Origin of the sequence: Psychrobacter immobilis (assembly GCF_904846285.1) — a bacterium.
In the GTDB taxonomy this organism is placed as follows: Bacteria; Pseudomonadota; Gammaproteobacteria; order Pseudomonadales; family Moraxellaceae; genus Psychrobacter; species Psychrobacter immobilis_D.
The window spans coordinates 57,672-236,370 of sequence record NZ_CAJHAD010000002.1 but is presented as its reverse complement, the minus strand read 5'-3'; the positions used below and the strand labels follow the sequence as shown (position 1 = coordinate 236,370).

Below are 178,699 nucleotides of genomic sequence, written 5' to 3'. Positions count from 1 at the left end.
ATATTCTCATAAATACATATATTGAAAATAGCATTCTATTAATATAAGTAAGGAATATATAACTAAACAGTCATTCACCTCCTAGCTAAAATAAGCCTCAAAAACAACTTTTTTTTGATAGCGTAAACCTCCCGTTTAAATTTAGTTAGTTATGATGGATGCAAAAAAGCCCCAATTTTGTGATTAGGGCCTCTTTGTATAATTTAAGTGATTAAGTGGTTCTTTTAAAATTATTTAAAACAATTCACTTGTCTCTTTCTTGAGCTGTTTAAGTACCGTTTGGTATTCACTATCGCTGGTTGGAAGGGTGCTTAAACGGCCATAGCGTAGCTTGCGATAGTGTTGTTGAATCTGCTCAATTTTTGCTTGGACAACTTTTGAATCACCACTAGCAGTTAGCTTACTGGCATTATTATGCTTGCTACTATTTTGACCACTGTCATCATCAATTGCGCTTGCCAAACGCGCAAGCCAAGCCAACTGCCCTTCACTCTCTGAACGCGCTGACGATTTATCCGCTTTAGCGATGCGTTTTGAGAGTTGGGCAAGCGGCAGGTCTGCTGGGTGCCAACGTTTGCGGCGACGCTGCCAGATAACAAACACAAGCATCGCCATAACGCTAATGGCACTTACTGCCAACCAAGTGATTTGCTGCATGATTGAGCGAATATTAAACCATTTCAGTAGCGAATCCGCTTGCTTATCTTGATCGTAACCAACGACGTCCTTTTGCCAATAATAGCTCGCTTGGTCTGACAGACGACGTAAGGTTTGCAGCATTTGATACTGCTGATAACTGATTTGTGCCCCAGCACCATCACCGAACATTGCTGATCCTTGCGCCTGTGTCAGCGCATCCATGCCTTGCTCGACGCGCTCAGGGGCAACAAAAGCCGTCGGATCGACACGTACCCAGCCTTGACCCTCAAGCCAGACTTCCGTCCAAGCATGCGCATCCATTTGCCGCACCTCCCAAACGTTACCGCCGCGGCTCAGCTCACCACCTTGATAGCCGGCGACGACGCGAGCAGGAATACCAGCAGCGCGCAGCATAAAGGTAAAGCTAGAAGAATAATGCTCACAAAATCCCGCTTTGGTGTCAAATAAAAACTCGTCAATACGGTTGGTATTTAAACGTGGCGATGATAGCGTATAGCGAAATTCGGTTTGGTTTATCCAGCGCTCGATTGCCTGTATATAGCGCACGGGATCCGAGCCAGACTGGGCAAACAACTGCTTTGCCAGTGCGCGTGCTTGCGGATTACCGCTACTTGGCAGTGCAAGATTGAGACGGCGCGACTCATCAGACAGTACAGGGTCGATATGCATCGGCGCAAACTGCAAGACATTGTAGCGCAGCTGCTGGGTAACTGGCTGATCTTTTCGTAAGGTAAAATTTGAGGTAATACTGATATCTTGCTGCTGAGCAAAAGGATAATCCAGGCCAAATAGCCAGTTTTGCTGCGTCGGCTCTAAGATAATTTGATAGCGATTCGGGGTAGTTTTTACCTTATCAGGAACGGTCGCTAAGGCATTCGCTATCCAATTTGGCATTTGCGGCGCAGGCTGCCATTCTCGTTGCTGCGAACTGGGACGCCATGTGACCCCGTCAAAATCACTAAAAACCAAACCACGCCAATAAAGCTGCTGCTGTGGCGGGCGCTTATCTGCAAACTCTACCCGAAAAGCCAGCTCAGTCGACTGGCCTAAATTGGCAAAGTCGCCGGGCGACATACTGTCAGAGACACCTGTAGTCGCTTGCTGACCGGAGAGCTGTACTGACCATAGTGGCGGCAAGCGCGGAAAGAATAAAAACAGCACGACCAACAGCGGCAATGCGCCAATACCCAGCACGCCCAAAGTACGCAGGCGACCATCACCGCGAGTATTGCCATCATCGTTAAGCGCAATAAATGCCAACAATACAATGACCGCACCGATGATTACCTCTACTGTCGTCACAATGCCTTGATCCATCAAAAACAGTGAAGCAAGGACAAACAAAGATAAATTGAGCACCACATAGGCGTCACGGCGCTTGTACAATTCCCACAGCTTACTGATAAGGCACAGTACTAAAAATGCCACACCCATATCCAGTCCAAATGCGGTGTTATAGGTCAACCACAAACCTACTAGCCCGAGTAAGAAGCCAAGCATTTGCATGCTTTGATAAACGCGCTTTAGATGCGTCAGTTTTTTAAACTTAGCTTTAATACGCGGTAGTTGGGCAATGATACTGACCACTGCGAAAACGATTAGCCATAACGGCAAGTGCGCGGCATGCGGTAAAATAACGATGATTTGGGCAATTAATACCCAATAATACGCTGGCAAGGCAAATAGCTTGCGAGTCCATTTATGATTGTTGTTCACGCCATCAGGGACACTGATATTTTGCCCTAAGGCCAATTGTGCAAAGTTTGCAGGATTTATCTCTGTCTCATTTGCAGCGTGGTGTTTGAAGTTGTTCATGGTGCTTTTGCCAACCGTAACAAGCAGGCTTGTGCAAACGCCTCACCTTCGCCCATCATTGGAGCAGAATGCTTATTAACCGTCATCTCATTGGGTAAGCGCATGTTAAATGGGACGCCAAGTTCACCCAATGTCAGCGCTCCGTACGCCATTTGCGCCAGTTTTTGTTCATGCTGCGCTGCTGGCATATCAGCATAGTCTAAAGTTTGCTCATGACCGACTGGATCGGCGAAATGCTTGGTAAACATACCTTGGCCGCGCGCTACGTGTCCCCATGAAACGCGGGCTAGCGACTCGCCTTCGATATAATTATCAAGCCGGTCAAAGTCGTCTTGACCTTGGCGATATTGCCCGCCTATGGGCAAATCCTCCGGACTGGCAATAGCATATTGTGCCTGCCAGTCAAATACTTCAGGTTTTGGATAAACCCACGCGCGACGGGCGAAATAGACATACGACCATGCGCGCATAATCCCTAAGGGGTAAACGGTTTTTATTTTTAATCTTGGTAGTTGCAACTGCCCACGACGATGCGTCTGCACCGGCAAACGAATGATTTGTTCATCTTGTAGGCGCGTGACCAATACTGAGTGCTGACTATCAGCGTGAATCTCATGTTGGTTATCGTTGTTTTTATTGGTTTTTTTATGAGGCTTTTGCTCAGTCTGCTCAAAGGTAAACAATAACTGCCGTCTTGGTCGGCGGCTGTCATTTCGCAGCTGCAACGTGACCCAAACGGGGCTACCGGCTTCTGCCATGGTGACGTCAAGCAACCGTACTTGTAGACCTGAGATATGCGCAAAGGTCACATGAAAGCTAATGAGCCAGACGCTAATGAGATAAAAGCACAGCCCCAATACCAAGTTATTACCATAGTTGATACCAGCGATAAAGGTGATGATTAATAAAACGGCAAACAGCAACCCTTCACGGCTAAAAAAGATATAGACGTTACGCAGATTAAGCGTCGCACTATCGCTTTTGGGCGCACGCGCGGCAAACCAACGGCTTAATAATGAGCTAGCTGGTACGGTTAAGGCTTTTAGCAACAGACTCATGACTACCCTATCCTTACCATAAAAAATTTACACGATTAAATAACGACAGCCACGTCTGCTAATATACGTTGGGCGATGGTTTGTGTGACTTGTCCGCCAGTCACGTGTGCAGGCACGAAACGCTGGCCAAGTCGATGGTCAGTGACCGCCGCAAATACCGCTTGAATATCTTCGGGCGTCACTTCCATATGTCCCGATACATAAGCATATGCTTGCGCCGCACGCTGTAGTGATAGCACACCACGCGGTGATAAACCATGATAATCAAAGCTTGCACGCGTTTTTGCAACGAGTCTTTGCAGATAATCCAACACCACATCGGCGACATAAACCTGCTTAACCCCATGTTGCGCCAATAATACCGCCTCGGTATCTAGTACGGCGCCAAGCTGTTTTAATAATTCACGGCGATTTTGTCCCTTTAACAGCTCGCGCTCTGCAGCAGACGATGGATAACCAAGCGACAAACACAATAAAAACCTGTCCAGCTGCGATTCAGGCAGTGGGTAGACACCTGCTTGCTGCAAAGGGTTTTGGGTGGCTATGACAAAAAACGGCTGCGGCAATGGATAGGTTTGACCATCTTGCGTCACTTGGCGCTCTTCCATCGCTTCTAATAACGCACTCTGGGTTTTGGGACTAGAGCGATTGATTTCATCGGCAAGTAACAACTGCGTAAAGATAGGGCCGGGACGAAACTCGAATTGCTGCTGACTTTGATCAAAAATACTCATACCTAAGATATCTGCTGGCAGCATATCATTGGTAAATTGCACACGGCTAAAACTCAGCCCAAGCAGTTGCGCCAAGCCTTGCGCCAACGTCGTTTTACCCATACCCGGTAAATCTTGTAGCAACAGATGCCCGCCTGCCAAGATACCGCTAAGTGCCAGTTTCACTACTTGCGGCTTGTCTAGGACGATTTGATTTAATTGGGTCATTAACTGAGCAATTTGTTGCTGATTATAAAGATAGTCGTTAGCGGTATGGCTCATTATCGATTCTTGGCTCGTTTTTCAAAGGAATGGTTTATGAAATAAATCCTGTTAATTTAAACATTATTTAATATCATCAGTTGTTGGTACTTGCGCCCGCAGCGTTGACAAATAAGCAATCACATCAGCACGTTCTTTAGCATCTGGCATCGGGTCTGAAAGCATTTTTGAATCTGGCACGGCTTTCTCGGCATCAGCGATATAAGCATCAAGCGTCTCAGCATCCCATACCCAAGATGTTGTCTTAAGCCCTTCACTATAAGTGTAGTCTTTTAGCGCTCCTGCGTGCGCACCATAAATATTCATCAACTGCGGACCTTTTTTATTGAGTCCAGGATTTAGCTGATGACACTGACCGCAAGCATCTTGATATATCAGCGCCCCATTATCAGCATCACCCTCAGTATATAGTGGTAATGTCACAGGAGCGCGATAATCAGGGGGTGTTTTCTCACAAGCACTGAGCAATAACAAAGCGGCAAACATAGCGCCTAATTGATATTTTTTGACAATAGACATGTTGTGGTAATCTTTCATTGAGGGGCGTTGGCTATGTATGCGTCTAGCTCGACCATAATACAAGGTAAAGATTGACAAACATAGATAGCGCTGGATAGAAAATATATATGTAGTTGCTAAAAGTTGAATCTACTTATTTAGCCAGATTTAACTCTCGCCTGATACTTTTATACTATTGCTAGGCCCTTCTAGATAATAACCCTGCAGATAGCGTGCGCCCACGCTCCAAGCAACCGACATGGTCGCTGCATCCTCAATATAAGGCATCAAAACATCAATATTAATCTCACTCGTACGGGCGATAAGTGCTTTGACCGTTTCTAAGTTCTCAGGGTTATCAATGCCTTCTACATAGCTGCGGGCTAAACGCACCATATCAGGTTGAACAAAGTTAGCAAGTTCAACCGACTTAGCTGATGAACCAAAATTATTGATACCAAGCTGACAGTTAACTTGACTAAGGGCTGCAAATTGCGATTTTGCCACGGTTAAATGGTCAGCAATGTCTTTTTCATTAAACTGTAAGGTTAATGCACCCGCTTTACCACCTACCGCATTGATTAGTTGACTGGCAACGCTCGGCAGTTTTTTATCTATCAATGAAGCATTGGTCAGTTGCACCAATAAGCGCGCATCCGGATGGGATTTACGTACCTCATTGATTTTCTTACAGGCGTTAATAAGTATCCAGCGATCTATTTTTTCAAGCAGTTTATGCGCTTTAGCCACTGCCATAAACTGATCAGGGGTTAATACCGTATTGTCTGCATCTGCCAGTGGCAAGCGCAGATATACTTCAAAGAAATCACTGCGATCGTTATTAATATCATAGATCGGCTGGAATGACAGCTCAAAGCGATTGTTGGCAATAGCATCGACTAAAGATTCGGCAAGGGCATGATCATCACTATTTGCATGTTCACTGGCGTCGTATAAATGATAGGTTCCGCCATGGTTGGAAGTCTCAATCATAATCTGACTGATGGCATCTAGCGCCCGCTCAAGCAACACTCTTGGCTCAGGGGTATTTTTCTCTATCTTAACGATAGCAATACTTGCCGTGGTATTTGTCGTCCGCTTATCAACCTCGATCAACATCTCACTGATGGTCAAAACGATTTTCTCAGCCAGTTGTTCAAGCGCGGCGCTGGTTTGATTCTCTACCAACACCGTAAAAGCCGTGTCACTAAAACGACTGACATGGTTTCCTTCCACGATCTCGTCTGTTACCAGTTTATCTAAGGCATAAGCGACTTGCTGAACGGTGATATCGACGCCTTGTAAACCCAAACTACTTCTGATTTTACCAATATTATCAAGCTGAATGTAGAGTAACCCTGCTGTCAACGCGCCTTGTTTTGCCTGTTGATAGAGCGTTGCCAACTGCTCTTCAAAGCTGCGGCGATTATCAATACCCGTTAAGCTGTCCTTACGCTCAGCCTCTGCCAAGCGCTTCGCAACTTCGGCGCTATTGCTGTTGTTTTGCTGAATAATAATTTGGGTGACCGGTTCACCGTCCAGAGTTGCCGAAGCTAACTGTAATTTTGCCTCAAACGTACTGCCATCGGTGCGCTTGCTTTCAAAGTTAAACTCAACGTCTTTACGACTGCCTTTCTCAAATTGACGCAGAAACTGCTTAAAGCCTTTGACATTCTCTCCGCCAGAAATTAAGTCAACAACGGGAACACCTATCGCATCATTTAAAGACTCAAAACCAAATAGTTGCAAATAGGGGTCATTAGCAAAAATATGAATACCTTGATCGATATAAGCGACGGCACTTTTTGAGTTTTTAATGAGCACGTTTGCGCGTTGTTCGGCCCCAGACAGTACATGACGTAGGGTTGTAAGCTGGCGACGACTACGCAAATTATCATGCAGCAAGCAAATAGACATAATAACGGCGGTTTCCTCCTCCGCACGAAGTGCCTTAACCATCGTGCTATTTACAATTGATGGCAAGCCTTCTTCATTATGAGCGTTGGCCGCAGTGTCTTTATTTATCAAGCAAACCGATGGCAAATCAATATTCTGCTCTTGAATGATACCGACTACATCAGTAAAGTTCATATCATAAGCCTGACCGAAAACCAACACATCCCACGGTTGACGTAGCGACTTTAAGAGCTCTTCCTTATCGTCCAAAAAACCTAAGTTCACACTATCGTAATATGAACCTAATAAGTCGACGAGACGCTCAGTATAAAGCTGGTCAGCATCGATGACTAATAGGTTTAAGATGGACTGAGTACGCATAGGAGGCCTTTTAAATCATAAGAGCAGTTTCGTCATTATAAACAATAATTTAACTGACTGCTGCTTAAGTTACAATTGCAATGCTATAAACTATTAAACAAATTTAGACCAAATACGCTTAACCTATTATCAATTCTTAAGTATTGACTGTCCCAAACTTACCTAAAGTATTTAGGGATAAGCGCTCAAATTTGCACCACTTCATATTGGCTAAACTCATCAGTCGTCAACAGACGCCGCCCTAAACGCAGCGTTTTTTGTTTGGTATTGATACGCATCATGACTTTATCACCTTCTTGGAAATAAGAGGTGGGTACTATGAGACTACAACCAGTCTGTAGCTGCTCATCGTCACCGATGACAAATGCGGGTACAAAATGACGACTGCGACTGTCTCTATCTTGCAAGCGAATACCACAAGCGATGAGCTGATGACCAACGACTTGCCAATCAAGCTCGGGCTTTTCGCTGTCCATATCTAGCCAGCGCACTAATCCCATAGACCAATCATTTGACTCTAACTTTTCAGAGCGACACAATAAGAAAAGACTCATGATTCTCAATGGCGGCGGCTCAACAGAAACAAGCACATCATTTTCAGCAATCCCAGCTACATTTCTTACCTTCTTGGCACTATATTGTCCTTTTAAAACATTCTCTATTTTAATATTCTCTGTTGGTGCTGCAGTGCCATTATAAATATTTACTTTCTTAATCACAGTTGGCTCAGCTAATTTTGATAACAATCGCAAGGTGCAAAAATGCGACAAATCATTTTTACTATCAAATGTTTCTACCATCAGCGGTTTATGGACAGATTTATTTTTTGGCAAGGTGTCATAGCGAGGCTGCTGCTGGTCTGGTAGATTTTTGGCGCAAATCAACATTGATAAGCTTTGCCCATTACTCAGTCGGTAATGAATATTATTAAAGCCAGTGATGAGCTGTACCGCTTGCCTATCACTTTGTTTGATTGGTAGCGTTAATGGCGGCTGGATATAGCAATAGCTTAACGTCATTGCGATAGTGTTCAGTAAATAACACTCAACCCCTTCTCGAGCTTCCTCGATAAGGTTGAGAGATCGTGATTTTAAATAGGCAATTAGTGGTGCAAGTTCTATAAACACACAATCATGATGCGCATCGTAGGGATTGATGGCAGAATGAGCGGTCAAATACGTCGGTGGATTGTCACTGTGCAAATTAACAAATACCTTTGTCTCAGTCTGCGGCTCTATGGAGGTGACGAGATGCTCGCTCCATTCTAGTAGTAAACGCTGTACCATTAGCACAGTGGGGCGACGCATAGCGCGTACGTTCAATAAACTATGCAAGCATAGCTGACTATATAATCGATGAATATTATCCGCACAGTGGGTAATGATATAAGGGTTTAAGTCAATATTAACGGTATGCTGTTGGCAAGCCATATAATACAGCTGATTGATATTGGACCATAAATAGGCGGCGGGCTTTTGATAACAAAGTGCGTCTTCAAACAACAGCTTTTGATAGATCAGCAGCGTCTGATAGCTAGCGACGGCCAAAGTAATCGTCGAGGATCTTTCATCAGTAAAATAGCGCTGCCAAAGATTGGATGATGGTTGCTGCTGTTTATCTGCTAGAAAAGCATTCTCTCGCTGTATGACGCCGTCATATACCATAATTATTAAATAATACAGCGACTTAACCTGTGCCACATAACCGAGCTGATAATCGTTAAAAGCCGCTGTTTCATATATATAATGCTGACGTAACGTTGCAATCAGCTGATTGGCGGCATCGATCACAATACTGAGCAATGTCAGGCGCTGCCGATCATCTATATTTGCCACGCGCAATTCTGTGAGCACTTGTTCTAGCTGCTCTATTTGCTGCGCCTCTGTTTGCATAGGCAATAGCAACGCCCATTTACGCAAATGCTGCTCATCGCTATTCATCGATTGCGTTAAATTAAGCGACTTCGTCAATGCCTGCAGTGTGGGCGAATCAGTATTTAGATATTGTTGAAACGTCGATAAATTTACCATTACTATCCTTAGTAATTACGCACGTTATCAGTAAAAGTTTGATATCTATAGTTGTTTTTAGGATTTAGGCTTACAAATAACACTACCACACTACCTTAGACATGTAGACTCACTGACCTGTTTACGATTTCTTATTGCTGATTTTGATAATATTTGGCAATTTAGCCTTTTAATCATTTCTTATTAGACATTTTTTAATAATAACGATTTTAGTCGTTATTTGTTTAGCGAAATAGCAGTCCACTATATTGCCCATTTTAGGCCTCATTGTAAATATTAATCGGTACTTTAAAGGGCTTATTTGGCAACTCTCTGACCAATTTTGGCACTAAATAACCAGGCAATACGGCAAGTAACGACCAATACAGCGCAATGGCGGCGCGCTCGTCACTATCAAAATGAGCCGCGCCTGCCACTTTATCTAACACATGCAGATAATAAGGCAGTACTCCAGCCGCAAACAAGCGCTGATTGAGTGCCGTTTGCACCGCCACACTATCATTGATATCTTTTAATAGTACCGCTTGGTTTAATAAGGTGACGCCAGCCGCGCGCGCACGCTGCAAATACTCAGCAGTTAGCGCATCAATTTCATTAGCATGGTTACAATGAATCACCATGACGATTTGGCAGCGGCTTTGCGACAGCCTATCTAACAAGGTATCATCTAAGCGCGCTGGAATCACCAATGGTAAACGGGTATGTAACCTGATGGTGGTCAGTTGTGGTATCGCCTCTAACGTATCAAGCCAAGCAAACAAGCGCCTGTTGGTGACATTTAATGGGTCGCCGCCGCTCAAAATCACCTCATTGATTTCAGGATGGGCACTGATATAATTGATAATATGCTCTTTGGCATCGGCAGTTGGCATATTGGCGCTATAGTCGAAATGCTGGCGAAAGCAATAACGACAATGAATCGCACAGGCACCGGTAATCGTTAACAATACTCTTGATTGATATTTATGCAATAAACCTTTCACCGGATTGTGCGTATTTTCACTTAAAGGATCCGCCACATAACCGGTTACGGTGATTTGTTCTTTTTTATGGGGCAATACTTGTTTGAGTAGAGGGTCGTCACTGTCACCAATCGTCATTTTTGCCACAAAACCTCGCGGTACACGCAGATGAAAGTGCTCAGGTATATAAATCTCTGAACGCAGTGATTCTAGCTTTAACAGCTCGAGCAGCTCATCAATAGAGGTTATCGCTTCGGATAATTGCGTTTGCCAGTTTTTTTGTGTGATTAAATGGTTTATCATGACAACCTTATACCTGTGCCCAAAAGCCGATATTATACGCTCTTAGTGCGTCCGCTATCAAAGCGTACGAATTATTCATAAAACCTTGAGCGTCATAGGCGGTTTTAGCATAGCAAGGCGCAAACCCCACATCCAATTATTGATGACAATACTTACAACCCTTAGGAGTGTTCCGTGGCAAGTTTTTCTACTAACGAATTTAAAGCTGGTCTCAAAGTCATGCTCGATGGCAATCCGTATGCCATTCTAGAAAATGAGTTTGTCAAACCTGGTAAGGGGCAAGCCTTTAACCGTGTCAAAATGCGCAACCTACGCAGTGGTCGTGTGCTTGAGCAGACGTTTAAATCAGGCGATAGCTTAGAGGCGGCGGATGTTATCGATACTGAAATGAACTATCTGTACAACGATGGTGAGTTTTGGCACTTTATGCACCCTGAGAATTTTGAGCAATTACAAGCCGACAAAACCGCGATTGGTGATGCGATAAAATGGTTAAAAGAGAACAGTAACGCGCTTTGCACCATTACTTTATTCAATGGTTTGCCGTTATCTGTTACTCCGCCTAACTTTGTTGAATTGCAAATTACCGAAACTGATCCTGGTGTCCGCGGTGATACGTCAGGTGGTGGCGGCAAACCTGCAACCCTAGAGACAGGCGCGGTAGTACGTGTACCATTATTTGTCCAGCAAGGCGAAGTTGTGCGTGTTGATACGCGCACCGGTGATTATCAAACGCGCGTTAGCTAAGCATCTTGATGTTCTATATGCATTATTAAAAACAGAAAAGCTTAACCACTTATTAGCGGTTAAGCTTTTTTAATGCCAAATGCATTTTTAGGTTAAGAACTATTCTTCCATCGATTGCTTATGCATTAGCCAATATTGCACCAAAGCATTAAGCTGTTCTTGTTTAAATGGCTTGGTGCAATAATCCTGCATACCGACATCAAGGTATTTTTTGCGCTCGCCATCCATCGCATTGGCGGTCAAGGCGATAATAGGCGGCAATTCTTGTGGATCATAAAGCTCATGTAGCTTAATAGTTGCTTGGACGCCATCCATAATCGGCATATGATGATCCATCAAGATAACATCATACAACTCAGGATTTAAAGCAAAAATCTCAATCGCTTGTTGCCCATCGGTTACATGAGTGACCGTATGACCGCTATTATTGAGCGCTTTTTTTGCAATCATGGCATTAACGCTATCATCTTCGACGAGCAAGATATGACCGATAAGCTCATGACTGGGTTCTGCCATAATAAAGTTATTTGATTCCTGCCATTTCTCATAAGCAGCGTTATCGATGGCAGGTAACGGCAACAGTACAGTAAAGGTCGTCCCAATACCAACGGCACTGTCCACTTCAATATAGCCACCCATTAACTCAACTAAAGACTTACAAACAGACAAGCCAAGTCCTGTACCACCATAAAGGCGATGGGTCGATTTATTGGCCTGATCATAAGCGTCAAAGATCGCATCCAATGATTCAGGCTTGATGCCGACGCCCGTATCCGTCACTTCGATACATAATGTCATGTCTTTATAGTGAACCATGCCACTATCATCGGTGTCGTAATGAACGCTATTATCATTATCTATACGCTCTGCTAAAGAATTGTCTTTACTACCTGTAGAGCCATGGCAATTATATTTATCCTCACAAGGATTGTTTTGCATGTGTTTGACAGCGATAGTAACTCGACCACCCTCACGGGTGAATTTGATGGCATTATTGACCAAATTGACCATCACTTGTTTGAGCCTTACCGGATCACCTTTGACGTAAGGCGACAGTGATTCTGTATAATGATAATCTAAAATCAAGCCGCGCTGACGGGCTTTAACAGCAAATAAGCTCACTACTTCATTACAAAGGCTAGAGAGATTCATTGGAATAGAATCGATGGTCATTTTGCCCGATTCAACTTTTGATAAATCTAAGATACCGTTGATAATCGCCAGCAAATGCTCATTTGAGACTTTAATATTATCAACATATTCTTGTTGTTCAGCGCTCAGCTTGGTTTCGCTTAACATCTCAACCATACCAATAATGCCATTCATTGGAGTACGAATCTCATGACTCATATTGGCCAAAAACTCTGATTTCATCTCATTGGCATGTTTCGCATTGCGCTGTTGGTCTTGGAGCTGCAAAGCATCGGCAGCCATAGCGGCAAACTGCGCTAATATCTTTGCATCCTTATCGGTAAAATCATGATGCGGTTGTATATCCATCAAGCACAATGAGCCTAAACGGTAAGTTTTGCCATCCTCATGCATAATAATCGGCGCGCCAGCATAAAAACGCAGATGCGGTGATTCCGTTATCAAGGGATTTTGGCTAAAGCGGCTATCCTTTGTCAAATCAGGGACAACAAAGACCTCATCCGACAGCACGGTATAATTACAAATAGCGACTTTGCGCGTTGTGGTACAAATACCGCCAAGCCCATGTACCGATTTTAGATACTGGGTTTCTTCGTCCATAAAAGTGATGGTGACTATCGGCATATTAAAGAATAGTTTAGCAAGTGCGGTTAAGCGCGCAAAAGCAGGTTCCTCATTATTATTGAGTACCTGATATTTTTTAAGCTTATTGATACGCTCAACTTCATCGGCTGCGATGGGATAACCGTTTTTTGGCAAATTAGATGTAGACAAAATGGACTCCGTTAATTCGTATCAGACGCTTGGCTTAACCGCCGCCTGCTTAAGCAATAATTGTAACGCCTCGCTTACCATTAGCATTGCGACCACCGAAGTAACGACGACCGCTGAGCCATAGCCACCGCAGTGCAAACCGCCTGTTTGACAGCTTTTATCGACGCGCGGTGGCTCTGTCGAATAGACACATTTGATGCCAAACTTTTCTTTTAGCGCACTATTAATGCCTTTTTCGTGACGCAGTTTATTGCGTAATTTAGCCAATAGTGGATCTTGATAACTGTCGCGTAAATCGCTCACCTTAATCTGGCTTGGGTCTATTTTACCGCCCGCCCCGCCCGCACAAACCAATTTTAATTTATTAAAGCGGCAATGCAGCGCGATGGCAAGCTTGGCATTCATATCATCGACACAATCTAAAATCACAATCGGATTGTTTTGCGCCGCCGCTTTTGCTTGCGCGCGACTGGGCAGTAATGACGCAACGTTCTCAGGAGTCAAAAAATCATCTATCAAATGTAGCGTCACTTTTGGGTTAATCTCGCGGATGCGGGTCGCCATCGCTGCAATCTTACTTTGCCCAAAGGTGCTGTCTAACGCTGGCAGTTGACGATTGACATTAGAAGCTACCAATATATCTAAATCAATCAAAGTAATAGTGCCAACTGCGGTGCGAGCGAGCGCTTCTGCTGCCCAAGAACCAACACCACCGACACCAATCACATAAACATGCGCTGCGGCAAAAGTATCGACAGCAGATGCGCCATAGAGGGTTTGCGTGCCTTTAAAGCGGCGCTCATACTGCTCATTAGAATCATCAGTCATATCAGAGCTTTTAGGAACAATTTGGCGCTCACTTTTATGAATGACATCTGAATCAACTAGACTATTTAAAGTATCTGACTGTGTTGTTCCGTTCTGCTGTAATTGCACTTTTTCACTCATAACAAATTAAAGCTCGGTTAAAGAATTTCTATTATCAATATCTTTTGCTGTTACTAGATTGTATAACGCCAATCGGTGCGCAAAGCGTTGCAACTGTTGTGCCACAATTTCTCAGCTAAAATCGCTAGCGGCACATCGAGTAGCTCACTTAAGCTACTTAATATATAAGGTAAGTTAGCGGGAACATTTCTATTATGAGCCGGCGCATCGCCCCATTCATTATCTGGGCTTTGTCCGAGCGCCGACTGACTACTGCCCGAATCCTGACACAGAATAGGCGTCATATCCGGGCAGTCCGTTTCAATCACCAAACAGTCAATGCCGTAAGTATCGACAGCTGCCTGAATCGCGCGGCGTAACTTCTTGGCATTTGGATTGGTCACTTGACCGGTCACCCCAAGCTTAAAGCCCAGTTTTGCAAATGCTTTCGCCTCTTGCTCACCACCACTAAAACTATGGGCAACACCGCCAAGCTTATGCGCATCATAGTCATGCGCTTTTAATAAAGTTAACGCCTCAGCATGCGCTTTACGAATATGCAGCATCACCGGTAGCTTGTGGCTAACAGCCATGTCCAGTTGCGCCTTAAAAAAATACTTTTGCTTTGCGAACATCTCAGGCTGTTTCATTTCCTCAGTAAAAGTATCAAAGCCGATTTCACCAATGGCCAAAGGACGCTTTTTATCCAGCATCTGCGCCATACTTTTTAGATGCGCCTCAGTATGCTGCTCTATATAAAAAGGATGTAAACCTAAGGCAATATGCGCATTAACAGGTGTTTCTTTTTGCTCAGTCGCATTCCCTATCATAGAGTGCGGCTGTTTATTAATAAACTCTTCAGTTTCGTATAAACGGTCAAAATGCCGGTGTAAATACCCCACCAACACCAGATGGCGTACGCCTTGCTGATAAGCCTTTTGTAGTTGCTGATTCCTATCAACGTCAAAAACTGGTGCATCAAAATGCGTATGGGTGTCGATTAAAGGGTAAATGGTGGGTAGTTTCTCATTAGGATTAAATGAGGCGTCAATCGTAGTCATCAATAGACTCCCAATTTAATTACTTTTATAATGTTTTTTTAATAGAAATATATTTTTATCAGTAGTAAAAAAGCAGCTATAAAAACCACTATTTTAGCGCTGATTGCTATTCTTTAGTCGTCTTATTATTAACTTTCTTTTTAGCGTTATCTGCTAGATTTCTATCTGCCTTTGGACTACTACGACGCGGAATAAGTAACAGAACTATACCAACCACACCTAAGGTCAGCCATTTGTTATTATTGGAATTACTCATTATTTTCGCCTATATTTTTTGGCTACTTTTTACTTATTATCTTAAAAATCACTTATTAGTATAAAAATCATGCTATTCAAAATTATAGTAATTTAAGAATAGCTATAGAAAATTGTTTATAAAAGCAATACGTTACTAGATTCACTTTAATTATACGCCGCTTGAAGCCTTACTGTGTTTATCTGTGTTATGAATACGCAAGCTAATGTACGGCAACCATATCATGCCGTACATTTAAATATGATTTCGATTTAATATTATTTTAAGAGTAACAGTTTAGGAAGGTCACTTGTAAATTATACGCCATTCACTTTTAGCGCTTTAATGGATAAGTCGTGATACCGCTGCTGCTTGGGCTATCTACTTTGATAAAGCCTTGAGAAGACGTTTTTGGCGTTTGGTCACGTTTAGGCACCAAAGGATTAAGCGGCATCAGCTCATAGTCGGCACTGACATCACCATTCCAACCTTCTGTACCACTAAGCGGTAACTGTTTAATCGTACCGTTTTTGTCGATGACCAGTTGCAGGACACGCATCTGATTGTATTTGCGCTCAGTTACACTAGCGACAGCCCCACCGTCACGTAAGATAGTTGGTTGTAAAAATATGATTAAGTTACTCTTTTGAGTTGTGTCATTATCAGAGCGGAACAGACGACCAACTAATGGCACATTACCCAAACCGGGGACTTTTTGTTGGCGCGTAGTCGTGTTATCGCGCATCAAACCACCTAAAGCAATGGTCTGCTGATCATCGGCTAAAATCGTGGTATTAATCAGACTCTTATTGGTAGTAAGACCACTGGCATTGCCCGCGCTACCTGGCACAACGGACGAGACTTCTTGCGAAACCTCTAAACGTACAGTGCCATTTTCACCAATATGAGGAATGACATTTAAATTGATACCAATGTCTTGACGGTCAATGGTTTGGAAAGGGTTGGTCGAAGAATCACTGCCTGTGGTATAAGAACCGGTGACAAAAGGCACGTTTTGACCAACTAAAATGCTTGCCTTTTCATTATCCAAGGTTAGAATTGAAGGCATCGACAGCAAATTGGCACTGGTCGATGAATCAAGTGCTTGTAGGATAGCGCCATAAAACTGAGTATTGCCTTTGCTGTCTTTCTTACTATCACCGATTCCAATTAAAGCCCCGGCAATCGATCCTGCTGCGGCACTGATACCTGCACCACCTGACAAAGCTGCTGCTGCAAGCGAAACTGCACTGGCGCCAACGTTATTAAAATTCACGACGCCATAACCACTATTGGCATTACCCAGCGCCCACTGTACGCCAAGCTGAGTAGCATCATCGCCTGATACCTCAACAATCGCCGCTTGAATCAATACCTGTGCGCGGCGGCTATCGAGCTGATTGACGGCATCTTCAATCTCGAACATCAGCTCAGGCGCGGCATTAACGATGATGGCATTTTGGGTTTCATCAGCGATAATACTAAAAGGTCGACCTCCGATACCGGTACCTGTGCCACCCGAGCGGCTAGTGGATAAAGCTGCACCAGTAGTGTTGTTAGTAGCACTATTGGCAATCGCACTAGCGCCGCCACTATTGAGTGTGGAGCTGTTACTACCTGCATCGTTCAAAGAAGCAGACTCCAAGGTTGAAGAAGCACCAGAGCTATTAATAGATTGACTGGCAAGTAAGCCGCGCAGCATTTCTGCAATGTGACCGGCACTGGCATATTTTAAGCGAAAGACCCGTAAACCACTCAAACGTCTGGTTGGCGTAGTATCAAGCTGATTGACCATCTCTTTGACTTTGGCAATCATCTCAGGACTGCCTTTTACCAATAATCTATCGCTAGAGGTATCAGCGATGACTTTTAGCTGATTGTTGCCACCTTGAGCTTGACCGCTACCCGCACTTGCTACCAAGGCACTAATCAGCTCCATCATACGTTCAGCATCGACATGAAGTAACGGTATTACTTGCAAACTGTCATTGACGTTGCTGTCTAAATCACGGATAAGCGACGTGAGCTGATTAAGACTATCAGCGCGATCAGATAGTACTAACGCATTAACGCCCGGCACTGCTGCTGCGTGAGCGGACTGCGGCATCAGCGGTCGAATGACACCGAGGACTTCTGCTGCTTGGGTATTGGTCAAATAAATCACCCGCGTCGCTAGCGCTTCACCGACGCTATCACCGCGTAAATCTACTGCCATACCCGACTGTTTGGCGACATTATCGGGCACCAGCTTGATCGTGGTACCCGAATCGATAGCGGCAATACCGTTAACCTGCATCACACTCAAGAACAGCTGAAAAATCTCATCACGCGACAATGCTTTGTTAGAAATGACGGTGACGTTACCATTGATACGAGGATCAAGAACAAAATTCTGATTGGTAATGGTCGCCACTTCATTAATAAAAGCTTTAATATCGGCATCTTGTAAATTGACCTTCCAGCTTTCTGCACTCACTAGCCCCGTACTTGCCGCCCATAGTGGAATAGCTAGGCATAGCGGACGGCACAGACGCATCAAACGCTGCAAAATATGGTGTAAAGGCGTGACCGAAAAATTTTGAAGACTGACCATATTGATAATTACCTACAGTGATGTCGCGGATATACTAAGTTGCATGATTAATAATTTTCAAGAGTACTAATTTTCGTATGTGCTAAGTTTCGTGTTTGCTAAACAAAATGTTTGCTGAACAAAATATGAACTAAATCCAATAACTCGTTAATGGTTTTTAGCAGCTTGCTAACTATAAGGGCACGCAAAGCTTTATTTAAAAAACCAGTAGCTAAAAAAATTTTAATTTTTGCTTAAAATTGCTGACGAATAGTAATGACTTGATCGCCACGCTGTACCTCTATTTGTGCTTCGCCAGATTGTTTTGCTTGCTGCAAGACGTTGGCATCTTGTCCAGGATTACTGCCGACGCTTTGACCATTAACAGTCAACACCTTATCGCCCGGCTCAAGCCCTAAGCGATTACGCAGTTTGGCAGGCATGGCGGCTGTGACCTGATAACTTTCACCTGACGCCATCACGCCCATTCGACTTAAATAACTGGCAGGGTTTGATTGCAACTCTGTGACGGCCTCATCAATCGGCGACTTCGGCTCGCCCGCGCTGCTTGCTTCGCCATTTGGCTCACTCTCAGGATCGACTTGGTCCTGCTGCGCTGTATTAGGTAAGTTAGGCGAGTTTGGCGACATAGTATTATCTGGCAAACGCTGATTACTCACCGCACCTGCCAGCATAGCACTTTGATCAAGTGGCATAGCTTCCGGCATTTTGATGACGATTTCTTTATCATAAGCATCAGCAATAATGACTTCATTCCAAGCGACGGCGACAAGCGTATAGTCACTGTCTTTTAAGGTGTCACCGATACGATAGTTTTTTACTTCGCCATTGACGTCCAACATTGCTGACGACAGACTTTCTGGTATGGCCATAAGCACACCTTTTAACACGATATTAGGTGGCGGTTGGACTGGAGCAGCGATAGGATCAGGGTCAGCAAAGATAGCAAATAAGCCACTATAATCTGTATTTGAGTTTGCCGTACTCTGTAAAGGGGCAAGCGGTAATGCAGGCGCTAATGGAGCGGCCAGCAGCAGCCACAGTAAGCGCGCCGCTGTCCAGCATAACCAAACAATCGCTAATAACAATAACCACACTGAAAAGCGATTTAGGGTGTTAATAATAGGTTTTAAACGGCTGGAGATATCGGCAACATTCATCATTTAGCGTGCCCCCAAACCATCGAGCAACGGCTGCCGTACACTAACCACAGGTGTATCTTGCGGTGCTTGTCCTTTATATTCGGGCATATTTTCTAGTAGGCGCTGGGTTAAGCTCACATCTAGCATATTATCGCCATCGATATACAAGTCGCCCAAGCGCTTATCTTGATTGTTTACAAGATTAATATGCAGCAGGTTTTTATTGTTCTTTTGCTCGGCACTGAGCTCGGCTCGCAGCGCTGGCATTGTGATATAAAAAACCTTACCGCCGCTAGGATAGCCGACTTCACCGCCAACCCAAGTCAGCTGACCACTCGCCTCACTAAAGCCCGCCACATTTTTACCTGAGTTTTCGCTTGAACTGCTTGCTGCGGCATTTGCAGCAGACTGACGTTTTAACGAGACGTTATTAACTTGAATAGGCGCATTAGGCAATTGCCAATCGACCACACTGGCCAAAGTTTCAGGGGCAATTTTACCACTCATGTTTTGAACCTGCCATGAGCTGCTGCCTACTTTAATCTGACCATTCAATCGGGTCTGCTCTGAGCTGATATCAACCTCTGCACCTAATTTGCCCAATAATAAATGCCATGGCTGCCATGACCACTCAGCGGCGCCGGTAAGCGGCGTTGCTGACACGGGTAATTGCCAAATTGCCGAACCTTGCCATAAGTTGCCCGACACATGTTGCACATAAGGCGTATCTGGAGCATATTTTTCAAGTAGCCATGCTGCTGGCATTTGCAAAACGGCAAATAGTGCAAATAATACAAAGCCAAATAGCCACCAGAGCTTGCGGGGACGCTTATGAGACGACGTGGATACTTGAGACACGGTTAGCTAACTCTTATATAAGACAAAAACGTCATTATCATAGCAAACAATGGCATACAGATGACAGAAAAAAAGCCAGTATCTTTGCACCAAAATACTGGCGATAAAGAGACTGGCTTTTATCTATCGATTTATCTATTAAACCATCATGATTAATGACGCGTTAAAGCTAAATAGCATGAGAGCTTAACAAGAGATTTTTAATGACTAAATAGCAAAATCTTCCAATTTACGACCTGCTGCTAGTGCATCTACTAACCATGTTGGTTTACGTCCGCGACCGGTCCACGTTTCTTCATTATTATCCGTATTGCGATATTTAATGCTACGTTTTTTCTCAAGTTTCTCACCCGCTTGTAGAACCTCTTCAATGCTAGCATCGCTTTCTTCAGCGATTTTTTCAAACTGCATATAAGCGTCGTATAAACGCTGGTGTTGTTTTTGCGCAATAAGTTGTTGGGCATTTTCGGTAATAGCGCGTAGCTCATCAACGTTTAGATCATTTAAATCAATGACATTGTTTTTGCTCATCATAATCTCCACTTTTATATCAAGGTTATAAATCACATAGCCTGACGACTAATGACTAATGAATAATAAAAATCGTAAGTAACAGTAATATAAACAAAAATATAATCCATCACAAGTATTGATTGGTATTCATTGATAATAAGATAATAAGATAATAAGATAATAAGATAATAAGATAATAATCATAAATGTTATTAAATTATAGCGGTTTTAAATGATAGTTAACTTTATATGAGCCTTTATCATAAAACTATATTATTCAAATATTATTACTTTATAAATCTTAAGTATTTCTCTTTATCACTATTTAAATAAGTCAAAGATCAGCAGCATAAAAAAGGGTCTATTTACATAGACCCTATCTAATTTAATCCTATAGATAAGAGAAAGCCCGCTATTGGCGGGCTTTCTAGAACATATACTTTACATTAACGTCTAAGGTACATCCTAAAAAGGAATATCATCATCTACAGGACCATCTGGCATCGCTGTCGGTTTAGACTGTGCTGGTGCTTGAGCTGGTTTATTAAATTGGTTTTGCGCTGACGGATTTTGATTGTTGAAGCTGTTTTGGTTACTGTTTTGATTGTTGCCTTGTAACATGCCTTGCAAAGCTGGAGCGCCGCCTTGGTTATAGCCACTTTGCTGATTATTGGCTGGTTGACCATAATTACCCTGACCACCTTGGTTTTGATCGCTATAGCCACCACCACCCTGATTGCCATAACCGCCTTGACCCTGATTTGAGCTTTGACCACCAAAACCACCAGCATCGCCACTACCGCCGGTCGCGCCATCGAGCATTTGCATTTGCTCCGCACGAATCTCGGTGATATAACGGTCTTGACCATTGGGATCTTGATATTTACGCGTACGCAAACTGCCTTCAATATAGACTTTGCTGCCTTTACGCAAATATTGCGCCGCGATTTCGCCTAGACGATTAAACAATGAAATGCGATGCCATTCCGTTGCTTCTCTTTTTTCACCGCTTTGCTTATCAGTCCACTGCTCTGAAGTCGCAACCGAAATGTTGGTCACGCTACCGCCATTACTGAATTGGCGTGCCTCGGGGTCTGCTCCAAGGTTACCGATGATGATAACTTTATTAACTCCGCGCATAGTATCGTCCTTTTATTGACAAATCGTTTTATGAATATTTTAATAACTATTAAATGAAACTGATTAATAATATCAGTAATATGAATTTACTTTAACCAATTTTTGTTTAAATATCTACCTTAGAAATCTTACATACGACGTTGAATGTCGCGCAGCTTCGTCGCTGCCAATACTCAGGTTTCAATTACTATATAACCTAAATATCCAAAGGGCTTTGCGCTAAATGCGACAGCTCTTGTCGTGACAAATCTGTAAGCTGTGTCTTATCCAATTTTAAATACGCCACTTGCTCTTTTGCTATGACCACTAGCTCATCGACGCCATCTACCTCCAGCATCTGCCGTGACCAGTCTTGTATATTGATATCTTTAGGGATAGTGACAGTGGTGCTCGATAAATAAGGTGGGTCCGCAATCGGAATAATCAGCAGTAACGAAACTCCCATAATCACCGCTAGGATACCCCAAGCCAATATATTTGATTGTGTTAACAATAAACCACCCATCGCGCCTCCAACAAAAGCGCCAAAGAACTGGCTCGATGAATTCAAGCCCATCGCAGTGGCTTTATTAGCGACTGGCGCACGCTTAGATATCCAGGAAGGAATCGTCGCCTCAAGTAAGTTAAAGCCCATAAAGTAGAGCAATAAGCCTAATATAATACCAACACCGACCTGACTACCAAGCGCTAATAATGCCAAGGCAACAGTCATCAAAGCAATAGCACCCAAGAATACTTGGCGCATTTTGCGTTTCTTTTCGGCAATGATAATAAAGGGTAAGGCAACGGCAAAACCGATAAACAATAAAGGCAGATATACCAGACCTTGCTGACGTACCGACAATCCCATCACCTCATTAAGCTGATGCGGTAAAATGACAAAGATAGCCGTCATGGTCAAATGCAGAGCAAAAATACCAATATGTAAGCGGTTTAAATCACCAATTTTTAGAACCTCTGCCAACTGCTGACCAATCGATTTATTATCCAAATTGTGCTTGAGTACCCGTAGCGGTGTTGGCACAAACAATAATAACAACATCGCCAAAACGGCAAAGCCTGCGGTCAACCAAAACAGCCCAGAAATACCCAGCGAGCCCACTAATAAAGGACCAAAGGCAAACGCGAGCATGATGGAGGTCGCAATGGTTAAGCCCATCGTTGCCATCGCTTTGGTACGCATTTCTTCCCGAGTCACATCAGCAAGTAACGCCATCAATACCGCAGAAACCGCGCCACTACCTGCTAGCGCCCGACCAATAATAACTTCATAAATATCGGTGGCATTGGCTGCGATGATACCGCCGAGAGCAAATAATATCAGACCTAAGAATATAATCGGTTTACGCGGAAATTTATCCGCCGCCAAACTCATCGGAATCTGAAATATCGCCTGCCCTAGCCCGTAAATACCAACTGCCAAACCAATGAGAAACGGCGTTGCATGCGCATAATTATCACCATACACAGAAAATACTGGCACAATCATAAACAAGCCGATCATCCGCAAGGCAAATATGCCACCGACCCCAAGGATTGCCCGTTTTTCTACGCTATTCATACTTGCCTCACTGGTTAATCACTACCGCTATGCTTTTTATCATTACCGCTCTATAAAGGTATTGGCTAAAAAATCAAGCTCACTAGTATAAGACATTAGCCGTTTGCTTGCCGAGACTTTTGCCACCCTACTTCAGTATCATAGCGGGCGCTCACTTAAGCCATTCATTTTACGCGATAATTTTGTTACTAAGTGCATCTCGTACGTCATCGCACCTTGAATAATGCGTCTATCATGACAATAAAGTAAGACGTCGGAAATGTTATCGTCCAAAAATATTGTATGAGAAATATTTTGATAAACCGATATTTATTGACTAAATCTATAATAAACTTCTCATACTAGTTACCCTTTATTTAGCTTACCTTTATCCATTTCAAGTACTAAAGGCATAATATAAAAGAGACAATCATTACTATCGCTTTGTGAAAACCACACATTTTTATAAAGCCATATTAATTTGAATAGTAATTTTAAAAAATCTATATTTTTGATTCATCATTGCTTTTAATTAAGCATTTAACTCAACTTTATTTAGTCTTTAAATTTTAAAAATTTTTTTATATATCATTTTATCAAATAGGAAATCTATCACCGATGGCACACGAGTATATTAAGGTTCGCGGCGCACGCACTCATAATCTAAAAAATATCGATTTAGACATTCCACGAGATAAATTTGTGGTGATTACGGGTTTATCAGGCTCTGGTAAATCGTCATTGGCATTTGATACCCTTTATGCTGAAGGGCAACGTCGCTATGTCGAGAGCTTGTCCGCGTATGCGCGCCAGTTCTTATCTCAAATGGAGAAGCCCGACGTAGATAGTATCGAGGGCTTGTCGCCAGCAATTGCTATCGAGCAAAAATCAACCAACCATAACCCACGCTCAACGGTCGGTACAATTACCGAAATTTATGACTATTTGCGTCTGCTCTATGCGCGCATTGGTACGCCCTTTTGCCCAGAGCATGGCGAGCCGATGGTCGCGCAGTCGGTGACCGAAATGGTCGATCAAGTCATGGCATTGCCAGCTGATACCAAAATTATGATTCTGGCGCCAGTGATTCGTGAGCGTAAAGGCGAGCATACGGTTTTGCTTGAACAATTAATTGGTCAAGGCTTTGTGCGCGTACGCGTTGACGGGGATGTTTATGATACTGATGAACTACCAACGCTCGATAAAAAGAAAAAACATACCATCGAAGTCGTGGTCGACCGCTTTAAAGTCCGTGATGATTTGGGCAACCGTGTTGCTGAAAGTTTAGAAACTGCTCTGCGCTTAGGTCAAGGGCTGGTAACGCTACACTTTATGGATGGCAACCCAAAAGAAGGCGGTGATGAAAACCAAGTCATGTCAGCTAAGCATTCTTGCCCAGTTTGTGATCGCGCAGTCTCTGAGCTTGAGCCGCGTATGTTTAGTTTTAACAATCCTTATGGTGCCTGCCCAAGCTGTGATGGTCTCGGTAAACGTCAGTATTTCTCAGCCGAAAAGCTGATTACCCATCACGAAAAATCGCTCAATCAAGGGGCAATTAATGGTTGGGATAAGCGCCATGCGTATTACTTTGGTCTGCTCTCTACCGTTTGCAATCATTTTAAAATCGATATGGACGCACCGTGGCAAGAGCTGCCAAAAGCGCAGCAAGATATCATCATGCAGGGCTCAGGTAAAGAGAAGCTGACGTTTAACTTTACTGATGAGCGCGGTCGTAAAACCAATAAGACTGTGCCCTTTGAAGGTGTGCTGCCTTATTTAGAGCGCCGTTATGCCAAAACCCAAAGTAACCTTGTGCGTGACGAGTTGGCAAAATATTTGGCCGATACCACTTGTAACGTCTGTGATGGCGCGCGTCTCAATGAGATTTCACGCAACGTGCGCGTCGATGATCAAACCATCGCCCAAATCGTTAAGCTGTCTATCGGTGACGCTGCTGACTATTATAAGACGCTAAAAATTGGCGGTCATAAAGGTGAAGTTGCAGAAAAAATCTTTAAAGAGATTAATGAGCGTCTAAATTTCTTAGTTAGCGTTGGGCTTGATTATCTATCCCTTGCCCGCTCTGCTGAAACGCTATCGGGTGGTGAAGCGCAGCGTATTCGTCTTGCCAGCCAAATTGGCGCAGGTCTGATGGGTGTGATGTATGTGCTCGATGAGCCGTCAATTGGTCTGCATCAACGCGATAATGATCGCTTGCTAAAAACCCTAACGCGCTTGCGTGATTTGGGCAATACCGTATTGGTCGTTGAGCATGATGAAGATGCCATTCGCCAAGCGGATCACGTTATCGATATCGGTATCGGTGCAGGCGTCCATGGCGGTCATATTATCGCTCAGGGTACGGTCGATGACATCATGGCCAATAAAGAATCGCTGACTGGACAATATATGTCTGGTAAGAAGAAAATCGAGATTCCAAGCATTCGTCATAAAGCCAAAACTATCGATATGGAAGTTAAAGGAAAAGCCAAGCCGAAACAAGTTCCAATGACTATTGAGCTCAAAGGCGCATCCGGCAACAACTTACACGATGTTGATTTGACCTTGCCAATAGGGATTATGACTTGCATCACGGGTGTTTCGGGTTCTGGTAAATCTACCCTCATCAACCGTACTTTGATGCCATTAGCCGCAACGCAATTAAATAATGCCTCAACGCTCATCGCGGATAAGCATGACAGCATCACTGGTCTTGAGCATTTGGATAAAATGGTTGATATCGATCAAAGCCCGATTGGTCGTACACCGCGCTCAAACCCAGCGACATATACAGGCGTATTTACGCCAGTACGTGAGATGTTTGCACAAACGCAAGAAGCGCGTGCCCGTGGTTATAAAGCCGGTCGCTTTAGCTTTAACGTCAAAGGCGGACGCTGTGAGATGTGCCAAGGTGATGGTCTTATCAAAGTTGAGATGCATTTCTTACCTGACATGTATGTGCCGTGTGATACCTGTGAAGGCAAGCGCTATAACCGCGAGACCTTAGAGATTCACTATAAAGGTAAAAATATCGCCGACGTGCTCGATATGACCGTTGAAGATGCGACTGAGTTCTTCTCAGCCATTCCAGCCATTTATCGTCGCCTACAAGCCTTGATGGATGTTGGTCTGAGTTATATCCGTCTGGGTCAGTCTGCACCAACGCTATCGGGCGGTGAAGCGCAACGTGTGAAATTGGCGCGTGAGCTTGCCAAACGGGATACCGGACAGACGCTCTATATCTTGGATGAGCCAACCACTGGTTTGCATTTCCATGATATCGATAAGCTGCTCAATATCTTGCATACCCTACGCGATAAAGGTAATACCATCGTGGTCATCGAGCACAATCTTGACGTTATCAAAACGGCGGATTGGGTGATTGACCTTGGCCCTGAAGGTGGTAAAGGGGGCGGCATGATTATCGCCGAAGGCACGCCTGAAGAAGTAGCTGAAGTCAAAGGCTCATATACGGGTGAGTTCTTAAAACCGATGCTTAAGCAAGCGATGAAAGAAGTGAGTTAATAGAAATTAGTTAATTATTGATGAATAAAAAAAGGTTATTTTTATAAGAATAGCCTTTTTTAGATTTGGATTTTGACCTTAAAATAAATAGTGCTTTGAACGGTACACCATATCGCTCAGTATTCAAGCTTTATAATCTATCAAGATAAGTCCATGTTGAATAATCAAAAACTTTCATCTTATCTAATAAATCTTTCAACCATTCTGTTAATGACTCAAAAACAACACGAGTCTCATCACCTTCATGGTCTTGATGTATTATCTGACCAAAGTTATCCTTTGATATATCGATGCAAGTAGAGTTACCAGTACCATCATCAGTAAACGGTACCCAACTTTTCTTCCATACTTCATCGTTAATATCTCCGTCTTCTAGCTGACTACTTAGCTCCTCATACCAATCCATTATTTCTAATATTGGCATAAGTAGCTCGTGCGTTTCAACATGGAAAGGAATATAGGGGGAGCTAATTTGACCATTATGCCATTTATAGAGTATTTTGAACTCATCAGGTAGTTTAGATTCTACAAAATTTTCCATACTTTCAAACTCAGAATCTGTCGCTGGTGGATAGAAAGTATTTTTAAATTTTGGGATTTTTTCTTCTAGAAGAGCATCTATTTCTTTAATTACTTGTTCCATAATTTATATCTCTTGGTTATTTTAAAATTTAAAATTACTTATTCTAGGTCAGCCAAGATATCTAAAATCCAACACGTTCAGATTAGTTCTCACACATCGACACCAACCTACATTATCTTAATTATAGTTAACTTTCGATTCACTGTAGGTTGGGCAGAGCTTGCTACCCCCAACATTATAACGTAAGATAAATGATCAATTATAACTTATAGAGCGATATAAAATATCGCAGACACTACTAGCAAGGAGTGCGCTAAACTTTAATCATTTTTCGTTTCTGTTTCCAAATAGTAATGTTCATTAATCATGAGTAGTACATTGCCCAATACCATGACAGCATGACTACCTATCCACAGCCAATATCCTGCAACATACCTTGTAATTATACTGCTATGTCCTGCCTCATTGATAACTACCTTATCAAACATTAAGAATGACACTGCAATTAAAGTAGATAATAAGCTTAATAACAAAGACGCTTTACGGTGCTTAATAAATAACCATGCCGAAATTAATAACGGATTAGCAAACCAAGCAAGCGTCTCATTACCCCCAATAAACATTCCAAATAGGCCAAAAATAAAAGCAATCATTGAATGCATACAACCTTCGGCGGTACAGTATGCTTCTTGAGTTAACGCCAAAAGCATAAAACCAATAGATACACCTAGAGTAATTTTTATTAAAGTTAGAACTTTCATTAAATATTCCGTCAAACACCCTAAGAAGAATCAGACCACACCCAACCTATAACTTACGACAATAGAAAATATAATAAAGTCGCTTTGATTAAACAAACTCCCTCTCAACATTCATCACCCGCGCATCTACCGTCCGTTCTATTTTTTCTTCTATTTGGCTGCACTGCGACTCGACCTCACGTTTAGAGAGCCCAACGATGACAAACGTCCATTCACTGGCATCATGCCGATCACGCTCACCGCTCTCACAGACCGCGACGCTTGGCGTATTGCCAAATGAGTACAGCTTGCCACACCTAGCCCTTAAGACATAAGATAGCCATCAAATCAGCCACTTGTACATATCCTTTTGCAAAAAAAAGATAAGTCGTTTGACTTACCTTTTGTGGTAACATTTACTTTTTTGAATACTTACTGAGTTATTTACGTTTAATAGTTCTAGTAGTAGTGGCGTTAGTAGTTACTCCAGTAGTTGCCTTAGCAGGTGCTTTAGCCGCCGCTTGATAGACTGGCATAACTTCAGGTAATAGGGCCTGAATTTTAGCGATACGCTGTCCAGAGTTTGGATGCGTAGACATCAAAGTAACTATCGCATTGCTACGACCATTGGCGGCCTCCATTTTTTGCCATACTGCAATTGCAGCTTCCGGATTGTAGCCTGCCTGCGCCATCAAACGTAAACCACCCGCATCGGCTTGTGATTCTTGACTACGAGAAAATGGCTTATCAAGGCCGTAGTCACTAATCAAGCTCATTGCCTCAGCATTTAACCCTGTTTTTTCCTGTATCGCAGCACCACCTAATTGAAGCGCTAAGCCGGTCAGAATTTTTTGCCCAGCATCTTTTTTACTGTGCTCAGATAATGCATGGGTCATTTCGTGTCCCATGATCGCAGCAATCTCTGCATCTGTTAACTTCAACTTTTCTACAATACCGGTGTAAAAAGCCATTTTACCGCCAGGCATTGCCCAAGCGTTTAATTCAGGTGAACGTATAACGGTAACTTGCCAGTCAAAAGGAACACCTGTTGTATTAGCACGAACGGCATAAGGCTTCATACGATTGAAGACATTTTTAACTCGAATAGCAGTGGCAGAAGTATTATCTACTGCGCCTTGACCATTGGCTTTAGAAACCACTTGAGAGTAACTTTTAGCCGCATTAGTATTTAACGTAGCAGTATCGTACCCTGCCATATCAGCTACAGTGGTACAACCTACTAAAGTTGTAATAGTAGTCAAAACTAAAGCACTTTTTATTTTATTAACAGTTTTCATTAAACGTCCTAATTGGAAAATACAGGCAAATGAAATAACTAAATTAAAGTCCATAAAGTGCAAGTTGAGGAATTCATTATCTATCCTCATATCTTGTACGACCTTAATTAATAGTAATATATAGCTATGCATGTAACTGAGCTGTAAGTAATGTTTCTAAATTACTGAAAGAGATTATCATGACAAAAAACAAATGTCTATCAGTGAGTTAAACTATAGTTAGTTTTTCGAAAGTCGTAATGTCTACTTAAGCTATATTCGAAGCATCCAACTGTATTCTTTTAATCATAGCAACTGCTTAGTTAGACTGTTGAGATAAGTTTTACCTAAACAAACTCCCTCTCAACATTCATCACCCGCGCATCTACCGTCCGTTCTATCTTTTCCTCGATTTGACTGCATTGCGACTCCACCTCACGTTTAGATAGCCCAACGATCACAAACGTCCATTCACTGACATCATGCCGATCACGCTCGCCGCTCTCACAGACAGCAACGCTTGGGGTATTGCCAAAGCGTGCATGTAAGCCGCCCATCCGTTGACGTTTTTCTTTGAGTGAGCTACAGCCAGGTAACGCGAAAGTCAGGGTTAAGATAACGATATGCATTTTATTCTCCTTGCGACAGTGGTTTACGCTTTATAATAGTAGCAAATAAGCACGGCAAGTTATGCTATCGTTACCTTGCTGTCTCGATAGCCTATAACCGCTCACACTGTTTATAGTTATACCATTCACAAATATCACAATAGCCAATATGCGTATCTAATCAATGACCTCTATCAGCTACGTACAGCAACAGCACATTACTCGATTATGCGTGCGCTGCGGATTACTCCTTATGCAATATGGCGCTGAGTCTGCCGTGGTGGTGGACTTATCCAAACGCTTAGGACTTGCCTTGGGGATGAACAGCGTAGAATGTTCGCTGAATTTTAATGCCATTACCTTGACCACTATCTGCGATGAGCGCTGTATCACCACCACCAGAGACACAATCAATCAGAGCATCAATGTCAATTTATTGGTACAAATCCAGCAAATTGTCAATAAAACCGAAGCCCTCACAGATAATGATAATGACAAGCTGAAGCCTGAGCTAACTGAACGCACTACCCTTGCGTTTGATGAGTTAGATAATAAGTCGGTGTATCCCACATGGTTGGTTGGCATATTTGTTGGGGCGTCTTGTGCTGCGTTTGCTTATCTAAACGGTGGCAGTTGGTCAATTACTGGCGTGACCTTTATCGCAGGTATGGTGGCGATGTTCACCCGTATTTATCTGGCCAAGCACCATTTCAATCCCTTTATCACGGTCATTGTGACGGCTTTTATCGCCTCTTTAATTGGGGCGACGACCTATTATTTTGATATTGGTAATAATGCCGATATCGCCGTTGCCTCGAGCGTGCTGCTACTGGTACCAAGCTTTCCTTTGATTAATTCTTTCTCAGATATCCTAAAAGGCTATGTCAATATTGGGGTTGGGCGTGCCGTTTTTACCTATATGTTGACCTTGTCCGCTTGCGTCGGTATCGTCATGGCGCTGGTTTTACTTAGAATACAGCACTGGGGGTTTTAAGATGTGGTTCATTAAAACCGTGGTGTTGTCGTGCATTATTACCCTTGGTTGGACGCTGATGTTTAGCGTGCCCAAACGCTATATTTTGCCGTGCTTGCTGATGACTGCGTTTGGATTTGGGTTAAAAACAGCGCTTGTTTATCAGCACATCCATCTGGTGGTTGCTAGCTTTTTTGGGGCGATGCTTGCCAGCTTTTTGGGTGTCTACTTTTCTAAAAAATATACTCTGCCGCCCAAAGCGTTAATTTCACCGAGCGTCATCTGTATGATGCCAGGTATCGCTGCTTATAAGGCGATGGTCAGTATGGTGCAGATTGGTTATTTTGGTTTTTCCGACGAATTATTTAGCCAAATGATGGTGTATTTGTTTGAGGCCTTGTTTGTGACCTCGGGATTGGTGCTAGGCTTATCCATTCCCGGACTGTTATTTTATAGGCGGCGTGCCATAGTTTAGGCGGGTGTAGATGGGCTTATGAGATGTCAGGCTATTTATGCCTAAATACTTTTATATACTGATGCTAGCTGGCATACCCTTATAAGCAAAACCTTGTAAGATTAATTATCATACCCATTACAATAGAGTTCAAAATAACAGAATTAAAAAATAATAGACTGCAAAATTGCACCAATACGCATTAATACGTACTGAATAAAGAGACTTAACCATGACCAAACATTATGACTATATTTCCATTGGCGGCGGTAGCGGCGGCATTGCCTCGATCAATCGAGCAGCGAGCTATGGCAAAAAATGCGCCATTATCGAAGCCGACAAATTGGGCGGCACTTGCGTAAACTGGGGCTGCGTACCCAAAAAGGTGATGTGGTACGGCGCGCAAGTGGCTGAAGCCATCGAAAAGTATGCGCCAGATTATGGCTTTGATGTTGAATTAAAAGGCTTTGACTTTCAAAAGCTGGTACAAAGTCGCCAACAATATATCGAAAATATTCACCGCTCTTATGATAATAATTTGGCGAAAAATGGCGTTGAGGTGATAAAAGGCTTTGCCAAATTTGTCGATACCAATACGGTAGAGGTCAATGGCGAACTCATTACCGCTGACCATATTTTGATTGCGACGGGCGGTCACCCGATTCAACCCGATATCAAAGGCGCAGAATACGGCATCAATTCTGATGGTTTTTTTGCTTTGAATCATCTGCCAAAACGCGTGGCTATCGTCGGCGCAGGATATATCGCCGTTGAAATTGCAGGGGTAATGAATAGCTTAGGCGCTGAGGTACATCTTTATGTGCGTCAACACTCGCCGCTGCGCTCATTTGACCACACTATCGTGGAAACCTTACTGATAGAGATGGAGCAAGACGGCATTCAATTGCACACTAATACGACGCTAACTGAGGTCAATAAAAATGAAGATGGTAGTCTGACCTTATGCACCAAAGATGGTACCCTCGATACGGTAGATTGCTTGATTTGGGCCGTTGGTCGTGCGCCCTCCACCGACAATATCAATTTGCAAGTGACAGGGGTAGAGACGACCGAGTTTGGCAAAATTAAAGTCGATAAGTTTCAAAATACCAATGTTAAAGGGATTTATGCGGTCGGCGATATTATCGAAAACAGCATTGATTTGACGCCGGTGGCTATCGCCGCAGGTCGTCGCCTATCTGAGCGCTTGTTTAACGATAAGACTAATGAACATCTAAGTTATGATTTGATACCAACGGTTATCTTTACCCACCCTGCTATCGGCACGATTGGCTTGTCTGAAATCGATGCGGTTGAGCAATATGGTAAAGAAAATATCAAATGTTATAAATCGACCTTTACCTCTATGTATAGCGCCGTCACTCAGCACCGTCAAAAATGCGTGATGAAATTAGTCTGCTTAGGTGAGGATGAAAAAGTGATTGGCTTGCATGGTATTGGCTATGGCGTCGATGAGATGATTCAAGGCTTTGCGGTAGCGATAAAAATGGGCGCGACGAAAGCGGACTTTGATAATACGGTTGCTATTCATCCGACAGGCTCGGAAGAATTTGTGACGATGCGCTAGCCTTTATAAACTAGATGATATTAGTAAAAAGGCTACCTTTAACAAGGTAGCCTTTCTTATTTTGAATGCTTTTTATCTAACTTTCACATTCTTAAATCGTGCAAGATTGTTTAAATTTCCACCCACACTACCAACTTTTGCTTTTAAAAGAACGGTCTTATTAGAATTTTTGACCGTAATACCTTTATTATTTATTTCATAAACCACAGGCTTATTGGTGAAGCTCAAGGTTTTTTGCTTAGCGTCATATATGAACTGTCCATCATAATACAACTCAATTTTACCGTCTTTATCAGCAAAGGCATAATAGAGATGATCCTCATCATAGCTATCGAGTATCATTTTTTTGCCATTATCTAGATCGAATCCATAAACGTAGCGCGATGAATCATCGCCTTCTTCATACATAGCCAGCTGTTGATATTGGTTTTCGACCATCTTGCCATTGACTCTTGTTTTCTCAAGGATAGAGATTAAGCCTTTGTAGTTATATTCTTCCTCTACGATACGCACCGCTACTGGTTTATTATTGATGACTTTATACTCTGAATATTGATGCCATGCCGCGCCACTCTTAGTCATGGTATGTAAAGTTTGCGCATCTTCATCAATATCAAAAAATCCGCAATTACCTTGTGCCAGTTCAGTAAAACCTTCGCTATGCACGAAAGTCCTACCTTGCTTGAGATAAACCTGATAAGAAGGGCCGCCATAACAGCCGTTACGCCCGTCTTTGATCGCTAAATCGAACTTATTATCAAAATTAAAGTCGTCATAAATCAGTACACTACTCTCTCCATAAGGCAGGCTGACGATATTGGCGCTGATTTTGTTGCCTAGCTGATGCGCTTCACTGTTATCAAGCTCATAGTCAATATCGATATCAGCAGGCTGACTGATCAATATTTTCTTAGTCTTGGCGTCTCTTATTTCCACAATGCTATTAGTTTCACTATCTGCATCATTTGTTGATTTAATAATGGCGTAGTAATCGTCAGAAAAGTCTTGTATCTGATAGGTTTGCGCTAGCGCTGGATAGGCTAGAAAAGGTAAAACGAATAAACCCAAAAATGAGACTGCCTGCTTGCCTGTCTTTTTAAAGAAAGAATAAATATCCATATAAATCCTTAGTCGCTTAAAAAAATAAAAAACACCAATTTATACCAGCTTTAGTATCAATTATTAAATCGTTAGGAGAGAATTCAGATTCGGTAGCTTGAAGATGTCGATGATTTTTTTACAAGTAGTTTATACAAGCATAGCTCAGTTTTAATCACCTAGTACCCATTCTCTTTTAACTTGATAAAATTTAAAATTGGTCTTATTGGTGCGACTATTCCCTGCAATCGTTTGGGTGACATCAGCGCTACACATATAGGTATTGTCGCCCTCAACGTGGTCACAGTTGATATTCTCAATGCGCTCAAGTTTTGGCATCAGGCGCTCCATCAAACTGCTTATATCTTGTGCCATTTTATCATTGCCCGCGTTCGCCTTGGCAGCCTCCATTATTTCGATACCTTGCTCATATTGCGCTGCAATCAATCCCTCAACCGTACTTTCAGAAGGCCCGTTAGAACACGTGGCAAAAAATAGTATCAATACTACGGTTAACGCCCATCTTTTAAAATCTCCCACCTTGTCCTCCTGTTATGTTACTAGCATTTTTAAAACTGAAGAGGCGGATAATTCAGACAGCACAATCACGTTACTGCTATCATGCGTTTAATAATCACCGTTGCGAGATGCTTGTGTGGCAGATGTATTTTTCTATATTACCGATTGGTCTGGGCATCATGACCTTGGTCGCAAGCCTAATTGGCTTGTTTGCTTATTTGATGTCTGATGATAATGCCACGCGCCTGCCCGCTTTTAATTGGTTTAAGCGCTTAATTATCGTGGCATTTCTCCTATTGAGTGTCGGATTATTTATGACCTTTGGCAGTTTTTGGGGTTAATGGTTTTGGGTTAGTTACTTTAAGCTCAGCTGAATTGAGGTTAGTTTAATTGAATTTGATAAATCTTATTAACTTATGTCTAACTTACGAATTTTTCTAATTCTAATAACTCTAAATCTTGGCGTTTAGGTTCGCCATTATTGCCATCGATAGGAAACGGCATACTGTTGCCATTTAACTGATAACCGCGGCGCTGATAATACGCCAAAAGCTCAGGACGATGACTTAAAATAGACATGGTCAGACGCGCGGGATTTTGAGCAGACTTTGATGCATTTGATTGCAAATGCCGCTGCGCAAACGTCTCAGCTGCCTGCAATATCTGATGACCAATGCCATGCCCTTGCAACTCAGGCAGGACGGCAAACATACCGATATAGGCTTTCTTATTGCCAGCGTGCTGATTTGTATCAGTATCATCTTTTATATCGACCGCGATACAGCCTAATAACTCACCCGTTTCTTCGCCATCACGCTCGCCTGTCGTGGTTTTTGGATAAATGAAAATGTAATGTCTTGGGTCAGCGATGACGGCCAACAGCTCATCTTTAGTGGTACGAATACCGCCGATTAAATCTGCCTCATTGGTCCAACCTTCCGCTTGTCGATAACAGCGATTTAGCAATTGCTCAAGCGCATCAATATCATTTGCTTCAGCTTGGCGTAAAAATACGGTTGTTCTATTTAACTGTTGTTTATTTAAGACTTCTTTATTCAGTTCTTCTTTATTTATGTTCTCTTTATTCATAACATCGGTTTTCCTTTTCCGTTCATATCTTATAAAAATCTATCGTATAAAAGGCTGGCTCGGATAACCAAGCCAGCCTTTATAATAATACGTATCAGTTTTGAGTACTAGCGGGATAACGCGTGGGCTTGCTCGATAATATCAAATCCTGCATTGATTTGAGCGCGCGTTGGCGCATGACCACGGCGCAATAATTCAGAGAAAGCAATCAGCTCTTTGTCACGTCCGAGCGAGCTTGCGGCACTGACTCGCGTATTCTGCCCATCATCATCAAAATAATATTCGATATAATCAAGCTTAGCAGGCGAGCCAAATAAAATACCCTTATCAGGTGTGGCAGCATGGCCGCTATAGCGCAGGCTTTTGCCATACTGTGCTGTCCAAAAGAAAGGAATACGCTCCGCTAACGAATTAACATTATCCTCATTCAAGATAGCCGCCGCCGTAACTAGACCATGTTGCAACGCCACCCGCCAATGCTCGATACGCATGCGTCCCATCTGATTGGTGGCTTTGGCGATATCACCCAGCGCATAGACGCCATCACGCAGTTGCAAGGTCTCATCAACTTGCACACCATCTGGCGCGTTTACTTCATTTAACAGCTCAGTACGTGGTGCAACACCGGTTCCTAAAATGACCACATCGGCGACAAGCGTACTGCCATCTGATAGAGTGACGCCGCTGACTTTACTATTTTCATTATCAGTATCGTCTTTAGCAGCATTGATTTCGTCAACGCCAGCACCGAATACAAAATTAACGCCCTTTTCTTCGTGTAATTTGATTAAAGCATTACTGACGCTTTCAGAAACGATATTAGCCATCACACGGCGATTACGCCCAACGACAGTAATAGAGGCAGCCTTCCCTGCCTCCATTAGTGCCGACGCCACTTCCATGCCGATAAAACCGGTGCCGACGATAACCACATGCTTATTATCACTGGCATTTTTGATAGCCTTGGCATCATCCATACTACGCAGCGTATAAACACCGTCGAGCTCAGCCCCTTTAAAAGGCGGTATTTTTGGCTCAGCGCCTGTCGCCACTACTAAGAAGTCCGCGGTTTGCTCTTCGCGTTTACCGTCTGCATCTGTGATAACGATGGTACGCGCGTTTGGTGATACTTCGCTGACGGTTTGCTGTAAGCGCAAATCGATATTGTTATTACTGGCCCAATCAGCGCCGCCTAGCATTAGATATTTCTCGTCCATTTTACCTGCCAAAAACATCTTGGATAATAAAGGACGATTATAAGGTGCTTTATCATCTTGGCTAATCAAGGTAATCTTGCCGCCATAACCCGTATGTCGCAGCTGATTGGCGGTCATAAAACCTGCACCGCCGCCGCCAACGATAATGGTATGGGTGTCCGTCATTTTGTCATTGGCCACGCGCTTATCTATCTTCGGCGCGGTATTGACGGTTAAGCTATCACCCTCATCGCTCAGCTCGTACTGAGTCAAGCCGCGCATCGCGACCGGCTCCAATAGCGTGCCATCGCGACTATCAAAGCTACCATGATGCCATGGGCAAATGACCCGATTACCGCAGCGTAGCCCCTCACCCAAATCTGCGCCAGCATGCGGACATTTACCATCGAAGGCGCTAAACTCGTCCTCATCGCGGGTGATTAAAATGATACTATCGTCATCCTGTTTATAGGATTTCATGCCACCACTTGGAATGTCAGCTTTGCTAATGGTGACAGTATGAATCGTTGCCTTGCTCATAAGTTATCCTTAACGGTTATTATTAATAATTTATTATTTCCTGCTGCAAACGTATTGATGTAAGCTTATGAAATCAATCATTAGCGATAAAAATACGTTATTTAAAAAACCAGATATCTTGATAGTAGCAAGACCATTTGGTAGACGCTGTTTATTTGTATGCTGCCTGCGTTGCAAAACGTAAATTTACCTTTGCTTTATCCTTAATTTTTTATTTTTATCATTTTTTATCAACACAAAAGATACCTTTTATGACTTCTCAAGACGAATTAAAGAACGACCCACTTAATAACAACTCATTTAATAACGATTCGCCTAATAACAAATCTATTGATGATAAGACGTTTGCTAACTCAAACGCCGAGAATATCGAGAATATAAATACTATTGATATTGCTGCCGCCACCGATACAGCTAAATTACCACAGCCGACGCAGCCACCTTTAAAACAAGCAACCTACAAAGCCCATGCCACAGATTTTGTGGTTAATGAGATATTGCCGCTCGACTTTACTGGCGAGGGTGAGCATTTATGGCTGCATATTGAGAAGCTGGGTATGAATACCGCCTATCTGGCCAAATTATTATCAGAATGGGCAGGGATTCCCCTACGTGATGTCGGTTATTCGGGGCTTAAAGACCGTCATGCACTAACGACACAGTGGTTTAGCCTGCGCATACCAAAGAAGCAATTGCCAGAGTCTGAGTTTGCTCCAGTAGATATTGGTGTCAATGAATCGCTCACTATCCTTGCGCAGCAGTGGCACAATAAAAAACTCAATCGTGCTACGCACCGAGCTAATCAATTTATTATTACCTTGCGTGATGTCGAGTTTGCTGACTTAGGAATTACAGCGTCCGAGCAGGACTTATCGTCTGAGAAAAGTAATAAGGATGCTGTCGAGCAGCATTTAGCCCATATCAGCACAACGGGCGTGCCCAATTATTTTGGTCCGCAGCGTTTTGGCCGTAATGGCAATAATGTTAGAGAAGCATTGTCATTGTTTGCCCGTCCAGCGCCAGAAAGTCGTCCGCAACCCAAAAAGAGCAAACGCAAACAGGCACCCCGCGAGCAAAACAGCATGGAATTGTCTGCTGCGCGTAGCTTGATATTTAATGAGATATTGGCAGCGCGGGTGCGCGATGGTAGCTGGAATACATGGCTTGCAGGTGAAGTATTTAATTTGGACGGATCAGGCTCGATATTTGCCAGCGCAGCAATTGACGATACTTTGCAAGCGCGACTTGCCAGCGCCGATATTCATCCAACGGCGGTATTATGGGGCGTGGGTAATGATAAAGTCAGTGGCCCAGCTGCCGCTATCGAAAATGATATTGTACAGAAAAATCCATTATTACATCAGCTAGCTACAGGATTAGAAAAGCGCGATATCAAAGCACAACGACGAGCGCTAAGATTACCGATTGAGGAGTTAAGCTGGGAATGGCAGGACACAGATGATGAGCTGACATTGGTGCTCAGTTTTACTTTAACGACCGGTAGCTTTGCGACCAGTGTGCTTTCAAGCTTGGTCGCAAATTTAAGCACCTAACTGAATAACCGCCTAAGCAATAATTTAATCATTAGAAGCAATAATTTGGTGATTCAGAGAAGAAACTAAATAGCAAATAACTAGCTAGTCGCGTAAAGGACGGCAATTTTATCTTTTTCTGCCGCTAGCATATGATTGGCACTGACCACTTGATTGCGGCCACGGTCTTTTGCTTCATATAAGGCTTTATCCGCAACACATATTAAGCGCTGACAAATATCGCTAGGCAGTTGTGCTTGCAGTATTTCTTTTGCGGCGCGTTTTCTTCTATGGGAAATTCTTTTTTGCGCATGCGTTTTTGCTGTGCCTGCTTGGTTGCTGCTTGAAGTATGGGCACTATTGCCTTGTTTACGGTTTTTATGTGGCTTTGTAAGCGGTGGCGTACCTTCTTCTAGCGCCAATACCTTGTATTCACTTTGGATGCGAGCACGCTCATCATGTGTCAGGGTATAAACCCCTAAGCTGGCAGTAATATAGAAATCCGTACCCTCATCGCTCTTGATGACATGTTGGGCGATATCTTGGCGTAGCTGCTTAGCAATAGCCATCGCACCCTCATGCGTGGTATCTGGCAGCACGATTAAAAACTCTTCGCCGCCATAGCGACTGACAATCGCCTCTTCTGATAAAGATTTCAGTAGCGTCTGGGCAACCTCAGACAAGACTTGGTCGCCGACATCGTGACCATAGTTATCATTGATATTTTTAAACCAATCTAAGTCCAGCAAAATGACACTGAAATCTTGCTTATCTCCCATCGCCAGTAGCGCTTGCTGCATTTGCGTCAAACCGTAGCGCCGACTCTTTAGCTGGGTCAATTCATCTTGATTGGCATATTGCATGATTTCAGCTTTGCTGTTATCCAATATTAACAGCAGCGTTCGAAACATATAGATGATAAAAACCGCTTTTGGGAGCGCCATATAAATATGGGTGGTGCGCCAAAAAAATGCAGAAGAAAAACGCAGTTGATTAAAGTTGTCCCAGCTCAGCGTTCCATTTTGAAAAATAGAGGCAGAAATGGCATTTTCGATTGCTACCGTTTCGCTAAAAGTAAGATAACTATAAGTATCTAATGGAAAAGAGGTTATCGTCATTTGGCGCAGATTGGGTATCGTAAAACCAAAATAAGGAATTAAGGTGACCAAAAAGATCAAGGCGATATGCCCTAAAAAGGCTTTCCATACATAGCGCCGCCGTATCAGCATCATTCCTAGCATCGCGCCGCCAACCAGCGAAACCCCAGCAACCAGACTACTGTGACCCATGACTAAAATCACCACTGCAATATACAGGCTATAAAGCGTGACCATTATCGCCTGCCATTTATACAACGAGCCCGTATCTTCTCTAATGGGTGATGCACGGCTGACCATCCAAAAAAAGAACAGCAGCATCAGTGTCACGCCAATCCACAAGGGGTACAGTAGCGCCATATCTACGTAGGAGCCATAAATATCTTGGCGCCACCAAACAAACAAGCACCATAGCCAATGTGACGTGACTTCTATTAAAACAAACAGCGCTAGTAGCGATGCTCTATCAGCGGCTTGCCACTCGAAAATCACTCGCGAGAGTTTTCTGTAGCCTAGATGAGATATCGATACAGCCATAATGGGCTACCGCAGATAGTGAAAGTTATTGAGATAAACCAAGTATAAAACTAAGATCTTTGACTTATATTAGACTTAAACTGACGTATTTAGTGTGGCAATTTTTCCTTTAATTATCAATCTCTTTAACTAATTTACTCATCCATATCTGACTTTCATTTTACCTTACTTATTATTCTTAAAATATAGACTATTTTAGACTAAGCCAATGCCGCAAACGACTGCCAAACGCCTTGTTGCTCAGGGTGAAGGTTTGGCACATCACCCAAGCGTCGCCACGGCATATTACTGCCATGAAAGTCGCTGCCGATAGAAGCAGCAAGCTGGTGTTCAGCAATACTGCGATCGACCATTCTACGGGTACTAATCGGTTCGCTATTTGACGGCAATTCACAAGCATCACCGCCAAGTCGTGCAAACTCTTCAATTAATTTACGTACGCGAGTGGCCGAAAGCTGGTAGCGCGTTGGGTGCGCCAGTACTGCCTTGCCGCCGCAAGCATGGATCAGCTCGATACCATGCTGCATCGTTAATGCCTCAATCGCCACATAGGCCGGCTTATTATCCGCCAGATATTTATCAAAAGCTTTTTGCACGGTTTTCACTGCGCCGCGCTCAAACAACACTTGACCAATATGTGCACGCCCTACCGCTTGTGGATTGCTGCCAGCTTTATCGAGCACCGCTTGCCATAGCTCAGCATAATCAATATCTAATAGCTCACTAAGTTTTTCAGTGATACGTTGACCACGCGTGGCACGGCTGTCTTGTAATTGTTGCAAAGTAGCGTGCATTTTATCAAAGTCAGCAAAATCCAGTCCAAGCACATGGATGATTTTATTGGTAGATTTATTTTTACCATAGCCGCCGCTAAGCGTATGCTCGCAGCTAATCTCAACCCCATTGATTAATTGTATATCGAAAGCCTCAGCCGCCGCGCGCGCCTCGTCGATACCCATCAAGGTATCATGATCCGTTAACGCCAGTACATTAATGCCAGCATTATGCGCGCGCTGTACTACCTCAGTGGGTGCATAGGTACCATCAGAACAAGTACTGTGGCAATGTAAGTCAATTTTCATAAAGCTGGCCTTAAGGTTTTGAATGTGTTGTTCATTTAAATATGCGGTCGATACTAAGTATATTATCAGTAAAACGAGCTAAAAAAGGCGAAGACATCGCATATCGATAGCATATCGGACGATTATCAGGTTGATTGCTTTTTTTTGCGGCAGTAGACGTGTAAACTACCCCATACGTTTTTTTGTTGGAAATCCTATTTGCTATGAAAGCCTTATTAGACTTCATTCCGTTGATCGCTTTTTTTATTGCCGCGCGTTACAGTGGCATTTTAGCGGCGGCAGGCGCATTGCTCGTTGCCACTATTATTATTTATGCCATCCATTTTGTGCGTCAAAAAGGCAAATTTGATAAACAGCAGTGGGTCGTTTTATTATTAACCATCGTCTTTTGCGGTGGTACGCTGCTATTGCGTGACGACATTTACCTGCGTTGGAAGTCGCCTATTATCAACGGTATCTTTGCCTTAACGCTGTTGGTCAGCGCTGTGATTAACAAACCGTTGATGCAATTGGCCATGAAAGAGGTGTTTTCACTCACGCTGAGTGGCTGGAAAAAACTGACCGTCGCTTGGGCATTGTTTTTTGCCATGATGGGCGTTCTGCATTATATCACGGCATTCACTATGTCTGATGAAGCTTGGATTAACTTCAAAACCTATGGCTGGATTCCGATTATGTTGGTATTCGTGGTTGCTCAATTTGCCCTGTTAAAAAATCACCTCAATCCAGCATTAACCGACAAAAGCACTAAATAAGAGCTGATTTAATCATAAGACTCAGTTTAATCATAGTATATGGTTTAAAAACATGATGAGACATAAGCTCATTGTTTTTCATTATGCTTTATAGCGCTTTATTCTTACTATTTATTTGAGGAAGTCCCATGTCCTTATTTGCCATTATCGGTCACGATGTTGCTGGCAGCAGCGCCCAACGTCAGGTGACACGTGCCGAACACGTTGCCCGACTACAAGTATTACAAAGCGAGCAGCGACTCATTATCGCTGGTCCAACGCCCATTGAACACGGTAAAAGCGAGATGTCAGGTAGCCTGATTATTGCTGACTTCGACTCCCTCGATGCCGCGCAAGCATGGGCAAGCGCTGAGCCTTATTTGCGTGATGGCGTTTATAGCCATGTAGATATCAAGCCGTTTATACAGACATTGCCTGCACCTACTAACAGCGCAGCAGATAAGCCAGCCAATAAGGTAGCAGCATCGTGATTAAGCAGTTATTATTAAATAGTGCTGTTTCTAATCATGTCGCTTATCATGGTATTGCGCTTGCTTTTGGTCGCATCGCTAATCTTAGTGTTGCGAGCTTATTGTTGCTTACTAGTCTATCGGTACAAGCAGCGCCAACTGTGACCAATGCTGACCCTGCAGCAGGAACAGCTACGCTGACGCCTAATGCTGTATTAGCGCCCAATAATGTTACTCAAATAACGCCGCCAAATACTGCTTCAAATACCGTAGCAACTACAGCGCCGAACCCAACTGCCATTGCTAAGCCTGCGACCAATATTAGCGACACTTTAGCGGCGCAGCTACAACCGTCTAATAAAGCGCTTTCTGCGGCCAATCAAGAATTGCTTAGCCGTAATGCCCAGCTTCAACGTCAAGTCAATGACTTACAGACGCAAGTGAACGTTTTGGTGTATGAGAGCAAAGGTCAATTGTTTTTATATGGCGCATTTACGGTGTTAATGAGCTTATTGGTCGGGATTTTTATTTCGTGGTTGGTGTTTGTTCGCCGTGAACGCTGGTAGTAAATCCTCTATAAATGTGATGCTTTATGTCCAAATTTGTGTCTAAACCTGAGTCTAAATCAGCTATATCTAAGCCTACCTCTCCCGCAATGCGCAAGCCTCATAAAGCCAGCAAACCCCCTAAAAAACCTGCGCCGCCAAACGTAATTACCCCTGCTAAGATTGCATGGCAAACCGATGATGCTGGCAATCAAGTGCCAGTATCAGGAGAATTTGGTGATGTGTATTTCTCACACGCTGATGGCTTGGCAGAATCCCGCCATGTGTTCTTAGCCCATAATCAACTACCAGAACGGCTAGCGAACCTTGCAGACAAACAATGCTTTACTGTCGCTGAATTAGGTTTTGGTACTGGCTTAAATTTTTTAGCTACATGGCAGCTTTGGCGTGAGCTTCGTGTTCAACAGCCGCATTTAACAAGCGCACGCTTGCACTTTATCACCACCGAAAAATACCCCATACCGCTTACTGACCTAACACAGATACTCATTTTATGGGCACAACGCGCACCCGAGCTTGCTGAGATAGTTGAGCAACTTTTAGCCAGCTATCCACCGTTAATTGCGGGCTGTCATAGACTCAGTTTTATTGAAGATAGTATTACGCTTGATATTTGGCTAGGCGATGCGGCTCATAGTTTGGCAAGTTTAGGTGCTTTAGATACCTCAAATATTTTCGATAATGATTCGGCTATTAAACGCCCTTACGTTGATGCTTGGTTTCTAGATGGTTTCGCACCTTCTTGTAATGAGACTTTGTGGGCGGAGTCGATATTTACCCAGATGCAGCGCTTATCTCGTACTGGCACGACTGCGGCTACTTATAGCTGTGCCAGTATCGTCAAACGTGGGTTGCAAGCGCATGGTTTTAGCATTAAAAAGGTTAAAGGCTTTGGACGCAAGCGTGAAATGTTAACGGCAGTTATAGCTGGCAATTCTGATTCCTTACCTGATTCTTTAGCACTAAATGACAATAACAATAACAATATCTGCGTTTTGCCGGACCCACCTAACCATATTCCTAGCCACACAGTAGTGATTGGTGCGGGCGTTGCTGGACTACTCACCGCTTGGACGTTGGCCAATCGCGGTATGACAGTAACGATAGTAGATAAGACCGCCCCACTTGCTGGTGCCTCTGGCAATCCGCGCGCCCTACTCGCACCAAATATGACGCCCATTCACCACGTCTATGAGCACTTGCATACTATCGGTTATCTGTATAGCGGCAGACTATATCGTTATTTTAATCAGCAAGCAGCTCTGCAACAAACGCCGCTGATACTTGAGCAAACAGGCACGTTAGACTTGCTAATAAAAACCAATATTGGCACGGCTCAGATTGCCGATTATCCTAATGAGATGGCGACTACGATTACAACTGAAGAAGCGCGGCGGTTAAGCGGCTTAAAAGCTAAAGACTTAGCAGACAATTTATATTTACCACAATCTGGTTTGGTCAATCCTCAAGCGCTAAAAACGATCATCCTTGCGCACCCAAATATCAATTATCAGCAGCTTAGCGTTACTGATGTCAAAGAAACTGCTGATAAGGTTACGGTAATTGGCGAGAAAGAAATTAACATTGATAATAATAGTCAAAGCTCTATTAATATCTGCGCTGACAATCTGGTGATTTGCGCCGCGTATGAGAGCCACCAGCTAGACAAACGTATCGTTGCATGCCGTACCATCCGCGGACAGCTATCTTGGTTTACGCCCACTGACGAGCAGATAGCTGGTCTGCCTAAATTACCGCTCAAATATAGTGGTTATTGCGCGCCCTTTATCGGACAAAGCGGTGATGCTGAGATAAATATGATTGCCGAAGGTCAGCCACAGTTTTTACTGGGTGCGAGCTTTATAGATGCTGACGCCAGCATTGATATCCGTCGTGAAGAAAATCAGCAAAATTATGACAAACTGCTGGAGGATATGCCGGAATTAGGCAATGTCCTGCCAGATGATACCGGCGCATGGCAAGCGCGCGCCGGTGTGCGTACGCAAACGATTGATTATCATCCATTGGTCGGACGACTTGCGCAAAGCCGCCGCATTTGGACGCTCTCTGCGATGGGGGCAAAAGGTTATGCACTAGCACCGATATGCGCTGAAGCATTAGCAGATATGATGTTAGGCTGCTTTACGCCTTTATCCGCTGTTACCTTAGCGCGACTGTCACCCAATCGGGCGCGGTTGCATAAAGCGGGCTGAGTTATCGACTAAGTCATTTGTTAACCAAGTCATTTATTAGCTAAATTACTTATCTTATATAGTTTAATATGAGCTCACACTGGCTAACATAAGCTATATAAGATAACCGTTATAGACACAGTAAAAATATTATTCACTATCGCTCTGATCACGACTATCTATTCTTGATTTAACAGAACCAAACAAGGATTTTCCTGAGTCTGATTTTTGATTCGATATTCTGGCGGTACTATCATCACTAAGACTTGTCGGCGAAATTAATGCACGTATTTGCGCTTCGTCTCGGGTGTTTTTTTGAATCGTGACAGCAGCAAATAAACTCATGGTAAACGCCATCATATAAAACCCTTTCTCACTCAAGCTTAAACCAGTGGCGTTCATCAACCCAATAGCAATAAGTGCAATGGAAACCGCCAGCGCCGCCCAGCTTATTAGATAATATAGATTGGTGGTAGGAATACCTTCTGCACGGTCACGCAGGGTTTTTTGTAGGCTGATTGCTGAATACAATCCCAGTGCTAAAATGGCGAAGTAGTAGCCCTTTTCGTTAAGTAGCATACTTTGTGCATTCCATAACCCCATTAGATAGGCCAAAACCCCGACCAGCATCACTGCCCAAGAAGTACCTACATAAGCCGTGGTTGGCTTATATGCCGCTAGCTGACTTTTTGTAATTGTGTCATTATCCATTATCGTCCTTAATTACTTATCCATTATTATTAATTGTTTTATCGCAGCACTTACCAACTAGTGTTCTACCTTGGGATAAAATAGCACAAGTATGTTATGTTGTGATACACAAATATGCACAGAAAAATGCGTGCTTTTTTATATTTATAGCTTTTTATGACAGAGTATTGATATGTCTTTTTTTACGCTACTTATTTTACTCAGCCTTATCATTATTGTACCTATCTTTTTTGTCATGAAAGAGAAATCTCGTCGGCTGCAAATTGACTCAACCCACAGGCATAAACAATATTTAGCATCAGGCAGTAGCGCCTTGTCTAAAAATGAACAAGCATTGCCGCAAAGTGACAAAACGGATGGACTGGCTATTATTAAATTTACCGCGCAGCATCCGTTTATCAAATACCTTTACGCTGAACAAGTTCCTGAAGCATTCCGAGCCATTATGGACGATATCGGTCAACAGTATGAGCGCATGCACCATGTTCAAATCACTGAATCACAGCTATTTACCCTCAATAAACTTATAGAGATACGCATACCCGAGCTGATTCATGATTACCTCAGCCTCGATCCACATTATGCCACTACTGTTATTATTGACCGCGATAAATCTGTCACCAGTTATAGCATGGTGTTAGAGCAGTTGAACTCTATTTTGGACTTTGCACAAAAGCTAAATATCCAAAGCCAAAGTGGCGTCGTTGATAAGCTGCTTGCCAGTCGTCGCTATTTAGATGATGTCTACCAAGAAAGCGCAACCAGTAACGATTTATTAAAATTAAAGTAAAAACTAGCCAATACCTTAATCAATGGATAGCTGTCTATTATGAAAACCGATATTTCTAACTTAGTAAAATCAAAACCATTCTTTAAAACAATTTCTATTACTCTTTTAATCCTGTCACTACTGAGTGCTTGCCAAAAGACGCCAGAACCTGAGACCGTTAATGAGAATTCTGCTGACACAACCACCCAAACGACGCCAGTAAGCTCGAATATTAATGCACCGAAAGTTGCTGATGAAGATACTGCTAAGTCTGCTGTTAATACAGAAGCAGATAGGAGCTTAAGTGAATTGGAAAATGAGCTTGGCGCAGCGGATACTTCAGGAAATAGTGCTGCGATAGCGCCCAATCCAGAACAAGCCATCAAAGGCGCACAAATCACCGATGTCAACTATCGCAGCGCCAGCGGTGAAACGTTATTTGTAATCTTTGAGACGTCAGAAAAAGGCGTGCTTAACGCTATCGTCACCCTGCCCAATAAACCAAAAATGACTTTGAGTGCGCCAGAGGGTCAAGGCAATAACCCTACTTATCGCTCAAACGATGGCAATATTCAGCTGGTCAGCCATGGCGGCGGTAGTAGCATTGACCTTATTCAAAATAATAAAACAATGAGCTTTGAGGCCATCAGTGTAGAGGCAGAAGTCATCGCCGAATAATGTTATCAATAAAAATTTGGCTTAGAGCCTGTTAAAGATAATAAATTCAGCAATAAAAAAGGCGGCAAACATTATAAATGCTTACCGCCTTTTTTGCTCTGCTTTGCCTTTAGCCAAAACCAGTGGTCTTACCAAATAAACTGACCAGCCAGCTTATCATCGCCCATAAGCCCCAACCGATGACCACAATAACGATTAATCCAAGCAGATCAGGAATGTGCAAATATAGCCAAGCAACGACAGGATTGCGCCAAAAAAAAGCAAAGCGGCTTTGTTGTTGCTTATCTTCTAATGATTGATGCAAAAACGGTCGATCCATATGCATGGTTTCGGTGATGCCGTACTCATCGTGTAAATGTTCATGTACGATACTCAATGTCTTACGACTGGGACGAATAAAAATATCTAGCACCGTGCCGATACCAGGTACGATACCAACCACCATATCAACCAGCGCCAGCCTAACTGCTGGCGTCATTTTATGCGCAGGCACGCCCAACTGACGACCTAATACAAAAGCATAGCTTGTAAGAGCGAGTCCCGCCAAATCTCCTGCCAGCGGAATGGTCGAGAGCGCCGCATCGGCACCCATGCCTTGTTTGGTAAACGGCACCCGTACGAGCGAATCCATGGTATTGGCAAACTTTGCCAATTTACGCTCGGTCGCAATAACTTGCTCGCGTGTTAACCCATGCTCAGCCAGCTTTGCCTGATAATCGATGACTGGCGCATTAATATCCGCACTCCTTTTCACTTTTGACTTTGAGAGCTTCTTGAAGTTATCCATTAAAAGTCGTCCATAGACAAGCGATTGCGATAAGAGCAAAGACGTAACGCCCTACCCATATATTGGCTAAAAACGCCTGAAAGCAGGCCATAGCTTGACGACTGGCACAAGCACTGTTTTGCTTGGCAAACATCATCGCTACTAGCGCCAAACCAAATACGGGTATCACACCTACACTGGTTGGCGCAAAGTAATGCCACATGACCGCACCCATAATAAGTAAAAATACGGTTTGTAGCAGTGAGATAATAATCACGTCATAGCGACCAAATAATATCGCCGTTGATTTGACCCCAATCTTTAAATCATCCTCACGGTCAGCCATGGCGTACTGGGTATCATAAGCCACTGTCCAACACATATAAGCAATAAACAACAGCCAACACCAGATATCAGGTGCGCCTTGTATGGCGACATAGGCCATTGGTATCGCCCAACCAAAAGCTGCCGCTAAAAACACTTGCGGCAAATGGGTAAAACGTTTCATGAATGGATAAATAAACGCTAATATAACGGCACCAAGCGACCAGTAGAAGACTGCAATAGGCAAAAAGAACAGCAAACTGGCACTAAGTAATACCAATACCAAAAAAGCAGCAATGGCTTCTTTAGCAGATAGACGCCCATCTGCTAATGGACGGCCTTTGGTACGGCTGACATGACCATCAACCTTACGATCAGCAAAGTCATTGATCGCACAGCCCGCCGCCCGCATAAAAATTGCGCCCAACGCAAATATCAGCAATATTTTGAGACTTGGCAGACCCGCACTTGCCCCTTGCTGCTGCGCATGACCCATGGCAGCCAGCATCACACCCCACAGTGTTGGCCATAGTAATAACTCTATACCTACTGGCTTATCAAAGCGCGTCAGTTGCAGGTAGGCTTGCAGTTTGTCGTTAAATGTCATGGTATTTTAATTATCATTGATAGAATATTTTGGATATGTGTTTACCTACTTTTTCGGCAGCTATTAGATGGATTGGTTAATAAATCTAATAGCTACTGGATTTGTTGCCACAATTTATTGGCCTCAATGAGCGACAGCTCAGGATATTGTTTGCGCAAAGCTTTGATCGCAGAAACTTTGTCTTTTTGTTTGGTTTGCTCACGCAAAAACGCTAAATAATCTTCAGGACGACTAAACTCTTTTAAACGCGCTTCCAGTCTTAATATTCGCGTACGTAGAACGATATTGATCAATAATAAACCTGCACCCATCATCCATATTATTAGCGTTGACATTCCCTGCTCCTAAATTCAACAAATCCAAACTTGGAAAACATAAAGTTTTTAACTGCGCATTCTAAGCTTAATAACTCAGTAAATTGCTTATTATAAAAAATATTTTAAAATAGCAGCCATCAAACAAAATAACCGTCAAAGCGTACTGCTTCGTTATGCCAGCTCTCACTTGCTGATTGATGAGCAAGTTGCGGCGCAAACTGCGGACGCTTGACGATCACGCGGCCAGCCGTTTGGGCACTTTGACTGACGACTGCTTGCGCAGATTGCAGCAGCTGCATCTCTTCTTCTGGCGTTGGTGGACATGCTAACTGGTGCAATGCTTGCATATGCTTACCCACTTTAGCGCCTTTACCCGTCTTGCTATCTTGATAGCTATCCTCTGGAAACATAGGGTCGAGATATACCACATCGATTGCTTTAGGGTCATCTATCGCCTCAGCTTGTAGTTTTGCAAAGTAATTGAGCGCATCGGTATTAATAATCTGCAAACGTGACATCAGCTTTTGCCAATTTGGCAGCGTATTCATACGCAGCTGTTCTGCCAGCAATAACAACGCCATCAACGGCTGCTGCTCAAGCATAATGACCTGTGCGCCGGTACTGGCTAATATTAGGCTGTCGTGCCCAAAGCCTGCGGTCGCATCGATGACTGTGCTGTCCGATGTAATTTTTGCAGCTTGTAATAACAGCTCAGACTTGCGTCCCGCACTTACTACACGGCGTTGTAGCTTATCCCATTCTGGTGCAACGCTTAACCCATCACTCAGCCATGAAAGCTTGTTTTTTTCATCCAACAACAAGATAGATTGAGTGGCTGTCTGGCTTAATTGCTGGCGACGTTTTTGAGTGAGCTTTTCGGTAAACAACTCAGGATTTAAAATAATGGGCAGTTGATGCTGAGCTATTAGTGCTTGTAGATTTTCAACCTGTACGTCCTGTGACTCACTCACGTAGACAAGTTGGCAATGCGTAAAGCTACTAGATACTGGTTGCAAACTGCTCATGATCGCCCTCTCTTTGATGACTTACAAAGCCATAACGTTCCTAGCCTGCCATTTGATAGCCAAAACCCCAAGCGGCAATTAGTACCAACACACCAGTGATAATACGTAGCCATGCAAAGATTTTAAAGTCACGACGGCTGACCCAAGCAACCAATAAGCGAATACAAAGCAAGGCGACGATAAATGACACCACGGTGCCGATGCCCAATACGAGCCAATCTTCACTACTGGTCAATACGTCATGGTGCTTGAGTAAATCTAATAACGCCGCGCCTACGATAACTGGAATACCCAAAAAGAAAGAAAACTCAGCAGAAGCCTTACGTGAGACGCCAAGCCATAGTGCGCCAATAATAGTCGCACCGGAGCGTGAAGTCCCTGGTATCAAGGCTAGACATTGCATCAAACCAATCATCAATGCCGTTTTTAGAGTGACGTCTTCTGCTTCTTGTGCAATAATCATTTTAGGTCGATTCTCGACATAGAAGATCAATAGACCACCTATAATCAGCATAATTGCCACGACGATAGGGTTAAATAAATACGCCTTAATTTCATCAGCGAAGGTAAAGCCAACAATCATCACCGGAATGGTCGCGACAATTAAGCTTAAACCTAACTGTCTTGGGTTGCTCATTCCTTCTGCTTTACCGGTCAGTAAGCCCATCAGTGCTTGCCATAGTCGACCCCAGTAGTCATAAATGACCGCAAAGATAGCGCCAAATTGCACCACCACTACAAACAAATCAACCTTTTCTTTGGTCCAAAAACTCATTAAGTCGGCTGATAAAATTAAATACCCCGTACTAGAGATGGGTAAAAACTCAGTGATACCTTCAACGATACCCATGATGACCGCTTGGATTAATAACAGTATATCCACAGTTGCTTCCCTAAAAAAACAGCGCTATTGCCTGTCCTATATGATCGTTGCTCTTATAATCTTTAATATTTTCTTAACGCTAGTTATTTAGTCATTAAAAATAAATCCTAGCTTTATAAAACTTACACTAAGCCTTACCTTGCTCTTTCAGCGTTTTCCATGCTTGATTACGCAAGTATCTTGGTAAGGCATTGGCGGCATCGGTACCGCCAGATTTTATGAACTGTGCGATACCCAGTTGTCCGATTACTACCGCATCCGGCCAAACATCCTCATGGCATACTTGTCCGTCATGTGCTTTTAATAACACCGCACCATTACCGACGATAGGCAGATTAAGCGTTGTTTGGCTGTCATAATCAAGCAGTTGCTCGGTGCTATCGCTATCAGTAGCCAACACTGGCTGCATGATAGCATTGCCTGCTACATCGCCTAAAATTGAGTACTGCCCAAAATAAACTTGCTGCATACGCGCATCAAGAGCGCTATAAACTTGCGTCAAGCCGTACTTTTTATACGCACATTGGGCAATCGCTTGCAGGCTTGAGACACCCACACAAGGAATATCATGTGCGACAGATAGCGCTTGCACCACTGCCGTATTGATTCGTATACCACTAAATGCGCCAGGACCGCGGTTGAATATCAATGCTTGTATGTCCGCAAGACGAACTTTAGCCTCAGACAATGCGGCATCAATCATCGGCAGGATTTGCTGGGTCTGCTGGCGTTTACCCGTCTCAGTATGACTCGACAGCACCTGACCATTGGCATCTAAAATCGCGATCGAACACTGATCAAACACGGTATCCATTGCTAAAAACATCACAACCTCGGCTTATTCGCTTGGCATTATAAAACAGCGCCTATCATAGCATTTAGGATAGACTAATTAACCGACTTTCTATATTTTTCATAATTTTTAATAGTTTCTTTATGGAAAATTACTTAAGCAGTTAAAACATAAAAAAACCTCAAAGCCCATTTAGCTTTGAGGTTTTGGTGAAAAATTTTTGCTAATAGCAGTAATATTATTTAAAAACGTTTTTTGAAACTCTTAGGTGCTTGGCCTTGTAGCTCTTGCATCTGCTTTTGCATCTCTTCAGTGCTAGGCATATTGTTTGGATCAAGTCCCATTTGCTTTGCCATTTGCTGCGGGTTCACATCTTTGACACCGCCTTGCTGACCACCGCCACCGAATAATGGACCACCACCGCCGCCACCTGCTCCGCCGCCACCCATCAATCCTTGCATCGACTTCATCATTTTACTGATACCTTCAGGCTTGGAAATCATTTTCATCATTTTTGCCATTTGCTTGTGCTGCTTGAGCAAACGGTTGACGTCTTGAATCTCACGCCCAGAACCGGCAGCAATACGGCGCTTACGGCTTGGGTTAATTTTGTCAGGATTTTTGCGCTCAAATGGCGTCATTGAATTAATCAATGCTTCCATCTCACGTACTTTTTCTTCTGGCTTGGCTTCTTCGACCGCTTTTTGTATATCAGAGCCGCCCATACCTGGCATCTTATCTAAGAAGCCTGCCATGCCGCCCATACTTTTCATTTGCTGGAACTGGGTCAATAGATCTTCAAGGTCGAACTCGCCGCCCTTTTGCATCTTTTTCGCCATCTTTTCGGCTTTATCACGGTCGATTTTTTGCTCAACCTCTTCAACCAAGCTCAGTACATCACCCATTCCAAGGATACGTTGGGCGATACGTTCAGGATGGAACAGCTCTAACGCGTCTAGTTTTTCGCCGCGACCCAAGAATTTGATCGGTTTACCTGTGATAGCGCGTACAGAAAGCGCCGCACCGCCTCGAGCATCACCGTCGGTTTTAGTTAAAATTACACCCGTTAATGGCAGCGCATCGTTAAAGGCTTTGGCAGTATTTGCCGCATCCTGACCGGTCATCGCATCAACGACAAACAAGGTCTCAGAAGGATTGACCGCAGCGGTTAACGCTTTGATTTCATCCATCATGGTTTCATCAATAGCCAAACGACCCGCTGTATCAATGATCAAAATATCTTGATACTGGATTTTAGCTTCTTCGATAGCACGTAGCGCAATATCAATTGGGTTTTCGTCGCTACTTGAGTTAACGAACTTGGCATTTACTTGCCCAGCGACTTGCTCGAGCTGGGCAATTGCTGCTGGACGATAGACGTCAGCAGATACCAGCATGACTTTTTTCTTATGGCGCTCTTGTAAGAACTTTGCCAGTTTACCAGCAGTGGTAGTTTTACCCGCACCTTGTAAACCTGCCAGCAAATAGACAACAGGTGGCTTGCCTGTCATCTCAAGCTGCTGATTGGCACTGCCCATCATTTCGGTCAGCTCGTCATGGACGATTTTGACAAATGCCTGTCCTGGCGCTAATTCTTTGAGCACCTCAGCACCAAGTGCTTGCTCTTTCACCCGCTTCACAAAATCGCGAGTAACTGGCAATGCCACATCGGCTTCTAGCAGCGCCATGCGCACTTCACGTAAAGTGTCTTTAATATTGTCTTCGGTCAGTTGCCCTGTACCGGCGATATTGCGTAGGCTCGACGATAAGCGTTCTGTTAAGGTATCAAACATAAATAACTCTCAGTTAAAATAATTCTTGATTAAACTTAGCTCTGTCTCATATTGAAACTTAGCTCTTAATAGAGATGGGCTTCGCGAGTTAAAGAGCGGATAAATACTATTAGGGTATGCGATGGCAGGTATTCAAGCTCAATTGCCAAGCATTTATCAGGAATACATAAGATGGTGCTCAATTGATTGCCATTTTATGATAAATTGGGTAATTATTCTAATAATACCACTTTAGCATTAAATTAAGCGCGTATTTTACGGGCATTATGAGATGAGGTTTTTTATCTTGCAACTTGCATTTTTAGTCGCTGGCATGGTTTATATTTTAGTCAGCATCTACATTGGTTGGGCGCTGATTCAGGATAGACCTATCCACAAAGGCGCGAGCTTAGGTTTATTGGTTGTCGGTATGCTGGCACATGCAGCATTACTCTATCCGCATGTGGTCACGCTATACGGGCTAAATTTCAATCTGTTTAACATCATTAGCCTGATCAGTTTATTTTTCTTGTTTTTCTACGTTATCTTTAGTTTGTACCGTCCTATCGTCAGTCTTGGTATTTTAGCAGCACCGACGGCGTTGATAGGGATGATTATCGGTTATATTGGCCGCGCCCCTTACCGTCCCATTATGGATATCAGTGTTGGGCTTGAAGCGCATATCCTACTATCACTTGCCGCCTATTGTGTGCTGCTGATGGCAGCGCTGCAAGCGCTATTTTTGCGCTTACAAATACGTGAGCTAAAACACCAGTCGATTCATCGCTTTTGGGTGAATAAACTGCCGTCTTTGCAGAGCATGGAAAGTCTATTGTTCGACATGCTATTGGTCGGCTTTGTCTTGCTAAGTATCGCGCTTGGGATTGGCTTTGTTTACGTAGAAGACTTGATGGCGCAGCACCTTGCCCATAAAACCGTCTTTAGCGTCCTATCTTGGCTACTATTTGGCACGCTATTACTAGGCAACTGGCGTGCTGGTTGGCGTGGCAAACGCGCTGCCAACATAACCATTTATGCGTTTATTTTATTGGCGATCGGCTTTGTCGGTAGTAAGTTTGTGTTAGAGATGCTGCTATAAGACCAATTCTGCAGCAGCAAATGGAAAAAAGGCCGCGTGTATTAAATGACAATACTCGCGGCCTTTTTTATTGAATATTTTTTATATGCTTTCTTCTCAATGTAAAATCGCTGTAATAAAAAGCTAATTAAAAACCACGGTTTTATTACCCGCCACAATCACGCGATTTTGTACATGCCAATTCACCGCGCGTGCCAAGACATTACGTTCGATATCACGGCCGATAGCACGTAATTCGGTCACACCCTGACGATGAGTAACACGATGGACGTCTTGCTCAATGATAGGCCCTTGATCAAGCTCAGCTGTGACATAATGCGCGGTCGCCCCAATGAGCTTGACCCCCTTATCATAAGCCTGACGATAAGGGTCGGCACCGACAAATGCGGGCAAAAATGAATGGTGAATATTGATAATTTGCATCGGCCAACGCTTAACAAAATCAGACGATAATATCTGCATATAACGCGCCAATACCAGCAAATCATTACCTGCCATCAACGTATGAATCTGCTCTTCCGCCTCGGCTTTATTATCCTTAGTGACTGGAACATAATGGAAGGTAATACCAAAGTTTTCTACCGCTTGGCGCAAATCTTCATGGTTACTGACGACAGACGTAATCTCGCAATCCAATAATCCGCGCTGATGCCGCCATAATAAATCTAATAAGGCATGATCGAACTTTGATACTAAGATGCCAATCTTGGTTTTAATCGCATTGTTATGTAAGCGCCACGCCATATTATGGCGCTTAGCCACCGTATGCCCAAAACTGGCTTCAAAATTATCCATAATCTCGCTCAAGCCTGCTAAGGCAAACTCTAAACGCATAAAGTATTGGCCACCTTCATGAGCGGTTGAATATTGATCAAGAGTAATAATATTGCCACCATAACGATGAATAAACTCGGATACGGCTTGTACGATACCAGCTTGATCGCGGCATTTAATCAATAACGTCGCGGTATCAATTGCCATCTGACTAGACGAGTTATTAGATACTTTATGAGAGAGTTTTTTCGGTGAAGCAATTGTTGCAGTGTCTGACATAGTACGCCCAATTAAAAAATGAAACTTACTGCTTATTTTGAATATGATTAGCAGCATAGGAAACAGACTATTCTAATCGCTTTTGCAAAACTTTGCTGATTGAGTTGGTTGTATTTGGTTATTGAGATTATAAATACAAAAACCCCCAACGCGAGGGTTGGGGGTTTTTGTGTAATTATTTATATTATTTAGCGCTAGAACAGTTTAGATTAGTACCGAATGGACTATTAGTATTTGGTCGTATCGGTATACTGATATCAATGTCATCAACTAAAGCTGGAAAATCGATTACTCTTGATTGCTGCGATTCGCTTCCATCTACTCGAGTATTGACAGTAACTTTAGCTCTATACCAGTTTGCATATTGTTTCGGATATCGGATTGAGAAATCTACTCTTCCATTATTATCTGTAATAAAATTGAAGTTTTTACCAGAGCCAACTTCTTCACCATTTTCAGTAAGTATAGCTGCTACATTAATAGGATCTAGTTGCTTATTATTATTAAAATCTTCCCCAGAATCTAAAATACCATTGTTATTTTTATCTTCATTTTCACAAACTACTGAATTGAAAGACTCTGTAGGGGTGCCTTCAAACATAATAATTTTGAAGAAGCCTTTTAGATAACTATCTGGAGTTAAATTAATAGAAACTTGCTGATTGATAGCCGGTTTACCAGAGCTGTTAATAACGCTGGCTGATCCTCTGCGGAAATAATAAATTTCACTATCATCACTAGACACTTTATCTGCAAAAGCAAAGCTGATATAGGTTGATTTCGTTTGAACTGTTATTGCTGACGTAGCCTGAATTGGATTAACTACTTTTTCCTGATTATTCGGTAATTTAACTGATTGTACTTGAGCTTTTATATCTACGCCATTTGTACTAGTTGGATTTGCCCCTGCATTATAAATCACCGTAGCTATACCACTATCATCAGTATAAGCAACGCCTTGACCTAAGCTACCACCCGATGAATCTCTAATCGTAGTAAATTGTACGATAGCATTTTTTACTGGTGCATCATTTTCATCCAAAACCCGAGCGATTACTGGTGTAGAGCCACCTACGCTTAAAACAGAACGTTCAGTTTGTAACAAAAGTTTTGTTGGGTTGATCGAAACAAAACTTAATATACTCTCTCTAGATTCATTACCATATTCTGCCCTTAAAATAGCTTTACCAGGTACATTAGAATCGATATAAAAATCTATCTTGCCATTTATAACATTTAGGGCACGACGAGAGCTACCCTGAGTTTCACTTGAATTATTTAAAATCTCACCTTTATTAGTTGATATATAAACAACATCTCCATTCTTAGCATTTGGAGTATTCAATGTGATTTTCTGCTTTGTTCCGACTATAATATCAGGCGTCTTTGAAAAACTAATACTCGAACTATCAGTAGAAACTACTGTTAAGATATCTGGAATGCGTTGGTTAATCTCTGTTCCTTTAACTTCAATACTAAATAGAAAGTTATTATTTAACGCTTCCAAAATAGAAGAGTTCAAATCAAACAGAAAATTCCCATTATTGTCTAGTCTTCCAATACCTGCCTGCTTATCGTTACTATATAAAACAACATCTGCATTAGCTACTGGAGCTCCTACACCATCTAATATTTGTCCAGATATACTAAAACTCTCTCCTGAACTGACTGTATTTTTGGAAGACACAACATTGTTTGCACTAGTACCTGATACTATAATTGGTAGTGTTTGTTTAATAACACCTTCTAGACTATTAGCAGTGACTGTCAATAAGCTCTCGTGATCTAGCTGAGAATCTATTCCTTTAGTATCTTGTAATAAATCCACCGTAATAAGACCTTTTTCATCACTGATCTGATTAGATGGCCCATCTAAAGCCAAACCATACATAGCGGCATTAGAAATATTGATACTGACAGGCACATTACTAACAATGCCGCCGTTTTTATCTGTTACTCTAATATTGAGAGTAGTTTTATCTTTACCTGTTAACAGTTGAGATTTTTCAGATGATATATATATACCTGATGCTTGAGTAGCAGAGTTATTAGAACCTCCATTATTACCAGTATCAGGCTTCGGTGCAATAGAATCTACAGTATCACCGCTACCACCGCCACATCCAGCCAAAGCCAATGCGCAAGTCAAAAAAGTGAGCTGAAATAGCTTAGAAGTTATGGGTAGTGAACTATGAGACATGTTGGAACTCCGTGATGGCAATCATTAATTTAAGTAATGATACATAGACTTACAATAATAGCAGTTGTATTAACAGATTGTATTAAATATATAACTGCAACTTTACTGACTTTTGTTATAACTTACAACTAAAAAATGAATCTCTACTATTAAATAATCAATCACATAGCCCGCTCATTTCAGGTATAATAGCTCGCGTTGAAGCAGACAATCATCATAAAAATATTTGAGTATTCATTACTTTTATGGTATAAATGTCGGCTTTAAAATTTTCTGAATTGGTTAGCCTGTTATTTGCCTTTAATGACAGTCATATCAGCTCAACCTTCATAATAGTTTTGTTTGGTGCAAAGCTGCCGCTTGCTGTGTCCATGCCGCAAATACGTGCAACTTGCCCAGACTGGTATGAGAAAAACTCATACCTCATAGATTAGGAGTTCGCCATGTCTAGAGTTTGCCAAGTGACTGGAAAGCGCCCTATGGTGGGTAATAATGTTTCGCACGCAAACAACAAAACCCGTCGTCGCTTTCTACCAAACCTTCATAACCATCGTTTTTGGGTAGAGTCTGAAAATCGTTTTGTACGTCTACGTGTGTCTACCAAAGGTATGCGCACCATTGACAAACTTGGTATCGATAAAGTGTTAGCAGATATGCGCGCACAAGGTCAAAAAGTATAAGTGATGACTGGTAGCTTAAGGACATCGATTATCTTTGCTACTTAAGCTGCTACATTTATTGTAGCCACTTAATTTTTTAGATCCGTACCCATCGTTTGAAGACCCCCTCATTTACAGGAAAGCTATCATGAGAGATAAAATTAAGTTAGTATCGACCGCTGGTACTGGGTATTACTATACCACTACCAAAAACAAGCGCACTATGCCTGGCAAAATGGAAATCAAAAAGTTTGATCCAAAAGTACGCCAGCATGTGATCTTTAAAGAAGCGAAAATCAAATAATTACTATTTTTATGAAAAGTATTCTTTATAAATACGTTCTATAAATAAATTATTTGAACAAAAAAAGGGTTTATCAAATGATAAACCCTTTTTTATTGCCCATTTTTTACCATCTACTTATTTTCAACCAACTATTATCCTAATGAGGCATTACTTATATCTTCACTATGACAAATTTTCAGACCAATTAGCCATTAACTATAATGCGTCGGCTCTTTATCATACACATGCGCATGCCACTGGCTCATCTGCTTTTGCATGATGACTTGAATCGCGGCATGAATCATATGCTGACCAATCGCTTGCGTATCACTGCCAAGTATTTCTTTAAGCTTTTCAGAAAAATCAATGGTCATGAGTGGCGCTTCATCTTGTTCAGCATCGCGTAATAGTAAGCGACCATCATCTGCTTCTACCAGCTCAAGCGTGGTTTCTTTGGCAAATCCTGCAAACTGATCGCTACTTTCGCTATCTACTTCTATGTCATTATCAATATCGTATGGCATTCATTTTTTCCTTATTATCCCGTTTTATATCTGTAAAAATGCGGTCATGTTATTCATTAAAGCGCTCGTCTTACAGTCATGCGGGCAAAACTATCTTAGTCATACAATGGACGCTTTACGCCTACAATTCAAGGGCTGGCGTCCAAGTCTTTTGCATACATGCACTTTATCCGTGCTTATTCGCCAAAAACTGATACTTAACGCCAATAACGCAGTTTTGCCAAGGTAAATAAGAAAGCGACAAACATACCAAGATAATAGGTCAACTTAAGCTCAAGCGTAGGATCACGATATTTAAACGGTAAGGCAACGGTGGCAGTGGCCGTCGGTATTATTATCAGCATAAGTAGCCAATTTTCAAAGACGTGCAGCCAACTTTGCAGTCCCGTACCATGACGCAGGTAGGATAACCCTAATAGCAAACAGGCAATAATTAAGCTAGTAAATAAGCCATTTGGTAAGTCTTTTGGATAAATAATGTTGGCAATCTTGGTCGGCATGATTCGCATGTAAAATTCCAGTCACGCTAGCAACGTATGACTTAATGATTGAGAAGTGTGTAAAAAAAAGCTTATAAAAAACATTGTCAGGTTATATCTATTAAGTGACTTTATTAAGTAACCCTATCTTTGCTACTAAAAAATCCAACTAACTATAAGTGCCCATCAGCCATAGTATCGATATACAAGACGTTAAATAGCCCAAGCTAATAGCATTCCAGCTTTCTATATGCGTGCCTTTAACCTTGTTAAATATGCGTGAACCTACCCAAAAAAACAGTGGAATACCGAGCATAAATGCAGGCACGATGACCGCAGCATGACGTAATACTTCGCCAGTATCATCGCCCACCATAAGACGAAAGCCGTAACCTGCCAAGCTTAAGACAAGCGCAAACATAGCCAAGCCAATAGTAATGCTTTTGGGTACTAAGCTAGCTTGCTGCGACTCAGTCTCTTTCACAGGTTGAGGCGGTACTGCTGCGTTAACGGGCTTTTGCGTATCCATATTTCACCTTTGCATAACTTTTCATTGTCTATCATTATAACTTTATCATTCATATGTATGGCTATAGATGGAGATTAATAGCCATTTGCCAAGGCCAACTCTGCGCGCATGGCATCGATAGCCACTTTATAATCTTCTTGGTTAAAGATAGCAGAACCGGCGACAAACATATCTGCACCTGCTTCGGCAATCGCACGGATATTACTGGCTTTGATGCCACCATCTACTTCTAACCTGATGTCACGACCACTGGTAATGATACGTTGACGGACTTGGCGAACCTTGTCTAAGGTACCCTCAATAAAGGACTGGCCACCATAACCCGGGTTGACACTCATGAGTAAGATTTGATCGACCTTATCCATGACATAGTCCAAATAATGTAGTGGCGTTGCGGGGTTTAATACCAAACCGCATTCTGCGCCGCCATCTTTGATCAGTTGCAAAGAGCGGTCAATATGCCCGCTGGCTTCTGGATGGAAGGTGATAATGCTGGCACCCGCTTCTAAAAACTGCTCAATCATACTATCAACAGGGCTAACCATAAGATGTACATCAATTGGCGCCTCAATACCATAGTCACGCAGCGCCTGACATATCATGCTACCAAAAGTCAGATTGGGCACATAATGGTTGTCCATTACATCAAAATGGATGACATCCGCACCCGATTCTAATACACGCTCTACTTCTTCACCCAGTCTGGCAAAATCAGCAGATAAAATAGAAGGAGCGATTAAATAGGGTTTAGAAGGACTGATCATAATTGAGTTACCTAATTGATATTTGTATAAAAGTTTAATAAAAAAGGTTTTTAATGAATGTTGTTAGCAGTTAAATAACTGATGTTAAAGCATTTGCTGTCAATAACTGGCTATTAAAATAATAAACTCAAATCACTAGCGCGGCTTATACTGGGTTTTACAATAAGCGCGACCAACGTCAAACGGACGTTTTGCCAAATGCTTAGTGGCACGATTGGTAACACGTTGACGCCATAAGCGAAAAGACGATGCTTTTAGCTCTTGACGCATCAGCTTAATGACTGCCGTCTCATCGAGACCGTAGCTATGCTCTATCGCCTCAAACGGCGTTCTGTCTTCCCACGCCATCTCTATCACCCGTGATAGTTGCACGGCATCGAGTTGTTTAGCGGCAGTTGTAGAGTTTGATTTCACGTTACGGGCATCTGAATTTAGATTACTTTTTTGCGCAATACTGTCTTGCTGCTTATTTTTGACAGCAGCAGCCATGTCAGATTGCATAGCCAAAAGCGATGATTGAGCTGTTTTCGGCGTATGAGTTGCATCCGCATTTGCCGATGCTTTCAGACTGTTTATCATAAAACTTTACCTTTAAAGATACTTAGCATATATACAATCAAGCTCTATTTTATACCAATAAATGTGCTTGGTTAAATAATCAGCGTAACCGTCTGTCAACTTATATAACAGACTTAGCTCATCTGCGCCATGCGCCAGTGATGTTCAATATGGTCGTTAATGACGGTTTGAATAAAGTAATAACTGTGGTCATGACCAGCCTGATAACGTAACGTCAGCGGCTGTTGCGCCTTTTCACAAGCCTCTTGTAGCTTAGAGGTTTGCAACTGCCCTTCTGCCAAGAAGTTATCAGCCGCGCCTTGATCGACCAAAATACTGGCATATTGCTGACCGACTTCTACAATCATCTGTGAAGCATCGGCTTGCGCCCATAGTGATTGGTCATCACCGAAATATTCGCTATAAGCGGCCTGCCCCCATGCTGACTCACTGGCCGCACAAACAGGCGATAAAGCGGAGACACTGACAAACTTACTTGGGAACTTAAAGCCCAACAGTAACGCGCCATGACCGCCCATCGAATGGCCAGTGATACCGATACTATCAATTGGAAACTCAGAGCGCAGTAAATCGTATAATTCATCAACGATATAGCGTTGCATATTAAAGTGTTCTGTCCACGGTGCCTGCGTGGCATCAACATAGTAGCTTGCGCCCTGCCCGACAAAATAACGCTCATCATTTGCTACATCATGACCGTCAATGCTTCTAGGAGAAGTATCAGGAGCAATAAAAATCATGCCAAGCTCGCTACATTTCTGTTGGAAATGGGCTTTATGAGTGACGTTATCAGCATTACAGGTCAACCCTGAGAGATACAAAACTGCCGGACAGCGGCGACCAGCAAGCGCTTCATCGGGCAGATAAATACTAAAGGTCATTGGCGTTTTGGTCGACGCCGATTGATGACTATAGTAATGCTGCTCGCCATCGAAGCAGCGATTGACGCTGATCTGCTCGATTTTTGAGTTGGTAGATAAACTGTGTTTATAAGAATTATTCATAAGTAATATCCTTGTTATCTAAGATAAAATAAGCGTTGAGCGCTAATCAGCAGTTAATAACAAATCATTAATAAGACAAGCGTACCATTTTAGACGTTTTAAAAGCGCTCAGCTTTTAGAAACTACAAGCTAAGCAATTAAGAAATCCGTGCTTAATCAATAGGAGCAGCAGCAATACTCACGGGCATATCTGAATTAATATCAGCGGTAGAACTATTAGTCACGTTAGCAAATGACGGTCGTGCTTTATCAAACAACACTTGCTCAAATGCTGGCAAGGCCGTTTCCATCAAGCTACCAATCACCATTTGCGGCTCTGATGGTTCAAAGCCCATCGCAGTCTCGCGCTCATTGACACGCAAACGCGCATCTTTAAAGGCGGCTTCAAAGCTGGTATTGCCACGTAAGCTTTCAGCAAAAAACGCTTGGCCAAAATAGGTCATCTCAGCGCTATTGGTACAACCAAACGACATCTTGTCAGCGGCAGAAGCGGTAATGATTACTGTCGTTGGAGATGCCAATTCATCGATAAATGAGCCTGAATAGCACGCGGATACCACAATCACACGCCAGCGAATACCAGAAGCGTCTAACGCCTCACGTAACCAAGTCGCATCTAAATTATCCATCGCAAGTGGTGGATTAGATAAATGGATAAAATCTTGATCACCGTGCGACGATAGCGTCATAAAGAGCACATCTTCATCAGCATTCATCTGCTTACCGATGGTTTTTAAGCCGCGCAATATACTGGTCTTAGTAGCAATCGGCTCATCTAACCAACCATAGGTGTTGTTAATCAGTGATAGGGAGTGTCCGCTGGTGCCAAAACGCACATCAAATAGCTCACGTACTTTATTAATCTCAGAGCGAAAGACGTTTTGCTCTGAGAATCCTGCCACACCCATAAAATACCAGTCGGTCTTGCCTAGAGTACTCGCATCGATACTACTCAAAGCTTGCTGCAGCAATCTTGGCTGCTCGTATAACGCCGCTTCTTCTAATACCGGCTCAACAGGGATTTGCTTAAATATTGGTTGATCCGCGACATTGCGCTGCCAAATGGTCAATAATGCCACTGCCCCTATTATAACAATAATGCGCTCCCACCAAGGAACCCGCAAGCGCCGAGAGAAAATCCATAATAGTGCCAAGGTTTGCCATAAGAACAGCACCAAGAACAATATAGGCAAAAGTGAATAGCTCCAGTCGGGCAACCAACCATAACTACCAAAAAACTGTACGAGGCTTTGCAGCAGCGCCGATAACGTATCGGCAACCAACCATAGAATAACAGGCACAAAGACCAGACCTTGATTACCCGCACGGCGTGCCAAAATGATGCCGCCCAATAGAATAATCATCGGCCAAATTAAATAGCTGACCAATCCTTGCTCATTAAAGACGCTGCCATTTTCTGCGGCCAGCCACGAAAAAAGCACATTACTACCCAGTGCCAATAGCGCAAATACTGCAAATTGGATAAAGGTGGGTTTTACCCAAGAAAACGCCCGTGTTGACCCTATTAACATCCATAAGGTTGCAATAATGTTGGCAGCGAAATTGAGCGAGAAGCGCTGAAGCGAAACAGTTTTTAACGACGCAAGTGACAAAGACTTAGACCTCTAGCCAGTCGAGAGAAATAACGCCAATCAATAATAAAATATTTTGCTGCCAGTACTTTTTAATATGTGTTCGTTGAAAAGAAAAACGATAAATACATATTTTTATAAGGCCTATCGGTAGCAATTCTAGAATTAATTAACGATAAAATAGGGTTGAAAAGCAAGAAACCTAACTTAATAGTTTAGCCCGCTAATCTATCGCGATTGTAACGGATTGTCGCCCAAGAGCATAAGGCTGATTTGTAAAATTCACTTAAAAAACGCCCTAAATACTGATTAAAAATTTATTAAAAAAAAGAGGCCTTAGAATCAAGACCTCCTTTCTATTCAAACACTAAACATTATCTCATTAATAGCTCATTGACGCGTTTTAGATAAGCAGCGGGGTCTTCTAATTGACCGCCATCTGCTAGCAATGCTTGGTCAAAAATCACTTGTGCCAATTTATCAAAATCTTCAGCAGACTGCTCGCTACTCTCAAGCTTTTTAATCAATGGATGATCAGGATTTACCTCAAGTGTTGGCTTACTCTCTGGTACGTCCTGTCCCATTTGCTTAAGCATCTGAATCATTTGTGGTGACAATTCTCCTTCACCAATGACTAGACATGCTGGACTATCAACCAAACGCGTAGATACTTTGACGTCTTTAGCGCGCTCGCCTAATGCCGCTTTTAGCTTATCGACTACAGGCTTTAAAGTTTCTTGTGCTTTTTCAGCTTCTGCCTTTTCGGCTTCATCATGCAAGTCGCCCAAATCTACCGCACCTTTAGCGATGTTTTGCAGCGGCGTACCATCGAATGAGGTTAAGAAGTTCATCGCCCATTCATCAACGCGACTGGTCATTAAGATAACTTCGATACCTTTTTTCTTAAACAGCTCAAGTTGCGGGCTGTTTTTTGCCGCTGCTAGGTTATCCGCCGTTAAATAATAGATGGCTTTTTGGCCTTCTTTCATCCGACCTTTATAATCTTCAAAGCTGGTCTCGACCTTATCGTTGGTGCTAGTCGCATAACGAAGCAATTTGGCAATACGCTCTTGGTTGCCCATGTCTTCGCCGAGACCTTCTTTAATAACATCACCAAATTCGCTATAGAACTGCGCAAATTTTTCTTGCTTATCACTGTCTTCGCTATTGGCAAGGCTTGCAAGCAAGGTCAAAATACGACGGGCGTTACCATCACGGATTGATTTTACATCACGTGATTCTTGTAAGATTTCGCGGCTGACGTTAAGTGGCAAATCGGCTGAATCAATCACCCCTTTGACGAAACGCAGGTACATTGGTAATAATTGTTCAGCTTCGTCCATAATAAAGACACGTTTGACATAAAGCTTTAGACCATGTTGCTGGTCACGAGTATATAAATCAACTGGTGCTTTTTTAGGAATATAAAGTAGCTGGGTATATTGAACACGGCCTTCGACACGGTTATGCGTCCATGCGAGTGGCGCATCCATATCATAGGTAATGTTTTTGTAGAAATCGACATACTCATCATCTTCAATCTCAGAGGCTGACCGTGTCCATAGCGCGCTGGCCTTATTGATAGTTTCCCATTCGTCCGTTAAGACCATTTGACCATTGGCAGGCGTGTCGCTTCCTTCTTCAACCTCATCTTCTTGCCAAACTTCTTTACGCATCTGAATCGGTAGACTGATATGGTCTGAGTATTTATTCACCAAACGCTTGATTTTGCCACGGTCTAAGTAGCTGTCTTCGCCTGCTGAATATTCTTCTTTTAGGTGCAAAGTGATAGCGGTACCACGCGTTTCTTTGGTGATAGGCTCAACGGTAAAGCTACCGGTACCATCAGATACCCAGCGTACACCTTTATCGGCAGTCTCGCCCGCTTTGCGTGATTCAACACTGATAGTGTCTGCCACGATAAAGCCTGAATAAAAACCAACCCCAAACTGGCCGATTAATTGACCATCTTGCTTTTGCGATTCAGACAATTTATCTAAGAAAGCCTTAGTACCTGACTTAGCAATCGTGCCTAAGTTCTCAATCGCATCAGCTTCATTCATACCGATACCATTATCGGTAAATGTAATGGTTTTAGCGTCTTCATCAACATTGATACGGATTCTTAACTCACCATCATCTTCATACAGACTGTCATCATTGGTCGCTTCAAAACGCAATTTATCACAGGCATCAGAAGCATTTGAGACCAACTCACGCACAAAGATATCGGCATTAGAATAAAGCGAATGCGTCACTAAATGCAGCAGTTGCGCCACTTCCGCTTCAAAGGTATGTTTTTTTAATTCAGGGGTGTCTTTATTAACATCAAGGTCATTAGCGTTTTTATTGTCCGCTTGGGTTTGTTCACTCATAAAAACTCCTATTATTGTTACCAAAACTGCTGTTGCCAGCAAACGTTAATCATAAAATTTCAAATACCAACAGTTTAGCGAATCTGCTTAATGAGACTACACTATAAATACTGTTAGGCTGCTTATACTAATAGGGGCACGGAAGAAAATTTCAAGCGCAAACAAATCAAACCAAGTCAAAAAAATCATTAGCCATAAAAAACCGCCCTAGTTTCCCAAGGCGGTTTTTTGATATTTAGTTAATAAACTGCTTTTGCTTAAAAATGACTCATTATTAAATTATCAACTATAAGCAGCTGGCCAAATGAAGAGCTGGGTCAGATGCGCGAGCTTCCATCGCCTCGTCAACCGTTAAGCCTAGTGCTTTGGCAACGCCTTCGCCATATGCAGGATCACACCAGTTACAGTTACGAATATGACGATACTGAATAAAGTCCGGCACACCTGCCATATTATTAGCAGTATTTTCAAATAGCACTTGTTGCTGCTCAGCACTCATCAAATTAAACAACGCTCTAGGTTGGCTAAAATAATCGCTATCGTCTTCACGGAAATCATAATGCGCGGCATCGCCGTTAATCTTTAGTGGCGGCTCAGCATAGTCAGGCTGCTCTTGCCATTGGCTAAAGCTGTTTGGCTCATAGTGTGGGCGACTGCCGTAGTTATCATCAACACGGCCTTGACCATCGCGATGATTGCTCATCACAGGGCAACGTGGCTTATTCACCGGAATCTGCTGGTGATTAACCCCAACACGATAACGCTGCGCATCAGCATAGTTAATCAAGCGATTTTGTAGCATTTTATCTGGTGAGACGCTGATACCCGGTACTAAATTACTTGGGGCAAATGCGGCCTGCTCGACATCGACAAAGTAGTTATCAGAGTTTTTGTTTAATTCAAACTCGCCGACTTCGATCAGCGGATAATCACCCTTTGGCCATACTTTGGTTAAATCAAACGGATGATAAGGGACAGTGTCAGCCTCAGCTTCTGGCATGATTTGTACATACATTTTCCACTTTGGAAAGTCGCCATTTTCGATGGCATCGTACAAATCTTTTTGATGACTTTCACGATCCATACCAACCACATCTATCGCTTCTGCATCGGTCAAGTTTTTGATGCCTTGTTGCGTGCGGAAATGGAATTTTACCCAAAAACGCTCATTGGCTGTATTCCAAAAACTGTAGGTATGCGAGCCAAAACCATGCATGTGTCGATACGACGCTGGAAGACCGCGATCACTCATCACGATGGTAACCTGATGGAAAGCTTCGGGCAGCAAGGTCCAAAAATCCCAGTTGTTGGTTGCTGAACGCATATTGGTACGTGGATCACGTTTGACTGCTTTGTTCAAGTCTGGAAACTTACGTGGGTCACGTAAAAAGAACACGGGCGTATTGTTGCCAACCATGTCCCAGTTGCCTTCTTCGGTGTAGAATTTCAAAGCAAAACCGCGAATATCGCGCTCTGCGTCGGCCGCGCCGCGCTCGCCTGCCACCGTACTAAAACGCGCAAACATTTTCGTTTGCTTACCGACTTCGCTAAAGATATCAGCGCGGGTATATTTAGTAATGTCGTTGGTGACGGTAAAGGTACCAAATGCGCCAGAACCTTTAGCATGCATACGGCGCTCTGGAATCACTTCGCGAACAAAGTTACCAAGTTTCTCATTTAACCAAATATCTTGTGCCAATAGTGGTCCACGTTTGCCTGCGGTGAGACTATTTTGGTTATCAGCGACTGGTGCACCATTGCTCATGGTTAGCTGGGTTGGTGCGTAGGGACATTTTTTATCGCTCATATCATTGCTCATAGTGATACTCCTTTGAAAAACAAATGGATGAAAACACAAAATCTATTCTGAATAAGCTTCTAGCAATAAATCTAGAATAGCGGTCAGTTTGTTCGAAAAATGGTGATTCTTTTTCATAATAACCTGTCAGTGTAATGATGTTGTGGTGCTTGTTGACTTATTAGCTACCATTACAACCGATTGGCATTGATTTGTATAATTAATTAACCACATGCTTTTGTTTTATTTTTTAGAACCACTAAGCGCATTTTTGATTTACAAAAGGGCTTTATTGCCTAGGAGATAATCTCAATAATAGCGATGAAAACGGCTGTTAGCTCAATATCGCAACTTCAAAGTGAATTGACGACATTCAATGATAATGAATTGGTTCGCGCATAATTAAATAGTGCTTAATGAAATAGCAGCTAGCTTTTAGCGCGGCATTGGACGGATGGTTAAGATTTGCTCGCTGCGACCAAAAGGACCATGGATATCATGCAGCACGGCGCTGGTCAGCCCGATGCCATCAGCACCGTATTGTTGCACCGCTTCAATTCCAAGCCATTTACCTTGCGGCGTGCGATGCATATGGATTTGCAAATCCGTATTAGGAAACATCCATTGCAATTCTGATAAACCAAGTCCCAGCCTTGGTACGACGCCATTGGCAGTATCGACCATACCCAGTAGATGCACCAAGTCATCGGTAGGTAAGCCCTCTATCATCTCGAGATCGTTGGTGATCCATACCATGCCACGACCAGGACGACGGTCTGGAGCAGCCACTAAGCGCACGCTTTCGATAAAACCACCCGGCCAACCTTTCATACCTTCCCAACTCGATAACCCTTCAGGCTTATGAATGGATTTTTGGTCTTCAAGTCCGGCAATCTCGCTGGTATCTTGCGTCATCAAGCGCCATGCGCGCGCAATAATCGCATCACGACCGCGACTACTCATGACCGCTTCAACCAGTTCAATGGTTCTGCCGGGACGAATACAGCGGGTGGTAATGGTAAAGTCATCGAGCGGAATCAAGCCTAAAATATCAAGGCTGATACGGGCAATACGCATATTTTCCTGCGGGGCATAACCGTTAAGCTCAGCAGTAAGCAAACCTGTCGCTGGTGCCATATGCTGTTCATGCTCATTCCAAGCGCCTTGTGCATGCTTGGTTGGCTGATAATGGGCAACGCTGACACCGTCTTCTTGCTGTTCGCGTTTGATAAAATGATAATAAGCTGACATGAACACCCTTAATCTTTAATCCAATATTTCTTATTGATTTAGTAATTTTGACCGCTGTGATAATTCGGTAGCTTTGTTTTGATGGTTAAATTTGGCTTACCTTCACCATTTATTTGCTGAGCTCTTGTTTTCTCATCATCAGCAGTGTGCGACTTTTAGCCATTACGAATAGAAAAAAAGCCATGATGGCAATAAGCGCCCCATATAGCAGACTATAATCTCTCATAAACTGTGCGATATTCATAAAAAGCACCAATATCAGCATGACAATGGTAAACATATTAATTTTCAACTGCTTATTAACGTCATCAAGAGAGGCTTCTGCCAAGACGAATTTCTGTTTCTGCTTGTTCATGCTACTTACCTACTTGCGTGACCGGAATACGTAAAGCTTTCGGCAAACTAAAAGTAACGTTTTCTTCGATACCTGACAGCTCGCTCGGTAAATCACCGCCCCAATCTTGCAACTGCTGCAGCACCTCTTGGATTAATATCTCAGGCGCTGATGCCCCAGCGGTCACACCGACACTCTGTATGCCGTCAAACCAACGTCTATCCATCTCGGTGGCATTATCAATCAGATAGGCACGGCAATCCATGCGCTCAGCCAATTCACGCAAGCGGTTAGAGTTTGACGAGTTTGGCGAACCAACCACTAAGACCACTTCACAGCGACCGGCTAAATCTTTGACTGCATCTTGGCGATTTTGGGTGGCATAGCAGATATCGTCTTTGCGCGGACCTTGAATGCTAGGGAATTTTTCACGCAGCGCATCAATAACACGCGCAGTATCATCCATCGACAAGGTTGTTTGGGTAACAAAGGCCAAATGCTCAGCATTTTGGACACTCAAAGCTTCAACATCGCTTTCATTTTCAACCAAATGAATTTCACCGCCATGGCGACGATTAAAACGCCCCATGGTACCTTCGACTTCAGGATGTCCTGCATGACCAATCAATACCGCATCCATACCATCTTGGGCAAATTTCGCCACTTCGATATGTACTTTGGTAACCAATGGACAAGTCGCATCAAATACTGTCAAATCACGGCGCTCAGCTTCATCTTCAACGGCTTTTGAGACGCCATGAGCCGAGAAAATAACAATCGAGCCGTCTGGCACTTCATGCAGCTCTTCAACAAAAACCGCACCGCGATTGGCCAAATCAGACACCACAAATTTATTATGGACGACTTCATGGCGCACATAAATAGGTGGCTCAAAACGTGCCAATGCTTCGTTCACTATCGCAATCGCGCGATCCACACCAGCACAAAATCCACGTGGATTGGCAAGATAAATTTGCATAATAGGGCCTATCATTAGATAATTTATGGTTAAAGCTCAACGTCAAACTGCTTTACATCAAAACTTGGGATAAAATCAATGCTCTACTTTAGCATAATTTACTTTTATTGCCTTTGAAAATAGCCATGTTTCAAATTTACCGCACATTGAGAAAGCACTTTTTTATGAGAAAACAGACAATAAATAAGTCTAACTCATAAAAAGCCCTTTCTAATTAAAATAAAATCCTTAAAAGCAGTTTATAATAAGGCATCGATTACCATTCAATAAAAATCTCTAGCGCCATACTTGATGGCGTTTTTTCTTTTTACCAGTTTTTGCTCTTTTAGTAGTACAGATTTTTACTAGCTTAGATTTTACTAAGAAACACTTTATGAGCAAATTGCATTAGAACAGACTCCACTAGGATGCCCTTCATCAGGAAAGAATCCATTAGTAACACTTCATTAGGACAAATCGTATGACAGGTTCATTATTTATTATTACTGCCGCCTCGGGTACAGGCAAGACTTCGCTGGTAAAGCAGTTATTGGCCACCACCAATGACTTGACGGTTAGCGTGTCGCACACCACACGTATGCCGCGTCCGGGTGAGATTGATGGTCATCATTACCATTTTACCGACGTTAATAAGTTTGTCACGGCTATCGGTGAAGGCAAGTTTTTAGAACATGCCGAAGTGTTTGGTAATTATTATGGCACCTCAGAGCAAAGTGTTCGTACGCAACTGGAAGCTGGCGTTGATGTTATCCTAGAGATTGATTGGCAAGGGGCGCTGCAAGTGAAAAAAATCTTCACCGATGCGACGATGATTTTTATTCTACCGCCAAGTATCGCCACCTTACGTCAACGTCTATCGACGCGCGCGCAAGATACGCTAGAAGTCATCGAGCAGCGTTTGTCTGGTGCAGTCACTGAGATGGCGCAATATGTGCATTTTGATTTTGTCATTATTAATGACAATTTTGAAGTGGCCTTGACTGAGCTAAAAGCCATTATCGTTGCTGACAGACAGACCCTTAAACGCCAACAGCAGCGTTATCATCGTACCATTACCAACTTACTCAATCCTAAAGTAGAAGAGTAGTCGGAAAAAGAGGCGAAGGTTAAAATCGCATTATTTTCCCTCTTATCTAAGTATTGCGCGCGTCGCCTTCAATATAAGTAGCAGCAGATATAAAAAGCAACCACGCGCCTAAGCAAAAAATGCTATAATGCCTAACTATCCCCCTTTTGTATTTTTGATATTATTTTTATTGAGTGGCGGGCAAGCTCCGTGACTGATAAAAACAACCGAGGTAGCTATTTATGGCACGAGTGACGATTGAAGATTGTTTGGATAATGTTGATAATCGCTTTGAGCTGGTATTGGTCGCAAGCAAACGCGCCCGTCAGTTAGCCAAAGGTATCGCTGAACCGTTGGTTGACGTTGATAACGACAAGCCTACTGTGTTGGCATTGCGTGAAATCGCTGCGGGCAAAATCACCCGTGATATTTTAAATCAGCCAGATCATAACTTTGCGACAAACTCCTTAGATTTGGCTTTATCAGGCGATCATGGTTTTTAATGTCCTTTTATAATCAAGCTTTTTAAAATATCGCTTTTAGATTTTAGTTTGCTTGACCACTTTTCTAAGTGATGACATTTTTGATAAATAATAACCACAGCATAGCCTGTGGTTTTTTGGTTGTAACGCTATTATTATTTATAATACTCGTAAACCTGACAAGAATGAGAATACCAAACTATAAGCACTGTATAAGCATTGAGTATAAATACCGAGCAAAAAGCGAGCAAAAACTAAGCAATGAGCAGTTTTAACGACCGCTTATAGCGAAATTCCTACCATTCAGTGGGAATTTCTTAATTTTTGCATAGCCTACTCGCTTAGCAGTTGACATTGAAGGCGATTTACGATTAATTAGAGGGCGGTCTGCCCGTTTTTTAGCTTTGTGCTTTTAAGCTTTTGTAGCTTAGGTCAGTCAGCATTCATTCAGTCACCATTTACCCAAACAGTCCAGCACCGATAAACTGTCTTGCATCGACAAATCCTCCTGAACTGGCAAATAGGTATTGGAAAATAGGATCGCCGCTTTATGAGTCAAACCTTACCCAAACTCAGTCATCATTTAGTCGATGACGCTCAATATAATCTGCTGCGCTCAGTAGGTTATCTCACTGCGGCTGAACGTAGTGATATTATTGATGCCTGTGAGTTCGGTGATATTGCGCATATCAAAGACAAGCGTAAATCAGGGGAGCCTTATATCACCCATCCGATTGCCGTTGCCGAAATATTGGCAGGTTTTCGCTTGGATCGCGATACGATTATTGCGGCAATTCTCCATGATACGGTCGAAGATACCGAGGTCACGGCTGAGCAGATTGGGCAGCGTTATGGCAAAATAGTGGCAAGACTGGTCGATGGCGTCACCAAATTAAAATCATCAACCCATAATAAACAAGAAAATAAAGCGGCTACCTTTCATAAAATCTTGACGGCCACTCTTGCCGACCCGCGCGTATTAATTATCAAACTGTCTGACCGCCTGCATAATATGTCGACGCTAGATGCGGTACGCCCAGAAAAACAGCGCACCACCGCGCAAGAAACCTTGGATTTTTATGTCCCCTTTGCGCGCTTAATGGGTCTAAATGACATTGCTGACTATATCGAAGTATTGTGTTATCGCAACCTTGACTCCGACATGTATAATAAAATTTCTGATAAGCTGCTACAGCATGGGCTTGGGCGTAATTTTCAAAGAGAAGCCATTCATCGCTATTTAAGTATTGTTCTAAACAATCTTGATTTGAATGGCATGGTCAAAGTCTTAGACAATCGCGTCGTTATCTTCCGGCAGTTTTTCCGTAATCGCGGTGAAATCAATGCCCTACTGCGTCATTATGCGTTTGAGATTGTGCTTGATAACATCGAAGCCTGTGACAAGCTTGCTTATTATCTGATTAAAAAATACCAGATTGATGACAGTCATATCGCTGATAATATTCGTCGACCGCTACCCGGTGGCAATCAGTCGCTGACCCTTATCTATGAGCGCGATAATGACTTTGTTAAAGTCACTATCTTAACCAAGCAAATGCAGAACGCCGCAAGGCTTGGCGTTATTGGTGCAGAACATGCCTCCGACGTCAGTCAATCGGTCATTCAAGCGTCATTACGTAATATGAAAGACTTGGTCGACGATGAAGACAATCTAGATGAGGACAGTCCTGATTTTTCAGCGGCGGTCTCCACCATTAATGAGCTGATGGATTATCTGCACTCGAGTAAAATCATCTGCTACAGTCCACAAGGGCGCGCTTATGAGATACCACAGGGCGCAACCGCGCTAGACTTTGCCTACGCCGTAGGGCCTATGGTCGGCAATGTCGCCGTCGGTGCCAATGTCGATAATAAACACGCAAAACTTGGTACCGTGCTTAAAAATGGTCAACTGGTCGAGATTGAGGTCAATAGCCACTCTGAACCAAAGGCGGAATGGTTAGGCTTTGTAGTGACGAATAAAGCGCGGGTAGAAATTCTACGCTGGTTTAAAGACTTATCTGCTGCCGACAGCAGCATCATGGCATGCAAGCCTTAGATAGAGCATTAAAAACGTATCAGAAAAGCCTCGATGATTTAAGTGAGAGTGATTGGAAAAACCTCATCGAATGGCGCGGACTGACTGAAAAATCGGCGCTATTTGAACAGATAAGCTCAGGTACACTCCTGCCACAATTGGTGGTTACACGTTTGTTTAGTGATGAAGTTTGTGATATTCAATCGCAAGAGAGCGTTGATGATATGACTCAACCCCAGCAACTGATTGTCAATGCTTCAGGCGTCGAGCTTGATTTTGCCAATTGCTGTCACCCCATTTATGGCGACCCTATCGTCGGTCATTTATCCCGTCATGGTTTGGTTGTCCATCGCCATAAATGCTTTTCATTAGACGATATCCGTAAAGACAACCCTTATCAGGTCATCCAATTACGCTGGCGCAATGATAAAGCAATTAAGCAAAGCAACTCAGAAGAACATGGTAGTAAAGTTCGTTTCCCCGCTTATCTTAAGCTCTCAATCGCCTTAAGTGATGAACAAATCAGTGAAGTCATTTATCATTTGCGCCAGTTAAATATCGGGGTCGAAAAGGTCGACGTGCGTAGCAGCGATACCATTATTCATATCGTGGTACGTAGTCGCAATCATTTAGCGCAAGGTATTCGCGAACTCCGCTCGCTACTCGGATTCCCTAATATTATCCGGCTATATCAATTATAAAAGCAGTTAAAATAAATGTTAAAATCCATATCTTTTATCTATACCTTTTAAACGTTAGGCTTCAGCCTATGTATTTAATTTTAAGCGTTTAACGCCGCCTAAAAGTTATTGCTAACTTTTCAACCAAATAAACATTAAAGAATATCATAAGGATATCATATGACTCGTCAAACTATTCAAACCGATAAAGCCCCAGCCGCCGTTGGCACCTATTCACAAGCAGTAAAAGTGGGTAATACTGTTTATATTTCAGGTCAGTTGGGTTTTGACCCTGATACTATGGAGCTAAAAGAAGGTTTTGAAGCGCAAGCGAAGCAAGTATTTGAGAATATCAAAGCCATTTGTGAAGCAGCTGGCGGCAGCTTAAATGATGTGGTCAAATTCAACGTCTCCTTAACCGATTTAAATGACTTTGCGGCGTTAAATGAAGTATTCGTCGCTAACTTAAGCGAGCCATACCCTGCCCGCGCAGCCGTACAAGTCGCCGCACTACCTAAAGGCGGCGTGGTTGAAATTGAATCTATTATGTATATTGAATAAGACGGCTATTGAGCTTTATTAAGCTCTACGGTTTTATGTGAAAAGTAATAATAAGCTTAGCATCTGCTAAGCTTATTGGTCTTTATTTATCTATCTATATCCATATCGCCATTTTTATTGTTATTCCCTATTCACCTGATAAGACTGCGAAGCCCTTTTATGTTGCTACAAGTTGCGCTACCTGTGCCCCTTTATCGGGTATTTGACTATAGCTTGCCAGCATATAGCAGCGCTTTGCCAAACGGCACTTCAACTCATATACCGCCTATTGGTAGCCGTGTCGAAGTCTCCTTTGGTCGTCAAACCTTAATCGGTATCGTCATTGCTCATATTGCTGCAACAGATAGCGACGTACCCCTCAATAAGCTCAAACCTATCAATAAATGCTTAGATGCTGAGCCTATTTTGGATACCAGTATGCTAAAGCTGGCGCATTGGCTGGCGCGCTATTATCACTATCCACTCGGTGACGTCTTGGCCGTTATGTTGCCAACTCTCGTTCGCCAAGGTAAGCCGCTGGATTTACTGATTACCCATTGGCGAATTTTGCCACATGTAAACGACGACGACTTTCGCGCCAATGCAAAAAAGCAAAAGCAACAATTTGATATGCTTAAACTACACGGCGAGCACGGCGCTAGTGAAGATATTTTGCTGTTAGAAGGGATGCAGCGCAGTTTTTTAAAAGCGTTAGAAGAAAAAGGCCTTATCGAGCGCTATATTCAAAACAAACAAGCACCTGCTCCTGTTAAATTGGCAACCATGCCACTTGAGCTTAATGAAGAGCAAGAGCTTGCCGTTACCGCGATTATTGCTGCTCATGAAGCTAAGCAATATACGGGGTTTTTATTAAACGGTATTACCGGTAGTGGTAAGACCGAAGTCTACTTGCAGGCGATGCAAGCAGTCTTAGAAGCCGGCAAGCAAGTATTGATATTAGTACCAGAGATTGGACTGACGCCGCAGACGCGCGCGCGCTTTGCCAGTCGTTTTGCGGCTCATATTGTCTTGCTACATTCCGGTATGAACAATACCCATCGCTTGCAAGGCTGGCAAGATTGCCGTACCGGTCATGCGCAAATCATCATTGGAACGCGCTCAGCGGTACTATATCCTTTTGCAGATTTGGGCTTAATTGTCGTGGATGAAGCACATGATGGCTCTTATAAGCAGCAAGATACGTTGCGCTATCATGCCGCCGACGTGGCGCTTTATCGTGGATTACAAGCCAATATCCCTGTTGTACTTGGTACCGCTACCCCTTCTCTTGAACATTTAAAACTGGTCGATGATGGCAAGCTGGTAGAGTGTCAACTGCAAACTCGCCCCGGTAATGCCAAGCTTGCCAGCATGCAGCTGATTGATGCACGCTTGCAAAGTACGCATCAACAAACGACGGACGCAGGCGCACGCTATGATACCGGTCTGACCGATGCGCTGATTGGTGCAATACGGCAAACGCTAGAAGCAGGCGATCAAGTATTAATATTTTTAAATCGCCGTGGCTATGCGCCAGTTTTGCTATGCGAAGCTTGCGGCTGGCAAGCAGATTGTCCGCGCTGTGACGCGCATTTAACGGTTCATTATAATAGCAAATCGCAATCTAATTCCTATTCAAGCAGCTCCTATTTAAAATGCCACCACTGCGATTGGCAAGCTTATATTCCAACGGTTTGCCCTGATTGTGGCAGTCAAAATTTGGATGCCAAAGGAATGGGGACGACAAGACTCAGCGAAAACTTGCATGCGATTTTTGCCAATCCGCAAACCAGTAAAGCGCTGTATCCCATTATCCAAATCGATCGCGATACCACCAGACGTAAAGACAGCTGGGAAAATATCTATCAGCGTATTAATGAAGGCAAGCCTGCCATCTTAGTCGGTACGCAAATGGTCGCCAAAGGTCATCATTTCCCTAATGTTACCTTGGTTTGTTTACCCAATGCTGATCGTGGTTTTTTATCCGCCGATTTTCGCTCGCCAGAACATACCGCACAATTAATGATTCAAGTAGCAGGACGTGCCGGTCGCGGTGATAAATCGGGGCGCGTACTCATTCAAACACTGCAACCCGATAATGAACTGTTATTAAAATTGGTAAAAGATGGTTATCTGTCATTTGCTCGCGAGCTATTACAAGAGCGTAAAATGATGGGCTTGCCGCCTCATAGTTATGCTGCCTTGATACGCTGTGAAGGCAAAACCCTTGCCGCCACGACGCAAGCCCTTAAAGATGCGATTGCCATTTTGCCAAATGGTCATAATCTTGCTGTCCTCGGTCCTATCGATGCGCCGATGAGTAAAAAGAACAGTCGCTACCACGTGCAATTGCTGCTGTTAGGCAAAGACAGACAGCAATTGCATCGAGTATTAAATCATTGGTGGCAACCTGTCCTTGCTCTGCCAAGCGCCAAATATCTTAAGCTCACCTTGGATATTGACCCTGTTGGCTGGTAACTTCCAACTATTACTCTTTAAGCCCAACTACTACTCTATAGCTTGCCGTCACTAAAGAATGCTTTTCAAAATCGGTCATTCCTCTTTTACCGCCTAAATACAGCAAGCCTTTATTAAATGTGCTAAATTCTTTATGTCTGTCTGGTTTATGCTCAGCAAGCACAGCTTTATAAACCATCCATTTCACCTTCTATCATCCTGAGTGTTGTTATGAATCAAAACCACCCAAAACCTGAAAAACATGACCATTCTCATGAGAATGCTGCGGCTGATAACCATAAGCACGGTCAAAAGGATGCAGAAGGTCATTATAGTAAAGACAGTTATACTGATGATAATCAAGACAATCACGACCACGATGAGCACCTAGAACAGACGGTTGCACCTCGCGATACCAAAGGCTATCAGCGTACTTTGCTGTTTAGTTTTATCATTATTACTATCTATATGTTTGTCGAAGCCATCGGCGGCTGGCTTACTGGTAGTTTGGCGCTGCTGTCTGATGCGGGTCATATGCTCAGTGACGCGGTGGCCCTTGGCGCGACGTTAATGGCATTTAAAATTGGTGAAAAAGCCGCCACGCATCAAAAAACCTTTGGTTATAAACGCTTTGAGATTTTAGTGGCGACGGTCAATGGCGCGACATTGGTTATTATTGCCATCATGATTTTTTATGAGGCAATTAAGCGCTTCAATTCGCCGCCTGAAATTGCGACCCAAGGCATGCTTATCGTTGCCACCATTGGTATGTTGGTCAACATTTTAGTCGCTTGGCTGATGCACCGTGGCAGTCGTGGCACAGATGCACATGGTCACAGTCATGCAGGCAGTAACAAGGACAGTCAAGGAAAAAATGAGGGTAAAGCACCGGTCAATCTGAATATGCAAAGTGCTTATTTGCATGTGCTAAGTGACTTAATGGGTTCGGTTGCCGCTATCGTTGCTGCGCTTTTGATGATGAGTTTTGGTTGGGTGTGGGCGGATGCGGCGGCCTCGGTAATTGTCGCCATATTAATTTTATTTAGTGGTTACCGCGTTGTCCGTGATTCGGTACATATCTTGATGGAAGGCACACCAGAGGGCATATCGCTGGTGGAGGTCGAGGACAAATTGCTTGCCCATCCGCAAGTACTACAAGTCCATGACCTGCACGTTTGGAGTATCACCAGTGGTCTCAACGCCCTATCTTGCCATGTGGTCGTCGATGGCGAAATGAGTATTTATGAATCTAGTATCTTGATTACCAATTTAGAGCAAAGCCTCCTTGAACTTGATATTCATCATGCGACCATTCAGGTTGAAAGCTTAGCGCACCCGCAAACCAAGACCCATAGCGATGCCTTAGTTTGCGATATCTCACAGCAGGCGACTGATGCTAACAGTCATATTGGTCACAACCATTAAGCATAAGAAATTAAATATTAAAAACCCTATCTTTCATATAAATATTAATTAAAACGTCGCCTACCTATTTGTCAGTTATGGGCGACGTTTTATCAAGTAACGCTTTATAAAGTGATGACCATAACGCAGCATTATATAAATTATCCAAAGTGCTGTTATTAACCAAATACCTAGCCCAAGTCCTAACAACGTCATGCGAATCCAAAAATCTAGTACACTGTCCATAATATGCGGCAGATAAGCTGGTCCCATATTTGACGCAATTAGCAACCAAAATCCAAATAGCAGTGCCAGTCCTACACAGATAATACTTAAGATTATTTTGCCAAAAGTTATTAATAAGCTGCGCCAGTCATTATGATTGGGAAAATATTTTGAGCCATTATTCACAAAAATAGCTCCTAATAAAGAAACTTAAAAAAGATAACTAAAAATGTCTAATTTTAAATAAGCTTATATCACGCGGGTTTTTATCATTGTAATGGGATGTTAAAAAATCATGGGAAATTTTGCCGCGTCGCCATATCTTTCATCTAAATTCTGTATACTTAAGGCTTAAAACCCTTATTCATAACCAATTGATGACCTTCTGCCATGTCGAGACGCTCAGCTCCTTTCGTTGCTCCTAGCTACATTGATGACCCTATCTCAAGCGAGGGTAAAAAACATGCCAAAACATTACTATCAACGTTGCAAGAAGATATTGCCAGCTTTCGAGATGAGCAGTTTCCGCCTGATATTTTGCGTCAAATTCGTGATATGCCGATTTATGAAGGTAATTTAGCCGAAGTCCAAGCCTATCAGCAGCGTTGGCATAATCTGCTTGAGCGCGCTATGGCGTTTTATCCTGCTGCCAATCTACCGCCCGATTATCTACCACTACCAGCCAGCCTTGAGATACCGCAATTTATCTATCATGTGCAAAGGCTGCATCTGACCAAGACCCGGGCTAAAGAATCCAAAAGCTTTGGTTCGGTCGGCACGCTTACTGATAAATGTGGCAATTACAGCGCTGATGAAATTGCGCGTATAAGCGCCGTATTTGATAATGATGATGAGGCGCGTTTGGTAGCACATCGTGAATTTATCGATTTGCGCGCGTATGTATTTTGCCGTGATAACAAAGGTGAGATGCTAGAGCCTGAGCGCGTGCGCTTTTATCGCACTGGGCTTATCGTTCATGCTCTACCCGATTTTAAAATCGTCGATAGCCGCCAGACGCCGCGTAAGCGCCGTAACGATGCTTATAGTAATCCGCTGGCAGATAATGGCGTATGGAAGATTTACCATAAGAAATAAACTATGTTCAAAATTTTTTGATTATTGAGCTACCCTGTTGTACTGCTTACTTTATCGTTACTGCTAAGGATTCCAGATGCTCGCTGCCGCCGCCGGCTCACCAAATTTAATGTTACAAGCTACGATTTTCTTAGGAGCAGCGCTGCTGTTTGTACCTCTGGGCAAGCGTTTCGGTATTGCGACGGTGTTGGGATATTTGATTACCGGTCTGATATTAGGCCCCAGTGGTTTAGATGTCGCAGGCGATGCGGAAAGCTTATTACATTTTTCTGAGTTCGGCGTGGTCATGCTGCTATTTATTATTGGCCTTGAGCTGCAACCCTCGCGCTTATGGGCACTACGGCGTTCAATATTTGTCCTTGGTGGCTTACAAGTTGGTTTGACTGGTACGCTATTAATGTGGCTGTTGCACCAGTTTTTTACCTTGCCACTTGATACCGCTTTTATCGTTGGTTTCGGTCTTGCACTGTCATCGACTGCTTTTGTGCTGCAAATCCTGACGGAAAAACAGCAGCTTTCTAGTACTCATGGCCGCGAAGCCTTTACGATCTTATTATTCCAAGATATTGCCGTTATTCCTTTGTTAGCGGTCATTCCGTTCTTGTCAGGGGTACGCCAACAAAGCTACGATTTGATTTATTTTGCTAAGGTTTTTGCGGTTTTTGCCGGACTTATCTTTGCCAGCCGTTATATCATCCGACCTTTCTTTAAGTTTGTGGCATCCAGTGGCGCATCAGAACTCTTAACCGCCGTCGCCTTATTTATCGTCATGGGTGTGTCTATTTTGATGGGGCAAATTGGTCTATCGATGGCATTGGGTGCATTTTTAACTGGGGTTTTGCTAGCCGATTCTGAGTATCGTCACGAATTAGAAGCCAGTATCGAGCCGTTTAAAGGGCTACTACTAGGACTGTTCTTTATGTCGGTCGGTATGCTCACCGATGTTAAACTCATTTTAGCAAAGCCCATTTTTATCATCGGCTGTGCCATGGCGTTGATGATGATTAAATTTGGTGTTATTACCGCTATTGCAAAAGTATCTGGTAATCGCTGGCCAACCAGTATCCGCTTGGGCGTCACCCTTGCGCAAGGTGGTGAATTTGCCTTTGTGTTATTCAGTGTGGCCACAGCGCAGAACGTCTTGCTCCCTGAACTTGCCAATACCCTAAACCTTATCGTCACCATATCCATGGCACTCACGCCACTGGCATTTTTACTATTAGAAAAAATCGGTGAGCCACTATTTGCTAAAAGCAAACCAAGCCGCGAATACGATACGATTCCCGACGATGAGCATCAGGTCATTATTGCCGGTTTTGGGCGTGTCGGTCAGATTATCGGTCGCGTGCTGCGTATGCACAATATCGAATTTACGGCGATTGAGCGCTCGGCAAATCGCGTTGATTTCGTGCGTAAATTTGGTAACCAAGTCTATTATGGCGATCCAAAAAACCCCGAGATACTACGCGCCGCTGGTATCAAAAAAGCACGCGTCTTTATTCTCGCCATCGATGATGTGGAGCGCTCTATCACCACCGCTCAATATTTGCGTAAAAACTATCCCGATATGATTGTCTTAGCGCGCGCCCGTGACCGCCAGCATTATTACCGTTTACGTGAAGTCGGCGTGCGTCATATTTGGCGTGAAACCTACTTATCGTCTTTAGATATGTCGCGTGAATCGCTACAGCTACTCGGTATCTCACCAGAAAAAGCACGCGAAACCGTCCAAACCTTTCGTGATTATGACGACGACTTGATTGAACGCCAGCAAGCGATTTATGACGATGAAGCCAGTATGATTGAATCGGCACAATCAGCCATAGCTGAGCTTGAGAGTTTATTTGATGAAGATATCGATAAAGCCCGTAAAATGGATTTAAGCGATTTTTATGACGCGCTAAAAAGCCAATCAACACCCGCCGATGGAAAAGATGATCTGACTGCTGACTCTAAAAACTAACCACTATTTACTTTTAATAATCAATTAATCTTCAATACAGCTTTGAGGCGCTTGTCTTTTATTTAGCGAGGTCATACAGCGCCAATTATCGCTATCGGGCACATGATAAAAAACTAGTGTCTGCTCATTTAAATAACGTAATGGAAACTTAACGTTTTGAATGGTGGCAATGACTGCGCAATCGGTGTTTGCCACGCCCGCAGCTTTGGTATCGACAGCAATATTTACTTGCTGCGTGCCCATATCTAAAGGCAGATTAAGTGGACACTGCCCCGTTTGCCGATACGTCAGCGCCACACGATTTTGTGCTGTTTTAGCGGTATCGTAGGTATCAAACAACACTTCATTTTCTTTGGGCTTGGCGACAATGGGTAAAAACTGCACCTTTATTACCATTAACGCAAAAGCAAAAAATCCAAAGCCTAAACCCAAGCCAAATAAGCTGACCCCGCCTTCTTTTTGCAAATGTACTTTTTGAGCTGCTTCATCGCGCGGATAATCATTGATAGCATCAGCAATCTCGCGCCGTGCCATGCGGTAATAATAAGCGTCCGTCCAACGTGCGACCATAAATGACCAAAATAGCCAAATCAGCGCCGCAATAGCGATACGGATGGCCATCTGGTAAGCCTCGGCAATATACGGCATCGCGACAAACTCAACCGCCACCAATACCAGCGCCACATTAAGCTGGATAAATGACCAGCCTGCAACGCTATAAACAATCGCATCCATATAACGCTTACGATACAGCAGCCAAGGGAAAGTCACAAAAAACGCCGCCCAGTGCCATTTTGGCGACAGATAACCTTGCTTATCAAACTCCTCAAAGCGCTTAAGATAATACGACTGGCTACGCTGACTGATAAACCATTTATCCAACTGTTGACGCTTTTGAGGCATGAGCTGATCTTGATAAAATGGGGGCGGCGAATCCGTTTCGATAAATAACATGATAATAAGCCTTACTTGTTATTAAACAGAAATTTTAACGCAATGATTCTTATGAAATATTTTTCATTAAAATATTCTTACTAAATGGCTATGTTTAAGAATTATTTTTAAATAACGCTTATCATATGATAACGCCAAAAGCCCTCCGTAGAAAACCCATATATATGAAACCTGACTATAGAAAAAATAGATTTCTGGTATTGCATTTCATAGAAAAGTCATAGAAATAGATGAAAGTTATGGCAGACTCGCTAAAATTGGATTGTGCGTTCACAGTGGTCACGATTTCACTTATAATGAGGCAACTTTACCCACTTAATTAAGCCTTGTTAATCCTATGAGTCAACATCCTGATATCAATGACCACATTAATGGTGCTAATACCACTGATGAGCAAACCTCTAATAGTAGTAACATTATGACCCCTGAAACTCATGCTACAACTGATACTGCCACTAGCACGGATACAGATGCTAGTGGCCAAGCTGACCCTACAGAGGGTAAACACATTCGTATCGTTAATACCTTTATGAAACGCCGTACGCATATGAATAAAAATGCTGAACTGGCACTGACTGCGCCAGAGTTTGCGCATTATTTAGTCAATAACAGTTTCGGTGATGGTAATCTTGATGGCATTGATGATTTGCGAGTGCTATTCGCAGATAGCCCTAACGGCAGTGACGCGCCGCTCACTTTAGAGATTGGTTTTGGCTTGGGTGATTCATTTATCGAGATGGCCACTGCTGAGCCGACGCGCAATTTCGTTGGTGTCGAAGTCCATGAGCCAGGTATCGGTAAATGTGCTTATATGGCAGGTACGCAAGGTTTAACCAACGTGAAAATCATTAACGGTGATGCCATCCAATTACTTAAGCAGTTACCAGAAAACCATATCGATCGTATCCAGCTTTACTTCCCTGACCCTTGGCAAAAAAAGCGTCATTACAAACGCCGTTTTGTTAGCCCTGAGCGCATGGCGATTGTCACGCGCAGCTTAAAGCAAGGCGGCTGGTTCCATACTGCCACTGACTGGGAACATTATGCCTTTTGGATGGTTGAAGTTTTAGATGGTTTTACAGGGCTTAGCAATCAAGCAGGCGTAGGTAATTTCACTAACCGTCCTGACTTTCGTCCAATGACCAAGTTTGAGCGCCGAGGGTTAGAGCGTGGACATGGTGTTTGGGATTTAATCTATATTAAAGACTGATCTCGCTAGCACTACCCTAGCGATGTTGCCATATAGCGGCTAAGATACTAATAATGTATTTAGCCGCTTTTTTGTGGCTGAATACCTATCCCTCCCTACTTCATCTGTTGATATATAAGGCTTCGCACGCTTTGCTAGCTACTTTTAAATCATTAATGCCTTTAAATGCGGGCTTTATATCCACTAGATACCCGCTAGCCATATGTGAAACATAGGCATTAGACGGTAATTTTACCCCTAAATTTAAAGTTGCAAAATTAGAAATAGTCTATATTTGGCTTGCAAGCGATATTCCATATCTGCGCAAACATTGATAGGATAAGGGTTTGGTGAGTTCTCCCCATAAGCTGTGGATAACCCTGTGTATAAGTCGCCACTTGACAAGTATTTCCCTAGGTAGCTTAAAGGGTTAGGTAAAATCGTTCATTTTTTGTACAATTTTTAAAGCTATGTAAATCAACAACTTAAATTGTATTTGAAAGCAAAATAATATATTTTTAATATTTTTCAAATTAATTTTATCGCTAGGGATGTTTCACAAGCGCTGAATAAAAATACTTTTTTTATTGTGGACAACTCGTAAATCTATTGACAAATAAGCCTATTATAAACTTCGAAACTAAGAGAAAAATCAAGCTTATTTTATGAGTATTCTTATAAAACACCATACGACACTCACTGTCGTTTAGCTTCTTAGCACCCTCAATATTGGCCTTGGATTTTGTTATAATAGCCTTATCTAATCAACAGTGATATAAAATAGGATAGCTTAAAAACTACGTGGAAAGCATGTGCTAACTAAGCTCACTGCTATTATTATACTCATTTAATAGCAAAAATTATGAACTTTTTTTTGCTTTTATCATTATTGAATTTTACTGTATAGTAGCGTGATATATTCGATATCATCGTCTTCAACCTAATATCTCCAACCACTTCGACTTTGTTTAAAAATCTCTCTTACTACTGTTTGAGTCTGTAAGCTAACCCATTGAGCAAAGCGTCTGTGGTAAACAGTTATAAATAACCAGTACATTTATTAGCCTTACTCATTATTTACACTTATTATTAATAACAAGGAGTCCTATATGGACGAAAATAAAGCCAAAGCCCTCAAAGCAGCACTTGGTCAAATCGAAAAGCAGTTTGGTAAAAATACCATCATGCATCTAGGCGATGACTCAGCTATTATGGATGTGGATGTGGTATCAACGGGCTCATTGGGCCTAGATATTGCGCTTGGCATTGGCGGTTTACCAAAAGGCCGTATCGTTGAGATTTACGGTCCAGAAAGCTCGGGTAAAACGACCATGACCTTGCAAGCAATTGCAGAATGCCAAAAGCAAGGCGGTGTCTGCGCCTTTATCGATGCTGAGCATGCACTAGATCCAGTTTATGCGCGCAAGCTTGGCGTGAACACTGATGACCTATTGCTCTCTCAGCCTGACAACGGTGAGCAAGCGCTTGAGATTACCGATATGTTGGTACGCTCAGGGGCAGTTGATATGATCGTCATTGATTCCGTGGCTGCGTTGACGCCGCGCGCGGAGATTGAAGGCGAAATGGGCGACTCACACATGGGTCTGCAAGCACGTTTGATGAGCCAAGCGCTACGTAAAATCACTGGTAATGCCAAACGCTCAAATTGTATGGTGGTGTTTATTAACCAAATCCGTATGAAAATTGGTGTGATGTTTGGTAGCCCGGAGACCACGACTGGTGGTAACGCGCTTAAGTTCTACGCCTCGGTACGTATGGATATCCGCCGTATCGGTGCAGTTAAAAATGGTGATGAAATCATCGGCAATCAAACCCGTGTCAAGGTTATTAAAAACAAGATGGCGCCTCCATTCCGTCAAGCAGAGTTTGAAATTACTTATGGCGAAGGTACTAACCATTTAGCTGAAGTGATTGACTTGGGTGTTGAGATTGGTGCAGTGGGCAAAGCCGGCTCTTGGTATAGCTATGGCGATGAAAAAATCGGTCAAGGTAAAGCCAATTCGGTACTGTTCCTAAAAGAAAACCCTGCGATTGCACAAGAAATCGAAGCCAAAATCCGTGAGGAAAAACTTGGATCCAAAAAAGAAGCCAAAGCCACAGATACTAATGAAGCCGATGTAGAACTTGCTTCTGAACCTGTTCAATAACGGATTCATTATTCACCGTTATCAATGATCATGACTTGTTATGAAAATTAAATTGTTATGAAAATTAAAACCTTAGCTGAAATACTCGCTGAATCGGAAGCCGATTCAGCGAGTAGTCCTGATATCAAATCAAAAAAACCTTTTAAATCCTCTGAACCTGCTAAACCTTCTCAGCACTCCTATCAAGACAATCCTAGAAAAACGGCTAAGACGCGCAAACATTCAACCCATTATTGTGAAGACAATTCATTATCTGACGATTCTAACTTTGAGATAGATTCAGTTGATGCTCATTCTTCTACCAGTAAAAACCCTTCCAAATCCAAGAAACGTAAAAAGCGTTTTCATCCAGCGGCGAATTTTAGCCCTGAGCCTAGTGACGTGCCTGTTTATCAGCCTCCAGAAGCTCAAAGTATTAAGCAGATGCTCGCTGAAGTTAAGAATAACGTTCATGATGATCCTATAAACAGTGACAAACATCAAAAAGAGTTTGCTGAAAGCCATCAAGCAGACCTCGATAACCTACCCTCTGCACTCAAAGCGTATTTACGCACTCCCGAACAAAAACAAGCGGAAATTGACGCTATCAAAGCCGAAAGTCGCTTACGTTGGTTGGCGTTTTATTATTTATCACGTCGTGAATACGGTAAGGCTGAACTGAAGCAAAAATTACTTGATAAAGAGCAAGATCCAGACAAGATCGACGATCTACTCGATGAGTTTGAAGAGAAAGGCTATCAAAGCGATTACCGCACCACTCTTATGCTCATTCGTGAAAATATCCGTAAAGGTCGCGGACATGGGCGTATTAGGCAGGAGTTTTATCGTAAAAAAATTGCCATGCCCGCTAATATTGACGAGCTTATCGATATGGCGAACGCTGAATTAGAAGAATTTAGTGAGTTTATAGATGATAGCGCGGATAACTTAGTTGAAGGCGTCGATTGGCTAAAACTGGCAGTTAGCGCACGTACCAAAAAATACGGCGATGACATACCCACTGAGCAAAAAGACAAAGCACGCCAGCTGCGTTTTTTACAATATCGCGGCTTTAATACCGATATCTGCTTTGAAGCGCTCAATTATACCTTAGAGACATTGGACGAACGTTTTTAGAATTATTTTCCTTAAAACGTTCGCCCTTCAATAATTTTATTACTTTGTCAAATAAAAAAGAGCGCATTCACATGCACTCTTGTTATTACTAAAATTTTCAAACACAGATGCTTAAACAGTAGTTAGCAACCCTATTTTATTTCAACGTCGTTCTATTTTAATATCGCTTTATTTTAACATTCCTAAGCTGCTCGATAATTGATTCATAATTTGATCAATCTCTTCATTGGCTTCAGGCTCATTATCCAAATTGCCATTGGGCGTCAATTGATTCATCACTTCAGGCAACAGCTCAGCGAGACCTTGACGTACTTCCATCTCATTTGCGCCAGTATGCGCGGCTACTTGCTGGATTTCGCTTTCATCAAATAGATTGTGAATGTCATTAGGATCTAAATTATCATTGGCTTCTTGATTGCTCATCCAAGAACGTGCCTGATTTTCATAACCCATGCCGGTAATTTTTAATAAGGCGCCACTCAAGCCGCCATTACGTTTGATCCAGCTGAGCACCATCGGCATAAGCGCAGCAATCAGCATACCTTTACCGCCAAAGCCACTTCTAGAAGTTTGACCGCCAGTCATCTGACCACCCAGTACACTTCCTAAGATATCTCCAAGTCCGCCAGGACCTGAGCTCATACCACCACCGCGCTGATTAGCGCCTGTCAGACCGCCAATGATATCGTCTAAACCAAAGCCGTTATCGGTGCGGCGCTCATACTGCTGCGGATTGTAACCACTCGGCTGATTACCGCCGCCTAATACGCCACCCAAGATATCACCCAATCCGCCAGTACGGCGCGGGTTAATGCGTTGATTCACTGGATTGCGCTGTGCGTCTTCTGGATCCATAGCACTGCGGGCAACCTGACTCACTAAATTTCCTAACAAACTCATAATCGCTTCCTTTTTATTATAAAAAATTTATCATCAAGCGCTTTTATTCACTTAGCCCATGTAAACAACCATCTACCAAAAGTATGGCAAATAGTTATAAATAAGTCGTTATAAACAAGTGCTAAAATAAATTAGCTATTGACGCTTTCTTGCAATATAGCAAATCTCTTTCATTATCTAGATAGGCATTTTGTTATGAGATGTGGTAGATCGTTAGCGATTAAAAAGAAAAAAATGAAAGGAATGGCAGTCATAAATAGGAGACTGAGTTTATCTACGCAGCTTTATGAGAAATGCTATGCGCCAAAATTGTTAATTGGCGCCAGTGTTCCGCGCTGACTTGATCCCGAAATACCGCTACGGATAAAGGGCGCAGATAAGGCTCTTTGATCATAAAACTAAAGCATATGACACACTGATAGTTACTGACCGCCGTAAGCTGCGCCTGCCATAAGGCATCACCGTTACTGGTACGCATGAGTAGCTGCCAATGCTGATAAACGCTTTTATCCAATGGCGGTTGACTCAGATGCAATAATATCGGGCGTGATAATGCTAAATAGCTGACCGCGGCGACAGTAACCACAAATATGAGTACATATTGCCACAACGCCAATGATGCAAGTCCTGCCAATATCACCATCACACATGCTAAAAGCATATAAAACAACAGGCGCAAATAGCTTGTAGGCTGAATAGGTGCGTCGATACGTAGCGAGGTTGGCGATATCATAATTGAATATCCAAGTATGCTTAAAACAAGAGCTTTAAGAGTTAGACTAAATCTTTATTATGGCGCCATGTTTTGATTTTATTGACCAAATCCCATATTGCCTCATTCTCTGGACGGCTTTGGTTGGTAAAGTAATCCAATAAATCAGGGTCTTCATGGGTCAGCATTTCTGCAAAAGTTGCTTGTTCGCTAGGGTCAGCCGTTAAATATAACTCTTTAATATAAGGGTCAATATAAAAATCTAATTCTTTCAATCCACGGCGTGCTTGATAAATAATGCGACGTTGCTCAAGGGTTGGCTCTGGTTGATTGCTTGGTTCTGGCTGAGTGGTATTTGTCATAAAAGTATTCTCATAAGTTTAAATGGCATTCAGATGAATAGACGTTTAAATAAGTATTAAGGTTAAAAAATGATAGGATTCAGCGCTATCTATAAATGTGTGTTTTATAAATATACAGTTTATAAAAAAGACATGTTATAAAAAGGCATTAGCTCTGATTATACGTCGATAATTGCTGCCATAATGCCACAGCTTGCTGCATCATAGCGACATTGTGCGTGCGTATGATACTAGCGCCCTGCTGCAGCGCAAAGAGGCCAGCAGCCGTTCCTACCGCATCACGCTCTATCGCTTGGGTAGTGGCAACGGCTTCAATTCCGCTCTTGGTAAGTACTTCCGCTAAAAAGCGCTTACGTGAAATGCCAAACATCATTGGCAATCCAAGTGCCTGCAGCCGTGTCAGCTGGCTTAATAGCGCGCGATGATGATCATAGTCTTTTGCAAAGCCAAAGCCTGGATCAATAATGATCTTTTCACGCTTAACGCCAATACTGGTGACTTCATCGATACGGGCTGCCAGCTCGGCACTGACCTCTTCAATCACATCGTCATATTGTGCAAGGTTATTCATTGTCGTCGGCTCACCGCGCATATGCATCAGCATGACAGGAATATCAAGCTTGGCTGCCATTGCCGCCGCGCCATCACGCTTAAGCGCCCTTACATCATTCCAAATATCTGCGCCTGCTTCAAAAGCTGCCTGCATAACTGTAGGGTCGCTGGTATCGATAGAGAGCCAGATATCATTGCCGAGCTGCTGACGAATCACTTTGATCACGGGAATGACCCTCTGTCTCTCTTCAGTAGGGGCGACAGCGTCCGCATTGGGACGGGTAGATTCACCGCCGATATCGATAATGGTTGCCCCTGCGGCAATCATCTCTTTAGCATGAGCAAGTGCGCTATCGATAGCATTAAACTGACCACCGTCAGAAAAGGAATCTGGTGTGACATTTAAAATACCCATAATATGCGGCTGCGATAAATCTAAAGTTTTATCGCGACTCGTCACCGCATAAGTAGGCAATACTTGAAATAATGACATAACTTATCCATTATCAATTCAATTGATAAAAATCGTTTTAGTGGTAATTATCACTGTCTATAATAGCAGCAAATCTTATACTCTTCTAAAGCCTTCATAAAATAGTGGCAACAAAAAAGCCCTTTGTCAAAAAGAGCTTTTTCTATCGTTAATAAATGGGATATTAATATACTTGAAACTACATCGCTGGTAATGGCGGCGGTGTTGAATTCACTGTTTTAATATCATTTTTTGATAAATTTACTTCATTATGCTGATAGACTCTAGGCGGACGAGGCTCCTCACCTGCTAGGATATCCTGCAATTGATCACGGTCAATGGTTTCCCATTTCATCAAAGCATCTACCATCGCATGTATTTTTTCTTGATTGCCTTCAATCAATTCGCGCGCGATATCATATTGCTCTTCCAACATACGGCGCACTTCTTCGTCGACTTTTTGCTGCGTCGCTTCTGAGATCGTACGACCCCCGCCACCAAAGTAACCTTGTGAGCTATCATCATCTTCATAGACCATGATACCTAGCGCTTCTGACATACCATATTTGGTCACCATGGCTCGTGCCATTTTGGTTGCACGTTCAAAGTCGTTTGAGGCACCCGTTGACATTTGATTGATAAATACTTCTTCCGCAATACGACCACCAAACAAAATCGCAATATCACTGAGCATTTTTGATTTGTACATACTGGTTTGGTCGTGCTCAGGCAGCTGCCAAGTAACTCCAAGGGCAAAACCACGCGGCATAATGGTGACTTTATGCACAGGATCAGTGCCCGGTAGCAGCTCAGCGACCAAGGCATGACCAGCCTCATGATAGGCTGTTGCACGGCGTTCTTCTTCACGGATGACCATTGATTTACGCTCAGGACCCATATAAAGCTTGTCTTTTGCATCTTCAAAGTCATTCATATCAACGCTGCGCTTGTTACGACGTGCGGCAAATAACGCCGCTTCGTTCACAAGGTTGGCGAGCTGCGCACCACTAAACCCGGGGGTACCACGCGCTAATGCATGAGCATCAACACCGATGGTGTTCGGTAATTTGCGTAAATGTACTTTCAGGATTTGTTCGCGACCTTTAATATCTGGTAGACCTACTTGCACTTGACGGTCAAAACGACCCGGACGCAATAGTGCTTTATCTAGAACGTCAGCACGGTTAGTCGCAGCAATGACGATAACGCCTTCGTTGCCTTCAAAACCATCCATCTCAACCAACAATTGGTTCAGCGTTTGCTCGCGCTCATCATTACCGCCGCCCATACCAGAGCCACGATGACGACCAACCGCATCAATCTCATCAATAAAGATAATACAAGGCGCACTTTTCTTCGCTTGCTCGAACATATCACGCACACGTGAGGCACCGACACCGACGAACATCTCAACGAAATCAGAACCTGAAATAGAGAAGAACGGTACTTTGGCTTCACCAGCGATGGCTCTTGCTAGTAGCGTCTTACCCGTACCTGGAGGACCGACCATCAAAATACCGCGTGGAATTGTCGCCCCAAGCTTGGTAAATTTATCAGGATCTCGTAAGAACTCTACGACTTCGACGACCTCTTCTTTGGCTTCTTCACAGCCAGCAACGTCATCAAAGTTAACCTTGATTTGGTCTTCAGTCAGCATTTTGGCTTTTGATTTACCAAAGCTCATCGGACCACCGCCTTTACCACCAGCACCGCCTTGCATATTACGCATAAAGAATAGGAACAGACCAATAATCAATAAAATTGGGAAACTGGCTATCAATAGTTGCATCAAGACACTTTGACGTTTAGGCGCTGTACCTTGCACTTCCACTTGATTCTCGCGCAAGAGCGGCATCAGCTGCTCATCAGACACAGCTGGTCTAATGGTCTCAAATGCTGAGCCATTTTTCTTTTCGCCGGTGATTTGCTCGCCATCGATTTCAACACTGGCCACTTGGTTTTCTGACACTGCGGTCACAAACTCAGAGTAGTTAAGGCTATCGGGCTCAGATGATTTATCAAAGCCGCTAAACACCAGCACTAAAACGCCGATTACCACCAGCCACAATAAGGTATTTTTTACCATGTCGCTCACTAGTTATTCCCATCCCTTACTTATTGGTGTGTTTACTCAACACGTGACGTCTATATATAAACGTATATCTCGCTATTCAAGGGCTATTATCAAATTATCATTTTTAAGAAAAAAAAGATAAATGACACAATAACAATGAATAACCGAGTTTATGAGGCGCTTACGGTCAGACGACTTTGCTAAAAACATAAGTGCTTAAAAAAACCACTTAAACAATCATTTAAAAATAGGTTTCAAACAAAGTTAATATATCATGATATGTGGTGCTAACCTGAATAATTCAAGCTGAACTCGCTATTATTCAGTTAACGATTGTAGCGCTTTTAATTTGATGATTTTAGTGAGTATTGTTTAATAACAATTACTTTATGGCAATCCAAAACATCTCTTTTGAACGTGGCCGTGAAGCGCCAGGCTTGATACTACGAATTTTACTAAAATCAGCTTGCATCTGCTTGCGTAATTCTTGCGTACCCTCACCTTGAAACACTTTCATAATAAGCGCGCCACCTTCTGGTAAGGTTGCGAGCGCGAAATCGACTGCTAGCTCACATAAGTACATCATACGCGGCTGATCGATGGCACTATTGCCAGCGGTATTGGGTGCCATATCAGATAGCACCACATCCACCTGTCTATCACCTACTTCTGCCATAATACGGTCAAACACTTCTGCCTCGCGAAAGTCGCCTTGAATAAAGGTGACGTCAGGCAACGTATCCATGGGTAAAATATCCGACGCAATCAACACACCTTTTTCGCCAACCAACTTACCTGCAACTTGCGACCAACTACCTGGCGCACTGCCCAAGTCGACGACGGTCATGCCTTTTTTGATGAGATTGGTCCTCTCATTAATCTCAAGCAATTTATAAGCAGCACGGGCACGGTAGCCATCTATTTGGGCTTTTTTCACATAAGGATCGTCAATGTGCTCTTTCATCCAAGCACTACTGCTTTTTGACAATTTTTTATTCTCAATACGCGTGACCAAAATTAATGCTCCTATTACTTTGCAAAACATCGATAGCGATTTATAAAGTGGTTATCTATGAGGGTTCAATATCCGTCTATTTATAAAAAAGTTAGCTACAACATGGCTATTGCTAGATACTTAAGTTCTTTAACTAAATTAGCAATAAAGTCTTAAATGCACCTTGTAACCTTTCACGGTCAAATTCTCTTGGTTAAAACACTGCTTTATAAGACCGTAGCGTTTATAATGTAGTCATACTTTCAGTTTAACATTTTCATCATGTAAAATCGTGCAAAATCCTGCTGATCTCATGCAAGATGACCACAGATTATCTATAATGGTCATTATCTGCTCTCAATAGCACCATCTTTTATTTTTATCAACATCTAGGAATTCTATGCAACTCGATAACGCTACCATTAAACGCCTAAAAGGCATTGGTCATGACCTTAAACCTATCGTTATGATTGGCAACAAAGGTATTACCCCAAGCATCACTGAAGAAATCGATCGTGCTTTGTCAGATCATGAGCTTATTAAAGTAAAACTACCGGCTGGCACTAAAGAAGAGCGCGATGTCATCGGCGCTCAGCTTGCCACCGCCGCTAATGCCTCTTTGGTACATTCAATTGGTCGTATGGCGCTGTTACTGCGTAAAAACCCACATGCCAATCCTAAACTATCAAATCTTGCTCGTCACGCGCAGTAATTTGTTAGTTAAAGCTTAGCTTATGTTTTATCTTACCTGACTGATTTAGTATATAAATAAACAGCTCAGATAACCTATAAAAGCCGCGCAGCATTTGCTCGCGGCTTTTATGTTATCTACTTACCCTTTACTGCTTAAGGTTCATTCTTAATTGCTATTAAACTGCGGATATTATTAACTTATGAGCCAAAATTTTAACTTATACCTAGCAACGGATACCTTAGCTGCTGATGCTAAACAGCTTGGCGTGACGATAGAGGATTTACAAAGCATTCAGGTAGAAGTCATCGTAACCTTAGTTCAAACAGCAAAGAGAACACAAACAGAACAGATAGCCCAAAGCACTGAGCAGCCAGAGTGGCAGTTACAGCTTGATTATCGCGTAACACTGCCACTTAAATCATTAGCGGCGCAATTAGATTGGCCAATATGGCAACCTGCGCAAGTAGGCTTTGTAGATTATTTATGGGAGCAGACTTGCCTTGAATGCTTTTTAGCAGGGACGTTAATAGATAGCACTGCTTCGATAAATAACACTAATGAAATGGGTATTGATTCAATAGATGGTAATAAAACTAGCCCTTATATTGAAATTAATGCCAATCCTGACGGTCGTTATGCGCTTTATCAGTTTAAAAGCTATCGTAACCCTGCGACATTGCCGCCAACACCGCTTTTACAAGCTGACGGGCAAACACGCGCGTTTATTAATTGGACAGCCAGTCATTGCGTTGCGAGTAATGTAATTGCAAGTAATGGCACTGCCAACCTAAAGCAGAACCCCTTGTCAGAGACAATCAAACCTTTTAGCGACTCATTAACACCTAATATTACCACCACTAAAACTTATCTTTATGAACGCAGCTTTAGTTTGTCCTTAAGTCAGATTCATAATAAAAAGGAGGTTATTAATGATACTGGCATTGATTACATTCATCCTTGTGTGATTTTGAGTTTTTCAACGACATTTGGTACAACGGCATTATATTTTGCACCCAAACACGCTTTCCCGCCGGATTTTCATAATCTGCATTATTGGTCAGTATTTGATAAGCAAGCGGCGCTGGCTAAGTAGCCTGTTTATATACATGGCTAATTTAAATAGTTATTAAATTACACAAAGCAAAAAAAACCAGTAATGTCATCAAGAGCATTACTGGGTTCGGAGAAAACATTTCATTCTAAAACTTGCGATAATTACTTAACGCTTGCTTATTAGTCAGCCATGGCAAGGTAGATACCACGGTTAGAGGCATCGTCAACATATTGAGAATCGCGCCAGGTTGTATAATTATAAACACCGCTGTAGGGGCTAATACTGCTTTGACGGAAGTCAGAGACCCAACCATTGCCATCAAAAATCTGGATATGACCATGTGGATGCTTTGAGCTGCGATCATAGACAACGACATCACCAACTTGTGGCTGTATATTGTTACTGATTTTAGCAAAGCCAGCTTGGGCGAGTGTGCCACGAGAGGCATACTGATAAGCTGATGGGTTAGGCGTAAATTCATAACCCGCTGATTGTAGTGCTTTACGTACATAACGCGCACAGTAACCAGAGCTGCTTGAAAGCGCGACGCGTGCAGCATTGGCTGCAGCAATGGCAGGAGCAGAATAACGATCTGGCACTGAGCTTGCTTGCTGCTGACGCTGCTCATAAGACAAACGATTGGTTAGCGAAGCAAGCTTATATTCTTTTTGCTTGGCATGGGCACTGAGATTATCAATCGCTTGACTGATTTCATCATTGCTTGAAACATAAGCACCGCTATTAGTGCTATAAATATTGCGACTTGAACCGTAGTTCGCAGAAGTAGAGATATTTGTGATGGTATGACTCAAGGTATTATTTGGTTGAAAGGTTGTTTCGACAGCACCACTCGTCTGCGCTATACCCATTCCCAATACTGACAAAATTAATAAAGCTTGTTTCATAAATTTACTACCTATTGTGAATACAGGATTGCTCGCCGTCCGTGACAAAGCATGAATTAATTTGGGGAAGATAACCATGAAATAAACATGATAAAATCCTTAGTACAAAAGCTCGCTGTTTATGATGAATATCGATTTTTTCACCTATTAGATGAGTGCTTACGATGTCAAAAAAACAACCTAACCGCCTTGCTAAACTGATTGATCATCAAGCTTTTGCTGGCAACGCGCTACCTCAAACACTTGCTGACAATATGCGTTTATATCTACAAGCAACGACCGAGGTAAAAGAGCTTTTGGTAGATTGTCTACCTGATGAAATCCTCAATAACTGCTGGGTCGTGGGCTTAACCTCTGAGCAACTCATACTCAGTGTGGGCTCGATGACTGCTGCCAATCACATTCGCTATTTACAGAGCGCTTATTTGCAGGTACTAACGGAGCAGTCAATTACATTTAAACAACTCAAGCAAATTCGCGTCGTAGTAGCCAAAAATTCTGCTCATAATGATTATTCCAAATCATCACAAGCCTTGTCAGCATCTCTACCAAAGCCTCTTAAAGCCCATGGAAATCAGGCTCTTAGCCAAAACACAAAGCGGACTATATCACAGGCCGCAGAGCATGTCACCACTGATAAAAATCTCAAAAAGGCGCTTTTACGCTTGATTAATTCCTAAAATAGCGTAGTTTACTTTGTAAAGTTATGTAAATTAAACCCATAGTTAACCCTGCTAAAGCTGCGTTTTTGTAATTTCTCCCATAGAAAAAATCAGCGCTCAGTGCCATTCACAATGTGAACATCACCGAGCGCTGATTTTTTTATTTCCCACATCTATTATTTTACCTACCCTGAAGCAGGTTATTCGTAAAATGAAAAAGAAAATATCTATTTAAACGAATATTATTAAGCCTTACTTATAACCATTTTATGTAATATTGCGTAAATGTTTCGATACTTCGTGTATATTCCTGTATTCATCCTTCAACGGTTATACTATTCAAAGGTAAATATTCGATAGGACAGCTTACATTGTCATCAAAAGTTACAATTCCAAAGTTACTAGGGTCTGATAGTATCTCCCGCACCAACATATTATTGAGCGCGTGACCAGATTTATAAGCATTAAAACGACCTAAAATGGGATAACCAATCAGATATAAATCACCTAGTGCATCTAGAATTTTATGACGTACAAATTCATCATTAAAGCGTAAGCCTTCTTCATTAAGAACGCTGGCATCATCAATAACAATCGCATTGTCCATGCTACCGCCTAACGCTAAGTTATTCTGGCGTAAGGCTTCGATATCACGTAAGAAGCCAAAAGTACGCGCTGAGCTCAATTGCTCAATGAAGTTTTGGGTTGAAAACTGCAACTGTGCATGCTGAAAGTCTTTATCAATGGCAGGATGGTCAAAATCAATCTCGAAGTTTAACTCGAAGCCGTCATAAGGACGCAGCTCTGCCCATTTATCGTCAACTTTCACGCGTACCGGACGCACAATCTTAATAAAGCGCTTTGCCGCTTCTTGTTCGCAAAATCCGGCTTGGAGCAGTAAACCCACAAACGGCGCTGCACTACCATCCATAATCGGTATCTCTGACGCCGACACGCGAATCAATAGATTATCAACGCCAAGACCTGCGACCGCACTGAGCAAATGCTCGACCGTGCCGACACGCGTGCCACCGAAGACTAGGTTCGATGACATCATGGTATCTTGTACCAAAAAGGCACTAGCAGGAATAGGATTACTACCGGCAATATCAGAACGTTCAAAAACGATGCCAGTATTAATAGGTTGTGGATGAAACTCTAAGTCAACAGGTTGACCACTATGAAGACCAGTACCTGTAACGGCTATTGCTGTTTTTATGGTTCGTTGGTTCATGGCTGTCTTCTCACATATTTTGTTACAATTGCCATAGTGTAGCATTACCCACCCCTATTTCGCTAGCGCTAAAAAGCGTTAATTTGCTTATCTCTTTGATTGATAACACTTATCGTAATCATCTTAACGTTAATTTTTATCAGGCAATAAATGCTCAATCTTTGAGCAATCAATGCTTAAAAGCTTACTAACATCTAACTCTACAGATTATAATTTTATAAATAGCCAGTTTATAAGTAAAAAAATTAAAGTTTTGAAGCGAATTTGAAAAATAGGCACAAAAAAGCCAGTATCGAAATACTGGCTCTTTTTATTCATACTATCTAAAATAACCATTCATTTTAAGGATTATTTATTCTGTTGGCGCTTAAGATAGTCTTGAATACTGTTGGTTTTAGTTTTAGGCTGCTCTTGAGTTGCATTTGAGCGAATCGGACTTTCTTGATATTGAGCCTGAGACTGCTTTTGACTGTTTAGCGCACTGGTATGCAAATTTGGGTCAACAGGTTGCGTGCTGTTTACCGATGGTACAGGCTGCTCTACGACTTCAGGCTCTTCGCCCGCATTTTCATCTAAAGTCAGACCAGTTGCAATCACAGTCACATGCAAATCATCACCCATTTTTTCGTCGATAACTGAACCGTAGAAAATATGCGCATCATCGATATCAGTGATTTCTTCAACGATAACACTGATTTTGCTCATTTCATCTAATGATAAAGATTCAGATGAAATCACGTTAACTAGCAGACCTTTAGCATTTTCTAAACGTAAATCATCAAGCAATGGTGATCTAATGGCTTTTTCGGTCGCTTGACGCGCACGATCATCGCCGCTAGCGCGACCGATACCCATCATTGCATGACCTTTAGCAGTCATCGCAGTGCGGATATCGTTAAAGTCAATATTAATCATACCTTCGCTGGCGATAGTTTCTGCAATACCTTGAACCGCATGCAACAATACATCATCTGCTTTTTTGAAAGCATCTTGCATAGAGATGTTGCCATACACACTCATGAGCTTGTCATTTGGAATGGTAATGATAGAGTCAACGAAATTGGTCAGCTGCTCGATACCGGCCTTAGCAGCCTTGATACGTTTGCCGCCTTCAAACTTAAATGGTGTCGTAACAACCGCGACGGTCAACACTTCCATTTCTTTAGCAATACGTGCTACGACGGGTGCTGCACCGGTACCTGTACCACCACCCATTCCGGCGGTGATAAAGACCATGTCTGAGTGCTCAAGTAAGGCTCGAATCGCTTCTTCATCGCTTTCTGCAGCTTCACGACCCACTTCTGGGTTTGCTCCTGCACCTAAACCACGGTTGGTTTTAGCGCCAAGCTGCAATTTATGCGGCGCGGTGAGACGATCGAGCGCTTGTTTATCCGTATTGGCACAGACAAACGTTACACCTCTAATCCCTTGTTGTACCATATGCTCAACCGCATTACCGCCGCCGCCGCCCACACCGAATACAGTGAAGCTTGCCTGGCCGTTATTTTGAAGCTGATTATCATCTGGCATGGTGTATTTTGACATAAAAAGGTTTCTCCAGTTGCAGATAGCGTGATGGGTCGATACGTGGTAACACACTCATATGGCGCGCTATCGACTTACTATATATAAAGGTATTTAAATAAAACACGGCAAAGGCTTAAATAGTTGTGCTTAGCCAATATATGACGTTATTGTACAGGGTGTTGCTTTAAATATGCTTGCCTATAATACTGCGGCATGCTGTTAACTGCTTAATCTCAGTAAAAGTGCAGCAGGATTATAATATCTTTTTAAGTACACTGGCAAAACGTTGCCCGGCACTTTGAAAAACGCCCGTGACACGATTTTTTTGAATCGCTTCCGGTTCACTTTTTTCACTACGGCGAAACTGCTCGCTTTGACTATATAGTAGTGTACCAAATGCCGTTTGATAAGCGCGATCATTGACCTGCATATTCAGCTGCTTAAAGGACTCATCATTATCAAAATGATTATAAGCACTAATAGCCGGATGGGTATTGGTCAATACTACAGGCATTCTTAACAGCTTTTTAGCAAAAGGTATCATACCTTTAATAGCACTGCCACCGCCTGAGAGCACAAGCCCTTTATCAATATAACCTAACAAGTCGGCGTCATGTAATTGGCGAACCACTTCGGTGAATATTTGCTCATAACGCGCTTCGATAATGCGCGCTAAATTATAAGTACCGATGTTAATCTCATCGCCCGATCCTTGCGGCTTAAAGAGGAAGAATGAGCTAGGATCGACGCTATTGATATCGACAGTACCATGCGTTTTTTTAAGCCTTTCTGCCTCTATCATAGAGATACCAACATCGGCTGAAATATCCATCGTCACTTCATGGCTGCCAGTGGCAATACAATGGGTAAAAATCAGCTTATTTTCTTTATAGACACAAATACTGGTGGTACTCGCACCGATATCAACCAAGCAAACCCCTTGCTGGCGCTCATCAGGCATCAAACTATATTCAGCGCTGGTCACTGCATCAAAAACGATATGGTCGATACCGACGTCACAGCTTTGTAGTAGTTTTTGGATATTTTGACGGCTAGATACTGGCATCATCATCATGTGATACATCACGCTGATATTGTGCGCAACCATATCAATAGCATCATCAACCATAAATTCCTGATTGTCGATATAAATGCCTTGCTGGCAACAATGCATCAAATAATAGTCAGGCGACAAGTCTTGTGACTTGGCGTTTGACAGCGCTTGTACCATGTCTTTGGCACGGACGACTTCGTCTTCTACCTTGACATTACCGGCACTGTTTTTACTTAACAGCTCAGGGGTCGCCATAGTCAACCAAACGCTATGTACACGGCAATTAGCAGTGTCTTCTGCCTCTTGGATAGCTTGTCTAATAGCACCTTGCAAGCGTTCACGATGCTTTATTTGACCTTGATAAAAGTCACTATTTTTAACTTGCCCCACACCCATAATACGAATGTCTTTTGCAGAGACAACGCTGCCGATGACGACATAGACTGCCGTGGCACTTAGATGGACAACAACCAGATTTTCAGTATTTTTCATGGTACCAGACAAATTATCGCTAAACAGGAGACCAAATGACGTCCCCATTAAATCATTAAAAAGCGCTATCAACACGCGGTGATATTATATGTTAACTTTTCATATCAAGAAAGCAGACAAATATAAGGTTTTGACTGCTTTCTTAATGTTTTATTCTTCTACGATGGATTTTTCTACTGTGGTGTTTCAGTAGTTTTTGGCGGCGCCAGATTCCATGCGATAGTAAATCCATTTTTGTAACGAAGATCGACGGATTGTATTTCATCGCGGCGATTGCTTAATTGATTGCCAAGTAACTGACTTAAATTCAATAGCTTTTGCGCGGTGTTCTCATTATCAACGATGACACGTTGACCATTATCAAAGCGAATCAGCCAAGTCATTCTTGGTGACAAGATGATATCTTCAACTTGCATACCAAGCGGCGCATACCAATCATTTACTTGCTGCATTTGTTGCATAATAACGGGCGCTTGCGCTATATCGCCTTGCAACGTCGCAAATTTCTCTTGCGTTAACTCTCGACTATCCGCAGGAACGAAGACGGCGCCTTTTGCATCAACCAGACGCTCGGTACCGAAATTTGCCACTGCCTGTTTTGGTAAGGCTTTAATGACAATACCGCGCTGCCAATCACGACTAACGCTCACTTGGTCAACCCAAGCTAAGCCAGTACTAATATCTCTTAGCGCTTGCAAGTCAGAAGTGAAAAAACTGCTGACACTCTGTTGGTTCATGACTTGCTGTAACGCTTGATACTGCGCAACTGTCAAATCTCGATCATCGACGTGAATAGCAGCCGGCGGTGCGTCGCGTAATGCTTTACCACCCATGATTAATATCAGCACAAGCAAACCTAACACCAGTACCGTAAAGAAATATCTTAACGCAGTCGGTACCTGAAAGTTAGAGGTCGGGCGACGGCTCTTATCACTCATCAAGTCAGCGACGTCATTGACAGTTTGAGCCATAATAAACTTCGTCCCTATTTTTGCCTAAAACTATTTGCATAATGCCAATAGTGCTTTTATTAAAGGTGAATCTGCTGAACATTCGCAGCGATCGATGAAACTGACATGTTATCAATTTATTTGTTTAAAACGGCGTATAAAGTGCAGTTATAGGGATTAAAACGTAACATTTTTCTTATTTAATGAATAACTTAAGAGAAAGCTGCATAAATAACCATAAATATCACTAATATAGACCAATAATTACAATATTAACGTATTTTACGTTTAAACAATAGCCTATCCCCTACTACGAACAACGAATTTACACAAGTTTACACGAAGCTGTGTTATAGCAGGGCTAGCGATACATTTGCGTGTGTTTAGAAAGATTATTTATAGTCATTAAAATACTGTTAAAGTTAGGTTTTGACTAAAACAAAACAAGCTATTTTACGTTAGATATTTATAGGGTTTGCGCTAGGATATGCCAGCATAAGCTGTCAAAATCCATGCCGCGAGCTTTGGCCGCCATGGGTACCAAGCTATGACTGGTCATACCCGGCACGGTATTAATCTCAAGTAGCCAGAAATTGCCCGCTTTGTCTTGCATCGCATCAATACGTCCCCAACCTTTAGCATCGACGGCGCGGAATGCCGCCAAGCTTAACGCTTGCAAGTGTTTTTCATCAGCGGCGCTTAGACCGCAAGGAATATAATAGCTAGTATCGTTACGATTGTATTTGGCTTCAAAATCATAGAAGTTGGTAATATCGGCAGGCTCGAGGCGAATAACCGGATAAGCTTCATCATCGATGATAACAATGGTAAATTCGCGACCAGTAATCCAGCGCTCAGCCATGACCACATCGCCGCACTGTACGGCGGTTGCATAAGCAGCAGGTAGCTCATCGAGGTTATTAACCTTGGTCATACCAATACTGGAGCCTTCATGGACTGGCTTGATAATCAGCGGTAGACCCAACATATTAACCACTTGCTGCCAGTCGGTATCAGCGGTTAGCAATGAGAATGGCGCAGTCGATAAACCGCAGCCTTGCCACAGCTGCTTAGTACGTACTTTATCCATACCGAGTGCTGATGCCAAAATACCTGAACCGGTCTGTGGAATATTAAACCATTGCAGCACGCCCTGTAATAAGCCATCTTCGCCGCCGCGACCATGCAGAACGTTAAAGACGCGATCGTACTGACGAAGTTCCGTAATATCTTGCTCCTTAGGATCAAAATGAGTCGCATCAACGCCTTGGTTTTGCAGCGCTTGTAAGACTGCTGCGCCACTATCTAAAGAGACACTGCGTTCATTGCTACTGCCGCCGCAAATGACGGCAACTTTACCAAACTGACTGGCGTCTTTGACTTTACTGCTTGCCATACTAGGAACAGTGTTAGATTTTGGCTGCTCACCTTCAATCTTATCTTGCTCTGCTTGTGCCGCCGCTGCCAATGCCGGTTCTGGATTGGTAATCGTGGTTTTAGCGTCTGCATTAATACTTTGATCAATGCGTTTATCAATGTTATTTTCATTTTCTTGCTTATTTTGTTCTGGTTTATTGTTTTCTGGGTTTTGAATAGTCATGGGTCTCGTTCCTAAAATTCTTTTGCGGCTTATTTGATATATAAATTATTGGCGGCCAATTCGATCGCTATTTGCCCAACATTACCCGCACCTTGGGTAATGAGCATGTCACCTGCTTTTAGTAATCGCTGCATTACCGGTGCGATATTAGCTTTATCGATAATCGTCGGTTCAACGGCACCGCGCAAACGGATACTACGTGCCAAAGCTTTGGTATCGGCACCAGCAATCGGGCTTTCACCAGCCGGATAAACGTCCAATAACAATAATTCATCGACGCTTGAGAGCACTTCGACAAAATCATCGAAACAATCACGCGTACGGCTATAACGATGTGGCTGGAACATCATCACTAAACGGCGCTCAGGGAAGCTTTGACGAGCCGCTTTAATGGTCGCATCGACTTCTCTTGGGTGATGACCGTAGTCATCAATCAGCAGAACATTACCCTCATCTATCTCTACGGACGCATGCTGCTCAAAGCGACGCCCGACGCCTTCAAACTTCTGCAAGGCACGCTTAATCGCCTCGTCATCTACGCCTTCATCGGTTGCCATGGTAATAGCAGCCAGCGCATTATAAACATTGTGTACGCCCGGAATATTCAAGGTCAGACGCAATGGCTCACGGTCACGGCGCAAGACAGTAAAGTGGGTTTTTGTACCTTCGCTAACCAAATCAATGGCTTGTACATCGTTAAAAGGTTCAAGACCAAAGGTTAATACCGGACGCCCAATATCATCAATCATGGCATATAATTCAGGGTCGTCACCGCACACCACCGCCAAGCCATAAAACGGCATGTTTTGTAAAAACTGGATATAAGCGGCTTTTAATTTATCAAAACTATTGCCATAGGTTTCCATATGGTCTTGATCGATATTGGTGACAATCGCCGCCATCGGATGCAAAGATAAGAAGGACGCATCAGATTCATCGGCTTCGGCAATCAAAAAACGACTGCTGCCGAGGGCGGCATTTTTACCCGAAGCATTTAATTTACCGCCAATCACATAAGTAGGATCAAGCTTACCTTCCGCCATCATGGTGGTCAGCAGACTGGTGGTGGTGGTTTTACCATGTGCGCCAGCAACGGCGATACCATGACGATAACGCATCAATTCACCGAGCATATCAGCACGGCGTACCACGGGCAGACGCGCTTCAAGCGCCGCTTTGACTTCAGGGTTACTACGGTCGATGGCAGACGATACGACGATCACATCGGCATTGGCGATATTCTTGGAATCATGACCAATCGCGATATCAATACCAATCTGCTCTAAACGTTTAGTGACTAGGCTCTCTGCGATATCAGAACCACTGACCTTATAACCTTGGTTATTCATGACCTCAGCGATACCACACATCCCCGAGCCACCAATACCGACAAAATGCAAATGCTGAATACGGCGCATTTCTGGTATTTCAATCAAACGCTTAGTTAAGGCTTTAACAGAGGTTGGCATAGGGTTTTCTCTTTATTGTAGACAAACAAATTTGGTTAATAATAGGTAATAGAATTAGATTTTATACAGCTTGCCAGATAATATCGGCTACCTGTTGGCAGGCATGACGGTTGGCAAGCGCATGTCCTTTTTCTGCCATCTCTAAACAAGCTCGCCTATCTAGCATGGCCAGCTCATTACTCAAGCGTTTTGGAGTCAGCTCGCTTTGTGGCAGCAAAATCCCCGCTTTATGCAAGGTCAAGGTACGCGCGTTTGCCGTCTGATGGTCATCAACCGCACTTGGTAGCGGTACAAATATTGCCGCTATACCAACATTTTGAATTTCAGTTACTGTCAACGCACCGGCTCGACAAACCACGATATCGGCCCAATTGTAAGCTGCTGCCATATCATCAATAAATGGCTGTACGGTAAATTGATGGGCGCTTAAATCTTCACTATCATATGCCGCTTGCGTGGCGGTCTCGTTATTGCGTCCACATTGATGACGTACCTCAAACGGACGGTCAATCAATGCCAGTGCTTTGGGTAGCGTCTCATTTAACACTTGCGCACCGAGCGAACCACCCACCACCAGCAATTTAAGCGGCGAGCTGTCATTCACATCGTAACGCACACTGGGTTCGGCAACACCGCTAATGGCATTGCGCACCGGATTGCCCACCGTTTCTATCTTGCTATCTAGCTGGCTATTGGCAAAGGTATTTTCAAACGCTTGCAATACCTTGGTCGCCATCTTGGCCAAATAACGATTGCTCATACCTGCAATGGCATTTTGTTCATGGATAATCAGCGGCTTCTTGGTCAAACGCGCGGCAATACCGCCGGGCGCGGTAACGTAACCACCAAAACCAACAACCACATCAATCTGATTGCCACGAATGACTTTAATCGCCGCCATCGTCGCTGAAAATAAAGTAACGGGTAGCTTCAGCAAGCGTCCCAATCCTTTACCGCGCAACCCTTGCATATCAATCGCATGAAAAGGATAGCCAGTTGGTGCAACCAAGCCATTTTCCATGCCATTTGGCGTACCAAGCCAGTGAATAACAGCGCCGCGCTTGGTCAACTCTTCGCTAACCGCCAGCGCTGGAAATACATGCCCGCCTGTACCAGCTGCCATCATTAATATATGCGGTGTTTTCATGAACGCCTGCCTATCTTTTCTTTATTTATATGAAAGACTTATTATCTTTTGACTGCATTATATATCGAACCAAAATGAGCCTATAAAAGCCCGCATAGTATAGTGTAAATCGCTGCCTGATAGACAGCATTTTATGCAGCGTGAATAATAAAAATCCAAGCCGTGAGCAATCGCGGCTTGGCTTTATTGAATTTATCGTCTTAATAAGAGTGAATATTAAAACAGCAATGATTAACGGCGTTTTAAAACACGAGTTTTACCAATTAACGAGATACCTTTATAGCCTCGTAGCTTCAACGTATCACCTTGTAATTCTGCTTTTCCAGAGAAGGTTCTGCCAGTCTCTGGCTCGATACCGCTGCCATTAACATACTTATTAGGATCATTAGCGTCCGGCTCTAAATCCCACAATACGGTCGCTCCGGTCAAAGGTTTGTTTTTGAACTTACCTTTGCATTTATCACAGACTTTTTTGTCTTTAGCACGAGGGTCCAAAATTTCAACGATTTTCGCTGAAAGCTTACCATTGCTTTCAGAAAATCTTAGCACCGCATCGGGCGTGCCATTATCATTGTAAGTGGTTCACTTAGTATTGTTAAGCTGGTCAGCCGCGCTAGCACTAAAACCAAACGCTAAGCCTACAGTAAGTAAAAGTGATTTTGCAAATGTGTTCATAGTACGTCCTTGTGTTATAAAAATTTTATAAAACGCGCAGTATCATCCTATTTATCGATAATACTGTTTTATCATATAAAATTATGACAAACAATTAAGATGAATTATGAATATAAGTTGATCTTTATTCCGTTGCAAAAACTGCTTTATTTAAACGGCCAGCTTTTTCTCGATAGCGATAATAAAATCAGTCGCAATATCCGTACCGCATTGATCATCAATCTCACGCACACAGGTTGGACTGGTGACATTAATCTCAGTAATACGGCCACCGATTAAGTCTAAGCCGACGAACATCAGCCCTTTTTCTTTCACAATCGGTGCAACTACTTCTGCCACTTGGCGTTCGATATCAGTGAGCGGCATCGCAACACCACTACCACCTGCCGCAAGATTACCGCGCGTCTCGCCTTTCACCGGAATACGTGCCAAGCTATAACCGACCACTTCGCCATCGACGATTAGCACGCGCTTATCGCCTTCTTTGATTTCCGGTAAATAACGCTGCGCCATGATTGGTAGCGTCTCAAGCTCGGTTAAAATCTCAAGCGTCACGCCGATATTTGGACTGTCAGCAGTCAAACGGAAAATACCAGTGCCACCCATACCATCTAATGGCTTGACGATAACGTCTTGCTGCTCAGTAATAAATTTGCGAATATGTGCCTGTTTACTGGTCACAATCGTTGGGCTCATATAGTCGCTAAACCAGGTAGCAAACAGCTTTTCATTACAATCACGTATCGCTTGCGGGTCGTTCGCCACCAGTACGCCTGCGGCTTTGGCATGGTCAAGCATGTAAGTAGCATAAATAAAACGCATATCAAACGGCGGATCTTTACGCATCAAGATTACATCATAGTCGCTGACCGGCGCTGTCGTTTTATCCCCTAAGGTATAAAAATCATTCGGGTCACGCTTGACTGTAACCGGCTGGGTATCCACCATCAACTGCCCTCGATCCAACCATAAATCATGAATCTGACAATAGCCAAGGCTGTGCCCACGATCTTGCGCCGACCACATCATCGCAAGGCTAGTGTCTTTTTTATAATTGACCTGCTCGATTGGGTCCATGATGACGAGTATGTTTAAAGATTTCTTTTGCTTTTCTTGGCTCATGGTAAGGCTCACTTACGTTATAGTATTAATTATTTAAAATAGTATTAATCGTTCAAACGGACATTAATGACATGCCAACATGACTCAAACTTCACTCTAATATTGCTGTTACATAGCTAAAATACAGTAAAAACTTCGCTAAATTATACGCCGTACTGGGCGCGGTAATGCTGCATTTTTGCAAGCTGGGTCGCATCTTTATTGGGGTTACTTTCTGCTAAATAGCTGATTAAATCATCGATATCGACAAGGGCACGCACTGGTACTTCTAAAGTCGCAGCCAGCTCTTGAATAGCAGAATGTTCTGCCAGACCTTTTTCTTTACGGTCGAGGGCGACAATAATACCCGCAACGCTTGCGCCCGCTTGCTCTAAAATTTCAACCACTTCACGCATCGCCGTACCAGCGGTAATCACATCATCAAGTACCCAGACTGCTTTGCCCTGAACATCAGCGCCCACCAAACTACCACCTTCCCCATGAGTTTTGGCTTCTTTGCGGTTATAACCCCATTTAGCGTTGATACCATGATGCAGCCATAATGCTTGCGCCGTTGCCGCCACAAATGGGATGCCTTTATAAGCGGCACCAAAAATAACCAGCTCTTGCTCATCTGCGCCAGCGTTTGCCATTGAACCTTGTGCAGCCATCTGCTCAGCCAAGGCATCAGCATAACCACGCGCTAATAACGATAACATCTCACCTGACGCCAGCAAACCGGCATTAAAAAAATACGGACTAATACGTCCAGATTTTAAGACAAACTCACCAAATCTTAAGACCTGATTATCTAAAGCCAATTGGATAAATTGATGCGATGAAAATGACGCATTATTGGCAGGTTGGTTATTCGGCGTTGTGGCATTAAGCATAGGGCATTCCTATCAACAAAAAGAAAATGGAAAGTTAAACAATAAAAAGTTGTGAAGCGCATTATAGTCGTGGTGGTTTAACTTGACCAACCATTGATATCATAATCCTGCATATTCGCGTAACGCGTCAATAAGCCACAACGTGATGAGATATTAAAGTAGCATTGACCATCGCTATTGACGTGTATGTCCCAGCCCAAATGATAGGCAGCAACGATAATATGGCCAGTAAATAGACGTACTTGGCGGTACGCATGACGCTGTGTTGGCTCAAAAATAATCTGACTGAGCAAGTAGCTGCGCAGATGCTGACAAATTTGCGCAGCGCTATAGCTGTGGTTAATCGTTTTGCGCGTACCGCATTGCTTTAAAGCGTGGACGGCGACGCTACACGCCATAAGGTCAGTCGCCAAACTACCCTCGCCGCTATCAAATTGCTGCGGCTGCAATATCACTTGCCAGTCATCAGCATAAACGCTATTGAGTAGCTCATCAGGATTATAACGTTTGATCAACGCACGCAGAGATTCTGATGCTAAAGCTTTCTTAACATGATTATTATCAGTAGTCTGGTTATTAGCCTGTCCGCTATCAGTATTAATATTGTCTTCATTTATAATATCAGCAGCTAAAAACCCATAACGCGTCAGTTTTGGGTACGTTTGCAGCACGCGTTGGATATCCGCCATATCAAGCAAAGTCATGTCTGTTAATGAAGCTAATAACGGCTGCTCGCTATGATTGTGATAAAATCTCTCGGGCAGCTCAACCAGTCTGGCGGCACTGAGCAGTGATAAATGCTCAGCCAATGCTTCTGAAGCCATCAATGCCCATTTCGATAAGCTGTCTGTATTGGGCTGATAAAAACGGGTCGAGCTGCCATATAAGCGGCGCAGCTGACTATTTAAGCGCCGTGCAGGCTCTGGAATATCAGTCAATGGCCGTGCAGGGTCCAATGGCAAACGCTTTGGGTCAAAATTAGGATGTACAATCGCAGGCTGCTGGCTATTTGCTAAAACAGCGGATTGCTTAGCATGACCTTCTGCAAGCTGATCCTTTTCTGCTATAAAGTTAGCACTGCATAAACGGTTATCAGAAGTAGAAGGCTGGGTCATGAATTTTCCCTAGGCTTACATATTTAAAAGTCGTAAAATAAAATCAATCAACTCAAAATGACATTTTACTCTTGATGTTGCTCTTTATCTTGATAGTGCAAAATATCTCGGTAGCCTACTTGCCAATCAGGATAATCTAGCCAAGCTAACGGAATATTACTGTGTAAGCGTTTTCCCGTTACCGCCGTTTTATCGTTATCAATAACAGGCGGTACTTCATTTATCTGCTCACTTAACCAGCTACCTAGCTCAAAAGTGGTGACTGGCGCATAATCCGTGGCGATATAAAGGGGTTTTGGCGTGTCTATAGTCATGACATTAGCGATAATAGTAATCAAATCGCGATCCATAATACGATTGCTCCAATGCGCGGCGGCCACTGGCTCTTTTTGTTTCTCTTTGGCTTTACACAGACGCATAAGGCGCTCGCGTCCGTAAATACCACTTGGACGAATGATGATGGTTTTATCACCAAAACCTTGTTGAAGTGTTTGTTCTGCTTGCAATATCACTTGCGATGCCTCACGCTCTGGCGTGACAGGCGAGGTGTCTTCATCAATCCATTCGCCATTATCTTGACCATAGACAGCAGTTGATGAAATAAAAACAATGCGCGCAAGGTTGGTGAGTTTGTCGGCCAGTGTTGCCAAATGCTGGTTAATGGCTAAGTAACTGTCATGATAACCGCTGGTTGAATACTCATCAGGAGTGACGATAATCGCCAACGCCGTAAAGTCTTGTAACTGCTCTGCAGTTAGCGTTAATGCATCAGCTTGTAGAAAGCTAGCTTTATCATCTAGAGCATAATGATGACGCTCACGACGTGCCAGCCCAGTGACGTTTAAACCGTCCTGCGCCAGTTTATTGGTAACCGGCAAACCAATATCACCTTGACCAATAATCAGTAAATTTTGCGTACTCATCATATATCCTTTATTTAAAAACTGTTTCTAATGGCTGTCTATGCTAATGACTGGCTAAGAAGGTTTTTTATAATTTAATAGCTAACCCTAAAAATAGCGTCTATACGACAGCTGTATGTCTTCCTTGGCATCGATACGATCTTGCCATTCATAGTTGGCATTGATACGTAATGCTTGTTTTTTGTCGATATCGTATTGCAAACCTAAGCTTGAGATCGGCTGCCAATAATGACCACGGGCATTAGACTCATCGCTGCTGCCATGATACCAATATGGCAGTTGCAATTCAGCCTGCGCACGTAACTGATTGTTAATCTGATAGCGGCAACCGGCATTGATGCCTGCGCCAAGACGAAAGCCTTTATTGATACCGCGACCTGCTTGCGCCGTACCTGCCAAAAACGTATAGCATAGCTGTGGCGGCATCTCGCCTGTCTCTGCGTTAGGTGTGCCAAACGCCCACGACCAACCCGTCTCATAGCCCAAACTGCCGACTAAATGATCGCTGCCATCTTGCTGCGAGCCGTCGTTCACGCGGTTAGCTTCAATACTTGCGCCCCACGTTTTGCCTTTTTTGGCAGAATTAACTGGATTAAACGAACGCCCACGCACCAAGGTCACATTTTGCAAAACCACGCTTCTTGGCTGATTGGCCTTATCATTATCGGTATCATAGAGGCGTAAAGTCGCAGCCGCGCCTTCTAAATCAAAGAATTGTGGAAATCCTGACGGACGATCAAGAGTATCGTGATAGCCTGCACGCACGCCCAAATCGATATAGTTATTATCACCACGCTGCCCTAGTCCGATAAAACCCATTTGCAGCGGATGCCTGTCTATTGGATTGTTATCCGCCACTGCAATACGGCGTGGTAGTAAGGTTTGTCCGTCGGCTGCTATGCTCGACGTTGGATTCAATTGGGCAGATTTAATCTCATTCAACGTCTGCTTGGCGCTGTTATGATAGCCCAATTGCTCGCGCTGCTCTTTGACCTTGTTTAACTGCGCTTGGCGCAAGGTGCTATCAGCGGGTGTATAGTTGGTGTTGGCAAGTAAGTTTTCGCTGTCCAATAATTGCACGACATCTGAGGGAATTACGGCATAAGGCAAGCGGCTTAATAAATGCTGCTGCGGGCGTACCACGTCAATTAAGCGTAAAATCTCAGACGCACAGTTATCAGTGGTGAAGTAATACGGCAACTTCAAATCTTTGGTTTCCCAAACATGCAACAGAATCTGCTGCACTTCTGCTGGGGTCAAATCCAATTGATAGGTCCACGCATCACGCTCATCTTCTTGCAGATACTTCGCCAGCTTCTCTGGATAAGGGTCAATTTCAATCAGATTGTCATAACCGCCGCTCATCGATTTGATGGCATATAGCAAAAAACTATCGGTTGCATCGCCGCCTACCGTATAATTTAGCGCCACTGCATGATGAATTTGGCTTGGATCGGCCACGCTGGCTTTAGAATCAATGCGTAATAACGTATGAGCAAAGGCTGAAATAGGATTGTCTAAGTACTCTTGCGCAAACATAATAGACAGCTGCTCAGGTGCCAGCTTTTGCATCCAGTCATTCAACTCCGGACAGTCAACTTGCAAACCGCTCTTGTCGATATTGAGCGTATCGGTCAGCCATTGTACGCGCGCTGGGAAACGGCATAGTACTGAGTTTTGTCCCGAGTTTTTATTTACACGATTAGATAGTTTGTTATTAGCAGTGCTGTTATCTGGAGTCGTAGCCATTTCGTCAGCAAGGGCAACCAGCAAGGCATCAAGCTCGGCCGCTGAATCATGCTGTCCATTTTTACTTAAGAAAAATGCAGCATCATCAACGATACTGCTGTCTTTTTTCTTGCCGATTAAATTCTTTTGATCATCAAAGAAATATAATAAGCGTCGCCATGTTATATGTTGGGCAAGGTTTTTTGTTTTTGCTTGCGCACGCCATGATGCTAATAGCTGTTGGGTGTTCGTCTCATTAACACTATTGTTAGCACTTTGGTTGTTAGATGTCCGAGAAGTGACTGCGGTATTTGAGACAATACTTGGCTTGATGGTATTATTTGGCTCAGTATAAGCCATCAATGTTGGCTCAGTGCTTTGTGATTTAGAGGCTGAATTATTATCAGCCGTATCCAGCGCCAACTCCCCTGTTGTCACAAGCGATGCCGGCGTTGGCAAAAACGCCTGTGCTTGTGCGGTCAGCAGCAGTCCAGCTATGGTGAGCGGCAAACGTGCTCGCCTGCCAATGCTTGTTGGCGTACAATCTATCGCCAAAAGGTTTGAATGTTTTGAATATATGGACATGAGTAATATCTCGTACTGTAGGAGTCATACGCTGATCGCGTGATTAAGTCTATCGAATTGTCAGAGTGATATTATAAATTACTGTTTTGAACGACTATTTTTTTAGTTAAATGCGCCGCTTATTGATAAAAAACTTATAATCATCAGCATTTACCGCGCACTTATTATCACATTATAAAAGAGAGTATTATGTCCACAGCATCGTCAATGACTATTCATACCGGTCGATTATCAGCGGCGACTTGGCTTGCCTCGCCCAATCATAATAAACGACCGGAAAATATCGCGATTGATGCCATTGTTATTCACAATATTAGCTTGCCGCCCAATGAGTTTGGAGCTTGCGATACTGACGGCTTACATTACGTCAAGGCCTTATTTACCAATCAATTAGACTGGGAGGCGCATCCTTATTTTCAAAGCATTAAAGGTGCAGAAGTTTCAGCGCATTTATTTATAGAGCGTAATGGCGCGATTACCCAGTTTGTCAATTTTAACGAACGCGCGTGGCATGCCGGACGCTCTAGCTACTTGGGTCGCCCTGAATGTAATGATTATAGCATTGGCATTGAGCTTGAAGGTTCAGATTTTGTGTCATTCAGCGATGCCCAATATGAAGCGCTTGCCAAAGTTATCGTTGCTATCTATGACGCTTATCCAAAAACTCGCAGGCATCTCACCGGTCATAGTGATATCGCGCCCGGTCGCAAAACCGACCCCGGTGATTATTTTGAATGGAAAAAGTTGCGTGAGATGGTTGCTCACCATTTTGCGAGCAAGTCATAAATTGACCAGCTAAATTGTGATAATAGTCTTATCGAAAGTTCTGTAGACAGCAGATATTATTCCCCATTCAATCCATTTATCAGGACAATGAAAGTGCTATAATCCGTCAGTTTTTTGACAACACTACATCAGCAAACAACCATCACTACACAACCTTCATTAAACAAATTAGTAGAATAGGTTCTCATGGCAAAAAGTCGGTTATTTCGTTCAACCATGGTGGTCAGTAGTATGACCATGCTGTCGCGTATTTTAGGTTTGGTACGTGATATTGTGTTATTAGGCGTGTTTGGCGCAGGTGGTCTGATGGACGCCTTTTTGGTCGCCTTTAAGATACCCAACTTTTTGCGCCGTCTATTTGCAGAAGGGGCTTTTAGCCAAGCGTTTGTCCCTGTGCTGTCAGAATATAAAGAAAAATACAGCCTACAGCAGGTTCAGATTTTAGTCAGTCGCACTTCAGGAGCGCTGCTGCTGGTGTTATCGATGCTGACGGTAGTGGTGATTTTAATCGCCCCTTGGGTGGTGACGCTATTTGCCCCAGGTTTTGCTAATCAGCCCGATAAATTTGCCATCACCGCTGAGCTGCTACGCCTGACCTTTCCTTATTTATTATTTATTTCTATGACCGCTTTTGCCAGCGGTATTTTACAAAGCTACGGCCGTTTTGCCGCGCCAGCCTTTGCGCCAGTGTTACTCAACCTATCTATGATTGGTGGTGCGCTAGTATTTGCGCCCATGTTTGATGTTCCTATTATGGCGCTTGGTTATTCTGTCGCTATCGCAGGTTTGCTCCAGCTATTGATACAACTGCCACAGCTCTCGCAGCAAAAACTGCTGGTCGCACCGAAGATTGACTTTCAGCATGAAGGCGTTCGCCGTATTTTAAAGCTGATGCTGCCGGCTATTTTTGGCGTCTCTGTCACGCAGATTAATCTATTATTAAACACTATTTTTGCCTCATTAATGATTGGCGGTTCGGTTTCTTGGCTTTATGCTGCTGAGCGTATGAGTGAGTTACCACTCGGCTTAATTGGCGTGGCTATCGGCACGGTTATTTTGCCAAGTCTGTCGAAAAGTGAAGCGCGAAAAGATGACGTTAGCTTTAAAAAGACCATCGATTGGGCAGCGCGCTTAATTATTTTGGTCGGTGTTCCAGCATCGGCAGCACTATTTATACTCTCTGACGTACTTATGCAGGCGCTTTTTTTACGTGGCGAATTTACCTTACGCGATGCACAAATGAGCTCCTTGGCGTTAAAAAGCATGGCGGGCGGCATATTAGGTTTTATGTTAATTAAAATCTTTGCACCCGCCTTTTTCGCCCGTCAAGACACTAGAACGCCAGTCAGAATTGGTATTGTTTCCGTTTTTGCCAATATGGTATTTAGTGTCATTTTTATCGGTATATTTTACTTCTTCGATATGCCGTTGCATGGTGGACTGGCACTTGCGACGACTGGCGCATCATTTGTGAACGCTGGCTTATTATATTACTTCTTGCATAAGCGTGAGATTTTCCGCTTTGGCAGTCATTGGAAAAAGCTGTTTGCGCAATTTGCAGTTTCTACCACTGCCATGGTTGCTGTACTTTACGTCATGCTACCCTACTTTCCAACCAATGAAGCACAGTGGCAACGTTTGGTTGCGCTACTAATTATGTGTGTGGTCGGTGCGCTGGTTTATGGCATAGTATTATTGGCAACGGGATTCCGTCCTCGCCATCTGAAACATGGTTAAAACAGTAAGCGTTAAACATTAATTACTGAAAGCCAAGTGAGGCTTTAATTTACCAAACCAAGCTTCGTATGGGAATTGACAGTGAACGCTGCTGATAGTTGCCATAATTACTCTTTAATGAATGAATTCTGAGAACTAATATGACGACTAAATCATCAGCTATACCATCAACCTTTTTATGCTTACCAAGCATATTAACTGTTGGTATCCTGAGCACCGCACTACTTTTAAGTGGTTGTAGCAATAATGATAAGGGTAACACTGAGACTGCTGTCAGTAATAATAAAGACGCTACAGCGGTCGCGCAAACATCTGAGAACGACGCGAGCCAAGTAGAATTAACAGACACTAACACTGATAGTAAACAGGCAGTAGATAGCACTAAAGATGAAACTACGATTGCTAGCGCTAATATGAATCTAGTCACCGCTTCCGCCAAGCAAAAAAGCTTGGTCACAAATCCGACCCAAGATGGTACGCCAGAAGATACGGTTAAACAGGCACTAGACAGCTTATATTATGGCGACGCCAAACAAGCCGCTACTTATTATAAAGTAGATATGGCGAACTTCGAGGAAGAGCTTGCTAAGACCCAATCGGCTTTTCAGCAAACGGTTGACGGTGTTACTTTTACTGATACCAAATACAGCGATAATAGAACCCGTGCTACCATCACTGGCGAGTTGATGCTAAGAGGGCAAAGTGAGCCCGCGTCATTGACTTATGAGCTGCAAAAGATAGACGGGAAATGGAAAATTTTAGGATAAGAAATCTAAATGCTATTATCTAAAATTCCTTCATTTGGCATTCTTACTTGTCATTATTAACTACCATCACCGCTTTACCAAGCATCACCACATCGGCGATAAACCCCTGCATATCGCACACTTTTGGCATATAGCCCCATTGCTCAAAGCCAAGCTTACGAAACAATCCTAAGCTTGGTTGATTATGTGCAAATATAAGCGCCACTACATTATGAATACCTAAGCTCGGCGCTTGCGTCAGCATCCAACGCGTCAATAAGCTACCCAATCCTTGACCGTGATAATCCTGATGCAAGTAGATACTAATCTCAGTGCTGATATGATAAGCCGGACGCGCATATAAATCACTAAAACTGCCCCAGGCGACGATTGGTGATAATGTTTGCGCCTCACCTCTAACGCCTATAGTTTCTGATTCTCCAACAGCGCGGACTATATAAATAGGTCGCGTGGCACTATTTACATGCTCATTGAACCAATCCTGACGCTCTTCACAACTGACAGGCGTTAGATTAGCGGTTGCTTGCTTGCCGGCGATACTTTGATTATAAATCGCTAAAATTTCTGGCAAGCCTTCTATATTCGAACGCTGAACAATAAAGCGCTCGTTAAGTTTATAGACTGGTGATGTAGGTATTATAGAATCATGAACATCATCACAATCAGCAGTGTAGATAGCATCAGACATAGCTTTTCCATAAAGTGTCATTATAATAATGATAAGTAATAAATAGCAGCTAAAGTGTTAGCCATGTTGTTTCATTAACAACAGACTATAGGATGTTACTAGGGCTATTTTACTTTATAATGGCTGCTTTTAAACACATCTGTTTTGGAAATCTCTTTAAGTAGCGGTGTGTTTTTCTTTTTTATCTGGTCTTATCTATCATAGCTGAAAATTTATGAACACCTATTTTCTTGAGCAACTGATGGCATCGCCAAGTGCTGTGTCTGCCAATACTAGCCCAGTAGATTTGGCAGCCTGCGTGCTGACTATTGGCAACTTCGATGGTGTGCATTTGGGTCATCAAGCGATGCTGGCACAAGTTCGTGATACCGCTAAAGCACAAAATATTGGCTCGGCAGTCATGATATTTGAGCCGCAGCCACGTGAGTTTTTTGCGCCAGCCACCGCGCCTGCCCGCCTAACCAATCTTGCCGAAAAGCAAGCTTTGCTCGCAGAGTACGGCATCGAAACTTTGATTGTTGCAAGCTTTGATAGCGATTTTCGCCTGCTATCGGCACAGGCATTCGCCGATATTTTAGCACTGCGCCTCAATGTAAAAGCATTGGTGTTGGGTGATGACTTTAAGTTCGGTCATGATCGTACTGGTGACAGTCAGTTTTTACGTGATTATGGCTTAGATGTGACGAATCTGCACACCGTTATCGACGATAAAGGCAAAGGCGCTCGCATTAGCTCTACGCGTATACGAGACCTATTATTGGCAGGTGACCTTAATGCGGCAAATGCGTTACTGGGTCGCGATTATGCGATGACAGGCGTTGTCGTTGGTGGCGATAAAATCGGTCGCACTATGGACTTCCCCACTGCCAATGTCGATCTAAAGCGCATAAAACCTGCATTACATGGCATTTTTGCTGTCGATGTCGTTAGCCTTGATGATAATGGTGATGTCATACCGAACGGCTTGACCGCACTGACCAATAGCGAAAATTCAGGGGTTGCAGGTTTACGCCCGCATAGCTTATTTGGTACCGCCAATATTGGTATCAGACCTTCGGTAGATAAAGAGCATGATTGGCGCTTAGAGGTACATTTTCCTAAGCTGAAAGCAGACTTATACGGCTTAACCTTACAAGTACGTTTCTTGCATTATTTACATGGCGAGCGTCATTATGAGAGTTTAGAGGCGTTAAAAGCAGGTATTCATAACGATGTGATTGATTTACTCGAATGGCGTGAACAGCAGAGCTAGAATGATAGTTATGACCATATAAAAACTTAACGTATAAAAAAACCCACAGCGTTATTGACGTTTGTGGGTTTTTACTTGGTCTAGTAGCTTACTACTTTCTAAGTCTAAGAATCAGGATGCATACGCACGTTTAAATCATCGATAACCTCGACCCATGCGGCATCTTTATTCCATTCTTCTTGCAAAAAGGCACGCTGACTGTCATTCCATACCGTCGACTCGATTAACTTTTCTTCTTTTGCTAATTGGTTTTTTTCGATAAAACTATCAATGGCTTCATCCGAACTATCAAGTCCTAACTGCGCAAATAACTCATTCACATTATATTCAGGTTCACCCAACATAGTCTTTTTCCTTAATAAAAAAATTTGATAATGATTTGATTGTATTTATTATTTGAATTAACCACTTTATTGTAGCAAGCTTTAGACTAATAGCTGTTAATCAACGTTTAACTAACGTTATCAATTGTATTAATGGATAATCAAGACACAAAAAAGCCCTCTACTAAGAGGGCTTTTTTGATTAAATTTATATAATAGCTTAAGTAAATTGACTGCTTATGGAAGCAAGTGTGCTACTGCATCACGCTCTTCGCTAAGCTCTTGCTCAGTGGCGGCCATTTTGTCTTTTGAGAAATCTGATGACACATCAACGCCGTCTACGATAGACCAGTCGCCGTTAGCGCAGGTTACTGGGAATGAGTAGATTAAGCCTTTAGCAATGCCGTATTCGCCGTTTGAGTAAACGCCCATAGAGACCCAATCGTTCTCATCACTACCTAGCGCCCATGTACGTACATGTGCAATGGCAGCGTTGGCAGCAGAAGCAGCAGATGATGCACCGCGAGCTTTAATGATTGCAGCACCACGTTGTTGTACTTCTGGGATATAGGTGGCTTCGTACCACTCACGATCTACTAAATCTAGTGCTGGCTTGCCATTTACAGTTGCAGCCGTTAGATCTGGATACTGAGTTGATGAATGGTTACCCCAGATGATCATTTTTTTCACGTCATTAACGGTGCTATCAGTTTTGCCAGCTAACTGTGCCATCGCACGGTTGTGATCTAGGCGAGTCATAGCCGTAAAGTTACGTGGATCTAAATCTGGTGCATTACGCTGAGCGATAAGCGCGTTGGTGTTCGCAGGGTTACCAACGACCAATACTTTAACATCACGGCTAGCAACGTCGTTCAATGCTTTACCTTGGGCTGAGAAAATCGCAGCATTGGCTTCTAGCAAATCTTTACGTTCCATACCTGGGCCACGAGGACGTGAACCTACTAGTAATGCATAATCGACATCTTTAAATGCAACGGTCGCATCATCAGTTTGAACAATACCGGCCAATAATGGGAATGCACAGTCTTCTAATTCCATGACCACACCCTTTAGGGCGTCAAGTGCTGGGGCGATTTCAAGCAATTGCAAAATAACTGGCTGATCTTTACCTAGCATCTCACCAGAGGCAATACGAAATAACATAGCATAGCTGATATTACCAGCGGCACCAGTGACGGCAACACGTAAAGGCTGTTTCATTGACATTGAATACTCCCTAATTATAGATTAGATAATTCATGATTCTGATTGATGGTTCTGATTGAGGATGATCGTTTTAGATAGCGATTTTCTCGCTGAATATAGCAGTCATAAACCGAGAGCTAGTGTAGCACCTCAGCCTATTAACCGTCTAGAGAAAGCGCGAATGTGATAGATAACTATACGGGTTATATTGTTACATTTTATACGAACAGATGTTTTATCTTGCTATAAAAAGCTATAAAATAAAGTCTTAGAAGGATATAAGAGCTGAACAAAGAAAAGATTTAATAGGAATTTCGACAGCATTATTTAAGAGAATTTAATACGATTAAACAAGTAATATTACTGTTAAATACATAACACTGCCGTTTTTGCTTATGGATAATCGCACACTAATTAATAGTCGCGCACTGAAAAATTAGAGGAATATACTTTATGGTTCATTACTCATTATGAATAATGCCCACTTGCTGCTTACTTGCCACCTGAGATAATAAATTTACTGCCACAGTTATCGACGACGTTACTACAAGTACCAAAGGCACTGCCTTCATAACAGACATGGACGTCAGTCAAAACCATTTGACGACGCGCACCTGCCTGACAAATCAAATCAATGCTATCCGCTGACATACCACTATTTAAACGGGTCATTTGTCCCACAAAACGCGATTTTAATACCGTATAACTGTTACCTGTATTCAGTTCACTCGGCAGTTTTAAGTCGCCGGCATAGTTGGTAATTTGGCGAAAATAATTACTGGCGCTAAGCGGACTACAGATGCCGTAACGTTGCCATGCTTGGGTACGCACGGTGGTATCAGGCATGATACGGTTGACGACTTTTAATTGTAGTGGCGTCAAACGTGGCTCACTACCACGCCCGCAGCGCTCGCCATAGCCCATATCCAAACCTGAAACGGTTAACGAATAGCCTTCCAAACACTGGCGCATACGCGCACGCGTCGGTTGTAAGCTGCACAGCGCTGGCGTCATCTCAATCATCAGTACGCGCTGTCCCGTTTTGGCAGCACTTGCCGCTTGCGCTGGCAATATCATGACACCCTGCAACAAAAGTAAAGCTGTAATACCTATCGTAGCATTAGCAACATTGCCCTTATTTTCATACTTTTTGCTGATCAAGCATTGATTAAAATGCTCCGATAGCCTTGTCTTTGACATCGAGCCCACCTTTGTCTGAACACATAACTGACGCCTAGCTTGCGACAATATAGGCAGATTGAAATATTTTTTAATCATAAGAGGTTAAAGCATTTAGCAATGAAGAAGATAGCTTCTAGAATTGGTTATATTCGGCATTAAGCCAGTTTGCTTTTAAAATTTCAGCAGCCTAAGAATCAACCAACGAAAAACGCAGACGGTAATTAGAGTCATGGTAGCAAATTGCCTTTTTTAATCTATAGCAAAAACGTAAACAGTGTTTAAAAAGCGGATAACTGACTTTAAAAGGGCGATTTAAAACCTGTCATATATCAGCGCTATAAAAGCATTTTATATGAAAGCAATGTATATAAGAAAAGTGCATATAAAAGCCGTATCTATAAAAACCGTACCTATAAAAGAAACGCCTATAAAAAAACCACTAGCAGCAAGCTGATAGTGGTTTTTTAGGGTAAGGAAAAAGCATTAGAATGCCGCAGGAACCGTTCCCATACGCTGGCTGATAGGCTGATCACGGCCTAATAGACTGCTATAAATAGTAGCGTTTTCCATCACGTGTTTGACGTAATTGCGGGTTTCAGGAAAGGCAATAGACTCGACATACTGGTCAGCTGCAAGTGAGCCATAAGTCGGCTGCCAGCGTTTGGCATTATTTGGACCGGCGTTATAGCCCGCTGTTGCCAAAACAGGCTGGCTGTTCAATTTGCCAAAGATATCACCCATATACCACGTACCATAACGAATATTGGTATCACCACTATTGGCACGGCTGGCGCTATAAGTCTCGCCTAAGTTACGCGCAATATATTTTGCCGTATCAGGCATGACCTGCATCAGACCGCTAGCGCCAACGTTTGAGCGCGCCGACGCCACAAAACGGCTTTCTTGACGCATAATGCCATACGCCCACGCCGGATCGATACCCGCCGACTGACTGTGACGGACGACCGCCGATTGGTGCGGCATCGGATGCGATAAAGCCAAGCTGTCTACCCTATTGGTATTATCAACCGCATAAATCGCCCGATCGAGCCAGTCTATATCATATGCTTGACGAGCAGCGGCAATAATCAGATTATCATCACGATTGTCACGTGCTTTTTTCACCGCCCAGTTCCACTCGCGATTGGCATAGGCACGACTGGCATCGGCATTATATAAAGCAAATGCGCGAGCAAAGTGCGGATTTTGCATAACACGGGCGCGGTCAGCGCTACTAACGTTTGGCAAATTACTGCCACCCAAGCGACTGGCATCAAAACGTTGACCGACTTTATCCTTGGCCATCAAACCATAATACTCATTACTTTTCGCTAAGTTTTGATACATTTTTTTAGCGGTATTGCGTTTATTAGCATCACTTGATTGCTCATAAGCACGCGCCAGCCAATATTGCCACTGATTGGTTTTTTGGGTTTCGGCATCCATTTTTGAGATGGCTTCGACCACATCATCCCAACGACTAAAACGAATCGCTGCCATAGCATAATATTCAGCTTCTTCAAAGCTAAAGTCATTGTCCAAGCTATTACGGAACCAATCAACCGCTTCAACATTAAAGCCATCGTCAGTATTATGATTCATCCGCTGCACGCCAAGCGTACGATAAGCGGCACGGCGGGTATCATCGGTCAATAATTTCGCTGAGCGCTGATTGTCTTGCTTGATATCAAAATCTAACTGCAATGCGGCCTCACGATAAGACTTTTCGGCGACACGCCCCATTGCATAAAGGTACAGATATTGATTGGTTTGGCTTGCAGGCTCGCGGGCAAAACGGCTAAAGAATGCTGATGGATTGAGCTGAATGTCACTCAACGACGAGTAAGGAACCGGTGTACCTAAACGCGAAGACAGCGCCATAATATCGCCCGTTCTGCCTTTACGCAGCATACGCTTAAGGCGCGATACTCTATCTTGATTGCTAATCAGCGCATTATTATTCATCTCTAGCGCCAACTGGTCACACAGTGCTGGCTGCTTTTTGGTGTTTAGCCAAACATCAGATTTGGCTGCCATCGCACGCATGGTATCGCCGCCATTATTGAAACCAAGCGCCACGGCACACTTCTCACTGTCATCAGCGTTGGTGATGAGATTTGCTACTTGGCGTACGGCGGCATAATCATTGGAGCCCGCTTTGGTTTCAGCAAAATCAGCAACCAGTTTTTCTGCCATTACCGTATCTGGGTATTGACGCACAAACTGTGAGACCGCTGCCGGGCTTTGCGAATTTAAGTCTAAATTCATGCGCCAATAAGTGGGATACATGGCAAATAAACCGCCACTCATCGCTTGCTCGTAATTATAAAGCGCGTTGACATCACCGCGCTCTGCTGCAATCGCCGCCGCTGTAAATGAGCTCGCACCACTATCAGCTTGGTAGCCGGTGTTTGATTGGTAACTGTTATTTGGCTGAGAACTTTGTGGTTGATAGCTGTCTGGTTGATAGTTATCCGGCTGATAGTTTTGAGGCTGGTAAGGCTCAGGCTGGTATTTGCCTTCTTGCGGATAACCATTATTAACACTACTACTGGTATTATTACCCCAAGTCAGTTCGGCATAAGCCACTTGCGACATTGCCAGCGCACCCATTGCCGTTGCCACACTCAACACACTGGTTCTTAGCATCGTTCTTTTAAGATGGTTGGGCGTATTATTTTGATGATTGGCAGCTTCATCCTTGATACTCTGAGCAACTTGCGGCTTTGTCATACGGACTCTCTTTATAATAAGTCTAAATAATTTGGCTAGATAAATAGTTTAAATCTCAATTCAAAAGGGTATTTTCACCCTACTTAAAACGCTCATTTAAACAATAGTGCGGATATGATTGGCTTCATCATACTATACTCGTTGCATATTCAACCATAAGCTTTACTTTTCGTTAATAAATCGGATAGCCCTGTGTAACACAAAAATGTTACGACGCTTCAAATACCGACAATCTTTATCAATACTCATAATTGTTCCACAATACGAGGTAAGCATTTGATAGTATTATAAATAATTTAGCATAATTATCCCTATAAGCGTACGCTAACTTTTCACATTGCTGCAGGGTTGTGATAAAATACGCCACCGGTTAATCACCTACCCCGCTATATTTTTAGTCAATCATGGACTTCGCTTATGAGTGTTACTGTATTTAATCCCCGCATCGATGACGCTGCTGTTGACACAAGGGTTACTGCGCCTACCGTTACGGCACTCAACTCGCCAAGTTCCGTCCAAACATCAATAGCCAAAGCAGCAGTCAATGGCGCGCCAAAAAAAGTCTTTGTTACCACCCAAGGCTGTCAGATGAACGTTTATGACTCTGGCAAAATGCTTGATGTGCTTGGTGATTCGCACGGTATGGAAGTCACTCACAATATCGATGAAGCCGATGTACTGTTAATGAATACCTGCTCTATTCGCGAAAAAGCGCAAGAAAAAGTCTTCTCAGAATTAGGTCGCTGGCGCAAACTCAAAGAAAAACGTCCAGACTTGGTTATCGGTGTTGGTGGTTGCGTCGCTTCACAAGAAGGCGACAATATCCAAAAACGCGCACCTTATGTCGATATGGTCTTTGGGCCACAAACCTTACACCGTTTACCGGAGCTCTATGACCAATCTCATGAGCAGCGTGAAATCGCGCCTAAGAATCGCATCGGTACAGTAGATGTATCCTTCCCAAGTATCGAAAAGTTTGATTTTCTGCCAGAGCCGCGCGTAGAAGGGTATAAAGCCTTTGTATCCATTATGGAAGGTTGCTCGAAGTATTGCTCGTTTTGCGTCGTACCTTATACCCGCGGTGAAGAATTATCGCGTCCACTTGATGATGTATTAGCAGAGATTGACAGCCTAGCTGAGCAAGGTGTGCGCGAAATTAATTTACTTGGTCAAAACGTCAATGGCTATCGCGGCGAAAAAGACGATGGCAGTATTTGCCGTTTCGCAGAACTGCTGCATTATGTGTCGCACGTCGATGGTATTGAGCGTATTCGCTATACCACCAGTCACCCGCTCGAGTTCACCGATGATATCATCGACGCTTATGCGCAATTACCAGAGCTGGTATCACATTTGCATTTGCCAGTACAAAGTGGTTCAAATGCTATCTTGGCGGCAATGAAACGCAACCATACCATCGACGTTTATATCAATCAGATTAATAAACTCAAAGTCATACGTCCTGATATTCACTTATCGAGTGACTTTATCATTGGCTTCCCTGGTGAGACCGAGCAAGATTTTCAAGATACGTTGAACTTGGCAAAAGAATTGAATTTCGATCACTCTTATAGCTTTATCTACTCTAAGCGTCCGGGCACGCCAGCAGCAGAATTGCCTGACGATGTGAGCTTTAAAACTAAGAAAGCGCGTCTGGCGGAATTCCAACAAGTGATTATCGATTCAACCCTTGCAAAAACCCATGAGATGGTGGGTACCACCACTCGCGTCTTGGTCGAGCAAATTGCCAATCGTCATCCTGATTGCTTAATCGGTACAGCAGATAATACGCGTACCGTTATGTTCCCTTATGATGTTGAGAAAATGGATGAACTACTGGGTAAAATCGTCAGCGTGCGTATTACCGATTTTGTTAGCCCGCACATGGTTAAGGGTGAGTTAATCGAAGTATTGGCGTAACCGTTAAAACATAATTCCAAGTCAATAAGAAAAGGCCGTTCACTATTAAATAGTGAACGGCTTTTTCATGAATATTAATTTTACTTATAAATGTGTAAGGTGATAGTTACTTTTTAAATTACAAACTTCGTTAAGCCAAAAAACCATTTAACACTTCAGCCAATAAAGCCGCTGCAATCAACATAAATATCACCCCGCAACCGCGATTAAGCCATGCTAAACGCTCGCCAACGTCCAACCATCCTGCCAACTTTTTACCGCCAAGGGTGTAAATCAGCTGCCAAATCGTCTCGCTCAAAAATAACCCAAAGGTAAGCATAATATACTGCGGCCATAGCGGCGCACTAAAATTGATAAATTTGGGAAAGAAGGCGGCGAAGAATAAGATCGCTTTTGGGTTAGACAGTGACACCCACATACCAGTTCGAAACAACAACCAATCATTAGGCGGGGTTTTGACAGCGGCACTAGAAAGTGAGCGCGGCATAGGTTTATCAGACATCTCAGTAGTCAGAGTCAACTCTTTATTAACTTCTGTACTCAGCGCATTTGCATCACTCATCAAGCTGCTACTGGTACTATCGCGCCACGATGCGATACCCAAATAAATGAGATAAATAGCACCAACGGTTTTAATAACTGTCAATAACCACGGCGATTGACGGCTGATAACATCCAGTCCAAGGAGCGTTGAGAGTAATAATATAAACAACCCAAGACTTAAACCTGCCAGGGTCCATAATGTGCGCTTGACACCATAATTAAGCCCATATTGAAATGCCAGCAGCATATTCGGCCCAGGGGTCGCTGAAATAAAAAACGTACTTGCAAAAAATACCGCAAACAGATGCCAAGACATCAACTAACCCCTACTTTTTATTAATAGAAAATTTAAATGTTTAATGCTCAATGGTTAATACTGAATGTTGAAAAAATAAACACCGCCATAAAGACGGTGTATTTTATGCTCATATATGATGAAAGAAACTACTTACTGCCTATTGTATCAATTGCTGGTACAGCTGTTTAGCAGCTTTTGTAAAAACTCATCACAGCGTGCCATCTCATTTAGCACCACATACTCATCGGCTTTATGCGCCTGCTCAATACTACCGGGGCCACAGATAATCGTTGGAATGCCGCTATTGGTAAATTGCCCGCCTTCAGTGGCATAAGCAACTTTATGACGTGTATCGTCGCCAGTTAGTGCCGCTATTAACGCTTGTAGCTCAGCGCTGTCGCTATCGGTCATTGCCGGTACACTTTCTTCTTGCAGCAGCTCAATGCCAGTATCGGCAGAGCGTGCTTGCATTTGGCCGTTTAGCTCTGCTACTTTTGCTTGAATCGGTGTGAGAATATCATCTTGCGTCATATGTGGCAGATTACGATAGTCAAAGGTAAACTCACACAGATTGGGGACAATATTGGTCGCCGTCCCACCTTTTATCGTACCTACAGACAATGTCGAATAAGGCACATCAAACAGCGCATCGTTATCACTGCGATGACTAATCTCTTCCGCCAATTCATCGACATAACCAATCAAACGACTGGCATAGCTAATGGCGTTGACACCTGTTGCGGTCAATGATGAATGCGCAGACTTACCATGCACGCGGCAACGGTAGACGGCGATACCTTTATGCGCCACGACCATCGCCATATTGGTCGGCTCGCCGACGATACAATAATCAGGGGTGATACCGCGCGCTTTTAAATCGGCTAATATCAATGGCGCGCCCAAGCAACCAACCTCTTCATCAAATGACAACGCCAAATGCAATGGGCGACGCAGCTTGCCTGCATTAGATAGATTTACCGCTTGCGGCAACAGTGTCAACGCACAGGCAATAAAACCTTTCATATCGCAAGCACCGCGTCCGTAAAGCTTGTCGCCGCGTATCGTCGCTATGAACGGCTCAGACGTCCAGTCTTGACCGTCGACGGGTACGACATCGGTATGACCTGATAACACCAGACCATGATTCACTTCATCGGCATTTTTTCCCGCTGGCACCGTAACGAATAAATTGGCTTTATTTTTAGCGTCATTAAAGGTTAAATCTACCGTAAGGCCCAATTGCTCACAGTAAGCCTTCACCTCTTCAATCAATGCTAAGTTTGAATGCCGACTGACCGTATCAAACGCAATTAATCTTGTCAGCCAATCAATACTATCGGTGGGATAATTAGCAGGAGAATAATGAGCATTAGGCGTTGCTCTTTTTGCAACTTTATTGTGATTTCTTACCGTCATAAGACATCCTTATCGTACTATAAGATAAAAAGACTCTATACTTTTTGATGAGTCTCTTTAAGCAGATTTTTTAATTAGCCTTTTTGAAATGAGCGCTGTTGCAGTACTTTGATTTCTTCATCTAAGCCAGCAATCGGACCATCTACTGCCACATTCGGCGAAACTTCTTGAACAGTTAATAAATTGATGGGCGATGTTGATGTCACGCCCATTTCATCCATCCATGTACTTAGCTGTTTTGATGAGCTGATATAAACAATACGACCAAGCCCCGCCCATGCATGCGCAGCTGAGCACATGGCACAATGCTCACCTGAGGTATAAACCACCGCTTTTGCACGCGCTGCAGGGGTCATATTTTGAGCAGCCCATTTAGCCACAGCAATTTCAGGATGGTAAGTCGCATCGACCGTATTGGCACGATTACGATCTTCTCGTAATACATTGCCATCGCCATCAACCAACACGCTGCCAAACGGCGCATCGCCCGCCTCTAATGCTTCAGCAGCGAGTTCCACGCAGCGGCGTAAATGAATCATCTCATTATCAGTAGTCATCATAGCTTCCCTTCTATTATTTTTTCATAGCTATCTATCTAATAGCCAAGTGCCATTTGCATGGCGTCAAACTTGGCTATTTTTACATCTATTCATCATATTATGCTGTTTATGATGGACGGTTTTGATTCATCACATCAAGCACTGGCGGCATCGGTTTTGGCAACTTACCTTCTGCTTGTAGCTCTTTGGTGGTTTTGGCATCGATAGCCAGTCCAGCAATCAGAGCAATATCTTTAACAGCTTTACGCTTACGGGTAGCAAAGCTCACTGGCACCATGCGCGCAAACTCGTAAATATGCAGATAAGACTCTTCGCCACCTTCAAAATCTTCGTCATCTTCTAAACGAATGCCACCGATTTTAGCCAAATCCGACAGCATCTCGTTTTCGTCGCTGCTCAGACCACAATCTGTAATACCAAAACCAGTCATAAAGCCATTTGCCCACTGTTTCAGCGCCATCACACGCTCGTATAGGTCATGTTCATCATCTGGCACCAACGGCGTATAGGAATAAGCATCGTCTTTATCTTTTAGCTGAAAAACGATGTCTTCTGCTTCTTCTGTCAACAAGGTTAATGCTTCATCAGGCAGCGGCGCAAAACTCAGCTCCTCAAACACCTTTGCCCATACTGGTTCATCAGGCGCATCACAGGCGGTCATCAGCCCTGTCATCAAGCCATGTACCTCGCTGATAGACACGTCAGTCCAGTCATCAAATGCGGTCAGCCAGGTATTCCAGCCAGAGATATTGTCATTCATAATAGAGGTCCTAGTTATTGATTAATAGTATTAAATACAAACAGACGCCGCAGGATGTTATTCATAAAGCGGCGATTGATAGCAGTCACGAAACAAAGCGGCATACAATTACTTTGTTGATATAGATATTATGCGGTCACCTATGGCATTATTAAACGCAGAGAACAAAATTCATTCACGCTTACTTGTTAAGGATAAAAACTGACTATGTATGACCAACTTAGAATATTAGAAAAAATGGTACTCGATATCAAAAAACAGTATCAGCTTGTCAGTGCTGAACTTAGCAGCCTCAAACAACAACCAGCGACTGACCCAAAAGAGCTCGCCACGTTAAAAACCAAACTCGATAGCAGTTATACAGAGCGTGACGGTGCTAAAAAACAATTGAGCGATTTAGATAAGCGTTATCAAAACCTTGCTGAAGCGCATCATATGATAGGCGAAGAGCAAGATAACTTGCAAAAGCAGATTAGCCAATTACAACAAAAAAATAATGAGCTGCAGCAACAAAATAACGAATTAAAGCAGCAATATAGCGATATTAAACAGCAAAATAGTGACTTGAAGAAGAAAAACGAATTGGCAGCTGAGCGTACCCAAGTGGTCTTACAGCGTTTAACGCGTATTGATCAAGCAGAAGGTTAAGCAGATATTAATATTGATCACGTTTAACGCACCTATTTTTGCTGATTAAACGTTATTTATTAAGTCGCCAAGTTTATCAGCACCACATTTATAGCCGTGATATTTAATTACTCACTTTAATGACATATATTGTAGGATTTATCATGACCGATGACCGCGCAAACCCTGTAGACAGTCAGAACAAAAATACCCAATCAACAGTCACTGAATCAATAAACAATCAAGCACAAAATACGCAAGCACAAAAAGCCATACCAAATAATTCGAACACTCAAAATAGCAATTCAAATAGCAATAAGACAAATAATAGTACGGTAAATAGTAGCGCTGCTAAACCTATAAGCACTCCTGAACCACAAATCAAAAAGGTCGATGTGGCGATTGCTGGCGTGACCTATCCGATTTATTGTCCCGTGCATGAGCAAGAAGAGTTGCACTCAGCTGTTTCTTATATCAATAACTATGCGCTCGACCTAAAACGCGATGCGCCAAGCCTGAGTCAAGAAAGTCTACTTGTACTATGCTGCTTGAATTTGTATGAGAAAATCCATACCAATCAGAGAAATGAAGAAGATCGTCTGCAGCAAAGCAAACAGTCTGAAGCCTTGATAAATAAAATTATGAAAGATGCCCATTCTATTTTATAAGCTGCTACCGATATTAAATTGCTATAGATGTATCAAAAATATAAGCGCTTAACTCACTGAAGCTAAGCGCTTTTTTAATGTAAATAACAGCTTATCGACTTATGACTTGCCACTTATGACTTACAATTTAGGCATCTACTTGATAAGTCTTACCGGCATGAAAATCCGCTTGATGCTCATAATTGCAAAAGAACAATTCTTTGTTGGCTGTGACGTCGTTACTACTTTCATCAGCTGCTGTGGAATTTTCTGCCGCAGAAATTGGCTTGGTCTCTAACACACCGCGATATTCAGCCAAACTGTTACCACAAAAATTACAAGGACGCGGCGTGGTCACATCACCTTTTTTTGGCATCATACTCTTGGGTGCGCGTGGGTACATAAATTTATAAAAGCCCCACATCACAGCCCAGATAATAAGAATTACAATGATAACGCCCAACATGACAGTGCTCCTTCGAATAGGGTCTAAGACATTATAAACTTAACGCTTTAGAATAAGCGCATAAAAAACTGGCCACATGCAGCCAGTTTTTTATGTCTTCAATACAGTAACAAATGCTCAGCGTGTCGTTAGGCTATAGCTGTCAAACTATAACTAACGAGCTATAGCTATAGCTGCAGCTCACTGATATCAGCAACGGTTAAGAACAATGCGCGAACTTGCTTAAGTAGCGCTAAGCGATTGTTCTTTAGCGCCTCATCTTCACTGTTGACCATGACATCGGCAAAGAATTGCGTTAATGGCGCATCCAAACTGACCAGCGTTTGCAATATTTGCGTATAATCAGCCGTTTCAAGTAATGGCGTTACAGCCGTTTGTGCTTGCTGAACCGCCTGATACAACGTTTGCTCAGCAGGTTCAGATAATAATGTTTCGTCGACCTTGTCAGCGACGCTCACTTCTGACTTGGCTAAGATATTGGCAACACGTTTGTTCGAATCAGCCAACTTTTCAGCTTGTGGTAACTCACTAAATGCTTGTACTGCGCGGATACGCTGATCAAAATCGAGCGGCATATGCGGATTAATCGCTTGCACTGCCTGAATGGTATCAACGCTAACGCCTTGCTCGGTGTACATCGCCCGATAACGTGAATTTAGAAATGCCATGACTTGGGTAAAGGTATCGCCCATTTTAGCAATCTTGCTGCCATCGCTCGTGCTATAGCCTTTAATTGCTTGCTCAACGAGAGCTACCAAATTAATTGGTAATTGCTTTTCAATCAAAATACGTAAAATACCAATCGCTGAACGACGTAAGCTGAATGGGTCTTTTGAACCTGTTGGTGCTTGGTCAATGGCAAAAATACCAACCAGCGTATCTAAACGGTCCGCCAATGCTAAGCAAATACCAATTGGCGTCTGCGGTAATACATCACCGCTAAATTTCGGCAGATATTGCTCTTCCAAACTTGCTGCGACTGCTTCTGGCTCATCATTCAAGCGCGCGTAATAGGTACCGGCGATACCTTGCAGTTCAGGGTATTCACCAACCAGTGAGCTTGCCAAATCTGCTTTAGACAAAATCGCGGCACGTACCGTTTCATCAATATTAATATCGCGACCTTGCTGTTGCATTAAGGCGGCGATAAAGGCAGCAAGTTTCGCAATACGCTCAGATTTCTCCCAAATCGTACCCAGCTTATCTTGGAAGACACGAGTTTTTAGGCTTTCAGTCAAGGCAAATAATGGCTGCTTTTGGTCTTGTAAGAAGAAAAACTCTGCATCAGCCAAACGCGGACGCACCACTTTCTCATTACCTTCAATAATCTGATTGGGATCTTTTGACTCAATATTGGTAATAAAAATAAAGTATGGCTGCAGTTTTCCTGCTTTATCGGTCAAGCAAAAATACTTTTGATCGGCCTGCATGGTTGAGATAAGCGCTTCTTGCGGCACTTGTAAAAAGCGCGCCTCAAAGTTTGCTCGTAGCGCAATCGGGAAATCGACCAACGCCGTTACTTCATCTAACAAATCTTGCGGTACGATAGGATCGGCATTAACCTCATCAGCTAGCGCCTTAACTTGGTTTTCAATCAGCGTTTGACGCTTATCAAAATCAGCCACGACTTTTAAGCCATCGAGCAGTTGCTCATAATCATTGGCGTGCGCAATAGTATGGTAGTCAGGGCTGTGGAAGCGATGGCCACGGGTTTGATTACCAGTCTGATGACCTTGGATGGTCGCATCAATAACAGCGTCATCTTGCATCAATACCGCCCACTGTACGGGACGTACAAACTCATTGCGGCTCGCCCCTGAACGCATGCGTTTAGCAATTGGCAGGTTATCAAGTGCGGTCTGAAAAATAGTAGGCAGTAGCTCAGTGGTCGCTTGACCCTGAATCGTTTGCACATAACCGACATAATCACCTTTATCGGTGTTAATAGTGGTCAGCTCACTGGCTTCAATACCTAGACCTTTAGCAAAGCCCATCGCAGCACGGGTAGGATTACCATCGGCATCAAACGCCGCTTTAATTGCCGGGCCACGTTTTTCTTCAGTACGGTCAGGTTGCTTATCGCTAATACCTTTAATCTGTAATGCTAAACGGCGCGGAGCCGCAAAGGCTTTGATGCTATCGAAGCTAATATCTGCTTCATTCAACTGCGCAGTGACGCTTGCTTGTAATGCGTCACGTAAAGTTTTTAAGCTTTTTGGAGGTAGCTCTTCACACCCCAGTTCAAATAAAATGGTACTCATGGGATGCTCCTATTTATTGTTATTAGTAGTTTGATTGTTATCTGTATTTTCAATTACCACATTTTCTTTTGGCAAATACTTATCTAAAGCCGCTTGACGATGGGCTTCATCGGCTAATGGGAAACCAAGCTTAGCGCGCGCTTCAACATAACCAATGGCGACTTTACGCGCCAGTGTACGTACACGTAGAATGAAACGCTGACGTTCGGTCACTGAAATCGCGCCACGAGCATCGAGTAAGTTAAAGGCATGCGAAGCTTTTAGCACCATCTCATAGGCTGGCAGCGGCAAACCTTCAGCAACTAGCTTATCCGCCTGTTGTTCATAAAAGTCAAACATCTGACCCATCATTGGTACATCGGCGTGCTCAAAGTTATAGGTCGATTGCTCAACTTCATTTTGATGGAATACATCGCCATAAGTCACGCGACCAAATTCGCCATCTGCCCAGACCAAATCATAAACGCTATCGACGCTTTGCACATACATCGCCAAGCGCTCAAGACCGTAAGTAATCTCACCTGTCACTGGGAAACACTCAATACCGCCTACTTGCTGGAAGTACGTAAACTGAGTGACTTCCATACCATTAAGCCAAATCTCCCAACCAAGTCCCCACGCACCCAGCGTTGGCGACTCCCAGTTATCCTCAACAAAACGCACATCGTGCACCAGTGGATCGATACCAATGGCTCTTAATGAGTCCAAATACAACTCTTGGATATTGGGTGGATTAGGCTTTAGCACCACTTGGAACTGATAATAATGTTGCAAACGGTTTGGGTTATCACCGTAGCGACCATCGGTCGGACGACGTGATGGCTGCACGTAAGCCGCATTCCAGCGCTCAGGACCTAAGGAGCGCAAAAATGTCGCGGTGTGAAAAGTACCCGCGCCGACTTCCATATCATAAGGCTGCAAAATAACGCAGCCCTTGTCAGCCCAATAATTTTGTAGTGTTAGGATGAGATCTTGAAACGTCATCGGCTGAGTGTCTTTTTCTTGTATCATCGGGTTTGTCACTTGTGATGTCATAGTTTGGACTGTCATAGTTTGGGGCATCGTCATAAAGCCACGGTGGAATTTGTATTATGAAATAAAATATTGATAGCGCTCGTATCGCCTATTTGGCAACGACTCTATTTGCCTGCTCACCTTACTAAAAATTGACTATTTTATCTATATTTAGCGCAATTAAATTTGTCTAATCAGCTTAAATAGTCAGTTATAAGTCTTATTTATCCTTAAACTGTCCGCATAGGTCTTCGGATATGACTTATTAAACACCCAGATAAAAAAATACCCAAATGCAGAGCATCTGGGCAGGAGGAAAAGTATGTCTTTTGATATCCTGATGAGTCAGGCTTTTTGTTTTTTCGTGGGCTGTTATTTTTATATTAGCCTTATTCTTTGTTTCTCTAGATATAACTTTATTTAAATAGTATTGGTATTAACTTTAATATTATTGATACGATTGGCTACTGGCTTTGGGCATGATTATCCATAAGATGATATAAATTAAAATACCAGGTACTGCTGCGCTCATCGTTGAGACAATAACAAATAGCAATCTTACCCACGTAGGTGACCAACCGACATATTCTGCGATGCCACCCATCACGCCCGCTATCATGCGATGATTTTGTGATCTATGTAATTTTGCTAACTTAGCCAAATCAAATACCTCTCTTATTATTTATAATTACTTATTATTTATACTTATTTTACGTCTAATATTTATCGTTATTTTTATAATCTGTTTTAAAACTATATAAGTCTTCTGAACTTAGGAATAAGTATAGCAACTAATCCTATTTTATCTGTTGAGTATGTAGACGTGCTTTGTGAATTTATGCTACTTAAGCTTGCCCTAATCTCTCATAAACCATCGTAAACCCCTGATTTTAAATAATTATTTCAAAATGTTTCATAATTAGCTTTGTTGCGCTTATCTTACACTTCTTGTTACAAATCCACTTTTCGGCTATTTATAACAGATAAATAAATCTTATAGATTTAGCGTTAAAAATAGTGAAATATTTAAAACAATGATAAGTAAATGAATAACTTGGTTTTATTGTTATCAATAAAAAATATCGTCAGCTAAAGCCAATTTTTACAATAACCTACCTGTAAATCTGTTTAAACCTTTATACCATGCTGATAAACCATTAAAACAACGACTGTCGATTGGTAACTTTTAGAATATAAGGAAAACTATGTACGATTCAGGCTTAATAATTGGACATTTTGAACCACTACATTTAGGACAAATGCGCAGTATATTGAACGCAGCAGGACAAGCAAAAACCTTAAATATCGTGATTATGGCGCATCCAGCACCGCATCCAGACTTTAATATTACGTTGCAAGATAAAGCGCGTTGGCTACAGATGGCGTGTGTAGATTTGCCATTTATCCATATTCATACCACTGATGAGATTGAGCTGCCGCTACATGAAAACTTTGCTGACGTCACAATAGACTTGGCTGCTAGCAATGCCAGATTGCAATGCTTAATAGATGCATTAAAATTGCCAGCAGAGACGGTATTATTTGTGGCAGAAAACCATCCGTTAGCGCGGAAGGGCGTTTGTGAGCAGCTAATCATGCAAGTGCTGACCACACCCCTACAGCCTGAATTTGACTCTTATGCGATTGCACGCAATCCGGTCGCGCATTGGTCAGCGCTGCACCCACAGGTGCGCGTCGACTATACCAAAACGGTGGCTATCGTTGGCGGTGAAAGCTCGGGCAAGACGACATTGGTACATAAGCTTGCCAACTATTACGGGTCCAGCTTTGCGCTTGAGATGGGACGGCTATATGTCGGTACAGATTTAGGCGGTAGCGAGATTGGTTTGCAGTACAGCGATTATGGTCCTATTGTGCTCAATCATGCGCAGGCTATCCGCGATGCAGCCGCTCGAGCCACTGCACCCGTTACTATTGTTGATACTGACTTTGTCACCACTCAGGCTTTTTGCGAAGAGTATGAAGGTCGTAGCCATCCTTTTGTGGCCGCTTGTATCGATGAGTTTCGCTTAGACCATACGATTATGCTCGATAACAATACCCTATGGGTGGATGATGGCATGCGCTCATTGGGTACGCCTGAAGCGCGCGGTCGCTTTGAGCAACGCTTGCTAGATATTTTCGCCCGTCATAACATTAAACCGCATATGATTGATAAGCCCGACTATGATGCCCGCTATCAACAAGCTTTGCTATTTATTGACCAGTACATTTACGGTAAATAAGTGCTTTGCTAAATAAGCGCTGTATTAAATAATAGTTATGCTAAATAAAAGCAGTGCCAAAAAAATAATGTAAAAAATGCAGCACATTAAAAAATAAGAAACATTGATTATCGTTTTCATACTTTGAGGAAAAAGGCTTTATGCGTATTCAGCTGTTAGATAACATCACCGGAAAATGGGCCATACAATGGATTGTCCTATGGTTTATTTGCGGCGTCATTGCCTTGTCGGCAGGATTTTGGCTGACTACAGAGCACACTACTCTTGATTGGTTTTACTTAGCCGTGTCATTTATTGGTTTGATTTGCGTGGTGTCATTATCGTTTCGCAAAAACATTCTGGGTAATGGCTTTGGTATGGCGGCGACCGCAGGGGAATTTGTCGTCCAAGCAACCTCGGGTGCAGTTGGTTTGATGCTCGCGCCGTTATTTAACTTTTTCAGTCACCTTTATGGAATTTTTTATTGGTCCAAGCATACCGATGCCGATGGCGATATGGTACCCAAATCCGCCAGTCGCTGGATTTGGCTATTAACCATCGCTTTTATGATCATCGGTTTGGCACTATTTCCCACTGTCAATGATTTACTTGCCAATTATGGCTATGCCGTTGTTGAAGATGATAGTAGTAAATTCTTGGGCTTTATCTCTTTCTTTTGGATTAACGTCATCGCTTTTGTACTCTCTATCACCGCGCAAGCAGCGATGATTTTGCGTTATTCATTTAACTGGTGGTTATGGATTTTATCCAACTTCGTTTGGCTGACTGTTAACCTGATGTCGGGCAATTATATCTTTGCCATTCAAACCATGGTCTACCAAGTAAACTCGTTTCTCGGACTGTATGAATGGTACCGCAGCGAGCAAAACTCTGTAGAACTGGCAAAACCAGTACATTAATGGATAATTTTAGTAAGCGATAAAAATTTGAAAAACAAACAAATTAAGTTAAATAAATGGCATGATTTGACTTTACGGTTTACCAGATAAAATGGCAGAATGTGCCAATTAGTGCTACAACTGGTATTAATAAGTAGATTTATGCATTTATTGCATGTCATTTATCTACGATTGGTCATTTATCTACGATTGGTCATTTATTTGCTAACAGGGAGGTTAGTATGTCTCGTACTCGTCAAGGCCGTATGTCTAAACGCACACTTGAGCAATGGCTCAGTGAGTATTCTGTCAGCCATCAAAACCTAGTCAATAAAAAAATCCATTGGTTATGTGTCCCGACGATTTTTGTCAGCATATTAGGCATGGGCATGTCGCTATCAGTGTGGTTCACCTTGGTGATAAGCGCTTTAGTTTTGATATTCTATATGCGTTTATCGACGCCGCTGTTTTTGGCAATGGGAATGTTTATTCTCATTTGCTTATCAGTGATGACGTTATTACCGTGGGGCTTTAAGGTTTGGGCGGCTATCTTTGTGGTTGCTTGGATTGGACAGTTTGTTGGTCATAAAATTGAAGGCAAAAAGCCTTCTTTTTTTGAAGATTTACAGTTCTTATTAATTGGTCCAGCATGGGTAGCTAATAGTTTGATGCGCCGTAAAAAAAGCTAAATAACAGCTATTTAGTATTGCCCTTATTTTTAGCCTTACCATCTAATATTATCGTTTAACGATACCATTTAACGCTACTATTTAATATGGCATCTAATACAGATAAAAAAACGCCACCCAATAATCAATTGAGTGGCGCTTTTTTTATGTGCTAGCTACTTCTATTTGCTAACTAACCTTTTTACACAAATAGCTTACTTACCAAATACTTGCATACGGTCTTCGACAGGCTTGAACGCTTTGTCGCCTGCTAGCTGCTCAATCGCGCCAAATACCATTTGCGCATTCAATTCCCAATGTTCGTCGATATTCCACTCTTCAGCGACTTTTTTATCGATAATTGGATTGTAATGCTGTAAGTTAGCGCCGACATCAATGCTGGCTAAGGCAGTCCAGATAATGTACTGATGCATGGCATTGGTTTGGTCTGCCCAAATTGGGAATTTATCCGCATATAAAGGCGCAGCGGCTTGCATGTCTCTTACGACGCTATGATCTTCAAAGAACATAATGGTACCAGCGCCGGCTTTAAAGCCATCCATTTTTTGCTTGGTCGCAGCGAACTGCTCTTCATTATCAACGATATCACGTAAAGTATCTTCAGTGATTTGCCACAGCTTGTTGTGGTCATCGCCAAATAAAACGACGATGCGCGTCGATTGTGAGTTAAAAGCTGATGGCGTATGCAAAACCGCATGCTCAACCAACTTCACGATTTCGTCATTTGATACTGGCAATTGATCGCTCAATGCATAGATAGAACGACGCTTTTCAGCCAAGTGCTGTAATGTTTTTAGGTCTGACATAGGTTTCTCCGTATTATTAATATGATTTCAATCCAATGAAAATAAACCTTAGATTAGAGTAGAGATGATGAATTGCTGCAAAACCGCTACTTTTTAATCTAAATTAGTATATGAACATTAAAATCAAATCCGTATGCTATTTTTGTAAAATAAACTTAACGATAAATCTCTATTTAAAAGCCAGTTTAATGAATGATGCTTAATATTAAACTAACCTTTAAAGCCTTGCGGTAACTCTGGAGCTGGCAAACGTTTCATATCTGAATCGACATTCCCAAAACGCTCATGACCGTTATTCCAGTCAATAATAGATTGCTCAATCTCTTCTTTATTGTCTGCAACAAAGTTCCACCATAGTAGTACTTGGTTATTTAGTGGCTCACCACCGATAAACATCACACGGGTACCTTTTCTGGCGACTAACTTGATGCTTTCATTATTGGCAACATCGCTATCATGGAAGCGGAACAATTGATCTTGCTCACAAATTTTGCCTTCAGACTCGATCTGCCCTTCTGTCACCAAGATACCGTATTCAAAACCGGGCTCTAAATTAAGGGTAACTTCGCCGTCCTCTAAGAAATAGACATCGATACCGACCATTTTTGAGTACTGAATGGTTGGCGCTTCATAACGCTTGCCTGTTACGCTGTTATAGCTGCCCGTCGTTAGAATCATCTCGACACTATCTTCGCGCCAGGTTGGCAGCTCTGGATAATGATGGAAGTTACGTTCGATTTGCTGATCGGTCGGTAATGCAATCCATAGCTGCACCATGCTTAGACCACGAGCGGCATCTGCTGAACCGCCGGTATCTGGAAAAACGCTTTGTTCGGTATGGCTGATACCTTGGGTTAGACCCGTACCCGCTGTCATGACGTTGACTTGATTTTTGCTGATAACTTGCTTATTACCCAAACTGTCTTTATGCAGTACTTCGCCATTTAACATCCAGCTAAAAGTTTGCAGATTGGTATGCGGATGACGACCGACTTGCATACCGGTTTCATCTTCGCCAAATTCAGCAGGGCCCGCATGGTCTAAAAAGCACCAAGCGCCGATTGGCTGCTTGCCTTTATTCGGTAACAGACGGGCAATGGGAATGCCGCCCACATCTGCTAAGCGCGGTTCTAGGGTTTCAATACTCATGATTCACCTCTTATTATTTGATACTGGATATAATGTGACGTATAGATAAAGCTCATTGTTTAGCATTAAAAGCTCATAGGTACTTCCATTAGTAATACTTTAGCGTCATCGATGACGTCCATCGTAAAGTTCTTAGTATCCCAAACACCAAGACCATCGCGGGTATCCAAAGTGTTACCGTTTACAACGACTTTACCGCTAATGACAAAGATATAAACGCCATTATTAGGGTTTTTGAGCTCATAAGTCTGAGTCACGCCTTTATCAAAATTACCCATACTGAACCAAGCGTCCTGATGAATCCATACCCCTGCATCGTCCGCATTGGGCGATAATACTTGATTGAACTCATTTGGTTTTAGGATGTCATCCATACGAACTTGCTGATAACGAGGCTCAACGTTCATTTTATTTGGGATAACCCAAATCTGTAGGAACTTCACCGCTTCGTTGTCGTCACCGTTCATTTCACTGTGCGTGATACCAGTACCCGCCGACATAACTTGGATTTCACCAGTTTCGATGATGCCATTATTACCAATATTATCGCCGTGACCGAGCTTACCTGATAAAGGAATGCTGATAATTTCCATATCACGGTGTGAGTGCTTACCAAAACCTTGACCAGCGATTACAAAGTCATCATTAATGACACGTAGCGCACCAAAGCCCATACGTTCTGGATTATGATAATTGGCAAAACTAAAGGTATGCTTGCTTTTTAACCAGCCATGGTTGGCATCGCCACGAGAATCTGCTGCATGATAGATCGTTTTCATAGTTTATCCTTAGTTATTAGTAAGTTAAACGATTTTAAAATTTATGATTCATTAACTCGTTTAAACAATGGATCTATTATAATTGTTGTCTACTAATAGATAAACAACGATAATCGCAATTAACTATTGTTATTTTTAGAACAATAACGTCATAAAGATAGGGTAATATATGGATAACAGAACCCTGTATTTTCATAACAGAACCATTTATATTCATAACAGAACTAGTAGCATAAGCTGATACTATCGCTCATGTAATGATAGTGAATGTAAATTAAGTCTAGAAGATGTTAATCATACTTACGATATAAGGAAATTTAACCATGTCAGAGAATGCAAAGTCAGATAAAAAAAATAGAGAACCGTTAGATTACGAAGTCATTGATAATACTGATAAAAGGCGTTTTGAGATTCATATCGATGGCAAAATTGCTTTGGAAGATTATGAATTCTTTACGACAAGTGAAGGCGAAAAAGGTATTGAATACAAACATACCGAAGTGCCAGAAGAGTTAGGTGGTCGAGGTATTGCAGGTTATCTGGTCAAATATATCTTAGATGATGCGGCTGCAAAAAACTTGCGCGTGAAACCGACTTGTCCTTATGTAAAATCTTATATCGACAAGCATCCAGAGTACCAAGACAACTCAGTATTTCATAACGCTAAGCCTTAAATAGCTAAACATAAGCGCTTAACTAGAGAGCAAAAAAAACGCCATATCTTTACGGATATGGCGTTTTTTATTGGCAATGTTTTGTGTGGGTAGGATTTTTTATGGGCAATGATTTTTATGAGCAATACTTTCTAATAGCAATAATATAAGTAGTGGGATGACTAAGCTAAAACTTATTACGCAATATGCTCTAAAAATTCTTTATCGCGTGCCATTATTGACAGATATAGCACTGGCAATACGAACAAGCCCACCGCCCAAAAACTCAGCTGTATATATAGCAAGGCACCTACTAAAGCGCCAACTAAAAAGCTAAACACCAATACAGAGCTGTGTGCCAGTTTTTTTCCATTATCGGCGTTTCGATTGAGTAGATAATCAGTCAAATTAATACCCAATTGCGTGGTATTTCCGGTCATCAGCACGGTAGGGCTCATGTGTTTAATCACCGTTTTGCTAGCAGTATTACGAATCGCTAGCGCAATTAAGCCTAATCCACCCGTTATCGCCACGGTTATATCGCCAGCATCGACAAACGGCTGATAATAAAGACCAGCCACCATAAATGCGGTCAAAAAAGCCGCTTCTGCTAAAAATAAATGGCTTAAGGTCAGCTGTTTATTTTTACTATGGTCAATAAATATCTTGGTGACCATGACCGTCAAAATAAACAACGGCAAAGCGGCGAGCTTAATCCATAGACCCGCTTCACCTTTCACCAAGCCACTACCGGCCATCACCAAGTTACCCATGACGTGGGCAGTAAAGAAACCAAACAAGGTAATAAAACCAATAGTATCAATCGCGCCGCCAACGACCGTTAATAGTACCGGCGTTTGATGACGTTGCCAAAAACTTGGCGGCTTTGAGTCAGGTGAAGCTGATTGATGGCTATCATTTTGACTGGCAGCTTTATTATTAATATTAGCAGTATCGGTAGAGATTGAATTAGTCACGCGACTGTCCTGCAAATTTAACAAACTCAGTCACAAAGCTTTGTAAGAACTTCTGCGTCCGTTCGCTGACGCTGCCATCTTCATTTAAGCTGTCCGTTGCACGGCTTAAATGAATTTCAGGGTCGATCATTACTTGTGCCGACAGCATTTGCATGCTTTTACGCACATCAAGCCCACTATTGATACCGCCAAAGCTACCCGGCGATGCCGTGACGACAGCGACTTTTTTACGCGTCCAAACACTTTTTTTATAAGGGCGCGAGCCGATATCTACGACGTTTTTCAAAGCAGCAGGCATGGTGCGGTTGTGCTCTGGCGTCACCATTAATACTGCGTCAGCGTCTTTTAGCTGCTGACGCACGCGCTCATAGCTGTCAATAGTCGTATCATCATAGTCTTGATTATAAAGCGGCAAGTCTGCAATATGCACTTCCTTTATAGTGACGTTGTCAGGCATCTGCGCCGCAATAAATTCTGCAAATTTACGATTAATAGATTCTTTTCGCAAACTACCGATAATTAGTGCGATATTGATTGATGCGCTCATAACAACTCCCTGATAATGATAAAAACCGTCTAGATTGAGCATTTTACTATACTAGATTCTGCGCGTATTACTGTTATCAATTGAATAAGCACCTGCTCCATGAGCAAATATCATCAAGAAACCACCCGCCATAGCAATATTTTTCATAAATGGGTTCATTTGTGATTCATCAATCCAGAATTGATGGAAAAGTAACGCTGACACAATGCTAAAACCAGCCATTAAAATCGCCACCAAGCGCGCTTTAAAGCCTAATAAAATAGCGATACCACCAAGCAGCTCAACAGCAATGACCAAAGGCAATAGCATACCTGGTACGCCCATTGCCTCCATATAGCCTTGGGTAGCGGCGTAGCCAGTAATTTTGGTAAAACCTGAAAAAATAAAGATCATTGATAACAATAGGCGACCAATTGGGGCGCTCAACTCTTGTAATTTGTCCATGATTATTCTCCGATAAGATAAAAGTCATAATTATAAAGATTTTATTTAAAAGACTTTTGTTTGATTAGGCAACGGCATTATTATAGCCGTTGCCTAATAATAGATAAACCATGATAATTACAAATGTAAGTTCTTATTTAGAGAACAGTCAAGAAAGGATTCTATTGATACAATAATAAAAACGACCATACTTATAATCGTTAATTAGGCTCGTTACTTATGCTTGTTACAGAAACAGTTAACATTTGAACAATGATATAAGACGCCACAGAGAGAAGCATTTTTCGGTACGGTTTAGCGTCTAACATCATATTTTTTGCTACACTTATTGTGCTGGTATATAAGATATACTTAACGCTAAATTTTGAAACGAATAGTTTTTAAACTGAAGATTCTTAAAACCGATTCAGTCTTTGAGATAATAATTAACCAAGGCAGTATATTTACTCGACGCTATACTTACTTCTACCTACTCACTTAAAAAAAGGATGATTTATGATCACTGTAAGTTCTATTAAAAAAACAAATCGCGCGCTTGCTTTTGCTGCTATCGGTACGCTTGGTCTGCTTAGCACACTAGGTCACGCTGCAACTTATGAGCTTGACCCGCATCATACCGCCGTGCGCTTTTCTGTCGATCATTTTGGTACTTCTACCAACGCGGGCGGCTTCTATAATCTATCGGGTATTCTTGAATACGCGCCTAAAGAGAAAAAAGGCTTTGTCGGTATTACCATCCCTATGGGCAGCTTGAGCACAGGCATTAAAGCTTTTGACGGCCATCTAAAATCTGCAGATTTTTTTAACGTACAAGAATATCCAACCGCTTATTTCAAATCGACCAAATGGGAGTTTGATGGCGATAAAGTTAAAGCGGTCAAAGGTGATTTAACCCTGCTTGGTAAGACTCATCCAGTGACTTTAAAAGCCACTAAATTTAACTGCTATGACAGTCCTTTATTAAAAGCTGAAGCTTGTGGTGGTGATTTTGAAACCACTATCGATAGAACCAAATGGGGCATCAATACCTTTACCGATGGCGGGATGATGAAGGACATCAAACTGGTCGTTCAGGTAGAAGGCAGTAAAAAAGCAGCTCTTAAATAAGGGTAATTTATCCATTTAAGATAATGCTTTTAGATTGAACACAGTCTCGATTATTTGGCTTTATTGATAAAAGGCTGGGTTTTTAACTCAGCCTTTTATCTTTTGTATCGTTAATAGTAAATAAAATAGATATATTAAATATATACTTAGATAAAGAAAACACTTGGGAAATAACCGTTTTATATCATGGTCATCATACGATATAGCAAAATAATAATAGTTAAATAACAATAATGAGGTAGCTAGGATGGGACAACTAGAAGACATGGCGATGTTTGTTCGCATTGTCGAAGCAGGCAGCATTACCAAGGCTGCTGAACAATTAAATATTGCCAAATCAGCCGTTAGCCGTCGTCTTAAGGATTTAGAGACACGTTTGGGCAGTCAGCTTATTAGCCGCACCACGCGCCAATCCAACTTGACCCAAGCCGGTGAGCAATATTACCAAAAGGTGAACAATATACTCAGCGAGGTCGACGCGCTAAATGAGGAAACCAGTGGCGCGCCGACACGTATCGAGGGTACCTTGAAGATGACCGCGCCACTGTCATTTGGCTTGATGCATTTAAATGATGTCATCGATGAATATGCCAATCAGCACCCCAATTTAAACTTTGAATTGGATTTTTCTGATCGGCATACGGATTTGGTAGAAGAAGGCTTTGAGTTAGCCATTCGGATCAGAGAGCTGCAAGATTCTAGTTATCAGGCCAAACGTTTGGCGCTGATTCGTTATGCCTTATGTGCCAGCCCTGAATATCTGAGTAGAATGGGCACGCCTAAAACCATCGAGGATTTGGCAGAGCATGAGTTTTTACAATATGGTCTGAGCAAATCCAGCACCATAGAGCTGATAGACGAGCAAGGCAAGAGGCATCAAGTCGCCATCAACTCAAAAATAAAAGTGAATAACGGTGACTTTTTGCGCGATATGGCCGTAAAGGGACATGGTATCGCTTTTTTGCCCACTTTTATTACTTATAAAACCTTAGCCAGTCGTGAGCTTGTGCCCATTATGCAACAGTATCAATTGCCCACTTTAAACGCTTATGCTGTCTATCCTAAAAACCGCTTTTTATCACAGCGCTGTCGCTATCTCATTGATTTCATAGCCGAGCGTTTTGGTGATGACCCTTATTGGGATAAATTTTCATAGACCTAACTCAGTAAACTGAGCAGTTTTTTAAAGTCGCTATAAATCTTAAAACAATACTGTTAGTATTATTTTAAGATATCCATCAGTCATAAGGAGATGCAACATGGATTTAACATCACTCGGCATGAAAGCCATTCACGATTTTGACGACGTTCGCCAAAGTCCATTACCACAAGAGCGCCTAAAAGCAGCCCGCAAGCAAGCAAGCGCTTTTAGAGAACGCTTTATGGATGAAGCGCCGGTACAATTTTATCAAAGCGCCGACATGGTGCGCGTGCCCTACCCGACATGGTACGCCTACAGTGGCGTCTATACCCAAAGCACCTATAAATTCCCCTATCTTCATATCCTAAACCGTATCTTTATCATTCAGTATCATGATTTCTTAGGCGAATTAAAAACCTTATTGTTTTCTCCCTCTGATATCGAAGCGGATCGTGAAACACCCTTCTTTAAACGCTTAACGGATAAAATGCCCAGTTGGTCGCCGCTTGAAGGTGTTGTTGCGCCTATCATTCGTGATGTCACTGGTGCCTTAGCGGAAGTCGGCTTGTCTCCAGAAGACGTTGATTATATTAGCTACGACCACCTTCATACTCAAGACGTCCGCCGCTGGCTCGGCACTAAAGATAAAGCTGCCTATTTCCCCAACGCTAAGTTATTGGTTCATGAGCAAGAATGGTTAAGTACTACCTCATTACTACCTGTGCAAGCAGATTGGTATTGCCCAAATGGTATCGAAGGTGTCGATCCTGACAAAATGATTAAGTTTACGGGTAGCATTCAATTGGGCGAAGGCGTCGCCCTGGTGCATACCCCCGGTCATACCGAAGGCAATCATTCGTTAGTTGCGCGCGTCGCTGACGGTATAAGAGTGACTTCAGAAAATGGCGTCGGCGCGGATGCTTATGCACCGATGAATTCGAAAGTAAATGCCATCCGTCGTTATGCTAAACAGACAGGCATGGAAGTGATTTTAAACGGCAACACGCTAGAAGGCAGTAACGACCAATATATCTCGATGGTCGTCGAGAAAACCATTGCTGGTCCCTCTAAAAACCCTGACTTCCCTAACTGCGCCTCAAGTAGCGAGGCGACGCCCTACTGGCTAATTCCTGGGCATAAAGTCAGTCATTTAATCGGTGAGGCAAAGTTTGGCAGCTTACAGAAAAAATCAGCAAAACAGCCAAGCTCGATAAACCAACCAAGCTCGATAAAAGACAGCTCATTGCAAAAGGAAAGCGCGTGATGGGTTACTTTACCGGTAAAAATATCTATATCACTGGCGCGGCATCTGGTATCGGACTTGAAACGGCTAAGCAGCTGATTCAACAAGATGCAAATTTGGTCTTGTTTGATAGACAAGCGCTTGATAAAGCCGTTGTCACGCTGCAAGGCTTGAACAAAAACAAAGCTTCGATTATCAGCTATGAATTGGACGTCACCGACGCCGATACGACAGCCAAGAAAATCGCTGAGGCTGCCAGCAAGCTATCGCCTGATATCTTGATGCATTTCGTCGGGATTACAGGGCCTTGGACGTTTGATGAGATGAGCCAAGAACAGTTTGAGCGCGTACTGACTATCAATCTATTCGGCACGCGCAATGTTCTAGCTGCCGTGCGACCGTTTTTGTCACGTGGCGATCAAGTCATGGTTACTGCTTCGATGGCGTCCTTCACTGGCAGTTATGGCTACAGCTCTTATAGCGCCTCAAAATTTGCTATTTGGGGCATGATGCAATCTATCGGTTTTGAATGGAAGCCTGATGGTATTGATATCACTGTCTTTGCACCACCACCGATAGATACGCCACTGACCCAAGCAGAAGTCGGCGTCATGGCGCAAGCTGGTGTCGGCATGAAAAAACTGGCTGGTGAATTAAAAATTGACGATGCGGTTAAATCTATGCTCAAAGGCGTAGAAAAGCGGCAGTTCTTGGTCGTACCGGGCGTGATGGCAAACTTGATTAGATTACAGCTGCGTCTCCTTCCTGTCAGTTGGGTTAATTGGATAGGCAATAAGACCGTCGCTTTTTCGCTTAGAAAATAGCGTCTCTAAAAATGGCTTATTTGCATTAAAATTTCGCCGCCATCGAGTTTTAATCAGTAAGTTAAAAATAATCTCCATAAAAAAGCGTCACCCAACATTTAGTTAGGTGACGCTTTTTTATGACAAGTTCTCTACACTAGCTATTATCGTTAATCTTAATTTTAGTCTAACGTTTGCACACCGCCGCCATTAACAAATAACGTCTGCCCACTGACCCACTCAGAGATAGGCGACGCAAAATATAACATCGCACCAGCGATATCATCGGCTTCGCCTAAGCGTTTGATAGGCGTATGCGATAGCATTCTCTCTTCAATCTCAGGCGTCAATACACTCTCTAACGCTGCAGTGCGCGTGGCACCAGGACCGACGGCATTGATACGCACCTCAGGACCAAAATCATGGGTCAGGTTAGCGACCATATGATTGACCGCCGCTTTTGATGCAGCATAGCCGCTCATATCTGGGCTCTTATTGATACTCGACATCGATGTGGTGATTACGATTGAGCCATAGCCTGATTTTTTCATATGTGGCACGCATAACTGGCATAAGCGCCACGCGTTAAAGACATTTAGCTCAAAGTCGCGACGGAAATCATCAACAGAGATTTTAAACGGATTTTCTTGACCACCGCCACCGCCGCCGGCGTTACTAATCAGGATATTGATACGACCAAATACCTCTAGCGTTTTATCGACCATCGCTACCAAATCATCATCTTTTAAAATATTACATTCAACAGCCAAGGCTTTAACGCCGTAGCTTTCTATTTCTTTGGCGGCTTTATTGGCATCTTCTATTTTTAAATCTGCGATGACGATATTTGCGCCCGCTTGCGCCAAACGCAATGCAGTAGCCTTACCGATTCCATTAGCGCCGCCCGTCACAATCGCTGTTTTGCCGGTTAAATCGAACAATTCGTTGAATGCTTTATGTTTAAAATCTTGCATATTCATTCCTTATTTATCGTTATTATTGTCAAAAGCTAGAGACTATTATATTGAACGCACTTTTTTATATCTAACTGACTATTCATCCCTAACTAACTAGAGGTAAGTATGCGCGGCTAAGATTAAATAAGTATGTCAAATCATCCGTATTTTGTAACGGTCGCATTTTTTAATGCAGCAGTTGTTAATATGCCTATAAATTTTTAATAGAGCTGCAAACCTACTTTCTAAATTTTAGACATAAAAAAAATCTCCACTTCTTATTATAAGAAGTGGAGATTTAGCGCTTTTGCAAGCCATATTTGGAGCGGGAAAAGAGATTCGAACTCTCGACCCCAACCTTGGCAAGGTTATGCTCTACCACTGAGCTATTCCCGCTGAATATCAAATCATAATGTTGTTAACAACGACTACGTCTCGATAGGCTGGCTATTTTAGCAAATATTCTGGGCGTGTCAATAGCTTTTTTTAAGATTTTAACTAAGACTATACTGTTTAAGCCTTTTCGGAGAAGCGTCTATGCTTATCCTATTGATTTTGGACAGTATTTTAATTAGCGCTATAAGAAAAATAATTTTAAACAAATATAAAGAATAATTCTAATATAGCGATACAAGCTATTTTAACGATTTACTTTACCAACATCGCTTACAAACATGGTTTAAAAATCTCACTTACAATCCTACCGCCTATTGTTACTTTTTCTGTCTAGGTTTTAACTTGTTAACATTATTATACTTATGCCTAATGACAGTTGGGGTAAAATTCTACTGTTTTAGTGGATGGCTGAGTGGTAGTAGAATTTCAATAATAAGCTGCCCTTACCTTTACTGTTTTGATATTGGCATTGTTTCACTTTATTTTTTCCATTTACAGCGAGGACGTTTTATGAAAAAGCTAATTACCACTACCGTTATGGCGGCATCATTATCCGCGTTGGCAATGACAGGTTGTTCTAGCACGACGAGTACCGGTGCCGTCGGTGTTGACCGTCAGCAGCTATTACTGGTTTCAAACGAGCAAGTACTGCAGTTATCGGCGCAAAGTTATGCTAAAACCCTGCAAGAAGCAAAGGCGCGTGGTTTACTTGATACCAATAAAGCACAGCTAAACCGCCTTAAAAACATCTCGAACCGTTTGGTCGGTCAAGTGGGCGTCTATCGCCCTGATGCAACGAAATGGCCTTGGGAAGTTCATACGATTAAGTCTAATGAGTTGAACGCTTTCGTTATGCCAGGTGGTAAGATTATGTTTTATTCAGGCATCATCGATCGCTTGAGTTTATCGGATGACGAAATTGCCGCTATCATGGGTCATGAGATATCACACGCCCTACGTGAGCACTCACGTGAGCGCCTATCGCGTCAATACGCGACGCAAACAGGTATCGGTGTCGCTGCTAGTATCTTTGGTCTGTCACAAGGTCAGGCAGAGCTTGCTAACGTCGCTGGTGACTTAGGTCTTAGCCGTCCACACAGCCGCACGCAAGAAGCAGAAGCCGACCAAATCGGTCTTGAGCTGATGGCACGTGCAGGCTACAACCCACAAGCTGCGATTACCTTATGGCAAAAAATGCAACGCGCCAGCCAAGGTGAGCCACCACAATTTTTGAGCACTCACCCAACCAGCAGCAACCGTATTGCGCAATTGCAATCATTGATGCCTAAAGTGATGCCGATTTATCAACAATCACGTCGCTAGTTTTGTATAAACATTAGATTTTAATCTAATAGAAAATGTGGACAACTAATAACAGCAGAGTGTAATAATAATTACGCTCTGCTTTTTTATGGGTGCTACTAAAGCATTTTGCTATGCTAATGCAGGTCTACTGCGTACAGCATAGCGGCACAATTGTCAGCGTCTGCTATAATGGGTGCAATCAGCCATTTAGATGGTGCAGTCGCATAAAATAAGGATGACTATGACTACTAATACGCCTACCAACACCCCGACCGCCGATGCTCTTAATAATAAGCTACAAGCCCTGCAAGCGCAGCATATTGAACTGGTGAATGAATCAATGAATCATGCCGGTTATTTTGATGGTAAAGAAAGCCACTTTAAACTGACCATTGTCAGTGACGCCTTTGAGGGCAAACGTTTGGTTGGCCGTCATCAGCTCGTATATGCTCTGGCAAATGAGCTATTGACCTCACAAGGCGGTCAAATCCATGCGTTGGCTATCCATGCTTATACGCCAACAGAGTGGCAAGGTCAAAGCCCTGACAGCCCATTATGCGCTGGACAAAACAAAGGCTAGGTCGCTATTTTTGAACAACTGACTTTGAAAAACCACTATTGAACATTATCGTTGAATATCATTCTTAAATACTGCTCTTAAATGCTGTTCCCAAATAATATAGATAAGCTCGCAAACGGCACCTTTAAAGGAAAATTTATCCAATGAAACACCTACATATGCTCATGGCTGTCCTGTTGATTGCGCTGTTTTTATACCAAAGCTATGTGGTATTAGGCACAAACAAAAAGCCACCATTTGCGGTAAAAATATCTACCCACATCCTCTATGCCGTCATTATCATTTCAGGGGCTGGTATGCTGGTGCAATTGATGAGCGTTAATGCGCCGGTGCAGTGGGTATTTGCAAAAATCATCTTACTCGTTGCGGCGCTCAGTGCCAGTATCAAAGCCTTTAATGACAATGCCACACCCAGCCAAAGAAAAACCGGCATTCTTATCGCAGGTATCGCCTATGTTGGTATCGTGGCACTCGCCTTTAGCAAGCCGGGAAATTTGTTTTAAGCGGTGCTAAACGATATATTTTTCAATATCTTAATTCACGGTTTTTTGCTATCTTAAATAAATATAAACCTCTCAACGTAGCCTTATGGAGCCATTATGAAAACTCTTACTGCAGCAACACTACTCGCAACAGCTGGCGTTTTTGCTCTCTCGGGCTGCGCCTCAACGGGTAATATTACCCCGCAATACGTACCACCAAGCACCTACCAAAGTTATGATTGCCAAGCACTGAGCCAAGAGTATAACCGTGTCAATCGCTATGTCGACGCGGCGCGTAATGAGCAATCAACCATAGCTGCCTCAGGTGTCGGCGTTGGGGTTTCCGCTGGACGCTGGGGTATCTCGCCTAATATTAGCTTTGGCGTTGGTAAAAGCAACAATACTCAAGCGCGTGATGCCAAATTATCAAGACTTTATGGTGAGCGTGATGCCATCATTCAGTCTGCCCGTATCCAACGTTGCAGCTTTGCCAATGGCATAAAGATTTATGGTGAGTAATATTCGATAGTTCATGTTTGAGAGTTTTAAAAAGTAATTTACAGACTAAAAAAGCCAATACGCGATAAGCATATTGGCTTTTTTATATCTAATAATCAGCAGTAAAAGCTCAATCAAAGCTTATGAATTTAAGCTTCTCACCCATTGCACGATTTGATCGCTAGGTAACGCACTTGACTGTCGCGCGATTTCTTTGCCATTTTTAAAGGCCACCATGGTCGGCAAGCTACGAATATTATAAGGAGCAGCCGCTTGCTCGTATTTATCGGTTTGTATTTTAGCAAAAACCACTTGCGGCAACTGCTTGGCCGCGGCTTTAAACTGTGGAGCCATCATCAAACACGGCTGGCACCAACTCGCCCAAAAATCAACGATGGTCAATACCTCATTCTTTCGAATAACCTTATTGACCGTTTGAGCATTTAGTTCATGCGGACTAGCCATTAATAATGGCTGACCGCATTTGCCACAGTTCGGTGCTGCATTAAGACGTGTTGCGGGTACACGATTGGTTGCACTGCAATGTGGGCAGACCAGATGAGAGTTTTGCTCAGTCATTATACAACTCCTTTATACATAGCTTGGGCGCGTATCTTAATAGAGCGCCCATACTCAATGCTTGTGAATGGATTATTCGTAAGAATCTTAATCACACTTTTTTTTGGCTTTATTCCATTATGCAAACTTACAATGCAAGCTTATAAGACAGATTAGCATTAGGATAGCCACTACTCGTATTGTGCCTGCGTAATTTTCTGAGCTACTTGTATATTGAGGACACGCCCTAGTTACTAAAGCGCATTAATCGGTACTTTTAGATAACGGGTGCCATTGTCTTCTGGTTTCGGAAAATGACCACCATCAATATTAAGTTGTACAGATGGGATAATCAGCCGCGGCATCTCTAAATTGGCATCGCGGCGCTCACGCATCTCAACAAACTCGGCTTCATTAATACCGTCTTTAACATGAATATTACCGAGCTTTTGTGCTGCTACCGTCGTGGTTGGGCAATGCTTGCGACCTTGACTTGGATAGTCATGGCACAGATACATCAGGGTCTCATCAGGGAGTGCCAGCAGTTTTTGGATAGACTGATACAGGGTTTTGGCGTCTCCTCCCGGAAAGTCACAGCGCGCCGTACCCACATCGGGAGCAAATAGCGTATCGCCGACAAAAACCACGGTTTTTTCATCGTCAGCGGCAAGATACGCCATATCCGCGCGCGTATGGCCGGGCACATACATGGCAGTAATCGTAATGCCGCCCAGTGCCAAGGTTTCGCCATCATCGGTCAAGATATCAAACTGGCTGGCATCGGTACGAAAACTGCTATCAAAGTTAAAAATTTGCTTAAATATTTTTTGCACTTCAGTGATATGTTGACCGATGACCAGCTTACCGCCAAGTGTTTCTTTTACATGTATAGCGGCCGATATATGATCGGCATGGGCATGGGTTTCTATAATATAAACCAGCGCCCAACCCTGCTCACGCACGAACGCTATTACCTTATCGACACTAGCGGTATCCGTACGTCCTGACTTGGCATCGAAATCCAAAACAGGATCGATAATGGCACACACTTGCTGCTGCACATCAGCCAGTACGTGGGTGTAGGTCTCTGTGTCGCTATGTAAGAAGGAATGAACTTGCATGGCTACCTCTTTATTTTTATATGAATGTTTTATTATTTAATGAAGTCTTACGTATAATAAATACTTGTTTATAATATTTGAATGTACATAATACCTATCTTGCGTACCACTATAGCAACCAGCTAACAATTTATCAATTTATATAATGTAAATAATGATAACTTGCTATAAATCGCGATATCATTGATAATTAACTATATATGACCATATCTTATCTATAAACTTTGCCTTTTTTATCTATAGCTTAAATAAGGAGTTCGCTCTGACTACTTCAACTTCAGCATTGAGCACAACTACCAATCCCACTGGCACGCCTGCATCTGCCAACGTAGCAGACTTTGTGCCCAAAGACCTTGCTGAGCAAATGCAACAAGCCTCCATGCAAGCCAGCCAGTTATTAAAATCGCTCTCGCATCCTGATCGCTTATTACTCTTATGTCAGCTGACCCAAGGCGAGTACTGTGTCAGTGAGCTTGAGGGCTTGGTTGGTGTCGGTCAACCAAGCTTGTCGCAGCAGCTAGGTATCTTGCGTAAAGACGAGTTGGTTACCACTCGCCGTGAAGGCAAGCAAATCTACTATAGTATCGCAAGCGACGATGCGTTATCGGTACTGCAGTTATTGTATGAACGCTTTTGTGCCAAAACAGACGCCTAACTGGTTATTTAGTTTTTAATTGTCTTTAACTTTCTTTATTGTGATGACATATTGCTATGCCTTCTATCGCTACTCGTCTGATTCCTGCTTGGTTACGTCAGTATCAGCTGTCTGCCCTGCCGACTGACATTATCGCGGGGTTGGTCGTTGGGGTGCTTGTCATTCCGCAAAGCTTAGGCTATGCGGTGCTAGCAGGATTGCCGCCTGTCTATGGACTCTATGCGGCTATCGTACCCGTGCTGGTGTATGCGTGGATAGGCTCAAGTAATGTGCAAGCTGTAGGGCCCGTCGCAATCACTGCGATTATGACGGCAAGCAGTCTGCATCCTTATGCCAATGAGGGCACGCAGCAATATATATTAATGGCCAGTTTATTGTCATTGATGGTAGGGACGATGTTATGGCTGGCGGGTCGCCTTAAGCTTGGCTGGATTATGCAGTTTATCAGTCGCGGCGTATCTGCAGGTTTTATCAGTGGCGCGGCGGTACTGATTTTTGTCAGTCAGCTTAAATATCTGACAGGGATTCCTATTGCAGGTAATGGCCTCATCGGTTATTTATCGAGTATGCAGATGTATGCCCGCCAGCTGCATCCACTGACCTTGGTTATCGGCGTCATTGCTTTTACGCTGTTGTTTGCCAACCGTTATGCGAGCAAATGGGTGTGGCGCTCTTGGTTATCGGCTTCTTATGCCAAGTGGGCTGAGCGTCTATTTCCGCTCATTTTACTTGCTATTGCCATCGTGTTAAGCATGAGCTTGCGTTGGACAACGCACGGCGTAGCAACGATTGGTACTATTCCGCAGGGCCTGCCTACTTTTACCCTACCATACGTGCCAGATTTTCATGAAGCGCTCAACCTATTACCGAGCGCAGGCTTGATGGCATTGATTATCTTTGTCTCAAGCAGTTCCGTTGCTAGCAATTACGCACGCCTGCGCGGCGAAACCTTTGATGCCAATCGTGAGCTTACGGGTTTGGGGCTGGCCAATATGGCGGGCGGATTCTTTCAAAGCTTTACAGTCGCTGGCGGCTTTTCACGTACCGCGATGAATGCTGACTCAGGCGCTAAAACGCCGGTCGCAAGTTTAGTGACAATACTGGTCATGATTGCAGCGTTAATCGCTTTTGGCAATTTATTAGCACCTCTGCCCTATGCTTTATTAGGCGCGACCATCATGGCATCGATTGTCGGTCTCATTGATATGGCGACTTTAAAGTCAGCATGGCAACGCGACCGCTTAGATGCAGCAAGCTTTTTGGCGGCATTTATCGGTGTGCTAATATTTGGGTTAAATACGGGCTTGGTCATCGGTTTGATGGTGTCCTTTGCCAGCCTGATTTGGCAATCGAGCAAACCGCATGTCGCCGTCGTTGGTCAGCTAGCGGGCACGGGACATTTTCGCAATATCAATCGTCATGATGTGGTGACCTTTAGCAATTTATTAATGCTGCGTATCGATGAGAGCTTGTTTTTTGGCAATAGTGAATCCGTGCATCGCAGGGTCATACAAGCAACGCAGCAGTATCCCGAAGCACATGAAATTATCTTGATTATGTCAGCGGTCAATCATATTGATTTGACCGGACAAGAGATGCTTATCAGCCTCAATCAAGAACTGTTGAATCAAAAAAAATACTTAAGCCTTAGCTTTATCAAGGGACCAGTGATGGATATTATTGAGCATACACCAGTTATTACTCATCTATCAGGGCAGGTTTATTTAAGTACCATGGATGCGGTCAATGCGCTTAAAGATGTTTAATAACACTTCATTTATGCAACTCAAGTTAAATTATTAATAAGCGTTCTTGTCAGTGACAAAACATCAGTGACAAAAGATAGATATGATAAAAGCTGTGTTATGCTAAATTACTATTAGATTTAAAACTTACTGTCTCTAGAAACATCAGAACATCTAACGCCATTTAATATATGCGACCGAAAAACTTATGACCGATGATTTAACCATTTATAAGCAAATTTACCCAAGCCAATGCGTCAAAATTGCCGAGCTTGGCTACCGCTCTGTGCTCAATATTCGACCTGACGCTGAGACGGAAACGCAGCCCAATAGCTGTGACTTTACCAGTGCAACGGCAAAAGCCAACCTTACTTATCAGCATTTACCGTTTGATGATGACCGTTTAAGCATGGCGACTGTCGAGCAGTTTGCAGCTTTTTATCGCACCATGCCCAAACCCATCCTGATGTTTTGCGGCACGGGTGCACGCGCCAAATTACTGTATCAGAGTGCGCTGATGCAAGGCTTGTTGTAGAGAGCAGATATGCTTTATTGAAATATTTTAATCCAAGCGCAAAAGTTTCATTTTTACGCTAAAAAATAACAAGGAGCTCTTATGAGCCATCAAGTTAGTATTACCGGACAAATCACCCCTGACCAAGTACCTATGATTGCTGAAAATGGTTTTAAAACTATTATCAACAACCGTCCAGACGGTGAAGAACCAAACCAACCAACCAGTGCTGAGATTGAAGCCGCCGCTAAAAAAGCAGGACTTGCTTATAAAGAAGTGTCTTTTGCCGGTAGTGAGCTTAATCAAAACCATGTCGAAGAGTTTGCTGACTTTTTTAACCAAGCTGAGCAGCCAATGCTGATTTTTTGCCGTACCGGTAACCGCTCAACAGGTATTTATGAAGCGGCAAAGCGTATGGATTTATTAGACGATTAATAATTTAAATATAATTGCTACTGCTTCAAAAACGCCCGTCCAGATTTTGGATGGGCTTTTTTTTGCACATTACTCAACTATAGACTGGTTATTACTCAATATTAAAGACATAATAAGATCCTACTGATACCGCTTGATAGGAATTTATAATGCAAAAACCGCTACTCATCATCGGCAATAAAAATTATTCGTCGTGGTCATTGCGAGCTTGGCTACTACTCAAGGCATTTAACATTGATTTTGATGAGCAACTGATTGAGCTGTTTCATCCATCAGCGACAGCCCTTCTTAATGAGCATGCGCCAACCGGCAAAGTACCAGTTTTGGTTTATGGTCAAGACAACGATAATAACAGCGATAAAGTCACGGTCTGGGATACCTTAGCGATTGCCGTTCACGCCAATGATTATTTGACAGAGTTAGATGTTTGGACAGGACTGAGTAAGTCTAATACTAAGAATAATACCAGTAACAGAATAAATAGCGCTTATTGCCAAAGCATCGTCGCTGAGATGCATTCAGGTCTGATGGGGATTCGTAGTGAGATGCCGATGAACATTCGAGCTAAATCGAAAATAAAACCAAGCGCTGCATGCTTAAAAGATATCGCTCGTATAGAAAATATATTTGCAGATTGTTTAAAAAATCGTTCAAAAGACAGCTATCTGTTTGGTGCATTCACAGCTGCCGATGCTTTTTTCGCCCCTGTGGTTCTACGCTTGCAGACTTATGCCGATGCCTCGGGTATACCATTGAAACCAATAACCAAACAGTATTGTGAGACGATGTTAAACAATCCTCATCTACATGCTTGGATCGAGTCAGCTTTAAAAGAGAAACGCGTTATTAAAGAAGATGAAGCAGGTGAATTACTCTCGGTAGCTGGTGTATTGGCAGATTAAACCTTAACCAATGCTCAAAAAAAATACCCCTAAAGTCATAGTAGACTTTAGGGGTATAAGACTTTGGTAAAAGCTAAATAACTTACTGCATCACCAAATATTCAAACGCTGATAATGCTGCTTTTGAACCTTCGCCCATCGCAATATTAATCTGCTTAAATGGTACGGTCGTGACATCACCACAAGCAAAGATACCTTTGCGATCGGTGCGACAACGCTCATCAATCTCAATCTCACCAAAGCGGTTTAAATCGACAAAGCCTTTGACGAACGCAGTATTCGGCACCAAACCAATCTGCACAAACACTGCTGAAACATCAAGCTCTTTGGTCTCACTACTGCTACGGTCTTGATAAACGATAGATGTCACTTTACCATCTTGCGCTTTAATCTCTTGCGTTGCAGCACTGGTAATGATATCAATATTTGCTTTTTCTTTGGCTTTATTAATCAATACTTGGTCGGCTTTTAAGTCATCCGCAAATTCAAGCACGGTTACATGCTTCACGATACCTGCCAAGTCTAACGCCGCTTCAATGCCTGAGTTACCACCACCAATGACAGAGATGTCTTTACCTTTAAAGAAAGGACCATCACAGTGCGCACAGTAAGCAACACCTTTACCGACGTTTTCATCTTCACCTGGGACACCAAGTTTACGCCACTGGGCACCGGTCGCTAAGATAATACTGCGCGTCTCAAACGTCTCACCGGTATTCAGATGAATACGATAGTTTTCATCTTCAGTTTCACTAATTTCTTTGACGCTGACATGTTCTTTGAGCGTAATGTCATATTCGTGCAAATGCTTTTCAAAGTTCGCCGACAGCTCACTACCGGTCGTCAAAGGTACAGAGATTAAGTTTTCGATATCTTGCGTGTCTTTGACTTGCCCACCGATACGGTCAGCGACCATGGTCACTTTTAAGCCTTTACGCGCTGTGTAAATCGCTGCCGCAACGCCAGCGGGGCCTGCACCAATAATCGTCACATCTTGCTGCTCTAATTGCTTTTCGTCCTCGTCCACTTCGCTCAATAAGTCAGGAAATTGCTCTTGTAACTTTTCAATCAATTTAGCCGTGTCAATCAGACCATTGGCAAACGGCTTACCGTTTAAAAACACTGCTGGTACGCCTTGGATGTTATTCGCTTCTACTTGCTCTTGGAATAATGCACCATCGATCATCTCATTACTGATGCCATCGTTAAGCAATGCAAATTGGTTTAACGCTTGCACAACATCTGGACAGCTATGACAAGATAGCGACACATAAGTCTGAAACTGTAACGGCTTATTAAAACGCTTAATGAGCTTTTGAATGCCTTCATCCAGTTTTAAAGTATGACCGCCTGCTTGCAAAATCGCCAAAATTAACGAGGTAAATTCATGACCACCAGGGATACCGCTAAAAACGATACCCGTATCGGTCAATACATCATCGATATGGCTGACTACTTTAAAACTAATTGGGCTTGGTAAGCTGTCATCGTTAGCTGTACTATCAAAATTAATCTTATCCGTGGTGCCAGCGATTTTAGTCAAAAAATCAATCAGCTCAGCGCGCTTGCTATGTTCGCCGCTACCCAGTACAAAGGTAATTGGACGGGTCATGTTTTCACTGTAGCTTTTGACTGCATCTAATAAATCTTGATCTATCATGTTTGTTCCTCATTATTATTAAATATGTAACGTCAGCTACGATGCTGGACATTTAAATAGGGTTTGGTGATAAGTTAAGTCGCTGATTTAAAAGCTATAAATACTTGTCTTATCACCTTTGATACGTCTATTATTAAGGGTTTGGGCGTTTTGAGCAAGCCGATAAACTCAAACCTTACGTTTTATAAAACAAATCATAAATGGTTATTATTATTTAATTTAAAAACTACTGACAAATAAAAGATAATGATAGTCATGGTATCTAGTAAATTTTTTCGCTACAATCGAGTGAGGCGAATAAGAAAAAATCTTATTTACCTGTCAGTAGATTGATGGTTATTTGCACTTATTAAACGCCCTTTCTGCTACCAGTAAACTTGTTTATAATTGAGCTGAATAACGATTTGGCTTAATGACATTGAAGTCTCACAATCATAGCAATTCATCACAGCACTCTTAACTAAAAATGCGCTATTGCTTTAATAAGCTTGCGCTTCATAACAAGGATGACAAGATGAGAAAGACGGATACATGGCAAGACAACAGAGAAATTATTGCTGAGCTTAAACAAAAAGACAGCCACTTTGCGACTATTTTTGATGAACATACGCAGCTTGATCAGCAAATCAATCAGCTAGATAAAGATTTGGTGACGCATGCCAGTCGCGATGAGGAAATAGAACAAATGAAAAAGCGAAAACTGCATCTAAAAGATGAGATTTATAAAATAATCGATAAAAATAAAATACAATCTCACGCTTAATTAGTGGCTAGTTTATACGGTTAGATATTATAAAGTCTTATAAGATTGAGACAAAAAAAGACCCCATTAGCATAAGTTAATGGGGTCTTTTTTTAGCACTTTATTTAGTATTATCAATCAGCAAATACCGCTTTAAATAATACTAAAATCTTAATTCAATAATTTTAGTCTAATAAATACCGACTTAGATTTTACCGACTAGATCAAGACTTGGTTTCAATGTTGCTTGACCGGCTTCCCAAGCTGCTGGGCAAACTTCGCCGTCATTTTCACGAACATACTGTGCTGCTTTTACTTTACGTAGCATGTCTTTTGCACTACGGCCGATGCCGCCTGCATGGATTTCAGCAACTTGAATCAAGCCATCTGGATCCACTAAGAATGTACCGCGCTCAGCCAAACCTGCTTCTTCAATCATGACGTTAAAGCCACGAGTAATACGGCCAGTAGGATCGCCAATCATCGGGTAAGTTACTTTGCCGATGGCTTCTGAAGAATCATGCCATGCTTTATGAGTAAAATGCGTATCGGTTGATACTGAGTACACTTCTACGCCCAAACCTTTAAGCTCTTCGTAATGTGCTGCCATGTCTTCAAGTTCAGTTGGGCAAACAAAGGTAAAATCAGCTGGGTAAAATAGGAAAATCGCCCAGCTACCTTTTACGTCTTCAGAGGTGATGGTTTTGAACTCACCGTTTACAAACGCTTCTGCTGAAAATTCTGGGATTTCTTGATTGATAATAGACGCCATGATTGGCTCCTTTTTTTTGGTTGATTGATGGTAAGGTAATTAAAATTTATTTTAGGTTTATTTCTATTAACCCTTCTAATCTCTGGGCTACCTGACAAACTATACGCGAATTCTATGGTTAATCAAATTAAAAGTTTTTAATGTGATGTTTTGTTTTATTAAACTTGTTAAACTATTCTATCTACTTTTTTATCTGTACATCAGTATTAAATTGCTATAGTACACAAGATAAATGAGTAAAACAAATCGCATGAAAAACCCATTAATAGAGAGGTTTTATGATTACTTTACGTCAACTCGAGTTTGCCTTAGCCGTCGCTAAACACCGTCATTTTAAACGTGCAGCAGAAGACTGTAATATTTCACAGTCTGCGCTAAGCCTTGGTATCGCAGAGTTAGAAAAACAGCTTGATACGCAGATTTTTGAGCGCAATAATAAGCAAGTCTTGATTACGCCTATCGGCGAGGACATTTTGACGCGGGCGCAGCGGGTGTTTTCTGAAGTCAACGATTTGACCACGCGCGCGCATAGCCATCAATCGCCGCTTGCTTACCCTATGACCGTCGGTATCATTCCAACGATTGCCCCTTATTTGCTGCCAAAAGTGTTGCCTGCGCTACGTGAACACTATCCAGAATTTCGTATGACCATTGTCGAGCAGCAAACCGAGCGTTTGCTTGAGCAAGTACGCTACGGTCACATTGATACGGCGATTATTGCACTACCTTATGCGGTCGATGGTTTGCATACTTTTGAGTTCTGGGCAGAGGATTTCTTTGCCGTCTTTCCAAAAGACGACGTCCATGCCAAGCTTAAAACCATCAATGCTGATGAGCTAGCAACGGCCAATCTGATGCTATTAGGCGAAGGACATTGCTTGACTGATCAAACCTTGACCGTCTGTCATTTTGACCGTGCGCAAATGAAATCGAGCTTTTCTGATGCCAGCTTAAATACCCTGATACAAATGGCGCTTGCCAATATGGGGACGACATTAGTGCCAGAGATGGCGCTCGATCAGCTGCATCTACAAAATCAAAATGCAGTCGCGGTGCCATTAGCCGAGGAAGGACCACATCGTCATATCGCTTTTGTCACCCGCTTGAATTATGCCCGCGTCGATGATGTTAATTTGCTTGGGCAATTATTCAAACAAGCATTTGAAGATACTGCTAATAAAGAATAAGTCACTGGTTCTAAATCTTAAGGAGTCATCACACGAAGGTTAACTATGGATCGTTCGTCAAAAATAAATACTGACCTTGCTAAGATTTTCGAGTGGCATTTATTTGCTATTAACAATGCAATCGAACCAGTAATATTAAAAGCGCTGTGGCAAGATATTGCCGTACGCTATAACGAAAGCCAGCGCGTTTATCATAGCTTGCAGCATATTCAGCAGTTGTTTGGGCAGTTCGAACAAATTAAGCAACATTTGAATGAGCCGCATATTATCGCATTGGCACTGTTTTATCATGATGTGATATATGAGCCGACGTGCGTAAATAATGAGCTTAAAAGTGCAGAATATGCCGTAGAAGCTTTAAGTTCTTATTTAACGGCTGAGCAATGCCAATATATCTACGCGCTCATTATGATGACGGCTAGCCATCAAATTGACGACATTGATAAAAACTTAGACAAAGCTAAAGAAAGCGATGCCGCCTATTTGCTAGATATGGACTTAAGTATTTTAGGGGCATCTTGGCCTGAGTATGAACAGTACGCACAAGCCGTACGCCAAGAGTATGCTCACATCTCAAACGTCAATTACCACGTCGGACGCATATCAGTGTTAAAAGGATTATTAGCGCATCCAACGCTTTATCTGACTGATTACTATCATTCCCGCCTAGAAGAACAAGCTCGAGAAAACATTAAGCGTGAGATTAAGATTTTACACGCATCTTAATAAATAACTCACTGCCCTGCCGCGCCGGATGCGAGTTATAGCTCGTCTCCATAATTTCAATATCAAAATGACGCTCAAAACGCTGCTGGTATTCAGCTTTTGTACCGCCAAATGGTGGCTCGTTTCGTCCAAAGTCTTTATCAAACAGCAAACCAATCAGCTTACCATTTGGTTTCAGTAACGCTGCCATCTGCTGCACATATTCGTCACGGCGTGATGGATTTATCGCACAAAAAAACGTCTGCTCCAGCACCCAATCAAACTGATATTGCGCAGGCGATAACTCAAAAAAATCAGCACAGATTAAATGCTTAGCAGGAAAATCAGGATAACGCTCAGCAAACGCTGCAATCGGCGCCGGGGCAAAATCAACCAAGGTAACATTGGTAAAACCTTGCTCATGCAGATAGCCTACCTCATAAGCATTACCCGCACCCGGTACTAGAATCGATTGCTCTTTAGCAGATTCAGGCAGTTGGTCAATATAAGCTTTGAGTGGTGGTGACACCTGCCCCATATCCCAGCCGATACTGTCCTGCTCATAACGCTGCTGCCAAAACTCCGCTTGATTGACGTTTTCCATAGGACATCCTTGTTTCGATAGAGAGCCTTATCTTAGCAGATTAAGGCATGACATCCGGTTATTTAGAAGTAGGCTATACTTTAATCTAGCTGACCTGTTTTACCTGCCAGCACATTATGCCAATGCTGATAATCAGGCATTGCAGTCGCCACCGTTTGCCAAAAGGCGCGGCTATGATTGGCATGGCGTAAATGACACAGCTCATGGACGATGACGTATTCGGTGCACTCAATAGGATAAGCAGGCAGATACACAGATAACCAAATTCGGCGTGCACGCGTGTTACAACTACCCCAGCGCGTATGCATTTTTTTTAGGCGTATCTCATTAGCGTGAGCGCCAACAATCGGTTGCCATTTTTTAAATAATGCAGGTACAACTTCAGAAAGCTGTTGCCGATAGTAGGCAATCTTTTCATCATGACTCAGCGTGAACGATTGCTTTACACCCCACAATAGCAGCGTGTTATTGGCAATCGAAGCATCTTTTGAAGGAATTTTCTTGCGTTTATATTGCTCTAATACTTGCGCGTGATTTGCTATCGCCCATGGCACGCGTTTCTCTATAGCGAGTGCGGCTTGCGCTGAGCTAATAAATAACGGCACAGAAACTAGTAGTTTATGGGGTTTTAAGCGGAAATTGATATTTTTAACCCGCTTTTTCGTGATATGGAGTTCGATATCCGCTTGCGCCAAACAATGTATAGCGCTGTCTAATAAAAACGAATGATTTGCTGACGGCACATTCATGCTCAAAGCGCTTGTAAGTGATTATCGAACGACATCATATGATATTTGCTATCTATAAAAACACGCTCACCTTTATCCACAGTATCTAGTTGTGCAGCTGCCAAGTTATTAACAGTTAACGCCGTTAACTGACCTTGCCCATCACTAACGATAAAACCTGATTGCTCATTATTATCTTCTGCTTTTTCAGTATTATTATTAAACAATACTGCTGCCCCTGCACAATCTGGCAGGCTAACATCATCAATTAGTGTACGAGTGTTTAAATCATAAATCGCCGCGCAACCGCCAATCGGCGTGGTCACGCATAATAAGTTACGCTCACTATCAACCGCTACACTGGCGATATATTGATGGAAACGCTGCCACTGATTATTTGGCATCATAAGGGGTTTAAAATCAGGTTCACCGCGCTTGTGCGTCAATACTAACGGCACATTGATATGCTTTTCGCCTTGGAATTGAATGCCTATCATCACCGTTCCATCATTATGCATGGCTAGATGACGCACGCTCATTTGATTATGCTCGGGTATAATCTGTTCAAGCAAAACGCCATTATGGCGGTTTAGGTACACCAGTGATGGGCGCATGCTGTCTAAATTGAGCTCTGCACGCGACGCTTGCTCGGTTTTGATACCACCGTTAGCAATCACTAACGTCTCACCATCAGGATGCATAATCAACTCATGTGGACCGATACCATACGAGTCAAATTCTGCTATTTTTTTGTAATGATCATCAGCATCATAGATACCGATTTTACCATCTAAGCTTAGAGTGTCATTTTCGGTCACATAGAGCAACTTACCATCAAGGCTATAACAAGCATGCCCATAAAAGTGGCGATGAGTAGATGCTTTAATAGCAAACTTTACTTGCCCGGTTGCTGTATCTAATACCCAAAACTTTTCACTAGGACGCCGACCCATGACCACGACATCGCGATTTCGGTTATGGTTATGGTTAGCATTTTGGTTGTGGTTAGAAAAATTACTTTCACGGTCAAGAACAGGCTGGACGACAATATCGTGGACACGTTCTGGCATAGTCGTTTGCCAAACGAGTTGTCTATCGGCGGCGATACCGACCACACCAAAGTCATGCTCATTATGACAGGCATCAGCGCTATCATCATTTGCTAACACGACACTTTTTGGCATAGACGCCACGCCACTAACCCAACAAACGGGGCGCGTCAGTACCGTGGTGGTATGTAGCGCGCTAAAATCAGCTAGGCTATTATGATTGGTGTTTTGCTTACCCTCTATCGGTAAACGATAAGCCTGTCGCCATGCAAAAGTCACTTGCTGACAAGCGTGGCGAAACTGTACGAGCTCGCGTTTAGGTGATGAGCTTAGCGACTGTAGTTGCGAGCGCATACCTACTACATAGTCGCGCACGCTGGCATCAGGATAGTGCTGCTTGCGATAACGATGATGGATACCGACAAGCAAGACTGTACCTATGACAGTAGAAAGCATGGTCAATGCGGACGTTACTAGCAGCTCATTATTAGGCTGCTGCTCTTGTGGCCGCTGTTGTGAATTACTTGCTGTTTTAGTATTGAGAGAATGCATTTTTTAATCGCCATCAGTACTGTTAAAACCCACACGGATACCGAGGGTCGGAATCAATTGGCGTTTAATGATGCGCGTAATGGTCGTCAGCTTGTCATACAACTCTTGCTGGGTGGCTTTATCAGCAGTCGCCAAGTCTTCTGGCATTTGAGCTAATAAGGTGGTCGCATCAGCAAGCGCGGTCGATAAGGTATAGGCCACTGCATTTTCATTATTGCTACCAAGAATAGCGGTTAAAACCGGATCGGTCATTGCTTTATTCAGCGTGGCCAATTTAGCATTGATAATCGCGCGGCTTTGCCCTGCGGTCGCAGCTGGCAAATGGCCTTTTTTCTTACCCGTTAAACCTAATGGCTGATCGATAGCATTAGATTTCATGGTCTCAACCAATGACAATAAAGAATTAAACCATTGATTCAAACCTTGATCGCTCTCAGCAGTTTTATCAATTGCTAATAAAGTGATTGAGTTTTGCTGCCAGTTTTTCTCAATATCTTTTAAGCGCGTACTCAACGCACTGCTTGCGCTCAGCACATAAGCACATTGCCCAGCATCCAAGCTGTCATTGGCATATAACGCTTCTTCCAACCCTGGAACACCTTGCACAATCGCGCTTTCGTTAGCCAGTTGCTCAGCGGTAAGCTTAGGATTGGCAGCAATGAGATCGGCAACGCCACCATGTACCAGCCCGCGCTCATCAGGATAATAATTGATATATAAATTACTCATACTCGCGGTTGCTGGACCGAAGTTAACCATCTCAGCGACAGCCCATGCTTGTGCAAGCACCAGCCATTGGTCGCGCAATTCTTTTAGCGCATCACCGCTAACTGGCGTCTGCTGACAATGTTTTTGTGCCAACTCATGCAGTAAATCACTCTGCTTCGCTGCATCTGCATAAGCTGGAATTACAATGTCATTTGCCACATGGGTCAAGTAGGTTTTTTCAGTATCAGCACTAATATCGACAGCGGTAATCTTATCTGCACTATTGTCTTTTTCAGTTGTAGCCGTAGAAGTAGAACTTTCTTGGGCGACTTGGCTATCTACTTCTGGCGCTTTGCTCTCATCAGCAGGTTTGACACAGCTAATAAGAATACCAGCACTTAATGCTGATAGTACCATTGCTAATGCAGGGTTTATTTTCATAGTTTTCTCGGTATTTATATCGCTATTGATATGAGTAGTTATTTAAATCTATATATTTAAGGAGAATAGCTTTTAAATGGTTTTTGAATGGGTTTTAAAGCCCATCATCTTACTTTTATAATGATTTTAAGAACGCATTTAATTCACTGCGCCCTTGTTTATCAAGCTTAAGCACCTTTTGTTTCTGCTTTTCCGCTTCGCCGCCATGCCAAAGTACCGCTTCCATCAAGGTACGCGCGCGCCCATCATGTAAGAACGTCGCTTGTGGATCGACCGTTTGCGCCAGCCCAATGCCCCATAGTGCAGGCGTGCGCCATTCATAGGAATTGGCTAAAAACTCAACTTGTAAATCTTTTGATGGCAGCTTGCCAGCGATGGTACGATCAGCAAGATCATTTCCCATGTCATGTAACAATAAATCGGTATAAGGATAAATCACTTGCCCATGCTGCTCAAGATGGTCATCGTCGGTTTTTGGCAACTGATAACGCGGCGTATGGCAACTTTGACAGCCCATATCATAAAAGCGTTTTTTGCCCGCTAGTACTAGCTTGTCATTAGCATTGCGGCGATGCGGCACGGCTAGGTTACGGGTATAAAATTCGACGAATTTTGCTACTTCATCATTGACTTCGACAGGCGGCTTGCCATTACCTTGCTCATCAGCCCCAGTTGTCGCATTCATACAAGCGGTCTGCGTCGGCATGCAGGATTCATGCGGACGGATATTCGAGGTCAGCCCCATATCCTCATTAAACGCACTTTGGTTTTGAGTAATCAATTTGGTTTGCCCAGCTTTCCAGCCAAAACGTCCTAATGCCACTTTACCCGTTTGCGGATCCAGCACCATATTGAATTTGCCACTAATGTCGCTATTAGCGTTATTTACCTTGATTGCTTGTTTTTTAATAGCCTCGTCTGGGATTTGCTCGAGTAGCCCAAGCCCAATCATCGGTAAGGCAACACGCGGCGATACCATCAGCTCATCATCAAATGCACCATAACCGGGCTTGGTTAAATTAAAGGTCGGCGCTCGTAACGTCTCGACATGACCATCAGCAAAGGTGACAGGCTTATCGCTCCACTGTACCGCAATGCGCGCTTCAGCAGGGACACCTTGAATACCGCGATCTTGCAGCTGACCGCCATACCTAGGATGTACGACTTTTTCAATCAAGGAATTTTTTAATTTCTGGCGCTGCTCATCGGTGGTCGCAGGCATAGCAAGGCGGATAAGCAAACTATCGGCATCATCTTCACTGCTCATCGGCGCATGACCGCGACCGTCTTTGATGTGACACGATTGACAGGCAGCCACGTTAAATAAAGCGCCAAGCCCATCACGGCTATCGGTACTGGCTGGCGCAACTACCCATGGCTGCCTAAAAAACGCATTACCGATAAAGAAAGAACCTTTGCGTGAAGCGGTGATGTTTGATGAAGGCTTAGAGTAGCTTTCGCTAGTGGTGATACTAATACCGGTATCGCCGCCTTGCTTAATTTCTTGCGCATCAAAGCTGGCAAGCTGCTGCATCGGTACGCCAGCTAAAGCTTCAATAGCCTGCAAACGTTCAGAAGTTATATTTTGCGAATAGCTGCTTTTTTGAGTCTTAACGTCATCTGTAGCAGGATTAGCAACATTATCGCTCGGCTGACAAGCGCTTAATGAGAGAGCACATGCTATCCCTAGCGATAGCTTCAATGGCGAGCTGTTAAATATCAAAGAGGAATAAGACGCGATAGATTGTTTGGCGGTTAACACATTACTGCTGCTCATAAGGGACCTTAGTTCTGGTATAGAACCATTAAAAACGCGTGCTATAATTTTTTCACTTTTAATCGATAGGCATTTCTATTCGATAAGTATTTGCTGCGCCCTGGCCTATCTGGCTATTTTAATAGGCTATAAAAAAAACACGCTGCCAACAGCGGTCGACAACGTGTTTATTATACCTAAATTATTTTTCTATGAAAATAATTCTCATTCACGTATAGCGACTTATCAGGCATATAAAAGCCAGTATAAAAATAGCTAAAGAAACACTGCCATAAAAACACTAGCAATTAATACTATCCAATAGGCGCTAGCTTAAAACTGAGAACCTGCATCGGCGTCTAGATTGTCAATACCAACAGCTTTTGCAGCGTTTTCGATACCAGCGGTTAGCTCTTGTAAGCTTGTGATACTGCTTTCAATCCAACCACGGCGTTTGTTTTGTTCTTCAGCAGAAACACCATGCTTGCTTGCTTGTCCTACTGTGGCAATCATTTGATCGACCTTGATACCTTCTTTTTCACCCTTATCAACAATCACTTTAAAGGCTGCTTCTACTTTGGCAAAATCAGCCGCCAGCTTATCAGCTGCCTCTGTATTACCGGTATCAATAAGATAATTTTTAACGCCGTACCCGCCGACCGTTTTACCGGCGACGGTTCTATAGCTACCATTAAAGACATTTTGAATACCACGGGCATTATTGGCGTAGCTCAAATGGGTCAAATCACTAAAGCATTCATGTTCATCTTCAGTAGAACCGGTGACAAACGCCACTTGTATGCGCTCAGAGGCCAGCTCACCAAGCGCTAAGCTGCCCATTTGATACATGATTTGACGCAGACCATTTTTATCTTTACGTGCCATCATGTCACTACGTAAAGTGTTTTCGCTGTCAGGTTGCCACTCAGCTTCCATCGCGGTTAAATCATCAACCAATAATTGAGTAACCGCTTTTAAATACTGTCCACGGCGCTCACAGATACTGGCATCTGTGTTTTTAGCTTCACCGCTGGTACATTTACCATCGGTCGTTATATAGTCACTCACCGGACGAGTACCTGCACCTTCACCGACGCCATTGGTATCTTGACCCCACAGCAGAAACTCAATCGCATGATAGCCGGTCGTAACATTTGCTTCGCTACCGCCAATCTCACTCATCTCAGCCAATAATTCAGGCGTAATGGTACTCGTATCTTGCTTTATGCTACCAACCGTAATGCTGTCGCTATTAATAATATTGCTGTGACTGTTATATTCGCCTTCATAACTGTCACTCACATAGTCAATCAATGCTTCATCAAGTGGCCAAGCATTTACCTGCCCTTCCCAGCCATCAATGCTAGCTAGCGCTCGTTTCTCATTAGCAGTCACAAAGCCTTCGTCAAAGCGGAATATTTCAGTCTGCGAATACGGCTGACGCGCGGCTTTATACGCAGCTTTGGCGGCATCAAGATTGGCTTGGGTCGGCGTTTCTACATAAGTATTAACTGCCGTTTGTAAAAGTTTGGCGGTTTCTAAAGAATCTTTATAGGCGGCGTGCGCCATATCAGCATAGCTAATCAGCAGACGATCAATATGAGCTTGTGCAGCAGCTGAAGAGGTTGTAGTAGCGATATTTTCTGCCCCTTGCGTCTCAGTTTGTGCGGCCGTATTTGCAGTGTCATCAGACTGTTTGCTACAACCTGAGAGCATTAGCATTCCTGCCAGTGCAGCAGCTAAAGTAGTCGGTAAAATTTTACGGCTTGTCGCTGGGCTGATATTCATACACGTCCTCGATGAGATACACTAGATAAAATAGCAAAGTAGAAGTTTAGAGAATTAGAAGGAGAAAATTTAGCAAGGTAAGTAGCAGATATTGTTCAGAGTAAAAATCCTGATTTCACAATATCGTTAAATACTAGCAGAGTTTAATACCTGCGAATTATAATGTTATTGATAACTATTATCAAATATAAATTTAAAAGATTGAACAAATTTTAAGCGAAAAAAAAGACCAGCTGTGCGCTGGTCTCTTTTCTAATTCTTTATCTGAAGTCATTCAATATTGATTAACGAACGCTATTTGGTGCGTTAACGGTTAGCTCAACACGGCGGTTTTGCTGACGACCATATTCACTGTTGTTATCAGCAACTGGACGCGACTCGCCATAAGCGACTACATTGATACGGTTAGAAGCCACGCCGCGAGCACTTAAATAGTTCGCTACGGCATAAGCGCGTTTACGTGACAAATCCATATTATAAGCATCAGCACCTTTACTGTCAGTATGACCAGCAATAGTAATGGTGTTTTGGTTGTACTCATTCATCGTAGATGCAAGCTTATCAAGTGTTGGCTTAAATGAATTATTCAAAGTAGCATCATCAAATGAGAACGTGATGTTACCTGGCATAACCAAATCAATGTTACCGTTAGCGTTTGGTGTGACTGTCACGCCAGTACCAGCCATTTGCTGTTGAAGTTGCTTGGCTTGACGATCCATGTAGTAACCAACACCAGCACCTAGTGCAGCACCGATAGCAGCATCACGACCAGTTTTGTCACCACCTGTTGCTTTTGAGATAGTCGCGCCACCAGCTGCACCAGCTAATGCGCCAAGTGCTGACTTGTTAAGAGTCTGTTGACCAGTATATGGATCAGTGGCACAACCGCTTAGAGCCAAACCTGATGCTACTACTGCAATCATTAATGTATTACGCATAATATGTCCTCTGAAGTTGAAAAGATCGATAGATAAATTTGCTTTTTATAAATACTGCTTATCAAAGTGACTAGTTTATGAAAATTATTATCAATAAGCAGTATCGATTAGATGTTTATCTATACTTGCTATTATTATGGCAATTACCATCCATTTGTGTGTAATATTTTGTCACATCTATGTATGGAAAGTGCATAACTGTCGATAGGTTATTGATGATTGAAAAAGCTAATTTGTTACCGCAAGTCACGTTTACAGTCGTACACTCTAATTTTTTTCTGCTAAAATCACTCTGTATAATAATGAGTAAAGAGAGAGTTTTATAATAATAAGCAGCATAATAACCAAACTTATATAAGGTTTCGGCTACCGTTAATCTTCAAAAGTATTTTTACAGCATCAAAAAATCATTTTGACGTTCTCTGAAAAAGAATAATTTAAAAATAATGGCTTAAAGATAACCATTAAAAAAGAAAATTTGAAAGACTGAACGATTCGTTAAATTAACAGGAAGGGATTGGATATGCGCTTGAACGCAGCTATGCAAAAAATACATAACCGAGCTCCAAAGTTGGGAAAAGCCATGTCGCTTGCGACAGCAACTGGGGTCATCGCTGCCAATAGCTTTGGTGGGAGCATTCCATTATGGCTAATGGGCGTTGGTAAAATCGTGACGGGCGCTCCTATCGCCGATAAAACGGTGATTAAAATCGCCAATCATTGGATTAGTAGCAATAATGCGTTGATCGATACTATTTTGCCTCGTAAAGACTGGCGCATTCATCTACCTGATGATGTTCATATGGACGGTAAATATCTGCTCGTTAGTAACCACCAATCATGGGTGGATACCAGTATCGTGCAATACATCAGTGAAAAACGCTTGCCGCTGACCCGCTTTTTTACCAAGTTTGAGCTTATTTATATTCCTATCGTTGGGCAGGCGTTTTACTTTTTGGACTTCCCAATGATGCGCCGACACTCTAAAGAAGCCGTTGCTAAGAACCCTGCGCTTCAAGGTAAAGATATCGAAGAAGCCAAGCGTGCTTGTGCATTATTAAAAGACAAACCCTTTACCTTGTTAAACTATTTAGAAGGCACGCGCTTTACTCAAGAAAAACACGATAAGCAAAACTCACCCTATACTCATCTATTAAAACCACGTGCTGGTGGTTTGTCATTGGCGATTAATGCTTTGGGCGCTGATGTCGATGGCATTTTAGATATGACCATCGTCTACCCTGACGGCGTGCCAAGCTATGGTGATTTGTGGAAAGGTAATATCAAACGCTTAGGCGTCGATGTTCGCCATATTGAAATACCTGACGAGCTGTCGACTGGTATTCAAAACGGTGGTTATGAAAACGATGACGCAGTTAAGGCGCAAATGTTTGAGTGGGTTGAGCAAATTTGGCGACAAAAAGACAAACGCATCACGGAGATGCTTGCTGAGTTTAATGACACAGTGGTTAATGACAAAGCGGTTGATGACGTGGCGGTTGATAAAACGCACCAAGCTTAAAACAACACGAAAAACACTCTACTCTTTTAGTCGGCTAAAATGGCCGACTGATTTTTATGTAAAAAGATAATGGCTAAAATACCAAATTATAATGGTAGACGGCTTGTTTTTTGGCATGATTCATTGATAATGTGAATAGCCATTAAAACTCGTTGTTTATTTGGTAGTGATTGGCATAAAGCGATTCACTACTGATGCCATTTACTACTTAATAAGGTATGACTGTGCCCGTCTCTTCTACTACCAGCGCGCCTCTACAATCAACGTCCGCGCGCAATCAGTCCTCAGAATTATCGAATAGTTCACCACCAAGACCAAACCGTCCCAAGCCCAATCGCTTGAAGCTGACTTATGATATCGTCATGATTATCGCCATCAGTATTGATTTATTATTAATCAGTATTGACGCTATTTTGATGAGTAATTTTAGTAGTAATACAGCGCAGTGGTTGAGCCTGAGCGAAGCATTAAACTGGTATCAAAATCATATTCATGATTCGTTGCGGACAGCCGGCGGTTTCTTTACGCTATTCTTGATTGCAGAGCTACTGTTACGCTGGGCGATTGCCATTAAAGAAAAGGTCTATTACCGCTGGTTCTTTTTCCCTTTTGTCCATTGGTATGAAGTGTTAGGCTGTTTCCCGCAGCTGCGCGCCCTGCGTTTATTTCGCGCGGTAATTATCGGACGCCGATTATATCAGCTAGGTTATCAAGTATTGCCGCAGCCGTGGATTAACCGCATTAACTTTTATATCGACTTACTCTTAGAAGAGCTGTCTGACCGCGTTATCTTAACGACCATTCAGACTTTCCGGCAACAGCTCACCGACCCTAACACTCATAAATCGTTTATTGAATCTACCATCGCGCGCAATCGCAATGAGATTGAGGCGGCGGTGCTATCGCTACTGCGTAAAGAGCTGGCACCGAAACTCCAAGCAATGACCGAGTCATCGGGCGGCGGCACCATTATTGCCACTGAAATGGGCAATGCCATTAAAGAAGGCTTGGCCAATACGCCTGAACTACGCCGCTACCTGCGTATGATACCCATTGCTGGTACTTTAATTGAATCCCAGCTTCAGCATGTCGGGCATAATATTGGTGAAAACGTGGTGTATGCGCTTAACGAGCGCCTTCTTGACGCCGAACGTATCGATGCTTTGATGGTCGCTATTGCTAGTGGCGTTGCTCAAATCGATACCGACAACAGTGCGCTTGATACATTAATCTCTAGCATTATCGCTAATGGTTTGGATGAATTTGAAGCCCAAATAAAGGTGCAGCAGTGGAAGCATCAGGACATGCTTAATTTATAGTGTTTTTAATAAGAATTAGATTTTTTGCTAGCCATACTTTGATGCTAGATGCCAAGGCAAAAACGGCACCTTGAACAGCGCAATACGACCATTTTTGAGGATTTATATTATGACGATTTCAGACAATGAGCAACAGGCCCTAGCCTCACCTAACACGCCAGCTTTAGCCTTTTATGGCAAGATGCTAACCTTCTCACGGGTACAGTTTAGCACTGCTGATTTTACGGCGATTGCCAGCCAGCTTGAAACCACACTGAGTAACAAGAACAGCAATATCCCAGTATTGATTGACAGTGAAGTTGAGCAGGATTTATCGGCGTTGGTAGAGCTGCTTTGGTCGTGGGGTTTGCAACCTATCGGCGTGGTCACCGGTTTACTTGACACCCAAGCACGCGAGCTACGCTTGGCGATATTCCCCGCTGATGGCAAGCGTATCGAGCGTATTTTACCAAGTAAAAAAGCCACTACACAGTTAAGCCAATTAGCAGCCTCAAAAGACAGCGCACAGTCGACACCTGCTAACGACTCTGCAAGCTCTACTGCCGATAATATTGGCTCAACAGCAGATAGCCAAACTGTTGCAGCAAGCGCGATACCTGAAGTAGCCGAAACCACCTTGACTGCTGAAACGCTTATCAGCGCTGAGCACATTACTAGCCTCATCTATGATCAAATGTTACGCTCAGGACAAAGCCTCAATCATGTTGGCGGCGATTTAATTTTAACCAATAGTGTCAATAGCGGTGCCGAAGCCATTACCGACAATAACTTACATGTTTATGGTCGTGCCCAAGGTCGCTTAGTCGCAGGCGCAACTGGCGATAAAGACGCGCGTATTTTCTGCCAAGTATTTAACCCATCATTGGTATCAGTCGCTGGTACGTACTGCTTACGCGACAACCTACCCGAACATGTGATTGATAAATCGGTTGAAGTGCGTTATTTAGAAGGCGAAGGCTTGGTCTTTACCGTCATGGACAACGCTTAAGCTGTGTATAAAGTTACAATTTCTTAAAAGTCAGTTTTGTTGGTATCAGTTTAGATAAATGGGTTTATAGAGACTCATTCGACCTACAAATTGTTTGATTAATAGTGTGGTAAGTTTATTTAACAAAACTGCGCTATGATGAATTTTTAGCTCTGCCACTATTTACGCTACACTATACATATGGGCTTCAAACACAAATATTAGATGGCTCTTTAACTATTTAATATCTGTACTTACAGCGAGCATAAATATTATACGTCCGCTGTTTTTGTGCTCAAATACAGACTCGCTATAAGTTTTTGTATATTTATGCTAGGCTTACGCTCGCAGATAGCACATATACGCTAGGTAAACGACGAGTAATTGTGCTACTTTACATCCATGCTGTTTCATCTAAAATGTTTCATCTAATAAATATCCCATCAATTCATAGGAGTGTGCCATTGTGGCGAAGATTGTTGTAATCACTTCGGGTAAAGGCGGTGTGGGCAAAACCACAACCAGTGCTTCTTTTGCCGCCGGTTTAGCATTACGTGGCTATAAGACGGTTGTTATCGATTTTGATGTAGGCTTACGTAATCTAGACTTGATTATGGGCTGCGAAAATCGAATTGTTTATGACTTTGTCGATGTCATCAATGGTAGTGCACGCCTATCGCAAGCCTTGGTTAAAGACAAGCAACTGGAAAATCTATATATCCTGCCTGCCAGTCAGACGCGTGATAAAGATGCGTTGACGGACGAAGGTGTAGCAGAGGTTATGGACGAGCTATCGAAGCAATTTGACTATATCATCTGTGACTCACCTGCTGGTATCGAACGTGGGGCGCAGCTGGCAATGTATCATGCTGATGAAGCTATTATCGTGACCAACCCTGAAATTTCTTCCGTACGTGACTCGGACCGTATCATTGGTATCTTACAAAGCCAAACCAAAAAAGTAATTGAAAATCAAGGAACGGTACGTGAGCATCTGATTATCACCCGCTATAATGCTGACCGTGCAGCAGCTAACGAGATGATGGATATCGATACCATCTCTAATGATATTCTAAAAGTGCCGTTACTTGGCGTAGTTCCTGAGAGTCATTCAGTGCTTGAAGCTTCTAACCACGGTGAGCCAGTGATTCATTATACCGACTCTGTGGCAGGTCAATGTTATGACGATATCGTCGCCCGTTTCTTAGGAGAAGAGCGACCATTACGTCATATTGATGTGAAGAAAAAGGGTCTACTACAGCGCTGGTTTGGGGGTTAATGATGAGTAAGAAAAAAGGATTTTGGAGTAGCCTATTCGGTACTGACGACGGCAATAACACTGGCAGCGCCAATATGGCCACTGAACGTCTAAAGGTTATTGTTGC

At 42.8% G+C, this 178,699-nt stretch carries 164 protein-coding genes, 1 tRNA gene and 2 pseudogenes (1 of these 167 running past the window's edge); 62 read left to right on the top strand and 105 right to left on the bottom strand.

What is annotated here, in order from left to right; translation table 11 throughout:
- Positions 1-234: 234 nt before the first annotated feature.
- The 7 genes from JMX13_RS03055 to epmB form a co-directional block, all read right to left on the bottom strand.
- The gene (locus tag JMX13_RS03055) at positions 235-2,475 is read right to left on the bottom strand and encodes a transglutaminaseTgpA domain-containing protein (protein WP_201609480.1); all 2,241 of its coding nucleotides are present in this window, start codon (positions 2,473-2,475) and stop codon (positions 235-237) included.
- Positions 2,472-3,533: a hypothetical protein gene (locus tag JMX13_RS03050; RefSeq protein ID WP_201609479.1), complete on the bottom strand. Its 1,062-nt coding sequence runs from the start codon at positions 3,531-3,533 to the stop codon at positions 2,472-2,474. Before JMX13_RS03050 ends, JMX13_RS03055 begins: the two co-directional genes overlap by 4 nt.
- A 35-nt stretch (positions 3,534-3,568) precedes the next feature.
- Positions 3,569-4,528 (bottom strand): AAA family ATPase, encoded by a 960-nt coding sequence (locus JMX13_RS03045; RefSeq protein ID WP_201609478.1) that lies wholly within the window; start codon positions 4,526-4,528, stop codon positions 3,569-3,571.
- 63 nt (positions 4,529-4,591) lie between these two features.
- Entirely contained in the window at positions 4,592-5,047 is a 456-nt protein-coding gene (locus JMX13_RS03040) for a c-type cytochrome (protein ID WP_201609477.1), read from the bottom strand.
- A 147-nt stretch (positions 5,048-5,194) separates the two neighbouring features.
- A complete protein-coding gene (locus JMX13_RS03035) occupies positions 5,195-7,303 on the bottom strand; it encodes an EAL domain-containing protein (RefSeq protein WP_201609476.1) in 2,109 nt (702 codons plus the stop codon).
- Between the two features lie 185 nt (positions 7,304-7,488).
- Complete coding sequence (locus JMX13_RS03030; RefSeq protein ID WP_201609475.1) at positions 7,489-9,333, bottom strand: hypothetical protein; 1,845 nt, start codon at positions 9,331-9,333, stop codon at positions 7,489-7,491.
- A 257-nt stretch (positions 9,334-9,590) separates the two neighbouring features.
- Positions 9,591-10,598, bottom strand: coding sequence for an EF-P beta-lysylation protein EpmB (gene epmB, locus JMX13_RS03025; protein ID WP_201609474.1), 1,008 nt, complete (start codon positions 10,596-10,598; stop codon positions 9,591-9,593).
- A 174-nt stretch (positions 10,599-10,772) separates the two neighbouring features.
- Here epmB and efp point away from each other — a divergent pair, with 174 nt between their 5' ends.
- Entirely contained in the window at positions 10,773-11,345 is a 573-nt protein-coding gene (efp, locus tag JMX13_RS03020) for an elongation factor P (RefSeq protein WP_201609473.1), read from the top strand.
- Positions 11,346-11,444: 99 nt separating this feature from the next.
- Here efp and JMX13_RS03015 read toward each other — a convergent pair whose 3' ends face one another.
- The 10 genes from JMX13_RS03015 to JMX13_RS02970 all read right to left on the bottom strand — a co-directional run bounded on the left by JMX13_RS03015 (position 11,445) and on the right by JMX13_RS02970 (position 23,301).
- A complete protein-coding gene (locus JMX13_RS03015) occupies positions 11,445-13,271 on the bottom strand; it encodes a GAF domain-containing hybrid sensor histidine kinase/response regulator (RefSeq protein ID WP_227686193.1) in 1,827 nt (608 codons plus the stop codon).
- 21 nt (positions 13,272-13,292) lie between these two features.
- Entirely contained in the window at positions 13,293-14,099 is an 807-nt protein-coding gene (locus tag JMX13_RS03010) for a ThiF family adenylyltransferase (protein WP_201609500.1), read from the bottom strand.
- A gap of 173 nt (positions 14,100-14,272) precedes the next feature.
- Positions 14,273-15,259, bottom strand: a complete 987-nt coding sequence (locus JMX13_RS03005; RefSeq protein WP_201609472.1) for a TatD family hydrolase — start codon at positions 15,257-15,259, stop codon at positions 14,273-14,275.
- A 106-nt stretch (positions 15,260-15,365) separates the two neighbouring features.
- A complete protein-coding gene (locus JMX13_RS03000; protein WP_201609471.1) occupies positions 15,366-15,515 on the bottom strand; it encodes a hypothetical protein in 150 nt (49 codons plus the stop codon).
- Positions 15,516-15,828: 313 nt separating this feature from the next.
- A complete protein-coding gene (gspD, locus tag JMX13_RS02995) occupies positions 15,829-18,087 on the bottom strand; it encodes a type II secretion system secretin GspD (protein WP_201609470.1) in 2,259 nt (752 codons plus the stop codon).
- 233 nt (positions 18,088-18,320) lie between these two features.
- Positions 18,321-19,250 (bottom strand): type II secretion system protein N, encoded by a 930-nt coding sequence (locus JMX13_RS02990; RefSeq protein WP_227686192.1) that lies wholly within the window; start codon positions 19,248-19,250, stop codon positions 18,321-18,323.
- Positions 19,251-20,087: a type II secretion system protein N gene (gene gspN / locus JMX13_RS02985; protein WP_201609469.1), complete on the bottom strand. Its 837-nt coding sequence runs from the start codon at positions 20,085-20,087 to the stop codon at positions 19,251-19,253.
- Positions 20,088-20,294: 207 nt separating this feature from the next.
- The gene (locus tag JMX13_RS02980; protein WP_227686191.1) at positions 20,295-20,621 is read right to left on the bottom strand and encodes an H-NS family nucleoid-associated regulatory protein; all 327 of its coding nucleotides are present in this window, start codon (positions 20,619-20,621) and stop codon (positions 20,295-20,297) included.
- 444 nt (positions 20,622-21,065) lie between these two features.
- Positions 21,066-21,740: a single-stranded DNA-binding protein gene (gene ssb, locus JMX13_RS02975; RefSeq protein WP_201609468.1), complete on the bottom strand. Its 675-nt coding sequence runs from the start codon at positions 21,738-21,740 to the stop codon at positions 21,066-21,068.
- A gap of 196 nt (positions 21,741-21,936) precedes the next feature.
- Positions 21,937-23,301, bottom strand: a complete 1,365-nt coding sequence (locus JMX13_RS02970; protein WP_201609467.1) for an MFS transporter — start codon at positions 23,299-23,301, stop codon at positions 21,937-21,939.
- Positions 23,302-23,898: 597 nt separating this feature from the next.
- Between JMX13_RS02970 and uvrA the strand changes: the two genes are divergently transcribed.
- Positions 23,899-26,805, top strand: a complete 2,907-nt coding sequence (gene uvrA, locus JMX13_RS02965; RefSeq protein ID WP_201609466.1) for an excinuclease ABC subunit UvrA — start codon at positions 23,899-23,901, stop codon at positions 26,803-26,805.
- 130 nt (positions 26,806-26,935) lie between these two features.
- Here uvrA and JMX13_RS02960 read toward each other — a convergent pair whose 3' ends face one another.
- From JMX13_RS02960 to JMX13_RS02940, 5 genes are all read right to left on the bottom strand, one after another.
- Entirely contained in the window at positions 26,936-27,448 is a 513-nt protein-coding gene (locus JMX13_RS02960) for an SMI1/KNR4 family protein (RefSeq protein WP_201609465.1), read from the bottom strand.
- 260 nt (positions 27,449-27,708) lie between these two features.
- Complete coding sequence (locus JMX13_RS02955) at positions 27,709-28,149, bottom strand: hypothetical protein (protein WP_201609464.1); 441 nt, start codon at positions 28,147-28,149, stop codon at positions 27,709-27,711.
- An 88-nt stretch (positions 28,150-28,237) separates the two neighbouring features.
- Positions 28,238-28,435, bottom strand: a complete 198-nt coding sequence (locus tag JMX13_RS02950) for a DUF503 family protein (protein WP_227686194.1) — start codon at positions 28,433-28,435, stop codon at positions 28,238-28,240.
- A gap of 133 nt (positions 28,436-28,568) precedes the next feature.
- Positions 28,569-29,426 (bottom strand): M48 family metallopeptidase, encoded by an 858-nt coding sequence (locus JMX13_RS02945; RefSeq protein WP_144296618.1) that lies wholly within the window; start codon positions 29,424-29,426, stop codon positions 28,569-28,571.
- 326 nt (positions 29,427-29,752) lie between these two features.
- Positions 29,753-30,034 (bottom strand): DUF503 domain-containing protein, encoded by a 282-nt coding sequence (locus tag JMX13_RS02940; protein WP_201609463.1) that lies wholly within the window; start codon positions 30,032-30,034, stop codon positions 29,753-29,755.
- A gap of 163 nt (positions 30,035-30,197) precedes the next feature.
- Here JMX13_RS02940 and JMX13_RS02935 point away from each other — a divergent pair, with 163 nt between their 5' ends.
- The 3 genes from JMX13_RS02935 (at position 30,198) to gorA (ending at position 33,028) form a co-directional block, all read left to right on the top strand.
- Positions 30,198-31,007, top strand: a complete 810-nt coding sequence (locus JMX13_RS02935) for a threonine/serine ThrE exporter family protein (RefSeq protein WP_201609462.1) — start codon at positions 30,198-30,200, stop codon at positions 31,005-31,007.
- A gap of 1 nt (position 31,008) precedes the next feature.
- Positions 31,009-31,461: a threonine/serine exporter family protein gene (locus JMX13_RS02930; RefSeq protein ID WP_011280954.1), complete on the top strand. Its 453-nt coding sequence runs from the start codon at positions 31,009-31,011 to the stop codon at positions 31,459-31,461.
- A 211-nt stretch (positions 31,462-31,672) separates the two neighbouring features.
- Entirely contained in the window at positions 31,673-33,028 is a 1,356-nt protein-coding gene (gorA, locus tag JMX13_RS02925; RefSeq protein WP_201609461.1) for a glutathione-disulfide reductase, read from the top strand.
- Positions 33,029-33,100: 72 nt separating this feature from the next.
- Here the strand turns inward: gorA and JMX13_RS02920 are convergent, their stop codons facing one another.
- Positions 33,101-34,147, bottom strand: coding sequence for an XAC2610-related protein (locus JMX13_RS02920; protein WP_201609460.1), 1,047 nt, complete (start codon positions 34,145-34,147; stop codon positions 33,101-33,103).
- A gap of 150 nt (positions 34,148-34,297) precedes the next feature.
- Positions 34,298-34,666 carry a hypothetical protein gene (locus tag JMX13_RS02915; RefSeq protein ID WP_201609459.1) on the bottom strand — a complete coding sequence of 123 codons (369 nt, stop codon included), beginning with the start codon at positions 34,664-34,666 and terminating at the stop codon, positions 34,298-34,300.
- A gap of 122 nt (positions 34,667-34,788) precedes the next feature.
- Here JMX13_RS02915 and JMX13_RS02910 point away from each other — a divergent pair, with 122 nt between their 5' ends.
- Positions 34,789-34,986 carry a hypothetical protein gene (locus tag JMX13_RS02910; protein WP_227686190.1) on the top strand — a complete coding sequence of 66 codons (198 nt, stop codon included), beginning with the start codon at positions 34,789-34,791 and terminating at the stop codon, positions 34,984-34,986.
- 79 nt (positions 34,987-35,065) lie between these two features.
- Here JMX13_RS02910 and JMX13_RS02905 read toward each other — a convergent pair whose 3' ends face one another.
- Together JMX13_RS02905 and JMX13_RS02900 are read right to left on the bottom strand one after the other, a co-directional pair.
- Positions 35,066-35,734: a GNAT family N-acetyltransferase gene (locus JMX13_RS02905; RefSeq protein ID WP_201609458.1), complete on the bottom strand. Its 669-nt coding sequence runs from the start codon at positions 35,732-35,734 to the stop codon at positions 35,066-35,068.
- A 107-nt stretch (positions 35,735-35,841) separates the two neighbouring features.
- On the bottom strand, positions 35,842-37,470 hold the full coding sequence (locus tag JMX13_RS02900; RefSeq protein ID WP_201609457.1) for an FAD-dependent oxidoreductase: 1,629 nt from the start codon (positions 37,468-37,470) through the stop codon (positions 35,842-35,844).
- Positions 37,471-37,721: 251 nt separating this feature from the next.
- Between JMX13_RS02900 and truD the strand changes: the two genes are divergently transcribed.
- Positions 37,722-39,023 carry a tRNA pseudouridine(13) synthase TruD gene (gene truD / locus JMX13_RS02895; protein WP_201609456.1) on the top strand — a complete coding sequence of 434 codons (1,302 nt, stop codon included), beginning with the start codon at positions 37,722-37,724 and terminating at the stop codon, positions 39,021-39,023.
- Positions 39,024-39,103: 80 nt separating this feature from the next.
- Here truD and JMX13_RS02890 read toward each other — a convergent pair whose 3' ends face one another.
- Positions 39,104-40,636, bottom strand: a complete 1,533-nt coding sequence (locus JMX13_RS02890; protein ID WP_201609455.1) for a sensor domain-containing diguanylate cyclase — start codon at positions 40,634-40,636, stop codon at positions 39,104-39,106.
- Positions 40,637-40,836: 200 nt separating this feature from the next.
- Complete coding sequence (locus tag JMX13_RS02885) at positions 40,837-41,718, bottom strand: PHP domain-containing protein (protein ID WP_201609454.1); 882 nt, start codon at positions 41,716-41,718, stop codon at positions 40,837-40,839.
- Positions 41,719-41,921: 203 nt separating this feature from the next.
- On the opposite strand from JMX13_RS02885, the gene ispZ reads away from it, so the two are divergent.
- From ispZ to mnmD, 4 genes are all read left to right on the top strand, one after another.
- The gene (gene ispZ / locus JMX13_RS02880) at positions 41,922-42,473 is read left to right on the top strand and encodes a septation protein IspZ (protein WP_201609453.1); all 552 of its coding nucleotides are present in this window, start codon (positions 41,922-41,924) and stop codon (positions 42,471-42,473) included.
- Positions 42,474-42,601: 128 nt separating this feature from the next.
- Positions 42,602-42,943 (top strand): YciI family protein, encoded by a 342-nt coding sequence (locus JMX13_RS02875; RefSeq protein ID WP_201609452.1) that lies wholly within the window; start codon positions 42,602-42,604, stop codon positions 42,941-42,943.
- Positions 42,940-43,488 carry a hypothetical protein gene (locus JMX13_RS02870; protein WP_227686189.1) on the top strand — a complete coding sequence of 183 codons (549 nt, stop codon included), beginning with the start codon at positions 42,940-42,942 and terminating at the stop codon, positions 43,486-43,488. The genes JMX13_RS02875 and JMX13_RS02870 overlap by 4 nt, the downstream gene beginning before the upstream one ends.
- An 89-nt stretch (positions 43,489-43,577) precedes the next feature.
- Positions 43,578-45,701 carry a tRNA (5-methylaminomethyl-2-thiouridine)(34)-methyltransferase MnmD gene (mnmD, locus tag JMX13_RS02865; RefSeq protein ID WP_201609496.1) on the top strand — a complete coding sequence of 708 codons (2,124 nt, stop codon included), beginning with the start codon at positions 43,578-43,580 and terminating at the stop codon, positions 45,699-45,701.
- Between the two features lie 129 nt (positions 45,702-45,830).
- Here mnmD and yiaA read toward each other — a convergent pair whose 3' ends face one another.
- Entirely contained in the window at positions 45,831-46,391 is a 561-nt protein-coding gene (gene yiaA, locus JMX13_RS02860) for an inner membrane protein YiaA (RefSeq protein ID WP_201609451.1), read from the bottom strand.
- 172 nt (positions 46,392-46,563) lie between these two features.
- Here yiaA and JMX13_RS02855 point away from each other — a divergent pair, with 172 nt between their 5' ends.
- Both JMX13_RS02855 and JMX13_RS02850 read left to right on the top strand, forming a co-directional pair.
- Positions 46,564-47,181, top strand: a complete 618-nt coding sequence (locus tag JMX13_RS02855; protein WP_201609450.1) for a hypothetical protein — start codon at positions 46,564-46,566, stop codon at positions 47,179-47,181.
- 39 nt (positions 47,182-47,220) lie between these two features.
- Positions 47,221-47,838, top strand: a complete 618-nt coding sequence (locus JMX13_RS02850; RefSeq protein WP_227686188.1) for a hypothetical protein — start codon at positions 47,221-47,223, stop codon at positions 47,836-47,838.
- A gap of 109 nt (positions 47,839-47,947) precedes the next feature.
- On the opposite strand, the gene JMX13_RS02845 is transcribed toward JMX13_RS02850, so the two are convergent.
- The 7 genes from JMX13_RS02845 to ffh form a co-directional block, all read right to left on the bottom strand.
- Positions 47,948-48,625, bottom strand: a complete 678-nt coding sequence (locus JMX13_RS02845) for a DUF4112 domain-containing protein (RefSeq protein WP_201609449.1) — start codon at positions 48,623-48,625, stop codon at positions 47,948-47,950.
- Complete coding sequence (ubiA, locus tag JMX13_RS02840; RefSeq protein ID WP_201609448.1) at positions 48,618-49,535, bottom strand: 4-hydroxybenzoate octaprenyltransferase; 918 nt, start codon at positions 49,533-49,535, stop codon at positions 48,618-48,620. The genes JMX13_RS02845 and ubiA overlap by 8 nt, the downstream gene beginning before the upstream one ends.
- A gap of 92 nt (positions 49,536-49,627) precedes the next feature.
- Positions 49,628-49,870: a hypothetical protein gene (locus JMX13_RS02835; protein WP_201609447.1), complete on the bottom strand. Its 243-nt coding sequence runs from the start codon at positions 49,868-49,870 to the stop codon at positions 49,628-49,630.
- Positions 49,871-49,989: 119 nt separating this feature from the next.
- Positions 49,990-50,877 carry a class I SAM-dependent methyltransferase gene (locus JMX13_RS02830; RefSeq protein WP_201609446.1) on the bottom strand — a complete coding sequence of 296 codons (888 nt, stop codon included), beginning with the start codon at positions 50,875-50,877 and terminating at the stop codon, positions 49,990-49,992.
- Positions 50,878-50,917: 40 nt separating this feature from the next.
- Positions 50,918-51,760, bottom strand: coding sequence for an undecaprenyl-diphosphate phosphatase (locus JMX13_RS02825; protein WP_201609445.1), 843 nt, complete (start codon positions 51,758-51,760; stop codon positions 50,918-50,920).
- 127 nt (positions 51,761-51,887) lie between these two features.
- Entirely contained in the window at positions 51,888-52,586 is a 699-nt protein-coding gene (gene tsaB / locus JMX13_RS02820) for a tRNA (adenosine(37)-N6)-threonylcarbamoyltransferase complex dimerization subunit type 1 TsaB (RefSeq protein ID WP_201609494.1), read from the bottom strand.
- Between the two features lie 209 nt (positions 52,587-52,795).
- Positions 52,796-54,346, bottom strand: coding sequence for a signal recognition particle protein (gene ffh / locus JMX13_RS02815; RefSeq protein ID WP_201609444.1), 1,551 nt, complete (start codon positions 54,344-54,346; stop codon positions 52,796-52,798).
- Between the two features lie 271 nt (positions 54,347-54,617).
- Here ffh and JMX13_RS02810 point away from each other — a divergent pair, with 271 nt between their 5' ends.
- On the top strand, positions 54,618-55,424 hold the full coding sequence (locus JMX13_RS02810; protein ID WP_201609443.1) for an inner membrane protein YpjD: 807 nt from the start codon (positions 54,618-54,620) through the stop codon (positions 55,422-55,424).
- Between the two features lie 123 nt (positions 55,425-55,547).
- On the opposite strand, the gene purU is transcribed toward JMX13_RS02810, so the two are convergent.
- Together purU and JMX13_RS02800 are read right to left on the bottom strand one after the other, a co-directional pair.
- Positions 55,548-56,405: a formyltetrahydrofolate deformylase gene (gene purU, locus JMX13_RS02805; protein WP_201609493.1), complete on the bottom strand. Its 858-nt coding sequence runs from the start codon at positions 56,403-56,405 to the stop codon at positions 55,548-55,550.
- A gap of 256 nt (positions 56,406-56,661) precedes the next feature.
- Positions 56,662-58,677, bottom strand: a complete 2,016-nt coding sequence (locus JMX13_RS02800; RefSeq protein ID WP_201609442.1) for an Ig-like domain-containing protein — start codon at positions 58,675-58,677, stop codon at positions 56,662-56,664.
- A 443-nt stretch (positions 58,678-59,120) separates the two neighbouring features.
- Here JMX13_RS02800 and rpmB point away from each other — a divergent pair, with 443 nt between their 5' ends.
- Complete coding sequence (gene rpmB, locus JMX13_RS02795) at positions 59,121-59,357, top strand: 50S ribosomal protein L28 (RefSeq protein ID WP_010201401.1); 237 nt, start codon at positions 59,121-59,123, stop codon at positions 59,355-59,357.
- A 127-nt stretch (positions 59,358-59,484) separates the two neighbouring features.
- Positions 59,485-59,640 (top strand): 50S ribosomal protein L33, encoded by a 156-nt coding sequence (gene rpmG, locus JMX13_RS02790; RefSeq protein ID WP_010201403.1) that lies wholly within the window; start codon positions 59,485-59,487, stop codon positions 59,638-59,640.
- A 194-nt stretch (positions 59,641-59,834) separates the two neighbouring features.
- Here rpmG and JMX13_RS02785 read toward each other — a convergent pair whose 3' ends face one another.
- The 12 genes from JMX13_RS02785 to ispH form a co-directional block, all read right to left on the bottom strand.
- On the bottom strand, positions 59,835-60,146 hold the full coding sequence (locus JMX13_RS02785; protein ID WP_201609441.1) for a hypothetical protein: 312 nt from the start codon (positions 60,144-60,146) through the stop codon (positions 59,835-59,837).
- Between the two features lie 197 nt (positions 60,147-60,343).
- Positions 60,344-60,655 carry a hypothetical protein gene (locus JMX13_RS02780; protein ID WP_201609440.1) on the bottom strand — a complete coding sequence of 104 codons (312 nt, stop codon included), beginning with the start codon at positions 60,653-60,655 and terminating at the stop codon, positions 60,344-60,346.
- 139 nt (positions 60,656-60,794) lie between these two features.
- A complete protein-coding gene (locus JMX13_RS02775) occupies positions 60,795-61,154 on the bottom strand; it encodes a hypothetical protein (protein WP_227686187.1) in 360 nt (119 codons plus the stop codon).
- A gap of 74 nt (positions 61,155-61,228) precedes the next feature.
- Positions 61,229-61,918, bottom strand: coding sequence for a ribulose-phosphate 3-epimerase (gene rpe, locus JMX13_RS02770; protein WP_201609439.1), 690 nt, complete (start codon positions 61,916-61,918; stop codon positions 61,229-61,231).
- A gap of 135 nt (positions 61,919-62,053) precedes the next feature.
- The gene (locus JMX13_RS13795; RefSeq protein ID WP_413786299.1) at positions 62,054-62,332 is read right to left on the bottom strand and encodes a TIGR03643 family protein; all 279 of its coding nucleotides are present in this window, start codon (positions 62,330-62,332) and stop codon (positions 62,054-62,056) included.
- A gap of 278 nt (positions 62,333-62,610) precedes the next feature.
- A complete protein-coding gene (gene fghA / locus JMX13_RS02760; RefSeq protein ID WP_201609438.1) occupies positions 62,611-63,501 on the bottom strand; it encodes an S-formylglutathione hydrolase in 891 nt (296 codons plus the stop codon).
- A 152-nt stretch (positions 63,502-63,653) separates the two neighbouring features.
- Positions 63,654-65,114: a C13 family peptidase gene (locus JMX13_RS02755; protein ID WP_201609437.1), complete on the bottom strand. Its 1,461-nt coding sequence runs from the start codon at positions 65,112-65,114 to the stop codon at positions 63,654-63,656.
- A gap of 353 nt (positions 65,115-65,467) precedes the next feature.
- Positions 65,468-67,468, bottom strand: coding sequence for a molecular chaperone HtpG (gene htpG / locus JMX13_RS02750; RefSeq protein ID WP_201609436.1), 2,001 nt, complete (start codon positions 67,466-67,468; stop codon positions 65,468-65,470).
- 286 nt (positions 67,469-67,754) lie between these two features.
- Positions 67,755-69,287, bottom strand: a complete 1,533-nt coding sequence (locus JMX13_RS02745) for a catalase (RefSeq protein WP_320158012.1) — start codon at positions 69,285-69,287, stop codon at positions 67,755-67,757.
- A 414-nt stretch (positions 69,288-69,701) separates the two neighbouring features.
- Positions 69,702-70,517: a thioesterase family protein gene (locus JMX13_RS02740; RefSeq protein ID WP_201609435.1), complete on the bottom strand. Its 816-nt coding sequence runs from the start codon at positions 70,515-70,517 to the stop codon at positions 69,702-69,704.
- A gap of 109 nt (positions 70,518-70,626) precedes the next feature.
- Positions 70,627-70,872 (bottom strand): hypothetical protein, encoded by a 246-nt coding sequence (locus JMX13_RS02735; RefSeq protein WP_201609434.1) that lies wholly within the window; start codon positions 70,870-70,872, stop codon positions 70,627-70,629.
- A gap of 1 nt (position 70,873) precedes the next feature.
- A complete protein-coding gene (ispH, locus tag JMX13_RS02730) occupies positions 70,874-71,830 on the bottom strand; it encodes a 4-hydroxy-3-methylbut-2-enyl diphosphate reductase (RefSeq protein ID WP_201609433.1) in 957 nt (318 codons plus the stop codon).
- 460 nt (positions 71,831-72,290) lie between these two features.
- Between ispH and gmk the strand changes: the two genes are divergently transcribed.
- The 5 genes and pseudogenes from gmk (at position 72,291) to JMX13_RS02705 (ending at position 79,114) form a co-directional block, all read left to right on the top strand.
- Positions 72,291-72,917: a guanylate kinase gene (gene gmk, locus JMX13_RS02725; protein WP_201609432.1), complete on the top strand. Its 627-nt coding sequence runs from the start codon at positions 72,291-72,293 to the stop codon at positions 72,915-72,917.
- 221 nt (positions 72,918-73,138) lie between these two features.
- Positions 73,139-73,399 (top strand): DNA-directed RNA polymerase subunit omega, encoded by a 261-nt coding sequence (rpoZ, locus tag JMX13_RS02720; RefSeq protein ID WP_201544652.1) that lies wholly within the window; start codon positions 73,139-73,141, stop codon positions 73,397-73,399.
- A 529-nt stretch (positions 73,400-73,928) separates the two neighbouring features.
- Positions 73,929-76,117, top strand: a pseudogene (locus JMX13_RS02715) (RelA/SpoT family protein).
- 159 nt (positions 76,118-76,276) lie between these two features.
- On the top strand, positions 76,277-76,657 hold the full coding sequence (locus tag JMX13_RS02710; protein WP_183620424.1) for a RidA family protein: 381 nt from the start codon (positions 76,277-76,279) through the stop codon (positions 76,655-76,657).
- A 159-nt stretch (positions 76,658-76,816) separates the two neighbouring features.
- Positions 76,817-79,114, top strand: coding sequence for a primosomal protein N' (locus tag JMX13_RS02705; protein ID WP_201609431.1), 2,298 nt, complete (start codon positions 76,817-76,819; stop codon positions 79,112-79,114).
- 10 nt (positions 79,115-79,124) lie between these two features.
- On the opposite strand, the gene JMX13_RS02700 is transcribed toward JMX13_RS02705, so the two are convergent.
- Positions 79,125-79,292, bottom strand: coding sequence for a hypothetical protein (locus JMX13_RS02700; protein ID WP_201609430.1), 168 nt, complete (start codon positions 79,290-79,292; stop codon positions 79,125-79,127).
- Positions 79,293-79,324: 32 nt separating this feature from the next.
- Here JMX13_RS02700 and JMX13_RS02695 point away from each other — a divergent pair, with 32 nt between their 5' ends.
- Positions 79,325-80,518, top strand: coding sequence for a cation diffusion facilitator family transporter (locus JMX13_RS02695; protein WP_201609429.1), 1,194 nt, complete (start codon positions 79,325-79,327; stop codon positions 80,516-80,518).
- A 75-nt stretch (positions 80,519-80,593) separates the two neighbouring features.
- Here JMX13_RS02695 and JMX13_RS02690 read toward each other — a convergent pair whose 3' ends face one another.
- Positions 80,594-80,908 (bottom strand): hypothetical protein, encoded by a 315-nt coding sequence (locus JMX13_RS02690; protein WP_201609428.1) that lies wholly within the window; start codon positions 80,906-80,908, stop codon positions 80,594-80,596.
- 204 nt (positions 80,909-81,112) lie between these two features.
- On the opposite strand from JMX13_RS02690, the gene JMX13_RS02685 reads away from it, so the two are divergent.
- Complete coding sequence (locus JMX13_RS02685) at positions 81,113-81,817, top strand: hypothetical protein (RefSeq protein WP_201609427.1); 705 nt, start codon at positions 81,113-81,115, stop codon at positions 81,815-81,817.
- A gap of 76 nt (positions 81,818-81,893) precedes the next feature.
- A complete protein-coding gene (locus JMX13_RS02680) occupies positions 81,894-83,780 on the top strand; it encodes a monovalent cation:proton antiporter-2 (CPA2) family protein (RefSeq protein WP_201609426.1) in 1,887 nt (628 codons plus the stop codon).
- A 24-nt stretch (positions 83,781-83,804) separates the two neighbouring features.
- Here the strand turns inward: JMX13_RS02680 and JMX13_RS02675 are convergent, their stop codons facing one another.
- The gene (locus JMX13_RS02675; RefSeq protein WP_201609425.1) at positions 83,805-84,734 is read right to left on the bottom strand and encodes a DUF2628 domain-containing protein; all 930 of its coding nucleotides are present in this window, start codon (positions 84,732-84,734) and stop codon (positions 83,805-83,807) included.
- 337 nt (positions 84,735-85,071) lie between these two features.
- Here JMX13_RS02675 and trmB point away from each other — a divergent pair, with 337 nt between their 5' ends.
- The 3 genes from trmB (at position 85,072) to JMX13_RS02660 (ending at position 89,207) form a co-directional block, all read left to right on the top strand.
- Positions 85,072-85,944, top strand: a complete 873-nt coding sequence (gene trmB, locus JMX13_RS02670; RefSeq protein ID WP_201609424.1) for a tRNA (guanosine(46)-N7)-methyltransferase TrmB — start codon at positions 85,072-85,074, stop codon at positions 85,942-85,944.
- A gap of 1,088 nt (positions 85,945-87,032) precedes the next feature.
- The gene (gene recA, locus JMX13_RS02665) at positions 87,033-88,091 is read left to right on the top strand and encodes a recombinase RecA (protein WP_201544638.1); all 1,059 of its coding nucleotides are present in this window, start codon (positions 87,033-87,035) and stop codon (positions 88,089-88,091) included.
- Between the two features lie 57 nt (positions 88,092-88,148).
- Entirely contained in the window at positions 88,149-89,207 is a 1,059-nt protein-coding gene (locus JMX13_RS02660; RefSeq protein WP_201609423.1) for a regulatory protein RecX, read from the top strand.
- Between the two features lie 168 nt (positions 89,208-89,375).
- Here the strand turns inward: JMX13_RS02660 and JMX13_RS02655 are convergent, their stop codons facing one another.
- The 6 genes from JMX13_RS02655 to JMX13_RS02630 form a co-directional block, all read right to left on the bottom strand.
- Positions 89,376-90,107, bottom strand: coding sequence for a YidB family protein (locus JMX13_RS02655; protein ID WP_201609422.1), 732 nt, complete (start codon positions 90,105-90,107; stop codon positions 89,376-89,378).
- 274 nt (positions 90,108-90,381) lie between these two features.
- Positions 90,382-90,840 carry a hypothetical protein gene (locus JMX13_RS02650; RefSeq protein WP_201609421.1) on the bottom strand — a complete coding sequence of 153 codons (459 nt, stop codon included), beginning with the start codon at positions 90,838-90,840 and terminating at the stop codon, positions 90,382-90,384.
- Positions 90,841-90,881: 41 nt separating this feature from the next.
- Complete coding sequence (locus tag JMX13_RS02645; protein WP_201609419.1) at positions 90,882-91,181, bottom strand: succinate dehydrogenase assembly factor 2; 300 nt, start codon at positions 91,179-91,181, stop codon at positions 90,882-90,884.
- A gap of 148 nt (positions 91,182-91,329) precedes the next feature.
- Positions 91,330-92,226 carry a dihydropteroate synthase gene (gene folP / locus JMX13_RS02640; protein WP_201609417.1) on the bottom strand — a complete coding sequence of 299 codons (897 nt, stop codon included), beginning with the start codon at positions 92,224-92,226 and terminating at the stop codon, positions 91,330-91,332.
- Between the two features lie 178 nt (positions 92,227-92,404).
- Positions 92,405-94,300, bottom strand: a complete 1,896-nt coding sequence (gene ftsH / locus JMX13_RS02635) for an ATP-dependent zinc metalloprotease FtsH (protein ID WP_201609415.1) — start codon at positions 94,298-94,300, stop codon at positions 92,405-92,407.
- 361 nt (positions 94,301-94,661) lie between these two features.
- Positions 94,662-95,294: an RlmE family RNA methyltransferase gene (locus JMX13_RS02630; protein ID WP_201609413.1), complete on the bottom strand. Its 633-nt coding sequence runs from the start codon at positions 95,292-95,294 to the stop codon at positions 94,662-94,664.
- A gap of 379 nt (positions 95,295-95,673) precedes the next feature.
- Here JMX13_RS02630 and JMX13_RS02625 point away from each other — a divergent pair, with 379 nt between their 5' ends.
- Together JMX13_RS02625 and JMX13_RS02620 are read left to right on the top strand one after the other, a co-directional pair.
- Positions 95,674-95,985: a YhbY family RNA-binding protein gene (locus JMX13_RS02625; RefSeq protein WP_201609411.1), complete on the top strand. Its 312-nt coding sequence runs from the start codon at positions 95,674-95,676 to the stop codon at positions 95,983-95,985.
- A gap of 181 nt (positions 95,986-96,166) precedes the next feature.
- A complete protein-coding gene (locus JMX13_RS02620; RefSeq protein ID WP_201609410.1) occupies positions 96,167-97,060 on the top strand; it encodes a hypothetical protein in 894 nt (297 codons plus the stop codon).
- Between the two features lie 140 nt (positions 97,061-97,200).
- On the opposite strand, the gene JMX13_RS02615 is transcribed toward JMX13_RS02620, so the two are convergent.
- Entirely contained in the window at positions 97,201-97,926 is a 726-nt protein-coding gene (locus JMX13_RS02615) for a CHAP domain-containing protein (protein ID WP_201609409.1), read from the bottom strand.
- 164 nt (positions 97,927-98,090) lie between these two features.
- On the opposite strand from JMX13_RS02615, the gene JMX13_RS02610 reads away from it, so the two are divergent.
- Entirely contained in the window at positions 98,091-98,606 is a 516-nt protein-coding gene (locus JMX13_RS02610) for a hypothetical protein (protein WP_201609408.1), read from the top strand.
- A 298-nt stretch (positions 98,607-98,904) separates the two neighbouring features.
- On the opposite strand, the gene lpxC is transcribed toward JMX13_RS02610, so the two are convergent.
- The 13 genes and pseudogenes from lpxC to JMX13_RS02545 form a co-directional block, all read right to left on the bottom strand.
- Positions 98,905-99,822 carry a UDP-3-O-acyl-N-acetylglucosamine deacetylase gene (gene lpxC / locus JMX13_RS02605; protein ID WP_201609407.1) on the bottom strand — a complete coding sequence of 306 codons (918 nt, stop codon included), beginning with the start codon at positions 99,820-99,822 and terminating at the stop codon, positions 98,905-98,907.
- A 348-nt stretch (positions 99,823-100,170) separates the two neighbouring features.
- Entirely contained in the window at positions 100,171-101,367 is a 1,197-nt protein-coding gene (ftsZ, locus tag JMX13_RS02600; protein ID WP_149488760.1) for a cell division protein FtsZ, read from the bottom strand.
- Between the two features lie 235 nt (positions 101,368-101,602).
- Positions 101,603-102,895, bottom strand: coding sequence for a cell division protein FtsA (ftsA, locus tag JMX13_RS02595; protein WP_201609406.1), 1,293 nt, complete (start codon positions 102,893-102,895; stop codon positions 101,603-101,605).
- Positions 102,896-103,068: 173 nt separating this feature from the next.
- Positions 103,069-103,866, bottom strand: a complete 798-nt coding sequence (locus JMX13_RS02590; RefSeq protein WP_201609405.1) for a cell division protein FtsQ/DivIB — start codon at positions 103,864-103,866, stop codon at positions 103,069-103,071.
- A 445-nt stretch (positions 103,867-104,311) separates the two neighbouring features.
- Entirely contained in the window at positions 104,312-105,241 is a 930-nt protein-coding gene (locus JMX13_RS02585) for a D-alanine--D-alanine ligase (protein ID WP_201609489.1), read from the bottom strand.
- Positions 105,242-105,474: 233 nt separating this feature from the next.
- On the bottom strand, positions 105,475-106,914 hold the full coding sequence (murC, locus tag JMX13_RS02580) for a UDP-N-acetylmuramate--L-alanine ligase (RefSeq protein WP_201544619.1): 1,440 nt from the start codon (positions 106,912-106,914) through the stop codon (positions 105,475-105,477).
- A 61-nt stretch (positions 106,915-106,975) separates the two neighbouring features.
- Positions 106,976-108,061, bottom strand: coding sequence for an undecaprenyldiphospho-muramoylpentapeptide beta-N-acetylglucosaminyltransferase (gene murG, locus JMX13_RS02575; protein ID WP_201544618.1), 1,086 nt, complete (start codon positions 108,059-108,061; stop codon positions 106,976-106,978).
- Between the two features lie 231 nt (positions 108,062-108,292).
- Positions 108,293-108,619, bottom strand: a pseudogene (locus tag JMX13_RS02570) (DUF2147 domain-containing protein); the annotation flags it as partial.
- A 267-nt stretch (positions 108,620-108,886) separates the two neighbouring features.
- The gene (gene gshB, locus JMX13_RS02565; RefSeq protein WP_201609403.1) at positions 108,887-109,858 is read right to left on the bottom strand and encodes a glutathione synthase; all 972 of its coding nucleotides are present in this window, start codon (positions 109,856-109,858) and stop codon (positions 108,887-108,889) included.
- Positions 109,859-110,001: 143 nt separating this feature from the next.
- Positions 110,002-110,730 carry an orotate phosphoribosyltransferase gene (gene pyrE, locus JMX13_RS02560; RefSeq protein WP_201609402.1) on the bottom strand — a complete coding sequence of 243 codons (729 nt, stop codon included), beginning with the start codon at positions 110,728-110,730 and terminating at the stop codon, positions 110,002-110,004.
- 77 nt (positions 110,731-110,807) lie between these two features.
- Positions 110,808-111,845 (bottom strand): hypothetical protein, encoded by a 1,038-nt coding sequence (locus JMX13_RS02555; protein WP_201609401.1) that lies wholly within the window; start codon positions 111,843-111,845, stop codon positions 110,808-110,810.
- Between the two features lie 65 nt (positions 111,846-111,910).
- Positions 111,911-112,768, bottom strand: a complete 858-nt coding sequence (locus tag JMX13_RS02550; RefSeq protein WP_201609400.1) for an SDR family oxidoreductase — start codon at positions 112,766-112,768, stop codon at positions 111,911-111,913.
- 87 nt (positions 112,769-112,855) lie between these two features.
- A complete protein-coding gene (locus tag JMX13_RS02545; protein ID WP_227686184.1) occupies positions 112,856-115,081 on the bottom strand; it encodes a DUF4105 domain-containing protein in 2,226 nt (741 codons plus the stop codon).
- A gap of 189 nt (positions 115,082-115,270) precedes the next feature.
- On the opposite strand from JMX13_RS02545, the gene ampD reads away from it, so the two are divergent.
- The 3 genes from ampD (at position 115,271) to JMX13_RS02530 (ending at position 118,371) form a co-directional block, all read left to right on the top strand.
- Complete coding sequence (gene ampD, locus JMX13_RS02540) at positions 115,271-115,867, top strand: 1,6-anhydro-N-acetylmuramyl-L-alanine amidase AmpD (protein WP_201609399.1); 597 nt, start codon at positions 115,271-115,273, stop codon at positions 115,865-115,867.
- A 186-nt stretch (positions 115,868-116,053) separates the two neighbouring features.
- Complete coding sequence (murJ, locus tag JMX13_RS02535) at positions 116,054-117,604, top strand: murein biosynthesis integral membrane protein MurJ (protein ID WP_201609398.1); 1,551 nt, start codon at positions 116,054-116,056, stop codon at positions 117,602-117,604.
- Between the two features lie 140 nt (positions 117,605-117,744).
- Positions 117,745-118,371, top strand: coding sequence for a hypothetical protein (locus tag JMX13_RS02530; protein WP_227686183.1), 627 nt, complete (start codon positions 117,745-117,747; stop codon positions 118,369-118,371).
- 43 nt (positions 118,372-118,414) lie between these two features.
- Here JMX13_RS02530 and JMX13_RS02525 read toward each other — a convergent pair whose 3' ends face one another.
- Entirely contained in the window at positions 118,415-119,059 is a 645-nt protein-coding gene (locus JMX13_RS02525) for a GNAT family N-acetyltransferase (RefSeq protein WP_201609396.1), read from the bottom strand.
- Positions 119,060-119,273: 214 nt separating this feature from the next.
- On the opposite strand from JMX13_RS02525, the gene ribF reads away from it, so the two are divergent.
- Positions 119,274-120,311 (top strand): riboflavin biosynthesis protein RibF, encoded by a 1,038-nt coding sequence (ribF, locus tag JMX13_RS02520; protein WP_201609395.1) that lies wholly within the window; start codon positions 119,274-119,276, stop codon positions 120,309-120,311.
- 104 nt (positions 120,312-120,415) lie between these two features.
- Here ribF and JMX13_RS02515 read toward each other — a convergent pair whose 3' ends face one another.
- The 4 genes from JMX13_RS02515 to JMX13_RS02500 all read right to left on the bottom strand — a co-directional run bounded on the left by JMX13_RS02515 (position 120,416) and on the right by JMX13_RS02500 (position 125,755).
- Positions 120,416-120,655, bottom strand: coding sequence for a DUF2789 family protein (locus tag JMX13_RS02515; protein WP_201609394.1), 240 nt, complete (start codon positions 120,653-120,655; stop codon positions 120,416-120,418).
- 216 nt (positions 120,656-120,871) lie between these two features.
- Positions 120,872-121,855, bottom strand: a complete 984-nt coding sequence (locus JMX13_RS02510; protein WP_265088386.1) for a malate dehydrogenase — start codon at positions 121,853-121,855, stop codon at positions 120,872-120,874.
- Positions 121,856-122,332: 477 nt separating this feature from the next.
- Entirely contained in the window at positions 122,333-123,040 is a 708-nt protein-coding gene (locus JMX13_RS02505) for a hypothetical protein (RefSeq protein WP_227686182.1), read from the bottom strand.
- Positions 123,041-123,505: 465 nt separating this feature from the next.
- Positions 123,506-125,755 (bottom strand): lytic transglycosylase domain-containing protein, encoded by a 2,250-nt coding sequence (locus tag JMX13_RS02500; RefSeq protein ID WP_201609392.1) that lies wholly within the window; start codon positions 125,753-125,755, stop codon positions 123,506-123,508.
- A gap of 417 nt (positions 125,756-126,172) precedes the next feature.
- Between JMX13_RS02500 and miaB the strand changes: the two genes are divergently transcribed.
- Complete coding sequence (miaB, locus tag JMX13_RS02495; protein WP_201609391.1) at positions 126,173-127,675, top strand: tRNA (N6-isopentenyl adenosine(37)-C2)-methylthiotransferase MiaB; 1,503 nt, start codon at positions 126,173-126,175, stop codon at positions 127,673-127,675.
- Positions 127,676-127,805: 130 nt separating this feature from the next.
- On the opposite strand, the gene JMX13_RS02490 is transcribed toward miaB, so the two are convergent.
- The 4 genes from JMX13_RS02490 to JMX13_RS02475 all read right to left on the bottom strand — a co-directional run bounded on the left by JMX13_RS02490 (position 127,806) and on the right by JMX13_RS02475 (position 131,252).
- Positions 127,806-128,534 carry a LysE family translocator gene (locus JMX13_RS02490; RefSeq protein WP_201609390.1) on the bottom strand — a complete coding sequence of 243 codons (729 nt, stop codon included), beginning with the start codon at positions 128,532-128,534 and terminating at the stop codon, positions 127,806-127,808.
- A 147-nt stretch (positions 128,535-128,681) separates the two neighbouring features.
- On the bottom strand, positions 128,682-129,932 hold the full coding sequence (gene argE, locus JMX13_RS02485; RefSeq protein WP_201609388.1) for an acetylornithine deacetylase: 1,251 nt from the start codon (positions 129,930-129,932) through the stop codon (positions 128,682-128,684).
- Positions 129,933-130,006: 74 nt separating this feature from the next.
- Positions 130,007-130,489: a nucleoside deaminase gene (locus JMX13_RS02480; RefSeq protein WP_201609386.1), complete on the bottom strand. Its 483-nt coding sequence runs from the start codon at positions 130,487-130,489 to the stop codon at positions 130,007-130,009.
- Between the two features lie 109 nt (positions 130,490-130,598).
- Positions 130,599-131,252: a UPF0149 family protein gene (locus JMX13_RS02475; RefSeq protein WP_201609384.1), complete on the bottom strand. Its 654-nt coding sequence runs from the start codon at positions 131,250-131,252 to the stop codon at positions 130,599-130,601.
- 207 nt (positions 131,253-131,459) lie between these two features.
- On the opposite strand from JMX13_RS02475, the gene JMX13_RS02470 reads away from it, so the two are divergent.
- Entirely contained in the window at positions 131,460-131,900 is a 441-nt protein-coding gene (locus JMX13_RS02470) for a hypothetical protein (protein ID WP_201609382.1), read from the top strand.
- A gap of 143 nt (positions 131,901-132,043) precedes the next feature.
- Entirely contained in the window at positions 132,044-132,547 is a 504-nt protein-coding gene (locus JMX13_RS02465) for a cell division protein ZapA (protein ID WP_201609379.1), read from the top strand.
- A gap of 127 nt (positions 132,548-132,674) precedes the next feature.
- On the opposite strand, the gene JMX13_RS02460 is transcribed toward JMX13_RS02465, so the two are convergent.
- The 4 genes from JMX13_RS02460 to JMX13_RS02445 all read right to left on the bottom strand — a co-directional run bounded on the left by JMX13_RS02460 (position 132,675) and on the right by JMX13_RS02445 (position 136,928).
- A complete protein-coding gene (locus tag JMX13_RS02460; protein WP_201544578.1) occupies positions 132,675-132,992 on the bottom strand; it encodes a hypothetical protein in 318 nt (105 codons plus the stop codon).
- A gap of 167 nt (positions 132,993-133,159) precedes the next feature.
- The gene (gene glyS, locus JMX13_RS02455; RefSeq protein ID WP_201609377.1) at positions 133,160-135,253 is read right to left on the bottom strand and encodes a glycine--tRNA ligase subunit beta; all 2,094 of its coding nucleotides are present in this window, start codon (positions 135,251-135,253) and stop codon (positions 133,160-133,162) included.
- A gap of 9 nt (positions 135,254-135,262) precedes the next feature.
- Positions 135,263-136,237 (bottom strand): glycine--tRNA ligase subunit alpha, encoded by a 975-nt coding sequence (glyQ, locus tag JMX13_RS02450; RefSeq protein WP_201609485.1) that lies wholly within the window; start codon positions 136,235-136,237, stop codon positions 135,263-135,265.
- Positions 136,238-136,715: 478 nt separating this feature from the next.
- Positions 136,716-136,928, bottom strand: coding sequence for a PspC domain-containing protein (locus tag JMX13_RS02445; RefSeq protein ID WP_201544576.1), 213 nt, complete (start codon positions 136,926-136,928; stop codon positions 136,716-136,718).
- A gap of 544 nt (positions 136,929-137,472) precedes the next feature.
- On the opposite strand from JMX13_RS02445, the gene nadR reads away from it, so the two are divergent.
- From nadR to JMX13_RS02430, 3 genes are all read left to right on the top strand, one after another.
- Positions 137,473-138,513, top strand: coding sequence for a multifunctional transcriptional regulator/nicotinamide-nucleotide adenylyltransferase/ribosylnicotinamide kinase NadR (gene nadR / locus JMX13_RS02440; RefSeq protein ID WP_201609375.1), 1,041 nt, complete (start codon positions 137,473-137,475; stop codon positions 138,511-138,513).
- A gap of 140 nt (positions 138,514-138,653) precedes the next feature.
- Positions 138,654-139,412: a nicotinamide riboside transporter PnuC gene (gene pnuC, locus JMX13_RS02435; RefSeq protein ID WP_201609373.1), complete on the top strand. Its 759-nt coding sequence runs from the start codon at positions 138,654-138,656 to the stop codon at positions 139,410-139,412.
- Between the two features lie 221 nt (positions 139,413-139,633).
- Positions 139,634-140,080 carry a DUF962 domain-containing protein gene (locus JMX13_RS02430; RefSeq protein WP_201609371.1) on the top strand — a complete coding sequence of 149 codons (447 nt, stop codon included), beginning with the start codon at positions 139,634-139,636 and terminating at the stop codon, positions 140,078-140,080.
- Between the two features lie 194 nt (positions 140,081-140,274).
- Here JMX13_RS02430 and JMX13_RS02425 read toward each other — a convergent pair whose 3' ends face one another.
- The 3 genes from JMX13_RS02425 to JMX13_RS02415 form a co-directional block, all read right to left on the bottom strand.
- Complete coding sequence (locus JMX13_RS02425) at positions 140,275-140,886, bottom strand: nitroreductase family protein (protein WP_201609370.1); 612 nt, start codon at positions 140,884-140,886, stop codon at positions 140,275-140,277.
- Between the two features lie 210 nt (positions 140,887-141,096).
- A complete protein-coding gene (locus JMX13_RS02420; protein WP_201609369.1) occupies positions 141,097-142,035 on the bottom strand; it encodes a pirin family protein in 939 nt (312 codons plus the stop codon).
- Positions 142,036-142,100: 65 nt separating this feature from the next.
- Positions 142,101-142,814 carry a pirin family protein gene (locus tag JMX13_RS02415; protein ID WP_201609368.1) on the bottom strand — a complete coding sequence of 238 codons (714 nt, stop codon included), beginning with the start codon at positions 142,812-142,814 and terminating at the stop codon, positions 142,101-142,103.
- A gap of 323 nt (positions 142,815-143,137) precedes the next feature.
- Between JMX13_RS02415 and JMX13_RS02410 the strand changes: the two genes are divergently transcribed.
- Complete coding sequence (locus tag JMX13_RS02410; protein ID WP_201609367.1) at positions 143,138-143,488, top strand: GNAT family N-acetyltransferase; 351 nt, start codon at positions 143,138-143,140, stop codon at positions 143,486-143,488.
- 176 nt (positions 143,489-143,664) lie between these two features.
- Here JMX13_RS02410 and JMX13_RS02405 read toward each other — a convergent pair whose 3' ends face one another.
- The 3 genes from JMX13_RS02405 to JMX13_RS02395 are packed head-to-tail and all read right to left on the bottom strand — an operon-like array spanning position 143,665 to position 145,435.
- Positions 143,665-144,411: a YoaK family protein gene (locus tag JMX13_RS02405; RefSeq protein WP_201609484.1), complete on the bottom strand. Its 747-nt coding sequence runs from the start codon at positions 144,409-144,411 to the stop codon at positions 143,665-143,667.
- A gap of 25 nt (positions 144,412-144,436) precedes the next feature.
- The gene (locus tag JMX13_RS02400) at positions 144,437-144,991 is read right to left on the bottom strand and encodes an NADPH-dependent FMN reductase (protein ID WP_201609366.1); all 555 of its coding nucleotides are present in this window, start codon (positions 144,989-144,991) and stop codon (positions 144,437-144,439) included.
- Between the two features lie 51 nt (positions 144,992-145,042).
- Positions 145,043-145,435: a DoxX family protein gene (locus tag JMX13_RS02395; protein ID WP_201544561.1), complete on the bottom strand. Its 393-nt coding sequence runs from the start codon at positions 145,433-145,435 to the stop codon at positions 145,043-145,045.
- Between the two features lie 495 nt (positions 145,436-145,930).
- Between JMX13_RS02395 and JMX13_RS02390 the strand changes: the two genes are divergently transcribed.
- From JMX13_RS02390 to JMX13_RS02375, 4 genes are all read left to right on the top strand, one after another.
- Positions 145,931-146,542 (top strand): YceI family protein, encoded by a 612-nt coding sequence (locus JMX13_RS02390; protein ID WP_201609365.1) that lies wholly within the window; start codon positions 145,931-145,933, stop codon positions 146,540-146,542.
- A gap of 247 nt (positions 146,543-146,789) precedes the next feature.
- The gene (locus JMX13_RS02385) at positions 146,790-147,698 is read left to right on the top strand and encodes a LysR family transcriptional regulator (protein WP_201609364.1); all 909 of its coding nucleotides are present in this window, start codon (positions 146,790-146,792) and stop codon (positions 147,696-147,698) included.
- Positions 147,699-147,801: 103 nt separating this feature from the next.
- On the top strand, positions 147,802-148,947 hold the full coding sequence (locus tag JMX13_RS02380; RefSeq protein WP_201609362.1) for a hypothetical protein: 1,146 nt from the start codon (positions 147,802-147,804) through the stop codon (positions 148,945-148,947).
- Positions 148,947-149,750 carry an SDR family NAD(P)-dependent oxidoreductase gene (locus JMX13_RS02375; RefSeq protein ID WP_201609361.1) on the top strand — a complete coding sequence of 268 codons (804 nt, stop codon included), beginning with the start codon at positions 148,947-148,949 and terminating at the stop codon, positions 149,748-149,750. The genes JMX13_RS02380 and JMX13_RS02375 overlap by 1 nt, the downstream gene beginning before the upstream one ends.
- A 161-nt stretch (positions 149,751-149,911) precedes the next feature.
- On the opposite strand, the gene JMX13_RS02370 is transcribed toward JMX13_RS02375, so the two are convergent.
- The gene (locus JMX13_RS02370) at positions 149,912-150,703 is read right to left on the bottom strand and encodes a glucose 1-dehydrogenase (RefSeq protein WP_201609360.1); all 792 of its coding nucleotides are present in this window, start codon (positions 150,701-150,703) and stop codon (positions 149,912-149,914) included.
- A gap of 303 nt (positions 150,704-151,006) precedes the next feature.
- Positions 151,007-151,081 (bottom strand) — tRNA-Gly (locus JMX13_RS02365).
- Positions 151,082-151,591: 510 nt separating this feature from the next.
- On the opposite strand from JMX13_RS02365, the gene JMX13_RS02360 reads away from it, so the two are divergent.
- The 4 genes from JMX13_RS02360 to JMX13_RS02345 all read left to right on the top strand — a co-directional run bounded on the left by JMX13_RS02360 (position 151,592) and on the right by JMX13_RS02345 (position 153,967).
- On the top strand, positions 151,592-152,404 hold the full coding sequence (locus tag JMX13_RS02360; protein WP_201609359.1) for a M48 family metallopeptidase: 813 nt from the start codon (positions 151,592-151,594) through the stop codon (positions 152,402-152,404).
- 217 nt (positions 152,405-152,621) lie between these two features.
- The gene (locus JMX13_RS02355; protein WP_201609358.1) at positions 152,622-152,966 is read left to right on the top strand and encodes a BolA family protein; all 345 of its coding nucleotides are present in this window, start codon (positions 152,622-152,624) and stop codon (positions 152,964-152,966) included.
- Between the two features lie 143 nt (positions 152,967-153,109).
- Positions 153,110-153,469: a SirB2 family protein gene (locus JMX13_RS02350; RefSeq protein ID WP_201609357.1), complete on the top strand. Its 360-nt coding sequence runs from the start codon at positions 153,110-153,112 to the stop codon at positions 153,467-153,469.
- A 96-nt stretch (positions 153,470-153,565) separates the two neighbouring features.
- Positions 153,566-153,967, top strand: a complete 402-nt coding sequence (locus tag JMX13_RS02345) for a hypothetical protein (protein WP_201609356.1) — start codon at positions 153,566-153,568, stop codon at positions 153,965-153,967.
- A 120-nt stretch (positions 153,968-154,087) separates the two neighbouring features.
- Here JMX13_RS02345 and JMX13_RS02340 read toward each other — a convergent pair whose 3' ends face one another.
- Both JMX13_RS02340 and JMX13_RS02335 read right to left on the bottom strand, forming a co-directional pair.
- Positions 154,088-154,525, bottom strand: coding sequence for a thioredoxin family protein (locus JMX13_RS02340; RefSeq protein WP_201609354.1), 438 nt, complete (start codon positions 154,523-154,525; stop codon positions 154,088-154,090).
- Between the two features lie 233 nt (positions 154,526-154,758).
- Complete coding sequence (locus tag JMX13_RS02335) at positions 154,759-155,625, bottom strand: MBL fold metallo-hydrolase (RefSeq protein WP_201609352.1); 867 nt, start codon at positions 155,623-155,625, stop codon at positions 154,759-154,761.
- 283 nt (positions 155,626-155,908) lie between these two features.
- Between JMX13_RS02335 and JMX13_RS02330 the strand changes: the two genes are divergently transcribed.
- From JMX13_RS02330 to JMX13_RS02310, 5 genes are all read left to right on the top strand, one after another.
- Positions 155,909-156,280 (top strand): metalloregulator ArsR/SmtB family transcription factor, encoded by a 372-nt coding sequence (locus JMX13_RS02330; protein WP_320158011.1) that lies wholly within the window; start codon positions 155,909-155,911, stop codon positions 156,278-156,280.
- A gap of 56 nt (positions 156,281-156,336) precedes the next feature.
- Positions 156,337-158,046 carry a SulP family inorganic anion transporter gene (locus tag JMX13_RS02325; protein WP_201609350.1) on the top strand — a complete coding sequence of 570 codons (1,710 nt, stop codon included), beginning with the start codon at positions 156,337-156,339 and terminating at the stop codon, positions 158,044-158,046.
- Between the two features lie 187 nt (positions 158,047-158,233).
- Positions 158,234-158,560: a beta-lactamase hydrolase domain-containing protein gene (locus tag JMX13_RS02320; protein WP_201609348.1), complete on the top strand. Its 327-nt coding sequence runs from the start codon at positions 158,234-158,236 to the stop codon at positions 158,558-158,560.
- Between the two features lie 81 nt (positions 158,561-158,641).
- Entirely contained in the window at positions 158,642-158,974 is a 333-nt protein-coding gene (locus JMX13_RS02315) for a TIGR01244 family sulfur transferase (protein ID WP_201544531.1), read from the top strand.
- 149 nt (positions 158,975-159,123) lie between these two features.
- The gene (locus JMX13_RS02310) at positions 159,124-159,876 is read left to right on the top strand and encodes a glutathione S-transferase (RefSeq protein WP_201609346.1); all 753 of its coding nucleotides are present in this window, start codon (positions 159,124-159,126) and stop codon (positions 159,874-159,876) included.
- Between the two features lie 82 nt (positions 159,877-159,958).
- On the opposite strand, the gene ahpF is transcribed toward JMX13_RS02310, so the two are convergent.
- Positions 159,959-161,536: an alkyl hydroperoxide reductase subunit F gene (gene ahpF / locus JMX13_RS02305; RefSeq protein ID WP_201609344.1), complete on the bottom strand. Its 1,578-nt coding sequence runs from the start codon at positions 161,534-161,536 to the stop codon at positions 159,959-159,961.
- Positions 161,537-162,050: 514 nt separating this feature from the next.
- On the opposite strand from ahpF, the gene JMX13_RS02300 reads away from it, so the two are divergent.
- Positions 162,051-162,299: a YdcH family protein gene (locus JMX13_RS02300; protein ID WP_201609343.1), complete on the top strand. Its 249-nt coding sequence runs from the start codon at positions 162,051-162,053 to the stop codon at positions 162,297-162,299.
- Between the two features lie 184 nt (positions 162,300-162,483).
- On the opposite strand, the gene ahpC is transcribed toward JMX13_RS02300, so the two are convergent.
- Positions 162,484-163,050 carry an alkyl hydroperoxide reductase subunit C gene (gene ahpC / locus JMX13_RS02295; protein WP_201544516.1) on the bottom strand — a complete coding sequence of 189 codons (567 nt, stop codon included), beginning with the start codon at positions 163,048-163,050 and terminating at the stop codon, positions 162,484-162,486.
- A gap of 278 nt (positions 163,051-163,328) precedes the next feature.
- On the opposite strand from ahpC, the gene JMX13_RS02290 reads away from it, so the two are divergent.
- Positions 163,329-164,237 (top strand): hydrogen peroxide-inducible genes activator, encoded by a 909-nt coding sequence (locus JMX13_RS02290; RefSeq protein WP_201609342.1) that lies wholly within the window; start codon positions 163,329-163,331, stop codon positions 164,235-164,237.
- A gap of 45 nt (positions 164,238-164,282) precedes the next feature.
- Positions 164,283-164,963, top strand: a complete 681-nt coding sequence (locus JMX13_RS02285) for a hypothetical protein (protein ID WP_201609341.1) — start codon at positions 164,283-164,285, stop codon at positions 164,961-164,963.
- Here the strand turns inward: JMX13_RS02285 and JMX13_RS02280 are convergent.
- From JMX13_RS02280 to JMX13_RS02250, 7 genes are all read right to left on the bottom strand, one after another.
- On the bottom strand, positions 164,941-165,546 hold the full coding sequence (locus tag JMX13_RS02280; protein WP_201609340.1) for a methyltransferase domain-containing protein: 606 nt from the start codon (positions 165,544-165,546) through the stop codon (positions 164,941-164,943). The genes JMX13_RS02285 and JMX13_RS02280 overlap by 23 nt on opposite strands.
- Positions 165,547-165,626: 80 nt before the next feature.
- On the bottom strand, positions 165,627-166,295 hold the full coding sequence (locus JMX13_RS02275) for a M48 family metallopeptidase (protein WP_201609339.1): 669 nt from the start codon (positions 166,293-166,295) through the stop codon (positions 165,627-165,629).
- A 2-nt stretch (positions 166,296-166,297) separates the two neighbouring features.
- Entirely contained in the window at positions 166,298-167,875 is a 1,578-nt protein-coding gene (locus tag JMX13_RS02270) for a DUF1513 domain-containing protein (protein ID WP_201609337.1), read from the bottom strand.
- 3 nt (positions 167,876-167,878) lie between these two features.
- Positions 167,879-169,024, bottom strand: a complete 1,146-nt coding sequence (locus JMX13_RS02265; RefSeq protein WP_201609335.1) for an imelysin family protein — start codon at positions 169,022-169,024, stop codon at positions 167,879-167,881.
- 115 nt (positions 169,025-169,139) lie between these two features.
- A complete protein-coding gene (locus tag JMX13_RS02260; protein ID WP_201609333.1) occupies positions 169,140-170,801 on the bottom strand; it encodes a di-heme oxidoredictase family protein in 1,662 nt (553 codons plus the stop codon).
- 312 nt (positions 170,802-171,113) lie between these two features.
- Positions 171,114-172,568: an imelysin family protein gene (locus JMX13_RS02255; RefSeq protein WP_201609331.1), complete on the bottom strand. Its 1,455-nt coding sequence runs from the start codon at positions 172,566-172,568 to the stop codon at positions 171,114-171,116.
- Between the two features lie 284 nt (positions 172,569-172,852).
- Entirely contained in the window at positions 172,853-173,506 is a 654-nt protein-coding gene (locus tag JMX13_RS02250; protein ID WP_201609329.1) for an OmpA family protein, read from the bottom strand.
- Positions 173,507-174,029: 523 nt separating this feature from the next.
- Between JMX13_RS02250 and JMX13_RS02245 the strand changes: the two genes are divergently transcribed.
- From JMX13_RS02245 to minE, 5 genes are all read left to right on the top strand, one after another.
- On the top strand, positions 174,030-175,028 hold the full coding sequence (locus JMX13_RS02245) for an acyltransferase (protein ID WP_201609328.1): 999 nt from the start codon (positions 174,030-174,032) through the stop codon (positions 175,026-175,028).
- Between the two features lie 224 nt (positions 175,029-175,252).
- Complete coding sequence (locus JMX13_RS02240; protein WP_201609327.1) at positions 175,253-176,347, top strand: hypothetical protein; 1,095 nt, start codon at positions 175,253-175,255, stop codon at positions 176,345-176,347.
- Positions 176,348-176,456: 109 nt separating this feature from the next.
- Positions 176,457-177,335 (top strand): septum site-determining protein MinC, encoded by an 879-nt coding sequence (gene minC / locus JMX13_RS02235; RefSeq protein WP_201609326.1) that lies wholly within the window; start codon positions 176,457-176,459, stop codon positions 177,333-177,335.
- A 445-nt stretch (positions 177,336-177,780) separates the two neighbouring features.
- Positions 177,781-178,593, top strand: coding sequence for a septum site-determining protein MinD (gene minD, locus JMX13_RS02230; RefSeq protein ID WP_201609325.1), 813 nt, complete (start codon positions 177,781-177,783; stop codon positions 178,591-178,593).
- Positions 178,594-178,595: 2 nt separating this feature from the next.
- A protein-coding gene (gene minE / locus JMX13_RS02225; protein ID WP_201544488.1) for a cell division topological specificity factor MinE crosses the window boundary here: on the top strand, positions 178,596-178,699 show its beginning. It continues 187 nt past the right edge of the window; only the first 104 of its 291 coding nucleotides appear in the window; it begins with the start codon at positions 178,596-178,598; its stop codon lies off the right edge, out of view.

Coding starts and splice junctions, on each gene's coding strand:
- JMX13_RS03055 (WP_201609480.1), bottom strand. CDS start 2,475: ATGAACAACTTCAAACACCACGCTGCAAATGAGACAGAGATAAATCCT.
- JMX13_RS03050 (WP_201609479.1), bottom strand. CDS start 3,533: ATGAGTCTGTTGCTAAAAGCCTTAACCGTACCAGCTAGCTCATTATTA.
- JMX13_RS03045 (WP_201609478.1), bottom strand. CDS start 4,528: ATGAGCCATACCGCTAACGACTATCTTTATAATCAGCAACAAATTGCT.
- JMX13_RS03040 (WP_201609477.1), bottom strand. CDS start 5,047: ATGTCTATTGTCAAAAAATATCAATTAGGCGCTATGTTTGCCGCTTTG.
- JMX13_RS03035 (WP_201609476.1), bottom strand. CDS start 7,303: ATGCGTACTCAGTCCATCTTAAACCTATTAGTCATCGATGCTGACCAG.
- JMX13_RS03030 (WP_201609475.1), bottom strand. CDS start 9,333: ATGGTAAATTTATCGACGTTTCAACAATATCTAAATACTGATTCGCCC.
- epmB (WP_201609474.1), bottom strand. CDS start 10,598: ATGATAAACCATTTAATCACACAAAAAAACTGGCAAACGCAATTATCC.
- JMX13_RS03010 (WP_201609500.1), bottom strand. CDS start 14,099: ATGACTGATGATTCTAATGAGCAGTATGAGCGCCGCTTTAAAGGCACG.
- JMX13_RS03005 (WP_201609472.1), bottom strand. CDS start 15,259: ATGACTACGATTGACGCCTCATTTAATCCTAATGAGAAACTACCCACC.
- JMX13_RS03000 (WP_201609471.1), bottom strand. CDS start 15,515: ATGAGTAATTCCAATAATAACAAATGGCTGACCTTAGGTGTGGTTGGT.
- gspD (WP_201609470.1), bottom strand. CDS start 18,087: ATGGTCAGTCTTCAAAATTTTTCGGTCACGCCTTTACACCATATTTTG.
- JMX13_RS02990 (WP_227686192.1), bottom strand. CDS start 19,250: ATGATGAATGTTGCCGATATCTCCAGCCGTTTAAAACCTATTATTAAC.
- JMX13_RS02980 (WP_227686191.1), bottom strand. CDS start 20,621: ATGATGAGCAAAAACAATGTCATTGATTTAAATGATCTAAACGTTGAT.
- ssb (WP_201609468.1), bottom strand. CDS start 21,740: ATGCGCGGAGTTAATAAAGTTATCATCATCGGTAACCTTGGAGCAGAC.
- JMX13_RS02970 (WP_201609467.1), bottom strand. CDS start 23,301: ATGAATAGCGTAGAAAAACGGGCAATCCTTGGGGTCGGTGGCATATTT.
- uvrA (WP_201609466.1), top strand. CDS start 23,899: ATGGCACACGAGTATATTAAGGTTCGCGGCGCACGCACTCATAATCTA.
- JMX13_RS02960 (WP_201609465.1), bottom strand. CDS start 27,448: ATGGAACAAGTAATTAAAGAAATAGATGCTCTTCTAGAAGAAAAAATC.
- JMX13_RS02955 (WP_201609464.1), bottom strand. CDS start 28,149: ATGAAAGTTCTAACTTTAATAAAAATTACTCTAGGTGTATCTATTGGT.
- JMX13_RS02945 (WP_144296618.1), bottom strand. CDS start 29,426: ATGAAAACTGTTAATAAAATAAAAAGTGCTTTAGTTTTGACTACTATT.
- JMX13_RS02940 (WP_201609463.1), bottom strand. CDS start 30,034: ATGCATATCGTTATCTTAACCCTGACTTTCGCGTTACCTGGCTGTAGC.
- JMX13_RS02935 (WP_201609462.1), top strand. CDS start 30,198: ATGACCTCTATCAGCTACGTACAGCAACAGCACATTACTCGATTATGC.
- JMX13_RS02930 (WP_011280954.1), top strand. CDS start 31,009: ATGTGGTTCATTAAAACCGTGGTGTTGTCGTGCATTATTACCCTTGGT.
- gorA (WP_201609461.1), top strand. CDS start 31,673: ATGACCAAACATTATGACTATATTTCCATTGGCGGCGGTAGCGGCGGC.
- JMX13_RS02920 (WP_201609460.1), bottom strand. CDS start 34,147: ATGGATATTTATTCTTTCTTTAAAAAGACAGGCAAGCAGGCAGTCTCA.
- JMX13_RS02910 (WP_227686190.1), top strand. CDS start 34,789: ATGTATTTTTCTATATTACCGATTGGTCTGGGCATCATGACCTTGGTC.
- JMX13_RS02905 (WP_201609458.1), bottom strand. CDS start 35,734: ATGAATAAAGAGAACATAAATAAAGAAGAACTGAATAAAGAAGTCTTA.
- JMX13_RS02900 (WP_201609457.1), bottom strand. CDS start 37,470: ATGAGCAAGGCAACGATTCATACTGTCACCATTAGCAAAGCTGACATT.
- truD (WP_201609456.1), top strand. CDS start 37,722: ATGACTTCTCAAGACGAATTAAAGAACGACCCACTTAATAACAACTCA.
- JMX13_RS02890 (WP_201609455.1), bottom strand. CDS start 40,636: ATGGCTGTATCGATATCTCATCTAGGCTACAGAAAACTCTCGCGAGTG.
- JMX13_RS02885 (WP_201609454.1), bottom strand. CDS start 41,718: ATGAAAATTGACTTACATTGCCACAGTACTTGTTCTGATGGTACCTAT.
- ispZ (WP_201609453.1), top strand. CDS start 41,922: ATGAAAGCCTTATTAGACTTCATTCCGTTGATCGCTTTTTTTATTGCC.
- JMX13_RS02875 (WP_201609452.1), top strand. CDS start 42,602: ATGTCCTTATTTGCCATTATCGGTCACGATGTTGCTGGCAGCAGCGCC.
- mnmD (WP_201609496.1), top strand. CDS start 43,578: ATGCGCAAGCCTCATAAAGCCAGCAAACCCCCTAAAAAACCTGCGCCG.
- yiaA (WP_201609451.1), bottom strand. CDS start 46,391: ATGGATAATGACACAATTACAAAAAGTCAGCTAGCGGCATATAAGCCA.
- JMX13_RS02855 (WP_201609450.1), top strand. CDS start 46,564: ATGTCTTTTTTTACGCTACTTATTTTACTCAGCCTTATCATTATTGTA.
- JMX13_RS02850 (WP_227686188.1), top strand. CDS start 47,221: ATGAAAACCGATATTTCTAACTTAGTAAAATCAAAACCATTCTTTAAA.
- JMX13_RS02845 (WP_201609449.1), bottom strand. CDS start 48,625: ATGGATAACTTCAAGAAGCTCTCAAAGTCAAAAGTGAAAAGGAGTGCG.
- ubiA (WP_201609448.1), bottom strand. CDS start 49,535: ATGACATTTAACGACAAACTGCAAGCCTACCTGCAACTGACGCGCTTT.
- JMX13_RS02835 (WP_201609447.1), bottom strand. CDS start 49,870: ATGTCAACGCTAATAATATGGATGATGGGTGCAGGTTTATTATTGATC.
- JMX13_RS02830 (WP_201609446.1), bottom strand. CDS start 50,877: ATGAGCAGTTTGCAACCAGTATCTAGTAGCTTTACGCATTGCCAACTT.
- tsaB (WP_201609494.1), bottom strand. CDS start 52,586: ATGTTTTTAGCAATGGATACCGTGTTTGATCAGTGTTCGATCGCGATT.
- ffh (WP_201609444.1), bottom strand. CDS start 54,346: ATGTTTGATACCTTAACAGAACGCTTATCGTCGAGCCTACGCAATATC.
- JMX13_RS02810 (WP_201609443.1), top strand. CDS start 54,618: ATGAGGTTTTTTATCTTGCAACTTGCATTTTTAGTCGCTGGCATGGTT.
- purU (WP_201609493.1), bottom strand. CDS start 56,405: ATGGCAATTGATACCGCGACGTTATTGATTAAATGCCGCGATCAAGCT.
- JMX13_RS02800 (WP_201609442.1), bottom strand. CDS start 58,677: ATGTCTCATAGTTCACTACCCATAACTTCTAAGCTATTTCAGCTCACT.
- rpmB (WP_010201401.1), top strand. CDS start 59,121: ATGTCTAGAGTTTGCCAAGTGACTGGAAAGCGCCCTATGGTGGGTAAT.
- rpmG (WP_010201403.1), top strand. CDS start 59,485: ATGAGAGATAAAATTAAGTTAGTATCGACCGCTGGTACTGGGTATTAC.
- JMX13_RS02785 (WP_201609441.1), bottom strand. CDS start 60,146: ATGCCATACGATATTGATAATGACATAGAAGTAGATAGCGAAAGTAGC.
- JMX13_RS02780 (WP_201609440.1), bottom strand. CDS start 60,655: ATGCGAATCATGCCGACCAAGATTGCCAACATTATTTATCCAAAAGAC.
- JMX13_RS02775 (WP_227686187.1), bottom strand. CDS start 61,154: ATGGATACGCAAAAGCCCGTTAACGCAGCAGTACCGCCTCAACCTGTG.
- rpe (WP_201609439.1), bottom strand. CDS start 61,918: ATGATCAGTCCTTCTAAACCCTATTTAATCGCTCCTTCTATTTTATCT.
- fghA (WP_201609438.1), bottom strand. CDS start 63,501: ATGAATAATTCTTATAAACACAGTTTATCTACCAACTCAAAAATCGAG.
- htpG (WP_201609436.1), bottom strand. CDS start 67,468: ATGAGTGAACAAACCCAAGCGGACAATAAAAACGCTAATGACCTTGAT.
- JMX13_RS02745 (WP_320158012.1), bottom strand. CDS start 69,287: ATGAGCAATGATATGAGCGATAAAAAATGTCCCTACGCACCAACCCAG.
- JMX13_RS02740 (WP_201609435.1), bottom strand. CDS start 70,517: ATGTCAGCTTATTATCATTTTATCAAACGCGAACAGCAAGAAGACGGT.
- JMX13_RS02735 (WP_201609434.1), bottom strand. CDS start 70,872: ATGAACAAGCAGAAACAGAAATTCGTCTTGGCAGAAGCCTCTCTTGAT.
- ispH (WP_201609433.1), bottom strand. CDS start 71,830: ATGCAAATTTATCTTGCCAATCCACGTGGATTTTGTGCTGGTGTGGAT.
- gmk (WP_201609432.1), top strand. CDS start 72,291: ATGACAGGTTCATTATTTATTATTACTGCCGCCTCGGGTACAGGCAAG.
- rpoZ (WP_201544652.1), top strand. CDS start 73,139: ATGGCACGAGTGACGATTGAAGATTGTTTGGATAATGTTGATAATCGC.
- JMX13_RS02710 (WP_183620424.1), top strand. CDS start 76,277: ATGACTCGTCAAACTATTCAAACCGATAAAGCCCCAGCCGCCGTTGGC.
- JMX13_RS02705 (WP_201609431.1), top strand. CDS start 76,817: ATGTTGCTACAAGTTGCGCTACCTGTGCCCCTTTATCGGGTATTTGAC.
- JMX13_RS02700 (WP_201609430.1), bottom strand. CDS start 79,292: ATGGTTTATAAAGCTGTGCTTGCTGAGCATAAACCAGACAGACATAAA.
- JMX13_RS02695 (WP_201609429.1), top strand. CDS start 79,325: ATGAATCAAAACCACCCAAAACCTGAAAAACATGACCATTCTCATGAG.
- JMX13_RS02685 (WP_201609427.1), top strand. CDS start 81,113: ATGTCGAGACGCTCAGCTCCTTTCGTTGCTCCTAGCTACATTGATGAC.
- JMX13_RS02680 (WP_201609426.1), top strand. CDS start 81,894: ATGCTCGCTGCCGCCGCCGGCTCACCAAATTTAATGTTACAAGCTACG.
- JMX13_RS02675 (WP_201609425.1), bottom strand. CDS start 84,734: ATGTTATTTATCGAAACGGATTCGCCGCCCCCATTTTATCAAGATCAG.
- trmB (WP_201609424.1), top strand. CDS start 85,072: ATGAGTCAACATCCTGATATCAATGACCACATTAATGGTGCTAATACC.
- recA (WP_201544638.1), top strand. CDS start 87,033: ATGGACGAAAATAAAGCCAAAGCCCTCAAAGCAGCACTTGGTCAAATC.
- JMX13_RS02660 (WP_201609423.1), top strand. CDS start 88,149: ATGAAAATTAAAACCTTAGCTGAAATACTCGCTGAATCGGAAGCCGAT.
- JMX13_RS02655 (WP_201609422.1), bottom strand. CDS start 90,107: ATGAGTTTGTTAGGAAATTTAGTGAGTCAGGTTGCCCGCAGTGCTATG.
- JMX13_RS02650 (WP_201609421.1), bottom strand. CDS start 90,840: ATGATATCGCCAACCTCGCTACGTATCGACGCACCTATTCAGCCTACA.
- JMX13_RS02645 (WP_201609419.1), bottom strand. CDS start 91,181: ATGACAAATACCACTCAGCCAGAACCAAGCAATCAACCAGAGCCAACC.
- folP (WP_201609417.1), bottom strand. CDS start 92,226: ATGTCATTATTTCAAGTATTGCCTACTTATGCGGTGACGAGTCGCGAT.
- JMX13_RS02625 (WP_201609411.1), top strand. CDS start 95,674: ATGCAACTCGATAACGCTACCATTAAACGCCTAAAAGGCATTGGTCAT.
- JMX13_RS02620 (WP_201609410.1), top strand. CDS start 96,167: ATGAGCCAAAATTTTAACTTATACCTAGCAACGGATACCTTAGCTGCT.
- JMX13_RS02615 (WP_201609409.1), bottom strand. CDS start 97,926: ATGAAACAAGCTTTATTAATTTTGTCAGTATTGGGAATGGGTATAGCG.
- JMX13_RS02610 (WP_201609408.1), top strand. CDS start 98,091: ATGTCAAAAAAACAACCTAACCGCCTTGCTAAACTGATTGATCATCAA.
- lpxC (WP_201609407.1), bottom strand. CDS start 99,822: ATGAACCAACGAACCATAAAAACAGCAATAGCCGTTACAGGTACTGGT.
- ftsZ (WP_149488760.1), bottom strand. CDS start 101,367: ATGTCAAAATACACCATGCCAGATGATAATCAGCTTCAAAATAACGGC.
- ftsA (WP_201609406.1), bottom strand. CDS start 102,895: ATGAAAAATACTGAAAATCTGGTTGTTGTCCATCTAAGTGCCACGGCA.
- JMX13_RS02590 (WP_201609405.1), bottom strand. CDS start 103,866: ATGGCTCAAACTGTCAATGACGTCGCTGACTTGATGAGTGATAAGAGC.
- JMX13_RS02585 (WP_201609489.1), bottom strand. CDS start 105,241: ATGGCAAGCAGTAAAGTCAAAGACGCCAGTCAGTTTGGTAAAGTTGCC.
- murC (WP_201544619.1), bottom strand. CDS start 106,914: ATGCCAACCTCTGTTAAAGCCTTAACTAAGCGTTTGATTGAAATACCA.
- murG (WP_201544618.1), bottom strand. CDS start 108,061: ATGAAAACACCGCATATATTAATGATGGCAGCTGGTACAGGCGGGCAT.
- gshB (WP_201609403.1), bottom strand. CDS start 109,858: ATGAGCCAAGAAAAGCAAAAGAAATCTTTAAACATACTCGTCATCATG.
- pyrE (WP_201609402.1), bottom strand. CDS start 110,730: ATGCTTAATGCCACAACGCCGAATAACCAACCTGCCAATAATGCGTCA.
- JMX13_RS02555 (WP_201609401.1), bottom strand. CDS start 111,845: ATGACCCAGCCTTCTACTTCTGATAACCGTTTATGCAGTGCTAACTTT.
- JMX13_RS02550 (WP_201609400.1), bottom strand. CDS start 112,768: ATGAGTACGCAAAATTTACTGATTATTGGTCAAGGTGATATTGGTTTG.
- JMX13_RS02545 (WP_227686184.1), bottom strand. CDS start 115,081: ATGTCCATATATTCAAAACATTCAAACCTTTTGGCGATAGATTGTACG.
- ampD (WP_201609399.1), top strand. CDS start 115,271: ATGTCCACAGCATCGTCAATGACTATTCATACCGGTCGATTATCAGCG.
- murJ (WP_201609398.1), top strand. CDS start 116,054: ATGGCAAAAAGTCGGTTATTTCGTTCAACCATGGTGGTCAGTAGTATG.
- JMX13_RS02530 (WP_227686183.1), top strand. CDS start 117,745: ATGACGACTAAATCATCAGCTATACCATCAACCTTTTTATGCTTACCA.
- JMX13_RS02525 (WP_201609396.1), bottom strand. CDS start 119,059: ATGTCTGATGCTATCTACACTGCTGATTGTGATGATGTTCATGATTCT.
- ribF (WP_201609395.1), top strand. CDS start 119,274: ATGAACACCTATTTTCTTGAGCAACTGATGGCATCGCCAAGTGCTGTG.
- JMX13_RS02515 (WP_201609394.1), bottom strand. CDS start 120,655: ATGTTGGGTGAACCTGAATATAATGTGAATGAGTTATTTGCGCAGTTA.
- JMX13_RS02510 (WP_265088386.1), bottom strand. CDS start 121,855: ATGAAACAGCCTTTACGTGTTGCCGTCACTGGTGCCGCTGGTAATATC.
- JMX13_RS02505 (WP_227686182.1), bottom strand. CDS start 123,040: ATGTCAAAGACAAGGCTATCGGAGCATTTTAATCAATGCTTGATCAGC.
- JMX13_RS02500 (WP_201609392.1), bottom strand. CDS start 125,755: ATGACAAAGCCGCAAGTTGCTCAGAGTATCAAGGATGAAGCTGCCAAT.
- miaB (WP_201609391.1), top strand. CDS start 126,173: ATGAGTGTTACTGTATTTAATCCCCGCATCGATGACGCTGCTGTTGAC.
- JMX13_RS02490 (WP_201609390.1), bottom strand. CDS start 128,534: ATGTCTTGGCATCTGTTTGCGGTATTTTTTGCAAGTACGTTTTTTATT.
- argE (WP_201609388.1), bottom strand. CDS start 129,932: ATGACGGTAAGAAATCACAATAAAGTTGCAAAAAGAGCAACGCCTAAT.
- JMX13_RS02480 (WP_201609386.1), bottom strand. CDS start 130,489: ATGACTACTGATAATGAGATGATTCATTTACGCCGCTGCGTGGAACTC.
- JMX13_RS02475 (WP_201609384.1), bottom strand. CDS start 131,252: ATGAATGACAATATCTCTGGCTGGAATACCTGGCTGACCGCATTTGAT.
- JMX13_RS02470 (WP_201609382.1), top strand. CDS start 131,460: ATGTATGACCAACTTAGAATATTAGAAAAAATGGTACTCGATATCAAA.
- JMX13_RS02465 (WP_201609379.1), top strand. CDS start 132,044: ATGACCGATGACCGCGCAAACCCTGTAGACAGTCAGAACAAAAATACC.
- JMX13_RS02460 (WP_201544578.1), bottom strand. CDS start 132,992: ATGTTGGGCGTTATCATTGTAATTCTTATTATCTGGGCTGTGATGTGG.
- glyS (WP_201609377.1), bottom strand. CDS start 135,253: ATGAGTACCATTTTATTTGAACTGGGGTGTGAAGAGCTACCTCCAAAA.
- glyQ (WP_201609485.1), bottom strand. CDS start 136,237: ATGACGTTTCAAGATCTCATCCTAACACTACAAAATTATTGGGCTGAC.
- nadR (WP_201609375.1), top strand. CDS start 137,473: ATGTACGATTCAGGCTTAATAATTGGACATTTTGAACCACTACATTTA.
- pnuC (WP_201609373.1), top strand. CDS start 138,654: ATGCGTATTCAGCTGTTAGATAACATCACCGGAAAATGGGCCATACAA.
- JMX13_RS02430 (WP_201609371.1), top strand. CDS start 139,634: ATGTCTCGTACTCGTCAAGGCCGTATGTCTAAACGCACACTTGAGCAA.
- JMX13_RS02425 (WP_201609370.1), bottom strand. CDS start 140,886: ATGTCAGACCTAAAAACATTACAGCACTTGGCTGAAAAGCGTCGTTCT.
- JMX13_RS02420 (WP_201609369.1), bottom strand. CDS start 142,035: ATGAGTATTGAAACCCTAGAACCGCGCTTAGCAGATGTGGGCGGCATT.
- JMX13_RS02415 (WP_201609368.1), bottom strand. CDS start 142,814: ATGAAAACGATCTATCATGCAGCAGATTCTCGTGGCGATGCCAACCAT.
- JMX13_RS02410 (WP_201609367.1), top strand. CDS start 143,138: ATGTCAGAGAATGCAAAGTCAGATAAAAAAAATAGAGAACCGTTAGAT.
- JMX13_RS02400 (WP_201609366.1), bottom strand. CDS start 144,991: ATGAGCGCATCAATCAATATCGCACTAATTATCGGTAGTTTGCGAAAA.
- JMX13_RS02395 (WP_201544561.1), bottom strand. CDS start 145,435: ATGGACAAATTACAAGAGTTGAGCGCCCCAATTGGTCGCCTATTGTTA.
- JMX13_RS02390 (WP_201609365.1), top strand. CDS start 145,931: ATGATCACTGTAAGTTCTATTAAAAAAACAAATCGCGCGCTTGCTTTT.
- JMX13_RS02385 (WP_201609364.1), top strand. CDS start 146,790: ATGGGACAACTAGAAGACATGGCGATGTTTGTTCGCATTGTCGAAGCA.
- JMX13_RS02380 (WP_201609362.1), top strand. CDS start 147,802: ATGGATTTAACATCACTCGGCATGAAAGCCATTCACGATTTTGACGAC.
- JMX13_RS02375 (WP_201609361.1), top strand. CDS start 148,947: ATGGGTTACTTTACCGGTAAAAATATCTATATCACTGGCGCGGCATCT.
- JMX13_RS02370 (WP_201609360.1), bottom strand. CDS start 150,703: ATGCAAGATTTTAAACATAAAGCATTCAACGAATTGTTCGATTTAACC.
- JMX13_RS02360 (WP_201609359.1), top strand. CDS start 151,592: ATGAAAAAGCTAATTACCACTACCGTTATGGCGGCATCATTATCCGCG.
- JMX13_RS02355 (WP_201609358.1), top strand. CDS start 152,622: ATGACTATGACTACTAATACGCCTACCAACACCCCGACCGCCGATGCT.
- JMX13_RS02350 (WP_201609357.1), top strand. CDS start 153,110: ATGAAACACCTACATATGCTCATGGCTGTCCTGTTGATTGCGCTGTTT.
- JMX13_RS02345 (WP_201609356.1), top strand. CDS start 153,566: ATGAAAACTCTTACTGCAGCAACACTACTCGCAACAGCTGGCGTTTTT.
- JMX13_RS02340 (WP_201609354.1), bottom strand. CDS start 154,525: ATGACTGAGCAAAACTCTCATCTGGTCTGCCCACATTGCAGTGCAACC.
- JMX13_RS02335 (WP_201609352.1), bottom strand. CDS start 155,625: ATGCAAGTTCATTCCTTCTTACATAGCGACACAGAGACCTACACCCAC.
- JMX13_RS02325 (WP_201609350.1), top strand. CDS start 156,337: ATGCCTTCTATCGCTACTCGTCTGATTCCTGCTTGGTTACGTCAGTAT.
- JMX13_RS02320 (WP_201609348.1), top strand. CDS start 158,234: ATGACCGATGATTTAACCATTTATAAGCAAATTTACCCAAGCCAATGC.
- JMX13_RS02315 (WP_201544531.1), top strand. CDS start 158,642: ATGAGCCATCAAGTTAGTATTACCGGACAAATCACCCCTGACCAAGTA.
- JMX13_RS02310 (WP_201609346.1), top strand. CDS start 159,124: ATGCAAAAACCGCTACTCATCATCGGCAATAAAAATTATTCGTCGTGG.
- ahpF (WP_201609344.1), bottom strand. CDS start 161,536: ATGATAGATCAAGATTTATTAGATGCAGTCAAAAGCTACAGTGAAAAC.
- JMX13_RS02300 (WP_201609343.1), top strand. CDS start 162,051: ATGAGAAAGACGGATACATGGCAAGACAACAGAGAAATTATTGCTGAG.
- ahpC (WP_201544516.1), bottom strand. CDS start 163,050: ATGGCGTCTATTATCAATCAAGAAATCCCAGAATTTTCAGCAGAAGCG.
- JMX13_RS02290 (WP_201609342.1), top strand. CDS start 163,329: ATGATTACTTTACGTCAACTCGAGTTTGCCTTAGCCGTCGCTAAACAC.
- JMX13_RS02285 (WP_201609341.1), top strand. CDS start 164,283: ATGGATCGTTCGTCAAAAATAAATACTGACCTTGCTAAGATTTTCGAG.
- JMX13_RS02280 (WP_201609340.1), bottom strand. CDS start 165,546: ATGGAAAACGTCAATCAAGCGGAGTTTTGGCAGCAGCGTTATGAGCAG.
- JMX13_RS02275 (WP_201609339.1), bottom strand. CDS start 166,295: ATGAATGTGCCGTCAGCAAATCATTCGTTTTTATTAGACAGCGCTATA.
- JMX13_RS02270 (WP_201609337.1), bottom strand. CDS start 167,875: ATGCATTCTCTCAATACTAAAACAGCAAGTAATTCACAACAGCGGCCA.
- JMX13_RS02265 (WP_201609335.1), bottom strand. CDS start 169,024: ATGAAAATAAACCCTGCATTAGCAATGGTACTATCAGCATTAAGTGCT.
- JMX13_RS02260 (WP_201609333.1), bottom strand. CDS start 170,801: ATGAGCAGCAGTAATGTGTTAACCGCCAAACAATCTATCGCGTCTTAT.
- JMX13_RS02255 (WP_201609331.1), bottom strand. CDS start 172,568: ATGAATATCAGCCCAGCGACAAGCCGTAAAATTTTACCGACTACTTTA.
- JMX13_RS02250 (WP_201609329.1), bottom strand. CDS start 173,506: ATGCGTAATACATTAATGATTGCAGTAGTAGCATCAGGTTTGGCTCTA.
- JMX13_RS02245 (WP_201609328.1), top strand. CDS start 174,030: ATGCGCTTGAACGCAGCTATGCAAAAAATACATAACCGAGCTCCAAAG.
- minC (WP_201609326.1), top strand. CDS start 176,457: ATGACGATTTCAGACAATGAGCAACAGGCCCTAGCCTCACCTAACACG.